This is a genomic window from Bradyrhizobium diazoefficiens (genome assembly GCF_016616885.1).
Taxonomy (GTDB): Bacteria; Pseudomonadota; Alphaproteobacteria; order Rhizobiales; family Xanthobacteraceae; genus Bradyrhizobium; species Bradyrhizobium diazoefficiens_F.
The window spans coordinates 6,808,173-7,037,762 of sequence record NZ_CP067102.1 but is presented as its reverse complement, the minus strand read 5'-3'; the positions used below and the strand labels follow the sequence as shown (position 1 = coordinate 7,037,762).

Below are 229,590 nucleotides of genomic sequence, written 5' to 3'. Positions count from 1 at the left end.
CGGCGTCCAATCCGGCCACTCCTTCTTGGCGGTGATCTTGTGGACCCCGCCCCAGCGGAAGCCGTCGCGGCCGACGCCGATGCCGTAGCGCAGCGCCTGGCCGTTCTGGAGCACCAGATAGAGCCGGCGCTCGGCGGTATTCACCACGATCGTGCCGGGGGCATAATTGCCGTTGTATATGACGGTGGTGCGGTGGATCGGGCTCGCGCCGCCGCCGAGATAGCCGGTGGAGCTGGTGCCTGTGAAGTCCATCATCCCCGCCGCGGATGCGTCGGCCGCGCCAGCCAGCAAGAGCGCGATTGCGGTCATCTGCGCGGCAAAAAACCGGATCATTGCTTCCCCCAATAAAAAAATCGATTCAACGAAAGCCAGAATCCATATTCGCGCACGTTCCGCAAGCCACGGGGCCGTGAGGGGGCGTCATCTCCAGCGGTTGGCGTTACCAAATCGGCAACCGCGCCAATTTACCGAAAAAGCATTAGCCAAGCCGGCAGGTCGCCATGCGGGGCAGGGCCGCAATGCCGGCTCTTGCTTTGACGGGGCCCGCGAACAATGATTGATCGGACGGATCACTGAAATAGCCGGTTGCGGGAGCAGACAGAATGAACGGTGCGGAAAGCCTGGTGCGGACGATGGTCAAGGGCGGGGTGGACGTCTGCTTCACCAACCCGGGCACCTCCGAGATGCATTTTGTCGCGGCGCTCGACCGTGTGCCGGGCATGCGCTGCGTGCTCGGCCTGTTCGAAGGCGTGGTGACGGGCGCAGCCGACGGCTATTTCCGCATGAAGGGCCTGCCTGCCTCGACCTTGCTGCATCTCGGCCCCGGCCTTGCCAATGGCCTTGCCAATCTGCACAACGCCAAGAAGGCCAATTCCGGCATCGTCAACATCGTCGGCCAGCACGCCGTCTACCACATCGGCTACAACGCGCCGCTGACCTCCGACATCGAGGGGCTGGCCCGGCCGATGTCGTCCTGGGTCCGCACCTCGCCGGATTCCAAATCGGTCGCCGCCGACGGCGCCGCCGCGATCGCCGCCGCCAAGAGCGCCCCGCCGCAGATCGCGACCCTGATCCTGCCCGCCGACACCGCCTGGAACGAGGCCGACGGCATCGCCGAGGTGCCGGCCGAGCAGCAGCGCGCCAGCTACTCGCCGCAGGCGGTCGAGCAGGCCGCAAAGATCCTGCACGGCGACGGCGAAGGCACGCTGCTCTTGATGACCGGCAGCGCGCTGAACGAGAAGGGCCTGGCGCTGGCCGAGCGCATCGCCGCCAAGACCGGCTGCACCGTGATGGGCCCGACCTTCCGTCCCAAGATGGCGCGTGGCCGCGGCCGCTATTCGATCGACCGCATTCACTACGTCATCGAGAACGCGCTGCCGATGCTGGCGAAATTCCGTCACATCGTGCTGGTCGAGTCCGACGATCCCGTGGCGTTCTTCGCCTATCCGAACAAGCCGAGCATGCTCAAGCCCGAGGGCTGCGACGTCCATCGCATGACCTCCTGGGGCGAGAATTCGGTCGCAGCGCTCGAAGCGCTCGCCGGTGCCGTGAAGGCCAGCGCCAAGGACGTCAAGCCGCAGGCGTTGCAGGAACTGGTCAAGCCGACCGGTGCGCTCACCTTCGCCTCGATCGCGCAGGCGATCGCATGTGCGATCCCCGAGAACGCGATCATGGTCGACGAATCCCTCACCACCGGCCGCGGCTTCTTCCCGCCGACGGCGGCCGCCGCGCCGCACGACTGGCTCCAGAACATGGGCGGCTCGATCGGCTTCTCGACGCCGCTGTCGATCGGCGCCGCGATCGCCTGCCCCGACCGCAAGGTCATCACCATGGTCGGCGACGGCAGCGCGATGTACACGATCCAGTCGCTGTGGACGCAGGCCCGCGAAAACCTTGACGTTGTCACCATTGTGTTCGCCAACCGCATCTACCAGATCCTGCGCGGCGAGTTCGACAATGTCGGCGCGGGCGAACCCGGCCAGCGCGCCAACGACATGCTCCGGCTCGACCGCCCGACGCTGGATTTCGTCGCGCTGGCCAAGGGCATGGGCGTGCCCGGCCGCGCCGTCACCAACGCCGACGAGTTCAACAAGGCGCTGACCGAGGCCGTCGCCGAGCCGGGGCCGCGGCTGATCGAAGTGCAGATGTAAGGGGCGCGGGCAAAACGGAGCGCCGAAGATCGGGAGGCACGATGCACACCGAGCTGAACAAGGTGATCGCGGCGCTCCGGGACTTCTACGCCCACGAGGCATTCCTGTTCGAGAAGGATATCGGCGAGCGTGCGATCACGCACCGCTTCGCCGTCTATCTCGAGCGGCAGTTTTCGGGCTGGGCGGTCGACTGCAACTACGACCGGCTCGGCGAGCGCACGCTGCATCTGCCGCATGGGACGATCATCTCGACCGACGATCATCTGGGCAAGTCGATCTACCCCGACGTCGTCGTGCACCAGCGCGAGATCCCGAACAATCTGCTCACCGTCGAGATCCGCAAGGCGAGCAATCACACCCCGCTCGATCACGACCAGCACAAGCTGATGGCGTTGACCGATCCGCACGTCTGGTTCGCCTATTGGATCGGCGTGCTGCTGGTGCTGGACAGGCACAACGTGACGATATCGGAAGTCTATGTCAGCGGCGCGGTCGATCCGGAGCTCTCGCGCTGGTTCGCGGAGCGGCTAAAGGAAAGCGGTTTCGGGCCTGCGCATTAGGGCGTGTACTCATAAACATCAGATTTCGAGGACAACGCGGGAAGTCGCTCCAGTTGGCCAGCAGCGACTGCTTATGACCCAAGGCGACCTTGGACAAAGCCTTCATTCCAAATCATTGAAGTCCTCCGGCGCAAGCTTAAGGGCGGCAGCAAGCACATTATCCTCCAGGTGGTCGATGGATCGAGTCCCGGGGATTGGCAGCATAACAGGTGATCTAGCGAGCAGCCACGCAAGGGACAAGGCTGCGTGCGTGAGCCCTAGGCGCGCGGCGACTTGCTTTACTTTGTTTGCCTTTAGACCCCGTTTGCCACCCAGCGGATACCAAGGCAGAAAAGCCAGTCCGAGACGCTCGCACGCGGCAAGTACGTCTTCGCTCGTTCGGTTACGCAGATTGTAGGGATTTTGAACCGACACAATTGGTGTGATTGCGCGCGCCGCCTCAAGCTGCGCCACAGTGACATTGGAAAGACCTATATGACGGATTTTCCCCAAGCGCCTTAGGTCGGCCAGCGTTTCCACCGACGCAATAAACGGCACATTGGGATCGGGCGCATGGAGTTGATACAAATCGATGCGTTCTAGCCGCAACCGTTGCAAGCTGCCTTCAATCGCACGCCGCAAATGCTCGGGGCGACCGTCTTCCACCCAAGAGCGACGATTTGGCCGTACCAACCCGCCCTTCGTCCCAATGACTAAGCCCGATCGATAGGGATACAGCGCCTGCGAGATCAATAATTCATTTGCTTCGGGGCCGTAACTATCCGCGGTGTCGATAAAATTCACGCCAAGCTCGACGGCGCGTTGCAGAACCCTATACGCGTGATCTCGATCCCTTGGTTTTCCCCAAGCTGAATCTCCGCATAGGCGCATTGCGCCGAAGCCCAATCGGTTAACCGTTAGGTCCCCAAGGCTAATTGTTCCAGCAACAGCTGCACCGTTTTTCTGAGACTGTTTCATCCACAACTCCAGCTCATCGAAACCACAACGTACATGCTCAGCATTCTTGGAAACAGGCGCCTTCGGCAACGCCGGTCACGGTGCGTAAACTCTAGCGGGCGACGTTGACCGTTAAGCGAACGACCAGCATAGCCGGCGGGCCTTAGGCGGCCTTTACGGCCGAAGGAGCTGCATCTACACTGGCTGAAATTGCAAATTTGTCGCGTGCGCAGCCCGAAGCCTACTAGGATTTGAGTGCGAGCTCGCGGAAGTGAATGTCTCTTCGTGGCCTGAGGCCGACATGATGCATGTCGTTTTCAATGTTGCCTTCTGAGAGCAAACCGGACGCGGCGGGTTTGCGAGTACACCCTGGAGCGGAAAGATTTTGGTTGAGTCGATGCGCGCCCAGGACGCGGTTCACCTCTCCCGTAGGGAGAGGTCGGAGCGCATCGGAGATGCGATCCGGGTGAGGGGTCCAGGTCTCACCGGGCGCCGCAGTCCCTCACTCGGATTGCTCTGGACGATGCTTCGCATCGCCAGGCGCAATCCGACCTCTCCGGGGAGAGGTGAACCACCCGACGGCAAATTTGATTTCATCACGCATGGCGAAAAGGCCGCGTGATGCGAGCGGCCTCTGCGTCATTGTCCGCCGCCGGCTCAATGCAGCGGAGCGCCTTGGCCCAGCGCATAGGACACGAAATCCTTCAGCGCGAAATCGGAGCCTGTCACAGGTGCCCAGTGCGGATCCAGCGACAGCAGGGAGGAATTGTCGCCGAACATCATGCCGAGGAAGACTTCGGCGACGATGCGCCCGCCCACCGGGCCGAGCTGAGGGGTCTTGATCGTGCTCGGTCCGCCCGTGGCGGGAATCGTGACCGAGGCCTGATTGTAGCGCGCTTCGGCGAGGATGTAGGTCCAGAGCGGACAGTTCCCCGCGAACACGCCGTTCGCGATGGTTGCGATCTTGGTCTGCGGATCGTCCGGTCCGGGCTCATCGACGGCCTTGCCGATGATGATCTGGTCGTCCGTCAGTGGCGTCAGGTGCATCGCTCTTGCGACCGCCTGGCCGGACGGCAGCTTGAGCGCCCAGCTCCGCTCCAGGTTGCGCAACGCGAGCGAGGCCGGGTTGGAGGCGACTTCCGGCGGCAAATGGCCGAGCGGGTCGACCAGAGCCGTGTCGATGCGATAGGCGAACTGAAGCCGCTTCTTGTTGTCGGGATTGTTGTCGGCGTCCGGGACGCCAAAGGCACGCTTGTCGATGTCGATGAAGCGACCCCAGTCGATCGCGCGTCCGGGGCCCATCGCGCGGAAGCCGGTCAGCGCGTTCTGGTCGGGATTGCTCGGGTCCGGGAATATCCCGAGCAGCATGTTGTCGGCGTCGTTCAGACGATAGCCGGGACGGATCATCGAATGTCCGAGCCGGTAGGCCGCCACCGAAAACTCGACCGGCATGAACGGAAAAGTCTTCCAATGGTAGTAGGCGAGCTTGCTGCGATCGTAGCGGCCGTTGGTCTTGAGATCGTTCAGCACGCTGGCGTGGACGATGCGTGGCAGGAAGTCGTTCAGCACGACGTATTGATAATGGAATCTGACGCGCTGCTGCACCGCCTCGAACGAGAGACTGTCATTGTCGTCGACCATGCGGTTGTGGAATCGCAGCATCAGTCCCTGAAACTGGGACACGATGCTGTTCTCGTCGTTGCGGGGATCGCCGATCAGCGCGCGACCCTTGAAGCGCGGCAGGTCGCTTGCGTCGGGTACGCCCTGGCCACTCAGAGTCTCGCCGAGGCGGAGCTTGATGCCGTCATACAGATAGGGCTGATCGCTCGGCCCGCGGCCGTAGAGATTGTCGAGATCGAACGACGGCGTACGGAAGTCGACCAGGCCGTCCGGATCCTGCTGCTTGGTGAGCGAGCTCACGGGATCGAAGGTGATGTCGTGGTCGACGAATTGGCCGAAGTAAGTGTAGAGCGCGGGAATGCCGCTCTCTTCCGCATCCGGCCCGTCTTTTGGGGCATCGAATTTGGCGACCATTTTGTCGGCGAGTGCCGCGAGATTGCCGACGGTGTCGGCCTCGTTCGGGCCGAATTTCGCGGGCGTCAGGTTGCGGAATATGCGGCCGAAGCGGCCTTGTGACAGCGGCGAACGGGTGGCGTTCAGACCGCGCGGCATAATGGCGTGACGACTGCTCATAAAGTACCTCCATGAAAAGTTACGACGGCAGGCAATTAAAGCTAAAGTTGTTCGTCATAAAATATGCATGTGAGGCTAGATCGCGGAATTCGGCGTCGCAATGCGCTGGTTCACAGATCACGCGACGTCGATGCGATTCCAAGAGGCAGCGTTGCCATCAAGCTGCGGATGCGTTTCGCAAATTTTTCCCGCAACGATGCCGAATAACATTCTCGTCATCGAAAATCGCGACGCGAAGCAATGTCAGCTTCGCCGACCTAATCGGCGAAGCGATTTGTCGTGGCGAACATGTATTCGCGTAAAAATTGCAGCGGCGTGCGTATGCGGCCTCGTCAATAGTCGCGTTGTATCAGTCGGGCCTCGCGCGTGCCGGGACTCGTCCGACACATTGTCGTCCGCGTCTTGGTATCGCAGCGCGCGCTGCGTTCGGCATCCGCCTATGATGACGCAAGCCGTCCTGGGCATGTGATCTCGGCCACAGATTGCGGCCCGGGTCCCCCCTATCTTCTGCGGACTTGCACGCGTCGATCCCGCGGGACTACGTTTCCGTCACTGGGGATCAGGCATTTTGGAGGTTCTGATGCAAAAATCATATTTGCTGGCTGCGACTGCGGCACTGGCGCTCATCATGCAGACACCGCTCGCGCTGGCGCAGACCGCGCCCGCCGCAGGCGGTACGCCGCCGGCCGCCGCTGCCACCACGACTGCGCCTGCTGCGACCACTGCGCCGGCCGCCACCTCCACGCCGGCTGCAACCACCGACAATTCGACGGCGCCGGCCGGCTCGAAGAAGAGTGCCGAGAAGAAGCCGGCGAAGAAGAAGATGACGCGGCAGCAGGAGATCGACCATTCGGTCGACAGCGGCACCGTTCCGGCGCGCTATCGCAGCTCCGTGCCGAAGCAGTACCAGCAATATATTCCGTTCGAGAAGCAGTGACCGATCGCACCGCGGCGCGAAGGGCTCCCCGTCTTGCGCCGCGGTGGAACCAGACGGAAACCTTGCAACGGAAGCCATGCAGCAGCGATGGCGTGATCTGATCGGCTGACCCTGTGGCGGTCTCCGGTTCCGGTGTTAGACTGGGCCAAGTCGGGGGAAGCCGTGATGAGTGACGACGCGAAGGATGCTGGCCTTGTGGCCATGATCAGCAGCATCCTGGGAGGCAACAAGCGCGCAGAGGCCGCCAGCCGGCCGCCGCTTGCTGACTTCATGCCGGCCGCACCGACAGCGGAGGTGGCGCAAATCCCGGAAGCGAAGTCTCCGAAGCTCCAGGGTGCATCCGATCAAGCGGGCGCGGCTCCGAAGCTGGTTGCGCCCGGTCCACCCCTGACTCCGGACGGCAAGCGGCTTCTGCCGGCGGACGCAATTGCCGATCTCGTGCTCGGCGAGCTGCGCAAGATCGAGGATTTTCCGGTGTCCGGCGTCTCGGTGACGGTCTACGGCTATCGGCACTGGAACGCGATGATCACCTTCGCGCCGTTCTCGACCACGTTCCAGAACGCGACCCGGTTCCGTCAGGCCCTGCCCGACCTCATCTTCAAGCTGCGCCGTTTCGTCGAACTTGAGATATAGTGAGGGATGATCGCCGGCGGCCCGGTGCGGTTCATTTCGGTGGATCGCGGTGTGATGGCGCGGTGGTCACTCCAAAAACTGTTCGACAGGATATTCGAATTGAGCGTCGCCTTTACCAAAGAAGAGAGCGCCGAGACCGCCTCCGAGACACTGTTGCCGGATCGCCCGATCTCGCCGCATCCGAACCTCGTGACGGAGGCAGGCTTGCAGGCGCTGCAGAAGCAGCTCCAAGAAGCGCGCGAGGCCTATGAAGCTGCGCAAGCCATCGATGACGTCAACGAGAAGCGCCGGCAGTCGGCGGTGCCCTTGCGCGACGTGCGCTATCTGACCGAACGGCTGCGCACCGCGCAATTGGTGCCCAAGCCGGCGTCGACCGATGTTGTCGCCTTCGGAAGCACGGTGACCTTCAGCCGCACGGACGGCCGCGTGCAGACCTACCGCATCGTCGGGGAGGACGAAGCCGATCCGAAGGCCGGGTCGATCTCGTTCGTTTCGCCCGTCGCGAAGTCGCTGATGGGGAAGGCCGTCGGCGACGTCGTCGGCTCGGGAACACAGGAGATCGAACTCGTCGAGATCGCGTAGCGATCCGGGCTGCCCGTTTCATCCCGCTGTCAAGCAAAAACCTTAAGTTGCCCTAAATTCGGAACGATCCTAGCATTTGGAGCTGTCGGGCAACTCTGCATGAAGCGAGGTTCGATAATGTCGTTGAGCAAGGCCTTCAATGAGCGACTAACGGAACTGAAATTCCATCCTGCCGTTCTCGCGGTCAGGCAGATCAAGAAACGGCTGGCCGATAGCGGGCCGGCACTGCGCCTCAAGTTCAATACCCAAAAGCGCGACGAGATCATCGGGGAGTACCAGCGCGGATCGAGCGTGCAGGACGTCATTGATTTCACCAAGCACCATATGGGCACGGGCTCCTGCCAGATCGAGACGGAGATCTCGTCGGCCCTCGACTACATCGCGGCGTCCGCTCCGAAGCTCGTGGTTGAAATCGGCACGCTGAACGGCGGAACCTCGCTCCTGTTCGGACGGTTTCTTCCCACGATGGAGACGATGATCTGCATCGATCTGCACGTGAAGAACAAGGAAATGCTGAAGCTGCTTGCGACGCCGAAGCAGCAATGGACCTTCTTCGACATGCCGTCCTACGCGGATGATACCGTCAAACGGATCGAGAAGTTTCTCAATGGCCGTTTGATCGACGCGTTGTTCATCGACGGCGATCATCGCTACGAAGGCGTCAAGCAGGACTTTCTCTGCTACCGGCATTTCGTTCGCGAAGGCGGCATCATCCTGTTCCACGACATCTGCGAGTCCAGCGGCGACACCAGCGCCTGGGCCGGCGGCGTCCCGCAGCTATGGCGCGAATTGTCGCCGCACTACGAGCACAGGGAGTTCATCCAAAACCGCAGCCAGGAAGGTTTTGGCATCGGCGCGTTGAAATATACCAAGGCCGCAAACCCATTCCCGTCGGCGTGATGCCGGCGTAGTGGATCCGCGTTGTCACTAGAGAGGACGAAGCGGCCCCGAAAGACGGGGCCGCTCTCGTTTGTCGCTGAGCTCGCGAAGTCGTCGATCGGCAAAGCCGTCGGCAACGTTGCCGGTGCGGGCACGCAGGAGATCGAGAGTCTGTCGATCGCGCATTGCGCTGTTAGCGGAGATGGCGGTCGCCGGTCGCCGCTGTGCTATTGAGCGCCATGACACGAGAGAACATTTTGCTACAACGCCTTGCTCGAAATCCGCCACTATCAGGTGCGTGTCGCCGCATTGACCCAGTGGCCGTGCGTGAACAGCCACATGAACAACACGCCGGCCAAACCGAACGCCAGACCGAAGATCAGCGGCAGTGCCGCGCCGTCCCGGTTTGCGGGATCGAGTACGGCGACATCGGGCGACGCTGGATTATAGTAGACCTTCACACCCCGTCCGGCGGGATAGCGAGCGACAACGCCCTGGGCGTATTTAGGCGAGCCGGAGCCAACGATCCCGCCGACCTTCCACGTATCGGCAGTGTAGTAAGCGTCGCCGACATGGTAGGCGAAGCGGATGTCGGGGCGGTAGGTCGTGCTTTCGGTTTCATGGCCATCGTCGTCACGGGATCGTTCGATATCTTCGATGATGTCCGAGCTGACGATCTTGCCCGGAATGGCCGGCCATGATGCGCTCGCCTTGAAATCGCGACGCTGGTTGAAATAGGCCACGAAGGCGCCGGCGGCGACCAGCAGCGCGGCCGAAGGCAGACCAAGCACGAACATCGGAAGTCCGTTCGGCATCATGATCATCTTGCCGGCAATGGCGTGCGCGGTGAGGATGCCCGCGATCGCGGTGAACAAAATGACGAAGACGACAATCGTCGGCCGCGTGACACTGTCCTTCTTGTCCAGCGCAGAGCGCGCCGGATCGGCCGGATCGTAGTAGACGTCGACGTCGCGGCCTTCCGGATATTTCTTGATGAGTGCCTTGGCAATCAGGCCGCCGGCGCGGATCTTGCCGCCGATCTGAAACCCGTCGCCTTCGTAGTCCTTGCCACCGACACGATAGCGATAGCGCATGACGGCGCCCGCTTCCGCGGGATCAAGACCCGACGGGTGGGTCGGCGCTACGCCAAGCCTGGAAGCCGTGATCTTGCCCTGCGCGACCGACCAACGGCGTTGCGCGGAGCTGTCTCCGACCGACCTGTAAAGGGCGCGTAGCTGACCGATGGCGATCAACCAGCAGACGGCGGCAATAACGATGGTCCAGATCAAGGCGGTCGAGGAAAGCATCTTGGGCTCCGATAGGTGGCCGCCCTTGGTCGCGCCGGCTACGCCATCGGTTCACGGAGCAGGATCGGCCCTCGACGCGAGGCCTCGTCTCGGATGATGCCATCGTGCCGCTGTTTTGCCCGGTGTCAATCGGATTTCGGAAAAAACGTAAGCCATTGATCCGATTGATGTCGGCTACTGTGCATGGGGTTGTTTTCGACGTTTCGATCGGACGGGTAGCGAAAGCCGCCACGCCTCTGGGATCGTCCGCAACCAATGGGGTTCAGGATGATGAATGGTGGGCGCACAAGGGATCGAACCTTGGACCTCTCCCGTGTGAACCACAATATGTAGACCCGAGCTAGCCAAATCTGGCCATAGTTGAGATGTAAAAAATCCCGTAGTTGTTGGGGGTTGTGGCCCTGTAGGGCCATAAGAGCCCATAGGTGACCTTGCTACATTTTGTATGCCCCCATTGTGCCCGCCATGGATTTTCCCTTGGGGCACAAAAACGGGGGAGGTCTGAGGCCCGGTTCTGTTCGAGGGCTGACCGCTCCTTGCGGGGCATACCCGGGCACAGAGAGAGGGAAGGGATCATGACGGAGCCGGCCAACCAGCTGACACTCACCGATGCGGTGATCCGCAACGCAACGCTGCCGCCGGGTAAAGCGCAGCATTATCTCCATGACGACAAGCTGCCGGGCCTCGCCTTGCGCATGCGCGCCAGCGGCGGCCGGACCTGGGTCTACCTCTTCACCAAGCCCGGGGTGAGGGGGACCCAGCGCAAGACCCTCGGCGCGTGGCCCAAATATAATGAGAAGGCCGCGCGCAAGGCTGCCACCATCGCCGCAGGCGAGGTCGTCAAGGGCTTGGACCCGAACGACGCGAAGCGCGAGGCGAGGCGGCAACAGGCAGCCGAGAAGCAGCGCACCACGCTCGCGACCCTCATTGTTGAAGACGGTCCCTACCAGACGTCCTTGACCGAACGTCAAGTCGTCAACTGGAAGCCCGCAATGTCGGCGCTGCGGCGCGGGCTCAAGGATCACGCTGAAAGCGGTGTGGGGGACCTGACGCGACGGCAGATCATGGCTGCGGTCGACAAGATTGCCAAGACCGGCAAGCGCGGTGCAGCCAAGGACTTGCGCAAGCACGTGCATACCTTCCTCGAATGGTGCGTCGGCGAGGGCTATGTCGAGCACAACGTGCTCGCCGGCTATCGCGCGCCCAAGGAAACCCGCGCGCAAAGGGTCGGACGCCGAACGAAGGGTCGCGCGCTGACCGATGAGGAAATCGTCAAGGTCTGGGATGCATGCGGCAAGCTCGGGGCTTTCGGCCTCCTGGCACGCATGTGCCTGCTTGGTGGCCCGCGCCGCAGCGAGCCTACCATGATCGAGTGGCGAAAGCACATCATGGACGACCGTATCACCTTCGATGCGGCGTGGACCAAGATGGGGCTGCACCACGATGTACCGCGCACTCACCTAGTTAACGAGGTGCTCGCGGCCGCGAAACATTTCCAGCGGGCAACCTCCGACTATGTCTTCCCGTCACCGAAGACCGGCGGCCAGATGTCCGGCTTCACCAAGATGGTCAACCGCCTGGTCAAGGAAGCGATCGTCGCCAAGTTCACCATGCATGATCTAAGGCGCAGCTTGCGCACCATCATGTCACGCTGTGGTTACGACAACGAAATCCAGAGGTTGTGTGTTGGGCAAAAGCCAAGCGGAATCGATCAGGTCTACAATCACGACGAACAGTGGATCATCCGCAAGATGGCGTTCGAAGCGGCTCACGACTACATTGCGGAGTTGGTCGGCGCGAAACGGGTCGGCAAAGTCGTGCGCCTTCAGCGGACGAACCCGCTTGACCCGATCAAGGCCGAGCTCCTCGGCCGTCTCCGTGAGCACTATGCGGCTGAGGCGTCTTAGAGGTTTTGTCGCACTTGGCCAGATAGTCACGCACCGAATCAACACGATAGAGTGGCCGGCCGTCGACGTAACGCCATTTCAGGGGGTGGTTCGGATCGCGCCGCCACTGCTCCAGTGCGCCGGGCGTGCGACGGATGACCGCGGCTGCCTCTAGTGCAGTCAGATTGGAGCTGCCCGGCAGGGTATCGATGTCGAACGTTGCCGGCGGCGGCATACCGCGGTTACTGCGTCGGCGCTTCGTCCCACACGGCATCTTGGGGCAACCTGGCGTCCCAAATATCTCGATCCGAGTCTCTTCGTTCGTGCAGCCCATGTCTTCGCCCCGATCGGTCCGAGGCAGTAGGATGGTACGCTTCCTCAGAAAGAAAGAAATCGAGTGGACAGGTAGAGCTGCTGGGTAACTGTGGCGTACAAATAGGACGAGCCGGTTCGGCTGCCTTGGGGCGACGGGAGCACTTCTCGCTTTCACTCCGACCTCGCCTCATAACCTGAAGGTCGCAAGTTCAAATCTTGCCCCGCAACCAAGATTTTTTTAGTCAACTCGGTCAGTAACCCGCCATCGAGGGGCCTTCCATGCGTTGCAGGACCGTAACGCGCGTTGCCGTCGATGAGGTCAAAAACCATTTTATCTCAACGCGTTACTCGCTGCCCTTTCGTGCGTTACTTCTCGTTCCCCAATTCTGATGGTCTCAAAATGGTCCCAAAAAACACGCGGTCTCCGCGGTCACCGATGATAGTTTTGGAGCGCCTTCACTTGTGGCCGAGCGCATCGTGACAACTGCTGGTCCTCTCTTTCGAAACGCCGTCGAGTCGCTTCAGCTCGGCATCGAGGACTATGGCGCGAATGATCCCAAGCGCGCTCTTTCTGCAGTCCGAAATTTCTACGCGGGCGTGTTGCTACTCGCAAAAGAAGTGCTGGTGCGCGCGGCGCCGAACGCCGATCCCAAGGATGTTCTGGGCGCGCGTTATGAGCCGGTGCCCGACGGCTTGGGCGGCATCACCTATGACGCAAGCGACCGCACCATCGACTTCAGTGAGATCGGCAAGCGCTTCAAGAGCTTCGGTTTGAAAATAGACCAGGCTGCGCTCAACGATCTCAACCGTATCCGCAATGATATCGAACATCTTTACACGAATACGAACCCGCAAACGGTCCGTGAAGCGATTGCCACTGCATTTCCGGTAGTGGTCGACCTTTTCCGACTGGTCGGCGAAAGCCCTCGTGCAGCCCTAGGGGACAGTTGGCTTGCGATGCTGGAGGTGAAGGCATTCCACGACCGAGAACTTGCCGAGTGTCACAAGAGCTTCGATGGCGTCGATTGGAAGTCGGTCGCGTTGGGCGAGGCAGCAATGCTCTGCCCTGAATGCGGCTCGCACCTTGTCTTCCGCAAGGATACGTCGAAGACCCACGTTCAATACGCCGATGCGGTATGCCGCGCCTGTGGTGCGGAAATCGCGGCTGAAAAGCTTGTCGAGGCTGCGCTCGAAGCACATTTCGAAGTTGAGGCACACGTTGCTGTGAAGGACGGAGGCGATCCGCCGCTCAATATCTGTCCGGAATGCGGTGTGACCGCTTATATCACGTGGAACGAAGAGAACGGCTGCGCGTGGTGCGAAACCACACTGGAGGAATGCGGTCGGTGCGGCGTTGGATTGACGCCGGACAACGTGTCGGATGCGAATTCGACCCTCTGCTCATACTGCGATCATTTGATGTCGAAGGACGACTAGTCGGTATTCTGGATGCTACCTCAGCCCAAGTCAGATCTGGATGAAGACAATCGGGCTATCGACCGGGAAGGCGTCGAGTGGCGATCCCTTTTTCACCTTGCCGAGGGACTGTACCTGGAAAGCCTATATCGGCCGCCAGGGCGACGATACTTGTGCTCACCGGCGGAAATGTTCGAACATGGGCGGATCCGAAATGCGAATTCAAAACTGAAAGTCATCGATCGCGTCCAGCATAACGGTTTGCCCGTCTGCGAGTTGTCCGGCCGCAAAGAAGTTCATGGGCTGGGGAGCGTCCACCACGAGCAGGCCACGCACCTCTGGAGGGGAGTTCAGCTTGAGCCGTGAGCACAGGGCCTTGGCGTTGCTCCTCATGAATTCGACTCGTCGCATATGACGGAGCATCTTGTCTGGCGCTTCGCGGCCCTTGCTGCCGCGGGTCATGCGGCCGCGGTACTCGGAGAGACGTGATGCGATTTCAGTTTCCGTGCGGCAAAGCCTGAGGTTCTTTGCCTCGATAACCCACACGCGACGTCGATCCGGGCTAATAGCGAGCACATCGATGTTTCCGAGCGCGGGATCAACCTTCATGTTGAGCGCCCACGAAAGCGCCCGGCGCGTCCACACGTCCAAGCCGAGCTTACGCAGACGGTCTCCAACGTCGTCTTCAAACCGCTCGCCCATGGCATGGCCTTGCGAACCCGCATAGGCGCGCGTGGCGTCCGACGTCCAATACGTATTGTTGAGCGTTCCTTCCCTCAGCCCCGCGAAGGAGTACATGCAGCCGTCGCTGACGAATATAGGCGCAATGAGGATCAGAGGGTCGGTGCTGTCGTCAAGCGCCACGAAGGGGCGATTGATGATTGAGTAAGGGCGGTCGAAACGGCTCAGATTGAAGTCCGCTTCCGACAGGCCCGCCGAAACATCCAGCCAATGCGCGCGGCTTGGCAGCGTGAGGCGCTTCAAGAAGGCGCTAACGTCATCGGATGGGAAGTCCTTGTCCCCGTTCAGGACGTTCGCCAGCTCGCTCCGTCGCATCGTGAAGACGCCGTCATGTCGAGCCTCCGCCATGCGGGCGAGCGCGTATTGCAGATTGATGAAACTGTCTACCGGGGTGTGATATTCCGTTTCGATGGCCGCGCACAGCGCGGGCGTCCAGGCGCTTTGTTCGCTGGGCTCGCCTGGCTGCTCCCGCGACCTGCGGCGAAGGTAGGATTCCGCCGCGTCGTCCAAAACGCGCCGGTTCATCAATTCTACGGTTGGCCGCAAGACCGTCGTCTGCACGGAATGGTCACTCAAGAGATCGCCGGCTGGACTGATCCGAAGCTCAGGTTCGTGCAGGCCCGCGCCGATCAACGCAAAGAGCCGTCCGCTTCCGACGATCAACAAAGCCAACGCGAAGAGTTCGTCCAAATCGTCCCGATACGGCATAAGGCCGCCGGTGGTCGCCGCTTCGCATGCCGCAATTTCACAGATGGTCTTGGCGGCGCGGGCGACGGAATTGACGCCGTTCTGCCGCTTGAATGCCGCGACATCGGCGGCCGTGCCGCGAATGGCACGTATGGCGCGAATGGTCGAGCGCCACTGCTCCTGCTCGGCGCGGGCAGCCTGATACTGGCCGGCGCATGCCATGACGAGCTCTTGCCGGTTCATGACGCGAATGCGAGCGGTCAATTCCGCAAGCAGCGTCGACCTGTAATTGGCAAGAAAATCCTTGCAGTTGTCTTCCCCCGTGACCTCGAGGCCGCGTGACCGATCCCAGAACGTCCAGACCGACTGGCATTTGGCAAGGGAATGCGCCGAAAGCGATGGCTCGCGCATGGCGCCGATAAGTCCCGCGCCGGCAAGATAATCGAGCGGCGTGAGGGACTCTCGAATATGCAGCCAGCGCCAATCGGCCGATCCGATGGCCGCGCGCACCGCCTCTGCCAGAACGGCGCGTGTTACGGCACCCGGGGCAGCCAGCCCCTCCAGAACAGCTGCGATCAACTCCACTTCGGCATCGTTCGCTGCCGCGCCCAGTTGCTGAAGCCATGCCTCGGCAACATCAACCCGTGCCGCGATGCCGTCCGCTGCCCGGCGGACGGTCAAGGCATCGCGCGCATGCTGCCGTCCGAGCCCGGCGGGATCGATTGGTTCGCCCCGCAATCGCGGCGGTATGATAACCTCGACCATGCGCGGGCCGTCCGGGAAGGTATGATCCAGTTTAGTAATGAGGATTGACCCGACTGCCGCGATCCATTGAAAGAGCGCGTGCCAGACGCGATAGCGCCAATTCCGGTCGGGGGATCCGCTTTCAGAGCACTCAAGCCACCAGACGTGATGCCCGAAAACGCTGACACCGAGTAGCCGATTTTGCCGGGCGTCCTCCAGGCTTGCGTAAATCGGCTTGAGGTCTGAGGGATTGTCCCAATCGAGGCGCTGGACAACCTTGAAGCCCGCCGGCAGCGTTGGCAGTGCCCGCACATCGAGGTGCCGGGCGGCCTCTTGCCGTGGAACGAGCAGTTCATCAGTAGGAAGCGATAACGAGCACGGCGGCTCGATTTGCGCCAAGTGCTCCGGAATCAGATTGCCATCCGTCGTCCGCCAAAAGCCGAAGAGATTGGCGATGCCGTTGAGGTATTGAAAGGTGAAGCCATCCTGCTCCAGCAGGGTGAGCTGTTGAAGCATCCGAAGAATGCTCCTGAGTTTGCCATGCTCACAGGCGCCGAGCACGGCGGCATCATGAAGCTGAGCGGCAGATAGAGCCAGTTCGCCGGCGCGTCCGCATCGTTGATCGGCGGATCGATGCTGTGGGGTGTTCCCCAGCCGCCAAGGAGAAGGACTGTTACTGCGAGCCGGCAATCCGGCTGTTGACGAAGAAAGCTCCAAAACCGCTCGATATCTTGCGCGACAAATTGGCTCGCTTCGCGGCTAACCCGCCGCACCGAACCGAAACTGCGCCGGGGAAAATCGTCGAACGTCGCCGGAAGTTGAAGGACGTGCAGGAACCGGCCGGTGCGTAGGCGCACACGCTGGCTCGCATCATATATTGATTCGGTGCCGACAACCTCACGGATGGGACGGGCCAAAACCCCGAGCGTTCGGAATACACCTCTTGTTCCAATAGCAAAGCCTGCTGGAGCGCTTCGCCCATGCCTCCGGTATTGGCAGCATTGACCAGGACGGCCCGGACTGCGACCGAGAGGTTCGACGGGATCAGAACGGTGATACCGGACGGGTGCGCTTCCAGCGGATGGTATTCAAGCGGCGTTTCGCCTGCGGGCCGGTCGCAAACATATCCTTCTTGTCCGGATTGGAGGAGGAACGGCGCCAAGGCCTCCTTGTCGATTTCCAGTCGGCTGAGATCGGCATCCGAAAACCGGACGCGTCGCGCGAGGCGTTTGAGGTCCTCCGACGCGGGGACCGTAAACCGCCCGGCGGGTTGACCCGAAGACTGCGTTATCCGATCCACGTCTGCGCGCGCAGCGAGTGCTTCACTGAGTTGAAGCAGAGCATAAGTCGAGCGCAGCGCCTTGTCTTTCATGGCTCCTGCCGGGAGCGCTTCAAAGGCGTCGAGCATGGTTTGTGTGTACGCGGCCGCTCCCTCCCATACGCCCAGGAAAATCCTGAGGTCGCCGCGGTGCGTTGCGATGCGATCGCAGAATAGATCCTCGATCGGATCTTCGAGGCGCAGGACGCCGGATCGATCGAGACCGTCGTTCAGGGCCAAGCTTAAGTCTCGTGATTGCGGCTTACGCTTGCCACTCGACTTTGACAGCACCAGGCGTTGTAGCCATTCAAGACGGATCGTGTTGGCATGGAATTGCGGGTCGGTCAGCAACCCCGCGAGCGCCGAGCTCGCGGTGCTTCTCTTCCAGTCCAGGATTTGGCCAAGGGCAGGGTCGCGCGCGTTGAACACCTCATCAGGGAACGCCGGCGCGCGCAGGCGTTCGAGCATTTGCCGGATATCGTTTTCGTCAGGGGCTGATTCCATCGGGCTGCCGTCCATTGCGGCATGCGGGCGAATTAAAGGTCATCACTGTGCGAGCTCGCAGCTTTTAAAACCTATACTTCCGCTCTCTCAAGGCCCCAACATACGGCGGGAGGTAGTATTCACGGAGTGACCATTGCGGAAATGCCTTCAGGCAGAAGAAGGCGCGAGACGCGGAATCTCCTTTGAGTGCGAAATCCCAGCCGTATTGGGCGCAGAGCATGATGAAGAAGCCCGTTAGCGCCTCGAACGCATTGTCGAGGGAGGCTTGGGAAAAATGGCTGTCACGATTATGCTTGACGGAGTTGTAGGCGCCGTACCATGGCAGATCTTTCGTCCCGTGTTGCCAGCCCTGAAACGGGCGACGTGCCGGCATCCATGGGTAATATGGGAATTCGACGGCATAGTCGGCCAATTTCATCGCCGCGCAAAGCTTGACGTAATCCTCTGTATTCTTTGCGCGCGCTTCGTGGAATCCAAGAATGGCCTTCCATTGCGATTCTAATTCCATGCATGCCAGGACGAGCACGTTCCGGATTTCGTGTCCGTAGGCTTGGAAGTTTGTTTCCTTGGGATGGACAACGCGGCAAATCTGCTCGAGCTGTTGGATGAGTGCGTGGAGCTGTCCGTTCGCGCTTGCGCGCCGGCTCATCGCCTCAGTGCTTTGATCCGGATTACGTCCCGGGCTTTCTCCGAGGATTGGTCGCGCCATCCCAGCGTAGTATTCGCCGGGCTCAAGCCCCAGCTCCTCAAACGAAGCACCTGGATAGTAGTCACGCAGGGTTTCGAGAGCGGTCTTGCCCGGCTGGGCCTTGACCTGTCCAAGTTCGGAATCCATGACATCGACGCGCTTGGCTATGGCTTCATCAACGTTCCATACGCCGAGGACTTGGTTAGGCTCGGCGCCGTCGGATGTGCTCTGGATGTAGTAGGACAATGTTTTCTGAGCTCCCTAAACGGAACGCACTCTATGCGATTTGACGCGCGGGTTCACCCACCGCCGCAAGTACCCCTGCCGAGCCCGTATGTGGCTGACACGCCGATGTAAGGACGGTGGGGCACACCCCGGAGGGCTCGCAAGAATGTGCTAGCCTGACACTTCGAATCAAAACCTATTTGAAGCCCTACGTTCGAGCGGCTCGAATCATCGGGCGGGTGCGGCCATGGATAGAGTTGAGATAACGTCGCTTTCGGAACTTGATGCGGCCTTTGGGGACCTCGGCACAAATGTCGGCCCGCGCACGGGGCCCAATAAGCGCACCCAAGAAGCCAAAGAGCGGTTTGTGCTGCGTCACTTCATATCTGCGGCTGTTCGCGCGCAGATGTTCGAACCCCCGATTGCGATCTCGAAGACTGAACCGCCAGCTCCCGATTTCACGGTCGGGCTCGGGATCGCGGGCAAGGACGCGCTGATTGAAATCACGGAAGCGACGCATCCCGACGATCAGCGGGAAATGACCGAGTTTGAAAAAAGCGGAAAAAGCCTTATGCTGCTCGGCGACTTTGGCGGAAGGTTCGCCGATGGCGCGAGCCAACCGAAGCTTGCCTGGGCTTCGGACATTCTGGATGCCATTCTTCGCAAGCGCGATAAGTTGATCTGCACATCGCACGCGTCCGATCGGCACCTCGTGATCTATCCGAACTCCAGCGCATCGCAATTGCTCTTCGATGCGGCGGATGAACGCGAGGCCTTTGCGCATTTGAGGCAGCGGCTCGAAACGGAGAGGGCTGGCTACTCTGAGGCGCTAAATGGTTGTCGGGTGCACGTGGTCGGAAAGATGCTCGTCGGGTTCGATCTGACAGGCACGTTCTTGTTGAAGGCTCGGGACCCTCGTGGATTTCCCGCTACGGCGCAAAACGCTACCAACGACAACGCGAGAGCGGAAAGGCCACATCACATGAAATCACTACAGGAGACCATCGACGCTATTCTGGAGCATGAGTGGCCGCTCAAGATCTGTGCTGATCTGCTTGACGAAAAACTCCGACGCCAAAACATAGAGCTTTCGAAGGTGAAATTGAACGCGCTTGCGCAGCGCATATTGGACGGGACGAGCGCATCGGTCGATGAACCTGCGCTGTCTGGTATTCAGATCGAGTTCACGGAGGAGGACGGCCGGAAGGCGGAAGAGAGGATGGAGCAGCTATCGAATTCGCTGCCTAGGCTCCTTCGGGAGATGACCGTTCGTGGCACGGAAGTTGTTCTGGAAAGCATGAAGCGCCGCTGGCCCGAGGAGGCACGGGCTCAAAAGCGCGACCTGGATCGCTTCCGGAGAAACCTTAACCTGCGGTGGGGACCGGGGCTAGAACGGCTGAGGATGCTTTGTACTATCTCCCGAGAGCTCGGCAGCGGCATCAACAATGCGTTGCGCCCTGCCGGCGGAGGCGATCGCCCCCTCACGTTCGACCTTCTCATCCGGTTGCACGCTCGCACCTGCCAGATCACGGAGGAGGTGATTTGCCTCCTCGGCAGCGGATTCGCCGATGGCGCCATGGCGCGGTGGCGTACCATGCATGAGATCGCCGCTGTCGCTTGCTTGCTCGAGGAGCATGGCGAGAGCCTGTCCGAGCGCTATCGCATGCACGAAATCGTCGAAGCCCGCAAAGCGGCCCGGCAGTACAAGCGCTTTGAAACGCAGCTTCATATCCAGCCGATGGATGACCAAACGATCGAAATTATCGAGAAGGACTATAAGCAAGCAATCGGTAAATTCGGCGCGGCGTTTGGAAACAGCTATGGTTGGGCCGCCGAAGCCCTGGGCAAGGAGAACCCGACGATCGCCGACATTCAAGCGTCAGCGAAAATTCAGCATCTCTCCCCGTATTACCGCCTCGCAAGTCATAACGTCCATGCCAATCCCAAGGGGATATTCCATAGGATGGGGCTATTGGGCGGCGCCACGACGGTGCTCGCGGGACCGAGCAACGCGGGCTTGGCAGATCCCGCGCATTCGACCGCCATATCGCTTCTGCTGATCTCGGCGGTTTTGCTGAAATTGCATCCCACGCTGGACAATACGGTTGCGGTGCGAGCGATGGAAGAGATTATGAATGAGATTGCAGCACTGGTGCAGGATGCACACGAAAAGCTCGAACGTGACGACGAATCGTTCCGTCGCGCCGGGCAGGAAGTTCCTGTGGAAGGCTAGGAAAGCTAGGTCGATCAACCTAACCCTCCTGAGGCGGATAGCTGGCCTGGTGGTAGCCGCCGAGGTGCGAGATGTAGCGACCCTTGAAGCCGATGGCACTAAAGATCATCCGGGTGACGATCTCGCGAATAATGCAGTAGTGTCCCCAAAGCTCCGGTCGCGTCTCTCCCTCCACGTAGTAGCGACCCTCATGAATGATTTCGTTTCGGGCATTGAACGCGCCGCGGATCATCGCTTTGGTGATGCCTTCCATGGGGACCGACCAACGCGCTAGCAGGATATCGAGCTTGCGGCGCAGGGAGCGGCGCTGTAGCTCGGCGAGCTTTGTGGTCATTTCATCCGCAAGCGTGGGATGAAGGGCCTGAAAGTCGTTCTTTTCCGCGAAATCCTTGACCGCCGCTGCAAGCGTGGATTTCAGTCTTGCGAAGAGTGCGTCATCCAGGAGCTGCCTTGAATCCCGCGTGTTCGAGCTGACGAGATTTTCCAGTGCCGTCATCGCATTGACGAGATGCACTTCGTTGTACGTCGCCTCCATCGCAATCCATTCCAGCGCCATCCAAAGGTTCTTCACTTCGAACGGCGGCGCGAAGAACGAGGTGACCGCCGCTGAGAAGATGTCGTCGCGGCCGACCACCGGAAAGGACGGGATCAGGGACGCACGGTGGTAGGTGCGGGGCTGAACCGCGATTTCCACGTCGTCGTCGAAAAAGAAGGTCAAGGACGGATCGCCAAGATTGGCGCCGGAGGCAAACGACATCACGCGGCGGACATGGTCAAGCAGCCGCTTGGCGTCGGCGCGCCACTGCGCAAGGTCTGCCGGGCGCTCGCGGGCCCGGATCTGGATATAGCCCGTGACATTCTGCAGGTCTGTCTCGCGGACATCTCCGCCCGCAACGAGTTCACCCAATGGGCACGTCGCCGTGGCCTGCGGGAAACACTGAAATGCCTGAAGCGCGAGGAGATAGACGGGTGCCGGCGAGGGGCTTGTAGCTTTGCGTCTGAGCGTCGCGAGCTCACAGTCCGCATCGAACACGAAATAGGCGCCTCGCTCGGAGTCCGAATGGGGACCGATCGAATTGAAGTACAGGCGGTCCGTATCGAGAGTCACATGATCCGTCGCCTCTCCTGAAAGGTTGAAATAGGTGATCTGGCTTCCTTCCCGATGCCATTCCGTCAGGATAAAGCGGGTCTCCTCGGTGAGCGGCAGTTCCTCGAGCTTGATGATGAGTTCCCCGCGCCTATCCACATGAGCTTGAAAGCTCACGGCAACGCTATTCTCGCCCAGGCGAAGTGATCCCTTGAAATGATAGGGCTCAATTGGCGTAGTCCCGTTCATCGATGTCCCCGCGAGACTTTATTCGTCTGTCGGAGAAGGTTCGCGGAGCAAAGACAGATAGCTTGCTTCTCCCAAGACCGATAACACACTGATGGCCTCCGTCGCGTGCTGCACAGTGGAAGGCTGGCCGCTCGCGAGGCCTGCCCGCAAGATCCGTTCGATCGCATCCTTGCGCGTCATATAGGTCCAGCGGTCCAGCTTCGGGCTATTCAGAAGCGCGTGAAGGACCGCGACGGATAGATCGGGGTGTGTCTCGGCGGCCGTTCCGAGCCACTCGGTCACCATGTAGCCGACTTTGGGTACAAGGCCGCCACTGAGCATTCGCAAGAGCTGGTCCAAGAGCCAGGCTGTGTCGATATTGTTCTTCCCGCACCACTGCCCGATGCCACCCAGTTCCTCCTGAAACGCCTCCTTGTCTTCCGCGGCCAACGCCGCCGTCAGACGGCCCTCCCAATAGGCAATCCCGCGCTGTCTTATGTCGGTCGGCAAGTCTGCGGCAGGAAGCGCGAGTTCCCGGCCGAGGAGTGCAATGGCGTGCGCCCGCGCGCGTGGCGGCGCCTTTTCCCAAAACGCAGTGGTCAAGGCATCCGGGGCAGCCCCCCACAGCACCAGGATCATAACATAATCGCCAAGCCGGCGCTGGCGTTGATCGGTCTCTTGTGTCCGCTCTGCCGACGATAGCCGCTCGATCTCGTCGAGATAACAGGGAAGCATGGGCTCGATGAGCTCTCTGGTCGGGCGGTCGCAATTTATCAGATGACCAAGCCAAGCGGCCCGTCGAAAATCCGCGTTGGTGTCTGGAAAGATATCGAGGATGTGTTCCTTCAGCCAACCCTCGCCGAAATACCCCAGCCAGTTCAGGTAGCGCCCCATGATGGCTCGTGGAATGCGTCCGACATCCGACTGCTCCGAAAGAGCTGTCTCAAGCAAGCCGCGAATTTCGGGAAGGCGTTCCAGGGCGGAGCGCGGCTCCTCCGCGAAGTCTGCTTCGGCAAACTTGCTTGACCAGAACACGAAGAGAACGAGCAGCTCAATCGTCGAACCCCATATCGACTGTTCGGACGAAAAATAGGGATGCTTCCAAAAATTGGCCTCGAAATCCTGCGTATGTGGGATACGCGGGACATAGTTGAAGACGCAATTGATGATCTTGAGAACAACGGGCGCGTGTTCATAAGGGATGCCCGCTGCGCCCCGACGCAACCCCGATTTCAGGAGGGACACGGTCGCGTAGACCGTCGAAAGCCAATCGCCATCGTCTCCGTCTACGATCGGCGTTTGATCTTCGGGCTGCGTGGGGCGGGATGCGATTGAATCCAGGAGATCGAGAACTGCGCCCCATGCCGCGGTTGCGACGCCATCACGCATTTTGAATTGGAGAGCTTCGAGCAACTGGCGCACATAGACCGGACGCAACGGCTTAAAACGATCGGCTGCTTCAGCAAATCGAACCGGGTCATTGTCAACCGAGGACCTAAGCCTTTGGGCCAAAGCTGCCATGGTTTGGCGTGTTCCTTCCTCAGGTGTCCACGTCTGCAAGAACGAAATCAGGGCAGGGATGGGGAGGGAGGACAAGTCTGTTATGGAGGCGGGGCTGACATCCTCGGGGAAGAGCCTCTTCCTCCAGTCTTCGGGGGCTCCCAATTCCCGGGCAATGTTCTCGACGGCTGTCCGCCGCTCAAGCGGCAGTACATCCTTCCATTTCCATACGGCGTCCCGCACGACGCTAAGGTCAAATATCCGGATATCGGCGGCGGCCGGCGCGCTGCCCTTATGCTCCTCGAAACGCTGCGCCCAACCGTCACGGTAGGTCGCGGGCAACCCATCGATCACGCTCAATACGGCGGATTGATCCTCCGTGCTGAGCGATGAAAACCGCGCACGTGCAAGTTCGGCGTATTCGTCCTCACACCAGGATTCACCGATATAGTCGGGATCAAGAAGGATCGCCTTGCCGAGATCCGGCATCGCGGCGGAATGTTTCGATGCGACATGCAACGCAATACGTTTGAACAGCTTTGGCGGGAGCGTAAGGAGCCGCTCCACGACGGCGTTTGCCTGCAAGGGCGTTTGCGCGCACAACGCCAGAGCAATGTCGCGGACGGTAATGGTGAGGCCCTCTGTGATGCCGTAAGTTGCCATTTGGCTGTCAGCGAGAGGATGCGGCGTGACGTAGCTATAGTCATCATGTGCATCATCGCCAAAACGATGCGCGATCGTCTCGCAACGGATCAGGAGGTCGCAGAAGACGTCCAGCGCCGCAAGTCCGGCCGCGTCGACCAATACCTTGGCCGCTTGCGGCAGATGATGTTCGTACATGCCCTCAGGATGCAGGCTGGCCACGCTGCCGCCGCGGTCGAACACCTGGAATACGGCTATCGTTAAAGAAAGCACTTCTGTCGGATACCCACCATCGGCAAGCCGCTTGATGAGCTCATGCGGCGCCGTGTGATAAAAATTGGCGTTGTCGGGATCGAGCCATCCGGTGGCGACATCAACTAGAGTAGCAGCAATCGCGGGCGGCAGGGCTGCAATCACCTCAAGTCCCTGTTGCCGGACGTCGGGGTGCCTGCTGGCCGCAACCCGGCGAATGGCCTCGACGATATGTTGATCCGCCTCGCGGTCGGATCCCTTGGCAATATTCAGGAGATAACGTCCAACCGGCCATTCGCGAAAATGCTTCGTTCCCGCGCCATCGACCGCTTCAAGGGGCTCGTTCGTAAGATTGCGCTGGAGCAGATACGGCAACCACCGGGGCGATTGGATCGTTTGGAAGAAATGCCACTGAAGGGGCAGTGCGCCGGGTATTTCGCGCTCGTAGTGCCGAACCGCGGCGCTATGGTTCGTCATGGCGGCAATTTGCTCGACGCGCTGCATCAGGGCGGCATAGCGCTTTTGTAACGCGAGCACGATGCTTCGCAGCACGTACTCAAGCGGACGCTGAAAGTCTCGCCGAAAAGCGTCATCGACGGCCAGGGAGCGATGAAACGAGCGCTCGTGCGCCCGGCCGAACATCTCGCAAAGATCGATCCATGCCTTGGTGACCTCGCTATTGCCGGCCCAACCGAGGCGTTCCGCAATGGCGCGGATTTCGCTCGCATGCGTGGTGCGGGGGCCAAGCCTCTTTAGGGCCTCTCGCATGGCGGCCTCGTCATAGCCGAGAGCCTTCAGAGCTTCCTCCGCCTTGATGCGCTGCGGGTCGGCCGGAGGTTCTGATTCGGCCTCCATCGGAACCTTGAGCGAGCTTCGAATCATCGACTCGAGCTCTCGAAGCGCGTGCGCCGCCAAGGGGCGGCTCACGTGGAGTTCGGTGGCCGACGCCGCGAGGCGACAAAAATCCATATAGCGGTTCGCGACCGCATGGCCAAATAGGCGATCCAAATGCGCAACCGTATCCTGCTGCTCGAATGTCAGCGTAAACTGGCTGGTAGGCTCTTGCATGGTGCCTCGCGTTGAGCGTTGATCTCTTAGTTGCGGACCGTCAAGAGGATCCCTTTCGAACTGTCGGGGGCGACGATCGCCGTTTGGCGGGAATTCACCCGAAACCGCGAACGTGGCAGTATAGCCGGAGCTTCGCCGATTCTCTTAGAGTCCGAATGTGGGAATTCTGCTCGATTGGGCGCGATAGCGCCACGACGCCCGGATTTTTATGTAATGCAACTGCTCCTCAAACCCAGATTTGTCGCGCTCGATTCATCGCACCTCGGAGATGTTGCCCGTGATCGCGCATCAATGAACGGCGAACGAAAGTGCACTGCAGAGAAATTTCAGCGCGCGTTCGATGCGAGCAACAACGTCCTACTCCTGAGCTGGCATCACATCCAGGAACTGCTCTCGCATCGGGACGATCAGGTCGTTGTCGAGCGTGTCTCGTACCTAAAATCCCTGCCCTTCGTTGCTTCAGTTCGATCGGCGCACGGCGAGGATGTCGTTGGCGGGATCATTGACATACTGGCATTCGAGGTCGAGGCTGCCTTCAATACGCCGACGATGGATGCAGCGAAGGTGCGCGAAAGCGTCGCTCCAGGTCTTCTGCGAGTCGGAAGTGGCGCCGAGATCATCCGTTCATTCTTGGAAGCATGGCCGCTCCTGAAACCCGAATTGGCTCAAAGACAGGAGCGGGACAGAGAAATTGTGGCAATCTCCCGGTCTGGCTTTGCGGAGGTTTCTCATCTCAAAGTGGTCGACCTTCTGCGGGGAAATGTCCGTCGTCCAGAGGAGATTCGACAGCGCTTCAGCGCCATGCACGATGTGTTGAGCGAGGACATCAAGAAGCGGGGCGATCGGCGTCTTTCCGACGCGGAAGCCGTGTCGGCGACTTTCTTGGAATCCGTGCGGCTATTGGGCATCGGTACTTTAACGCACGATAATCCAGGACTAAAGATTCTCGAAGCAAGCGGCATCGATCTATCCGATATCGATGAAAACACAACGGTCGGCGAAGTGGGCGCGCTCGGGGCGTTTCGCGGCAAATTGCGGGTGATTAACCGCATGACGCAATTGCCGTGGGACAAACTCAAAGCCACCGTCTCCGCAAGGCGATTGCCGTCGCAGGTCGTCCAATCCGGTGTCGATAGATTTAGGCCGGACGCCAGAGAATGGAAGGGGAGCGATTTGAACGACGCGCATCTCAGTTGTTTGGCGGCCTATGCGGATGTGACGTATGTTGACAAGCGAACGCACGAAGCGATGCGCATTGCGAAAGATAAAACGCCGGAATTTGCAATGCTGGTGCGGCGGGCAGAGAAGGCTGGCCATTATTCCGACATCCCCGCGCAACTAAACGCGATGGTTCCTGACGCGGGATGAGGCCGGTGAGCTGCCCCAATCAAATGACATTGACGAGATAGCCTGCACAAGATGGGCGTTTCTGCGGCCAGCAGTTCCCTGGCAAAGCCGTCTCGTCGACGTAGTTGGTTCTCGTAAGGGGCTACTTGGGCTGAACGAAGTTCGTCTTGGGAGTGGAGCTTTGCTTGCGCGCAGCCACGGCGTTGCAGGTCTAGCCGGGCGTCGGTCCCTCTTCGTCGTAAGTCGCCATCATCACCGCATCGATCCCGGTTTCAGATTTGCTGCGTTCGGCGAACTTGTCGTAATCTTCTAAGTAGCTGCGAACCGAGATGACCTCGTGGCCCTTGACAGCCCGTGATGACCATTGAAGCATAGCCATGTCATCGCCATCCCCCGCCTCGTGAACCATCGTTGCAATGCATGAAAACGCGAGCTTGATGCCAGCAACCTGGATGGCATCGATATAGAGAGCATCCATTTCTTCCGGAAGCGCGCCTTTCGGCCAACTCGCTCTGAATCGGAGCGGCTGCATGCAGTTCAAGCCGGAGAATAACCCAGCAACGGCAACGTATCGTTCCGCTGCGGGAAGGACGTCGCCAAGCAACACTAGCGGGGCTTCGGCCCCGGCGAGCCTGATCAAAACCTCCACGCTCTCGAATGCGCTCAAGATTCGCGCACTTTGCTCGTGGTCGGGAAATGCACCGATTTTTGTGGTTATTCTCGCCCGCGGCAGGCTTGCTGGCACGATCTCGACTGTGGCCGCGCCGGCCGAAAAAATGGTCATCATCCTGAAAAAGTTGATCCAGTCGCCTAGAGAAAGCTTGGCTGACTTGATGCTTTCCGGCTTCGTGTTCAATTGCATCCCAGCCTGCGTCACCTCGATGTCGAACAATTCCGCGCGAACGAGGTACTTCGTCTTGAACTTATCAAGCCGCATGGACGGCACGATGATCTCGGCCGGAACGCTGGCCGGGACGGCAAATCCCGCGCCCCGAACCACGATCTGGCAGCGATCAATTGGATTGGGCTGGATATGCATGAGACCGGAGCCATTCATGTCGGGGACCGGAAGCTTGATGCCAAAGCGAGTCTCAAATCCCCGAAACTGCTCGATCTGCACCGGCTTCAGGCCCAAAAGAACGTCGGCAATCTCGTTCTCATTCTCTAGCACAAAGGTCGTCTCGGCCTGAAAGGCGTTGGCTTCGAAACCGAGGGACTTGAGTTGTTCGGCCTTCCTGCGGATGGCTACGTCGCAATCCGGGCCGCAAACTCGGATGAGCGTGCTTCGAAGTGCCTCTCCAGAAGGAGCGATCATATGCTCCGCCGGCAACGGAAAGCGGATACGGCTTTGATTGATGCGGGTTCGTCCCTCAGCGGTCGCCGCGCGAAGCTGGCGGAGCACTGTGGCCAATGCCTCGTCGAGCATGGGGATCAAATATGCCGCGACCGGCTCGAGATCGTCGCCGATTTTCAGCACATAGACAAAGCTTGGCTTAGGCTCTTTTGCCAAGCGCTCGATTGCGGACAGCCGTACCTGGAAGCTGTCATTGCCGGACCACATGGTCTTAACCTGCACGTGGCAGGATAGAGGAGTGGCCCGCTTGTCCAACGATGAGCCCGGCCCGGGCCCCTCGAGCGGAAACTCGACGATGAAATCCCAGCCCGTACGGTCGTAATCTGCCTTGTTGCAGATGAGCTTCGCATTGTTGCAAAGCTCCCGAAACCGCGCTTCACCTTTCTGGCCAAGCTCGTCGGAGCTCAGTTTCCTTGCATTCGACATCGGGAATATATCCGTCAAAGGCTGCTGATCTGCGAAACTACTTGGGTCAGGACGGCAGCTGGAACTTCGCTTTTTCGGTCGGTTGCGGGATAATTCTATATTTCGGCGGCTGATCGCACCCACAGCGCCGAGAACCTCGATCTTGAATTATATCATGGAATGATATATGTTGGGAGATAGCCAACTGGCCGTGCTGATTGACCAAGCCGGTGTATGGCGCATGCCAAACGGCTGGCAGGTCGTCGTTCGAGCTGAGTGGTGCGATGTTACCTCAGGCCGACCTCACGGATTGTCCTATGCGTTGATCCTGAACGAGCACGGGCAACGGTTGTTAGGGTTCGACAATTCGCATGGTTTCGACGGAGCGGGCGATGACGATCCTTTTGACCACGAACACCGTTTCGGCAAGGTCGGTCAGCGCTTCCAATACGACTTCAAGTCACCCGCTATGCTGTTGACCGATTTCTTCGATCGCGTCGAGCAGGCTTGCAAGATCAAAAATGTGCCTTTTGAGTTCGAAGAGAGGGATCCATGAGCAAGCTCATTTCCGGGCAAACGCTGCGAGACCGGCTCCTCGATCGCGTAAGCCGTCCCCCCGCTGTTCCATCTGACGCTTGGGTGCAAGTTCTTGCGGCCCCCGGCAATCGTGAGCTTCTGGGCCTCATTGCGCAGCACCAGCCCAAAAGCATCAGCGAACTATCGGAGCTGGCAGGGCGCGCACAGCCCAACGTGAGTCGGTCGCTGACCGCGCTTATCCAGGCCAGTCTGGTGGAGGTCACATCGCAAGGCCGTGCGTCCGTCCCAACTCTGACTGCGCTTGGGCGCGAGAAAGCGCGCGATTTTGGCTTGCTTGAGCACGTCGCCGAGCCGGCGATGGTGGCGTCCGATCATGTAATCGGGCCGGACGCGCCACATCTGTCGATCTCGTTTGCAGGCAGAGCGACCGACAATAGCGATGTCAGCCCCGGAGATCTGGTGTTGACCCTCCCGCCGCGAGCGGATCACGAACCGATTGTCGCGAAGCAAAGCGGAGATATCAACGGAATCGTACTGCGCATACTCGATCACTGGTGGAGAATCCTCTACCGGCGGGATGCACCTTATAGAATTGGCGAGTTTAGTGCGGTGCATGCCCCGTCTACGCGTCAGGTCTCGCTGGCGATAAGGTCCGTCGGTGATCGTGTCGAGCATGTCGTGCGCTGGGCCGACGATGTGTCCTCGCGGCAAGAGCAGTTTCTGCAAATCGTCTCTCTCGACGCCTTCAAGCAGAACCTGCTGGATGATGTTCTGCGCCCCGCTGTCAGCGAGATGCGTAGTCGCGGGCGCTACGATCGCCCAATTCAGTCCAAACTAGCGCGCTTGGAAGACACGTTGTCTTACGAGCAGGACTCGGTCTTCGCTCGGACCGCCGGTTCGCTTGGAGAGTCGCCATACAACCTGACGAGCGAATGGGCCCAGAAGGTCCGCGATCTCATCTCAGAGGTCCCGGACGAGGAATCGCGATTGGATTTCTGCTCAGCGGTCCTGAAGGACGGAATAGATGAGGCTGAGGCCTGGACACGTTCGGAAATCACCAAACAAGGCGATCGAAACGCCATGCCTGAACTGCGTGTGCTCTCCGAGGAACTTCGTGAAACGCCGGCGGAATCTCGCGCTCGCGCGTACCAGCGTGGTATCAGCATGGCGAAAAAGCTACGTAAACACCTCAAGCTGACGCCGGAGACCGGCATAGCAAATACGGTCAAGCTTGCAGCGATGTTTGGAGCCGGCGGGTTCGAGACTAGTCCTGCCGCTCCCTGTGCCCTGCGGGCGTTCCAGTCACAGACACGCAATGCGCCAACAATCGTCGTCGAAAAAGAAACGGCCGCCGACACCAAGTTTATCCTCGCAAGGGCGATCGGCGATTTTCTTGTGTTTCGAAGCAAGACATCATGCGTTGCAAATCTCTATACCGATCGGCAGGCAGTCGGACGCGCCTTCGCCGCTGAATTTATCGCACCCGCGGAGAGCGTAGTTCGCATGATCGAAGAAGATGACCAATCCGTGGAACGTGTCGCCGAACACTACGGGGCGCCCGCGCACGTCATCCAACATCAGTACGGCAACAATTTTAGACGTTTCATTGAGGCGTGATCATTCGGCAGAAGCCGCACTGGCAAGAGCATGGACCAGCCGGTAACGGAGGACTGGCCACGGCCAACCGCAGTACGCCTTCAGCACGCGACCTTCGGGTAAAGTTGCAATGTCCCAGTCGTCTCTCTTCGTTCCTATGCGGCCCGATGACGAATTGCATCCGCAATTTCGTAGTCTTGCGACGAGCCCGATGCACGCCCCCGTCCGGGCGATGATGCAAGCGGTCTTCGCCGACTTTCATGACGCGGACGAAAATTTCGTAGAGCAGTTCCAGACCGGCGGGTTCGACGCTCGCACTTTTGAGCTCTACCTGCAGGCCCTCTTCACAGAACAGGGATGGACCATCGATCGTAGCCACTCGCGTCCTGACTTCTTCTTGAGAAAGGATGGCGTTGACATCTTTGTCGAGGCAACCACGGCAAATCAAGCCGGAGATGGCATCAAGCCATACAAGATTGCGCCACCCGAAAGAACCACGATGGATATTCGGGCAAATCTGGCCAACGAAGTGCCGATACGGCTGGGAAGTCCTCTCTATAGCAAGCTAAAGAAGAAATATTGGGAGCTTCCTCATGTTGCGGGTCATCCGTTGATCCTCGGGATCGAAAGTTTTCACGAGCCAGGATCACTCTTAAATTCATCTTCGACGCTGGCGTCGTATTTGTTCGGCCTCAGGCAGCGGTGGTATCACGACCACGATGACAATCTGATCATCGAGCCTGACCAGATTGCCGTGCACCGTATTCCAGGAAAGGAGATTCCCTCGGGCTTTTTTTTCAGCCAGATGCGCAACACATCTCCGCGGTGTTGTTCAGCAATAGCGGTACGGCCCCGAAGTTTAATCGCATGGGGCAGGAGGGGGCATTTCGCAGCAATGCCGTCCGGATGATCCGCTATGGAACGTGCTACCGCCACGACCCGAACGCGGCGCTTCCCGCGCCATTTGTTTATGAAGTCGGCGATGGCGAATGGCAGGAAACCTGGCGGGAAGGAACAACGCTCATCCATAATCCGGCCGCGCTTCATCCCGTGCCTGCGGGTTTACTGGGCGCCGGCGAAGAGTTGCGCTTGGAAAGTGGCCAAATCGTTGCAGATCTTGCAGAGCCCTTTCATCCCTATGGCTCGATCACGCACAACTACCCAGGCGATATTTCCACCTCTCACTTGCAGAAGATCGTGAACGATCTCTCCGCGAAATTGATGCAGCTTCTTCCCATGTGACCGCACCTGTTCAAGGGTGGGACGAGTGCTAAGCGTCGCCCGCATCGGAGCGGACGTCTCCTCACCGTTGCGGAGATGGCTCTAGCGTGGTTTCGGCGGCTCTCAGCTACGCTGTCATTCTCCGATTCGTAACCCAAAACTCCCCGAGCCCGAATCGCTGCTCAAGAGGAAGCCATGACAGCAAGACGAAGCATTCCGAGGCGGCTGTTCAAATACCGCGCGTTCAACAATCTCACACTCGATATGATCATTGCGGACAATCTCTATTATGCCGATCCGAGCACATTCAATGATCCGCTCGACACGCGGCCCTCGCTCAACACTGATCTTCCTGCCTCGGATCTCGAGCGCGCACTACGCCAGCTCGTCGAGCGGCGTTTGAGCGCGGAGATGACAGCCGCGGCCCAGACAATCAGGTACAAAGGTCCGAAAACCCTGGATCATATTGATCGACTTAGCCGCCTACAGGCCGATCAGGTCATCTCGGAAATAAGCTACAACGCGACCGACCCAAGCTATGAAATAGACGACCCTCTTCAGTTTCTGCTCGGCAACTATCTGGAGAAGGAGCTGCTGCTGCAATATGATAAGGGCATTGTATCTTTGGGTCAGCGCGCTACCTGCCCGTTGATGTGGAGCCACTATGGCGATCAGCATCACGGCGTCTGCATTGGCTACTCGGTGCCGTCTGATGCGCTCGATGATCTCCATAAGGTTCAGTACGGCGGCACGCGACTCGTCGATGCCAGCAAGGTCCTGGCTATGCTCGACGGCGACAAGGACGCCCGTCGTCAGGTCGACGAGGCCGTTCTGTTGCGAAAGGCGGCGAGCTGGCGATACGAGCAGGAATGGCGTTTGATTGGACCGCGCGGGGTGCAGCGTTCCCTACTGGAGCTCGAAGAGGTGATTTTCGGAATGCGCTGCAAGGAGGCTGTGAAGTACGCTATCGTCACGGCGCTGGATGGCAGGCGACGCCCTGTTCGTTTCTATGAAATGCGCGAACTCCACGGGACTTTCAATTTGAAAAAGTATCCGCTGGAAGACGGAGAAATGAGGGCCTTTTTTCCGAGGCGATCTCGTGACATCCACGAAGCATTCCAATCCATCGCCGCTGCCCAGAGGGAGGGGCAACCGTCCTGATGGCTCTGCCTTCACTAAGGTACGTATGCCGAAGCTCCTCAACATGTAGGGAGACGAGACTCAACCTACGTGCAAAGCATACATCGATAGATATTCTCCGGTCTCCGACCAGGTTATAGAGCGCTGCGGCTACGTTCGATTTTGATCCCGTAACGGTAGGAATCGCTCCGCCGGGGATATGATCCGAATGCTCGTTGTCGCCCGGGTCAGTGCGACGTACCAATCCTTCCTCGTCATCGCGTCTTCTGCGATGATGATCGCGCGTTCGAACTCCAGGCCCTTCACCAGCAGCGTGCTGCCGATGCTTCGGTTACCGAGGCGGCGCCCCGCATGCCGCATCCGATTTTGAACTTCCCAAATCGCGATGCTCAGCGTGGCAAGTTGGCGCGTCGCCTTCAATTGCAGGGCTGATCGCATCGCATAGAACATCTCACGACGATACAGATAAGCGCCTCGTCTGTCGTGGAGCGTTTGCAGAAGGGCGAGAATGCTCGCTTCCGAACCGCTGGAGATCACGGCGTCGCTGAGTTGAAATAGCGAAGCGAACTTGGCCTGTCCCAGGCGCCGACCTTGCTGGCGGGCTCCGAGCGCTTTGAGGAGCTCCGCCCTTTCGAGGCCCGTCAGGCATTTGGACGCGAAGTCGACGATTGCTTTTGCTCGGGCCAACCCGGTCGTCCGATCGATCGTCTTGGCGGCGGCATAGAGGGTCTTGCAACTGATTGCTTCGAGGTTGCCAAAACCCTGTTTGGCGAGTTTCTGTGCCAGTGCGGAACGCCGGTTCTCGCTTGTGCTGCCGCCAATGACGATCAGGCTGCCTTGCACGGGGTCGCGCATGGAAGCGAGGCATTCCCCGACGATGGCTCTCTGACGGCGTTGAGCGGTCGCGGGCAGAGACGTCCAAGTTACGCATCCTGGTCTTGATCGCAGGTCGAGGTCGTTGCCGTTCTCAAGGGCGGTACGGGCGCCCTGCAGCCACTCGGCCAATTCTAGATTTTCCGCGTTCTTCCAGCGCCATGGCGTCAGAAGCTCGGCCGAACGCTCAAACAGGGGAAATACGTCGCTATCCCAGTCGACCGGTTGCTGATCTCCGAAATCGAAGATCGCTTGCAATGGATCGCCGAACACGCAAGTCGGCAGAAGGTTGGCGAGCCGTGAAACAACTTGGTGCTGCTGTTTGGTGCAGTCTTGATATTCGTCCACGAAGCACCCTCTATAGGATGCGAGCAGGACGCCATCGACAGCGCCGCTATCGAGCAAGCGCGCGCCGGCATGGTAGACATCGTCCCAGTGGGCGCTCGTCGTCGGCACAACCCCAGCGAACCCCGAACGTTGTGGAAAGGACGCTGCAAAAACACCATCCGGCAATGGTGTCGATGCGGTACTTTGCGGTTGGAACGTGGTGCTTACGCAGGCGTCTGGTCAGGGCATCGACGCCAGCATGTGTGTGCGTGAGGATCAGCCGGCGTCCATCGGAGCTTCCGACAGCGAGTGCGATCTGCTCCGTTTTTCCGCATCCAGCTGCAGCGACAATGCTGCCACGACGGATGCTAACAGCGAGCCGCGCAATATCGTCATCATTTGCCATCGACCCACTTCCTCATGGCGGCAATACCTGCGCTGAGAGGCTTGTCGGAAATCGCGCCAAGATGAGGCCCGATCAACGCGGCCAGCCGTTCGCCGCGCTCGATGGTTTTGAACCATTTTTTGTCGTTCGCGACCTTGCCGAGGATGCGTCGGACCTGCGCGGTATCGCGGTCACGGCCAAGTCTGACTGCTGTGGCAGTAGGAAGCCCAGCTGCGGATAGGGCGTTGTCGATGACAGCTCTCACGCTCTCCATGCTGCTGAATTCAATGGCGAGTGCGATCATCGAGCGTACACAAGCCCAGGGGAGGTCGAGAAATAGGCGTTCTTCCGTCGAGCACCTGTCAGGCCATTGGTGAACAACCACGCCTTTCCCCTTGGCGCGTTCCAGATCTGTCGCATTCGGTTCTTCGTCGGAATCCAAGAGAAGCCAGACCTCATAGCCAAGATCGCGCAAATGTTCGGCGACAAGGGGCGCATTGTCCTTGCCTCCCCCATCGATTGCGACAGACGCTTGCAAGGCAAATGAGTCCTCGCCGGATGCCTGCCACCATTCATCCAGGCCGCGGGCGAGTCCTTGTTCGGTGCGACCTTCACCGACCAAGATCTTGCGGGCGAGGAATGCCTCCGGATTTCCTCTGAGATGGCGCTGTGCTGTGTCGGAATCCCTTGCGAAGGCAGAAACGGATTTCACGGTCGTGATGCCGGCATCGGACCGAACTGAAAAGATATCGGCCGCAGTCAGCTCGCGGATCACGACCGGGGAATGTGTAGTTGCAAATATCTGAGGCTGAGCCGCGTCGGGGGCGGCTTTGGGCGCCTTGAGGTATCTCAGCAGCCGAGCGATACGGTGCGGCTCGAGGCCGTGCTCGATCTCATCGATGATCGCAACATGCGGAGGACCGGCGTCGTGCTGGAGAGCGGATACAAGGAGACGTGCGGAGCCCGTGCCGAGCCTGCGCAATGGCAGATCGCCATCATGAAGTGAGATGCCACCTGAAGTGATGCTGACACCCTGTACGTCGAGCTCCGCGGTAAACTTGCCCCGCACCGGGACTGCGAAGAGCTTGCTCAGTTCCTCCGCTCGATCGACTGCGCTCTTGAAGACATTCCGGTCGCCAGCTTTGAACGACGAACGGGCGGCACGCGCCGCTTCCGCGAGTTGCAGGCTGAAGCCATCGCCTGCCTCGCCGATGCGAGTGAGCACAGAGGTCCGGCCCCAACCGAGATGTCTCTCTGCGTAGGGACCGAGGCGATTCGTCGCAAGCTGCTTGGCGTCCTTGAATCGGACCGTCGGTGGATCGCTATCCAGCGCGTCGATTCTGTCATTATTTATCGACCACCGCGCCTCCAGGGTCTGATCGATAACGACATTGATCGAGAGCACTTCCTCTAAGCCTGCTCCCGGTTCATCGATGATTTTTTTGGCCGAGACATCCCAGCCACGGAGGTGGAGGCCATATCGATCTTCGGCCTTGAAGTGCGGCGGCAGGTCAGAAAGCGTTACGGTGATCCGGATTGGCACCCTGATGTCGAGATCGAAGAAATCACAGTCGTCAGCAAAAATGTAGGACCTAGGATTGAGGCACAGCTCGATCGCGTCCAGCACGGTGGTCTTGGTCGAGTCCCCGGGGCCAATGAGCCAATTCATGCCGGGGGAAGGTGCCCATTTCAGCCTTTTGATGCCGCGGAAATTTTCTATTTCCAAGTAGACGATGCGCATTCATTCCCCCGGGCCGTGCCGCACAACCTGTCCTTCAGTTTGAGACTGCCGCGATCTCGGGTCCCTCCAGGAGAGGTAATACAGTAGCGCAACCTGAGGTCCTCCCGTATCCTGGGGTGCATCCTTTCGCGAAAGTCTCGGTCGTGGTATATTTCGAGTCGGCTCCCGGCAGGAGCCTGCCGCCCGTCGTAGCGAAGCCGTTGAGGCGCTGTCCAGATCAATCGTTCCCGCCATGTCATGTCGGGCTCGAGAGGTGGTTGACGGGCGACGCTTCGCTAAGGGCCGGGAGACCTGACGTGTCGAACGATCACATTCGTCCGTCCTCTATTGAGGGCATCAAGCAGCTCGCCAAGCGATTGAAGAAGTCCGACGGCATTAAGCATGCTGTCGCCTTGGACAAGGCATCAAAGGCGGCCGGCTTCGAAAATTACAAGCACGCACTGCGTAAGCTTGGAGACGGCCTCGCGGCCCCCAGGCCGTCGGCCGAACTGTACATCTCCGTTCTTTGGCGGGATCGTACGACCAAGGTTACGGGCTGCGAGATCCTGAAAATGCCGCTGGGCAGACCTCTGGACGCGCTTGTTAAGCCGGCGCAATACAAAGCATCGCGGGGGCTGGGTACGATGCGCCGAGAAGGTCCTGATCATCTCGCAGACACATATACCGCGTCGTCGCAGGAGGCGGCGCGGGAGGCTGCGTGCGAGGCCGCCAGGACTGTTCAGTTTATTGAAGCGGCCCAATTGGTCCCGTCAAAGGCGAAACGATCTTTCCCCCGAGGACAAGTCCAGCATCGGATGCCGGGCTCCGATCACGATGCAGCGTGGTTCGACCCCGCAGCGAAGACCTTCATCCGCACCAATGAGCCTTATGCCCAGAGCATCACTCGCGAGCAGAAGGAATGGGCTGACCGACACGGTTGGGTGGTCGCGACTTCGCCGTGGAAGGGAATGTATCGCCCTGACGGCGGGACATCGCTCTCTCTCTTGGCCGATATGTCCAAGGGGTATCTGCTGGAGCCGATTATCTCGCGATTGGCGGAAGCACCGGCTCCCATCGTGGCGTCGGCCTGGGATGGCGAGTCGAGGCCGATCGTGCCAGCCTTCGTCAGCCCGGGGCAGGCGGCGGAGATTGAGGCCAAGGCGCGCGAGGTCAAAACAGCTGGTGAGCGGCGCGGCTCCAACAGCTCGGTCCCATATAGCATGTTTCTTTCGGGAGCGCAGCGCCGGCCGAAGACGCGCATGCCGATTGAGGGGCACAAACTGGCCGGGCGACTGCTGAAGTCGATCCTGATTGGGACGAAAGCACGCGCAGGAGTTCACCGACGCGTCGACGCGATCCGCTGCGAGCTCGATAACTGGGTCCAGTGTGAATATAAGCGCGACGAGCTTTCGGATGACGTGTTTTTCGATCTCTACTATCACGAACTTCCCGAGGGAGACGCACTCGCCGTGGTACCCACAAGCTGGGATCGGCACATTGTGAATCTTGACGAGGTTAAGGCTACACTCGTCCGGTACTATCCTGATTGCCCGCCGCTGCGCCAATTGCTGAAGAAGGCCGATCTAGCGATCGCATCTCTTCGCACTTGGAATGTCGCCCCAATGCCTACATGAAGTGTAGAAGGGACATCAATCGAAATCGGGATCCCGACGATCGGTGGGCGTCTCTGACCGAACAATCGCCTTCGGATGAATAGGCACAACGCAGGCGTTTGATCCGGCGTTGTGCCTACAATCCCCTCAACACCTGTCAATCTCGCAGAGATTTCGGCATCGAGCAGCACCGCGCCCCACTAGACCCTGACGGAAAAGCGATTGAATGCAGTCAGGCTCTGAATGCGCGGTTCAAGCTCCCGCTGATAGATCGTCTTTTGCAAGAACTCGATTTCCGCGTTTTGATCGCCGTCATCGACATCGATGTCAATCGGCTTGCAAATTTGACCCCTCATCGGCGTCCAATTTTGACCCCTTTGCGCGGCGAGCTTTGCTGGTAGCGCTCGTCTCGTCGGAGCTGGCCGGGATAGCGGAGGCGAGACGAGCGCGGGTGGCGTGATCGTCGTCTCGGCTCTTGAACCGCCAGCTGTCGTTGCCGGTCTCGACAATGTCGCAGTGATGGGTCAATCGGTCGAGCAGCGCGGTAGTCATTTTGGCGTCGCCGAACACGCTTGGCCATTCGCCGAAGGCGAGATTGGTGGTCACGATGACGGAGGCGCGCTCATAGAGCCGGCTGACGAGGTGGAAGAGAAGCTGGCCACCGGACTGGGCGAAGGGCAAATAGCCGAGTTCATCCAGCACGATGAAGTCCATCCGGGTCAGATGCTCGGCGAGCCGTCCTTGCCGTCCGTTGCGGGTCTCGGTCTCGAGGCGATTGACGAGGTCGACTACGTTGAAGAAGCGGCCGCGGGCACCGGATCGGATGCAGCTTCTGGCGATGGCAATGGCCAGGTGGGTTTTGCCGGTGCCGGTGCCGCCGACCAGCACGACGTTGCGTTGTTGGGCGACGAAGCCGCCGCCAGCAAGATCATTGACGAGAGTCTGATTGATTGGCGTGCCGTCGAACTGGAAGTCGGCGATGTCCTTGGCAAGCGGCAGCTTGGCAATGGTGAGCTGGTATTTGATAGACCTGGCTTGCTTCTCGTTGATCTCGGCGGAGAGCAGATCGCCGACGATGCGCTGAGGTTCGTGCTGGCGCTTGACGGCAGTCGCCATGATCTCGTCGAAGGCGGCCTTCATGCCATAGAGCTTGAGTTCGCCCATCAGATCAAAGATTTGGGTTCGTTCCATCAGTTGGTCCTCCGGAGGTTGTCGTAACGGGCACAATCGGCGATCGGCGCATGACGAAGCGTCAGTGCGGCCGGCGTCATGATGTTGGCCGGTGGAGCAGGTTCGCGTTGCCGGGCCAGGATGTTGAGCACAACATCGGCGGAATGAACGCCGTGACCGAGCGCTTCGGCGCAGGCGGCTTCCACCGCGGGAAGGCCGTCGGTCAGCACCGCGTTGAGGATGTCGACCATCTGCCGGTTGCCGTCATCGGTGCTGGCGAGCTTGCGCCGGATCCGCTCGATCGCGGCCGGCAGCACCCAGTCCTTGAAGGGAGCACCGTTGCGCAAGGCGCCGGGTTTGCGGGCGAGCACCGGCACATAATGCCAGGGGTCGTAGACGGTATCGCCGCGGCCAAAGGATCGCGGGTGCTCGGCAACGATGCGTCCATCCTGACGGATCACGATGCGATCGGCATAGGCTTGAACCTCGACCGGTCGTCCGACTGCGCTGGCTGCGACCGAGTACTTGTTGTTGTCGAAGCGCACCAGGCAGGTCTTCGAGACCGACGCCGTCACCGCATGGAAGCCGTCGAAGCGGCCGGCATAGGGAACGAGCTTGGGGCGTTCGGCTTCGAACACTTCCCAGATCGTCTGATCGACCAGCTCCGGATGGCGATGAGCCTTGGCGTAGGCGATGCATTTGTCGAGCAGCCAAGCGTTTAACTCGTCGAGGTTTTTGAACCGCAGCCGTGGCGTGAAGAAGCGTTCCCTGACCAGCCCGACCTGGTTCTCGACCTGCCCCTTCTCCCAACCCGACGCTGGCGTGCAGGCGACCGGATCGACCAGATAGTGGCTGCACATCTGCAGGAAGCGGCGATTGTAGAGACGCCCTTTACCGACGAAGATCGTCTCTACGGCGGTCTTCATGTTGTCGTAGATGCCGCGGGTGCAGGTGCCTTTGAACAGGGCGAACGCCCGGTCGTGGGCGTCGAACACCATCTCCTGCGTCTCCCGCGGATAGGCCCGCGCGAACAGCATGCGGCTGTGGCAGAGCCGAACATGGGCGACCTTCACCATCACTGTGGTCCCGTTCAACAGGACCACCTCGTGGCTCCAGTCGAACTGGTAGGCCTCGCCCGGCGCAAAGCTCAGCGGGACATAAGCCGCCGCGGTTGATTGCCCGCGCTCCTTGCTCCACCGCCTGGCGTAACGCCGCACCGCATCGTAACCGCCGTCATAGCCGCGGCTGCGCAGTTCTTCGAACATCCGGATCAACGTCAGCTGTTCACGAGCCGCTTTACCCGCGTTCGCCGCCAGCAGCCCCTCGAGCTCCGATGCCCAGCGCCCTAGCTTTGGCCGCGGCTGCACCTGCCGCTCGTACTCGAACGAGGTCTCTCCCGACCTCAGAACCTTCCGGACCGTGTTCCGTGACACCTTCAGGTCACGTGCGATCTCCTTGATCGTCTTGCCCTTGATGAAGTGCTCGCGCCGTATCCGCGCAATCGTCTCCACGACCAGCATCCCCAACCACCTGCTTCATTCCAAAGCAGGCAGCGCAACAGACCTACCGATAGGGGGTCAATTTTGGACGCCGATCCCCCAGCTTAGGGGGTCAATATTGCAGGCCGAATGACACATCGATGTACCATGACTTTGGCCGTCCATCGGCGCCGTCACTCCAGCGATATCCGCGTCGCTTAAGTTCATCCTTCAGCTCGAACGGCGAATGCTCAGCCCAGATCCTAATGGTCTTGCGCCGCGCGCGTTCCAGTAGCACGGAAAGAACAGTCCGATTTTGATGGGGGAGCTGCAAGGCTAGAATCTCGAGGAGCGCGAGGCAGTCATCGACGGCGCGATGAGCCTCATGAAACAGGCCCGCCTTCATCAGCAGATAGGGCAGTCGTGAGCCTTCGAAACCCTGATTGCGCCATTCAATCTCGCTAACCGAGCACGCCCACGCTCGATATTCAAACGACGGACAGTAACGCTCGATGAACTTGCGATCGAAAGCGGCATTGTGGGCAATGACGACAACAGCATCCGCCGCGAAGGCGGCAACGCGATCCGGGTCAAGGCTGTGGCCATCGACCACCTCGTCGGTAATCCCCGTGAGAGCCGTAACCTCCGCGGGGATGGGCACCGACGGCTGGTTGAAGCAGCTGAAGGTATCGAGAACTCGGGTAGTCCGTCCGGCAGGTAGGCGAACTTGACCATTCCGAGCTCGATGATCTGATCGCGGGCCGGATTCAGGCCGGTTGTTTCGACATCCAGCAGGAGAGCGGCATTGACTGCTTCACCGTTGCTCGTAGCGAATTCTGATCGCGGAATGAGCCGGCGCAAGACGCGATAGTCCGGCGATTTCTCGAGCACAGCCGCCATTTCGGACAGGGTCAGGGGATCGGTCATGTTCATGGCCACTAGATGAAACCGCGCTCCGTGCGCGCCTGAGTGCACTCTATCGGATGCGATCGTGCGAGGCATCGGAGCCTGTGGATAGCTCTTCGCCCGGTGCACGTCTCGCAGCTAACGATTCGACGGAAATAAGCCGATGCAAATGCCCATCCTTGATGGGCTCCGCGGCGAGCATCGATCCACAACGTGCGATGACCGATCGTCACTGCTGCGTAGGTGGCTCTAGCGTGGTCTGGGCGACTCACGCTACCCATCATTCCCAATTACCTCACCAATGGGAATGAAATGGTTGCAGCCACGCGTGAACTGCCGGCTTCTGGTTATGGGCTTGAAGTGGACGGCCGACTCAAAGCCGAATTTGCGACCAGAGACGGCGCCAGAGCAGGTGGAGAAGAACTCAAGAGGCGTTTTCCCATGCTTCAGATCAGAATCTATGATGCGCAGACGCATGCGCGCGAGGAAATCTAGATCCGCTGGGTTTAATCTAGGCGGAGTTGCTCCGTTTGCGCGCGTGCGGCTGCTGCCGCAGCGGGCTCTCGTGAACCGAGCCGCTTCGCGTCTCGGCCATCCGGCTTCGATCCCTCGCGTAAGGACTGAGGAGCTCGTCGCCCGGGCACTCGGGAAAGGTGCCCGCCTGCGGCGACCGCTATCGCTGCCCGTTCTTGGGTGCCGCTATTGAACCGGTCTCGTCGCTGCAATCGGACCGCTGCTCCTTCGGGTCAATGCTTCATGCTCTCCGAGTGCCTCTTTCATTCTCCCACTCTGCCGCTTTGTCTACATCTTGGCCGAATTCCCCAGCATTCCCACGAGAGTTCTGAGGGCACTGCCGCGCGCGCCGGGGCAAAGCGCCGGCCGACGCCTGTGCGACGGGGGCGGCTCCTTTCCCTCAAGTGCGGGTGGGGCGGCGCTTCCGGATGGACCCGAGGCAGCAAATCTCTAGTCTACCATGGAAGGTGACACGCGATGCACGCAACATGTTCAGTGGGAGCGAAGTCTTACTGGTTGCCCATGACGGTGAACTGGACGTCGTTCAGATAATCGCCATTTCCGCGTTGCGACCCACCCAGAACATAGAGAAAATTGTTGTATTGCACCGTGGCCTGACCCCAGCGGGGCACAGCGAATTGATGTGTATCGAACACAAACCGCCCGGTTTCACTGTCTGGCGCGAGGGGGGAAAATTGCACGTTGTTAAAGTAGTTGCCCTGTCCGGCATTACCGCCGAGCACAACGAGCGACGGCCTCCCAGCCGCTAACGTGACAGTCATTGTATGACCGTACAGCGGCATGTTCAGTCTGGCTGCATTGGTGTGCCAAGCGTCAGGACAGCCGTCATCCCTGATTGGAGCATATTGGACATCGCTAAAAACGTCTTCAATTAGCAGGTCACCCCATCCTCCAACGACATAAAGTACGCCTTTGTTCACGGCTACGCCTGGAGCTGAACGGCCACCTTTGAGATGAAATGGACATAGTTTCCACTGGCCGAGCGAGCCATCGGAATTGATCTCTGCGGTCTCGATCGTATCGAAATGAACGGTATCCTTGCCAACCTCGCCGACGCCGGCGATCGCCGCGAGATAGCTCGTGCCCGACGTCGTGGCGAATATCTGCAACGCGAGATTGGAACGAGATATAGCGAGCTGGTTGGGACTGGTAGTCCACGACCCAAGCATACCGTCGGGCATCACGCGGGCGTACTGAGCGTCGGCACGCGTCCCCTTATTCGAAAAGCCGCCTACGACGTAGATGAAGCCCTTGTGGACAGTTACGCCCATTCCCGAGCGCGCCTCGACGAAGGGCGTTGTCTTCGCCCATGCGCCTTCGGCGATCGCACCATCGTTCCCGAGAAGCGCAGTCTGAACATCGTTGTACAGGGTGAAGCTGTTTCCCGAAGCATACAGGCCTCCTAGGATGTAGATCCTGTTATTGACGAGAGCCGCGGCATGTGAGGTCCTAGGACCGTCGAACGGCGTTGTCGTCTTCCAGGCGGAAAACGTGAGTTGGTCGCCGCGCGCGGCGGCCAGTGTCGCAAGCAGCGAGATCACAGCGATGGCGCAATATATACGCACGGCATTTTGCATGAGACTACCTCCGACAGATCAGTTGAGCGCTTTGCTTGTAAGCACCGTTGAAAGAACCAACCGATGCTGCAATGACTTCGAGTGAAGACCCATGACGTGATCAGTCGCACTCAATGTCAGGCAGGCTCGAGCTTGCTTTCGCAAGAGCCGCATTTAGTGCCTTCTTGATGTCTGCGATGCCCCAACCACGCAGGCCTGCTTCGCTTTGGCCGAGATAGATAGCCTTCGTTGCGCCGCAGACGGTCATTTGATCAACCGCCGTTCCAGTCGGTAGCAGCTGGGTCAACAGTGCAGGATCGCCGAAGATGGGCTGGCCGCCAACCACGACCAATGCAATGTCGGCGGGAGTGGCCTTAACAACAGGGTCGAGAGCGGTTGGCTTTGTCGGATCGACTGTGACGTTGACGACGACGAAATCCGCGAACTTGTTCGGAGCTAGGCTACCGACATAGTCTGAGATACGCGCCATCTTCGCCGGTGTTGACGTGGCCATCTTGATAAGGTCGTCGGACTTCACGCCGTAGTGCCGCGCGGCGTAGCCCATCTCTTGGAGCATCCCAGCGCTGCCAGACGGGCTCCAATCCGGAGCAATTGCCATGTCGATGTCCGCTAGATGGGCGGCTGCAAGGTTAACGGTCGAGCCGTATAGTTCATCGTTGCTGCGCGGAGACCACACTAACCCAACCTTACTTTCCTTCATGCCCTTGAAATCTTGGTCGCGCAGCGCCGTGCCATGGATGAGGATCAGGCCTTCTCGCTCGATGGCGGACTCGATGCCGGTCTTCAAGTCCTTCTGCCGCAGGATTTCCTTGCTCAGCATGGTGTATTCGCGATGAGCCGCGGAATCAGTCGGTGCGCCCTCCGAAAGGTGGACGACCATGCCACGCAGTGTCCCTGCCTTGAGCTCGCATAGAAGGAAGTCCATCCGACCATGCATCAATTCCAGCGGGAAGACGTCATTCTCCACTACATCAAGCACCGTACGGTCGATCGTCGCATCGGTCGGGCAAACGGAGTCTTTCGGGTCAGGGTTCGGCATGTTGAACGGTATGCCTGAAGCCGTATCCAGGTTACGGGCTAGGCCGGCCACGCATTTCGCGTTGTCTGGATGTTTGACGTCCGCAAGCAATCCACCAAGGACCGACGTCGCGCCGCCCGCGAGCGCCTTGATTTCGGCATAGATCTCGGTTTCGCAGGCTGCGTCAGCAAGCACTATGTTGTGTGGGGCCACCAAGGCCCTGTCGTATTCTGCGGTATCCTGCCATTCATATCTGTTGTTGAACTTCCTCGCTGGGATCCACCGTGGCAAAACGTTCCACGTCAGATGGTCGTGCAGATCGATGAAGCCCGGGAGGATTATGCCGGGGACTTTGATCGCCGAGGACGACGACGGGATCGACGCACTCGGACCCACAGCGGTGATCATTTGCTTTGAGATGGCAATTGCGCCATCGGAGATGATGCCGTTGGGGCTAAGCACCATTCCGCTGATCGTCCAATCGTCGGCGGCGTTGGCTGTCGTGAGTGCTGAAAAGGCCAATGCGGCCAGGGTAGTGCTCCACCCAGCGATTCTAAAAAGAGTTCTCATGCGCGGACGTGCCCTGAATTGATGTGATCGAAAATACGGCTCTGAAAAGGTTTCCCAACTTAACTCGGGGTTGCGAGAAGATACAAGAGCAACGGTGGCTTGCGCCGGGAGGTAACGCCCCTACACACTGCACCGACCGGTTGGCACCATCCGCAATCGCGACTTTGCGGGGCGGGGGGCGCTCGTGAACCGAGCCGCGCGGCCACCCTGCACCCATGTCGGCCGCCGTCACGTCGCGGATCCCGCCGGATCTTCCTTGACACCTCGAGCGACGATCCGAAGCGACCCATCCGGAAGCGGTCGTTGCAGCTTTAGTGCCTCATCACTACCCGCGGTCATCCAGGTCTCGACCTCGTCCGGCGTCGTCAGGATGACGGGCATCGCCTTCGGATGGATGGCGCCGACCTCGGCGTTCGCCTCCGTCGTGAGGAACGCGAAGAGGTCGTTGGTCGTCTCACCTTCTTTGACTTTCCGGACGGACGTCCAGTTGGTCCAGATACCGGCGAAGCAGGCGAGGGGACGGGTCTCATCGAGCGCGAACCAGATGTCGCCTCCCTCGGCCTTGTTGAATTCGCTAAAGGAGTTGAACGGCACCACGCAGCGGCTTTCGACTCCCAGCCATCGCGTCCAATGCTTGCTCTTCACATTGCGGATATTAGTTGTGCCGCTGTCCGGCTCAATTCTGAGTAATTCCTTGAAATCCACTGCCTTGCCCTTGGCCTGCAGCTTCTCCGCACGCTTCTTCGTGGCGTCCATCAGCGCTTTTGACGACGACGGCATTCCCCACCGCGCCGTGGCGAGCTCGCGGCCGTCGGCTCCATTCCGGACGATCGGTGCATTGTAATCGGGAAAAACCCCCGGCATCGGCGCCAGATTTCCAACGTATCGGTTCACGACACGGAACAGCGCGCTGATCGCGGCTTGGTTGGTCGTGATCGAATAAAGATTGCACATTGGTCAGGATTCGGTTCGAGGGTGGCGCGGCTGCCACGTCAACTGTAGCAGAGTCGCGGATGGACGCCGGCCCGCCTTGGCGCATTTGCGGCAGCGCAGTCGGCTGGCGAGATCATGCACGAAGGTGGTCGGCGGGTGCTTCATCGCCGCGAGGTCAACGTCGCTCGGCGTCTTGCAGCGCGCACACCTGATCTCCAGCCAGGGGAAGCCTCCGTTCACGGCCTGATCGATGGTCGGCGAAGGATCGATCGGTTCGCCGTCACTCCACATCCGCTCGTTCCAGCTTTCGCAAAGCAGCCTGTCGGCTTGCTGGATCATCGCCTCGCCTTTGGCCCGCATCTCCGCCGATTGGGTCGCCAGCATGTTCGCCATCGCGCGTGCCTTGCCGAGCTCTTTCGCCAGAGCCTTGCGATCGCCGCCCGACAGGGGCGTGGGGTGATACTTTGGGGCCATCCGGACATCCAGGCGCAAAGAGATCGGATCGGCAAATTCTGTGCGACTACGGCGTCTCGAACGCTGGCCAGCACCCGTCTTCTTCATGCCTGCCGGTGCGCTGCTGGCAGGTGCTGTCGAGCAAGCGCTGCGCCACGTCCTTCCAGAGCGCGTTGCCGCCATACAAGCAGACGGCATCGGCGGTCTGGATTTCTACGGTCCGATCGCATCGGCGGCAGGAGACGCGCAGCACGTGGGCCTTAATTTCCGAAAGGCGTCGCTGCCGGGCCTGGGCCACGGTCGCGCCGGCGCGGGGGTCTTTGAGGACCGATTCCCAATATTCGGCCGGGAGCGGAGCATCTGCACCCCCAGCGGACGGCGCTCGTCTACGGCCGGCTTCAGCGGCCAATTTTTCCATCTGCTTTGGGGTCGGCATGCGCCAGCTCGCGGGTCGGTCGGTCATGCCCGAATTAGAACATACCAAGAACAAATGTCGAGTCCGACTAGGCCGCCGCTGAGAAAAATCCTCCTGTGGGCCGGGTAGCGAATGTCGGAACCAAGCCGGGTCGTTCGTCTTGAATCCGGTATCAGTATCGGAGTTCCCATGGCCCCCCGCGCTAACTGGAAAGGCTTCCTGCGCCTTTCCCTCGTCACCTGTCCGGTCGCGCTCTATCCGGCCACGTCGGAATCCGAAAAGGTCTCGTTCAACCAGCTCAACCGCAAGACGGGCCACCGGATCAAGTACGCCAAGGTCGACGCCGATACCGGCGAGGAGGTCGACAACGAGGACATCGTCAAGGGCTACAAGGTTGATACAGATACGTTCATCGAGGTGACCAAGGAGGAGCTCGAGAACGTCGCGCTCGAATCGACGCGAACCATCGAGATCGACGAATTCGTCGACCGCAGCGAGATCGATCCGCGATATCTCATTCGACCCTACTACCTGCGTCCTGACGGTAAAGTCGGGCACGATGCCTTCGCCGTCATTCGCGAAACCATCCGCGAGATGAACAAGGTCGCGATCGGCCGTGTGGTGTTGACCAATCGCGAGCACATCATCGCGCTCGAGCCGCTAGACAAGGGCTTGATGGGAACGCTGTTGCGCTACCCCTACGAAGTCCGTTCCGCGGATGAATATTTCGACGACATCCAGGATGTCAAAGTGACCAAGGACATGCTGGATCTCGCCAAACACATCGTCAATCAGAAGGCGGGCCATTTCGAGCCGAACAACTTCGAAGACCAATACGAGACCGCCCTCATCGATCTCATCAACCAGAAGCGCGCCGGCAAACCAATCACCGCGAAAGCGCGCCCTCGAGGCGAGAACGTCGTCGACCTGATGGACGCTCTGCGCAAGAGCATCGGACGAGAGGGGGCGGCCGCGACAGAGGCACCGAAGAAGTCAGCCAAGAAGCCGCGCAAGGCGGCGGCCGGGCAGAAGGAAATGCTGATGCCGATCGCAGGCAAGAAGACGGCGAAAGAGGCCGCGGCGAAGAAGCCGGCGGCCAAGCCGCAGCGGAAGTCGGCTTAGGTGTCGTGAAGCATCCGGTGACGCCGGACGCTACTTCGTCGTCCGCGGCAGGCTCTGGCGAATGGCAAATCCCATCTCGACGAGGTGACGCGAGACCATCTCGTCGGCCGTCTAATGGCGGCCCGGCGGGTCGGTGCGCGCGCCAGGAAGGCGGCCGACCGCGAGGCCGAAGTAACGGTGCATAGGACTGTGGACGGGGCTAAGCAGGCGCTCGGCGAGCGCGGTCCGGTATGGCGGGACGACAGCTCGCCGGCTCTCGATTGCTCTGCAAAGCAGGAGCGATATGGCTGCGGTGAAAAAGACTTCCAGGAGATCGACCTTGAGCGCGGGCATTCTCGCATACCGCAAGGCCGCTCGTGGGCTCGAGGTTCTGCTCGTTCATCCCGGCGGTCCGTTCTGGCGTAAGAAGGATGATGGCGCCTGGTCCATTCCAAAGGGCGAAATCGATGCCAACGATCCTCCGGAAAACGTCGCGCGACGCGAGTTTGCCGAAGAACTTGGCCCGGGCGCTTCGATTGGCCCACTCCAGGCCCTGGGGGAAGTCCGACAGCGAGGAGGGAAGCGCGTCATCGCATTCGCCGGCGAGGGCCGCTTTGACCCGGCGGCGTTGATCAGCAATACCTTCGATATCGAATGGCCGCCCCGAAGCGGTCGACGGCAGAACTTTCCCGAAGTCGACCGCGCCGAATGGTTCGATATCGATCTTGCGCGGACCAAGATGTTGTCCGCTCAGGTAGAGTTTCTCGATCGTCTTTTGGCGATCGCGGTTGAGAGCACCGGGAAATGATGTTCAGGATTGGAATCATTTCGGACACGCACGGTCTGTTGAGGCCCGAGGCGGAACGGGGCCTGACGGGCGTCGATCACATCATCCATGCCGGCGACATCGGCCGCCCCGAGATCGTCGATGCGCTTCGTCGCATCGCGCCTGTCACGGCCATTCGCGGAAACGTGGACAGTGGCGCGTGGGCTCGCGACTACCCCGATGCGAACCTTGTGCGCCTGGCGGGAAAGTCGATCTACGTTCTGCACGACTTGAAGACGCTGAAGGCCGACCCCGGCGCAGGCATCGACGTCATCGTCTCCGGGCATTCCCACATGCCGAAGATCGACATGGTCGGTAGCGTTCTCTATCTGAATCCGGGCAGCGCTGGACCCCGGCGTTTCAAGCTGCCGATCACGCTTGCGACGCTCGAACTCACGCCTGACGGCATGCGACCGGAAATCCACGACCTTGGAGGCGACTGAGTGCCACCGCGGAGGGAATTCACGCCGGAGGAGGCGAGTGCGTCAGTCTTTTTGCCGGCTTTCACCGAAGGAAAGCTCTACTTGCGCGGACGTTCTCGCTCGCGCACGGCGTCCTTCGCCCTCTTGTCGGACCTGAGCCCAAGGTAGACGGGCTGGCGCAGTTCGCCCTTACTCGTCCACTCCGCAAATTTGACGTCGGCAACCAACGAGGGCCTGACCCAGGTCGTGGCGGCCTCGTCCTTCACTTTGGCAGGGAAGGGTGATTTAGGGGTCGTCAGCTTTAAGAGCTTGGCATAGAGGTCTTCGAGGACCTTGTGGCTGAAGCCAGTGCCGACATGTCCGATATAGCGCCAAGTGTCGTCTTCCCGCACGGCGAGGACCAGGGCGCCGAAGAACGGCCTGGTGCGCCTGGGCGCTGTGAAGCCCGCGATCACCACTTCCTGCCGCTTTGCTGTCTTGATCTTCAGCCAATCCGCCGTCCGGCTTCCGGACGCATACGCGCTGTCGGCGCGCTTCGCCATGATGCCTTCCAGACCCTTCCGCTCGGCCTCCGCGAAGAATTTCGTGCCGTTCGCTTTGCGGTGACGGCTGAACGCGATCAGCCGGTGACGTGGCAGGATCGCTTTCAGCCGCTCCTTGCGCGCGAGAAGAGGCTGTTTGCGCAAGTCAACTGTGTCCTGAAACAGGAGATCGAAGGCGCAATACAGGAGCTTCGCTTCATGGCGCAGCGCGTTCTGAAGTAGCTGGAAATGCGAGACGCCGTCCTTTCCGATCGCGACGAGCTCGCCGTCGATCACGGCATCGCCCTTCACGCCTTCCAGCGCTTTGGCGACCTCGACATAGCTGCGGCTGATGATCTTGCCGTTGCGGCTGTAGAGCGAAACCTTGCCCCGGCGGATTTCCGCGATCATCCGGAAGCCATCGTATTTATCCTCGAAAACCCAGCCGCGGTCATCGAACGGCGCGTCGGTGAGCGTAGCGAGCATTGGCTGTAGGCGTTTGGGCAGGGTCGACGTCCGGCTCATTCAAGGGTCAATCCTTCAGATCGTGTTGCATAATGCAGGGATGGCACCTTATTGCTCGATGTGGCCAGGGCGGTTCGATGAAGCCGGGGAGAAGCGCCTTGACGCCGATAGCCGCCGGCCTTTCACGCTGAAAGGCCACCGAAGAACTCCACCTACAGCCGATTCAAATTGGCACAGTTCGAATCGTTCCGGAACCTGCGAATCCCTGTCGCGTTGCTTCGATGTCACAACAGGAGGCACCGATGGCGGTAGCGAGGAAGAGCAAGACGGCGCGCGGCCGAAAACAGGACCGGGCGCGGGTGGCTGGCGGGCAGGACTACGAAGTGCAGTACGAGGCAAAGAAGACTGGAAAGTCGGCACGCGCGGTGAAAAAAGCAGTCAAGAAGGTCGGCAGCTCGCGCAAGCGTGTAGAGAAACGGCTAGGCCGCTGAGTCGGAGACGTGTCTGCGTCGGGGGTTAGGGCCGGTCCTCCTCGACAGAGGGGCATTCTGGGCAGGTATCACCAATCGAGTCCAGCACGGCGCGAACCGCGGCCTCCGCTGCTTGAGGGGAGATGCCTGCTGGCGGATCCCGACGGGCGATATCGAAGGCCCGCTCTCGGGCATGCGGATCGGCGCGGTCCTGCATCCAACCGTGCTCCTCGCACTCGCGGATGGCGCTGGCTTCGTTCAGCACATTGATCGCCCAACCGCGCAGGGTGCGGATCGCTGACCGTCTCTGCTTGGTCATCAGCATTGAAAGGTTCTCCCACGCTGACACGAATCGTTTAGTCCCGCAGACGTTCCCCATCGCTAACACACGACTGGGATTCCGGATCGTGGGATCTCGTGGTCCTTCGAAGGCCGAATTTTCCAGCCGGCCAGGTGGGGCGAGAACGAACTGAAGAAACCGCTTTCCGACACTTCAGACGTCTTATCCGTTTTGCGCGTGCGGCTGTCGCCGCACCGGGCTCTCGTGTTGGGGTGGACGGCCCCCTTCCGCCACTCTGCGTGGCTAGACTGAGGTTGTCTGACCTCAAACGAAGGAGCCGCGCGTGGAGACGATTGTTCGCATTGGTTTGGATACGTCAAAGAGTGTGTTTCAGTTGCATGGTGTTGACGGGTCGGAGCTGCCGGTTTTGCGGCGCAAGTTGAGGCGCGGCCAAGTTCTGGAGTTTTTCAGGCGTTTGCCACCTGCGTTTGTCGCGATGGAGGCTTGCGGAGCATCGCACTATTGGGCGAGGGAGCTACGATCGCTCGGCCACGAGGTGGCGATGATCCCGCCGCAATATGTCAAGCCGTATGTGCAGCGCGGGAAATCCGACGCCGCGGACGCTGAGGCGATTTGTGAAGCAGCGAGTCGGCCGAAACTGCGCAAGAACTTTGTGCCGATCAAAGGTCCCGAGCAGCAGGGAGCGCAGATGCTCACGCGCGTGCGCAGCCAGTTCATCGGCAGGCGTACCCAGCTCGCCAATTCGATCCGCGGCTACGCCGCGGAATTTGGCTTTACTGCGCCTAAGGGGCTTTCGCGCCTTGATCAGTTGCTGATCGATATTCGGGCTGATGAGACAGTTCCCGACTTGGCGCTGGAGCTCGTGGAGGCGTTGGCGGCAGAGCTGGCGCGCGTCGATGACCAGATCACTAAGCTCGACAAGAAGCTCATGCACCTCCACCGGAGTAGCGAGATGAGCCGGCGACTGGCGGCCATTCCGGGAATTGGTCCGATTGGCGCGACGCTGCTGTCAATCAAGGTCGTGGATGCAGGTGGGTTCAAGTCCGCAAGAAACTTTGCTGCTTGGCTTGGCCTGACACCAAAGAACCATTCAACGGCCGGAAAGAACAGGCTCGGCGTGATTACGCGCGCCGGTGACGGCATGTTACGAACCGTTTTGGTCGCTGGCGCGACGGCTGTGATCGCAGATGTGCGGCGACGCGATAGCCGCTCCTGGCCCTGGCTGAAAGACATGATCGCGCGCAAGCCGCCGAAGCTGGTCGCCATAGCGTTGGCAGCGCTGCGCGTGCTGCGCAAGCGCACAGAGACCGTCTGCTTCGTCACCGGGCACGGCGAGACTTTCCGCCCGATGCCGTCGCACTTCCATTATAGCCATGTCGAGACGCTGAAGGGCCATGAGACGCCCGGCGCCGGCGACGTGCTGGAGGCCGCGCCCGAGCAGCTCGACCGGCTGCAGCTCGCGCTGAACCAGATCGGCTTCGAGATGCGCGAGCTCGTCATCGCGACGGCGTCGGCAATTCCGCCCGACTGCTCGGTGATCGCCGAGATCGGACCGCGCACCGTGTTTGCCGCAGACGAGGTGCAGCTGTTCGGTAATTACCTCAAAGGCGGCGGCCGGCTCCTCCTGCTGCTCGATCCGCTGTCGGAGATATCCGGCGATTTCGAGCGGCTCTTGCTCAGGCCCGTCGGGCTGGCGAGCGACGCCGCGATCGTCGTCGATCCCCTCAATCATTTCCGTACAGATTCCGACAAGGTAGCGGTACCCTATTATCCCACCCATCCGATCACAAAACGCCTCGCGCTGACAGTATTCCCGCAGGCGCGGCCAATCTCGGTGGCGCAGCCCCCGTCAGGGGTCGGTGTCGTCGTGCTGGCGGCGAGCAGCCAGGACAGCTATCTGAAATCGCCCACGGCCGTGGTTGCCGCAACAGGCGAAGAGGCGCCGAGCGCAAAGTCCGGCCCGCAGCCGCTCGCGGTTGCGCTCGAGGGGACCTGGCCCGGCGCGGGCGAGGACAAACGCTTTCGCCTCATAGTCGCCGGTACCAGCAAGTTAGCCAGCAACGAATACTTCCCTTACGTCTCCAACGGCGAGCTGTCGGTGTCGATGCTGCGCTGGCTCGCCGAGGATGATGCAAGCCCGAGCGTGCCGCCGCAGCCGTTCAAGCTGCCGGAGATTGTGCTGACGAGCCGCCAGATGCGCGACAGCTTCCTTGTGCTGGAGGTCCTATTGCCTCTGAGCACCGCGCTGTTCGGCATGCTGATGTGGTGGAGGCGGCGGTGAGGGCAGCGGCTGCAAGCACGACCGGACGATGGCGAATGCCGCTATTGGCCGCGTTGCTGCTGGCGCTGCTCGCCGTTCTTGTGATCAGCGGGCAGTGGCCGGAATTGCGGAGCAAGGTCGCGTTTGCGCCAAAGGGCCTGGTGGCGATCGCGCCGGCTGACGTGCGTCGCGTTGCGATACGCTCCGGCGGCGACAGCATCGTGCTCGTCCACCGGGCGTCCGGCTGGGGCATCGAAGCTGTCGATGGCGCCGTGCCGCCCGAGCTCGGCAAGCATCTTGATACGGCGCTTCGGCTAATCAATGTCAGCGAGGTCGTGCGCGAGATGCCGGCGAGCGAGCTCACATTCGCGAGCTTCGCCGAGTTCGGCCTCGATCCGCCAGTCATCGTCGCTACCATCGAGGCGAACGGCGGCACTGCTGCGACCATCAATTTCGGCGCGCTCAATCCGGCGAGCACCTCGCATTACGTCCGGCTCGCGGGCAAGGCCACGGTCGCGCTGATGCCACGCCATGTGGCGGAGGAGTGGCGCGTGGCTTTCGACATCGCGCGCCGCTCCCGCGACCAGGCAGGCCACGGCGCGGCAAGCCGCGGCAAGGACCTGCTGCTGCCGGTCTCGATCGCGCAGATTTGGGCGATCGAGATCGTGTTTGCCGGCAGGCTGACGCGGTTCGAGCGTGACCGCGACGGCAACTGGTTCCGTCATCTCGGCCAGCACAGCCATGCCTCCGGCAACGCCGCCCATGTCGCCGATCCCGCTCAGGCCCGCATAATCGACGCGGCGCTGCGCGCGTTCGATGCGTCGGCTGTCGAGACGCGCATCGGGCACGCCGAGCCGTCGCAGCTCGCGCGGTATGGCCTCAATCTGCCCGGCCTGATCCTACTGGCCTTCGCGCGCGACTCGTCGACGCCGCTGGCGCGGCTCGAATTCGGTGCCTCAGCCGATCCGCTCGATCGCTATGCGCGGCTTGCGCCCGATGGCGCCGTGGTCACCGTGGCCGAGTTCGAGATGCGCCGTCTCACGGAGCTGTTGCGCGCCGTCGGAGCGGCATCGTGAGACGATCGTGGCGGGGGTCCTTGGCTGCAATTCTGACACTGCTGGACCTGGCCCTGCCGGCCTGGGCGCATCAGATCAACCTCTCCACAGCGCGGCTCGCCTCCACCGACGACCGCATGGTAACCGTCGAGATAGGGCTCAAGGGCAGCGACGTCGACCGTCTGGTCGGCACCAAGCTCTATGACGCCAAGGAGGATACGGTCGATCCCGCCGCAGTCGCCGCCGCCACGCCGGTGATCCTCGCCTATGTGACCGCGCATCTGGCCGTGAGGAACGCCGCCGGCATCGCGTGCCCGGCCGGCGAGGCCGCGATCCTCGCCGATGGCGACGGCATCATCTTCCGCAACACCTTCTCCTGCGCCACCGTGGCCGGCGACATCATCTATCGCTCCACGGTGATGACGGAGAAGGATCCGTCCGCGCGGCAGGTCGTGCTGGTCGCGCAACGCGGACACGAGGCGCAGGCGCTGCTCGATGCCGACAACACGACCGTGACACTGTCGGCGCCGGCACCATCGCTCGCCTCGACGATGCAACGCTATCTTGTCACCGGCATCGAGCACATCTTTCTCGGCTACGACCACATCGCCTTCCTGGTCGCCGTCGTGCTCTGGGCGCGACGGCTCGTTCCCGTCATCAAGATCGTGACGGCGTTCACGATCGCGCACTCGATCACGCTGTCGCTGGCGGCGCTCGGCATCGTCGTCATCCCGAGCCGGATCGTTGAGCCCGCGATCGCGGCATCGATCGTGTTCGTTGCCGTCGAGAATTTCTTTTCGCGGGACATCGACCGGCGCTGGCGCGTTACCTTCATGTTCGGGCTGATCCACGGCTTCGGCTTTGCCAGCGCGCTGCAGGAGATCGGCCTTCCGTCACATGCGGTCGTGCCGGCACTCGCGGCCTTCAACATCGGCGTCGAGATCGGCCAGGTCGCTATCGTTGCGATGGTGATTCCGCCGCTGATTGGCCTAGACGGGCTCGTGGCGATCGATGGAGCCAAGCCGGCGAGGCCCGCAGCTTTGGTCTATGCGCTGTCGGCGCTGATTACCCTGCTCGGCAGCTATTGGTTCTTCACGGGCGTGGTCGATGCATAGCAACTCAACCGATCGGAGAGGCAGATACTAGACTTCTCAGCGGTCCATTCGATCCCACGCGCGAAGCCGCGCCGGTCACGGTGCGGGAAATGGCATCGGCCCCGCGTCGCGCTGGCTTTGGTCAGCGAGGGACTACGAAGCTTATTCGCGGCCCCGCCGCAATCTCAGGAATGCATTGCTGAGGCACGCGCCGGGGCGCAGTGGAGCAGCTGACGCACTTCGTTCACAGCGCGTCGCGGCCGCGACGCGACGCCGATCAACCGCAAAGAGAACTGAATCAGAACCGACGGCACCGCCCAGCCGCAAGCGGCGAAGCAAGTTACCAAAGGCGAGAGCACGAAGGACAGAGAATCGCGAGCGTAATCGGCTCGAGCACCTCACGGGACAGAGAGAGTGCGGCCACCACACCAGCCAATTTGCGGCGACAGCGTCCACGCAGCGTGCTCGTCCTTCTGGGCGACCTGTCCCGGTACCGATGCGCCTTGCGGACCGGAACGTTTCGGGCCGCTCAGGACCAGATTTGCTTGCTCGCTTCTGGACCGCCTGTGGCCGATTCAGATCACTCCGCGTTGCCGGAAGATGAAAGCGTTCCTGCCGCGTCGAGCCCCGCGCTCACGTTCAAGTACCGACGAGCATCAGAATACTTGCCGGGCCGGGGGATACATTCTCGTGGCGCGGCAGACCTTCGCCGTGCGCTGCGCGCGCCCGCCTCTCAGCGATGCGCACTAATGTCTCTTGTGGGTCACAACAGCGGTAGAGGACTGCGCTCAGCCGTGTCCGGTCCACCTCAGACTGCCGACATTGCCGCGTCAGGTGTAATCTTCAGATCCGGGCCGAGGTTGGTAGACGATCCAGGTAAGGAGGAAGTCGACGGCGACGCGAGCGGGGGCCTCGATGTTTGGTCTTTGCTCACCTCGTGTTAGACTTTGCCTGCCCGAACAGGGAGAACAGCCATGACAGCCGAGTTCGACGAAGATCGCCTCAATATGGCCATCCGTAAAGTTCTGAAGCATGTCGGAGTTACATCGCAACGTGAAATCGAGAACCTAGTGCGAAGCGGGGTGGTGAAAGGTGGCAAGCTCAAACTGCGAATGACCCTGTCCGCTGAGGGGACGCCGCTGAAATATGTTGTCGAGGAAACAGTCGCACTCTGACGAGGCCCCGGCTGCCCGGCATTGCCGCCCCTCTTCGTGGAGGACGATTTCCAATCTGGTCTGTGGTGTCGATTCGAAAGCTTCGGTGATAGGGGCTCTGACTGGGAGAGAAGTCTTAAGGACACACGACGCAAGAAATAGAGCAGGAGAGTTCTTTCCATGATCGGGGGTCGGCGAGGTCACGCTCGGCATCCACGAAACGCTTCCAGCCCTCTTGTGAGATGAGTGATCGCTTCGAGATTGGCGGAACGCCCCGCTCCGCTAGCGCCTCCGTCGGCTCCTGCCGGTCGGCCGTGTCAAGTTGGCTCAGATAGCGCGCGACGCTCTCCTCTAGCTGGGCGCGCCGCCGCTCCACCTTCGCCCGTGTGAAGTTCTTGTTTCGGTTGTTCACCGCTTTGAACTTGCTGCCCTGGCTTCTAATGCCGACGCGTCGAATCTTCGCCTTCGGGCCCAGGCTGTGTGAAAAGGCTCTGTTTGCTGTGATTCGCGCGATAAGATTCCCGAAGCTTTTTGCGGGGATCAGATGAAGCGCTTTGTTGAAGGGCTGGATCGCGGGCAAAGCACACTGTTTCCGGCATCGCTCGACGACTATGTGGCCGAGGACAATCCGGTGCGAGCGGTCGACGTGTTTGTCGACGGTCTCGATCTCGACAAGCTCGGGTTTGTCGGTGTCCAGCCACTCGACACCGGCCGACCCAGTTATCACCCTGGTGTTATGCTCAAGCTCTACATCTACGGCTACCTCAATCGCGTGCCGTCGAGCCGACGCCTGGAGCGGGAATGCCAGCGCAATATCGAGATGATCTGGCTGACCGGGCAGTTGGCGCCCGACTTCAAGACCATCGCGGATTTCCGCAAGGACAATGGCAGGGCCATTCGTGAGGTCTGCCGCGAGTTCGTCGCGCTGTGCCGCAAGCTTGATCTGCTTGTTGCAGCGAGCGTCGCCATCGACGGATCGAAGTTCAAGGCTGTCAATGCGCGGGACAAGAACTTCACCGAGGCCAAGATGAAGCGGCGTCTTGAGCGGATCGATGAGAGCATCGCCCGCTATCTCTCGCAGCTCGAGACCGCCGATCGGCATGGCGACGCGGTGCCAGAGGCGAAGGTTGAGCGGTTAAAGGGCAAGATCGAGAAGCTCAAGGAGGAGATCGTCCGGCTCAACGCGATCAATGCGGAGATGATGGAGAGTGAGGACAAGCAGATCTCGCTGACCGATCCTGACGCGCGCTCGATGGCGACAAGCGGCAAGGACACCGGGATCGTGGGCTATAACGTGCAGATTGCAGTTGATACGCAGCATCATCTCATTGTGGCTCATGAGGTGACCAACGTGGGTACCGACCGCCACCAACTCGCCAACATGGCCAGGCAGGCTCGCGATGAGATGGCTGTCGAGACGCTCGAAGTCGTGGCAGATCGCGGCTATTACGATGGAGAGGAGATCAAGGCCTGCGAGGAAGCCGACATTACGGTGACGTTGCCGAAGCCGATGACTTCGGGCGCCAAAGCTGCTGGCCGCTTCGGCAAACAGGACTTCGTCTATGTCGCCGCCGACGATGTTTATCGCTGTCCCGCCGGCGAGCGGCTAACTTATCACTATGCGAACGTAGAGGACGGAAAGACATTGCGCCGCTATTGGACAAGCTCCTGCAAGACCTGCGCACTAAAAGCTCAGTGCACGACCGGCCCCGAGCGCCGCATCTCACGCTGGGAGCATGAGGCTGTTCTGGAAAAGGTTCAGGATCGGCTCGACCACAACCCCAGTTCAATGGGTGTCCGCCGTCAGACAGTGGAGCATCCGTTCGGCACGATGAAGTGTTGGATGGGAGCAACGCACTTTCTCACGAAAAATCTGTCAAAGGTGGCCACCGAGATGGCGCTCAACGTGCTCGCCTACAATATGAAGCGCGTGATGATGATCGTGGGCGTCGGCGGATTGCTGGAGGCGATGCAGGCGTAAGGCCGGCCTCTGCGACCAAATCAGCGCCTACATGAAGCTCCTGGTTGCCACTGAGATGACAGGAGATCGGTTCCACCGAATTAGAAGCGCGGCAGCCGTTGAAATGCGCCGGAGTGCCCCAAGTTACGGGATTTTCACACGGCCTGGGCCAATAGGCGACAACCGGTGCAGCCTCGCTTCGGTATCAGCTCTTCGGCAGAACGTGTGGCGAAGAATGGTGATGCGCTATGCACCATTGATTTCCCCGCTTCGTAACAAGCATTGTGAAGCGTGATGGATTGGGTATCGCCTTACCATCGACCATGCGAGTAAATGTATAAAAGCCGGTGACGACGACGGCGTTATCACTGATTGTTATCGTATGCCGTTCGTCAATCGAATTTTTGTTACCCGTCCCCTTCGTGGGTGTGAAATATTTTATGATTGCTTGCGTCCCTGTGGAGATAACAGGACTGACCGTTCCGAGAAGGATTGCATCAGGACAATAGTTCTGGGCGATGGTCTCTGGATCATTGGTGTTATATGCAACGGACCAACGGTCCACCGCGGCATTCCCGTCTTCTTCTGGGCCGGCCACTGCTACGGCTACAGCCAACATCAACATCACTGCGACGCAAGTTACCTGGGCAATTCGTGTCATTGTGTTCTCCTCTCATAGCTCTCCAAAAAAAAGCACGCCTCTCAGACTAGGCATTGGCCCCTCAAAGTACAGCGCCCGCGCTTGCGTCCTGATGTCAGGTCAGGGTCAAAAGCACCCTTCGAGGCAAACATTCCCCGATGTCCGGACCACTCTCGACAGCAGACCTAGCCACACCCACGAGACCGAGTAGCCCGGCGCCGACGAAATCCGCAACCCCTTGATAATTTGCAAGCGGCAAGCCCCGGCGCTTTGATGCGCTATGCTCCATCTCACCCGCCGGAGAGACCGCGACGCTCACCAAGAGCGCTGACTGATCTATTACGGCGATGTCCATCTCGGCGGCATCGGCTTGCGAAGCGGCAATCCGGCCGAAACCGATCCATGGCAATGGCGGTTTGGCTTCTATCCAGGAGCACGCCCTGGCGAATGCACCTCTGGCACAGCGGCGACATTCGAGAGCGCACGCACCGCGTTCATGGGGGAGTGGCCGGTGTTCCTGTCCAAGCGGACGGAGGACAATTTCGATGAGTGGCGGCAAGAGCGGAATTGGACAGCGTGGAAATATGGTGCGTGGGAGCGCGGCGAGAAGCTGCTAGTGCGATGATCTATAGGCCAAACCCGCGGCCGATCTCGCGCACAAGCCTGAGTGCACCGTCAGTATTGCGGCCATAGAAGTACGCCTGATCGACCCTGGGATAAAATGCCCAGTCCAAATAGCGCGATAGCAATGTCTCTAAGCATAGTTGTGGACCGGGTCGAACAATGCTGCGAAAGTTCAAAACGGCCCCAGCCGCAGGTTGGGAGAAACAGCCGGGGCCGACATTCCCATTCCGTGTGCCGTAATCAGCGGTAATCGGCACGCTCCCAGCAAGCCACAAGAAAGCTAACGAACTGTTTCGCAAGGACCGGTGTCGAACTAGCGCGCGAGAGCCCGCTCGGCTCATGCGGAAACCCGTAAATTTCCCAAGTGCTGGCAACTAGGGGCACTGGTTAACTGGTGCCGGTTGAGCGCCGGACCATGAAAACACCGAAGCCAAAGCAATGGGCCGAACACGAGGTCCCGGCGAATGGTCAGGCTGGCCCGGCAAGGAGTTGGCGCATCGAAGATCGCTGCCGAACTTGGCCGCTACGCCGGATCAGTGCAGCGAATGGCGCGAACGCTGGGAATCCTGTTGCTGTCGACCGAATGCTCGCGCTCAAAGGTTTAGCTGATGCCACGTCCCGCTTCAGCCTGGGCGCTATAAGGTGGTACCTCGCACGCCGTGCTGCACTGCAAACTTAGTCGGGGTCCCGTTGCGTCCGTAATTCTACGGACGTTGCGCATCCGCAATCTTTGGCATCTACTTAAGATTGATTTTATGACGATCCAATTTTCAGATGAGGACGCATGAGCGTCAAAGCCATGATGGCGGCCATTCTCAAAGACCAGATGACAATGCGCGGCGTGCATTCACTTGCGCCGTCTGACTATGCGGAGATCGTAGAGTTGCTAATTGAGCTGCTTCAAGAGCTGGAGCTTGGGTTGGCTGCGCGAGAGATAACTGAGAAGCACGAGCCGAAATAGATAATCAGCAATCGAAGCTGGCGCGATGCCTTTATGCCTTACTCAGATTTCGTCCGTGCCGCGATCTCTTTGACCTTTATCAACGTTTGTTCGAACTCCGATCGGAGATACTGCTCTTGCGCAAGGTCTGTTGGCTCTACTAGAAATGCGACTTTCACGAAAAATCGGTTCAACAGCGAAGCAATCAAAAGATTGTCCGAGTGCTTTGAACGGAGTGCCGTAAGTTGGCGACGCATCTCGATGAGATCAAGCGTTTCGCGTTCCGGCTGCTCTCTCATGCTCGCGTGCCAAGCTGTGACGAAGTCGCCGCACCGAGTATGAAGATGCGGCGACTTCGCTAGGGTGGAACGGACAAGGGCAATGTCCGGTGTGCGCAAACCTAGTCCTCTGGAGCGCGGCCGCAATCACGGCCTAGAATTAAGCTTGATGCTCATGCTGCAAGTTAATTCTGGAACTGTGCGCTAAGGCGACCGATAGGAACAATGTGAACCTCGCGATTGAGGGATGAATTCGTATGCGCCGCCCGGCGCGCGGCGTTTAATGTTTAGCGAAGCGTGGGCACCCCCCATCTGCTGCTTTGCCAAGCTTCCGTGCGACTTCTTGCCGGAGGGCTTGCGTTTCCCAATTCGTGCGATCGCTCCTAACGATCCTCTTGGCGCGCTCAAAGGCGTGGCTTTCGGCTGCATCGTCACGTACGCGGATGCTGACTTCGGAGTGGAACGGGCAGACCGCGATGGCACGGGTTGTCTCTAGGGCATGGCGCACGGTGGCATTGAGATCGTCAGCATAATTTTTGGTGCACATGTCGAGCCTCCGGTGATGTCGACCCAAGTGGTCAATAAGAGAACCTAAAGCGAGGCCCGGTGTGCCTAGGAGTCCGGGCCTCATAACCTCAGCAGCCTGACAACAGGGTTGTTCGGCTACGGAGCTAGCGTAGTCAGTGTGAACCAATCCGTTTTGATGTTGCGCAAAGTCGCCTCAGGCCGGCCGGTCCCTTCGGGCGGTTGAAAGGGACGGTGTGTGGCAGCCCTCCGATGGGCTGGCGTGCGGGGAGGCGCGCGATGCACCCCGGTACGCCAGCGATGGAGCGGAGCGGGACGCATTCGGATGAATACCATCCCCCCACGTTAAGGTTAGCTCTGGTTCGCTCTAGCTCGGGGTCGGTGAACGAGTGCTATGCTGTATTCCAACGGGGGGCAGCAGCGTGGCAATTTACCGAATACTACAGAACTCACCTCTGGGACCTGAAGAGATCGCCCGGCTTTCGACGGCTTACGAACAGGCCCTGCGCACCATCGGCGTAAAGGATCGGAACGACCCGCTCACCGAGCTGATCGCCAAGAAGATTATCGAGATCGGCCAGACCGGCCTCAAAGACCCCAGCCAAATTTGCAGTCGGGCCGTCGAAGCGTTGGAGCTGCCGAAAGAGTGACGGCCTTATCGCGTGCGGCGAACCGTGATCTCGATGCGACGGACTACCATTGCGCGTCGTTAGCGGTCACAGCTGCTTGGGCGGCAATCGTCTCCCATTGAGTGCCATTCGCGTCTGTGAGTGCTTGAGGCTGTGTTATTTCATTTGAGCTAACGGCATTGCATTGTTGGAAGTAGGAAGACAGCTCAAGATCGGCCAGGTGCTCCCAATATTCCGCTTCCGCGAGGAGCTTCCACTTGTTCATGCTGTTGTACGCGGCCTGTTGACGGCACAGCGAACCCATCGCGCGCAAGCGTCGCACCTTCTCCATTGCGAACCTCCCTTCGGCCTGTTTTTCACAAGCACTATTCTCTGTCATACGTCGGAGTTGAAACTTCGCAGATTGAAATGACGAGCGATAGTCCGATGTTTCATTGGATTTAGTGACAGCGCAATCGTCTGACTTTTGGTTTCTCCGGGTGCATTTGGCTCGAAGCATTGACGAGAGCGAAAAGCCCAGCGCAGAATGAAGGCGCTCTTTCGAACCACAAGCCCCCCATGTCGGAAGCGCTCGTTAGGAAGGCTCCAGTCCCACAACTGGAGCCTTTTTTTGGTGCGCCCAGCATGGGCGCACTCTTGTGGGTGCAAGTCCCATCGCGAGTTGATCACAACGAGCGAAGTGAAGCGCAACTGCATGAGGGCGACCAAATGTGGGGAGGAAGCGCGGAGCGAAGCTGCGGGCCGATGAACAAGAACCGGATAGAAGGCGTTGCCGACCAGGGCGAGCGGGCCAGAAACCGCGAAGCTCTCGTGATCGAGGGGAAGCGGCGTAGATCCGGCGGCCGTGCAGTGAAGGAGTGCGTTCTTACCTGGGGAGATCTCGCCTTGTGCCCGAAAGGGCGACGGTGTCGAGCCGGAGCGAGAAGTCAGCCGAGGCCGTAGTAGTCGGTGGGAAGGCAGCAAAGCCGACCCGGAGGCGAAGGGCCGAACGAGAGGGAGTGGTCCAACACCATGCCGAGGTGGCAAGCATCGCGTCAGACGCCTGCGCAAGCAGGGCGGCTCGAGGAAGGACGCGGTGAAGCCGCGTCTGGCTCGGGCAGCGACGAAGCGCGCCGCCCGCGGCGTGGATCGGGGAGCACGGGATCAGGGCTGCTTCTGGCAGCCCTGACGAGAGAGAACCTGCAGCGGGCGCTCAAACGGGTTCGGGCCAACAAAGGCGTGGCCGGCGTGGATGGTCTGGACATCGATCAGACGGTCGCGCATCTGCGTACGGCGTGGCCCGCGCTCCGCGAGCAACTGTTGTCGGGGACGTACCGACCCAGTCCGGTGCGACAAGCCTGACGGCGGCGAGCGTGAGCTCGGCATCCCGACGGTGACGGATCGGTTGATCCAGCAGGCGCTGCTGCAAGTGTTGCAGCCCATTCTTGATCCGACCTTCAGCAAGCACAGCTACGGCTTCCGGCCGGGCCGAAACGCGCATGATGCCGTCCTCGCGGCGCAGTCATACGTGCAATCGGGTCGCCGGATCGTAGTGGATGTGGACCTGGAAAAGTTCTTTGACCGGGTCGATCACGACATCCTCATCGACCGCCTTCAGAAACGGATCGGAGACACCGGGGTCATCCGGCTGATCCGGGCGTATCTGAACAGCGGGATCATGGACGATGGCGTGGTCCAGAGGCGCGCGATGGGGACGCCGCAGGGCGGCCCGCTATCGCCGTTGCTGGCCAATGTGCTGCTCGATGAAGTGGACAAGGCTCTGGAATGCCGGGGCCATTGCTTCGTGCGCTACGCCGACGATGCGAACGTCTACGTTCGCAGCCGCCGGGCAGGTGAACGGGTGATGGCGCTGCTTCGGCGGCTCTACGGCAAACTGCACTTGACGGTCAACGAGACCAAAAGCGCAGTGGCCAGCGTGTTTGGTCGCAAGTTCCTGGGCTACAGCTTTTGGGTGGCCCCGGGCGGCGTGATCAAACGCAAGGTCGCCGAAAAGCCGATGAGGACGTTCAAGCAGCGCGTCCGGCAACTGACCTGCCGAAGTGGCGGGCGCAGTATGCAGGATGTGGTGGACCATCTGCGGCCTTACATCCGGGGTTGGAAGGCGTACTTCCGGCTGGCGCAAACACCACGGGTCTGGCGAGAGCTCGACCAATGGCTGCGTCATCGGCTGCGCGCCATCCAGCTCAAGCAGTGGAAGCGCGGCACGACCATGTATAGGGAACTGCTGGTAATGGGGGCTAAGCCTGACGCTGCACGACAGGTGGCGGCCAATAGCCGTCGCTGGCGGCGCAACAGCGGCATGCTCCTCAACGCCGTGTTGACCCTGAACTGGTCGGACCGGCTGGGGCTGCCCCGGCTCTCATGACCTCAACTTCTCGAACCGCCCGGTGCGGACCCGCATGCCGGGTGGTGTGGCAGGGGAGCGACCCACAAGGTCGCCCCCTATGCCGATCCAAGCGAAGGGCACCCGCGAACGGGCGCATCATCAAATGGAAAAGCGCACTCTTTCCATTTCAGAACTGCAACTATAATTGTGAGGCAGCGCTCGTCAGATGATGCTTAGCTCGCAATCACTCCGGGCGGAGCACGTTTGATCCCGATCTATTTTGGCCCGGGCCTGCACTGAAAAGACCGCCTTCGGGCGGTCTTTTTCCGGCCCGCCTCGTACTTCCCCGAACCCTGTCTGCTCGACTTAGACCGAAACCTTGTATCGCCGAGACACTGCGCGGGCGGCTAAACGAGGGGTCCCGGGATTGGAACTTTAATGATTAGCTTAGGATAGGGTTCCTCCACCCGCGTTTCTTGCCGGAGGCTAGCGCGCTACAACAAAGGCCCCGACGCGTTGCACATCGGGGCCCTTCAAGATCATCAGGCCGGTTACATCCGCCGTGCCTTACGATCCTTGATGTCCCCGATTACCGCATCCGATCTGGTTCAGAATTTGGCACGGGACTGCGGTACTTGCGTGATCACATGCGGCACGAAAGCGCTCGGCCACCAGCTCGCCCTTGCGCCATTCGGCGCGGCGCCGGCGCTCGGCCGCCAACTTAGACCCGCGACCGTCGTTGCGATTACGTCGTCGATCTCCGCGCCCGTCAGGATGCGACGAATTTTTAGCGCGATACTCAAGGCCATGATGATGTGGCCGTGCGAGCGCAACAGATCGCGGGCCTGCTGCTCGGCAAACGCGAGAAAGCGCTCGACTGCCTCCGCCGACTTGCAGACCAATGACGTGAGCGCGACCGCTTGCTCAACGTCACTAACAGACGACACAGCTTCGCCTGGCAGAAGCATGCGCTCGGCGACAGATGCTGCAACGAGCTCGACGCAACGGTCGTGTGCGTGCAAGTAGACATCGGCCGCATTGCCGCGGGCCTCGCCATCCTGCGGCATCAATTCCCGCAAGTTGTCGCACAGTTCTGGTACGATATCGGTGTCGTCGTCGTTGCCGAAGGCAACGCTGTTAGCGGACCCCACACGAGGCCGCCGTACTTCCCGTTTGGGCCGGGATTGATTGTTGCTCCGCCGAGCGGCTTGCCGAGTAAGCGCGCGGCCACGGCCTGACCGGCCTCATGAACTGCAATCCGCTCGTCCTCGGTGCGGCCGATCTCGGCGAGCAAATCATCGTATTCGTCGTGCTCGTCTTCAACTGGTGCGTTCTCAACTCAAGCGGCACCCCTGCGGCCAGCTCACCGGACGGGATGAACTGGCCGCCTTCCGACGCCACAGGCGCAAGATTGCGACGCCTCCTCCGGACCTCGGGAGCTGCTATTCATTTGCGGAGCTTGGACAGTTGATCGTACATGCGCTGCCGAGCGAGCATACGTGCACGAATGTCAGCCACCGAGTGGCCGCGGAAGCCCGGCATGGCGCGGGCGATCAGCTTCGCGACCGCCGCTGGAATGCTGCCGTGGTTGGCCGGATCGACGACCCAGCCATCAACTCGGCGGGTAATCTCGTGGGGCTGCCAGCCCCGCGGTGCTGCCTTCATGACCGCGGAACGTCAATCAGGATCGTGCGCGGTTCCGCGACGGGGAGCGGAGTGAAGTTGGCCTCGCGCAGAACCGGATCGATATGCGACACGTTCTTGGGCTCCTCGACAGCGTCGAAATCGACGACATCGGGCGCCTTCGGATCAAAATCACCGCCGCGCGAACCGCGGAGCCGAGCGCCCTTTGGATCGGTCACCGGGACCGCCACACCCAGGCGCAGTGCACGCTGCGCAGTCGTCACGGGCATGTCGGCATCTTCAGATTGTTCGGCGAAGCGGGAGCGGCCGTCATGGTCACGGTACTTCGCGGACTTCATCATGAAGACCGTTTGCGTCGGCATGGCCGGTTCAGGGACCGGGACGGAAGCGGAAACCGCCTTCGCTGCCGGGATCGGCGCCGCGCCGTTGTGGATCGCGTCCACCATGCCGCGCAACTCAACGAGCGCGACCCCCGCCGCGACATCGACCTGTGCCGCCGCGTTGCCGACGAACCGCGCGATGGCGCCGCTCTCGAAATAAAAGCGAAGTTTCTCGAAGGCGTCCGCAAGGCGCTGACCTGCCGCCAGATGGTCCGGCAGCGCGCGCTCAACGCATCGAGATCATGCGCCAGCTTTTCGCTTGCGGCCTTGCGCTCCATGACGGATCGCTCCGCCGTGAGCTTCTGTTCGGCGTCCGCGATTGTGGTCTGCACCTCCGCAAGCGCGTCGGCATAGCCGTTTCGCGTCAACGCGCTGGCGGCGACGGCTGCCTCCAGCTTTGCGCGCGCCTTATCATCCGCATCGAGTTCGGCTTCGAGGTTGTGACGCTGCAACTTGAACTTGGCGTCAGAGAACGCCGCCTCGGCGGCGGCGCGGCGGTTGTTCAAAGTACCGGCGCGCACGGAGCGAGCCCAGTTCGGCTTGAAGTTTTTCATGGGCGACTTCTGTCGAAAGAATGGTTTCATGCTTTCGAGGCTACGAAGCGCAAGGGGATTTGCGAAGGTTCGACCTGTGGCGGTCGCCATATGGTGCTGCGCTAGAGCGCAATTGTTGTGGGGGCGCCCAGTACCTGCCAGATCGGGCCTAATGTCTGCTGTTAAGGGCGGAGCTTGTTCTCCGAGGAACCACCGCGCAACTCCTTCGTTGGACAGGTCATCCGGACTAGCAAAGGAACACGATCATGGACCGCGAACACGTGAAGGGTGCTGCCGACAAGGCAAAAGGCGCCATCAAAGAAGGCGTCGGTAAACTTAGTGGCGACAAAGACATGGAAGCTGAAGGCAAGATTGATAAATCCAAGGGATCCGCCCACAACGCCGTTGGAGATGTGAAGGATGCGGCGCGGGACGCCGCTGATGCCCTCAAAAAGTAGTGAAGATGTAAAACCAAGAACTAGCCGCCTCCGGGCGGCCATTTCTTTAATTGGGGAGGCCGGCTGAGTGCAGGCCGACTTTCTGAGCGGCAAATTTTCGGTCTGCTCCCATCAACCGACATGTAGCTGCAAGCTTCAATGAAAGCGATGGGCCAAAAGCGGCCAACCTAATCGGCCGTGCAGCCTAGGCGTCCTTCTCAATTCGGAGTCGCTGGCTCGAATACGCTAAGGATGGCCCCTTCTTGATCTCTCACCGTCACCCGCCGCCCCGTTTCCAGTGCAAGCTTGCGGCCGAGCTCAAGGGCTGTTTCGGTCTTCGGGAGATCGAGAAAGATCATGGATAGGGTCCGGATACCTGTGCCGATGATCGCGACGCTTGGCTTGGTGGCAGGCATGGACAACGTCCATCTCGACCGCGAAGGCGCTTACCAAACGAGTAAGTTGACCAAGAAGCCGGCGACCAAAGCCAGCCAAATCAGCGCTAGCCGAAAGCCGAGTAGATCGTCGTCCGTTAAGAAGCTGATCTGAGCGCTGGGCAGCCGCTGATGGCAGCGATAAGTGCGGTCAGGATGAGGCGCCAAAGAACTCTGAGCCAGGCGAGGATGCGGCGGAAGTTGTGGCCGACGGCTGAGAGGATGACGTTGGCGGCGTCGCCGGCGCGGCCTTTGAGGCGGCAACGGCCGAGGTGGCCTTCTGACTTCAGGTGTCCGATGATGGGCTCGATGGCGGAACGTCGGCGCAGCTCGCGCTTGATGACACCGAAGACGCCACGCTTCTGGCCTGAGATGAAGACGCGACGGGGATTTTGCGCGTCGTGGCCGCGGTATCCCTTGTCGACATAGGCCCGCTCGATCGCGCATCCGGTGAGCGTCTCGGTACGGTCGATGACGTCCCGCAAGGTGTGGCCGTCGTACGGGTTATCGGGCAGCGCCCTGGCGTGCAGCACGAACAGGCCACCGGGGGCCCGGCGGTTGTTGGTGACGATGGAAGCCTTCACCCCGAACTCGTAAGGGGCTGAGGCCTTGCCCTTGCCGATGCACTCCACCTCCGGGGCATGGAAGGAATAGAGCTTCCAGCCGCGCTGGCGCTGCTGCTGCGAGCGGATCTGGCTGGCCCGGCCAAGTGGCAGGGTGAACGCCTCCTCGAGCGCGGCCTGACCTTCGATCTTGCGGCGGATGTCGCGGATGATCCGGCCCAGCCGGGAGCGCAGGATGCGCAACTGCCGCTGGTGCCGCTTGAACTGTTTGGCATGGGCGTAGCGGCCCGCCATCATCGCGGCGGCCTTGGCTACGCGAGAATAGGATTGCCGCAGCCTGACGCCGTGACGTCTCGCCAGGCGGTTGAGCCCCTTGATGGCCGCATGCAGCAGCTTGGCATCGGTCGGAAAGGCGATGGCCTTCGGCTGCACCGTGGTGTCGACCGTGACCCGCTTGAGGTCTTGGCCGCGTAACGCGCCGGCCTCGTGTGCAACCCGCAGGCTCTCGGCCAGCAGCAACTCCAGCTTGTCGCCAAGCCGCTTGCGCCAATGGCTCAGGTCCGAGCGCTCGTGCGGGAAGGCGTGCTGGAAGAACTCTTCGCCGGTGAAGAACTGGAAATACGGGTCGTGGACCCAGCGCTCGCACACCCCTTCATCCGACAGCCCGTAAATGTGCTTGAGCAACAGCAGCCCGATCATGAAGCGGGTCTCGATCCCCGGCCGGCCGTTCTCGCTATAGAGCGGTGCGATCTCGCCGTCGATCCAGTCCCAATCGATCTTGCCGGCAAGCAGAACCAGCTCGTGCTTCAGGTTGATGATCTGGTCCAGCCGTGCCCGGAACAGATCGTTCGATCCCGTCGTCTTGCGCTTCTTCGGCCGCATCGTCCCCTCCGATGCACCACAGAATCACGGTTCGCAGCGAAGGGGAATCCACAAAACGAAATTGCAAGGTTTGGCACGCTCAAGCTCCAAATCCCTGCAATCTCAAATCTCTCTGCATCCGGAAAACAGACTCCCGCTCAATCGCTTAGAGGCTTGTTCACGGACGACTCAACAACTAGCTAGCTCTTGGCGCTTGGGAAATTTGACCTTGAAGGTCGAACCAACGGATCTCCACATTCGCCTCATTCAAGAGTTCGAGAGCAGCAGTAAATGCTTCTCCCCACTGCGGATCTCCTTCATCCGGACGAACGGCGATCAGATGCTTGATCCCGACCTGGACGATTGCTCTCGCGCAATCCATGCACGGAAACCAAGGAACATAGATCCGGCATCCCTCGAGAGGCGTTCCAGATCGAGCGGCGTTGTAGATCGCATTGCGCTCCGCGTGTTCGGTCCAGAGATATTTCTGAGGGCGCGCATGCCGCTCGATTTTGTCATCGTCTGCTCCGCGCGGAAAGCCGTTATAGCCAGTGGCTCGGATTTCATTGTGAGGTCCTACGATCACGCAGCCGACCTTGCGGCTTGAATCCTTGCTCCAGCCTCCAACATGAACGGCGAGTTCCATGAACCGGTTGTCCCAATTTTCCGTCATTCTTACCCGCCAAGGTTCATTCTATCTTGATCGTAGAGCACTTCTGCTCTGCTTGAAACGGAGCGCCAGACATCTCGGTTTGCAGGATCTTCTGTCGATTGAAACATCGCACGCGATATCATCTTCACTATCCGTAGCCAGTCTTTGGGTGCCTTTTTGAAATCAATTAGTAGAGCGCGCGACAACTCGATGGCGACTCTGATGTCGGCTGAAATTTTGGATGCTCCTCTTTCAATCTCTGCCGCAATTGCATCCCTCAGCTCAGGGTCACTGTAGCTCGCCATTTCAATAAGAGACCGAATCGCTCCGTAGCGAACATCCCCTTCCAGGTCGTGATCAAGGACGCGGATCAGAGCTTCAAAGTTTAAACGACCAGGGAAGCTGCCGAGAGCGTGAGCAACTCTCCAGCGAACGACCGTCTCATCCTGAGCGAGCAAGCTGCGAAGCCTTGACTGTTGGTCAGAAGAGAGATGCGTGCGTTTTGCAACATTTGCGATGGTCCAGCCCTTGACGGAGTCGGTGTCCAATATCAGGTCCAGCGACTCGTCATCCAAGGGGGATCCCAGCGGCTTTAGAAAAAGTCTACGCCACTCGTTGAACCAATCCTCTGTTGAATCGACCATTCCGATTGCGTCAAATACCCGCTGCAAATCGGTTGCCGCTCTGTACGGAATCGCATCGGGCGATTGATAGATCAGCAAAGCATCGTTGGCCCGCTGTCTCGTCGCCATGACTACGTCGAACCGTTTCTCCGCGAGCATGGCGAAAATCAAGGCGCGCATTTCTTCGGCCGGGCCGTCTCCTTGCGTGTCTGCTTCCGCCATTGCGTAGCCCGCCGCGTAGAGATCCCAGTCGTAGAGAGTTCGCAAGAAAAGACTCGCCTGCTGTCCCTTCAGTAGCCCCAGAACCAGAGCGGTAACGTCGAACGAGCTTCGATCAAAGCTGACGGCATTCAGCGTGTCCCGCGTCCAAGCGGTAGCTGGCTGTCCCGCTAGATGCCTGGCGACTAGGTAGTCGTGAACCAGGTGATGAGAGAAATAGGCGAGTCCGTCATCCAGTTTCTCGACTATTCTGGCCGCTAGGATTTTGTGTGCAACCTCCGGCCCCGTCGATTGCAGCAGCTGATCAAACGTAAATGTGCGCGCCTTGTTTTCCAGGTAGGCGTCAAGCGCGAATTTCGCAAGTTGATCGAGTTGATGCTCTGTTAGTCCGGAATGCTTTCGTAAGAAGGAGCTGCTAATTGCTGCCCGGCCGCCAGATACCAAGTCTCCTTTGATCGCAGCGTTGAGGAAGAACGGAATCTCCAGCATGCGAGAGTCGTTCGGGATTCGGACCTTCCCTGCGGAGTAGGACCTGATCTGCTCTTCGGAGAAAGGTAGAATGGTCGATAGCGCCCAGCTTCTTTCCGACGGCAGTTGTCGCCGAACCAAGCGATCGGCCACGATCACATATGTCTGAACCTGATCAGTGGAAATCTCGTTCAGGGCATGGAGAATCTGTTGACCGACGTTCGCGGACAGCTCGTTCAAGCCGTCCACGACAAGCAACTTCTTTGCTGTGGGCGGAATCCAGTCCAGCTCGAGAGCCGATATCTTTGGGCTGCTAAAGCGTTCTATCAAGAAGCTGGCGCCCTCCGACAGATCTGCAGCGGTCCAATCCTTCCACCGTTCATAATCGGCCCCAGACCATTTCTTCAAATCAATGAAAATAGGAATGAGCTCGACGGCGGCTGCGCGCTTCATCGTTCGATACAACAGGTGCGTTTTCCCTCCACCGCCGCGGCCGGCAATTAGGACCTTTCCCTTCTGCAATAACTTGTTCAGCAGTCCGTTCTCATCGGTCTCCGAATGGATGCCGGCGAACAAGTCGTCATAGTTGTGAGACCAGCCCAGACGGAGCGCGAACGTCGGCTTTTCGTCGGGAAGATTGGCCAGCTCGAGGCGTGCGGCTTTCGACAGAAATTGCAGCTGCTGCTCTGGAGACGCCTTCATAGATCAGCTCCAGGAGCGGGATCGCGCGGCAGCCGGCGAACGAATTCCTGGGCGACAATTGCTGCGGCGTGAGCTGCGAAGGGCTTCCAAGCCGCGCGAACTTCGGCGTTCTCCGGTGGCCCTACCAAGTCTGATATCCCACGAATTACGGCATAACGCGGATTATACCAAAACGAACTTCTCCTCTCGCACACTTGGCGCGCAATCCCGATCGATTCCATATCAACCGCAAGCGAATTGTCGAACGGCTTCAAGAGATTGATTTGCATCGGGTCGTGAATGTCCCCCATGACCTTCTCGCCTGAAACAATAGGTCCGATATGTATGCGAGGGACAATCTGTCTGGGTGGCGTGACCTTGTCGGGCTGCTGAAGCTTCAGCGCCCGCTTCAGATCAAACTCCTTCGAAAGCGGTAGCGCGACGCTGCGCCTCAAGGGTAGTGAAGGATGGTCGATTGCGTAGTGACGATGGAAGGTTCCTTTGTCCGTAATTTTAAGGAACTCGACGTATCCGACATACTCCGCGATCAGCACGTGGCCCAAGTCGATACCATCGCGTCCCTTGCCATTGCCGTCGCAGAGGCCGCCTGCGACGCCAAGCAAGATCAAGACTTGAGGACGGAGGTCTTGAATCATGGCAGCGATATCACCGCTGAGCGGAACGTTTGTTCGATCGGTGGCCTGTGTGAGAACCGTGTCCCAATCTCCCGATGTCGAATTGGTTTGGACGAAATACGGAGTCTCCGGAATGTTCCGCCGCAAATCAAAGACTTCCTGAGCCGCTGCAAACTCCTCCGGGATCACGGTTATCACGCCGACGCGCGCTCGACCCTTCAAGCCTATCGGCGCTGTGTAATATGTCTTATTTGTACTAAGTGCGGAACTGACAGCTGCTGCCACAGCCCGGTAGGCCGAGCCAAAAATGGAAAAATTGTTCTGCACGTTCTACTAAACCCATGGTCGCGATCGCATTATCTAGACAATGACCACATGCCGGGCATAGGCCATTCTTTGAGCTGTGCACAGGAGTAGAGTCTATAGCGCGAGACTAAGAACAAATCAAGAACAATCGATGCTAGATCTGGACGAGTCATGCGGCCTCCGAGCGCTGCGGCGGGCTCGCCGCCTCTGCCAGCATAGCTCCGGTAATCGCGTCGCCCAAAACTCTTCGGGCCACCTCGAGAAGGTGCTCGTGGTGCGTGAAGAATAGGACCTGCGTCTTTTTGGCGAGCTCGCCCAAGACGCGGAAGCCTGCCGCCGCGCGCTTGTCGTCGAAGTTGATGAACAGATCGTCCGCCGAACGGCAGGGGCTCGGCATGGTCGAGATAGTCCTCGATCGCAGCGATTCGGAGCGCGAGGTAGAGCTGGTCCGCAGTGCCGGTGCTCATCCCCGCTGACCGTCACGCGCCGGCCGTCCTGGCGGATGCCGGCGAGCCGCGCATTGTCGTGCTCGTCGAATTCGAGCTGGAGCGTTTGGAAAGACCCGCAAGTGAGGATGGCGAACAGCTCGCCTGCGCGCTTGAGCATGGGCGCCTGCTTCTCCCGCCGATAGCGATCGATAGCCCATTCCAGCAATACGACCGCAGAGCGAACGCGCACATACTGCTCGGCAATCTCGGTCATCTCGGCAAGCGCCGCTTGCCGATCGGCGGCGTCCCTCGCCGCCCGATCGTCACCGCCGATGGCCTCGAAGGCTTTGCGCGCGGTGTTGCGGGCCTCGCGCGCTTCCATCTGGCGATTGCGCAATTCTTGCACTTCTTCGGTGATCGTCTGGTCCTTGGCCGTGATGGCATCCAAGTCGATGCCCGAGCACTCGACGCACAATTCTGCGACCGATAGACCATCGCCGTCCTGCGTGAGCGCGGCTGTAAGGCGATCGAGTTCGGCGTTGAGCTTCCGCATGTCGTCGGAGCGCTGAATCGAGATCCGCAATTCGTCGGTCGATGCGACCCCGGCCTTCTGCTGAAGCTGTGTGATGGTTTCGCGCGCTTCACGGCTCGACTTACGGCACTCATCGATCTTCTCCTGCAAGCCGGCGATGTCGGAATCGTTCGTGGCGTTGAGGTCCCGCACGCGTGCCGCGGGTCCAAAGTTATTTGCCGGCACCAGCACATCGAGCAGACCTGAAGCACCTCCAGGAAGCCGGTCAGCGTGGCAATGAGTGCGTCGTGCTTTGGTTCGGTCGCGAGACGGCTTCAGGCATCGAAATCGAAGCCGTGTGCCGGCCCGCACAGATCGCGGGAGCGGACATTTTCCGCATCCCGCCCGCCGCCATGCGGGAGATCATCGGCATCATCGCCCAGCACGGCTGGATGATCGCCGCGCAGGTCCATTCTCATCCGCAGCACGCGTTTCATTCTCTGGCCGACGACAAGTGGGCCATCGTGCGGCACGAGAATGCGCTTTCGCTTGTCGTTCCCTACTTTGCGGCCAGGACCACCGCCGCGTCGTTCATGCAGGACCAAAAGACGTTCAAGCTCACCGCCGACAACCGTTGGCAAGAACTTGTAGTTTGGGAGCTCAGCAAATGGCTTCAAATATCCTAACGCCCGAGGCGCGCCCGGAGAACATCAAGGCGCTCGCTCTCGCCGCGGGCATCACGCCGGAGCAGGCCGCCGCACGACTGGATGGCCGGGTGTTGTGCACTTCGACCGCGGTGATGTTGCCGCCAGCGAGTTCTATCAAGAACTGCGCCCCTTGCTGGCAAGGACGATTGACGTTCACGGCGCGCCTGATGGCGGACCCTATTTGGTGGAAATGGTCATCGGTGATGTGCAGCCTCTAGGCCTTGCGCCTGCCGTGTTCGCACGGCTTACTCCAGATGGCTGTTGCTTTAGCCCGCAGCCGACAGCGGTACACAGCGCCAGCCCCGCCCATCGCACGCTTACAGTGGTTGCCGCCTGCTATGGTGCCGGCGTTGCCATCCACCGGGCCGTGGGAGAAGGCATTCCCAACCCTCCGCCGGACCGTCTGGAAATCAGGTATGACGACATCCTGCCCGACCGCGGGGTTCTGGAGGAAGCTGTCAATCTCGGCGAGACCCATCTGGCCGGGGCGGGGGCCATCGGAAATGGTTTCCTCTGGGCAGCGCGCCACGTCGATCTGCGGGGTAAGCTCATTGTTTGCGACGATGATGTCGTTTCCTCCGGGAACCTCCAGCGGCAGGTCTGGTTTGATGAGGATGACATCGACGATCCGAAGAGCCCGACGCTCTGCCAGAAGGCGCAGCCGCACATCCCTGGCTGCGAGCTAAAGCCTGAACCTGAGCGCTTGCAGGACCTCCCCAACCGATCAGGCGCTTGGTTAAAGCGTCTCATTGTCGCGGTTGATAGCCGGCGCGCTCGCCGTGAGTTGCAGAACGAGCTTCCGGCCGAGGTTTTTGATGCGTCCACTACCGACATCCGCGAGGTGGTGGTCCACTACAACGATGCGCTTTCTGGCCTCGCTTGCTTGGGGTGCTTGTACAGGGCCGACGAAAAAGAGGCCTCGCAAGACCAGGTTATCGCCGAGCATCTCGGTGTGACTGTCGATGACGTTAGAGCTAGCCGTATATCGCCGGCTGCAGCGGTGGCGATTGCCCGAAAGCACCCGCACATCGATTCGGTCTCGATTGAAGGTCAGGCGTACGATTCTCTTTACAAAGCCCTTTGCGCCACGGGCAAGCTTCACACGGTGGTGGGAAAACAGGTGGTTGCCCCGTTTGCTTTCGTATCGGTGCTTGCAGGTACGCTGCTGCTCTTTGACGTCATGACCAGATTGGCTCGGCCCGGCTTGACGCGGACCAATGAATGGCATGTTTCGCCTTGGCGCGAGCCGTTCAGCCAGGGGCGGCTCACTAGAATGCGATATGTGGTGTGCGAGTGCTGCGGAAAACCCATTTTACGCAGCCTGCGATCGAGGCTTTGGACTTCGGAAGAGCTTATCGCTAGCAAGGCATGAAAACGAAAAAAGCAGGGACCCTATGTTCATCGAGGCCCTGCGGCGATGGAGAACCGCCCATCCAGCGTCAAAGGGGGCGCCTTCTGATAAACGGTTCTGTCCACGCTGAAGCGTAAGGCAAGCCTGCTTCATGTGCGTATAACGCTTCTCCGCCTGCCGTCCGGCCACCGACGCGCCTCCGAAATACGTAAACACAATCGGGACGAGCCCCGCTGAGGCGGCGACCTTATGGCCGACCGCCCTGAATGTCCGGGCTTGATTTCGAGGTTCTTCGCTAAAACCCACGAAGGCGTGACCAGGGAAACCAAAGGCATCCGGACTCGGTCTGGAGCAAAAGCTGATTTCAGTCCCGCCCCAGCCGTCGCTCTGGGTTCTTGAGTCTTCTTTGTCGCGCTGACGCGGCCATGAGCGTTCCCGGGACTGCAATAACAAGGCTGAACCCACGCGTGCGCAAGGAACTGCTCCCTGAGACTAGCACCACGGTAGGCAAATTCGTTTCCCGCCTATTGTGCCAACCTGCACCGGCGGCGGCGCCTGCGGGAGGAGCTGGGACGGGTTGTTGAACACAGAGTTATTGCCTCCCCAGAACTGGGCGGGATTGCGAACAAACGAATTGTCTCCGCCCCAGATCTGGCCGGGATTTCTCACGAATGAGTTATCGCCACCCCAGATTTGTCCGGGATTTCTGATTACCGAATTTGGTCCGCCTGCGATTTGGCCGAGCGTGCGAGCGGTCCACCCTCTGCCGCCAAACAAATCGTTGTTCTCGCCAAAGCAACCCTTGCCGCCGAATCCGTCGGTCATGCACTTTGTAAGCTCGCGGATAGTGAGCCGCGATGCCATGCATCCAGCTGCCGCGTATGGTTGCCCGCCGGTCGAGACAACGCACTGCACGGCAATTTGCTGCTCGGGGTTCAATTGGGTATTGAACATATTGGTCCCTGCGCAGGTCGCCATCGACGTCATGTCGCCACGGGATTGCGCTGCGCATTCGACGGCTATTCGCTGCTCGCGGCTCAGCTGCCCGCCAAGCAACTGACCTACCGAGCAACCTGCGAAATTGGAAGCATCGCCCCGCGCGTTCGCCGCACAGTTCAAGACAGCTTGCTCATTTGGACCGAGGTTCCTGTTGAGGAAGGTGGCTCCAGCGCACGTCAGAAAGCTGTTGCGATCACCATTTGATTTCATCGCGCAGTTGGCGACAACCCGTTGGTCCTCCGAGAGCCGCACTCCCAGATGTGGAGCTGAACAGGCAGCAAATTGAACAACGCTGTCGTTTGCGCTTACCGCACAGTTCAGTACCGCCTGTTCCTTCGGGCTCAGGTTACGATTGAGGAAATCTCCGCCTGCACACGCGAGGAAACCGTTCCGATCACCCTTGGAGGAAAGGGCACACCGTGCCAGCGTTTTCTGGTCTCCGGAGAGTTTGTCGGCAAGGCTCGAAGCCGAGCAGCTTGCGAAGCGTGACGCGTCCCCACCCGCGGTCGCGGCACAGTTCAACACAGCCTGTTCGTCAGGGCCAAGATTGTGATTTGCGAATCGCCCACCAGCGCAGCCGAGAAATGCGTTACGGTCGCCGTTCGTCTTCATCGCGCATTGCGCCAGTATCCGTTGGTCGTCGGAAAGCTGAATGCCCAAAAGCGGAGCTGCGCACGTACCAAAGGACTGGCTGTCCGTGCTGGACACCGCGCAATCCAGTATTTTTTGTTGCCTTGGCGGCAAGATAACCTGTTGCCCGACGCAACCCGCAAACTGGTTCATATCAAGGCCGACGCGCCTTGCACATTCAATCGCGGTCCTTTGAGGATCGCCCCCCGGAGCAACGCCGAATGATCCGGATGGCGGAACTTGTCCTCCCAGCCTGTCCAGGCTCATTTGGCCGACCAGATTACACGGCGTTGGGCCAAGCGGTCCGTGACACTCCGGCTGAAGCGCGTTGCCATTGTTGACCAGTTGCGGCCGGGCCGGGTCAAAGTTTTGTACCGGCGGCAGCCCCTGATTCTGCTGCATCAGGTAGTTGCGGATTGCATCGCAAGGCCCCGGCCCCAACGGCCCCATGCATAGCGGTGCGCCGCCTGGCAATGTGCCAATTTGCTGAAGCTGAAACTGCTGAGCCGCAAGCCGCTGCATAGCGATGAATCGTCGTACCTGCAGGCACGGCCCCGGTCCCAGCGGCCCCATGCAAATCGGCCCGACGGCCTGGTCAAAACCTATTTGCTGCAACTGAATCTGTGCCGCGATTTGCTCAATCTGCAGAAACCGCTGCACGTCTTCACAACGGCCTGGGCCCAGAGGCCCCTGACACATCGGCCCCAGCGCGGGATCCATACCAATGGGTTGCGCTGGAGGCAGCGGAGGTGGTGGTGGAATCTGCGCGACGCTCGACGTTGCCTGAATCAGAAACAAAACAAATAGCGAAATCCGCACAATGAACGGCCGCATGCCCGCACTCCAACAATTCGAATGCGTCAAATATCGGCAATTCTAGTCCCACAACCGTACGGTAATCAACACCCAAGTCACGACCCCCAGTTAGACATCCCGGCGGGCCCGCGTGCGGTGCACGCGTATTGAAGTATTCGTACAACAGAAGGTTGACTATCCGAGACAATGGAATAGTCTTCCTCACATTGCACACATAATTTCTATCGGAGGGCACGGGCATGACTTACGTTCGTGTATTGTCGTTATTGTTTCTTTTGATGACAAGCGTGGGCGCTTACGCGCAGACCGATTTCGTCGCGACAAGCGTAAAAGTCGATCCGGTCATGCAACCGAAGCAACCAGGCGACGTATTCAAAGAATGCGCCAACAACCAGGCTTGCAGCGCGGTTCTCAAGGGCGCGGCTTCGTATCTTGGTGTGTCGCCGACCTTGGTTTCCGCAGTGCTTGCGATTATTCCGCAGGCCACAAGGGAGGGCGAAGAAGGTCATTTCACGATCCAGTTGCCGCAAGGCTATGTCTACTGCCGGGCATCGATCCATACGGTATCGGTGGTTCCGGCGACGGGTGACAGAGCGTCGCTCATGTCAGCAACGACTAACGAACGCGGTGTCGGCATCTACACCTGGACCCCGAAACAAGGCGTTGGGCAAGGCAGAAGCTGGGTGGAGGCCGACTACACAGTCTATGGCGTGAAAAGCGACCTTGCCGAAAAATACCGCACCGAGGGCAAATGCAAGCCGCCGGGAAAAAATATCATCAATTGTCGTGGGGCCACGGGTGTGAACCACGGCCTGCCTGCGTGCGGCTCGGTGGATGACTGACTGACAACGCGGGCACCTTACTTGCGTCGATACATCGATCGCAGAAGGCGGCCTATCTGAAATAGCGTCCACGCGCATTGCGCTGCCACCAACAGGCTAATTCCGATTGGCTCGATCGCGGGGAAGAAGCTCACGCCATCGCGGTCGCCGATGCGAAAGCGCTCGCCAAAAGCGCCCTCAGCCCGGATGGCCGACGTCATCGAATGAAAGGCAAGATCGTTGAAGACGCCTTGGCGATCGACGACCGGCTTGAACCACAGCTCATCGATAAAATGAACCGCGATACATGCCGGTACGATAATGAAAAGAAGATAGGCAAAGAGCTTTATGGCTTTCGCCAGCCAATCGCGTGGGTCCGGCGGATCGACGAACGCGCCAGGAAGCTTGTTGTACCAGGGCCGTGTCGCGTGGAGGCGCCAGTGCCGATCGACGATCATGAGCAGGAAGTACGAGACAAACGCGATTGCGACCGTGCCGATTAGGATCGCGGAGGGGGTTTGCGAGTGCGGCACAATCTGTTTGACAATCGATGCCCCAGTCCGCTCAAGCCAGAACAGATTGAAGGAAAAGGAAAACAAAGCCGAGCCCGCTACGCCATATATCTTGACCAGGGTCGGACTATCCACGGGTTGTTCCTCGTCAGTCGCGCAATCCTTGCATCGACGGATGGGTTTGGCAATCCGCAGTCTGCCCGTTCCGCTGCGAGGCGCGTCTCCTGACGCAGGGAGCGGGACCAGCTCACGAAAGCCGAGTCCATCACGGTTGCGGCGATCGAAGTCGGCGTCCCAAACCTGGTCAAGGCACGGAAGATCATCGCCGAATTCCACTTGATGATCCGGCGCAAAGTGGAGGCGGTACTCCCATGGATCGCGCGCGCCCACGCGAGCAGCGTCGCCTCGTTCGCCTGCGGCGTCAAGGATGAAGCGGCGGTTCGGCAAAGCATCGAGCACTGGCGTCACTGAGGCAGACCTTGGCTGTCTGCATCGGTAACGATGGCGCGCCCGACACGCGATTTGTCGGAGGCGAAATCCCTTTTTCCGGCGTAGCTCAAATGGTAGGTTTTGGTCCAGCAAGGTCGGAAATGCTTTATCTTTCAAAGGGGATTGACTGACACTCTCTCCGCCGCTGCAGTGTTCGCCTTTGTATCTGATCGTTCGGACCGACAGCAAAGCCAATGGGTGTCGCGACAAAGGCTGTTCCAGCAAGTTCCCCGACGTTACGCTTCGTCACTACAAAACTTGTAGCTTCTCAGCGTGGGCTCGGAGGACAGGTTTCGTGATGGAGAAGTTGGCGGGCGAAACTCAAGCCGCTCGACGTCGAACGGGAGATTGGCGACGACGTCGCCTATGTCTACTCCATAACCCTCTAAGGCCCTTCTTTTGAAAGATCGCGAAGGCTTCCTGTCCTGCTCAGGGTGCAAAGCTGACACGATGGGGATAGGATCTGCGCCGTGAAAGAAACCGTCTCTCGCGAACGACCTGGTCAGCGATTCCACAACTTCGTCGCCATCTTGGAGCGTATGTTTGCGCACCAGGACGGAGTGGCCATCGCTTCCTCCTTACGGGTGCCCGACAAGGACACCGGTCGGCTTCGCGAACATGACGTCGTGATTATCCGTCGTACCCATCACGGGCCGAACCTGACCGCCATTGAGTGCAGGGACCAACGGCGAAAGGTAGGAGTTCCTCAGATCGAGGCCTTCGCCAAAAAGTGCGAAAAGACTGGAATCCATCACGGAATCGTAGTTGCTGCGAACGGCTTTACAAGCACGGCCCGCACCAAGGCTAGGGCGCTGAACTTGACGTGCATGGAGTTGGCCGACGCGGATTCGTTCGAATGGATCGGCACTGTCACCATCATCGGCCAGTTCTACAACTTCACGGCGGTCGAGGGCCGCGTTCGCGTGGTGGAAGACGGGCGGAAGGTCACGAATCCATCCACGGTCTACACGCCCGACGGCTTGCCCTACACCGGCGAGGGTATTCAATCCCTCATCATCGACAAACTGCCTTCCGAGGTCCGTAAGCCGACCACCCGCCAGACCATCAACAGTCAAATCGTTATTCCCATGGAGGGATTCTTCGTTATCGACAATCTGAGCCAGCGCTTCCAAGTGAAGGATATCACATTCACCTACGCACTGGAGATTGAAGTCACAGAACGCCGAATCACGCTCCATCACTACCTCGGAGAAAACGCAGCGCTGGAAATCGCGTCCGGACAAATCACGTTCTCCGGTGGGCAATCCACGGTGGCATTCGTCAAATCGAAGGACGGCGTGGCGGGCTACGTCGTTTCCACGGGAGGGTTGAACCACGGAGTGAAGATCGGCGATCTACCGGAACGGCGCCTCGGGTAGATTCTGGCCAGATCGTCAGCGGACGGCTGCTAGTCTAGCTCTAGCGACTGGCCACGTAAGAAATGAGGACCGTCAGGATTTCTGGCGCTACGCTTCCTTTTTTCCCCGCCGGCAAGCCGGCTCCTCGCGGCCGCTTCGCTGCAAAAAAGGAGCACGCTCGAGTGCGCCGCTGCGCTTCGCCCCGGGGGTTCGGATGCGTGCCGGCCGCCATGACGGTCTCGCCATCGCAGGGCATCGGCCCCTGCGGCAACGAAGGAGACAGACCATGACCGCGATCGGATTCGTTACCCGCACAATGGACGGCGGCTTCAGCGGCGAGCTCAATTTGCTGCCCATTTGTGCCCACATCGACATCGTGCCCAACCGCGATAAGTCCGGCGATACGCCACCAGACTTCCGCATCTTCGCCCAAGGGATCGAGGTCGGATCGGGTCGGATTTTGAGCGGCGAGAGCCGCGGAACGGACTATGTCAGCCTGTCACTCGCAGCACCCGGCCTTGGAGGCCGTGAGCTCTGCGCCAACCTTGGTCGGACGGTTGGCCTCGGCGGTGACGGCGGCTTCTTCTTGGCCTGGAATCCTGTCGACTAGGTCAAAAGTTTGGGCTCCCGCGCACCGCGCGGGAGCCTTTTTTTTGGTGCGCCAGGCATGGCGCGGAGCGCCATGACTGGCGCGATTTGACTGGAGTGGTGTCCGGTCGATGACTTGGAGGTGTGAGTCCTCTACGGACCCTCGTGAAGGGAACCGTTAGCCGAACAGCAAGGGCGCCGTCGCGAGGCGGGGTCTGAAGGAAGCTGTAAGCAAAGTGCCGGCCTGACGAACAGCCAGCGCATAAGAGGCGTCCGCATCCGGGCGAGGGAGCCAAAAAGCCCGAAGCCCTATATCACCCGGAGGGTGCGGCCGTAGATGCGCCAGGTATATGGCACGAAGGTCACGCGAATGACCCTGGGAGATCTGCCGTCCTGCCCCCGGCAACGGGTGTGCTACCGGCGCCGCAAGGCGTCGGGATGGGGCGGCAGAAGTCAGCAGAAGCCGTAGTAGCTGGCAGCACCAAGCCGGCGAAGGGCCGAACGTCGAGTACCGGAGGAGGCCGGTCTGTCGATGGTGGCAACAGATGCAGACGATGGCGCTGAGATGCGTCATGCCCGCTCCGAGGGCAGTGGCCGGAAGCCGCCAGAGCAGGGGCTGTGTGCATCAAACATCACGGCAAGATCGCAACCTTCCCCTCCGGAGGTGGAAGTGCGGCTGATGGAGAAGATCGTCGGCCGAGCGAACATGATGGCGGCCTACCAACGGGTGATGGCGAACAAGGGCGCTGCGGGTATGGATCGGATGACCGTGGAGCAGTTGCAGCCATACCTGAAGGAGCATTGGCCGCGCATCAGAGAAGAACTGCTGGAAGGTCGTTATCGACCACAGCCGGTACGCGGGGTGGAAATCCCCAAGCCCGGCGGAGGAATGCGCCAACTGGGCATCCCGACGGTGGTGGACCGGCTGATCCAGCAGGCAGTGCATCAAGTGCTGATGCCGCTGTTCGATCCAGGCTTCTCCAAGGCCTGTACGGCTTCCGTCCGGGGCGCAGTGCGCACGATGCGGTGCTGGCCGCGCGAGCGCATGTGGCTAAGGGGCGACGCTTCGTCGTCGACCTCGATCTGGAGAAGTTCTTCGACCGGGTGAACCACGACGTGCTGATGGCACGGGTGGCACGCCGGGTTGCGGACAGACGGGTGCTGCGACTGATCCGCCGCTACCTGCAGGCTGGATTGATGACGGGTGGGATCACGACGGCACGGAGCGAAGGCACGCCGCAGGGCGGTCCTCTGTCACCGCTGCTGTCGAACATCCTGCTCGACGATCTGGACAAGGAGCTCGAGCGACGAGGCCACGCCTTCTGCCGCTACGCCGACGACTGCAACATCTATGTGCGGACGCGGCGCGCCGGCGAGCGGGTGATGGCATCGATCACGCGATTCCTGACCGAGCGGCTGAGGCTCAAGGTCAACGCAGCGAAGAGCGCCGTTGACCGTCCCTGGGTGCGGACCTTCCTCGGCTACACCATGACCGCCCACAAGCAACCGCGCCTTCGGGTGGGGGTCAAAAGCGCGCAGCGGTTGCGGAGCAAGCTGAGGACGACACTGCGCCAAGGGCGTGGACGAACCCTGGCATCGACCGTCAGAACCTTAACCCCGATCCTGCGCGGCTGGCTGCAATACTTCCGGCTGGCGGAGGCCAAAGGGGTGTTCGAGGAGCTTGACGGCTGGATGCGGCGGAAACTGCGCTGCGTCCTCTGGCGTCAGTGGAAACGGCCACGGACACGCCTCAAGCGCTTGATGCAACGCGGGCTCGATCCGGAGCGGGCATGGCGGTCGGCCTACAACGGCCGCGGTCCTTGGTGGAATGCCGGGGCCAGCCACATGAACGATGCCTATCGCGCCGCCTTCTTCGTACAACTCGGCCTGCCGTCCCTCACCGGACTGCACCGCCACCTCAATCGTGCCTGACGAACCGCCGTATACGGGACCGTACGTACGGTGGTGTGGTAGGAGGAAGCCGCAAGGCTTCCTCCTACCCGATCCTCCAGGACACTAGCTTTTTTGATCAACATCAACGGCTGCGGCATCAATAATTCTGTCCGGCGACGAGAGAATTCTCGCCTGCTTGCAGGCGTTAAAAGACTCCAATGGGCGATCTTCCGGGCTTGGATTTCTTGTGTTTCGACCGAGCATCGTTTCTTCAAAAAGCTCGCGGTGCCGCCAAATTTTGCGGTTGGTGACGCTGCCTAGCGTCGATGACAGGACCTTTTCATAGCAGAGGATGGAAGCGACAATGGCTGAATTCAGGTACACCAGACGAGCAAGTAAGCGTCCGGCGGCTGCACATGTCATATGGGCGATGCCTTCGGCCTGCGCTCTACTCGTCGCTTCGCTCCTCACCCAGCCACCCTATGGGTGTCTCGGCCCTTCGGGTAACGATCGCTATCGCAACGCTCGCAAACAGTGGGGCTTCGCACAAGTCAACTGCCAGGTCGCGGCGGCTTTTTCGCAATAAATCGGCCACCAGCTGGTAGCGCCTCGGCTGAACTCTCAGTAGAGGGGCGCGCGGTTAAACAGCTGGCGAAACGTCCCGTTTCGATCGGAGAAATGCACATGCGCGGAGCGGAATTTTGCCTGGAATTGAAGGTCGCTCGATGGCTTTTCTCGCCAGGCCCGCGAAGCCTCGTCCGCTCGCCAAGGCCCGGTCAGGAAAAACGGCCTGCGCCAGAGCGAAGCGGCGGCGGCGGGAAAGTTGGCACCCGCTTTCGGGGCAATGAGAGCGACGCCGGCATGGAATGACGGCGGGACCCGACAGCCAGTGCAGTCGCGAGACCGGTTAACAAGGCACCGCCGCGACGGGCAGTGATAGCGGTGCCGCGAAGCGGCAGCCCTTCGTGCGAGTGCCTCCGGCGAGCGACACTACTTATGTTGTCTCGATAGGTATCCATAGAAGTGCTAGGGTCGTCATACGGATACGGGTAGGACAGATGGACATCGCCGCGGCGGCTGCGACCGCTTTGCAAAAATTTGCCGGCGCAAGTCTCACGGCAGAATTGTCACGCATTGAAAGCAGCCTCAAAGGCGCTTCGAAGGCCGCGTCGCTCGCGTCACTCTCGGGTGAGGAGAAACAAGCCCTAACTGCCGCAGCTTCCCTCAAACGCATCGCCGCACAGGTAAATACCGCCATTCACGCGTTGGGCATCATGCTGTGTCTCCCGCATCTCTTGGAAGACGGCGAAATTGTTGAGTATGTCTCACTCGGTGCCGGCAACACGGGCCGTGCGTTCGACCTAGAAACGAACTCGAGGGTGGCAGAGTTCAAATTTATCCACTGGCAAGGCACTGCGGAAACGATCCGCCAGAATTCGATCTTCAAGGATTTCTTTTTGCTAGAGGATTATCAGACGAGCAAGCGCAAGTATCTTTATGTGCTCGGGATCGCGCACCCACTGAAATATTTCAATGCCAGGCGTGCGATCGCGAGCGTACTCAGCAAGGATGAGGCGGTTCGAGATCAGTTTCGTAACCGCTTTGGCGATCGTTATACGACAGTGCGCGAGTATTTTACGGATCATGGACAGGCGGTCTTTATCGAAGGCGTCTCTAGATGAGTGCCAGAACTTATCGTCGCCGAGGCAGCCGAAGCCGCACCTGACGACGTGTCTGGATAGCCTTTGCCAAAGCAGGCCCACTTGGTCACCAAGAATAGTAAAATAGCTGTGCGTCAACTTTCAAGATATATATAGTTGTTACAAGCGAATTGACCCGGAAGGATCGATGTTTCAGCTCGAAAAGCCAACCGATAGCTTACGGCTCATCCATTGGACGAAAGAGCTTCCTAGAGCGAGCGATGCTGATCCGCTTGGCCTCGAGCTTAGGGCATCCGCTCGTATTTCGAGCGAACTTCTCCATTGCATTACGTCCATCACGCCGCGTGCGCGCTATTACGCGTTCTTCCCGTGGGCCTTGCACGACTACAATACGCGCGAGCGCCTAACGCGGGGCGACCGAGGTCGAATAAAGGGCGTTCTCTCGCGCGAACGCGCGATGGTACTCGGGGCCGTTTTGCATCACGACGGGAAGGCTTGTGAGAACGGCGCCCTCGGGGGAAGCAAAGAAGCCATTAAACTCACAAAGAATCCGGCACGATCTTATGACTTAAACGCGTGGAAACACCTCAACAACAGTCAAGGTCAATTTGGTGCGGCCTACAAGGGCTCACTTATCAATCTCGGGCTGTTCGAGACCGGGGAAATCGAAGTGAACGACGACGTGGCCGCCGATTCCGATGAGCTCGACGAAACGACACAAGCAATCGAGGTTCGAGAATTGAGTGCCCTTGGCCGGCGCCTCGCCGATGCGTTTGGCACTTGCGTTCACCGGACGGCTTACGTGACGCAGGGGCTAACCACAAAAGACAAGGTCACAGCGGGTGTCCTGAAAGAGTTCGGCAGCAAGGCGGGGCTATGTGAGATCACCGAAAAGACCCCGAAGGATCGCGGCGTCCTACGCGAGGTATTCTTCGCAAAATGCCCGGAGCTACAGCGAGGCTCACATCTTCGTCGCCGCATGTCGCTGATTCTGTTTTTGGAATGCACCGCCAGGGCGCGCAAGGCCGGGTTGGCCCTTGACGATCGTACGCTGAGCGACATCTGTTATTTCGGTGCGATGGTGGTCGACGGCGACGAAAGAGCGCAGGTCGACATAGTGCTCCCGGGCAGCCTTGCTGATATTCAGCAGCGGTGGCGCATTTTCTTTACGCAAGGATACCTGGCGCTCGCACTCCAGTCGCTTCTCGTTGCGGTCGTAAGGCAGATTCGGGACAAGCCGGCTGGCGTGACGCGGAGTCAGATTATCCCGGCGCTGAATGCTCCGGGCCTGCCGTTGCGCTACAAGGAGATATTCGGGCGAGAGCTGCCTGAAGACTTCTTCGAAATGACGGGCCGCGACACGCTGCATCTGTGTGGAGATAGGGTTGATAAGGCTGACCGTCTCCCTGCAAACGCGGCGTTTTCGGAAAGGCAACTCGAAGAGCTGCTTGTCGACGACGAGGCGAACGAAGCGGCAGCCGTCGTCTTGGCAGCGATGCTGCTCTATCAAACCATCATTCGGTACAAGCAGCGTTGTTCAGCCGAGCATCACGGCTGGTACGCTCAACAGATTCATAGTGAGTATGCGGACGTTGCGTTGCCGGGCATCATTCGGTTTTTGGAAGCCGAGTTCGGGAGCTCGTGGATCGACCGGACGAACCGCGAGATTCTGGATTGCGTGATCTGGCGTTTTGTCGTCCGGCAGCATCAAACCATGAGTTACGAGCGGGGCTTCGGAGGCGTTGCGCCCTTATTTCACGTCGATGGAAATCGCATCGTCGCAACAGAGACGGACTATACCGACCCTCATGCCAAAAATCCCCGGTTTTGGCCCGCGATGCAAATTCTCGCGGACCTCAAACTGATTGTTTATGCGGACAAGGCCTACGCGCTTACATCCGATGGCGAGGCGTGGCTGGCTTCGGAACTTTCTTCGATGGGCAATCCATGAAGCCCATCGATCTGCTTGAACAGTTCGACAAAGGCAGCGGTTCGGTCGGATTCATTGCCACCTATGAGTTCGAGCCGCAGTTCTTTGAGCGCCGGGTTCTCGCGAAGCGAACCTTTGGGTCGGCCGAACGTATCGTCGTCTTCATGGACAGACTGCGGTATCAGGAGCTCGTCGGCAACGGTCTTACGGTTTCGGGCTTCAATCGACGCTATCTTGTCGTTCCAATCAGCCGGATGCCTTACGTCTTTCACCCGAAGCTCTATCTCGCTTTTGGCGAGAAACGAGCGGATGCGGTCGTAGGAAGCAGCAACTGCACCAATGCCGGGATCGGCTATAACGTGGAGCTGTGCTCGGCGTTTTCGGCTCCAGTCAGCGGCTACAAACCTGAAGAACGGGATCAGGCGTCCATCATCCGTGAAACTTACGATGCGATGCGCGCCTTCGCCTCGGCAGCAGGGCCCTTAAACGCGGTCCTCGAAGAGCATTTTTTCAAATTGGCGGAGAATTTGTGTCCCTGGCTCGATAAGAAATTGTTGATCCCTAAGGGGCAGATCGAATTGCTGTTGTCTCACGGAACGCCCCTGTGGGGGCAGCTCGTCCAGCGCCTGGCAAAGGAAGAGATTCGAAAGATTACTGTAATCTCGCCATTCTACGATGGTGATCTTGGCTTCATAAGGCGATTGCGAAGGCAATGGCCCAAGGCTCTGGTTACGGTCGTTGCTCAGCCGCTTTATGCGACCTTGGCCGGCGACAAGCTGTTCAAGCTTTTCGCCGACGGCAAGCACAAGCTGATGGCCGCCAGTCCGCAGCCTGGCCGGCGCCTTCATGCAAAGGCATTTGCCTTCGAAACACGGGCCGGTTCGTATTGGCTGACGGGGAGCGCGAATGCGACGCTCGCGGCATTCGATGGACACAATACCGAAGCCTCGCTGCTGCTGAAGACCAAAGAATCTGCCGACGACCTGTTGAAAGGCAGTCCGCTCGCGCTCAAGCGCATCGATCCGCGCAAGTTCGAAGCCGGACAGGATGATGAGCCGACCGGTCGAGAGGCACCCGGCGCTATCACGCTCCACTCAGCTGTTGTCGATCGCGACGGCCGATTTGAATGCGAGGTTGAGTTTTCTGAGGACGTGGATGCTCTGACATTGCGGGTGCGCAACTTCAACGAAGCGTTGCCAGTTTTGTCGGTGCCCATACGCCGCAAGGCTTCGAAGTCGATCGCATTAGAGTTGTCCGAGATCCAGCTTGAGCAGATCCGTGTAGCGGCCGTCTGCGAAATCAAGGGCACAGGCAAGGCAGGTCAGGAAGTCGTTAGCAACTGCGTAGCACTGGTTCAGCTCTACCATCTTCTGCGCGAGCGGCCAGGCTCCCATGCTGGTGGTAACCCGCTGCGTAGGATCACGGAGACTGGCGAAGATCTTGTTTCGCACGTCGATACGCTTGGCAGCGTTCGGGAAGCGGTCGAGTTTTTCAACAACTGCAACATTCGGTTCTATGATGGTGAGTCCCGGGGGAGGGGAGCGAGAGGCGACCTATGGAAGCCGCGTGACCCCTTCAAGCCGGACACACCGCCGGACTGCTAAAGATTGCCCTTAAGGGCGCGGGTGAGGATTTGCGGGCGGCGGTCCTGGAGTTTGTCGAGCGGCATCAATCTGACAAGCTGTTTCGTCACGTGCGGCGCGGAAATCTAAATGGCTTGCCGAACTTCCTCGATATCTTCCGGACGCTAAATGGGCTTCTCTTTACGTATCATTCGCGCGTGATGGGCAAAGCCGGCCCGGTCCTGCCGTTCGGCTTTGTCACCCGACACGTCATGACAAATATCGAATCGCTTATTGGGCCGTTTGAACCGCGAGAAGATGCGTTCGATGGAACGGGATTTGTCTCGGCCGTTTACAGCAATTTTGCGGGCGATAAGGCCTTGGTGCGTGATCGGCTCAAAGAAGAACGTGTCCCTCAGATGCTTTGCGCTGCTGTGGAAGCGATGGTGGCCGTTCGAGCCAAGGCACGCAAGATGACAACCTTGGACGACTGGGCGCAGCGGCGCTTGGCTGGGGTTGCCGGGTGGATCGCGGCGCAGGGTCAGCGTGAGCCGTCCAGAGAAGAAGTCGAGACAGCCGGGCTTGAGTACTTTCCCGCGAAAAAGGCTGCGTGAGCGGTCGCCTTCGCGCGCCTCTGGCGAGCGACAACTAAACGTAAACGTACCATGTCGTGTCTCGCCTATTGATGGGTCATCACAGCCCTTCAGCGGTCACGCGAGCAGGCGTTCCGGTGTATAATGCGAACTCAAGAGCGTTACGCTCAGCTTGGAACATCCGCTGTGGAATTGACCGAAGAACTGTGGGACGAACTCGACAGACAGCAGAGACTGCAAATTGTCGCAGCCCGAAAGAAACTTTGCGATGACCTCGCGGCCAGCGAAGTTCCGGTCCCGGAGGACCTCGCTCGCGCGACCGAACGGATGTTCATCACGGAATTTCGTGATGTCATGCGATCTCATCCAGGCTATCGATTGGCGGCGCGACGTGACTCGTACCGGACGAGCCTTTCGATCTTCCAGCATTGCTTCGACGACCTTGAGGCGGCGATCAACCGGTTCGAGTCCTTCGCGCTATCTGATGGATGGGCCGCACCGAACCACCGTAACCGCGCCGCGGATTTTGAGAAGATCATTCAGAAGGAATTATTTGCGACCGCCAACGCGGCGTTATCGCTTGTCGACCATGCACGGCGCGTGGTGAAGATGCATCCGATGCCTGGCTACGCCGACAAGCGTGCCGAGATGTTTGGTATCGACGGCCTGCATGAGTTTGTCACAGGACTTAGGAGTCTCCTTCACCATCTGCATATTGTTGAAGCGGGATGGACCATAATGGGAGGCTCGCGCGAGAAACCGCCATCGGCGACATTCATGCTCGACTGTGTGGAACTGGAGCGGCTTGTCGAAGAGCATCGGGAAGGCTTTAAGGCCCAGTACGAGCCGATGAAGGCCTATATCGAGACGCAGCAGAAAAAGATTGATATCCGCAAAGTGTTCTCGGTGTACCGCGAACGTGCTGAGCAGTTTCACCACTGGATGACGGCCGAACTCGATTCCGAGAGTCTTGTCGCGCTCCGCGACTATGATGCCCTTCACCTTCGAAAAAAGAAGGCTGACAAGCGGAGTTTCTGGAATGGTTTGCTAGGAAACTGGCTGCTAAATTGGAAAGAGCCGCCGAATCCCCACAACCATCTGCATCGCTTCCTCACGCCGGAGGAGCTAGCTGAAGTGAATGCCTTGCCCCGTAATTCGAAAGCGCAGGCGGATCGGGTGGTCGCTTTCATGGACCCCGAGGGTGCTGCGGACGATCATATCCGCCGGCAGGTCCATGAGTTGTTCCAGCGCGCCCCTGCGGCGTGATTGTCGATAAAGTTCTGTTCATTCGGGTAACTTACGGCGCCAGCGCGAAGCGGCTGCGGCCGGAACGATGGCACCCGCGACGTGCAGAGGTAACGACGCCGCGAACGCGGTGTGTCCGCTGCCCCTCGTCTACCAATTTCCGGGTCAGACACGCGCTAATATTGCTTTGCAACGTGACCACCAGCCTGCCGGCTTTGGCTTGGGTTTGAAGTTGTCAATCTCGGTAAAGAGCTTCCGCGTGATTTCATCAATCGTCATGAAGTCTTGCAAGATCTGTGGGTGAAAGACGCAAACGGGAGAACCTTCCGTCGGCGTGTGGTTCATCCAGGGCCGGTATTTGCCGAGCAAATCCTGCTGCTTTCGCAATGCAGCGTAGGCTGTCATATCTCCACGGCGAACCGCAGCACTCACTTCTTGGCCTAGGCGGTTGTATTCGGGAATATCTTTGTCGTCGATGATATAGGGTGGAATGTAAAGCGGAATGCGGTGGGCGACGGTGTCGCGAAATTCGGAGATGTGTTTCATCCATTTCTTGAGGCCGCGAATATAGGTTCGGAAGCTGTCCGAGAATGTTTTCATGAGATAGCGATAGTCGCGCCCGAGGCCCACGTAGCCGCGCCTCATCTCTCCACCCTCAGGGTCTTCCAGGCCGGTCTCGTAAACCCAAATCCACGCGAGGTTGTCGAGGCATCCTTGCACATTGATGAAGAACGATTGGAGAAGCATCGTCGCGGCGATGCGGTCATCTTTTTCCGGAATGTCCTCTTTCTCGGGTGGCAAAAGCTCGAAAATGAACGCGATCGATCGGCTCATCTCGTCGAGCCGTCGGCCGAGCCCCTGGCGGGCATATTCCTGCGCGCGTCCAGATTTGAAGGTGCGGGCTAGGATGGCATCTTGAAGCTTGCTGAACAGAGCCTCGACGTCGGCCCGGCGCTGGTTCAGCCGATCGACTTCTTCCTTTGGAAAGTATCCCGTCATGCGAGGCTGCTCTTTTGGTAGTTCGAAGCGTGCTGGCGCGGTTGGGCCTTTTTGGTCACGCACGTGCAGCGCAAACTTACGGCGCTTCATCATTATGACTGGTTTGACGTTGCCGGAAGCCTCGCCTAGTTTCAACCTATGTTTGAAATCACCCGCGACGATATCGCAGCGCTGAACGATGAGGATCTGCGGACGCTGATCGGCCTCCTGTGCGAAGCGGAGCTGCGTCGTGCGAACTTGCCGGTCTCCGCCGTGACATGGGGCGGCAATCAGACCGCCAAGGATGGTGGCCTGGACGTGCGGGTATTCTTGCCGGCGGGAACGGCGGTCGCAGGTTTCATCCCGAGAGCTGAAACGGGCTTTCAGGTGAAGAAGCCCGATATGCCGGCTTCCGAGATCGCCAAGGAAATGAAGCCAGCTGGTGTTCTGCGGCCAGTCATCCAGGAATTGGCGGAAGCGTCGGGCGCATACATAATCGTCAGTTCAAATGGTTCGACGGCGGATTCGGCGCTCAACAATCGGCGTGAAGCCATGGCTGAGGCCGCGAAAAACAGCCCTGACGCCGGCAAGCTTCACCTCGACTTCTCTGACCGAAACCGCGTAGCGAGGTGGGTTCGCGATCACGCCGGTTTGATTCCGTAGGTGCGTGCACGGATCGGAAAATCGGTTCCGGGTTGGCGCTCGCATGGCGAATGGTCGTACGTTCCGGCGGGGGCCGACAAAGCCTATCTTCTGGATGACAAGGCGCGCATCAAGACCGGCAGCAACGACGATGGCGAGGGCTTGCCCGCCGTCGACGGAATTAATCGCATGCGCGACGCCCTGCGCAAGCCAGGACGGGTCGTGCGGCTGGTCGGCCTGTCCGGCGTTGGCAAGACGCGGCTTGTTGAGGCGTTGTTTGATGCTACGAGCGGTGCGAATGCACTGGACCCGTCCCTAGCGATTTACACGGACATCGCGGACAGCCCGGACCCGCAGCCGCGAGGGCTGGCTTCCGACCTCGTGGCATCGGGAACGCGCGCGATCCTCGTGATCGACAATTGCCCGCCGGAAACACACAAGCAGTTATCGGAGGTCGCAAAGGCGCCAGGCACGACGATTAGCGTCATCACGGTTGAATACGATATTCGTGAAGATCAGCCGGAGGGCACGGATGTCTTCTCGCTGGAGACGTCCTCGCTCGAATTGATTGAGAAGCTGGTGCGAGCACGATTTGCCGACGTGTCGCAGATCGATGCGCGAACCATCGCCGAGTTCTCAGGCGGAAACGCCCGTATTGCGCTGGCGCTCGCCAGCACCGTGAAGAAGTCGGACACGATTTCCAGCCTTAACAGCAGCGAGCTGTTCACGCGCCTCTTTCAGCAACGGCACGAACACGACGCAGACTTGCTGCAAATTGCCGAGGCTTGTTCGCTTGTCTATTCATTTCAGGGTGAATTGCTGGCCGGCGAAGAAGCGGAGCTGCCGGTTCTCGGGGGCTTGATTGGCAAAAGCGCGCAACAGGTCTTCACGGCGGCGGCCGAGCTGAAGCGGCGCGATCTGCTTCAGCAGCGCGGGCCGTGGCGCGCGCGGCCATGCGGGGCAGGGGTCTCGGCCTCGTCCTCAGTGTCCAGGTAGAAGTTGCCCTCGATTTGAGGTTCGTCGTCGGGATTCTCGAACCGGCCGCGATCGCGGTCGAAGGCCCGGTCGATCAGGACGCTGCCCGGCGGCAGGCAGTGCTGGTCGACGAGGCGCTTCGGCGCCATTCGGACCGCGATCTGTGCCGACGGGCGGCGTTTCGTCTTCTTCATGTGCGGGTCCTTACCGTAGTGGACGGCCCGAGCGGCTCGGACGTCAGTGTCATTCGGCCTGCAATATTGACCCCCTAAGCTGGGGGATCGGCGTCCAAAATTGACCCCCTATCGGTAGGTCTGTTGCGCTGCCTGCTTTGGAATGAAGCAGGTGGTTGGGGATGCTGGTCGTGGAGACGATTGCGCGGATACGGCGCGAGCACTTCATCAAGGGCAAGACGATCAAGGAGATCGCACGTGACCTGAAGGTGTCACGGAACACGGTCCGGAAGGTTCTGAGGTCGGGAGAGACCTCGTTCGAGTACGAGCGGCAGGTGCAGCCGCGGCCAAAGCTAGGGCGCTGGGCATCGGAGCTCGAGGGGCTGCTGGCGGCGAACGCGGGTAAAGCGGCTCGTGAACAGCTGACGTTGATCCGGATGTTCGAAGAACTGCGCAGCCGCGGCTATGACGGCGGTTACGATGCGGTGCGGCGTTACGCCAGGCGGTGGAGCAAGGAGCGCGGGCAATCAACCGCGGCGGCTTATGTCCCGCTGAGCTTTGCGCCGGGCGAGGCCTACCAGTTCGACTGGAGCCACGAGGTGGTCCTGTTGAACGGGACCACAGTGATGGTGAAGGTCGCCCATGTTCGGCTCTGCCACAGCCGCATGCTGTTCGCGCGGGCCTATCCGCGGGAGACGCAGGAGATGGTGTTCGACGCCCACGACCGGGCGTTCGCCCTGTTCAAAGGCACCTGCACCCGCGGCATCTACGACAACATGAAGACCGCCGTAGAGACGATCTTCGTCGGTAAAGGGCGTCTCTACAATCGCCGCTTCCTGCAGATGTGCAGCCACTATCTGGTCGATCCGGTCGCCTGCACGCCAGCGTCGGGTTGGGAGAAGGGGCAGGTCGAGAACCAGGTCGGGCTGGTCAGGGAACGCTTCTTCACGCCACGGCTGCGGTTCAAAAACCTCGACGAGTTAAACGCTTGGCTGCTCGACAAATGCATCGCCTACGCCAAGGCTCATCGCCATCCGGAGCTGGTCGATCAGACGATCTGGGAAGTGTTCGAAGCCGAACGCCCCAAGCTCGTTCCCTATGCCGGCCGCTTCGACGGCTTCCATGCGGTGACGGCGTCGGTCTCGAAGACCTGCCTGGTGCGCTTCGACAACAACAAGTACTCGGTCGCAGCCAGCGCAGTCGGACGACCGGTCGAGGTTCAAGCCTATGCCGATCGCATCGTGATCCGTCAGGATGGACGCATCGTTGCCGAGCACCCGCGATCCTTTGGCCGCGGCGATACCGTCTACGACCCCTGGCATTATGTGCCGGTGCTCGCCCGCAAACCCGGCGCCTTGCGCAACGGTGCTCCCTTCAAGGACTGGGTGCTGCCGGCCGCGATCGAGCGGATCCGGCGCAAGCTCGCCAGCACCGATGACGGCAACCGGCAGATGGTCGACATCCTCAACGCGGTGCTGACCGACGGCCTTCCCGCGGTGGAAGCCGCCTGCGCCGAAGCGCTCGGTCACGGCGTTCATTCCGCCGATGTTGTGCTCAACATCCTGGCCCGGCAACGCGAACCTGCTCCACCGGCCAACATCATGACGCCGGCCGCACTGACGCTTCGTCATGCGCCGATCGCCGATTGTGCCCGTTACGACAACCTCCGGAGGACCAACTGATGGAACGAACCCAAATCTTTGATCTGATGGGCGAACTCAAGCTCTATGGCATGAAGGCCGCCTTCGACGAGATCATGGCGACTGCCGTCAAGCGCCAGCACGAACCTCAGCGCATCGTCGGCGATCTGCTCTCCGCCGAGATCAACGAGAAGCAAGCCAGGTCTATCAAATACCAGCTCACCATTGCCAAGCTGCCGCTTGCCAAGGACATCGCCGACTTCCAGTTCGACGGCACGCCAATCAATCAGACTCTCGTCAATGATCTTGCTGGCGGCGGCTTCGTCGCCCAACAACGCAACGTCGTGCTGGTCGGCGGCACCGGCACCGGCAAAACCCACCTGGCCATTGCCATCGCCAGAAGCTGCATCCGATCCGGTGCCCGCGGCCGCTTCTTCAACGTAGTCGACCTCGTCAATCGCCTCGAGACCGAGACCCGCAACGGACGGCAAGGACGGCTCGCCGAGCATCTGACCCGGATGGACTTCATCGTGCTGGATGAACTCGGCTATTTGCCCTTCGCCCAGTCCGGTGGCCAGCTTCTCTTCCACCTCGTCAGCCGGCTCTATGAGCGCGCCTCCGTCATCGTGACCACCAATCTCGCCTTCGGCGAATGGCCAAGCGTGTTCGGCGAGCCGATGACTTCATGATGCCTCCTTCCTCGAACGCTTGGTGCGTCGTACCCGATTGCGAAGCTGACGGATTTGGTCGTCTGAGAGCTCGATCTGCCATGGCTGGCCTTTGGCTAACTGACGACCTTCCAGCAATCCCCGCGCGAGATAGTCGAACACCGTCTGCGGGGTTACGCCGAGCTGAGCCGCTGCGCCCTGAATTGAGAAGCTCCCATCGGGCCAGCGCATCGGATTCTTGTCCACGCCGTTGATTTTGACGGTAGGAATGCCCCAGCGGGTCCGCAACAGCCAGACATTCTCGCCTTTGAAGGCGCAGCCTCGGGCCGCGACGAAGCCTTCCTGATTGAGTATTGCCGCGATCTCGCCATCCATTTTGTGTTCAGCGTTCAACTCCACGATCCGTTGCCGCAATCGATCAATGTCGATGTAATCGCGGTAGGTCTGAACGCGCCGTTGCACGTGATGCGCGCTGGTTGCACCGGTCTGCCAGACGATCTTGAGCCACACCTGACCTCGGGTCCGCTTCTGATCTAGAACGACTTCGCGGATCACAAATCGCAGAATGCGCTTGCGATCGGCTGCCGACGTAGTGGCCGCGTTCCAGATCCGCGACAGGTTCTCGCCGAGCGCTTGTAGCCCTGCGCGTTCCGCCGGGCCAATCAGAAGCGGCTCTTGCGCGCGCCAACGCGCATGCTCCTGCTCGACCGCCTCGACGACACGCAGCCTCTCTTCCCAAGCCCGCTCAAGTGAGCGCGCCACAAGACGGTTCTCGGGCTCTACGGCGTCATACTGGCGCCGAGCGCGCTCGGCCTCGTAGCGGGCGCGCTCCACGCGAAGCGCCCACTGGCGCTCGAGCTGACGGCTCTCCTGCTCCAGTTGGCCCGCCGCCGCGAGTGCGATCTCAATCTGATCCGGCACCAAGGCATCGAGGACCATCCGCTCAACCAGCGCGTCAACCGCCAAGGCCCGGACTTCCTGGCACATTGCACTGCCTTGCTGGTCCCGATCCGAGCGGCAGCAATAGACCGGGTAGTCGGCGTTCGGGCCCGTGTAGCGCATGCTCATGCGCCGTCCACAACGACCGCAGACCGCAATTCCTTGTAACAGGGCTGCCCCCTTGCGCGGTACGCCAGAGTGTCCCGCCTCATAGCGGCAGACGTTATTTGCCAATCGCCCCTGGTTGGCCATGAACTCCTCCCAGCTGATATAGCCTGGGTGAGCGGCGTGGAGGCAAACCGCCCAATCCGCGATCGCTACCTTGACCGTTCCCGTCAGCGATCCCGGCCGGCATCGGCTCGGATCCTTTTGCCGGCGGCCATAAACATACGCCCCAGCATAGGCCGGATTCTGAAGGATATTAAGGACGCGTGCACTATCTGGCGCACGCCAGACGATCTCGTGTGGAGATGGTCCAAGCAGCGGCCGAACCGGCAAGGACAATCCGTTCCTGTCCAGGTAACGCATCACACGACGCGCGCTTTGCAGTTCCCGGAATTTGGCAAATACGAGATGAAGACGGGCCTGCACCTCCTCGTCCGGATTGAGAACAATTGTGCCTGCTCGATCGTAGACGAGCCCGGCTGGCAGCGGCAGCCGCAGTTCGCCCCGCGCCGCCTTCTGGCGTTCGCCTTGGTGCAGGCGCATCCGAAGCTGATGCAACTCCGCCTCGCTCATGATGCCGGACAAGCCCAACAGCAGGCGGTCGTGGTAGGCGCGCGGATCGTAAAGCCGCTCGCCATCCGCAATGAGCACGCCGAACACCGAACACAGTTCGAGAAGCTGATGCCAGTCCCGGTTATTGCGGGCCAGGCGAGAAGCGTCGAGGCTCACCACCAGACCGGCGTTGCCAAGGCCGATCTCGGCAATGAGCTTGTGGAAACCATGACGGTCCACGCCGCCAGCACCGGATTTGCCCAGATCCTCGTCAATCACCTGGACGCGCTCCGGCGGCCAGCCCAGACCGATGGCGCGATCGACAAGGCGGTACTGCAGCTCGGTGCTCTCCTGATGCTGGCGCACCTGGTTCACGGATGACTGCCGCACGTAGACATAGGCCAACCTAGCTCGGTGTGCGGTCGTGAGCCGCTCGTCAGCGACGGTCGAGCTGATCAGCACGACCCAGTCCCCTTCCGGGCGTGCCGGGGATCGCTTGCATTCGCCGCATCAGCGCGGCGATCGTTTGAGCAATCTGGGTTTGCGTCGCGGTCGACAGATTCGGCCAGAGGCGCGGAATGTCGGCCGTCGGACGGCCGGGTGGATTTGCCAACGTTGGCAGGGGTCGATACGCAACGCGACCTGGGAGCGGTCGGTGGGTCATCGCGAATCACCTTCTCGTCGAGAAGGCTCAGACTCGCGCTCAAATGTTGCATCAATGGGATCAGCGTACGTACACTGATGCGCGGCAGATCGGCCGCGTTCGGGTGGGAAGCGATCGACGTCTCGGCAAGGTCCGTCGACGCGATCCGAACCCCCCGCCGCCGTCCGTCCGGCAGCGCGACAACGACGTAGGCGGGACCGCGTCCCGACCGCTCCTTCAGCACCTCAAGCCGGAGCCCGAACAGAAAATGATGCGGGTCGGTGATCGTGACGTGAGACACGACCCGTTCCAAAATAGGGGTACTCTGTCGTGTTCGGCGACGCCAAAATGACTACCGCGCTGCTCGACCGATTGACCCATCACTGCGACATTGTCGAGACCGGCAACGACAGCTGGCGGTTCAAGAGCCGAGACGACGATCACGCCACCCGCGCTCGTCTCGCCTCCGCTATCCCGGCCAGCTCCGACGAGACGAGCGCTACCAGCAAAGCTCGCCGCGCAAAGGGGTCAAAATTGGACGCCGATGAGGGGTCAAATTTGCAAGCCGATTGACACGTCAGGTCGAGTTCGAGGAGGTTTGCGCAGCCGAGCGACATCACGGCCGGCGAGGGATCGAGGTCGCTGCTGACCATCTCGAGCAGCCGGCCGAGCTCCATCGGCCCCTCGTCCGCAGGAACCTTGAGGATGCGTAGGCGCAGCGGCACGGGTACCGGCCGGTCCTTGTAGGACCAGACCAGGCGGACATTGGACCGGCGCGGCTCGGCGCGCAGATTCGGCCGTGACGACGAGCTGCTGCAGGCCGAGATCGCGCAGCGCGATCAAGGCGAGACCTTCTTCGTCGAGCTCCCGGACGCGTCGGGCGGGGACGACGTCGAAGTAGAAGCGGCCGTCGTTCCGGGTCAGGACGGTGGCGTCGACGTCGACTACTTGCGCGGGCCCAGCAAGCGCCGACGGAACGTGAAGGATCGCCCGGATCGCCGGATCGAGTGACGCCTGGACGAGAGCCTCGCGCAGCGCAGCGTGTCGCGCAGGGATCGGGGCCGGGGTCTTGGCAAGAAGTCGGGGCGGCCGCGTCGGGCCTTGGGTGTGAACATGACGAAGCATCCGAAACCATGGAAAGGGCGGGGCGGGTCTCGGTGTGTTTCTGGTCGGCGTCGGTCATGGTCGGCCCCTTTCAGATCTCGATGATGAGCTTCTCGTTAAAATTGGGATTGTCCCAGGCGCGCTCGCGCGGCAGCCACGGGCCATAGCCCTTCGCGTTCGACACGACTCGGGTCTCGCCGATCACGTCGTCGAAGGACTCATGGGTATGCGCGTAGATCCAGAGGTCTGCGGGCCGCAACGCGCCTCGACCATCGTCGGGCGCCGACACCATCAGCGCAGTGAGATCGCTATAATATGCCGCGCTCAGAAGCTCGTCCGACGTGGGCGGGTTCGACAGGCGAAGCGCCGGCCGCCGGCAGGCGTGGTGGGTGGCGATAACAAGGGGGCCGGGCCGATCCTTGCGGAGCTCGGCCTCGAGAAAGGCTCGGGACCGCCGGTGCCTGGCCAGTGCGTGCGCGGGCCGGAAGCGCTGGGCGTACTGGCTGGTTCGGATCTTCTTGAAGTCGTTCATGCGCTCCGCGGCAACCGCCATCTCCCGGCGTTCGTCTCCGAACAGCGCGAAGTCCGTCCAGAGCGCGCAGCAGGCAAAGGTCACGTCGCAAATGCGGACAGCCTCGTTTTCCAGCACGAGCACGTTCGTGCCGGCCGCCGCCTGTTTGGCCTTCTCGAGCGTGCGGTCGATGTCCTCGCCGTAGGATTCGTGGTTGCCTTGGAGGTAAAGCACCGGCCGGTCAGGCACGCGATCGATCAGCCAGGCGACACCCCTTTCCATGCGCGGGATCAGGTCGCCGGCGACCACCATGACGTCGAAGTCCGGCCGCGCCTCACCGGACGGCAGGTCCCAGCCGCGGGTGAGTTCGAGGTGCAAATCGGAAAGAATCCAGAGCCTCACGTCAGTGATCCTCGTCGTTCGGGTGGTCGTCCAGGCGCTCGGCCTGGCTGAGGCTCTCGACGATCCGGTCGATAAGTTCGTCCGGCATCTCCTCCATTCCCAGCGCGAACTGCGCGTCGCGCGATCCGCAGCGAGGGCATTCGTGCCGCGCCGGATCGTAGGTGAACTCGCCTTCCTGGCCGCAGGCGTGGCAGAGAAACTTGGCCATCGGCTACTCCTTCTGGCTCCGCGGCGGGGCTGGGACCTCGGTCAACGTGTCGGTCGCGCGGTGGTAGCGCGCGTAATACATGCCGGCTTGTCCCCCCATCGGCGTAGCCGGTGAACGTTCTCGAAGCCTGGTCTGTTCGGCACCGGATCGCCTGCCGCGTGATCGGCGCACCGCGTCAAGAGCCAGCCGCGCTTGCTGTACCTTTGCCCCTCTGCCCCGCAGATTTCGCAAGTGCAGGCGGAGCGGGCGACGGCGAGATCGACGGCATGGCCAATGCTGGCCTCCGTGTCCTCCGAGGCCTCGGCGTCCCAGTCGACCCGCAGGATGCCCATCTTCTGCCGGATGCGGACGAACTCGAAGGTCTCGCGATCGAGCAGCGCGATTTCGATCCTACGGCAGAGCCGCAGCAGGATGTCCTGCCACCCGTGGTCGCAATGGGGGTAGCCGACCGAGCGGCTGGGCTCCTCCGCCATGGGGAGGAACAGTCGGGCGTGCCGCAGCATGAGGTCGCGCTTCCAGTCGGTCGCCATCTCAGCGCTCCTCGATGCCGAGAGAAGTGGGGTCGACGTCGACAAAAACGTCGTTCTGGCGGTCATAGCGACGGCAGATGACGAAGCGCCTGCCCTCAAGAAAATGCTTCACGAGGTGCACGTTCTCGATGCCGGCCCGGTGCTCGACCACCGGGCGGCCTTCGGAATGCGTCGCGCAGCGGGTCGTCAGCCAGCCGTCGCCATGCAGCCGGCCTGGCTCGCCGCAAATCGCAGGTCACGGCGCTGCGGGCTTCGGCCAGCGCGATGGCCTCCTCGACCCGGGCGGCCGCGTGCGGAGAGAGCTTGCCGTCCCAATAGGCCCGCAACGTCCCGTACTTTTCCTTGATCTGGCTGAACTTGAAGGTCCCCCCGTCGGCTTGGACCGCTGCCCGGATCCGGACGCAGAGCCGGTCGAGCAGGTCGAGCCAGCCGGCGTCGCACTCGGGCGAGCCCTGGACCGCGCCCGGGAAGTCGGCCGGCGGCTGGAAGAGGTCGCGGTGACGCTCGATGAGCTCGGCCCTCCAATTTCCCGCGACGCCCGACATGCCGACCTCAACGCTTACCGTGAACAAAACAAGAACATTCAAAGCAGAATGGGCAGCTGGAGTCAAGGGCTTAGCGCCTCCTTCTTATATAGGAAGCCATGGCCTTGTTATATAAGACGAACTCGCCAGAGACTGGCGCGAGAGGCGCTGCGGCCTTATGGTTAACAAAAGATTCTCGCGCAGCGGACGGGCGGATGGTCGGGAAAAGGAAGGTGCCTAAGCGGGGGAAGCGAACCCCGATCGGGGACAGGGTTCAATTCCTGATGATGATGCATCCGGACGTGATCGCGGACATCAAGCAGGTCGGCATCGACGAGCATCGGGCCGCTTGGGACGTGATGGAGCATGCCGCGCGAGAGTTTTTGAAGCGACGGGAGAGAAAGCAAGCGCGCTGAAAGTCATTGCGTATCAGTCCTCGAAGAAGTCGGCGATCTGCTCGGCGGCGGTCTCCGGTTTGCGCGATGAGCATTCCCAGATAACCAGCACCCGATAGCCAAGCTCTTTGAGCCTCTCCAAGTGCGCAAGGTCTCGGGCCTTCGTTTTTTCTAGCTTTGGCTGCCAGTAGCTTCGGTTTGATTTCGGATCCGAAGCGAGAGCGCAGTTGTCGTGTGAGTGCCAGAAGCAGCCGTGCACGAAAATTGCGAACTTTCGCCGCTTGTTGGCAAAATCGGGTTTTCCGGGAAGGTCGCGGACGTTCAGTCGGTAATGGACGCCTGCATCGGCCAGCAGTGCTCTGACGACTCGCTCTGGCGTCGTGTCTGTCGATCGGATCCGCGACATCGCTTCGCCTCTGCTCAAAGGCGCTCTTTTGCGGCGAGGAAGAAGCTTTCGAAGCTTAGGCAAGTCGTACCTTGTTCGGCGGGCGCATCGTGTCCGGACGAATGACGATCTCGGGAAGCTGGTCCGTCGGCATTAGCAAAGTGTGCAGGTCTGCCACCAAGCGCCAGTCGCGGCGAAGCTCGGCGCCCACGATCCTGCATTCGGCACCGACCGGATTTTGCGATAGGTCTCCATGTATCGAACGGCGGGTCACCAGGCTGGCCGTCGTAATTTGAGGAACGCTCGCGGTTGGATCCGCTAGTACGACGGTTTGCACATCGCGGTCGTTGCCTAGCTGAACATACTTCAGGCGGCCGCTGACGGCGACGTTGTTCTGAGGCATATCGGCAGTTTGTCTCTGCGCGAGCCATGGCCAGAAGGCTGGGCACAAAAGTTTGAAGCGGCAATTTTGACAAGCTTGCGCGGATGGGCTGGCGATATCCGCAGGTTGGCAAGCGGACGCGAGTTTGCGATTCCAAGCCTCGAGGTCATAGACGGCGCGATCGGCCTCGGCATCGCACTCTGCCGGATTGAGTTCGAATTCGATCAGATCTCCGGAAGCGGCGGCGAGAATGCCCTTCTGCGGCCAGTAACCGGCAGCTTCGGCGATCATCGCGGCGTATATTTGGACTTGCCGGCGGTTCCGCCGAAAGATTTCGGACCCGATAGCCGTTGTCTGGTCGGGCAAATTTGACTTGTAGTCTGTGACGGCGCGTTTGTTGAAACGGTCGGGTCGTCCGATTAACCGGCCTGATCGCGCGACAAGCTTTCTCTCCGTACCATAATTCAGTTGATATTCGCTCGTCGGGAATACGCCGAGCACCGCGTGCGATCTCGTCGCAAGTTCGGTCGCCGCGCTGACGGCTCTCTCCTCGACCAGGTAGTAATTCGGCCAGCGGGCGGTACTTGCGAACCTGCGATCGAATTGGTGTGAGCCAGCTTCCTGAACGAGCCGTTCGACAATTTCATTCCAGGCTGACTGGAGGGCAGCGCCGGCCAGTCCTCTTCGCGCCTTCTCCATCAGAGAGTGAAAGGCGATCCCGAGCCAGAGGCGAGGATCGTGCAGCACCCACGCGTCGGCGTCTTTGCACGACGAAAGGCCGGCCCGCAAGCCGCAGATCGCCATCTCCGCGGCGGCCGTCGGACTGGTGCTTTCAAGTGGCGCGATCGAGAGGGGCGTCATAGGGGCTGCCGCAGAGCCCGGAATACCGAAACGAAGGAAGCGTCGGGATCGATTCGGAATCCGTGTACGCGTTCGGCTTCGTTCCAGGCGCGGGCAACTTCCCGGCACGGATTCACGCCGCGCCCCGTGAGCCACAGCGGATGCGTTACGATTTTGACGTCGGTGCCGTTGGCGATCGCAGGCAGTCCGGCAATTGTCAGCCGTCGGTGGTTCGGACGCGCGTTGAGAAGTGTTGTGGCGGCTTTGTCAACAACTCTGGTCCACCGTGGCGACGACAGCGAGATGTCCGCATTCGCGTCGAGCGCCAGCGCGGCAAGGTCGACGGCGAGACGCCAGTCGAGGAGATTGTGGTACTGGAGGTTGCTGTAGCTTCTCAGGCAGTCGGGGCATGACGTATCGCAGGAGTCGGCGTGCAACGGGTCTTCGAGTCTCTCGAAGAAGTCCCGGTGCCCGGTTTCGCAGATCATCTGAAGCAGTTCTTCCGCGACGGCGGGCTGGCCCAGATGGGTCGCGTAGCCCGCACCGTTCTCGAGCGTGTCGCAGAGGAACACCTGTCCCGTGACTTCGGTGCCGACGTCCTCCACGCTCCGGATGCCGGATTTCAGTTCGTGATCCTGAACGTCGAGGAGAACCGCCGCGGCTCGCCGAAGCATGAACGAGAGAGAGTACAGGGCCGCGCGTCCCTGCGGTGTCCTCGGATCGGCGCCCCGTCCGGTCCCGAAAGTCCTGATGCCGAGCAGCATCATGTCGGTCTTGCTGATGGCCGCCAGCGCACATCGTACGGGCTGGCCGATCTGATTTGTTCCGACCGTCCGCGGCCGCCGGTCTTCGGCGGCTGCGGCCTTCAGTTCGGCGGACTGCATGGCGCCGACGTCCACCATGGCATGCGAATTCATCGAAATACGCACCAGTTCGTACAGCCGGCCTCCATTGTCGTTGATGACGTAGAGCCGTCCTTCGCTGCCCGCTCCCACCTCGAAATTGAGATGCGGATTGATGGCGAACTGGGGCCGTCCGACCTTGGGACGGGCCGCCCGCGGGACGAATTCGAAGGCCCCGTCGTAATCGCGAGCGCCGGTGTAATAGCTGGTGAAGCCCTTGGGCTGGCGCAGATCGAGGAGACGGTACTGGCGGTCGCCGGCGCCCTCGGGCGCGCCGCACGTCGGACACGGTCCCGGGACCACGTTGACCGTTTCCACGTGCTGACAGTTTCCGCAAACTCCGACGATCACGGGCGGTCCGAGAGGATCGTCGTCTTCCTCAACCATCTGCCCTTGCGGGAAGTACCGTACGACGCCGATCGACGTGTGGATCGCCCGCTCCTTCACGGTCTCGGCGCCGGGCGCGAACATGCTGACCGCGAGTTCGAGGTCGCGGTCGATCACGTCCCGCGGCGGCCATCTCGTCGGCCTTCCATGATAGAGGTTGCGGGCACGGGTGGGAAATCCGAACATCGGCAGTAGGCCGTGGTTCGCGAGCCGCTCGCTCAGCGCGTCCTGAACGAGCGTGACATCCTGGCTGGCGTCCGTGATCTGCTGCACAAGCTGCGTCCTGACGAAGGCGAGGGCTTCCGCGCGCGAAGTCGGATCGGTGGCGGCCATCGTCGTCCCGGTCAGCAGCATGTCGCAGGCATGCTCCACCTCGGAGCCGTGGCCGTCGATCCATTCCTGGACTATTTCAGCCACGGTGTTTCCCGCGTAGCCGGCCGGCGTCTGGTCCGGCGCGTTCGTCCAGGCGTCGGCTCGTCCGAATTCTCCGTGGACGCTGTCGCCATCGGCCGTCGCGAAGAGGTCGAGCTCCGCGAAGGCGGACCTGAGCACTTCCTTGTTCAGGACGCGCTGAAGGATCTGTCGTCTGTCCGTGTCGACGTAGGGCGGCGGAGGGGGATCCGACGTGATGCGGTCCGGGCGCTGGAAGTAGTAGTCGTCGTGGCTTCGTCCTCTGCACAGGGTCAGCGCAATCGAGACGGCGGCGCCACGTCGTCCGGCCCGGCCGACTCTCTGCTGGTAGTTGAAGCGCATTGGCGGCATGTTCGCCATCATGGCCGCGAGCAACGAGCCTATGTCGACGCCGGCTTCCATCGTCGTAGTGACGCTCAGAAGATCGAGATTGTCCGTCAGTCCGAATTCGTCGCCGATTGGGACGTTCTGGAATAGACGCTGGCGGTCTCGCGCGACCACCTTGTCCGTCTGTCCGGTCATCTCGGCACAGTTCAAGCGGAATACCGGTCCGGCCTGAGTGGCGAGCCACGTGTAGTAGTCCAATCCCTCGCGGGCGTCGTCGACGCCGATCCGCAGGGCGGTCCCCAAGGGCGCCTCGCAATTGCTGCAGATTCCGCCGCTCCGATGGAGGTGGACTCGCGAACAGACGCCGCACTGAAAGTAGCTTTCGCGGGGCCGTCTGACGAACAGATGGTCGAACTCCAAAATGCCTTGATTGAACACTCTGCAGCGGGTCATCAGTCCGAGCACGTCCTGGCGGAAGGCTGCGGGATCTCTGGCGTTCAGAGTGGCGACCGCAGTGAGGTAGTCGCCGATGTATCTCGGAAGGTCGTTGCGGTCGCCGGTCGCGCGGTGGGTATCGATGCGCCGACGCTTGCCGAGCATCCGGATGCAGCTTTCGGCGGCCTGCTGCAGGACGTGGTCGTTCCCCGGCGCGGACTGCGGATCGAAGGTAACGACGCCGAGCTTGAGCGACTCGAAATCTCGCCTACCGCCGGAAAAGACCGACTCGGCGATCGCCTCTCGCTCCGCGTTGCCGATCCGCCGCCGGTGCTCAAGTTCGTCGGGAGTAAGGCCCTGCCGGAACGCGGGAGGATCGAGCTGCCAGTCGAAGAGCCGGGGCCAGTCACCCGTCTGACGTTCCAGATCGGTCCAAGTCACGCTGCGATCGACACCGCCAGGATTCATTCCGTTGGCGAGCAGCCTGCGCTCGGCCTGATCGCTCATGGTTCGGATGGGCAGCACTCCGTCCCGCGCTTCCGCCAGCGTCTTGTCCCTGAGCGCCTGGTTGGTGAAGCCGCCGATCCGGGACGGCCGGGCACCCTGTCCCAGCTGGACTGCCATCATCGCATTGGCCGCCTCCTGACGGGCGGCACCGAAGGCATCGGCGAGCCTGTCTTCTTCGTCGCTAACCGGTTCGCCGCGCAGTCGCCTGTCGAATGCTAATATTCCGCGAGCCTCGTCCGAGACGCCTTCGACCAGAACCTGCCGCAGCGCGTCGCGCCAGTGCGATTTCGCGACGCCTACGGCGAGTTTCGCCGCGTCCTGCCTGCTGTCCGAGAAGAGGACGAGCTTGCGTCTGGAATCCTCGACGGCATGGGCCGCTCCCTGAGCGACCGGCGCGATCTCTCTGAGCAGCGCATCCGTCAGAACCTGCGCAGTCTTCTGGAAACCGGTGCGCTGGGTGCGTATAGGAGCCGCGCTCGCCAGCTTGGCCCAGTTCGCTTCGCACCGGGGACAGACGGCGGGCCGTTCGTTGTTGGCGGACGGCACTGTCAGCGAAACGACGTCTGCGTTCGGTTCGTGAAGGCGCTTGACGTAGTAGATGAAGCCGGTCGCTGCCGCCTGGGTTCTCGCGAGCTCTATCTCGCCGGTGAGGTGGTCGTAGCGCGCTCTATGCCATCGCCTTCTGACGCCGTCCTGGTCCCATTGATCCTTTTGCGGCGTACGCAGACCGGCCGCGGTTCGGGAAGGCCAGTAGACGGCGTAGTTGGAGTACGTACGGTCGCTCGCTGAATGGTCCGGCGCCTTCTCGATGTTCGGATCGTCGGGAACGAGCGACCAAGCGTTGTTTCCTAGTTCTCGCCGGTAGCCTCCGAGAAACACGTCGCCGCAGGGCTCGCAGTAGAGCATTTCCAGCACCCGCGAGCCGCACACGCACGTGGTGACGGCCCTGTCGAAAAGCCTGCCTACCGGTATGTCCGTTTCGGTGCGTCTCACCCCGGTGCACTGCGGATTCGTGCATGCCCATATCCCCTGCACGTTCCGGAAGAACACGTGCTCCCGCAGCGGCAGCAGGGGTGCGCCAGCGCCGTTGCGGGCGCGCGCCAGCGACGCGATGACGCCTTGCCCCGCCGACGCCGCTTCGCTCTCCTCCGATCCCGGAAAGAGGCTCGTTCCGATCCGGCCTGGCGTAAGGGGGCGCACGACCGGTTGTTCGTCGCTCCCGCTGTTGCATGCGGCTCTGACTGCATCGGGAATTCCGGCGGAGCCTAGCGCCTCGCCGAGCCGGCCTTCGAGCGGCAGTGTCTGAGGCGGACGCGGCAAACCGGAAGCGTCGCTGAGTGCGTCGATGCTGTCGTGGATGTCCGCCTCGAGGTTCGCCTCGATCGCGCCGCCGAGCCGCGCGAATAACGCTCCAAGTCCTTGGACGCGTCCGATGGCGCCCGCCGGGATCGGCATGGCGCCTCCCCGGACGAAACCGAAGTCGCGGGAAGTACCGAAGAATTGGCTCAGATATTCCTGCGCCTTCGCGTCGTCCGAGCCGAGCGAAGCGCTCGATGCGAGAATTCTGAGTTGTGGGTGGTCGGGATGGAGGCCGATCCGGTCCAGCAGTACGCGGATGATGTAAGCGACCTCGGTCCCGGGCGTGCCTCGGTAGGAATGAAGCTCGTCGACAACGAGGTGAAAGACGTTCTCCGGGTCGCTCGCGAGCCAGTCGCGAGTCTTCGCGAAGACCGGCGTTTCGACGTCTCTCATTAGCATGATGTTGAGCATGCTGTAGTTGGTGACCAGGATGTCCGGGGGAGCATCCTGCATGTCCCAGCGGCTCCACATCTCCCCGCCGTCGAGACGCGGGAAGAAGCGCTCCGCGTCTCCGTGTCCCGCCAGTCTCGCCGTTCTGGCCGTCTCGGCGAGCTTCCTCATCGCGTCGCGCAGCCGGTTGACCGCATCATCGTTTCCGGGCTGTCCGGGAACGGGCGTCGACCCGATGTAGCGGCCGAACCAGAACCGGTTGCCTCGCCGGTTCGCGTTCAGCCAGCCGCGTACCATATCGCTGTCGAGTGACTGCCGCAGGCGCGTCATCTGGTCTTCGGCCAGTGCGTTGAGCGGATACATTACAAGCGCCCGGATACCCGGCAGTCTCGCGCCCTGTTCGTGAGCCCGCTGGCTGATTCTGGGGTGCCGGGTTCGCGCCGCGGACCCGGCTGGCGGCGTCATGTCCCACCAGTCGTTTCGGGGAGCCCCTGGCGCCTGCGGCCAGTTCATCGATTCCCGGATGAGCGAAGCGAACACCGGCAGATAGATGGATTCGGTTTTTCCCGAACCGGTGCCGGTCAGGATCACCGCGTCGCGGCGCTCGGCCGCCGATATCCTGAGCATTTCCACTTGGTGGCGGTAGAGTTCAATCGGCGGACCGCCACGCGTTTGAAACAGTCCGCTCGCCGCGAACTCGCCCAGATCCGCGACGGCTTGCGGCGACCATCCGGCTGCGCCGCCGAGTGCGGCGGACGCCGCTCCGACGATGTCGTGGCCGCTGCCGACATACGGGGGCTGCGGTTCGATGAGCGGGTCTCGATAGAGCACGCCGTCGCGGTCGAGAAGTGCCCGCCGCTCTTCCACGAGCTCGTCGAACCTGAGATCGAACGGGCTGTCGAAATACCGGAGATAGGCTTCCTTCAGTCCGCGGAAGACGGCCATTGCGTCGGTCATGCTATCCTCAATCCCAGTACCGCGGCCGCGAGCCGCGCCATTCGGCCTGTCACTCCGCGGAAGACCAGCTCTTTGCGTTCACGCCACACTTCTGGCAGCAGCCCCGAACAAAGCGTCAGCGCGCGCGAGACAAGCACGGGTGGAGTCAGTGTCCACGGCAACCGCAGGGACTGCGATTTGAGATCGATGTGGAGTTCCCTCGCGCCTTTCGCGACGACGAGACGGCCAGCCGCCAGATCGATCTCCGACTGGGAGTCCGCCGCGTCCTTGAGCAGGACGATGCTGTCGTAGTCCCGCTTAATCAGGAATAGCCCGCGGTCCGTCATGCGGGTTTCCTCCAGAGCCGAAGCAACCCACTGCAGCTTGGACTTGGAAAACCTGCGGACTCCTTTGACCCTTCCGGACACCATCTGGCAGCTGCTGCGCGGCCAGGACGAGATCGTCGGAAGGCTGGCCAGCAGAGTGAACCCGGCGTCTCGCTGCCAGTTGAGCGCGGCCGCCGCTGCGATGGCGCATAGATCGGATGTCGTCGCCGCACTCACGCGGATGCAGTCCGGCCGCTTGTGCTGCGGGATGCGCGTGAGCGCGCCACCGTGGGCGGCGCAGGCCAAGGCCAGCTTCTCCGTCAGGCCGCTGGTTCTCGCTCCGCATAGCACAGCGGTCGCGAACTCTTCCGAACCGTCGCCTAGCGCGGCGAGCACGGGCGGGGCGACCCGCCAGCGGTCGTCCTGCTGCTGCTCGATATGGCCGAGGATGGCCAGGTCGGCGATCGCGCGGTACGGGCGGCTTTCCGGCCGAAGATCGGCCGGGAGATCGTTTGCTCTTCCGCTGCCGCGATAGGAGAGCCATTCGAGCAGGCGGTCCGTCATCGAACGCGCCTCCACCGTCTAGCCTCCTTGGTGATCGAACGCCAGGCCGCCTTGGCGGCCGGCGTTGCCGGCCGTACCGGAACGCGGCGCGCGGCCATCTCTCGGATCGTCGAAACCCAGCGGTTGTCGAATTTTCGCGGTTTGTGTTTGGCGGCGGTGGCCGGGAAGTCGAGCGCCAGGATCCTGTTACTGTCTCTTCGTCCGCCGGAGGAGAGGATCGCGAAAAGCGGCTCGAATGGGAGCGCGGCGATCGCCGCAGGTGCGTCTCTTCGGACCGCTAGGGAATTAATCTCATGTTGCACGCCGAGCGCTATGACGCTCGACGCGGGCTCGGTAGCGAGCACCGTTCGGCCGTCCGGGCAGAATACCATCGCCCCGCAAACGGCTGCCGATCCGGACAGCAGCGGCACCACGTTGTCATGAGCACTCCATGGTTCCCAGCCATTGCAGCGAGCTGGATCGGGCATGACGTTATAGCTGCGCGAAGGCCCTGGAACGACCATGACGCGATGCTGTCCGGGCGCATCCCAGCCCGGGGCGGTCCAGCTTCCGTCTTCTTGTCTCTCTGCCGGCGCATCGTCGATGAACACTTGGCAGTTGCCGGGCATTCCCTCGATCCGTACGAAAGGCGCGCCCCCCTCGGCGTAGGTTGCGTGCCGGACTTCGAAGCTGTCGGAAAGTGCGATGACTATGTTGGCGCCGGGATCCAGTGGCTTGAGCCATTCCGGCAGGTCGGTCAAAGCCCGGACGGGCGCATAGCCTTCCAGTACCACCCACTCGGAAGGGATTCCTTCGAAGTCCCCCAGCCGTCTGAGCTCCGGCGATCCCGCTTCGGCCGCTGCAGCCGCAATCGCTTCGATGTCTCTGGCGCGGCATACGATCGTGCAATCGCCGGCCAGCGGCGCGGCGGATATCGACATTAGGCCCGTCTCGCCCGGCAGCCCGGCGAAGAGATGGAAGGGTCTCGCGCCTCGGATCCATTCGAGGCCTTGCGCGCCATCTCTCAAGCGGAATTCATCGTCGAGGAGAACGTTGCTCCATTCTTGGTCGATATCGTCGTAACGCGACTCGAAGGCCAGCACGGAGGTGCCGTCGATGTCCGCTTCTTCCGGAAACCCCTCGGGTTTGAGCAGTACGACGGCCAGCCCGACACGCTTTCTTATTCGATCCACCAGGAGCCGCAGTCGCGCATCGGCTTGCCGCAAGCGAGCCGCCCGGCGTTCTCGCTGGGGCGCGTCCGAGTCCTTTTGAGCAGATGGCTTTCGGGCGCCTCTCCTGTCCCGGAAGATTGCCTGCTGGCGCGGGATAGCCGGCGCAAGCGCGCCGCTTTCCTTGGTAAGCTGTCCGGAAGCCTTCTCAGCCGAGTCTTCGCCCCTAGCTTCGTCAACCGCCGTGGCCGTCTCGACGGCAGCAGCTTCGCTCTCCGAATGTTCCCGGCCGTCACTTGGAGACAGGTCGGGAGGGGCCGCGTCAGCACGGACTGCATTCTCGGTGCCCTGCGAAGGGGGCGACTCGCGCTCCAGCGGTTGGCCGGCTCCATCGAAAGAGCCTTCTTGTTGCTCTTCGGACGCGGCGGCATCGGCAGTCTCGGAAGCCGAAGAATAATCGGGACATTCGGCCGAGATGCTTGAGGCGGCCTCTGCGGTCAGGTTTTCGGGGTCGCTCTGGCCGGCATCATTCTCGGGGAGAGTTGCAGCAACGTCGGCAGTGGCGTCGACTGGAAGAGGCGAGCTCGTTGTGGCCTCGCCAGGTCCGGTAGCGTCGGATTGTTGATCGCCGCTATCCGGAGAAGAGCCGCCGCCGGATGGAGAGGGATCATGCAGATCAAATTCGTCGACGATCTTCCGGATCGGGTTGGGGGCGGTCGCGACTGAGTGAGTTGCGAGCAGATTTCCGAGATCGTGGGAGCTGCGTTCCGCGCCATTCCAGACTACGACCGGGCGCCAGCCCAAAATCTCCAGCCGACGACAGACGTCGGCTATGGTCTCATCGCGTGGAGATGCCGCAACCGCTTCGTTGAGAAGCGCCGTGAGCCGGCCGTCCTTCTCGACGACCGTTCCTTCGATAGTTGAACGAGAGATGCTCCATCCCAGAGCTTGGGCGGATTTCACGTCGGCGGTCGGGCTTTGCTCGATGGAGGCAGTGGGCGAGCGTCCGTCCGCCCGGCAAAGCGCGACAACTCCCTGGGCAGCGTTTTCTGCAGCCGCAGTGAGATCGGCGTCTCTAAGTTCATCTGCAACCGCGACGATGATGTCGGCAGCCTGTCCGCTTGACGAAAGCGTGGCGCTGCAGCCGCGCCTGAACAGTTCGGAAACAAGACGGCCGGCCGCTCCTGACAGTTGGGCTAGGCTGAGTGCCGGATCCGTGCGAACGACAACGCCGAGACCGCCGGGAGCCCCCAGCCACCGGCCAGGCTGCCCGGAAGCCGCCGCAGCGACTGCAGCCTCGGTCTGTCGGTGTGGGATTTCGAGCGACATCGCATCGTACTCGGAAGCCAGGCCGAGGCGATGCACGGTTGCGCCGGATCGCTGAATTTCTCCCGTCTGCTCCGCAGAAAGAAGCGCTGCGTCATCGACAACCACGACGTCGAAACGCCCGCGATGGATCGCTTCAACGGCCTCGCGAGCGGTTTTCGCCCGCGTTACAGAAGCCGGCCATGCGAGTGCCGGCTGCGTCTCCACCATGGTGGTGAATTCCAGCAACAGATCCAGCACTTCGGGGCTGGGTGAAGGGTCGGATGGCTGGTCATCCACCTTTTCCGCCGCGGCCTGCTCGATCAGCCGCGCGAAGTCCTCCGGAGCTTTGAGTAAATCGCCGAAACCAGTGCTCGCAAACAGATCCCGAAGCTGCCTGAGGTCGCCCGCAGCCTTCGATCGTGGGTCCGGCGCGCCCGCGGTGCCGACAACCGTGGGTGCTTCCTCAATGGGAGCGTTACGGATGCGTTCGAACAGAGACTTGGGAAGGGCCGCGCGCAGGGTTCCGAGGTGGGCAGGGAGGTGCCGAGCGGCGTACCGAGCCTCGCGGAGTTTCTGGACCAAGGAGCCGATGTCGTGCTGCGGCAAGTCATCTTGCGCGGTGGCGCCCGGCCCGAAGCTTCCGAGTGTGCGGTTTCCGTATCCAGCCAGAAGCGGCTCGAGCAAAGCGACGTCGTGACGGTAGTCCTGCAGGGCAGCTTCAAAAGTCTTTACGGCGGCGCCCACCCCTTGATTGGGCCGCATGCGCATGAAGTATTCGATGGCCTTGGCAGCATCGTTTCCATTGGCTGCGGTGAGAGCTGCCTCGAAATTTGCGTGCCTCTTGATGAGCGTGATTGCGCTCGCCACTGTTCGCGCCATGAATGACGCGTACTTGTGGTATTCGGAAAGAGTTTTGTCGGAGGACCGGGGGCGGAGCAGGCTCGCTACCGCTCCGGAGACTTGGCGTTCTTCCTTGGCCTCCTGCCGCCTCGAAACGAGCTTGGTGAGAGCTACTTCGTACTCCCGATCATTCGCCACAATCAGGCCCAAGGCTTCTTCGTTCGGCGGCACCTCGACGGGACGGCCTGCAACGACTTCATCGACATCCTTCAAGGTGCGGCCGGTTCTGGCATTCCCCGACCAGAGCATGTCGGCGATCCGAGAGGCGTCTTGCGTCGCTAAGGAAAGAGAATTCGTCGCCTGGCTGGTGAGCGTTCGTTCGGAAACGATGCTTTCTTCTACCTCGGCCGGGGTCAGGCCATGCACCTTGGCGATTTCCTGCGCCTGTTGAAGTGTACGGGCGGCAACGCGCGCCGCGGCAGGATTTGACCGCATGCGCGCTTCGATGGGATCGGCCTCCTGCGGTGGCCGCGGCCCGGACGAGCTGGGCAGATGAGTGAGTTGTGCCCTATCCGTGAGAACCCGATGGACCTCGCGGATCACCGCATAGCCAATCGGGCGGTCAAGGATTGAGCTTGCCCCGACCAGAAGGCAAGCCTTGCCCGCGCGTGCTGCGTCCGACGCGATTGCGTTCGCGAGCACAGACTTGCCCGTCCCGCCTCGGCCCGTGACGTCGACGGGTCCGGATGCGGACTTGCGCAGCGCGAGAGTCTGTGTGGGGTCGAGGATGATCATCGTCAGCCGCCGACCCACTTCCGTTCTGTCTGGCTCAATTTTTGCCCCCTGCCCGGGCAATTTTCTTGGTTGAGGTTTAGTTTAGGCACACGCCGAAAAGCGCTACAACCGATTTCTGCGATTTGAATCAGAACTTTGGGGGAAAGAGGAAATTGAAGGATTGGCGCTCGTTCCAATCCTTGAGGTACGAATCCTAGATGGCTCTCAAGAGCTTCCTTGCCGCCGACGCCACGGCGTAGCCGAGCAGCGGGGGGACCGCATTACCGACTTGTTTGAGCTGTTGGCGCTCGCTGCCCACGAAAACGAAGCCGTCGTGGAACGATTGCAGCCTTGCGGCCTCGCGCACGGTGATCCAGCGGTCGTGTTTGGGGTGGATCCACTCCGAGAGGTCTCGCTGCATGTGGGCGAGGATCGTATAGGACGGCTCATCAGGATGCAGCCGGCGCCACTTGTAGGGGCGAGACCCGTCCCAGAGTGACTTGGGCAGCGAATCCCCGGCCGCGCCAGGTTTGAGCGCCTTCACGATGCGCTTTCTCCGGCTTTCGATTCCTTTGGTGTGATGATTGAAGAGGGATCGTTCGCCCTTCAGATTCGTGATCTTCCACTGTTTCGGCACCAGTGGGCTGTCCAGATCCAGCCGCATGGCGCGCTGGAACTCGGAGGGATTCTTCAGGCGCAGTTTCGGATATGGCAGGGGGCCGTCATCTAGGGAAACGGAACGGGGTAGGTCCGAGATCGCCTCGTCGACGGTGATCTTACGTTCGCTACGGCTGGCATCCAGGTAGCGGCCGAACTGCGCAGCCAAATCATCCGACGCCGGCAGATCATCCCTTGTCCCTACGAAGAATACGCGTCGGCGGTGCTGCGGCACGCCGAACTCTGACGCCGTCAAAGGGATCAGAATCGTGTTGCGATACCCGGCGCTCCCCAGTGCCGAAATGATGAGGTCCCGGAAATGGCCGTTTTTCATCGCGACCATGTTCGGCACGTTTTCCATTACGAAGACCTTCGGCTTGAGCGCCTTCAGCACTCTCGCGAATTCCAGGTAAAGAAGGTTGCGGGGATCCTTCAGGTCCCTTGGTCCGATCTGGCTGAAGCCCTGACACGGCGGCCCGCCGAAGACCAAGTCAACGTCGCTGTCGATGAGATCGCGCTTGGAAGGAACGCCTGGCTGGGCTTCCAGTAGAAAGCGGGACACGTCCCCGCTGAACATGGGTACCTTGGGGAAGTTGGCGCCATGCGTCTGCACAGCGTATTTGTCCATCTCGACCGCGCATGCCAGCTTAAACCCCGCGAGGCGAACGCCTTCGCAGAATCCTCCGGCACCACTGAATAACGAGACGGCTGTCGGCATATCCCCCTCGGACTCGGCCATCGCCGAAAAGTCGTCGCACTCACGAATCAAGCTCAAGCGAAAGCTGGTAAGTGTCAACGCAGCCGGCTTGGTTGTGAACCGCTTCCTTCGCTCTTCACGAATGAATCGACATCCATCTGCGATTATGGTGTCCCAAGATGGTTAACCAAGTCTGGTGCGATCGGCATGAGGGAAGAACGGCCGCTAAACTGCTATCTCGGAGCAGCAAGGAAGGTCGTGGGAGTAATCAGGAGACCTTCCTCCAGTGGCGGGTCGATTTCGAACATTTGCGCGCGGTTGCGGAAGTGGAAGACTCTCAGGATCCGATAAATCTCACTGTTCTCCGCGGCGATGTCGATCTCTCGTCTGGTGAGCCAGAAGGCGGTGCGCTCATGACCGCAGGTCGTTTTGATCTCCAATAGTCGCTCCTGGCCGTCTGGCTCGAAGGATTTGACATCATACCCAAACCCATCGCCATCCAGGTCGGAGACCCACCGGACGTCATTTGCCAAGTCGTCGCGCCCGGCCCGACGGAGGCGGTCACGCTCGAACCCCACGACGAACCTCTCGCCGGCCTTTCCCAGCTCACGATTTCTGGCGTCCCGCTCGGCTGGATCGAATTTTCCGACTAGCCGCCGGACGGCCGGCGTTAACGTCTCGCCCGGATCGCGCAGGGGCGGCGCTGGTACCAAGATCGCGGTCTCGTCCGACGGCGGTGTGCCCACATTCCCAGGATCGAGAAAGCTAGGCGCCCTTGCAACCGCGTGCGCCACGGCTCCGACGAGGGCGTCTTGGTAATGCGCCAGCGGCTTGTAACCGTTGATCCACTGAGCGCCCAACACGTCCAGGACTGCGGACACATTCTGTAGCTTGCGCTCGATCGAGCCCTCCGATCGACCGACGACCTCCATCAGTCGGCGTCGGTTCTCCGACTTGTTGTATGGAGTGCCTGCCCTCTCAAGGGCCAGCATTCGGAAATAACTCTCCACGACGGCGGAGACCTCGTCCTCCGACCACGGCGTCCCGGCTATCTCGTTTCGGCTTGCGTTCAATTCTGTGCCCACAGGGTAGCGTACCAGGTGAGCAATTGTGCGCAACATGGTCACAGCGGCGCGAATCTGGCCGGCGCTAAACGTGCGTTGAGATGAAAAGGACCCCCCTCGGTTTTTTCGCGCTCAAAAATCGGCGAAAAAACCGAGACGAAATTCGACAGTCGGGTCAGTGGGATCTGAGATCGAGTCGTTTTCAAAACGAAATCGAGTCGTTCTTAAAGCGGAAATCGAGTCGTTTTCAAAGTGGCCGCATAGTCACTGATATTCTTGGTGGGCCCGGCAGGACTCGAACCTGCAACCAGACCGTTATGAGCGGCCGGCTCTAACCATTGAGCTACAGGCCCCCGCCGCGGGCAATCGCTGAAAGGGGGCCGAACGGCGTGCCGGGATCGTTTACAGGGTGGCCGGCATTCCGGCAATCCCATATCGCTTCGAACGAACTAGGGTCTTGCAAGCAGTCCGCGGTTAGCCACGCAATTTGGGAAGCGTTCAGCAATGGCAATGCGGCTGCGAAGTCGAGTTCGTCTGTCGGACATGGATCCCTGGCTTTGTAGAAAAGCTGAAGTTCGGGAATGGAGAACGGGATCTCGGTTGTCGACTTACTGGTCCACTCAATAATGGGCTCTCTAACGAGAACACATCGGCGAGAAAGCCAGTCCAGACCATCGCTTCGTCGAGCATGACCTGAAAAGCCACGGGGAGCTTTTGGTCTTTCCGGCACCAGACATCGTGGACGCAGTCACCCGGAGCCCCCTCCAATTTGCCAGAAACGCAATTGGCCCGGTGGCTCGGCTACCGACGGCGACGAGATGCGCGCGTGCAACACTGCTCTGGAAGCCGTCTGAGCCGGCGACAAAGGTGGCGAACCCGCGCAGAATATAGCGATGGCCGTGGGTCGCCGCAACTATGCCGATCATCGTCGGATCGGTCGCCGCAGCGAGCACGGTGACAATCCTGTTTTCGAGGTGACAATTTTGTTTCTGCGGAGCAGTTTGGTGACGAGATTGTTTTAGGCTGCTCCGCTAGCGCTTCTTCTGCTGCGTGGCCTGGGCGACGCTACCGACCTTCTTCGCGACGCGACGGTAAAGCCATTGCCGGTCGTCGGCACCGAGAACGTCACGACGTAGGCGTCGCTGTCGGCTTCCATCCTGTCGAAATGGATCATGTCGGTAGTGAGCTTCGTTTCCTTGGCGACGAAACCGGCGGCGGTCGTGACCGCGCCTTCGGGCGTGGTCGGCGGCGCGAACAGCCGGTTGATCGCGAACGTGACCGTACCGGCCAGCGCCACCGAAAGCGCGATGATTACGACGCGCGCGTGATCGCGTACGCCCTTCGGATATTTTTCGACGTCCTTCGTGTTCTGAGATATCTTCGCGCTGACGGTCAGCAGATTGGCGTAGGCCGAGAGTCCCATGACGGCGAAGGCCACGACGAAGACCAGCCCGGCGCCGGCCAGTACCAGCACCCACTTCAAGAACGTGTCGCTCGGAACGCGCGACGGGTCGGTGAAGAGCGCCGCCACGCCGCCGATACCGGCGAGCCCGAGCGTGAGCGTCTGCTTGAGAACTCGAACCGGCCGGAGTTCGCGTCGATCGTGTCCTTGATCGGCGGGGAAGCCGGAGGCGCTGCATCGTTCATGGACGGCTCAGACCGGCCAGCAGGTGCAGCCCGAGAGGCTTTCCCACAGCCTCATGTTCTGGAGGACGAACACGCCGTCGATCGTCCGCTTGGACGTCTCGACCTTGTCGCGCTTGTCGGCCTTCCTGGCGAGGTCGAACAGAAACTCGGCAGGGCGTCGATGACCCGATGGACGATGGGGCCCGGTCGACGGCCACGGCGAAATGCCCGAGGCCGAGCATATCAACATGGACTGCCTCGAGACCTTCCTTGAGGATGGTCTTTGCTTGCGGACTCAAGGTCCAGCCGGACTTCTTCTCGAAATCTTGGAAGATGCTGTCGAGCGGATTCGGAGCGGCTGACTCGATCATGACCATGGACCACCTCGGGGGTCGCGCATGCGCGGAAATGCAACTGCAAGGCTATCACACGCGGGCCGGGTGACAACCGTTCGGCGCGCCGAAGGCGGGCACGCCCAGCCGGCCTCCGACCAGGTCGACCCCCGGTTGAGGTGCGGATGCGCGCTCCAGTCGATCCGGTCGTTCAGGAAAACCTCGATGATGTGCGCGGATATGTCGGCGAGCGAGAACCCGTCGCCCGCTGAGTAGGCAGTCCGCGCCGCGAATCGTTCGTTCGCGACGGCGGCGGCGGCGGTCGCGTCCAGGCGCGACGCTGCGTCCGCGTATGCGCGCCGGATGAAGGCGCCGGGCCCGGTACAGGGTATGACGCCGATGTAGAGGTAAGGGCGCCGCCGCCGAGGATCATTCGATACGCCGTCCGGACGGGCCGTGCGGTACCGGTCCATAGGGGGTCTAAGCCTCGTCGAATTCCGCGAGCGCTTCCTGGATGGCTTCCTCAAGCATTGTGATCTCGTCGTCGGTCAATGCGGGAAACTGCTCGCGTTTCTTTTTCGAAAGCTTTCCGGCGTTCTGCATGCAGAGGCGGACAAACAACGACGCGCGTCTGTTCGGCATGTCGATCTGGTTCGTAACCGCGGTGTACGCCCGGTCGAATTTCTCGACGAACTCAACTTCCTCCTTGAGGTCCGTGGCAATGGTCTCCGCAAGCTTTCTCGTAGAGGTATTCGACGAAACGGGTCGCGTCGAAGTACCGGTAGAGGTGCGCGGTCTCGTTCAGGACCTCGACTTCGTTCTTCGGCGTCATCTTGTATTTGACGTGCGCGAGAAGCGGGTTCGAGTAGCTTTCGAGAGCCGTGTCGTACTCCCTGATGTTGCGCAGGATCGCCGCCGAGACCGGAAAGATAATGCCTTGGGGCGTGTACTGCTGGGACGACAGCACGTGATGGATGAGGAAACGGTGGATGCGGCCGTTTCCGTCCTCGAACGGATGGATGAAGACAAACGTGAAGGCGATCAGCGCCGCTGCGGTGACGGGCTCGGCGTCCTGCTTGAGGCGCGCGGTCATCTTCATCCAGTCTGACATCAGAGGCTTCACTTCCTCTGGTTTCGGGCAGACGAAATGCACCTTCTCCCGATGCGAGCCGAGAGTTTCGCCCACGAAGTTCTGGAAATCGCGGACGTCCGAGGCGGCGTATCTCGGGTCGACGATCTCGTTTTGGAGCGCGATGAGACCCTTCTCGTTCGTCGCGTCGAACTTCTCGCCCTGTTCGAGGGCGGCGATGAAGCGCCGTGCCTTCTCCGGCGTCGGCCGTTCGTGTTCGATCTCGAAGGAAGATTTCGTTTCCTTCGTATACAGGTACTGCACGGCCCGCATCAGTGTCTTGGCGGGCACCTTCTCCGTGTACGCCTTCGCAACTTCGTCGAGCTTCTCCGCTATGTGCTGCTGGATCTTCGCCGTCCGCCGGACGGTGAGGTAGAAGCCAGGTACTCCGAGGAGATTGTCCGTCACCTTGTGCCTGCGGGACCGCACGCGTTCGCGACGACGTGCCGTTCGGGATCCAGTGCGTCGACGTACGTCACTGCGCCGGCGTCTTCGATGTCGAGCGTGTCGCCGGTCAGCGTCTCATAGAGAAACCATGTCCGCCGCGAGACGGCGCCGGTCGGCTCGGACTTGATCCATGTCTCGATGTCCTGTTTCGGCATCACCTTGAAGGCGGCTGCCAGGACGCCCATGTCCAGCGGTTCGTGACGTAGCGCGAACTTGAGATGTTCGATCGCGGTGTCTTGCGGGACGTACCGGGGAGGAAACTGTTCGATCAGTGCGTCCTGTCCCTCAATGGTTCGACGGTTGCCGCGGACGGCCGTCGAGCGCACGTGCGGCTTCGGTACGTCGAGTTCCAGCATCTCATGGAGGCGGAGTTGGCCTAGGCTCTGGTCCTGCAAATGGAACTCCTCGTTCAAAATCGGCGCTCGGGCGGAAAATCGTTCAGCAGGATGGCGAAACGTTCAGGATACGGCAAGTTCGCGGTAGATCGTTCAGGTCCCGGAAAATCGTTCAAAAATAGGGCTGGCTGCGGAAAATCGTTCAACCAGCCTTTTGGCCGGCCGAAAAACCCCTTCAGATGCGGAAAAACGTTCAGTCGTACGGCGAAACGTTCAAAAGCGGGGCCATGCGCGGAAAATCGTTCAACGAAGCCCCGGCCGGCCGAAAAATCCCCTCGAACGCCGAAAAACGTTCAGCCGCACGGTGAAACGCTCAAAAACAGGTGATTCGCGGAAAAACCTTCAAAAGTCCACATTTGGACCCTTCGGAGCGCATCTGCTCGGCCCGCAGTAACCCACCGGCATCTTAGCTTCGGTGCCGCGACGATCAGCCCGACCGTGGTGATCTAGACGACCCTCCCTGCGCTGGTTGCAGGTCTCGCCGCACGCGACGACCGTGCCGCCGCCTGGATGGGCACGCGACGGGACAATCTCGACGTGCAGCACATCGCCAGGCCGGGTGGGACGCGGCATTCGAGCTCGACACTGCGTCCAATCAGACCTCCGGCTATGGGCAGGCCGCCATCGACGAGAAACCGCAGTGCGAGAGCGGTGTGCCAGCCGCTGGCGGCAAGCCGGCATCATGCCTTCGCCGCCGACGGGAGGGCCGTCGAAGGGGCTCCGGAGAGCGCGCTGCAGCCGATGAACAGGCTCAGGAGGCCAGCCACGAAGCGCAGCATGCCGGACGTCAGGAAAGTCGGCGCGTAGGTGTCTTCGACGGTCCGCGTGAGACCGGTGCCGTACGCGGCGACGGCGGCGCCGACCTGATGCGCGACGATCCGCAGCGCGCCGAACGCGGTGGCGACCGAACCGGTCGGGGCTGGTCGTGGCCGGCTGGACCGGATCCGCGGTCGCGGTCTTCCCGTAGGCCGCCAGACCGACGTCGGCGGGGCGGTCGCGCATCAGCCACAAGATCAGCGACACCAGCAGCAGCAGGTCACCGATATCGCGCTGAGCGCCATGGTCGGAGCAGAAATTTTGGGCAATTGAAAGACGGTGAAGTCCGGTGAAGGCAGCCTTGCTGAATGAGGCGTGTTGTTGAGAACTGTCCTTGTGGACAGTGATAGGCGCAGTGCCTAAGTCGAACGGCTTGAGGTGGTGGACACGGGCCGGCGGCGGCGCTGGTCCGAAGACGAGAAGCTCAAGATCGTCCTGGAGAGCTTACAGGCGCCGCGCCAAGTCGCGGCAACAGCGCGGCGGTATGGCATTTCGCGCTCATTACTGCTGCTATGGCGACGGTCGTTTCGGCCTGAGCCGAAGGATGCCGTCCAAACGTATCTGCGGGAACGCTGCATTACGGTTTTACACGGAACCGGAAATCTCCGCTTCCATCCCCGCTGCTTCTACCGCCCAGACGAGCATTCGCCGGCCGAGACTTGGCCGGCGATGATGGCCGCGGTCACGGGTCTTTCCGGCGCCATCACCGGCGTGCATCGCACCTGGCTTGTGCGGGACGGCTTCGATAATCCCCGAGCCCGTGTCATTCTTTGCGCAGCAAGGTCAAAATATTCGCCCGGACAGCCGACACTGGTCGATGCGTGCCGTTCAGGCGGCCCTTCTCGTAATGCGCGAGCCAGACCTTAGCGACGCCATCGATACCGCGCGCAGTGCATGCCGGCATTCATGTAGCGGCTTGAGCTTCCGGCTGCAGGAGCCAAGCTCGAGATTTTTGCCGCTTGCTCGGAAAAGCGCCTCTGTGCAAGACAGTGGTTCCGGAAGCCCAGGAGAGGAACAGCACCTTGACAGCCACTCTTGACGGCGAAATTCGCGGCGGACGCCATCACATGCAGGTCCGGGTCTATTTTGAAGATACAGATTCCGGCCAGATTGTTTATCACGCAAATTTTTTGCGGTTCATGGAGCGCGGCAGAACGAATTACTTGCGCCTGCTCGGAACCAATCAGCAAGCGCTGCTCGAAGAAGCTCGGAACGACGCGCCCGGCTTTGCCTTCGTCGTCCGTTCGATGACAATCGATTTTCTAAAGCCGGCGGTCTTGGACGACGTCCTTGACGTCGTCACGCTCCCACAAGAGGTGAGGGGCGCGTCAATTGACTTGCTACAGGAGTGCAGGCGCGGAAGCGATCTCCTAGTTATGGCGCGTGTGCGTGTGGCGTTTGTCGCACGCGGAAGAGCGCAGCGCATTCCCAAGACGCTGCGGCTTGCTATGGAAGCGCATAGATAAAATCTGCTCCTCGTTCACGCCTTGATCGTCCATCGACCCAATGAAAGCAATCCACTAGGATTCTGTTGCGACATCGTCAAACCATTGTTCAAGCAAGGCGGTGTAGATTGATCGCGGTGCCGCCTTTGAGGGCAAAATCTCATTCCGCCGCAACGAATGGCAAGGTCTCGATCAGCAGCGCGACCTGATGCCGATAGCGTTCAGGCAGGGGCACTGAGATCCTCCGGCACGGTGATCAAATGTTTCGGATCGAGCCTTCCGTCTTTCACCAGCATGCGCTTTCCCTTCCCCAGATCGACCTGGTCGCGGTCTACCTGCTTCAGCCATGAATGGTTGTGGCGGTCAGCGAACCAGAAGAACAACCTTTGGACTTTCACGCTTCGGCAATCGTCTAGCAGTTTTTGCAGCTTGCGGGGACTGAGGTTGCGCAAGCCCTCAACAAAGCATGTCAGCCTGGTGGAAGCTCTCGCTATTCGGCAGCTCGTCGAGCAATTCAAGCAGCGCGCGCTCGGGCGATGAGACGATCAGCGGCCATTCGCCCTCGCCCGATATCTGCTTGAATGGGCCTGCCTGGAATTCGTCTGCGGCTGCGCCGGTATTGTTCTGGACATTCCAGGCGAAGTTCTTGAGCCCCTTCGTCACCCGATCGGCCTTGAAGAGCGTTGTGCTCTTGCGGAATGTGAAGCGCTCTTTGAGCGGAAGCTTGAAGAGCCATCGGGGCGGGGCATCGGAGCCGTACAGATAAACGATGGTCGGCCCTTCAGCCCGGAGGTAGTGCGAAAAGCCCTGAAGTTCGAGCGCGGTTCGCCCTCCGACGATCAGGGGGCGCTCAAGCAGCGTCTGAAGCGATATGACGGCCTTCTGCCATGTCAGCTTATAGATTTGCAAATTTGCTAAGCGTGACTATGCAGAAAACTCATAATCAAAATCTAGCTCGTCGGGCCACCGCCAATCACATTTCGATCTCCAATGCGCAGCCATGGGTGAAGCGAAGCGGAAAAGGGAAGCCGTCTTAAACGGGCCGCGTCCATGCGGCTCGCTTGCTATGCAAGGACATAGATAAATCTGCTCCTCATTCACACCTAGTCGTCCAGCGACCCAATGCAAGCAACCCGTTCGACTTCTGTTGCGACATCGACATCCAGGCTCTACCTCTGGGGCTGCGACTTCACATCAACTTCGATGGCGCGGCTTGAACTTGTATGACGCCAACTTTGCGTCTCGGGCACCGCATCCACCGGAACGGATCGTTAGCCAGGCAAAACCGCTTTCACATGGCCGGATCTGCTCAAGGCTTCCGCGTCAGTCTCTGCACCGGTGGAGGCCGACGGTTAGGAAGCGATCGAGCATAGCATTGACCTGATCTGCAACCTCGATCGTGTTGTAATGTCCGGCGAGCATCGTCTTCGCTATGACGAGCTGTGGACAGATCTCCTGGAGCCGATCGAGATCGCGCGCCATGTTCACCAGCGGAACATCGGCCGAAATATAAGCCATGGGAATCCAGCAGGCCTCTGCAGCCGGGACCGGATCATGGTTCAGGATAGCGTTCCGCATCATTGAATGAGCCACATGCTGTGGCGTTCTCTCGCAAGACGGAAGTACATAGGTTTCGTAGATCATCTTTCGTCGGGCCGGATCTTCGAAATCGCAGCCAAGTTCCCATGCGTTCGCCCTTAAGACCACCAGATAGTCGGGCCCGCCGATACCTTCCAGAAGCGCTCGAACTCCGGGAGATTCGCGCAAGATCGGGGGCGGCATGATGATCGTATCGATCATCACCATGCCCGAGGCCAGATCCGGATAGCGGCCGCACAGTTCGAGCGCGATCCGGCCTCCCATGCTGTGGCCAATCACAACCGGCTTGTGCAGTTCCAGTTGAGCGCATTGCCAGGCGATGTCGTCCGCAAATCCTGCCATGGTATAGTCTTGCTGGGGTGCATCGCTGGAGCCGTGACCGCGAAGATTGACGGCCACGACGCGACGGCTTTGAGAGAAGTGGGCGATCTGGGGCGTGAAGATGCCGTGGTCACCTGTCCAGCCATTGACAAGGAGCAGCGGAGGGACTTGCGCCGCTACAGGTCCGGCCTCAACATGTGCCAAACGTACACCGTCGCGGCTCAACAGAACGGGCCTCAACTTGTGATAAGAGATCACGGTCACTTTCCTCCTGAGCTGGGCTTGCCTTCAATGGACTTCGGCTCAGTCTTCGGCCGGAAGAACGATGCCCACGCAAGCGGCACCCGACAACAAGCAGAAAGCAAACATCACTACCGCCCTCGAAAATACGGAATGCCTGTCGATTGCGCTGGACGAGGCGGCGCCGATCATTTGCACGAAAGTTCTTGCGGCACTGATGGACCCCATGATTTCCGGTATCGGCCGCAGTGCCTCCTTCGTGGATCGGGTTGCGGCCGACGCGATCCGATATCGGCCAATAGGGCTAAGGGGGCGCTCCCAAGCTCATGAGATAAACGCTCGCCGCCAAACCAAGTTCGGCCGAGGTCGTCTCCCGTCGCCGAAAGGCTTGGGAGGGGCGCGTCAATGCCAAACGTCGGAAACGAAGCCATAAGACCAAGTAACAAGGTGAAGGCAAATGAATCGGGATAAATGCGCAAGGCATCCTTCTCTTTGATCGGCGATTGCGCCAGCCGGCGCGTGGAGATGTTTCCACCAGCAAGAGGGAATTCATCGAGCAGTAGCCGTTTCGTTGATCGTTTGACCGGTCCGCAATGGACCCAAATTCATGAGCGGCTACGTCGCTGACGTCCGACAGCGGCGAGAAGCTCCATCTCGTTGACAAAGCCAGATGTATCGATATCGGCTTTAATAGCCTCGCCAAGCTTCCGGGCCGCAACTTTGAATTGCGGTTCCGTGATCAGCCAGTTTATGGCTGCCGCAATATCCGGTTCAGAAGCCGTCGGCCCCAATCGAAGTCCCACCCCCTTCGCCTCGACCCGCGCAGCGTTGGCCAACTGGTCTCGCGCCATTGGCAGAATGAGTTGCGGCAAAGCGTTGATCAGTGAACGGGTGACGGTGCCGTGGCCGCCTTGTGATATGACCATGGAAACGTCCCTCATGATGGAGTCATGGGGAGCACCGCGCACCAAATGCACGTTCTGCGGAGCTCGAAAGTCGGCCAGGTCCAGACTCGGACCTGTTGTAAACACAGCGTCGATGTCAACCGTTCCGACGGCGCCGATGACGCGCTGGAACAGATCGCGCTGGTTCTGCGCACCCGTGCTACAGGCGATCAGCGCGCGAGAACGATTACGCTGAGCGGGCCATGGAGCCTGCCACGACTTGGACCAATTCGGCACATCGAGCAACGGTCCAATATAGCGGAAGTTGTCCGGAAGAGAGGTGGCTTCGAAGTCAAAGGCCCGACTGGTCGCGAGCAGAACTCGGTCGGCCCGGTCGAACAGATCCATAACGTCAGGAAGAACGGGAAGTCCGCAATCAACGCGGGCCCGATTGAGGATAGGAAGAGACGCATTCATCGCGCCATGGAGAGCGGCACAGGCTGCTGCCACCTCGGCGAGCTCCTCTGGCGTTTTCGGCTGGCCCAATCCGGACGTAGCCGGCGGCATTCCCGGCAGGATCCGAAGGCTGACGTGAGGCGAAAGGAACGCGAAAGGTACGCCGGACGCTTCCGCCCCAAGTGCCGCTCCGAACAGAAAATCGAGGCTAAGGACGGCATCCGCTGGGAAGCGGCCAATTTCCTCCCAAATATCTGTCGCGTAAGCAGAGCAAGGCTCAAAGACGACCCTGCGCATCCGATCTCGCAGGTTCGAGACATCTGTTGGATCCGCAGCCTCGCCGATTGGGGCGCTTCGCCATGACACGAACTCGAAATCGGCGGCGTCGACTTCTGCACGCATGGCGGGGTCCGCAATGACTCGAACATGGTGACCATGTCCGCGCAACCGCCGGGCCGCGGTGAGCAGGGGACTGAGGTTTCCCAACGTGCCCCACGAGGCGAGGAGAAAACGGTAAGACATTACAGAAGTTCAACTCCTTCGCTTCAAAGAAGGCGACGCTATCGTCACTTGCTAAGATCGGCTGCGCGCGTGCGCGGACCTAAGAGGGCCGCAACGTGCCACGCGGCCACCGAGTGCTGCGCACACCTCACCCACATACGTGGTGACCCCGGGTTACGGGCGGCAGGCCGCCCCAAGCGCTTCCACGGACTGATTTAGCGCCACGGCGCACCACTACGAGCCCTCTTGGCCTTGTGAGATCTTCGATCTGCCTTGACTCCGATCTGTTTCGGCCTGCCATCAAGCGAAGTGACGCGGGCTCTCGAAAAGCACGCTGACCGAAAGCGTCACGAGAATCCCCTCGCTTCATGCGTTCGAAGACATGTATCTCTCAATGGCTCACTTGGCGTGGCAGTCAAATGTGAGTTGCCAATGAGCAATCGACGCGCCTGCGGCGGGGTGACTTTTGTCAACATTTTTCAAGCCTACAACGTAACGCAACGTGAGATTCAAGCTGTTTTTGTTGACTCGCAGGACCTCATTCGATTTCTGCCGCGAGCAAGGTGCATGCTCCCGAAGTGCGATAGGAGGAATCTTCCTGTGACAGGCTCTCTTGAAGGCGAAATTCGCGACGGTCGTCATCAAATGCGCGTCCGCGTTTATTTCGAAGACACTGACTCCGGCCAAATTGTTTATCACGCCAGTTTTTTGCGCTTCATGGAACGCGGCAGAACAAATTACTTGCGTCTGCTCGGAATGAATCAGCAGGAGCTCCTGAAAGAAGCGCGGAGAGATGTGCCAGGCTTTGCCTTCGTTGTCCGTTCAATGAGTATCGACTTTCAAAAGCCGGCAATCTTGGATGACCTGATTGAGGTTATCACCGTTCCAGAAGACGTGAGGGGCGCCTCGATTATCCTGCTGCAGGAATGCAGGCGTGGAGACGATCTTTTAGTCACGGCCCGCGTGCGCGTCGCCTTTATCTCAGGCGGAAAGGCGCAACGTATCCCGAAGGCGCTGCGGCTCGCCATGGAAGGGGCGTAGAAAAATCTACGCTTGTTCACGCTGTCGTCCTCCAGCGCCCCAACGGAATCAAGCAGTTAGTATCCTGTTGCGATATAGTCAAACCGGAGTTCTCAGGCATCGTCTATCACGCCAATTACCTGCGCTACATGGAACGCGGGCGCACCAATCATCTGCGGCTGATGGGCGCCGAGCAGCAGGCGCTGTTCGAGCAGCCCGAGACCGAAGGCGCAGGCTTTGCCTTCGTCGTCCGCTCGATGCATCTGGATTTCCTCAAGCCCGCGCGGATGGACGACGTGCTCGACATCGTGACCTGGCCGGTCGCGGTGAAGGGCGCCTCCATCATGCTGGCGCAGGAGGTGCGGCGCGGTGAGGACGTGCTGGTCAAGGCCGAGGTGCGCGTCGCCTTCATCAGCGGCGGCCGGGCGCAACCGATCCCGAAATCGATCCGCAGACTGATGAAGGCCGATCTGATTTCGTGATCGCCCGATAGGCAAAGGCCTATCGACTCCGGCACGTGCGGCGATAGATTGCCGCTCCTGCTAACCGATGAGGCCATCATGTCGCGCCCGCCGTTTCCGCCCTTCACCCGCGAGACCGCCGCGCAGAAGGCGCGCATGGCCGAGGACGCCTGGAATTCGCGCGATCCGGTGCGTGTCTCGCTCGCCTACACCGAGGACAGCCGCTGGCGCAATCGTGCGGAAGTGTTTCAGGGCCGAGAAGCCATCGTCGCGTTCCTCACCCGCAAATGGGAGAAGGAGCATGACTACCGCCTGATCAAGGACCTCTGGGCCTTCGACGAGAACCGCATCGCGGTGCGCTTCCAGTACGAATGGCGCGACGCGGCCGGCCAGTGGTATCGCTCCTACGGCAACGAGCAGTGGGAGTTCGACGAGCACGGCCTGATGCGGCGGCGCGAGGCCTCGATCAACGACATCGCGATTGCGGAAAAAGATCGCCGGTTTCACTGGCCCGCGCCGGGGCTGCGGCCGGCCGACGTGCCGGGGCTGGGAACCGATCCGTTCTGAGGTGCTTCCTCTCCCCGTTCTTACGGAGAGAGATGAAGTCACCGCCGCCCCAAAAACCTCGTAATCGCCCCACCGAGCTTGGCGTGGTCCATCGGCTGCGCCAGCGACGCCCTTGCCGTCGCGACGACATCCTCCGGCGCCTTGCCGTCGCGCAGCTCGCAGCACACTTGCGCAAACTCCACGTCGAACTCGGGGTGCGGCTGCACCGTCAGCGTCGCGCCGTTGGCGTAGAGCAGGCCGGCATGCGGCGTGAATTCGGAGGACAGGATTGTCAGTGCATCGTTCGGCGGCTCGATCACCTGGTCCTGATGCGAGCAGGCGATCGCGACCGCTTCGCCGTCGACGACGCCGTTCTCCGGCAGCACCTGATAGACGTGCCGGCCAATGCCCCAGCCCTTGTCCGATTTGCGGACGCTGCCGCCCAGCGCCTGCGCGATCAGCTGATGGCCGAAGCAGACGCCGACCATCGGCGTCTTGTTGGCATAGGCGGTGCGCACGAAATCTTCCAGCGGCGCGATCCAGTCGAGCCCGTCATAGACGCCGGCAGCCGCGCCAGTGATCAGCACAGCCTCGAGCTTGCCCGGATCGGGCAGCGCATCGCCATTGGGGATGCTGACCACGTCGACCGTGGCCGACGGGTCCTCGGCACGAACCATGCGCTCGAACATGTCCGGAAACGAGCCGTGCTGCTCGCGATACTTTTGCGGAACCAGTCCGGTCTCGATGATGGTGATGCGTGCCATGTGCCCCTCAGGTCAAAGCTTGCGAAGCTCAGTCGCTTCCTGCCCCATGTTGCTGGTGTGGCGCTGTGCGCTCCAACAGCGCGCTCTCCTTGCGGATCTCGCCGAGAAAGGCCTTGGCCAGACGCGACAGTGGCTCCGCTTCCGACCATAGCATGTAGGCGACCGCGCGCGTCGTCGGCGTGAACGGCCGAACAACGAGACCCTGGCCGCCGTTCTGGCGTGGCGAGAAGGGATCGACCACGGCGGCGCCGACGCCGGCGGCTGCGAGCACGCAGGCCGTGTTGCAATAGCGCACCTCGACCGTCGGCTGGAACGGCGCGCCGGCGCGGGCAAAGCTGTCGCGCACGGCCTCTCCAAGCCGGGTGCCGCGCTCAAGCCCGATGAAGGGGAGGCCGGACAGATCCGCGGCCGAGATCACCGGCCTGTCGGCGAGCGGGTGCTGCGGCGGCAGCACGCAGACCATTTCGCCGGTGTGCACCACCTCGTGCGCGATGCCGGGATGATGCGTCAGCCCGAGCGCGAAGCCGAGCTCGGCGACGCGGCTGAGCACGCCCTCGATGATGCCCTCATAGCGCCGGACGTCGAAGAACACGCGCGTCTCCGGACGGCGGCGCAGGAAGCTTGATAGCGCGGAGGGAATGATGCTGTAGGCGAGCGGAGGCGTTGCCACGATGGCAAGATGCCCGGCGCGGTTCTCGCGCAGATCGCGCACGCGGTTTTCGAGCTTGGCGTGAAGCGCGAAGATCGCTTCGCTCTCCTTGTAGAGCGCCATCGCCTCCGCGGTTGGAAACAGCCGGTTGTTGACGCGCTCGAACAGCGCAAAGCCCGCCTGCGCCTCCATCGTCTTCAGCGCGTTGCTGACCGCGGGCTGCGACAGTGCCAGCTCATCCGCCGCCGCCACCGTGGTGCGATGGCGGATGACGGCACGCAGGATCTCAAGCTGGCGCAGGTTCATATCACTGCCAATTATACTCAGGGCCAAAACATCATAGCACGATGAATTGCTTTTGCAGCCCTCCTTGCGCCTAATGGTCGCGGATTTGCATGCTGGATCAAAGGGTTCATTCGCCCATCGAGGCAGCATTGCGCACAGATTGGAGGCAGTCTTGGTTCGTGTCCTTCGCGCCGCCGCCGCCCAGATGGGGCCGACGCAAAGAGCCGATACGCGTGAGCATACGCTATCGCGGATGCTCGCCATGCTGGAGGAAGCAGCGAACCGCGGCGCCAGCCTCGTGGTGTTTCCCGAACTCGCCTTCACCACCTTCTTTCCGCGTTGGTTGCTCGAAGGTGAAGCGCTCGACGGATATTTCGAGCACGGCATGCCGAACCCCGCCGTGGCAAAGCTGTTCGATCGCGCACGTGCGCTGCGCGTCGGCTTCTATGTCGGCTATGCCGAGCAGACAGCAGACGGGCGCCGTTACAATTGCGCCATCCTGGTCGATCGCGACGGCGAGATTCTCGGCCGCTATCGCAAGGTGCATCTGCCTGGTACGGTCGAGCCGCGCGAGGGCGCGCGCTACCAGCAGCTCGAGAAGCGCTATTTCGAATATGGCGATCTCGGCTTTCCCGCGTTCCGTGCCGGCTCGGCCTGGGCGCATGCAATCATGGGCATGATGATCTGCAACGATCGCCGCTGGCCGGAATCCTGGCGCGTGCTCGGCCTGCAAGGCGTCGAGCTCGTCTGCATCGGCTACAATTCGGCGGCTTATGATCCCAATGGTGGCACCACCGAAGACGCTTCCTTGCGCACCTTCCACTCGACGCTGGTGACGCAGGCCAACGCTTACATGAACGCGACCTGGGCGATCTCGGTCGCCAAGGCCGGCGACGAGGACGGCTCCGGCCTGATCGGCGGCTCCTGCATCGTGGATCCCAATGGCCGCATCGTCGCGCAGGCCGCGACCCTGATCGACGAGGTGATCGTCGCCGACATCGATCTCGACCTCTGCCGACAGGGCAAGGACAAGATGTTCAATTTCGCCGCCCATCGGCGGCCCGAGCAATACAGGGTGATCACCGAGCGCGCCGGCGTCGTCGAGCCGGCCGTGCTCGACGCGGACTGACGGTTTGGCTCGGCGCTGGCGATGGATCGGTAAAGCAAAAGGTTGGCAAAGGAGCTGACATGACACGCCTCTCGCATTTCCTTGGGCTTGCAGCCCTGGCTGCCGTGACCTCAGTGCAGGCCGCCGAGCTTCCGGCCGAGATCAAGCAGGCGGGCACGTTGAAGCTCACGGTCAATTCCACCTACGCGCCGATGGAATATCGCGATCCCGCCAGCAATGAGCTGGTGGGACTCGACATCGATCTCGCCAACGAGCTCGCCAAGCGACTCGGCGGCCTCAAGATCGTCTGGAGCGAGACGCCGTTTGCCGAACTGATCCCCTCCTTGCAGACCAAGCGCGCGGATTTCATTATCTCCGGCATCTCCGATCGTGCCTCGCGGCGCGAGAGTGCCGATTTCGTCGATTACCTCACGACTGGCCCTCAGTTCTTCGTGATGGCCGAGAGCGAAGCGAAGGCCGCCACCGATCTCTGCGGCAAGAAGGTCGGCACCACCCGTAGCACCAGCTTCCCCGTCGAGATCGAGAAGTGGAGCAAGCAGAATTGTGAGGCGGGCGGCAAGCCGGAGATCCAATATGTGCCTGGCGAGAACTCGATCGATGTCCGCAACCAGCTCAAGCAGGGCCGCATCGACGCCGCCGTGCAGGGCAGCGAGACGCTGCCTTATGCGCAGACGCAGGAGCCGGGCAAATACCGCATCGTCGGCGAGTCCTTTGTGAAAGGCTATCAGGGCATCATGTTCCGCAAGGACGATGCCGCGCTCCGTGAAGTCGTGACGGAGAAGCTCACGGCGATGATCGGCGATGGGTCCTACAAGGCGGTTCTCGACAAATGGGGCCTGGGTGCGAATGCGGTGACCCGGCCGATGCTGAACGCGGCGCCGCAATGAAGCCCGCGCCGGCGCTCGCCGAAGGATTTCCCGATCTGTCGGGGATGCGGATCGCGCGCGAGCCGCACTGGTTTCGCTGGCTCAGCGCGGCCCTGATCGTCCTGGTGCTGGCGGCAATCGCGCGCGCCTTCGCCAATGGCCAGATCGAATGGTCCTATGTCAGCCGCTTCATCACCGCAAAGGCGATCCTCGAAGGCATCGTCAACACCATGGTGATGGCGGTGCTGGCGATGGCGCTCGGCATCTTTCTCGGCATCGTCGTCGCGATCATGCGGCTGTCGCCCAATCCGGTGCTGAAGACGGTCGCGGCCGGCTACACCTGGCTGTTCCGCGGCACGCCGCTGATCCTGCAATTGCTATTGTGGTTCAACCTTGCACTGGTGTTTCCGACCATCGGCATTCCGGGCCTGTGGAGTGCGCGCGCCGTCGATGTCATGACGCCCTTCCTTGCGGCGCTGCTCGGGCTCGGCATCAACCAGGGCGCCTACACGTCCGAAGTGATGCGCGCCGGCATGCTGTCGGTCGATATCGGGCAATATGAGGCGGCGCAGGCGATCGGCATGGGACGGCTGCGCGCGCTGCGCCGGATCATCTTGCCGCAGGCGATGCGCGTGGTGATCCCGCCGCTCGGCAACGAGTTCATCGGCATGGTGAAGGCGACCTCGCTTGCGAGCGTGATCCAATATCCGGAAGTGCTGCACAACGCCGAGAACATCTACTACGCCAATTCCCGCGTGATCGAGCTGCTGATCGTTGCCGGACTCTGGTACCTGCTCGTCGTCTCGATTCTGACGCCGCTCCAGATGCTGCTCGAACGCCGTTTTGCACGCGGCACCCTGCGGTTGGCGCGATGACAAAGCCCCTCGTCGCGATCCGCTCCATAGCCAAGAGTTTTGGAGAGTTCCAGGCTCTCAAAAACGTCTCGCTCGACGTCTGGCCCGGCGAGGTGATGTGTCTGATCGGCGCCTCCGGTTCAGGCAAGACCACGCTGCTCCGTTGCATCAACCAGCTCGCCGTCATCGACAGCGGCGGCATCTGGCTCGATGGCGAGCTGCTCGGCGTGCGCGAGCAAGGTGGGCGACTGCATCGCCTCACCGAGCGCGAGATCGGGCGGCAGCGGCTGAAGACCGGCATGGTGTTCCAGCGCTTCAACCTGTTTCCGCACAAGACCGCGCTGGAGAACATCATTGAAGGCCCGCTTCAGGTGCAGGGCCGCAAGGCCGACGAGGTGCACGCCGAGGCGCTCGAGCTGCTCCGGCGCGTCGGCTTGTCGACCAAGGCCAATTCGTATCCCGCGCAGCTCTCCGGCGGTCAACAGCAGCGCGTCGCGATTGCCCGCGCGCTCGCAATGAAGCCGATGCTTATGCTGTTCGACGAGCCGACCAGCGCGCTCGATCCTGAGCTCGTTGGCGAGGTGCTTGCGGTGATGAAGGAGCTGGCGAAGAGCGGCATGACCATGATGGTGGTGACGCACGAGCTCGGCTTCGCCCGCGAGGTCGCCGACCGCGTCGTCTACATGGATCAGGGCGCGATCGTCGAGCAGGGGCGCGCCTCCGACGTGCTGGGCGCGCCGCGCGAGGAGCGGACCAAGGCATTTCTTTCGGCAGTGATCTGAGCACTAATGGAAACTGGGGGCGTGTTGATGAAGAGAGTTTTGGTGACGGCGGCGCTGTTCGGTGCCATGACGATCTCGGCCTTGGCCATCGAGCTGCCGCCTGACATCGTCAAGCGCGGCAGCATCAAGGTGGGGCTGGTGCCGAACTATCCGCCGATGGAGTTCCGTGATCCCGCCACCAACGTGCTGTCCGGCTTCGACATCGATCTCGGCGAGGCCATCGGCCGCAAGCTCGGCGTCAAGATCGAATGGACCGAGACCAGCTTCGCTGGGTTCATGCCATCGATTTCGACGGGCCGGGTGGATGCCATCCTGTCCGGCTTCACGGACTATGCGAGCCGGCACGACATCGCTTCCTTCGTCGATTATCTGCGTAGCGGCCCAAAATTCTTCGTGCAGCAGTCCCGCGCGTCCGAGTTCAAGGACATGGCTGCGCTGTGCGGCAAGAAGGTTGGCGCCAGCCGCCGAACCATGTTTCCGGCAGAGATCGACAAGTGGAGCCAGAAGAATTGCGGCAGCAATCCGATCCAGTTCGTTGGTACGGACGGCTCGGCAGATGCGCGCACGCAGCTCAGGCAGGGCCGTATCGACGCCGCCGTGCAGGGCAATGAGACGCTGCCCTATCTGATGAATCTCGAGCCGAGCACCTATGCGCCGGTCGGCGATCCCTTCGCAACGCAATTCACCGGCATTGCGCTGCCAGTCAAGGAAAAGGCGTTGCAGCAGGCCATGCTGGAGGCACTCGACGCGCTGATCGCGGACGGCACCTACAAGACCCTGCTTGCCAAGTGGAAGTTGACAGACAACGCACTCGAAAAGGCGACCATCAATGCTGGACAGTAAGGCACTCCAGAGCATCCCGCTCACCCCAGCCAACACCGCGGACCCAGCGCCGGAATATCCCTGGCCCAAGCCGTACAATTCGGCGATGTTCCTGTCCTTCGATGTCGACGCGGAGAGCGCGTGGACCAGCAAGGACGCGGTGCACGCACAGCGGCTCATCACCATGAGCTATGGCGGCTATGAGGCGCGTGTCGGCACGCCGAAGGTTCTGGAGCTGCTCGACCAGCTCGATCTCAAGGCGACCTTCTTCGTCACCGGATGGTCGGTCGATGCGCATCCGGCGATGGCCGAATCCATCCTCAGGGCGGGTCACGAGATCGGCCATCACGGCTATCACCATCTGCTCCCCGATCCCGGCGATCCCTGGATCGAGGACGAGCTGGAGCGCGGTTTCGAGGCGCTGAAGCGCCGGCTCGGCGTCAAGCCGACCGGCTATCGCGCGCCCTACGGCGAGTTCACCGAGGAGCTGCGCGTCGCACTGGTGCGCCACGGCATTGTCTACACGTCCTCGTTCCGCGACGACGTGCGGCCCTATCGCCATCGTCTCGCCGACGGCAAGCCCGGCACGATCGAGCTGCCGGTGACTGCGAGCTATGACGACTGGATGCACGGCCTCTCGGCGCGCTTCAGCCCGCGCTCGATTTTTCCCAAGGAGCACGTGCTCTCGATCTGGAAGGACGAGCTCGACGAAACCAGGGACTGGGGCGCGATGGTGACGACGGTGCTGCATCCGCAATGCAGCGGCCGTCCGATGCGGCTGCGCCTGCTGCGTGAGTTCCTGACCTACGCAAAGTCGTGCCCGGATGTCTGGATCACCACCGGCGAGAAGATCACTGAAAACTTCCTGCGCCACGAGGCGGCCAACCGTTGAGCCATGCCATGACCCGTCGCCGCATCCTCGTCATCAATCCCAACTCGTCGGCGTCGGTGACGGCGGCGATCGACGATGCGGTGGCGCCCCTGCGCATCGCTGGCGGGCCCGAGATCGAGGTGGTCGGCCTTGCCGAGGGGCCGCCCGGCATCAGCTCGCAGCGCGATGCCGACAGCGTCGTCATGCCGCTGGTCAATCGCGTGTCGCGCGACAATGCGGATGCCTTCGTGCTCGCCTGCTTCAGCGATCCCGGCCTGCATGCGGTGCGCGAGGCGGCGGGCGGTCGCCCGGTGCTGGGCATCGCCGAATGCGGCATCTTTCGCGCGCTGATGCTGGGCGAACGCTTTGGCGTGATCGCGCTATCGCCGTCGAGCATCCGCCGCCAGCAGCGCATGGTGCGGGTGATGGGTGTCGATAGCCGCTATGCCGGAAGCTGGTCGGTTGGCGCGAGCGCGGCCGAGACGGCGGGCGCAGATATTCGGTGCCGGTTGATCGAGGCCGGCCGCGCACTGGTGACGCAATGCCGCGCCGATGTCGTGGTGATGGGCTGTGCCGGCATGGCCTCGCACCGCGCAGCGATTGCGGATGCGATCGGCGTGCCCGTGATCGAGCCGGCGCAGCAGGCAGTCGCCGCCGCAATCGGCGCGGTCTTGTTGAATACGTAAAGGTCGATCTCGTCAGGAGCCCGCCCCGCATGAGCACCACGGCAATTTTCGGCAGCTATGTACTGTCACGCAAGGACGGCGCGCAGGACGTGCTGCGCGATCATTGGGTCTTGGTCGAAGGCAAGACAATCGCGGCGGTCACGCGTGATAAGCCGCAGGCGGACCAAGTCTACGACCGCCCCGGCCGTTTCGTTCTGCCGGGTCTGTTGAACCTGCACAATCACTGCTTCTCCGAAGCGGTGGCGCGCAGCCACAGCGAGGACGGCAATGGCCGCCGCAACAACCAGAGCATCGTCTACACGGTGCTGTTGCCGCTGACCAAGCGCGGTGCCGACATCTTGTCGGCGGAGGAGCGTCTCGCAGTCGCGCGGCTCGGCATTCTCCAGCTCCTCAAGGGCGGCGCCACCACGGTGATGGAGCCGTTCCGGAATTCGATCCCGGAAATGTTCGACGCGGCGGAAGAGATGGGCATCCGCTTCTACGGCGCGCCCTATCTGTTCTCGACGTCGGACGCCAAGGCGGGGCCCGACGGCGTGGTCCGCTACTCCGGCGATGACGGCACCGCCGACATGGCGACATGGGATGCGCTCTATCAGCGCTGGAACAATCGCGGCGATGGACGCATCAGCCTGGCCATGAGCCCGCATGCCACCGACACCTGCGGCCCCGATCTGCTGAAGGCCTGCGCTACGCGGGCGCGTGAGCTCGGCGTGCCCATCACGACGCACATGGCGCAGAGCCGCGCCGAGGTCGAGACCATCGGCAAGCGCTATGGCGGCCGCACGCCGGCGGAGTATTTGGACTGGCTGGGCCTGCTGGCGCCCGACCTGATGGCGGCGCACTGCATGTTCAGCAGCGACGACGATCTCAAGCTGATGGCCGTGCGCGGCATGACCGTGCTGAATTGTCCGCGGGTGTTCGCGCGCGCCGGCGTCACAGCGGCGTTCAGCCGCTTCGCCGAGCACGGCGTGCGCACCGTCGTCGGCACCGACGGCTACAACATGGACCTGCTTGGCGAGCTCAATGCGGCGTCGCTGATCTCCAAGGTCACCTCGCAGCGCGCCGATGTCGCGAACTCACCGGAGCTGATCGAGGCGAACACGGCGGTCGCGGCCGACGTCATCAAGCGGCCGGACCTCGGCCGTATCGAGCCGGGCGCCACCGCCGATCTTACCGTCGTCGATCTCACCCATCCGCATCTTCAGCCGCTGTTCGATCCGCGCCGCGCGCTGATCGCGCTCGCCAACCGTGCCAATATCGACCAGGTCATGGTCGACGGCCGCATGCTGGTCGATGCCGGCCGCTATCTCGGCGCTGACGAAGCCGCGATCACGGCGGCAGGCGCCGCCGCGATCCAAAAGATCTGGGACTTGCCGGAGGCGCAGGCCGCGTTCAACGGCTAGCTATCAAACTCGGCAAGCGACTTGCGCATGGTCTCGACCAGATCGAGCGCCACCGGCGAGGGGCTGCGCTGCGCGGGAAACACCGCGGAGAATTCGAAGTCGATGCGCGGCAGGAAGCGGCGCACGACGACGCCGCGGGTGGAAAATTCCTGAGCGGTGAAGGGATCGCAGATCGCGACGCCAAGCCCCGACGACACCATGCCGCACATGATCTCGGACAGCGCGGTCTCCACCCGCAGCACACGGCGAACGTCGTGACGATGGAAGACCTGGTCGACGAGGTGACGGCTCGACGATCCCGCCGAGAGCGAGATGAACGTCTCGCCCTCGAAATCGCGTGGCTCCAGAATCTCCTTTTCCGCAAAGCGATGACCTGTCGGCAGCACCGCCACGCGCGCCGGCGCCGGCAGCTTCTGGCTCGGCAGGCCGGAATGCGCGATCGGCACCTCGGCAAAGCCGACGTCGCACTGATTATTCAGCACCCAGTCGACCACGATCGGCGAGATCACGCCGAAGAAGGCGAGGTTGAGATTGGGTCGCTCCTTCAGGAAATGTCCGGTGAGCCGCGGCAGATAACCGTTCGACAGCGCCGGGAGCGCCGCGATCCGCAGCGAGCCGGTGCGGCGGCCGCGGATCTCCTCCGCGGCGGCGGTGATGCGTTCGAGGCCGACGAAGGAACGCTCCACTTCGGTATAGAGCGCCATCGCCGCTGCGGTTGGCACGAGGCCAGTGCCGCGGCGCTCGAACAGCTCCATTTTCAGCAGCGCCTGGAGATCGCGCAGCAACCGGCTGACCGCCGGCTGCGTGACGGTCATCAGCGCCGCAGCCTCGGTGACGCTGCCGGTCAGCATCGTCGCGCGGAAGGCCTCCACCTGCCGCGAATTGATCCGCGCCATCCAAAATTCCATTCATAACATTTCAGCATGCAGAGGGTGCCATTATTCATTGGACGATGGAAGCCGGGGTTTGCGATCTTTTTCATCAGAGCTGGAGACAGCCCGCTTTTTCGGCAGATTGGAGGGATTCAAACCTCCAGATCGCGCCAAAGCCCGCCGAACAGGAGCCAGAGCCCTGCTTGGGGGCGGGATCGGTGCGGAAGGAAATGCGGAAGGGGCTTTGGCTAGTGAGACTCGTCGGCACGTCACCTCATTCCGGTATTGGAGATCGGTCCACATGAAGACTTTTCGCCTTCTGTCCGCGGTCAGCATTGCTGCGCTCATCGCCGCCCCGGCTTCGGCCCAGCAAAAGACGCTCTATGTCGCCGGCTATGGCGGCTCGTTCGAGAAAACGATCCGCGACGAGGTGATTCCGACCTTCGAGAAGGAGAATAACGTCAAGGTCGAGTACGTTGCCGGCAACTCCACCGACACGCTGGCAAAACTTCAGGCGCAGAAGGGCAATCAGCAGATCGACGTTGCCATCGTCGACGACGGCCCGATGTACCAGGCGATCCAGCTCGGCTTCTGCGGCAAGCTCGATGGCCTGCCGGCCGCCGATCTCTACGACACCGCGCGCTTCAAGGACGATCGTGCGGTCGCGATCGGCATCGTCGCCACCGGCTTGATGTACAACACCAAGGTGTTTGCGGAGAAAGGCTGGGCGCCGCCGACCTCGTGGAATGATCTGAAGGATACGAAATACGCCAAGCAGCTGGTCATTCCGCCGATCAACAACACCTATGGCCTCGAAGCGCTGGTGATGCTGTCGAAGATGAACGGCGGCGGCGAGTCCAATGTCGACTCCGGCTTCAAGATCTTCAAGGAGCAGATCAATCCGAACGTGCTCGCCTATGAGCCGTCGCCGGGCAAGATGACCGAGCTGTTCCAGTCCGGCCAGGCCGTGATCGCGGTGTGGGGCACCGGCCGCGTGCAGAGCTTTGCCAACACCGGCTTCCCCGTCGACTTCGTCTATCCGAAGGAAGGCGCGGCAACGCTGCTGACGACGGCGTGTCCGATCTCGAAGCCCAACGCTTCGCCGCTCGCCTCAAACTTCGTCAAGATGCTGCTTGATCCTAAAATCCAGCTCGTGATGCTGAAGGACTACGGCTACGGTCCGGTGCTGAAGTCGCTGAAGGTGCCGCCGGAACTCGGCAAGATGGCCCCGATCGGCGAGCGCGCGGCAAAGCTCTATAATCCGGACTGGACCGTCATCAACGAGAAGCGCGAGGAGTGGACCAAGCGCTGGAACCGCGAGGTCGAGCGCTGATCTGATCGTCGCGGCGGAGACAGCGTATGGCCTATCTCGAGCTTGATCGGGTCGCCAAGCAATTTGGCGCGCAGACTGTGGTCGACGACTTCAGTCTCGCAGTGGGCAAGGGGGAGTTCGTCTCCTTCCTTGGCCCGTCCGGCTGCGGCAAGACCACGACCTTGCAGATGATCGCGGGTTTCCTCGATCCCACGCGCGGCGCAATCCGCCTCGAGGACAAGGATCTGACCGCAATCCATCCTGCCAAGCGCGGGCTCGGCATCGTGTTCCAGAGCTACGCGTTGTTTCCGCACATGACGGCGGCGGAGAACGTCGCCTTCGGCCTCGAGATGCGCAAGGTGACGCGCGCTGACAGAGCCGAGCGTGTTCGCGCCGCGCTCGCGATGGTGGGCCTCGCCGGCTACGAAGACCGCCATCCCCGCCGCATGTCCGGCGGTCAGCAGCAGCGTGTGGCGCTGGCGCGTGCGTTGGTGATCAAGCCGAGCGTGTTGCTGCTCGACGAGCCGCTGTCGAACCTCGACGCCAAGCTGCGCGAGGAGATGCAGATCGAGCTGCGCCAGATCCAGCGCACCATCGGCACCACCACGATCCTGGTCACCCACGACCAGAACGAGGCGATGTCGCTGTCCGACCGCATCGTGGTGATGAGCCAGGGCCGCATCGAGCAGATCGGCACGCCGCAGGAGACTTATGAGAAGCCGGCCTCGGCCTTCGTCTCGCAGTTTTTGGGCAAGACGAACGATTTTGCCGCGACGATCGATCGGACGGTTACGCCAGCGCAGCTGGTGGCAGGCTCGTGGCGTGCAACGGCGCCAGCTGGGCTTAGCGGCCCCGTCTCCGTCAGCATTCGTCCTGAAAGAATCGGCTTTGGCGACGAGGGTCTCGGCGCAAAGATCGTCACGCGCATCTTCCAGGGCAATCACTGGCTCTTCCAATGCGAGAGCGAATGCGGGCCGGCAATCGTGATCCGTCAGAATGACGGTAAGCCGCAGCCGGCTGAAGGCGAGGCCGTTCGCCTTACCTGGCGGCTAGAGGACATGAGCGTCCGTGCGAGGACCGGCGCATGAGCACAGTTGCCGAGGAGCGCAACGCGCGTGCGCCGTGGGCGCTGACGGCGCCTGCCTTGATGCTGTTCGTTGGCGTGCTGCTGATTCCGCTGGCGATGACCGTGATGCTGTCGTTCCACGATTGGGGCCAGTACAAGGGCATCGAACCGGTCTTCATCCTCAAGAACTGGCAGGAGATCGCGACCGATCCCTATTACGCCGAGATGTTCTGGCGGACGTTTCGGATCGCGATCCTGACCACGCTGCTCACGGCTTTGCTCGGCGCACCCGAGGCCTACATCCTCAATCGCATGAGCGGCCGCTGGAAGAGCTTTTTCCTGCTGGTCATTCTCGGGCCGCTCTTGATCTCCGTGGTGGCGCGCACGCTCGGCTGGGCGCTGCTGTTCGGCGGCAACAATGGCCTCGTCAACAAGCTGCTGATGTCGCTCGGCGTAATCCGCTTCCCCATTCCCTTCATGTTCACCGAAACGGGCATGGTCGTTGCGCTTGCCCATGTGATGATGCCGTTCATGGTGCTTTCGGTGTGGGCCGCGCTCCAACGCCTCGATCCGCAGATCGAGAACGCCGCGATGTCGCTCGGCGCGGGCCCGGTCACCATCATCCGCCGCACCATCATGCCGCAGATCATGCCGGGCGTACTGTCGGGGGCGATCATCGTGTTCTCGCTCTCGGCCAGCGCCTTCGCGACACCGGCGATCATCGGCGGCAGGCGGCTCAAGGTGGCGGCGACACTCGCCTATGACGAATTCCTCAACACGCTGAACTGGCCGCTCGGTGCGGCGGTCGCGACGCTGCTGCTGGTGGCGCTGGTGCTGATCGTCGTCGGCAGCAACGCGCTGATCGAACGCCGCTACGCGGAGGTGTTCCGATGAGACGGAACAGCCCGCTCGCGCTGATCTTCCACACCATCTTCGTCGTCGTCATGCTGGCGCCGATCCTGGTGGTCTGCCTCGTCGCCTTCACGCCCGAGGGCTTTCTGTCGCTGCCGACCAATGGCTTCTCGCTGCGCTGGTTCAGGGCGATCGGCAACTACCCTGAATTCATCCACGCCTTCTGGGTCAGCCTCGGGCTCGGTGCGCTGTCGTCGTTTGTAGCGCTTCTATTCGCGGTGCCCGCGGCACTGGCGATCGCGCGCTATCGCTTCCGCGGTCGTGATGCGCTGGCGGCGTTGTTCCTATCGCCGCTGATGATCCCGCATGTCGTGCTCGGCATCGCATTCCTGCGCTTTTTCACCTCGGCAGGCCTCGGCGGCAGTTTTGCAGCACTCATCATCGCGCATGTCATCATCGTGTTTCCGTTCGCGCTGCGGCTAACGCTGGCCGCTGCAACCGGCATGGATCTTTCGGTCGAGATGGCCGCGGTCTCGCTCGGCGCGGGCGGCTGGACGCTATTTCGGCGCGTGACGCTGCCGCTGATCCTGCCCGGCGTCATCAGCGGCTGGGCGCTTGCCTTCATCCAGTCCTTCGACGATCTCACCATGACCGTCTTCCTTGCGGCGCCCGGCACCGAGACGTTGCCGGTGCGCATGTTCCTTTATATTCAGGACAACATCGATCCGCTGGTGACGTCGGTCTCGGCCTGCGTGATCGCGATCACCATGACCGCCCTCATTCTGCTCGACCGCTTCTACGGGCTCGACCGTGTGCTCGCCGGCAAGGGCGATCCGGGACGATAGGAGAACCCATGTCCAGGGACTATGACGTCGCCGTCGTCGGCGGCGGATTGCTCGGCTCCGCCATTGCCTGGGGCCTCGGCCGGCTCGGCAAGAGCGTCGCCGTGCTCGACGAAGGCGACATCACCAAGCGGGCCTCGCGCGCGAACTTTGCGCTGGTCTGGGTACAGAGCAAAGGCTTGGGCATGCCGGCCTATACGGTCTGGACCGTGCAGGCGTCGCAGGCATGGGGCCGGCTTGCGTCTGAGTTGAAGCAACACACCGGCCTCGATGTTTCGCTCCAACAAAACGGCGGCTTCCATCTCACGCTCGGCGAGGACGAATTCGGCCAGCGCACGGAGCTGGTCAGGCGCATGAACAACCAGACCGGTGCGGCCGATTACAAGATGGAGATGCTGTCCGCGTCCGAAGTGAAGAAGGCGCTGCCGCTGATCGGCCCCGAAGTCTCCGGCGGCAGCTATTGTCCGCTCGATGGCCACGTCAATTCGCTGCGCACCTTTCGCGCCTTCCACACCGGCTTCAAGGCATTCGGTATCGACTATTTCCCGGAGCAGCCGGTTTCGGCGATCAGCAAGAGCGGCGGCGAATTCCGCCTAGCCACGCCGAAAGGCGAGCTGCGCGCCGCCAAAATTGTGCTCGCCGCCGGCAATGCCAACCAGACGCTGGCGCCGATGGTCGGCCTCTACGCGCCGATGGGCCCGACCCGCGGCCAGATCGTGGTGACCGAGCGCACCATGCAGTTCCTGCCGCATCCGCTGACCACGATCCGTCAGACCGACGAGGGCACTGTGATGATCGGCGACAGCAAGGAGGATGAGCTCGACGACCGCGCGCTGAAACATTCGATCAGTGCGGTGATGACCGATCGCGCGCAGCGGATGTTTCCGCATCTCGCCCGGCTCAACGTGGTCAGGAGCTGGGCCGGCATCCGCGTCATGCCGCAGGATGGCTTTCCGATCTACGACCAGTCGGAGACGTATCCCGGCGCCTTCGTCGCCTGCTGCCATTCCGGCGTGACGCTCGCCTCCAACCACGCCTTCGAGATCGCGCGCATGGTGGCGCAGGGCGCGCTCGAGCCGGAGCTGGTCGGCGCGTTCTCGGCGAGCCGCTTTGGCGGCGCGGGCGCGGCGAACAACAGCGGTTACTAGAGATACAGAAGGAGCCAAGAGGCATCCCATGTTTAGACGATCCGAGCAGGACAAGCGACCGCAGGTCCAAATCTTCGTCGACGGCGTTGCCGTCGCGGCTCGCGTGGGCGACACCGTTTCCGCGGCACTGCTGGCATCCGGGCAGGACGCGCGCCGCTCCACCGCGGTGAGCGGCGCGCCGCGTCTGCCCTATTGCATGATGGGCGTGTGCTTCGACTGCCTCGTCACCATCGATGGCGTCGGCAACAGACAAGGCTGCCTCGTGCCTGTCGCCGAGGGCATGCAGATCGAAATTCAGAAGGGCAAGCGGGAGATCGGGCGATGACTGTGGCTCCCAAGCGCGAAGAATACGATGTGGTTGTGATTGGCGCCGGGCCAGCAGGCCTCGCTGCCGCCGCGACCTCCGCCGAAGCTGGCCTCACGACGCTGTTGCTCGACGAGAACGTCGGTCCGGGCGGCCAGGTGTTTCGCGCCATCTCGTCTACGCCGGTGACCGAGCGCAGCCAGCTTGGTGCCGACTATTGGGCGGGTGCCGATCTCGTGCAGTCGCTCCGCGCGAGCAGTGCCGAGGTCATCCATCGTGCCACGGTCTGGAGCCTCGACCGCAACCTCGATATCGCCGTGTCGATCGGCGGCGCGTCCGCCTTCGTCAAGGCGAAGCGCGTGATCCTTGCGACCGGCGCACTGGAGCGGCCGTTTCCGATTCCCGGCTGGACATTGCCGGGCGTGATGACCGCAGGCGCCGCGCAGACGATGCTGAAATCGTCGGCGCTGGTGCCTGATGGACGCACCGTGATCGCGGGGCAGGGGCCGCTGCTCTGGCTGCTCGCCGCGCAGATCTTGCGCCTCGGCGGCCGCATCGACCGCATCCTCGACACCACGGAGCGCGGCAACTACTTCGCCGCGCTGCCGCACGCCTTCGCTTTCCTGACCTCGCCCTATTTCACCAAGGGCCTGTCGATGATGCGCGAGGTGAAGGCGAAGGTGCGGGTCGTCTCTGGGGTCACCGAGCTTGTCGCGACCGGCGATGGTCAGCTCACGAGCGTCAGCTATGTCGCGGGCGACAAGCGCGAGACCATCCCTGCGGATCTCCTGCTGCTGCATCACGGCGTCGTGCCCAATGTCAACCTTGCGATGTCCGCAGACGTTGAGCATCGCTGGGACGATTTGCAGCTCTGCTGGTCGCCAGTGCTCGATCCCAGCGGCAATTCGTCCGTTCCCGGCATCGCGATCGCCGGCGACGGCGCCGGCATCGGCGGCGCGAATGCCGCCGTGGTCCGCGGTCGCATCGCGGCGCGCGCGGCGGTGGACGCACTGGCGGCCGCTGCCGCTGCGAAGCTTCCCGCGATGGCGACGCTCCGCGCCGATCTCGCCAAGGCCGAGCGCGGCCGCGTTTTCCTCGACACGCTGTTCCGCCCGTCGCCGCAGTTTCGCATTCCCTCCGGCGACACCATCGTCTGCCGCTGTGAGGAGGTCACGGCGAAGGACGTTCTCGATTCCGTTGCGATCGGCGCGACCGGGCCGAACCAGCTCAAGGCCTATCGCCGCAGCGGCATGGGCCCGTGCCAGGGCCGCCTTTGCGGCCTCACCGTCACCGAGCTGATGGCGCAGGCGCGCGGCAAGACTCCACAAGAGATCGGCTATTACCGGCTGCGCGCGCCGGTCAAGCCGATCACGCTCGCCGAGCTTGCCGCCGTTCCGAAGAGCGAGGCGGATATCAAGGCCGTGGTGCGCGGATGACTCAAAACGTGGATGCGATCGTCGTCGGCGGCGGCATCCACGGATGTTCGACCGCGCTGCACCTGTGCCTCGCCGGCCTCAAGCCGGTGCTGATCGAGAAGGATTATGCCGGCCGCCACGCTTCCGGCGTCAATGCCGGCGGCGTCCGCCAGCTCGCGCGGCACATCCCCGAAATCCCGCTGTCGATCCGCTCGATGGGGATCTGGGAGAAGATCAAGGATCTCCTGGACGACGATTGCAGCTTTGAGAGTCACGGCCAGGTGCTGGTCGCCGAGAATGAGGAGGAGCTCGAAATCTGCCGCGCGCGCGTCGCCGAGCTCAACGCGCTCGGCTTCACTCATGAAGAGCTGATCGACGCGACAGAGTTGCGCCGGCTCGTGCCTGCGGTCGCCGAAACCTGCCCCGGCGGTGTCGTCTCGCGCCGTGACGGCGCGGCCAATCCGGCGCAGACGACGACGGCATTCCGACGCAAGGCCGAGGAACTCGGCGCGACCGTGCGCGAGGGCGTAGCCGCGAGCAACATCCGCTACAGCGACGGTCTCTGGTACGTCGATGTCGGCACTGAAACCTTTGCCGCGCCGGTGCTCGTCAACGCCGCCGGTGCCTGGGCCGGCGAGATCGCGGCCGCACTCGGCGAGCCCGTGCCGGTCGAAACCGTGGCGCCGATGTTGATGATCACCTCGCGCGTGCCGCATTTCATCGATCCCGTTGTGATCCTGCGCGGGCGAAAGCTCTCTTTCAAGCAATTCTCCAACGGCACCGTGCTGATCGGCGGCGGCCATCTGGCTAGGCCCTATCAGGACCGCAACGAGACGGTGCTGGACTGGAAGAGTCTCGCGACCAGCGCGCGCACCGTGTTCGAGCTGTTTCCGGTGATGCGCAACGCCACCATCGTCCGCGCCTGGGCCGGCATCGAGGCGAAGATGACCGACGATATCCCCGTGTTCGGCCCGAGCAGCCGCCACAAGGGCCTCTATCACCAGTTCGGCTTCTCGCTGCACGGCTTCCAGCTCGGCCCCGGCGCCGGCGCCGTGATGGCGGAGCTGATCGTCAATGGCGGCACCCAGACCCGCGTCAGCGATCTCGGCATCGACCGCTTTCATCCCGCCACGCTCTAAAGAAGAGGACATCGTTGGCGTCGCCAATCTCGGCGGCGCCGAGGACACGGCTTGATCTTGCCGCGCTGCAGGCTTATGAGCAGTCTCTCAACAAGGATATTCGCAGCCATGGATTTTACCCCGACCGCAACGCCGATCCGCTTTGCTCACGGGGAATTCCATGCCTGCTTCAATCATCCTGTCGCGCCTGTCGCTGTCCACGCCTGACGGCCGTTCTCTCCTCTCCAACATCGATCTGACCTTCGGCACTGAGCGAGCCGGCCTCGTCGGCCGCAATGGCGTCGGCAAGACAACCCTGCTCGCCGCGATCACGGGCGAGCACGCGCCGCAGTCGGGGCGTGTGATCGTCAACGGAACGGTCGGGCTGCTGCGTCAGGACGCCCAGCTCCGCGCGGGCGCGACGGTCGTCGACCTCTTCGGCGCGCGCGATGCCCTGGACCTGCTGCGCCGTGCCGAGCGCGGCGATGCCTCGGCCGAAGACGTTGCCGATGTCGACTGGACTCTCGAGACGCGGCTCGCATCGGCTCTGGCCCGCGTTGGGTTCGATATCGTGCCCGACACGGAATTGGAGCGCTTGTCGGGCGGGCAGGTCACGCGTGTTCGTCTCGCCGCGCTGCTCTTCACCGAGCCGGACTTCCTGTTGTTGGACGAGCCCACCGACAATCTCGATCGGGACGGGCGCTATGCCGTGATCGATCTCCTGACCGCCTGGCGCGGCGGCGCGATTGTCGTTAGCCATGACCGGGCGCTGCTCGAGACGATGGACGCCATCGTCGAGCTGACCTCGCTCGGGGCGGCGACGCGCTATGGCGGCAATTGGAGCAGCTACCGCGCGCAGAAGGCTGTCGAGCTCGCGGCGGTCAGGCACGACCTCGCGCATGCCGAGAAGCATCTGTCCGAGATCGACGGCAAGGCGCGGGAGGCGGTCGAGCGGAAAGCGCGCAAGGACAGCGGTGGCAGGAAGAAGCGCGCCAAGGGCGACATGCCGCGTATTCTCGCTGGCGCGCGCAGGGATCGCAGCGAGGACAGTGGCGGCAAGACTGCGCAGATCACTGAGCGGCGGCGCGCGGAGGCGCTCGATGCGGTCGACGCCGCGCGCCGACGCATCGAGGTTCTCCAGCCGCTGTCCGTCAAGCTGCCCTCGACCCAGCTGCCGGCGGGGCGGGAGGTGGTTTGGCTCGATCGCGCCAGTGCGGGTTATCAGCCGGAGCGGCCGGTCTTGCGCGACCTATCGCTGACAATCGTTGGGCCGGAGCGTGTCGCGATTGTCGGGCCCAATGGCTCCGGCAAGACAACGTTGCTGAAACTCATCGCCGGTGAGCTGCCCGCTATCTCGGGCACTGTGCGGGTCAGACCGGACTTTGCGCTGTTCGATCAGAAGGTCAGCCTGCTCGATCCCGCGAGCTCAATCCTGGGCAATTTCGCGCGCCTCAATCCAGGGGCTGGCGCGAACGAGTGCCACGCCGCGCTGGCGCGCTTCATGTTTCGCGCCGATGCGGCCCTGCAGATCGTCGGCAGCCTGAGCGGCGGGCAGCTGTTTCGTGCGGGGCTCGCCTGCGTACTCGGCGGATCGACGCCGCCGTCGCTGCTGATCCTTGACGAGCCGACCAATCATCTCGACCTCGAGTCCATCGAGGCCGTCGAAGCGGGCCTGAGGGCCTATGATGGCGCGCTGCTCGTCGTCAGCCATGACGAGGCGTTCCTGCAGGCCATCGGGGTTACGCGTCGGGTCGATTTGGCTGCCAGGATGCTGCGCGCCAATGGCGGGATGATCTGATCCGCCTCGCGGATCGTGCTGGCAATCCTTCAAAAACCCGACGCTCTGCCCCCAGCGCGTCGGGTGGAATGAATGAGTATCAATCGGTGACCCCAATGCCGTTGTTGTGCCGCGTGTCTCACCAATTGACCATTCCGGGAAACTACCGCATCGGGACCCAGGCTGTGCCCGCCTGCGCGTCGCGGCTCTACGCGCTGCCGCCAGGTTCCAGCGCCTCGCCCATCTCCAGCGGATGCGCCATGGTCTCGTGCAGCGCGTCGCGGTCGAGCTCGCCTTCCGAGATGCTGATGACGACGCAGGCGACGCCGTTGCCGATCAGGTTGGTCAGCGCGCGGCACTCGCTCATGAATTTGTCGATGCCGACCAGGATCGCGATCGACTGGATCGGGATATCAGGCACGATCGAGAGTGTCGCGGCGAGCGTGATGAAGCCGGCGCCGGTCACGCCTGATGCGCCCTTCGACGTGATCATGGCGATGCCCAGAATGCCGAGCTCCTGCCAGATCGTCAGATGCGTATTGGTCGCCTGTGCCAGGAACAGCGTCGCCAACGTCATGTAGATGTTGGTGCCGTCGAGGTTGAAGCTGTAGCCGGTCGGGATGACGAGGCCGACAACGGAGCGCGAGGCGCCGAGATGCTCCATCTTCTGGATCATCTGTGGCAGCACCGTCTCCGAGGACGAGGTGCCGAGCACGATCAGCAACTCGTCCTTGATGTAGGCGATGAAGCGCAGGATCGAGAAGCCGGCGAGCCTTGCGATCGAGCCCAGCACGATCAGCACGAACAGGATGCTGGTGAGATAGAACGTGCCGATCAGGGCGGCGAGGTTGAGCAGCGAGCCGAGGCCATAGGCGCCGACGGTGAACGCCATCGCGCCGAAGGCGCCAATCGGCGCTACGCGCACGATGATGCGGATGATGCCGAAGAACATTTTTGCGGCCTTGTCGATCGCCTCCGCGATCGGCTCGCCGGTCTTGCCGAGGAAAGCGATGGCGAAACCGGAGAGGATCGAGACCAGCAGCACCTGCAAGAGATCGCCACGCGCGATCGCGCCCACATAGCTGTCGGGGATGATCGCCATCAGATGGGCGACGATGCCGTCTTCGTGCGCTTTGGTGACATAGGTCGCCACTGATTTCGGATCGATCGTAGCGGGATCGATGTTGAAGCCGCGCCCGGGCTGGAGAATCTCGCCGACCAGGAGGCCGATGGCGAGCGCGACGGTCGAGACCGTCTCGAAATAGATCAGCGACTTCAGCCCGACCCGGCCGACGCGCTTGAGGTCGCCCATCGAGGAGATGCCGTGCACCACGGTGCAGAAGATCACCGGCGCGATCATCATCTTGATCAGCGCGATGAAGGCGTCGCCGAGCGGCTTCAGCGCCTTGCCGAGGTCGGGATAGAAATAGCCGATCAGCACGCCGAGTACGATCGCGATCAGCACCTGGGCGTAGAGGATCTTGTACCAGGGCTGGTGCCGGCGGTGAACGGCTGGCTGGATCGCAATCTGTGTCATAGGATGAGCCCCGGAACGCATTGATCTTGCATGATTTACATCATGTGATGTTCGCCGCATAAGCAACAATCACATTTTTGTCGGATCGCACGAAGATCAATCGCTGCACCGCAATTGGGGGGAACATGTCGAACGCAACGAGCTCGAACGAGCAGGCGCATAGCTATTTTCCGCGTTGGAAGCTGAAGACCTCGGGCGTGATCATGCCGGAGGAGCGGCTGTCATGGGGCCAGACTGTCGTCTCGGGTCTCCAGCATTGCGTCGCGATGTCGGGGTCGACGATCATCGCGCCGCTGCTGATGGGATTCGATCCCAATGTTGCGGTCCTGTTCTCCGGCGTCGGCACGCTGATCTTCTTCGTCATCGTCGCCGGGCGCGTACCGAGCTATCTCGGCTCGAGCTTCGCCTTCATCGCCGTCGTGATCGCCGCCACCGGCTATGCCGGGCATGGGCCGAACCCGAACCTGTCGGTTGCGCTCGGCGGCATCGTCGCGGCTGGTGTGCTGTACGGCGTGATCGCGCTGGTCGTGATGTGGTCGGGAATCGGTTGGGTCGAGCGCCTGATGCCGCCGGCCGTCACCGGCGCCGTGGTCGCCGCGATCGGCCTCAACCTCGCGCCCGTGGCGGTCAAGGCGGTAAGCGCCAACGCGTTCGAGACGTGGATAGGGCTCGCAACCGTTCTGATCATCGGCGTGGTCGCCGTTGCGGCTCCCGGCCTGTGGCGCCGGCTGCCGATCATCCTCGGCGCCATCGGCGGATATCTTTTGTATCTGTTGTTTGCGAACGGCCTTGGCTTCGGCAAGCCGATTGACTTCATGCAGCTGTCGGCCGCGCCGTGGTTCGGCCTGCCGAACTTCACCACGCCGACCTTCCATGCCGACGCGATCTTTCTGATCGCGCCGGTCGCAGTCATTCTCGTCGCCGAGAACCTCGGTCACATCAAGGCCGTCGGCGCCATGACGGGCCGGAGCCTCGATGCCTATCTCGGCCGCGCGCTGTTCGCCGACAGCCTCGCGACGATCGTGGCCGCCTGCGGCGGCGGCACCGGCGTCACCACCTATGCCGAGAACATCGGCGTCATGGCGGCAACGAAGGTCTATTCGACCTTGCTGTTCGCCTTCGCCGCGACCGTGTCGCTCCTGCTCGGCTTCTCGCCGAAATTCGGCGCACTCATCCTGTCGATCCCCGGTCCGGTCATCGGCGGCCTTTCGATCGTGCTGTTCGGATTGATCGCGGCGATGGCGGGCCGGATCTGGGTCGAGAACAAGGTCGATTTCGCCAACCCCGCGAACCTGATCACCGTCGCGGTGGCTTTGACCGCAGGCGCCGGCGATCTCACGCTGAAATTCGGGGCGTTCACGATCGGCGGAATCGGCACGGCCACCTTCGGCGCCATCATTCTTTACCAGATCCTGACTTCTCCGATCGCGCGTCGCGCGGAATGATTCCCAGCGATGCGCTAAGGGATGGAACAAAACAGCGGTTCCGTCCATGATGAGGCATCCCGGAGACAACACATGCCACAGACCGATCTCTCAACCGCCTTTGCTTCACGTCTCGCCGGCCGATATGCACTGGTGACCGGTGCCTCCCAGGGCATCGGCCGCGCCGTTGCCGTCAGGCTTGCCCAGGAAGGGGCGACCGTCGCCATCAACTATGTCGATCACCCCGGGAAAGCCGAGGAGACGCTTGCGCTCGCAAGGACGGGATCGGGTGACCGCGGCCACGGCAATCTCGACCATGTCATCGTCCGGGCCGACGTCAGCAACGAGCAGGATGTCAGTGCGATGTTCGAGACCATCCTGACACGTTGGAAGCGCCTCGATTGTCTCGTCAACAATGCCGGCTTCCAGCGGGAATCGCCGAGCGAGGCGCTCGACATCGAAACCTACCGCCGCATCATCGACGTCAATCTCAACGGCGCCGTGCTCTGCGCGCAGAAGGCCCTGGCGCATTTCGTCGCGCGCGGCGGAGGCGGCAGCATCATCAACTGCTCCAGCGTGCATCAGATCATTCCGAAGCCGGGCTATCTCGCTTATTCGATCAGCAAGGGCGGCATGGCCAACCTGACCCGCACGCTGGCGCTGGAATTTGCCGGCCGCGGCATCCGCGTCAATGCGGTCGGGCCCGGCGCGATCGACACGCCGATCAATGCGGCCTGGACCGCCGATGCCGACAAGCGCGGCGTTGTCACCAACCACATCCCCATGGGCCGCGTCGGCACACCGGAAGAGATCGCCGCCGTGTTCGCGTTCCTCGCCTCGGATGATGCCAGCTATATCACCGGGCAGACCATTTATGCCTGCGGCGGCCTGACATTGTTTCCCGAATTTCGCGAGAACTGGGCGAGCTAGGCGTGTACCAATGAACCCGCGCCGCAGTCAGGGCGCGATCGGCTGAATGGCGCTTTCACCCGACGCGGGAAGCATTGACCACGTCGCGCACGCAATTGACGAAAGACTCAACGGCAGGGCTGAGCGTCCTGTTCTTCACAAACACGATCTCAGCCGAGACCCGCGGGCCTACCGGCTTGATAGGCAGTACCCGCAAGGCGGCTCGGGCGGCCTTCAGCCTTGCAACTGAGATCGGGAGAATGCCGACAAACTCGCCACTCGCTACCAATGACGTCGTGAGCTCAATCGAGATCGTTTTGACGACAGCGTTCGGCGGCTGGAAACCGGCGGCCCGGAATACGTCGTTGATCAACGCGCCAGGCGCGCTATCGGGTGCCGGCAAGACCCATTTGCGACTGATGATCTCGCTCAGGACCACCCGTCGCTTGCGTGCAAACTCGCTTGCTGCGCCGACGATAAAAACAAAAGGCTCGTCGAACAGCATCTCCGAATGCAGATCTTCGGCCGCGGACTTGCCGGTCGCGCGCGTGATCAGGAGATCGATCCTGCGTTCCCTCAATTCGCGAAGTTGGTGTTCGCCTGGATTGGCGAGCTTCACATCAACCTGGACGCCCGGATATTTCGCGGAAAATTTCCGTACGATGGCAGAAGCCAGGCCGTGCAGAATGATCTCAGTGCAGCCTAGCCTTACCTCTCCCGAGTTCGGATCGGACAGATACTCAAGCGAACGATAGCCTTGGCGTAGTTCGTCGAAGATATTGACGCCACATCGGAGCAGCACTTCGCCTGACGGCGTCAACTGGACGCCTTGTGGCGAGCGGTCAAGCAGCCGCGCCCCAAGGGCCCCCTCCAATTCGGAGATCGTCTTGGAGACGGCGGGATGGGAAATCCTTAGCCTCGCCGCCGCCTTCGCCATGCTGCCGGTGTCGGCAACGGCTATCAGGATATTCAGGTCGCGCAGGCTGATGCGACGACCGAGGTCTGACCACTCCATAAGGCCTTAACCCAGAGGTTATAGCGGTGCCATGACTTTCGGTCTACCAGATAATAGCCAGCGCCACCAGAGTGAGGACGTTTCGAATGGACAGCGGTGTCCGCCAGAACATCGGAGGATCACATGATCACCAAACGGCAATTGCTGTCGCTGGCCGGCGCAGGCGGCCTTGCATCGATTATGACAACCGGCGCACGCGCGCAATTGAGATCGGCTACGTCGCGCCTGATGGTCGGATTTGGCGCCGGCGGCGCCATCGATGTCGTTGCCAGAATGCTGGTCGAAGAGATGAAGGCCTCCTCGTTTATCGTCGAAAACCGGCCCGGTGCGGGCGGTCGATTGGTGCTCGGCGCACTCAAGAACGGTGCGGCGGACGGATCGGCGATGGTGCTGACGCCCGCGTCCATGCCGGTCGTTTTCCCACATGTCTACAAGGCGCTCGGCTACGATTCTTTCAACGATTTTGCCCCAATCACGCGGGTATGCTCATTTCCGTTCTTAATCACTGTCGGTCCGAAGGTGCCGCCCAGCGTCACGTCGCTCGCCGATTTCGTGAAATGGTGCGCGGCCGATCCGAAACAGGCGACCTACGGCACCGCAGCCGCCGGATCGATGCTGCATTTCACCGGCACGATCCTGGCCAAGGACGGCGGATTTGAGTTCGCCCACGTGCCCTACGGAGGGCCGAACGGCATACAGGATCTGATTGGCGGCCGGATCGCGGCAACGATTTATCCAGTCGGCACCGTGCTCCCCTACGTGCAGTCGGGAAATATCCGCGCCTTGGCCATCACAAGCGCCGAACGGAGCCCGCAGCTTCCGGGCGTGGTTACCGTCCGCGAGGCTGGATTTCCCGCCCTGGAAGTCGAGGAGTGGTTCGGCATTGTTGTCCCAGCGAAGACGCCGATCGAAACCATCAAGCATCTCAACGCGGCAATCTGTGCGTCCGTCAAGAGCGATCGTTTCACCGAAGGCCTGATTAAGCTCGCCATTGCGCCTGCAGCCGATACACCCGAGCAGTTCGCGCAATTGATCAGATCAGACTTCGACCGATGGGGACCCGTCGTGCGGGCCTCTCGTTTTTCACCGGAGGACTAGCCCCCGATGTGTACAAGCGAGAACCGGCATCGAACACCAGATCAGATTCTGGGTCCCTATTTTCCGGTGGGGCGGGGCGCCTTCACCGGTGCAGACCTGATTGGTATGGAAGCCGGCGACGGACAGGCGCAAGGTGAAATGATCGAGGTCACGGGGCGCATAATCAACCTCGATGGCGAACCTGTCCGCGGGGCAAGGCTCACGATCTGGCAGGCCAACAGCTTTGGCCGATACCGCCATCCCAACGACCGCAACGTAGCGCCGCTCGATCCAAATTTTGTCGGCTGCACTCGTATCCGATCAAATGAGGACGGCAGCTATGTGATCAAGACGGTCAAGCCGGGCGCCTATCCGGCAGGCCCGGACTGGATGCGTCCGCCGCATATCCATTTCGAGGTACGTGGACGGTTCGAGCGACTGGTAACCCAGATGTATTTCCCAGACGAACCTCTCAACGAACGCGACCGGTTGCTGGCGGCGGCGCTGCGACCGGAACTGCTCGTCGCGGCAGAAGCCAAGTTGCAGAAAACGCCGCGACGCATTTTGAATTTTGATATCGTCCTGCTTCGGGGATAAGGATTTGGCTTTGCCTCCTATCGCGAAGTGAGAATGTCCGCTTGGGGGCACGAGCGTAATGCTCCGACTGATCGCAATATTCTCTTGGCTTTCAGAAACTGACGTGTGCGTTTAAGGGGTACATTCCCTCGCTCGGGTCGTTGCGTCGATGGGCGGCCGCAGCACATCTGGCAAAATGCCGCGGCGCAGACTACATCTGTGCGATGATACACCCTCCGCTCCAGGAATTCGTCGGCCGGCACGAAAAACTGTTCGTGCTGACCGGCGCGGGCTGCAGCACCAATTCGGGCATTCCTGACTATCGCGACAGCCGTGGCAACTGGAAGCGGACCCAGCCGGTCAACTTCCAGGCCTTCATGTCCGAAGAGCATACGCGCCAGCGCTACTGGGCGCGTAGCCTGATCGGCTGGCGGCGGTTCGGTCAGGCTCGCCCGAATGATGCGCATCATGCGCTGGCCCGGCTCGAGGCGAGCGGGCGCTGCGAGATGCTGCTGACCCAGAATGTCGACCGGCTGCATCAATCCGCCGGCCACCGGCAGGTGATCGATCTGCACGGACGGCTCGACCTGGTTCGCTGCATGGGCTGCGGCCACAAGACGCCGCGCAACGAATTCCAGCATGCGCTGAGCCGCGCCAACGCAGAATGGCTGACGCTCGATGCCGCCGATGCGCCCGATGGCGACGCCGATCTGGAGCACGCCGATTTCTCGTCGTTTGACGTGCCCGCTTGCGAAGCCTGCGGCGGCATCCTCAAGCCCGACGTCGTGTTCTTCGGCGAGAACGTCCCCCGCGAAATCGTCGCCGCCGCGCAGGACCATCTGTCGCAGGCTGACGCGATGCTGATCGTCGGCTCATCGCTGATGGTCTATTCCGGCTTCCGCTTCGTGAAGGCTGCGGCGCATCGGGAGATCCCGATCGCAGCGATCAATCTCGGCCGCACCCGCGCCGACGATCTCCTCACGCTCAAGGTCGAGGAGCGCTGCGAGGCGGCGCTTGCATTCCTGCTCTGATCTCGCGCGCGACAAACACGCCTTGCCTATTGCATAGGTGCCGCGCAGAATAGCCGTGCGTAGCGTTGCCCAAGCGCTTCATGGCATGGAGATTGCCGCGTTTTCGCTCAGAGTCTTGATGATCAGCACGGAGAATTTGGAATGCTTGAGGGAGCCGAGGTGCGGCTTGCCGTTGATATCGGTGGCACGTTCACCGACATCGTGCTGGACGTGGGCGAGGTGCGCAAAACCCGCAAGGTGCTGACGACGCCGCAGCGGCCGGAGCAAGCGGTGCTGGATGGAATGCGTCTCATTCTCACTGATGCGCGCGCGCATATCAGCGAGATCGATGTCTTCATTCACGGCACGACGCTGGCGACCAACGCCATCATCGAGCGGCGCGGCGCCAAGACCGCGTTGATTGCGACCGACGGCTTTCGCGATGTGCTCGATATCGGCACCGAAAGCCGCTACGACCAGTACGATCTCGGCATCGACAAGCCGAAGCCGCTGGCGCCGCGCAGCTTGCGCTTCACCGTGCCCGAGCGCATCGACGCCCATGGCGCCGTCCGCCTCCCGCTCGACGAAGCAGCCGTGCGCGCACTCGCGCCGAAATTGCGTGAGCTGAAGGTCGAGAGCGTCGCGATCGCCTTCCTGCACTCTTACGCCAATCCCGAGCACGAACGGCGAGCGGCCGCGATCATCAGTGAAGAGATGCCCGGCATTTCGGTAACGGCGTCATCGGCCGTGTGTCCGGAGATTCGCGAATACGAGCGCACCTCGACGGCGGTCGCCAACGCCTATGTGCAGCCGCTGATCGACGGCTATCTCGCCCGCATGGCGGACGCCTTGCAGGTCGAGCAGTTCCGTGGTGCCATCTATCTCGTCACATCAGGCGGTGGCGTCACCTCAATCGAGACGGCGCGGCGCTTCCCCGTGCGTCTCGTCGAATCCGGCCCCGCCGGCGGCGCTATCTTCGCGGCGCAGATCGCGGCGCGTCTCGGCGAGAGCAAGGTGCTCTCCTTCGACATGGGCGGCACCACCGCAAAAATCTGCCTGATCGAGAAATTCCAGCCCGAGACCTCGCGCGTGTTCGAGGTCGATCGCGCCGCGCGCTTCCTGAAGGGCTCCGGCCTGCCGGTGCGCATCCCCGTGATCGAGATGGTCGAGATCGGCGCCGGCGGCGGCTCGATCGCCCATGTCGATGCGATGAAGCGTGTCACCGTCGGCCCGGAGAGCGCCTCGTCGGAGCCCGGGCCCGCCTGCTACGGCCGTGGCGGCCAGCGCCCGGCCGTGACCGACGCGGACGTTGCGCTCGGCATGATCGATCCCGATGCTTTTGCGGGCGGCACGATCAAGCTCGATCCGGAGCTGTCGAAGCAGGCGCTGCTGCGCAGCGTCGGCGAGCCACTGGGTCTGTCGGCCGAAACCGCGGCCTATGCGGTGCACGAGGTCGTCTGCGAGAACATGGCGAGCGCGGCGCGCGTGCATGCGGTCGAGCGCGGCGAGATCGTCGGCCAGCATACGCTGATCGCCTTCGGCGGCGCAGCCCCGCTGCACGCCGCGCGCGTTGCGGAGAAGATCGGCGTTTCCAGGGTGATCGTGCCCTCGAATGCCGGCGTCGGCTCGGCGGTCGGATTCCTCGCGGCGCCCATCGCCTATGAACTCGTGCGCAGCCGTCATGTGCGGCTCGACGATTTCGACACGGGTGCAGTCTCCGACCTGCTTCAGGAGATGGTGACCGAAGCGCGTGCGCTGGTCGAGCCCGGCGCTGCCGGCGCACCGGTGCGCGAGCGCCGCGCGGCGTTCATGCGCTATGTCGGCCAGGGCCACGAGATCACCGTCGAGCTGCCGAACCGGCCGCTGACATCGGCCGATCTCGCCGGCCTGCGCCAGAAATTCGAGGCGGACTATTCGGCGATGTTCGAGCGTTCGATCCCGGGCGCCGCGATCGAGGTGCTGAGCTGGTCGGTGCTTGCGACCACCGAGGCGCGCAATGCATCCTCGGTTGCGGCCGTCACACGCAAGCCCGCGGGCAAGGCCTCCGGCAGCCGCAAATTCTTCGACGGTCGGGCGGGCGAGGTGATCGAGATCCCGCTCTATCGCCGCGAGGACATGGTGCCGGGCGCGACGATTGCGGGCCCCGCCGTGATCGCGGAGGACGAGACCTCCACCTTCGTCTCCACCAGTTTTGATGCCCATATCGACGGTGCCGGCAGCATCGTCATGGAACGGAAGGCGGCCTGATCATGAGCGAGGCAAAAGGCGCGAGCCTGATCGACCTTCAGATCATGTGGCACCGGCTGATCGCCGTGGTCGAGGAGCAGGCGCAAGTGCTGCTCCGCACCGCGTTCAGTCCGATCGTGCGCGAATGCGGCGACCTGTCGGCCGGTGTGTTCGACCTCAGGGGGCGGATGCTGGCGCAGGCGGTGACGGGCACGCCCGGTCACGTCAACTCGATGGCGGAGTCGGTCAAGCACTTCATCAACCACTTCCCGCTGGAAACGATGAAGGAGGGCGACGCCTACATTACCAACGATCCCTGGATGGGCACCGGCCATCTCAACGATTTCGTCGTGACCACGCCTTGCTTCAAGGACGGCAAGGTCGTCGCGCTGTTCTCCTGCACCAGCCATCTCATGGACATCGGCGGCATCGGCTTCGGCCCCGATGCCACCGACGTGTTCATGGAGGGGCTCTACATTCCCATGCTGAAGCTGATCGACCAGGGCGCCGTCAACGAGACGCTGATGGCGATGATCCGGACCAACACGCGGCTGCCTGTAGACACCGAGGGCGACACCTATTCGCTCGCCGGCTGCAACGACGTCGGCTGCGAGCGCCTGGTCGAGATGATGACCGAGTTCGGCATCGAGACGCTCGATGAGCTCGGCGACTACATCTGCGACCGCTCGCGGGAGGCCGTGCTCGCCGAGATCGCGAAGCTGCCGAAAGGGACATGGCGCAACAGCATGGTGGTTGACGGCTATGACGCCCCGGTCACGCTCGCTGCGGCGCTGACGATCTCGGATGACGGCATCCACGTCGACTTCGATGGCACTTCAGCCGCCTCCAAGTTCGGCATCAACGTGCCCTTGTCCTACACCACGGCCTACACCGTGTTCGGCCTCGGCTGTGTCGTCGCCTCGCAGATCCCGAACAATGCCGGCTCGCTTTCGCCGCTGACGGTGTCGGCGCCAGCGGGGGCGATCCTGAATGCGCCGAAGCCGGCGCCCGTGGCTTCGCGCCACATCATCGGTCAGATGCTGCCCGACGTCGTGTTCGGCTGCCTGCGCCAGATCATTCCCGAGCGCGTGCCTGCGGAAGGCACCTCGTGCCTGTGGAATCTGAACGTGCGCGGCCAGACCCGCTCGGGCGTCGGCGGCAATTACGGGTTCTCGATGGCGGTGACCTCCAACGGTGGCACCGGCGCGCGCTTCGGCAAGGATGGCCTGTCCGCGACCGCTTATCCCAGCGGCGTGCGTGGCACGCCGGTCGAGATCGCGGAGACGCAGACGCCCTTGATCTTCTGGCGCAAGGAGCTGCGTCCGGATTCCGGCGGGGCGGGGCGCACCCGTGGCGGCCTTGGCCAGATCATCGAGGTCGGCAGCGGCGTCGACGCGCCGTTCGATATTCTTGCCGCGTTCGATCGCATCGATCACCCACCGCGCGGCCGCGATGGCGGCCGGAACGGCGAGGCCGGCTATGTCGGCCTCAAGTCCGGCAAGAAGCTGCGCGGAAAAGGCTTTCAGCAGGTGCCGCCGGACGACCGGCTGGTGGTGTTAACGCCCGGCGGTGCCGGGATCGGCGCGCCGGCTGAGCGCGACCGCGCCGCCGTCAAGGAGGACGTCGAGAGCGGGCTTGTATCGTCAGATAATGCGGCCGCGGTGTATGGCTACGCGCGGTGAGCCACTGAAAAAGTTTCGTCCCGGCCGCCAAGGCCGGGACGATGTCTTGATGAACTGACGTTACGCCGTCGCCTTCTTCCGCGCCTGTTCGGCCTTGTACAGCTCGAACTCCTCCGCGATAGCTTTTGCGATCGACGGCCGCTGCCGTAGGCGCTCGTAATAGGCCTTCACGTTCGGCCATTTCGCGAGCTCGATCGGCGGCGTCGCCATGGTCCAGTTGATGACCGTGACGAGATAGGCATCGGCCACGCTGAAATGGTCGAGCAGGAACTCGCGCCCCTCGAGGTAATTGTCGAGATAGTCGAGCCGCGACAGGTTCTTCTCCAGCACGTAGGCCTTTACGTCCTGCGACGCCTTGCGGTCGAGCACGGGCACGAACAGGCCCTTGTGCGACTCGGTGCCAATGAAGCAGAGCCATTGATGCAACCGGGTGCGATCGATGCCGGCGCTCGCGCCGAGGCCCGATTGCGGGAAACGGTCGGCGACATATTGCAGGATCGCGGCGTTCTCGGTCAGCACCACGCCCTCGTCGGTGCGCAGCGTCGGCACCAGGCCGATCGGGTTGACGGTGCGGAAGTCGGAGCCATCGTTCAGCACTTTCTTGGTCGGCGGATCGACTTCGAGATAATTCGCCTCGGCGCCGGCCTCATAGAGCGCGACGCGCGTCGCCATGGAACAGGCGAGCGGGGAGAAATAAAGATCCATCGTGGGCCTCCTTGGGCAATTCTCTTTGTGAGTGTCGCTCAACCTGGCCAGATTGATTTTTGTACTGTCTCGTATAATATGGGGTCGGTCAAGGATTAATTTGCGAAATGGTACAAAAACCAAAGCCGCGAGCTGCTGCCAATGAGTCCGAGGGCCGCGGCGAACCCAAGCACCGCGGCGAACCCAAGCACCGCGGTGAACCTAAGCACAGTGGTGAACCTAAGCGCCGGGGACGGCCGCGCGCCTATGAGCCGGACGTCGCGCTCGGCAAGGCGCTCGACCTGTTCCGTAGGCAGGGCTTTGCCGCGACGTCGCTCGACGATCTCAGCGAGGCCACCGGCATGAACCGGCCAAGCCTCTATGGGGCTTTCGGCGACAAGCGTGAACTCTACATCAAGAGCTATCAGCGCTATCGCGAGGACGCGCGCGCATCGATGGTCGAGATCTTCCGCCAGGAGATGCCGGTCCGCCAGCGGCTGGAGCGCATCTTCGCCTCCGCGCTGAACATCTATCTGTCCGGCGAGACCGGCCCGCGCGGCTGTTTCACAGTGGTGACGGCGGCGTCGGAAGCCGTCGGCGATCCCGAGATCCGCGCCATGGTGATCGACGGCCTTGCCGAGCTCGACAAGGCTTTTACGAACTGCTTCCGCCGTGCGAGGGAAAAGGGCGAGTTGCCGGAAAGCGCGGATCCGGCCGCGCTGGCGCTGCTTGCATCCGCAACCGTCCACTCCATCGCGATCCGCTCCCGCGCGCGCGTCTCGCGCAAGGATCTCGAGGCGATCGTGAAGGGCGCTATCGATCTGATGGTAGGTGTTAAGGGGTAGCGCTACGCCGCGCGAATCTGCGCGAGGAAGCGATCCACCTCGTCGCGCAGGCGCTGCGACTGCTTTGACAGCTCGATCGCCGAGACCAGCACCTCTTCCGCGGCCGTACCCGTCGCCGCGATGCCGTCGGTCACGCCTGCGATGTTCTGCGAAACCTCGCCGGTGCGCGCGGCGGCCTGCTGGACGTTCTGCGCGATCTCCTGCGTCGCCGTGCCCTGCTGGCCGACGGCCGCGGCGATCGCGGCGGAGATTTCGTCGACCTGCTGAATCGTCGCGCAGATCGACTGGATACCTTCGACGGCGCCGGTGGTTTCGCCCTGGACGGCCGTCACCTGCGCGCCGATTTCTTCCGTCGCCTTCGCGGTCTGGGTCGCGAGCGCCTTGACCTCGGAGGCGACTACCGCAAAGCCGCGGCCGGCTTCGCCCGCGCGCGCGGCTTCGATCGTCGCATTCAGCGCCAGCAGATTGGTCTGGCCCGCAATGCCGTTGATGAAGGAGACGACGTCGCCGATTCTTTGCGCGGCATCGGCTAAACTCTGCACCCGCTCGTTCGACTGCCGTCCGTCGCTTGCGGCCTTGCCCACGACTTCGGTCGCATGCGCCAACCGCCGGCTGATCTCGGTCATCGACGAGGACAATTCTTCCGCCGCGGCCGCCACTGTCTGTACGTTCTCCGAGGCCAGCGCCGAGGCCGACGAGACTGCGCGGGTCCGATTGCGCGACTGCTCGACGATATCGGACATCGAGCGCGCGGTGTGCTCCATCTCGACCGCGGCCGAGGACACCGTGGTGACGACGTCGCGGATGCTGGCCTCGAAATTGTCGGCAAGCGCCGCAAAGGCGCGTCGCTTCTCGGCCTCGGACTGTGCCTTGGCCTCGAGCTGATCGGCCTGAAGCTTGCTGAAATTGACGGCGTTGTCACGGAACACCGCGACCGCCTTCACCATGGCGCCGACTTCGTCGTTCGCCTTGCTCTTGGGGACCGCGACGTCGAGCCGGCCGTCGGCGAGCTCGCGCATCACGCTGGTGATGGAGAGGATCGGCCGCGAGATGCCGCGGGCGATGAGATAGCCGACGATCGCAGCCAGCACGAGCCCGAGCGCGGCAATGGCGACTGCGAGCATCCAGGCGCGGTCGGCGGAGGCCTCGTAATCGGCGTTGTCCATCACCAGCTCGACGGCGCCGAGCGGTTTTCCGGAAAAGTCGTTGATCGGCCCGAGCAGCGCGGCGACCGGCGTCGCGTCGAGCTTGGCCTGCTTCACGGTGAAGCCGCCGCCGGCGGCGCGGCCATAGTCGGCCGCATCGAAGAAGCTCTTGCCCTTCAGCGTGCCGCCGAACAGCTTGAAGCCCGCGCCGTCGGCGAGATGGAAGGCGATGTCGACATGGCGGTTGAGCTTGAAATCGTCGAGAAAGGACTGCCCGAAGGTCAGGCCGAATTCCACCGAGCCGAGATGTTTGCCGGCTTGGGCGATCGGCACCACGCCGCGGATGCCGAGCCCGGCGACACCGCCTTCGAGGCCGACGACGACCTTGTGGTCCTGATTGGCGTCGACGACGGTCTTGCGGAAGCTCGAGAGGTCGTCGCCGAACTTCGCCGGCTGGTGCACGCGCAGGAAGGACGTCGCGGGCGCCGTATGGAACTGGAACTGCTCGACGCCGTACTCCGATTTGGTGGCGGCGAACACGGGCCCGAACAGGCGCACCAGCGCCTCGCGATCCTGCTTGGCCATCGCTTCCTGCGTCGCCGGCATCGCGGCCACGACCGCGCTCATGGCGGAGGCGCGGTGCGACTCTTCCGCGATCCGCGACAGCAGCGCATCATAGTGGCTGCGCAGCTCGCGCTGGTCGGCACGGTCGATGATGCCCGCGATGATCCACATCGCCCCGAGCACCGCAATCAGCGCGGTGGCCGCCGCCGTCAGCGCCAGCGCAATCGTGATCCGCATCCTGAGGCCGAGGGGAGAGCGCATGTCCGACCCGTTCGTTGAGCGTTGATTAACAACGCCTATCAACTTCTCGCTAAGAGAGGGTGAACGAGGAGGGTGGTGGTGGGGGTTTTGGGGGACGAGAGCGGGGGTAGGGAGGCTGAGGAGCCTCAATACCCCCTTCCGCGATCCACCACATTCTCCAGCGCGCCACCCGCCTCGAACCTCGCGATCTGCTCGGCGACATAGGCCGAGATCGCATCCGCGTCGGTGTCGGCGGCGTTGTGCGGGGTCAGCACCACCTTGGGGTGGGTCCAGAACCGGCTGTCCTTTGGCTGCGGCTCCTGCACGAAGACATCGAGCGAGGCGGCGCCGAGCGTGCCGTCGTCGAGGCAGGCCAGGATGTCGGCTTCGTTCTGCAAGGCCCCACGGCCGGCATTGATCAGCACCGGCGCGCCGAGCGGGCTCGTGCGGTTGAGTTTTGCGAAGACGTCGCGGTTGAGAATGCCGTTTGTGTCAGGCGTCAGCGGCAGCAGCGACACCAGGATGTCGGTCTTGCGCAGGAATGCATCCATTCCCGCCGTGCCGTGGAAGCACTCGACGCCTTCGATCGTCCGCGGGCTGCGGCTCCAGCCGGCGACGCGGAAGCCGAGCCGCCGCAGCACGTCGGCCGCGTCGGCACCGAGTGTGCCCAATCCCATGACGCCGACGGTGAGCGCACTCGCCGGCCACTGATATAGGGGCTCCCAGCGTTTGGCACGTTGCGAGTCCCGCAGGTAAAGCTCCTGGCGGTGGTGCATCAGCACGTGCAGCACGACATATTCGGTCATGCGGTTGGTGAGGTCAGGCACGGCGACGCGGACCAGCGGCACGTTGGGCAGGCTCTTGTCCGCCATCAGCGCATCGACGCCGGCGCCGAGATTGAAGATGGCCCGCAGATTCGGAAAGGAGCCGAGGTCGCCCGGTACCGGCTTCCACACCGCGGCATAGTGCACTTCCGTCGGATCGAGCCCGGCATTGGGCAGCAGCACCACGGGGCGACCGCCGCAGACCGCATCGAACCGGGCCTTCCAGCGCTCCGGCAGCCAGTTCTGCTGCGTGCTGTTGATCAGGACGGCCAGTATGCCCACGGTCATTCCAAGTGCCTCGTCAGGTTCCGCTTTTGACGCCCCTCCTTGGCATGATCTGCCGGATTTTTCTCGCAAATTATTTCCGCAGCCCTGTCGGGGCGGGGCATAGTGGATCGTCTTTAAAACAAGCGTTCAGGGAAGGTGCTGCCCATGCTTTATGCGATCCTTTGCTATCATGACGAGGACTTCGTCGGCTCCTGGAGCAAGGACCAGGACGAGGCCGTGATGAAGAAGCTCGCCGTGGTGCAGGATAAGCTCACACAGCAGGGCCGGCTCGGCCCGGTGGCCCGGCTGCTGCCGACCACCGCGGCGGCGACCTTGCGCAAGGAAGACCCGCCGCTGGTGCTCGACGGCCCCTATGCCGAGACCAAGGAGCAGCTGCTCGGATTCTACATCGTCGACTGCAAGAACCTCGATGAGGCGCTCGACGTTGCGCGCGATCTCGGCGCGGCCAACCCCGGCGGCGCCTATGAGGTGCGTCCCGTCGGCGTGTTCAGGCCAGGAGGAATTTCGGCGTGAGCGAGGCTGACACTGCCTGGATCGAGACCGCGCTGACCTCGGCGCGTCCGCAAGCGGTCGGCGCGCTGCTGCGCTATTTCCGCGATCTCGATACGGCCGAGGAGGCCTTTCAGAACGCCTGCCTGCGCGCGCTCAAGACCTGGCCGCAGAAAGGGCCTCCGCGCGATCCCGCGGCCTGGCTGATCATGGTCGGCCGCAACGTCGCGATCGACGAAGTGCGCCGTACCCGCAAGCAGCAGCCACTGCCCGAGGACGATCAGGCGATCTCCGATCTCGATGATGCCGAAGGCGCGCTCGCCGAGCGGCTCGACGGCTCGCACTATCGCGACGACATTTTGCGGCTGATGTTCATCTGCTGCCATCCGCAGCTGCCGGCGACGCAGCAGATCGCGCTCGCGCTACGCATCGTCTCCGGCCTGACCGTGAAGCAGATCGCGCGCGCCTTCCTGGTCTCGGACGCCGCGATGGAGCAGCGCATCACCCGCGCCAAGGCCAAGGTCGCGGAGGCCGGGACACCGTTCGAAACGCCAGGCCCGATCGAGCGTTCCGAACGCCTCGCCGGTGTCGCCGCGATGATCTATCTGATCTTCAACGAGGGCTATTCGGCGAGCGGCGACACTGCCGAGATCCGCAAGCCGCTGTGCGAGGAAGCGATCCGGCTGGCGCGGCTGCTGCTGCGGCTATTCCAGAGCGAGCCAGAGATCATGGGGCTGACGGCCCTGATCCTGTTGCAGCACGCGCGCAGCGCCGCGCGCTTCGCCAAAGACGGCTCGCTCATTCTCCTGGACGACCAGGATCGCTCGCTGTGGAACCGCACCATGATTGCGGAGGGGCTGGCGCTGATCGACAAGGCGATGCGCCACCGCCGCAGCGGGCCCTACCAGATCCAGGCCGCGATCGCCGCGCTGCATGCGCGGGCGTCGACGCCGGACGAGACCGACTGGACCCAGATTGACCTGCTCTACGGCGCGCTTGAATTGGTGCAGCCCTCGCCGGTGGTGACGCTCAACCGCGCGGTCGCGGTCTCAAAGGTGCGCGGCCCGCAAGCGGCGCTCGACCTGATCGAGCCGCTGGCGCCGAAACTTTCCAACTACTTCCATTTCTACGGCGTGCGCGGTGCCTTCCTGATGCAGCTCGGCCGCAACGACGAAGCCCGAGTAGCCTTCGACCGCGCCATTGCGCTGGCCAACACCTCGGCCGAAGCCGCCCACATCCGCATGCACATTGATCGGCTGATCAGGGACAGCCAGCCGAAGGGAGCCAATGGTGGCGCCAGGCAGGGCGCGAAGGCCAAGTGACGGCGCAGCCGTCGTTCCGGGGCGCCCGGAGGGCAAAAAATCTCATCTCCGCTTTGTCGGCGCCCGCCGTCTCCCTTCGTCTTAATCCCGTATCCAGGGAGCCATTCATGCTGAAAGCCATTGCCATTGTCGCCATGGTGCTCGCGGTCGGGATCGCGGGCATCCTCGTCTTCGCCCTCACAAAACCCAACACGTTCCGCGTCGAGCGCTCGCTCGCGCTGAAGGCGCCGGCCGAAGCGATCTATCCGCTCGTCTCCGATTTCCGCTTCTGGACCAGCTGGTCGCCCTATGAGGGGCGCGATCCCGCCATGAAGCGCACCTTCGGAGGGACTGCGGCTGGAAAGGGTGCGACCTATGCCTGGGACGGCAACAACAATGTCGGTGCCGGCCATATGGAGATCCTCGAGGCGAGCACGCCGTCGAAACTCCGCATCAAGCTCGATTTCGAGCGGCCCTTCGAGGGCCATAACACGGCCGAGTTCACGTTTGTGCCGCAAGGTGATGCCACACTGGTCACCTGGGCGATGTACGGTCCGGCCCCCTTCATGTCGAAAGTGATGCAGGTCTTCATCAACATGGACACCATGATCGGCAAGGATTTCGAGGCCGGTCTCGCCAGCCTGAAGAAGCTCACCGAGAAGTAACGCCAGACACCGCCCAAGGTACTGCCAAAGGAACTGCCAAAGGAACTGCCAAGGAAGCGAAGAGGAGAGAAACGATGCTCAATCCCTATCTGTTCTATCAGGACACATGCGAAGCGGCGTTCAACTTCTATGCCAAGGTCTTGGGCGGCAAGATCGACGCCATGATGCGCCTTTCCGAAGCGCCGCCATCTGATATGCCGCCGGGGCCGGCTGGCCGCGAGAAGACGATCATGCATGCGCGGCTGTCGTTGCCCGACGGCAGCGTGTTGATGGGCTCCGACTCCCCGCCCGAGCATGTTCAAAAGCCGCAGGGCTTTTCGATCTCGATCACGGTCGCGGACCCCGCCGACGGCGAGCGCAAGTTCAACGCGCTCGCCGATGGCGGCACCGTCACGATGCCCTTCGCCAAGACATTCTGGGCCAAGGGCTTTGGCATGTGCGTCGACAAGTTCGGCATTCCCTGGATGGTGAACTGCCCCGCCGAAGGAATGTGAGCTCGACGCTCCGTTGATTCCCTGAGTTGCGGCTTCCTCTCTCGATTGTCTCGGGAGAGGGAGCACGCCTCGTCAGCGGATCGATCCGGTCACGTCCTCGCCCGGCGGCTGCGTCACGCAGCTGCCGCAGATCACGAGCTTCGAGCCGAGCTGCCTGTCGTTCTCGGCCTCGATCTCGTCTTGGACGGCCCACCATGCTTCGGAATAGGGACGCAGCGTGCCGAGCACCCTTTGACGTTCCACATTGGGATCGCTCGCTGGTGGTGCGTGATTGGCAAGGCGGCGTTTTGTGACAGCAGGACGATTGGGATTCTGACCGAGTCCGTCCCACGCGAGCGGGCGACGCTCCGCCGCCGGCGCGCTTGCGCATCCCGCGAGCGCTGCGCAAAAACTGAGCAAGACGAGAATGTGTCGATCCATGCCGAACCTGCCGTGCGGTACGCCACGCAAATCCGCGTGGAAAACTTGCATCGCGACGCTTATCCGGGACTTAAGGGAAAACGACGTCGCCGCCATGGCCGAAAGGAGATTCGTGCACTCGATTCACTTTGCGAGAACAGCGCGAGCGGGTTTGTGACATGAAGCGAATTGCATCGCACAATAACTGGCGCAAGATTAGGCTGTGACTTCGCGCCAGAATCGCTAATTATATTCACAATAGCTACAAATTAGGGCGGGCGTGACTTGGAAGGGAGCGACCGATGGCAGCGGCGCTACAAATCAATTTTGCTCTGTGGGGGATGCTGATCTGCGCCAGCGTGAAGCTCGCGCCGGTCGTACAGGTCGTCTTCCACTAGAGGAACAGCCAGTTCGCGACGGCCACGGCTCCCTGTGCGAGGACGTAGAGCCAGCCGACCGTTGCGACCGCGCTCGTGATCAGGAACGACAGGGTGAAGACCCGATCGCTTCCTTTCCGCAAAAGTGGTGACTGAGCTTGCGCGCCGGTATGTCTGTCGGTGCTGATGCTGATGCTGGTCATGAATCCCCTGCGGACATCGGCGTCGCTTCGTCCGCTGTATGCCAGATCAACTTGGCCGTGGTGTGACGCGGTGCACACTGCGTATGGTTGTTGGCGCATGACGCCATGCATCAGCTGATGAACAGCGCAAGCAGCATGAAGCTCATGCCCACCACGACGATCATGGACTCCACATGGGTACCATTTGAAAATGACTGATCTCGAAAAAGTGGAACCATCATATTCCGCCGCCGCTGCCGAGATATGACGGTCCCGCAGCCATCGCGAGCCGGCTGGCCTGCATCATCATAGGCGCCAGGGAACAGCTGCAAACCGCGTAAATTGTGCACGCATTGCGACGCGCTTGAGCGGATTTCGCTCCGGCAGGGCCGAATTTGCCGGGAATTGCCTAATCGTCGGACAGCGGAGGATTGATCGCGATCACACCGCCGCCTGCAATCGAATTGTCATCGACAGCGCGGATAGATCGCGGCGAGGTCGCGCCCCTTCAGCAACAGCAACCGAGAGGTGAGGCCGCCGTGACGGCTGATCCAGTCGCGAACGGGGCCCGGATAGGCCGCAAGCACGGCTTCGGATGCCTCCGGCTCGGCATAGAAGCGTCCACGCCGGTCGACTGAACGCGCGCCATGGAAACCGAGTATGGCACGTTTGGTGACGCAGATGCGCTCGCCTGGTACGATGCTGAGCACCAGCGTGCAGGCGGACAGGCAGGGACCGTCGATCACCACGCGGTCGCCGCTCTCGCGCACCTTCTCGAACAGATCGAGGAACGGCCCGACCTCTCCGCCGGGGCTCTGGATGATGCGGATCTCGGCCTTGGCCGGAACGGAAGCGAGCAGTGCGGCCGCGAAGATCCAGGCTTTGACGAAAGCAATGCGTCGCATGAAGTCTCCACCAACTCGGTTCCGTAGGGTAGGCAAAGCGTAGCGTGCCCCACCAACGGCACCGCAAATCCGGCGAAGATGGTGGGCATGGCGCAGAAGCGCATTGGCCCACCCCGAGAGGTTTACCCGTTCCGCCGTTCGCCCCGCAGCGTCGGCAGGCCGATGCCGGCCGCATCGAAGCCGCCATCGACGGCCAAAATTTGGCCGGTGATGTAGCTCGCGCGCTCCGAGCACAGGAAGAAGATCGCTTCTGCGAGTTCCACCTCCAGGCCGTAGCGGTTGAGCGGGATGGCGTCGTGATAGTCGGCGCGGATCTCCTTGGTGTGCACCTGCTTCGCCATCGCGGTGTCGACCGGCCCCGGTGCGACCGCATTGACGCGGATGTTGAGCGAAGCGAGCTCGACCGCGAGCTGCTTGGTGAGGTGCGCAAGCCCGGCTTTGCTGGTGCCGTAGGCCGAGCGCAACGTCGAGGCGCGAACGGCCGAGATCGAGGTGATGTTGACGATGGCGCCGCCATTGCCGTCGCGCATCAACGGCACCGCGGCCTTGGTGCAGAGGAACGGACCCGTGAGGTTGACTTCGAGCACGCGGCGCCAGTCGGCCTCCGATGTCTCCATCAGCGGCGCGAACACCGCAATGCCGGCATTGTTGACCAGTGCATCGAGCCGACCAAAGCGCTGCTCGACCGCTTTCATCGCGGCGCCGACCGCGGCGCTATCCGAGATGTCGCAGGTCAGCGCCTGCGTCGCCTCGCTTTGGCCGATCTCGGCGACCGCGCGGCCGAGCAACTCGCCCTCGATATCGAGCAGCGCCACCCGCCAGCCCTCGGCCAGGAATTTCTTCGCGGTTGCAAGCCCGATGCCGCGCGCGGCTCCGGTGATGAGGGCGACTTTTTGCGGGGAGGCGGGCATGGGCTGATCCGGTCCTGTATCGAAAAACGGGCGTGCGTGAGCGTGCGCTCCTTTTACTGCGCTTTGGTCCGGACGAGAAAGGGCCCAGCGGATGGAGCCGAGCACTCACGTTTGATCCGTCACTGAGGTGGCCGCCTCGAAGGGCGACGGCCCGTGCATCGGAGCTGGCTCCTCCAAAATAATTTCTACGGCCGTGTCGGCTTCGTAGAATGTCGTTCGTCTTACATGGGAGCGCGGGCCATCTGACCCGCTCATCTTCCCGTCATTTCCGTGGCGCATGTCGCTGCGCCATGTGGAATGACGATGCCCAGTGAGGAACCGCATGCGATTCATGATGCTGATGATCCCGCTCGGCTATGAGACCGCGCCGGCGGACGTGCAACTCGATCCCGAACGCGTCGCCGCGATGATGCGCTACAACGAGGCGCTGAAGGATGCCGGCGTGCTGATCACGCTGGACGGCCTGCATCCGCCGTCGATGGGCGCCCGCGTCTCGTTTGCGACCGGCGTGCCTGTCGTGACCGACGGCCCCTTCGCCGAATCCAAGGAAGTGCTGGGCGGCTACTGGATGATCGAGGTCTCTTCGCGCGACGAGGCGATCGCCTGGGCCAAAAAGTGCCCGGCCTCGCCGAACGAAATCATCGAGATCCGCCAGGTGCAGGAAATGTCCGATTTTCCGCCTGACGCGGCTGCCGCCGGCTTCGAAAACCTGAAGAACTAGCCGAAAGGGCAGCGAAACTTCGCGGCTTCGTCAATCCATCAACAAGGGAGAAAACCGATGAGCACCGATACCTATCTCGCCGTCTTCCTCGGCAGCAAGAACAGTCCGAAATGGGCTGCGTGGAATGCGATGCCCGAGGCCGAGCGCAAGGCGAAGGAGATGGAGGGCATGGCGGCCTGGAAGGGCTGGGTCGAGAAGCACCAGGGTGCGATCCAGGCCATGGGCGGTCCGCTCGGCAAGACCAAGCGGGTCGACGGCACGGGCACCGCCGACATCGCCAATGAGATGGGCGCCTTCACCGTTGTCCGCGCCGCCTCGCACGAGGCGGCCGCCAAGATGTTCGAGAACCACCCGCATTTTGCGATCTTCCCCGGCGAGCGCGTCGAGATCATGCCGGTGCTGCCGATCCCGGGCGGCTAGGGCTCATCGAACCGTTGGATACGTGGAAGTACGGGTTCACCAAAGCCCGTTCCCGCTAGTGACCTTCACCGCCGGCTCATGTAAAAGTCGTTCACATGAGCTGGCGCAAGGAGCAGAGCCGCGCCGAGCGCGGCTATCACCACGGCAATCTGAAGGAAGCCCTGTTGCAGGCCGCCCTCGGGCTGATCGCCGAGAAGGGCGCGGCCGGCTTCACCTTTGCCGATGCGGCGCGCATGGCCGGCGTCAGCGCGGCGGCGCCTTACCGCCATTTTCGCGACCGTGACGAACTGTTGTCCTCGATCGCCCAGCGCGGTTTTGAGCAGTTCGAGCAGCGGCTCACCGCGGCCTGGGACGACGGGCGCCCCGACACCGTCACCGCGTTCGAGCGGGTCGGCCGGGCCTATCTCGCCTTCGCCCGCGAGGAGCCCGCCTTCTACAACGCGATGTTCGAATCCGGCCTGCCGGTCGATGCCAATGCGGCGCTGCAGGCCGCAAGCGAACGTGCTTTCAACGTCATTCGCGCAGCTGCAGAACGGCTTGCGGCGCTGGCGCCGCCCGGCGCGCCACGACCACCGGCGATGATGATGGCGCTTCACATCTGGTCGATGGCGCATGGCGTCGCCTCGCTGTTCTCGCGCGGGGATGCGGCGCGACGCAAGCTGCCGATGTCGCCGGATGAGCTGCTAGAGGCCGAGGTGCTGATCTATCTGCGCGGCCTCGGCTTCCCGACCGACCGCAGGCCGCAGGGAAAAAGCGCCGAGCCGCCGCCGGTGCCGCCGGAGGCATCCTCCGGTTCTGGGGTGCCTCCTGGCGGCCCCTGGGGCAAGCCGAAATAAAGTTGCGCAAATAATCCCGAGACCGTGTTTGGCGGCCGGCTTGACAAAATTGCGGGATGGTCTAGCTATGTAAATGTTATTTACATTCACAACGGCGCTGATGCCGTGATGGAGAAGGGAAATGGCCTACACCGCTGATGTCAATCGCTGGCGCGGCCCCTCGGACCAACAGCAGTACGAGCGGCCCCACATGCTCGATACGCCCTGGCATCCTGGTTGGATTGCCGTGACCATTCTCGGCTTCATCATCTGGTGGCCGATCGGACTTGCCCTTCTCTTTTTCACACTCGGGAGCAGAAGAATGTCGTGCTGGAGCAACCAGGATCGCTGGCAGAGCAAGATGGAGCGGATGCAGTACAAGATGGACCGCATGCGCGGCCGCATGGAGCGCCGCGGCTTCGGCTTCGGCTTTGGCCCGCCGTCCTCCGGCAACCGCGCCTTCGACGAATACCGCACCGAGACGCTGCAGCGTCTCGAGGAGGAGCAGGTCGAATTCAAGAACTTCCTCGACCGTCTGCGTCACGCCAAGGACAAGGAAGAGTTCGACCAGTTCATGGCCCAGCACAAGACGCGTCCGACCCCGCCGCCGACCGACCAGCAGCAGGGCTGATACCTCTCAAAGCCTTCAGGCGCATGCCCCCAAAGTCCTGATGGCCCCGAGCCGCCCGCCTGCGCACCCCGCAGGCGGGCGGTTTGGTTTTTCACCTCGCCCCGTTTGCCGCCCGGCGCCATAGAACCCGTTTCCCACGAGGCGCGACCAAGACCTGACGGCGCTGCCCAGCGCGCCAACGGGTTCGACCATGACCAACGCCGAACGCAATCAGATCAACCAGCGCATCGCGCTGCTGGAGCGCGCCAGCGCGCTGTTCAGCCGGTTCGGGGGCTCCATTCCTGTATCAATCGCATTTCTCAATCGATGGCCGACGCAGGTCGAGCTCTATCCGCACTGGCAGGTCGGCGAGTCCTGGAAGTTCTTTCTCAGCTACTCGCTCTATTTTCTGGCCTGGCTCGCGCTCGACCGCGCGATCTCGTTTGCGAAAGCGGGCCTCGACCCATGATCCTGCTCCGCGATTTCGCGCTCTTCATCCTGCCCGGCCTCGTCGCGGCCGGCGGCTGGCTCTATGCGCTCGACTTGCGCAAGCGAACCCGATCAGTCCGCGCGCGCGATGGTCGCGAGCTTCAGCGCACTGTCACGAGCTGCGCGCGAACCGAGGCCAGGAACTGTTCGTGGGCGTGGTCCACGATCTCATTGAGCGATCGCGTCCGCGCGAAGATCGCCTTGGCTTCAGTGAGAAACTCGTCGCGGGTCGGTATCGTCGGCAGATGCAGATGCGTGAGCGCATCAACACCTTCATGGGCGCGATTCAAGATGTCATGCAGCGTCGGCAGCTGCAACTGGGTCGGATCGGCCCGGTGCAGCGCCGACGAGATCGCGTGCGCGAGAGCGTGCGCATCGAACCGTCCGGCAAGCTCGCGAGCGGCGCGTTTGATAACGCGCGCGCCGAGCTGTTGCTCATTGCGCAGCACCAGCTCGGGCGGCGCCTTCATGTTCCAGACGATGCCGAACCAGGACAGGACCTTCAGGATGTAATAGGTCGGGTCGATCTCCCACCAGTAAAAGCCTTGTCGCACGCTGCTCTGGTAGGCGTGATGATTGTTGTGCCAGCCCTCCCCAAGGGTGAACAACGCCAGCAGCCAGTTGTTGCGGGAATCGTCGCCCGTCACGTAGCGCTTGCGTCCATGCACGTGCGCGAGGGAATTGATGCAGAAGGTCGCGTGATAGACCAGCACCGTGCTCCACAGGAAGCCGACGACCAGACCAGACCACCCCGCAACCACGAAGCAGAGCACCGCAAGCGTCACGGCCGGCAGAAGCTCCAGCCGATGCAGCCACATCAGCTCCGGATAGACCGCGAGGTCGCCGATTTTCACCAGGTCGGTCGTGTCGTGCTGCCGGTAAAAGATCCAGCCGACATGGCTGTACAGGAAGCCGCGTTGACGCGGTGAATGCACGTCCAATTCGGTATCGGAATGCAGGTGATGGTGCCGATGCTTGGCCGCCCACCACAACACGCTCTTCTGCGCGGTGCTTTGCGCAAGCCAAGCCAGGATGAACTGAAACACCCGGCCGGTGGCAAAAGCCTTGTGCGAGAAATAGCGGTGGTAGCCCGCGCCGATTGCGAACATGCGCACGATATACAGTGACCCGCAGATCGCGACGGCCTGCCAGGTGACGCCCGACCAGATCGCCGCAAAGCAGCCGAGATGGACCAGCACGAACGGAATTGCGGAGGGGTACATGACGTCGTCGTGCTGGTCGTCGGCGGGCGCGTTGGGTGACATATCTTGGGATGACCTCTCTTGGGATGACCTCGGGTGAGCGGGATTCGTTTCGGCAGCGCCGATGGCCGCCGGGTACGAAAAACCCGCGGATGGCGGACCACCGCGGGGCTTGATAAATTCGATGGACTATATGGTCGCGGATGCCGGGCTTGCAAGCACGTAGCCTCACGGGGATCTGCGGCATGGTGCTCGGGGTGCCGCTGACGCGGTGTGGCGCGCGGCCTGCTCGCGGCCTATATTCGATATGTGAGTGTTAGAATACCGGAGGCGGCGACAATGGCTGCTGCGGCCGTGATCAACGACAGTCTCTGGCAGACGATACGCGACGAGGCGCAGCGCGCGACCGCGGCCGATCCTGTCTTCTGCAAATCCCTTGCCGATGCCGTCCTCGTCCATGATGATTTTGGCGCCGCCCTGGCCGATCTGATCGGGCGCAGGCTCGGTGGTGATGCCACGGAGCGTGCGCGTTTCGCCGCTTTTGCCCTCGACGCCTTTCGCGGCTCACCTGAATTGATCGAAGCGGCCGGCCACGATTTGCGGGCCATCACGGGCAACGATCCAGCCATCGCCAGCCTGTTGGCGCCGTTGCTGCATTTCAAGGGCTATGTCGCGTTGCAGGCCTGGCGTGTCTCGCACTGGCTCTGGCGTCATGACCATCGCGATGCGGCGCTGCTGTTTCAGAACGAGGCGTCGAATGTCCTGCAAGTCAGCATCCATCCCGCCGCCCAGATCGGATCGGCTGTCTATCTCGATCACGCCACCGGCATTGTGATCGGCGCCAATGTCGTGATCGGCGGCGAGGTCACCATCCTGCAGAACGTCAGCATCGGCCGCAGTGGCGAACTGCCGACGCGCCCGCCCCGCATTGGCCGCGGCGTCTATATCGGCGCCGGCGCGACCATTCTCGGCGACATCAGCATCGGCGATTTTGCGAAAATCGGCGCCGGCACGGTCGTGACATCAGATGTGCCCGGCGGCTGCACCGCCGTCGGCAATCCCGCGCGATTGACCAACTGCCCCGAGCCCGCCTCGGCGGCGTGAGGGCGTCATCATGCGGCTGTTCCTCTCACTCAGGCGGCGCGGCGATGGCTCTCGCCGCCGTGATGCGGCGTGACCGGCTCCGAGCTGGTCTGGCCCGGCGCGTCCATCACCGCGACATGATGCCGGTGGACCATCTCCCAGCCCTTCCATCCCGTGAACAGCAGGATGCCGACCACGATCAGGGAGAGCACTACACCCCACGGCTTGATCGCGGCCTCGGCGCCTTCCACGTAGCGGAGATAGACATTGATCAGGGCCAGCACGACCGCCGCGAGATTGCCGACCATGTGATACCAGGCATCGTTGAGGCTGCGAATGCGGGGCTCGCTGAAGAAGTCGGTAAAGCCGGCCGCGGCAGCCACGAGGGCCATGACGACGCCGGCGCCGAGCAGCCACATCGCGGCCCTGGCCCAGAAATTGTCACCGGTTCCAACGAAGGCCAGATCGGCGATGGGCGCGGCGACCAGGAACGCCACGGGGAACGGGATGATCATCGGATGCAACGGATGGTCGCCGATCGCGGCGGTTGTCTTGGGGTTGATACTCATGGCCAAATCCTCGCCGAAAGTGATTTTTGGGACAATTTTTTCGATGAGAGCCGGTTCCTTCAGACACGAAGGCAGCCTCCTCGTGCTGCACCTGCGATGAACCTGCGTGATGCCGTGCCGCCAGTTCCGCTTCCGTCTCCTCGACCGCAACCCCTGCGCCGCCTCCCTTTCCCGCAGCCAAATTTGCTCGCGGTAACCCGGCATTAACCATCGCCGGGCTCTGGTAATGATGGACAATCGCGCCCGGAGCTGTCGTCGAGGCCCTTAGTTTTGACATCTTGGCAGGGAATGCAGGCGGCGGCTTTGGACAAGCCCTTGCACCCCAGAAAGACAAGGCTTTGAGCGGGCTTGCCGGCGCGCCGGTGCTGACGCAGCTGTTGGGGAACCGGCCGCCATTTGCGGGCCGCGACATAGGTAACGATCGCCTTGAGAGGATACTTCAGATGAATCCGGCCGACGTGGCTCAGTCCGCCCTTCCGGTTGCCGCCTCCGCCGACGTGTCGCTGATTGCGCTGTTCTGGCAGGCTCACTGGATCGTGAAATGCGTCATGCTGGGCCTGCTGTCCTGCTCGGTCTGGGTCTGGGCCATCGCGATCGACAAGATCTTTCTCTATGCCCGCACCCGCCGCTCGATGGACCGCTTCGAGCAAGCGTTCTGGTCCGGCGAGTCGATCGAGGAGCTCTATCGCACGCTCTCGGCCAAGCCGACCCATTCCATGGCGGCCTGTTTCGTCGCGGCGATGCGCGAATGGAAGCGCTCTTTCGAAAGCCACGCCCGCTCGGTCGCCGGCCTCCAGATGCGCATCGACAAGGTCATGAACGTCTCGATCGCCCGTGAGGTCGAGCGGCTGGAACGCCGGCTCCTCGTGCTCGCGACCGTCGGCTCCGCCGGCCCCTTCGTCGGCCTGTTCGGCACGGTCTGGGGCATCATGTCGAGCTTCCAGTCGATCGCGGCGTCGAAAAATACCTCCTTGGCGGTGGTGGCGCCCGGCATCGCGGAAGCGCTGTTCGCGACCGCGGTCGGCCTTATCGCCGCCATTCCTGCCACTATTTTCTACAATAAGTTCACTTCCGAGGTGAACCGGCAGGCCCAGCGGCTCGAGGGCTTCGCTGATGAATTTTCGGCCATCCTGTCCCGTCAGATCGACGAGCGGGGCTGACGGACGGCATGTATAGTGTGAAGGCGAGATTGGGCACCAAGCCATGGGCATGAACGTAGCCAGTTCGTCCGGAGGCGGCGGGCGCCGCAGCCGGCGCAAGCCGGTCATGGCCGAGATCAACGTCACGCCGATGGTCGACGTGATGCTGGTGCTGCTCATCATCTTCATGGTGTCGGCGCCCCTTTTGACCGTGGGCGTGCCGCTCGACCTGCCGCAGACCCAGGCCAAGAGCCTGGAGACGAATGACCAGAAGCCGATCCAGATGTCGGTCGACATCAAGGGCAAGGTGTTCATCAACGACGCCGAGATCGCGATCAACGAGCTGATCCCGAAGCTGAAGGCGATCACGGACGCGCGCGGCGGGCTCGAGGAGCGCATCTATCTGCGCGCCGACAAGAAGGCGGATTACGGTACCGTCGCCAAGGTGATGGGTCAGTTGTCGGGGGCAGGCTTCAAGAAGCTGGCGCTCGTCACCGAAGCGGATCAGGGGTCCTAAGCCGGTGAAGGTGAACGTCGACAAGACACTCGTTGCGTCGATTGCCCTCCATGTCCTCGTGATTGGATGGGGGCTGCTGACCTTTAGCAGCAAGGCCTTCATCGCGCCGGAAGAGTCGCTGCCGATCGATATCATCTCCACTGACCAGCTCGCGCAGATCACCAACGGGCAGAAGACCGGCAAGAAGGAAGAGCCGAAGCCCAAGGTCGAGAAGATCGCCGAGGCCAAGCCCGAGGAAGACGCCGTCGGCAAGGTCACCGAGAAGAAAGAACTGATCAAGACCAACTCGACCCCCGATACGCCGCCGAAGCCCGTCGAAAAGCCGGTCGAGAAGAAGCCCGACCCGCCGAAGCCGGTCGCCGAGGCCAAGCCCAAAGAAGAGCCGAAGCCGCAGGAGAAGAAGCCTGATCCGGCCAAGGAAGATCCGATCGCGGAGCTTCAGAAGAAGCTGGACACCAAGAAGCCGCCGCCCAAGCCGGTGGAGCAAAAGGTCGCGGCCGTGCAGCCGCAGCAGCAGCCGAAGCCTAGGGAGCGCAGCTTCGACCCCGCACAGATTCAGCGCGACCTCGACAAGCGTGCTGCGACCCGGCACGAGCTCGCCGGCGCGGCGCTGAATGCGTCCGCCTCATTGGGCTCGACGTCCGGGACGGCCGCCACCAATGTCGCGACCTGGCAAGGTGCATTCCAGGGCGCAGTCAAGCGCTGCTTCACGCCCACCTATAATGGGCAGGACGCCAACCAGTACGAAGCCGACATCGACATTCCCATGAGGATCGACGGATCGCTCGCCTCCGAGCCGGTCATCATCGCGGTGCGAGGACCGTCGCGTTCGATCGCCCAGGCGGTCGCGGAGAGCGCCAAGCGCGCCATCGTGCAGTGCCAGGTCTATTCGTTCCTGCCGAAGCAGCAATACGACAGCTGGAAGCTCATTCCGATGACTTTCGGCCTGAAAGACATGTTGTGACATCCGGACAAAAGAAATTTGCGATGAATGACGTTCGATCGATGAACCGCCGCCGCTTCATGACCCTGACCGGGTCGACGCTCGCGTTGCTCGGGGGCGGCCAGGCCTTCGCCCAGCAGCCGCAGCAGGGGCGCCTCCGCATCGATCCCACGGAGTTTCGTCCGATCCCGATCGCGATCACCAACTTCGTGCCGGGCTCGCCTGCTGACGGCGATGTCAGCAACGGCGTCACGCAGGTCATCACCAACAATCTGAAGCGTTCGGGCCTGTTCGCCCCGATCGACCAGGCCGCCTTCATCGAGCGCATCAGCAACATCGACGTCGCGCCGCAATTCCAGAACTGGAAAACCCTCAACGCGCAGGCCCTTGTCACCGGCCGCATGACGCGGCAGCCGGACGGCCGCCTCAAAGCTGAATTCCGCCTGTGGGACGTGGTCACCGGCCAGCAGCTCGCCGGTCAGCAATATTTCACCTCGCCGGAATATTGGCGCCGGATCGCGCACATTATCTCCGACCAGATCTACGAGCAGATGACCGGCGAAAAGGGCTATTTCGACAGCCGCGTCGTGTTCGTCGACGAGTCCGGGCCGAAAGAGCGCCGCGTCAAGCGGCTCGCGATGATGGACCAGGACGGCGCCAATGTGCGCTATCTGACCCGCGGCGCCGACCTCGTGCTGACGCCGCGCTTCTCGCCGAACTCGCAGGAGATCACCTATATGGAGTTCGGGCAGGGCGATCCGAAGGTCTATCTGTTCAACATCGAGACCGGCCAGCGCGAGATCGTCGGCAATTTCCCCGGCATGACCTTTGCTCCAAGGTTCTCTCCGGACGGCCAGCGCGTCATCATGAGCCTGCAGCAGGGCGGCAATTCCAACCTGTTCGTGATGGATTTGCGTTCACGCTCCACCACGCGCCTCACCGACACGCCGGCGATCGACACGTCTCCGTCTTACTCGCCGGACGGCACCCGCATCTGTTTCGAGTCCGATCGCGGCGGCAGGTCGCAGATCTATGTGATGGCGGCGGGCGGCGGACAGGCGCAGCGCATCTCCTTCTCCAAGGATGACAACAACGCCACCTATTCGACACCGGTATGGTCGCCGCGCGGCGATTACATCGCCTTTACCAGGCAGGGCGGTGGGCAGTTCTCGATCGGCGTCATGAAGCCGGACGGCTCCGGCGAGCGGCTCCTCACCTCCGGCTATCACAATGAGGGCCCGACCTTCTCGCCGAACGGTCGCGTGCTGATGTTCTTCCGCGATCCCGGCGGCAATGGCGGACCGTCGCTGTTCTCCGTCGACATCTCCGGCCGCAACGAGCTGAAGGTGCCGACGCCGGGCTTCGCCTCCGATCCGGCGTGGTCGCCGCTGCTGTCCGCGACAGCAGGCCAATAGACCGCGCGCGTGCTGCGACGCGCGATGTTTTTCGAAGAAAGGCGCCGACTTTTCGGATTTCTGCGTGCGCGGCAAGCTTTCCTTCACCTTGTGCCCGGCAAGGCTTGCCTAGTTGCTTGATATTTCAGCGGAAACAGTTTCGCTATTGCCGAAAAAGAACTCGACTTTAACGATGTTCCCTCAGAAAGGCTTCATCTGATCTGGGTAAAAGTACGCGTCGAACAGGACGCGTAAATAAACTCAAATGCAACTCTCGAACCAGAACGGAGAAATCGATCAAAAGCCCTCGCCGAATCTTTCGGCGGCGCTGATCGATTCCCTGTTCGAGGCTCCCGGCCCGTTGCTTGCCGGCATCATCTTCGTCGCCATCGCCGCCGCAATGACCGCGCTGAAGACGGGGCAAGGCGCAACCTGGGCTTGTGTCGGGCTTCTCATCATGTCCGGCGCAATCCGCGCATTCGATTTGCATCATTTCCTGCCCCGCAAATCCAGCTTGACGGCTCAGGAGGCCGCGCGGTGGAAGAAGCGCTATCTGATCGGCGCGCTGATCCAGGCCACCGCCATCGGCATCTGGTGCTCCGTCACTCTGCTCAGCAGTGACGACGCCGTCGTCCACATGATCTGCCTGTCCGTCACCACCGGAATCGTCGCGGGCGGCGCGGGCAGGGCGTACGGGCGTCCATCGATTTTTCATCTGCAGGCCCTGCTGCAATTCGGTCCCGCGGTGATCGCATTGGCGTTGCGGGGCGCACCCTATTACATCGCGATGTCGTTCGTGAGTGGCGCCTTCCTGCTGGCGATCATGCAGATCTCGGCCAATCTGCACAAGATCTTCATGCGGGCGGTTGTGGCTCGTGAACGCGAAGCCGCGCTTGCCGGCCAGTTCGACACTGCCTTGAACAACATGCCGCACGGTCTATGCATGTTCCGCGTCGACCGGCAGCTCGCGGTGATGAATCACCGGTTCAGCGAGATGCTGGACCTCCCCAACGATCTCGCCCGGAGCGGCATCAGGGCGCGTGACATCCTGGCCGCGTGCGTCAGCTCCGGCTCCATCTCGGCCGCGAGCGGCGAGATGATCGTCGCCGAGATCGAGAATTCGCATGCGAACGAGATCGTGACCGTCGATCCCGACGCGGAGAGAAACCGGTCATTGTCGTGGACGGTCCAGCCGATGGCCGATGGCGGCGCAGTGCTGCTGCTCGAGGACGTGACCGAGCGGCGCAATGCCGAGGCCAAGATCACCCATCTTGCCCGTTACGATGAATTGACGGCGCTCCCCAACCGTGTCCATTTCCGCAACGAGATTGAATCCCTGCTGGCGGCCTCGCGTCATTCCGACCGGCTCTCCGCGCTGTTGTTCGTCGACCTCGACCAGTTCAAGCAGGTCAACGACACGCTCGGCCATCCCTGCGGTGACCAGCTGCTCTGTGCGGTGGCCAACCGCCTGCGCGAGATGCTGCGGCCCGAGGATTTCGTCGCTCGCTTCGGCGGCGACGAGTTCGTCGTATTCCAGCAGAATATCAGCGCGGCCGAGGATGCTGCGAGCCTTGCCCGCCGCGTCGTCGAGCGCCTGAGCGAGCGCTACCGGATCGACAATCACCTGGTCGAGATCGGCGCCAGCGTCGGCATCGCGCTGACCTCGCAGGAGGGCGTCAGCGCCGACACGCTGCTCAAGAACGCCGACATGGCGCTCTACCGCGCCAAAGCCGACGGCCGCGGCACCTTCTGCTTCTTCCGCGACGAGATGGCGGCCACCGTCGAGGCTCGCCGTATCCTCGAGCTCGACCTGCGCAAGGCGCTTGCCAACGAGGAGTTCGAGCTGTTCTACCAGCCGCTGGTCAATCTGAAGTCCGGCAAGATCACAACGTGCGAAGCGCTGCTGCGCTGGAATCATCCGGTGCGTGGCACGGTCTCGCCGGTCGACATCATCCCGGTCGCCGAGGACATGGGCCTGATCGTCGATCTCGGCCGCTGGATCCTGCGCCGCGCCTGCATGGAATGCATGAAGTGGCCGGAGAGCGTCAGCGTCGCCGTCAACTTCTCGCCGCAGCAATTCCACCAGCGCGACGTGCTGAGCGAGATCCGCTACGCGCTCGAGGTGTCGGGCCTGCCGGCGCACCGCCTCGAGATCGAGATCACCGAATCCTCGCTGCTGCGCAACACCCAGCTCACTCACGATATCCTGTCGCAGCTGCATGCGCTTGGCGTGCGCATCTCGCTGGACGATTTCGGCACCGGCTATTCGAGCCTCAGCTATCTGCACAACTTCCCGATGCAGAAGGTCAAGATCGACCGCTCCTTCCTCGAGGGCATCGACACCGACCGCCCGCTGACGCTGTTGCGCGGCGTGGCACGGCTGTCGGCCGACCTCGGCATGGCGGTCGTGGTCGAAGGCATCGAGACCAGCGAGCAGCTTGAGCTCGTCAGCGCCGATGGCACAGTCACGGAAGGACAAGGCTATCTGTTTAGCCGTCCGGTCCCGGCCGTGCGGGTCCGTCAATTGCTCAATGCTTCGCACGGCAATCGCTTGCAGGAGCAGTTGATCGTCGTCTCCTCGCGATCACTCGCATAGCTTCACGCGACGCTCGATCTTGTCTCGATGTGTCGGGCGGTATCCGTGGTTTTCCGGGTCCCAAATGGTTAACCCTAACCCCTCTAAGGCTTTGCAATTATATTAAGGAACCATTAATCTTTCCGTACTCGCAGAAGTTGTTTGGAAGTTTGGGAGTATCGGATGTCGTCTCAAGTCGAGCTACGCGGGCCTTCGCCAGTGCGAGGGGCAGCGCTGTTCGATCGTATCGACTACCGACTGATCGAAACTCCCGAAGACAGAGATTCGATCTACCACCTGCGCTACAAGGCGTATCTGAACAGCGGATTGATCTTACCCTCAGAGACATGTCAGGTCCGCGACGTCTATGATGACGCGCCCAATGTCTGGATATTCGGCGTTTACGTCGATGGAGAGCTATGCAGCTCCGTCCGTATCCATCTCCTGACGCGGGAATGCCGTTTATCCTATTCGACCGAATTGTATGGCGATGTTCTCCACGGGCGGCTCGATCGGGGAGAGGTTTTCGTCGATCCAGCGCGGCTTGCTGCCGATCCGGACAAAGCCAAGCGACTTCCAGAGCTCCCCTACCTGACCCTGCGGCTGGCCTATCTGGCCTGCGAGTATTTCAATGCTGATACGGGCCTCGCGATGGTGCGTCCCGATCACCAGCCATTTTACCGTCGCGTGTTTTTGCATGAGCCCGTCGCCGAACCGCGCGCGTTTCCAGGCTGGCATACGATGAAGACGTCGTTGATGGCGTCCGATTTCCGAAACCTCCGGGAAAAGGTGCTGACACGCTTTCCCATCATGCGTTCAAACGCGTTCGAACGGCGAATGCTGTTCGAGCGCAATGATCAGCGCCAGGCTGGGTCCCGGCCGGTTCTCGTTTCAGCCCCCCTCAGCCCTGCTCCGGTGGCCACCCTGGGCTGACCGGCGGTTGCGGTTCCGATATATTGGCGGCCTTTCGGGATCCCCGCCCGGACCAAGGCCCAGAATTCAAGCAAAGCAGGCGTTTTTGCCCGCTCAGGTGACTTGCCTTCACCCTCGCGCCACATTTACAACCCATTAACCATAGCGGGTGCTTTTCGCTGGTTGGGGGCATTTGATCGGCTGAGGCAAGGTTCCGTCAAGGTTGACGGAACGTTCGCTTAACCAACCCCCTGTAGACCGGACAGCAGTGGACGAACGTGAGCGTGGAGGCTCCGGAATGAAATATCCTATGCGTATCCTCCAGGGATTGAAGCTGGCCGCCGTGCTTGCCATTGCCCTGTCGATGGGCGCCTGCGCCAACAAGAACGTGGGTATGGACGCGAATGCGAGCGCGGCGACGCCGGGCAGCCAGCAGGACTTCGTCGTGAACGTGGGCGACCGCGTGTTCTTCGAGAGCGACCAGACCGATCTGACCCCGCAGGCGATCGTGACCCTCGAGAAGCAGGCGCAGTGGCTGCAGACCTATCCGCGCTACTCCTTCACCATCGAAGGTCACGCCGACGAGCGCGGCACCCGTGAATACAACATCGCGCTCGGCGCCCGCCGCGCCCAGTCGGTGCGCTCGTTCCTCGCCTCGCGCGGCATCGATGCGAACCGCATGCGCACGATCTCCTACGGCAAGGAGCGCCCCGTCGCCGTCTGTAACGACATCTCCTGCTGGTCGCAGAACCGTCGCGCTGTGACCGTGCTGAACGCGAGCTCCTGACGTTCAGTCAGCCGCTGTTCATCTTCGGAAACCGATTATGCCGGCGCCCTCTCGGGCGCCGGTTTCGTTTCAGCGATCTGTGACAGAAACCCCGTGGTGCCAGTCACATTTTTGGCGTACTGCCTTTCAAAGTGTGGCGCGTCGCATGTTCCGTCGCCAATTTTGTTTTCGTCGTCAGGGCAAGATGTCATCCAAATTCAAGGCAATTCACGGCACCGTGGCGTTCGCCGCGCTGCTCTCTTTGTGCGCGCCCTCCTTCGCCCAGTCGGACGACGGCGACCCCGAGATGCGGATCGAGCGGCTGGAGAACCAGCTGCGCCAGCTCACCGGCCAGAACGAAGAGCTGCAATATCGCAACCGCCAGCTCGAGGATCGCATCCGCCAGCTCGAGGGCGGCGCGCAAGGTGCGCCCGGACAGGCGCCGGCACAGCCCAACGTCGCGGCCGTGCCGCCCGCGCAGGTCGCCCCTGGCTATCGCCAGCAGCCTCCGCAGCAGCAACAGGCTGCGCAGCCGAATTACGAGCAGCCGCAGATCGGCTCTCCCGCGCCGATCGTTCAGGAGCAGCCGGGCCCCGGCGCGCCCGGCACGCGCCGCCGTGGTGATGCGTTCGACCCGAGCCAGAGTCCGAATGCGCCCGGTGCGCCGCGCGCGCTTGGCGGCGGCCAGCAGCCGATGTCGGCAGGGGCTCAGGGTGGTGCGCCCGGCGGCCGCGGCGCCAGCGAGCCGCTCGATCTCAGCAACAATGGCGGCCGCTATCCGCAGGCCGCAGTGCCGGCCCAGCCCGGCTATCCGCCGCAGGCGGGCGGTCCGGCTCTCGCGACGCTGCCGCCCTCGGCCACGCCGCGCGACGAGTTCGATCTCGGCATCGGCTATATGCAGCGCAAGGACTATGCGCTCGCCGAGCAGACCATGAAGAATTTTGCGGCGAAGTATCCGAGCGACCCGCTGCTTGGCGACGCGCAATACTGGCTTGGCGAAAGCTATTTCCAGCGCCAGCAATATCGCGACTCGGCAGAGGCCTTCCTCGCCGTCACCACCAAATACGATAAATCGGCCAAGGCGCCGGATGCGCTGCTGCGGCTCGGCCAGTCGCTCGCCGCGCTGAAGGAGAAGGAGGCCGCCTGCGCCGCCTTCGGCGAGGTCGGCCGCAAATATCCGCGCGCCTCGGCCGGCGTCAAAGCCGCGGTCGACCGCGAGCAGAAGCGGGTGAAGTGCTGATCTGCGGCGTTTGAGCCTGACAACGCGGATGGCGCTGCGCTAAATTATAGCGTCATGTCAGACGACGACAATTCTCCGATCTCGGCACGCGCGGCGAAGCAGCTCTTCGCCGAGCTCAAGAGCGCGCCGGCGCTGGTGCTCGCGGTCTCCGGCGGGCCCGATTCGGTCGCGCTGATGTGGCTCGCGGCGCGCTGGCGGCGCAGCCTCGCGCGCGGCCCGGAGCTCACCGTCGTCACCGTCGATCATGGCCTGCGGGCGGAGGCGGCGCGCGAGGCGCGTGAGGTCAAACGGCTCGCCGTCGAGCTCGGACTGGCGCACCGGACCCTGCGCTGGCGCGGTCCAAAGCCTGCAACAGGATTGCCGGCCGCCGCGCGCGAAGCCCGCTACCGCCTGCTCGCGCAGGCCGCGCGCTCGGCCGGCGCGAGCCATGTGCTGACCGCCCATACCCGCGACGACCAGGCCGAGACCCTGTTGATGCGGCTGCTCCGCGGCAGCGGCATTGCCGGGCTGTCGGCGATGTCGCGCCTCACGACGCGCGACGGAATCGTGCTGGCGCGACCGCTGCTCGACGTGCCGAAATCGCAGCTCGTCGCGACCCTGAAGCGGGCCAGGATCGGGTTTGCCGACGATCCGACCAATCGCGATGCGGCCTTCACGCGGCCGCGGTTGCGGGCGCTGCTGCCGCAGCTCGCAGCCGAGGGCGGCGATGCACGCACGCTGGTGAGACTATCGGCGCGGCTCGCCCGGGCCAACGCGGCGGTCGAGGTGCTGACCGACGGCGCCGAGCGCTTCCTCCGTTTGCGGGATCGCGGCGATGCGCTGCAGCCGGGCGTTCGCAGTTTCGAGGCCGCGGCCTTCGCGACCCTGCCGGAAGAAGTCCGGCTCCGGCTCTTGCTGCGGGCCATCGACGCGCTCGGGCACGAGGGGCCGGCGGAACTCGCCAAAGTCGAGACCCTGCTGGCCGCGCTCGATCAGGCCATGCGCGATCAGGGCATGCACGATCAGGACATTCGCGATCAGGACATGGCGGCTCGCTCCCGTGCACCTGCAAATGGCCGTGCCATCCTGAAGCAGACCCTGGCGGGAGCCTTGATCAGTCTTGCCGGGGGGCGTATCCACATCGCGCCTGCGCCGGCCCGACGGTCCCCAGGAAGACGTGAAGGGGCTTGAAGGGCGGATGAGGGCGCATCATGACACCGGCCGTTTCGACGGCCCGCCGTCAGGACACCTTAACCAGGCAGGAAAAACCCCGGCCAGGGCGCCATTATTTCAGCGGGAATCGATCTAAGATGGGCTAAATAGTCCCATCTCGTTCCCTTGGCAGCGACCGGGGCGGCACCTAAATTGTATGCGTCTAACCGAGAGGATTCCTTGGGGATTTTCTCTAGTTGCCCAAGGATGAGGCCGCGATCCGCGCGACCACGAAGGAAGATCGATGAACGCCAATCTGCGCAATTTCGCCCTCTGGGTCATCATTGTTTTGCTGCTGTTGGCGTTGTTCACGCTCTTCCAGAATCCGGGCCAGCGGGCTTCCTCGCAGGATATCGCTTTCTCGCAGCTCTTGAGCGAAGTTGACCAGGGCCGAGTCCGCGACGTCGTGATCCAGGGGCCTGATATCCACGGCACCTTCACCAACGGCTCCAGCTTCCAGACCTATGCGCCGAACGACCCGACGCTGGTGAAGCGCCTGTACGACAGCAAGGTGCAGATCACCGCGAAGCCGCCCGGCGACAACGTGCCGTGGTTCGTGTCGCTGCTGGTCTCCTGGCTGCCCTTCATCGCGCTGATCGGCGTCTGGATCTTCCTGTCGCGGCAGATGCAAGGCGGCGCCGGCAAGGCGATGGGCTTTGGCAAGTCGCGCGCGAAGATGCTGACCGAGGCCCATGGCCGCGTCACCTTCGAGGACGTCGCCGGCGTGGACGAGGCCAAGCAGGACCTGCAGGAGATCGTCGAATTCCTGCGCGACCCCGGCAAATTCCAGCGCCTCGGCGGCCGCATTCCGCGCGGCGTGCTGCTGGTCGGCCCTCCCGGCACCGGTAAGACCCTGATCGCGCGTGCGGTCGCGGGCGAAGCCAACGTGCCGTTCTTCACCATCTCCGGTTCGGACTTCGTCGAGATGTTCGTCGGCGTCGGCGCCAGCCGCGTCCGCGACATGTTCGAGCAGGCCAAGAAGAACGCGCCCTGCATCATCTTCATCGACGAAATCGATGCCGTCGGTCGTCACCGTGGCGCCGGCCTCGGCGGCGGCAATGACGAGCGCGAGCAGACGCTGAACCAGCTGCTGGTCGAGATGGACGGCTTCGAGGCGAACGAGGGCGTGATCCTGATCGCCGCGACCAACCGTCCCGACGTGCTCGATCCCGCGCTGCTGCGTCCGGGCCGCTTCGACCGCCAGGTCGTGGTGCCGAACCCCGACGTCGTCGGCCGCGAGCAGATCCTCAAGGTTCACGTCCGCAAGGTGCCCTTGGCGCCGGATATCAACCTCAAGACCATCGCGCGCGGCACCCCGGGCTTCTCCGGCGCCGACCTGATGAACCTCGTCAACGAAGCCGCATTGACCGCTGCGCGCCGCAACAAGCGCATGGTGACCCAGGCCGAGTTCGAGGAAGCCAAGGACAAGGTGATGATGGGCGCCGAGCGCAAGTCGCTCGTCATGACCGAGGAAGAGAAGCTCTTGACGGCCTATCACGAGGGCGGCCACGCCATCGTCGGCCTCAACGTGCCCGCGACCGATCCGATCCACAAGGCGACCATCATCCCGCGCGGCCGTGCGCTTGGCATGGTCATGCAGCTCCCCGAGCGCGACAAGCTGTCGATGTCTCTGGAGCAGATGACCTCGCGCCTCGCCATCATGATGGGCGGCCGCGTCGCCGAAGAGCTGATCTTCGGCCGCGAGAAGGTGACCTCTGGTGCGGCCTCCGACATCGAGCAGGCGACCCGCCTTGCCCGCATGATGGTGACGCGCTGGGGCCTGTCGGAAGAACTCGGCACCGTCTCCTACGGCGAGAACCAGGACGAGGTCTTCCTCGGCATGTCGGTCTCGCGGACGCAGAACGCCTCCGAGGCGACCGTCCAGAAGATCGACTCCGAGATCCGCCGTCTGGTCGAGGAAGGCTACAAGGAAGCGACCCGCATTCTCACCGAGAAGCACGGTGACCTCGAAGCGCTGGCCAAGGGCCTGCTCGAGTTCGAAACGCTCTCCGGTGACGAGATCGTCGATCTGCTCAAGGGCAAGAAGCCGAACCGCGAGTCCGTGCTCGAGCCGGCCACGCCGCGCGCCTCGGCCGTGCCCCCGGCCGGCAAGTCGCGCCCGCGGCCCGATCCGGATCCCGGCCTGGAGCCGCAGCCGCAGGCGTAACGTCCGCGTCTCATGGCCGGCACTTCCGGCAAACCGATTGTGCAAAAGCTCGGCATCAAGCCGGGCTTTTGTATTTTCGTGGATGGTCTTGCGGCGCCCTATCGCGATGTCGTCGGCGAACTTCCTGACGGTGTGATCATTGCCAAGACCGCCAAGCCGCCGCTCGACATGGTGCATCTCTTCGCAGCCGAGACCAAAGGCCTCGCTGCAAAACTGCGCAGCTACCGCAAGGCGATCGCGCCCAATGGAATGATCTGGGCATCCTGGCCCAAGAAAGCGTCCGGGGTCGCGACTGATGTCACCGAAGCATTGGTACGCGAGACCGCGCGCGCGGGCGGCCTCGTCGATATCAAGATCTGCGCCGTCGACGACGTCTGGTCCGGCCTGAAGCTCGTGATCCCCGTCAAGGACCGCGCGAAGCCAACGAAATAGCACTGCTCTCGTAGGGTGGGCGAAGGCGCGAAAGCGCCGTGCCCACCATCTCTCGGCATTCGTGACGAAAGTGGTGGGCACGCTGTCGCTTTGCCCACCCTACGATATCTCACTTCGCCGCAGCCCCCGCTGCTTCACCACGCCCCATCATCCCGCACATGGACCACCGCGACCTTGTCGGCATAGACCCGCTTCCAGCCCTTGATGTGATCCAGGATCTGGGCCGCAGGCGAATCCGGCGTCAGCAGCGTTGCGTCGATCCTGTTGTCGTCGAGCATGCGCAGCAGGCCGGAGACGTCGCGGCCGTCTTCGGCGGCAAAATAGTCCATCAGGAATTTTTCGCCGTAGAGCTCCGACCGTCCGTCGACGAAAGGCCTGATGTCGCGGACGATCAGGTAGCCGCCAAAACCGTAGGAATTGAAGACGCGCGCGGCCTTGCGCTCAGCCAGCACGTCGACTGCCGCAACCGGCGTCTGTACCGTGGAGAATTCGAAGACATGACGGCCTGCAAAGGTCGCGGTCGCGCTTGCGGTCGCAAGCACGATCGCCACCGCGGCCAGCGCCGCCGGGGCGCCTGGGGTCATCCGCAAGCTGCGCGGCGCATCAGAGATGGGCCTGAACCAGCCGCTCAGCGGCTGCGCGAGCACCAGAGGAACGAGCACGCCGAAGGTCTCGATGCTGCGGACATGCGCCAGCGCCATCCAGGTCGCGCCGAGGATCAGCAGCACGCGCGGCGGCGACAGCATCAGCCCACGCGTGAGCGCGAGACCGAGCAATCCGAGCAGCGCACCCGCGAACGGGCTGAACGAGCTGAAATCGGCCGGGCGCCATTCGGCGATGACGGAGAACGATTTGCCGAGGCTGAGGATGCGGGCGGCACCGAGCAGCGTGTCCAGGCCATAGGGCGTGCAGCAACTCGCCGCCAGCGCTCCGAGCCCGAACGCGGCCCAGCGCAGCGCAAGCGGCAGCCGGCGCGACGGCGCGGCGCGCCAGAGCGCCTCGAGGCCGATTGCGCCGATCCAGGCGAGTCCAAGCACGAAGCCGCCGTGAAGGTTGGCCCACAGCACCATCAGTGGCAGCAGCAGGAACGACGGCGCGCGGCCGCGGTCGGCCGCGGCCATCAAGGCGCCGGTCCAGGCAACCATGACCGGCAGGGCCAGCACATGCGGTCGGGCCAGTAGATGCGGCGCCGCCAGCGTCATCGCCAGCAGGCAGAACACCAGCGCATAGGGCAGGTCGAGTTGCCGTTGCAGGAAGGTCAGCAGCAATCCCATCGCCAGCGCGATCGCGGCCGCGGTCAGCACGACGGGGCCGGCCCATCCCCAATGCGAATAGGCGGTCGCGAGCAGCACTTGCGATAGCCATGAGGTCGAAAGCCACACATCACCCTGGCGCGTCAGCGAATAGAAGTCGGTCCAGGGCACGGCGCGATGATCGAGGATCCACCCGCCGACCTTGATCTGCCAGAGTGTATCAGGATCGTGCAGCAGGCTGTCGCCACTCACCAGCAGCAGCAGAAAGATCGCAGCCGCGACGCACAGCGGCGCCAGATTGCGCCGGGCCCGCGCGATTGGAAGGCTGGCCGCGATGGTCATGGCTTGGCCGGCGCCGCCGCCGGCTCGCCATCCCGCACATGGATCACGGCGATGTCGTCGGCATAGAGCCGCTTCCAGCCCTTGATGTGGTCCAGGATTTGCGGTCCCGGCGTGTCGGCTCCCAGCAGCGTCGCGTCGATCTTGTATTCGTCCAGCAGGCGCGGCAGCAGCTCGGGCTTCTTGCCCTCGGTGGCCTTGAAGAAGTCCATCACGAACTTCTCGCCGTAGAGCTCGGCGCGGCCGTCGACGAAGACGGGGATGTCGCGCGAGATCAGATAGCCGCCGAACTGGTAGGCGTTGAAGATGCGCTGCGCCTTGCGCTCTCGGAGCAGGTCGACGGCGGCCACTGGCGTCTGGCCCATCGTGAAGGTGAAGCGGTGATGCGACATGTAGATCGAGGTCGAGGTCCAGGTCGCGGCTGCGATCATCAGTGCACCCATAACCGTGACATAGCGCGCCGGCGTGCTCTGGACGGCTTGCGCGTCAGCCTGCGGCAGCGGTGATTTTTCACCCAGCGGCTTGGCGAGCGCCAGCGGCACCAGGAAGGCAAAGGCCTCGATGCTCCTGACATGGGTAAGCCCCATCCAGGTGAAAAGCAGGATCAGGAGGATGCGCGGCGGCGACAGCGTCAGGCCACGAAACAGGCCGATCGCGATGAGGCCGAGGATCGCGCCTTCGAACGCGGAGAACGAGGCGAAATTCGCCGGCATCCATTCCGAGATGACCGACAGCAGCTCGCCGAGATTGAGGATGTTGGTGGCGCCCAGCAGCGTGCGCCAGCCATAGGGCGTGACGCAGGCGGCTGCCATCGCGGCGACGCCGAACAGGAACCAGCGCGCGAGCAGCCGGATCTGCTTGCCGGAATCGAGAGTCCAGATTGCGTCCAGCGCCATCGGGCCGATCAGCGCGAGGCCGAGCACGAAGCCGCCGTGAAGGTTCGCCCACAGCGACATCAGCGGCAGCCAGACCCAGGATGGCGTGACCTTGCGGTCGGCCGCATTCATGAGAATGCCGACCCATGCGATCATCACCGGCAGCGCCAGGATGTGCGGCCGCGCCAGGATGTGGTGCAGCGACAACAGCACGGCCAGCATCGCGAACAGCACCGAGCGCGGAATTTCGAGATGCGCATCGAGCAGGTAAACCAAAACGGCAGCCGACGCCGCAATCGCCAGCGCGGTGAGGACTACCGGCCCGGCCCAGTCCCATTGCGCGTAAGAGACCGCGAACAGGATTTGCGACAGCCAGGACGTCGAGATCCAGGGCTCGCCGGGGCGCGTGAAGGAATAGAAGTCGGTGGTGGGCAGGGCGTGGTGATCGAGGATCCACTGACCGATCTTGATCTGCCAGAACGAATCGGAGTCCTGAAGCAACGTGTCGCCGATATAGAGGAAGAAGAGATAGGCGCCCGCGCCGACACACAGCGGCACCAACGCTCGCGCGCGGCTCTGCACCGTAATGCTGTTGGTGAGGGATAGGGACATGCCGCCTCGTCTTGTTCTTGGTCCTGTTGGTCGAGCGGCCGGCATTTGACCATGGCGGTCATAACTTCCCGTAAATCGGCGGCGCTACCTTGCCTCGTGTCCCGGCAATTTAACCGGTTGTTTTAGATTTCGGTTTACCATCGGCGAATACATACAAACGGTTCCGGATTTACGCAGTCGAATTAACTGCGGCGCAAGTCTTTGCCCTTACGTTGGGTTCCATGGTCGGGCGGCGCTGGGAAGCCGAAAAGACCGGACCAGTTGAAGCCACGTGTATCCTTTGGAGCAGTCTATGAAGAACCTCGTTTCGCGTTTCGTGAAGGACGAATCCGGCGCCACCGCCATCGAATACGGCCTGATTGCCGCCGGCATCGCGCTGGCGATCATCGCCGTCGTCAACCAGCTCGGCACCCAGCTGAATGGCAAGTTCGCCTCGATCTCGACCAGCCTCAAGTAAGCTCGACGATCGCCGGAATAGCGAAGAGCCCCGTCATTGACGGGGCTCTTTTGCGTTGCCCGGAGCATCGGCGCGGGGCATTCGACGATCAGGCTTAAGCCTCCTTCAAGTCCCTCGGGTGTATGGCTTGAAGGCATCTGCGTCACCGTGTTGCATCAAAGGAAGCCGTATGGCCGAAGCCTCGTCCGCCCCGCCTGCTGTTGGTCGACACGGCGCACTCCCAGCGACGCTCCTCAACATCTCCTTCGTGCTGGCGATCGTCACGCTGGCGTATTTTCCGGCGGCCTATCTGGCGCATGCATGGATCTTCGATGCGGACGGACGCGGGATCCCGACGGATTTCGTCAATGTCTGGGCGGCCGGAAAGCTGGCGCTCGAGGGCCATCCCGCACAGGCCTGGGATTGGGACATTCAGAAGCAGGTCGAGCTTGCGCTGCTCAAACAGGATTTCGTCGGCCATTTCGCCTGGCACTATCCGCCGCCCTTCCTGTTCGTCGCGTCTTTCCTTGCGCAGTTTCCCTATGCGGTGGCTTTCATCGGCTGGGCCGCGTTCAGCATGGTCCCCTATCTCGCCGTGATGCGCGCGATCATTGGGCGCAATGCGGGCCTGGTGATTGCGATTGGATTTCCCGCCGCCTTCCTCAATATCCTGGTCGGGCAGAACGGTTTCCTGACGGCGTCTCTGATCGGCGGCATGCTTTATCTGCTGCCGACGCGGCCGGTGCTGGCCGGACTCTGTCTCGGCCTTCTGAGCTACAAACCCCAATATGGACTGCTGTTTCCGCTGGTGCTGCTCGCCGCCGCCGAATGGACGGTGCTTTTCACCGCCGCAATCGTCACCGTGACGATTGCAGGGGCATCCTGGCTCGCATTCGGGACCGAAAGCTGGCAGGCCTTCTTCCACTGGATTCCGATGTTCTCGCAGGCCTTCCTGACCGAAGGCCGCGCACCCTGGTTCAAGATGCAGAGCATCTTCGCGCTGGTGCGCTATGTCGGCGGCACCGAGCAGCTCGGATGGATCTTCCAGTGGGTGTTGACGGCGGCGGTTGCCGCCGTGCTGGTCGTGATGTGGCGGAGCAGGCTGCCCTACGCCCTGAAGGCGGCGATGCTCGCGGCGGCAACGCTGCTCACGACGCCTTATCTCTTCATGTATGATCTGGTTGTGCTGGGTATCGCGGTGGCCTTTCTCATCCGCGCCGGACTCGATGAAGGTTTCGCGCGCCATCAGGTGATGTCCCTGGCGCTCGTCTTCGCGCTGCTTGCGGCCTTCCTGTTTCTCGGGCAGCCGGTGGGCTTCCCGGCGATCCTCATCGTCTTCGGACTGATCCTCGGCCGCTGCGCAGCCTGGCGGGCCGCCGAGGCTGCATCGATGCAGCTTGCGGCCACGCAACCGAATTGAGAAGCTCGACCAAGCTCTGATCGGGGTCTGGCGCGAGACGCTAGGGCGTGTACCCGTAAACGCTCGCCCTCCGCGCATCGATGTCTGCTTCACCCTCGACAGCGGCGGAATAGCGGACATCACTCAACCGCCGCAACGGGCACAAAAGCAGACTCACGCGGCGTAACAAAACGAACTCATTCCGATCGCCGATTTCGGCGTCGGAAAGTACCAAGATGACCACAGCGCCGAGACCCGCAAATCAATTTTTTGGCCGCGGCATTGGGCGTGTGTGGATGGATTACTCTTTTGACATATTTCGAACAGCACGAGCAAAATAGTCGCGGGCTATCGCATCCAAAGCTTCAGAGATTTGTTCGCTGGGCTCTCGCGGGGTGACACGTTCCATCTCGAGTCTTTCGGCCTCGCGAATGTAATCCATCGATAATTCGCGCAAGCGCTGGACCTCAGAGTCATCCGGTGAGGGTGCGATTTGTGCCAAAAGGTGTCGTGCACGCGCGCGTGCGCGTTCGCTTCGAGAGCCATCCATGATAGCCTCCGAGGGTACTTACATTGTGGGTTTCTGATCAGTCCCCTCTGCCCGAATAATAACATTCGATACGTGAGGGAGGCCCTTGAGATCGGCTCGCGAAGATCAAGTGAACACAACGCGCGTTGCTATGTCGTGTTCCTGACATTGCCGGATTTTTGCGTCGTTCCCTCCTGATTCCTCGTTTCGGATTGAAACATTAACATGCCCGAATGTAGTTTTGCCCAGGAACTGACGAAAAGGCTGTCAGGCTGGGCAGGCGTGACGTGGCGATGACCCGAAAGCGGCTCTCGAATGAAGAGCGGGCAAGCCGCCCCGCTTTTAATGAGCGAGTATCCGAGGCAGCTAAAGACCTAGAGGACCGCGCGGGACGGCCGCCGTCAGGTCCGGAGCGCGACGCGCTCCTACGCAGGGCTAGCCGCTTGGATATAGCCAGATACATAAACGCGTGGCTGTCATCGCCAGGACTTCAACCACCGAAATGAGAAAGTCGTGCTTTCCAGATGCACTGCGCGGTTAGATGGCCGACGGCGGAATGCGAGTTCCGCCCACGCTATCATCTCCTCCGAGCAAGCCCTGGTATTGCGACTTCACGGTTTCGTAGCATTCGCAGGCCGCATCCTGCAGGGCCTGAAGGTTGGTTATCCGGATCTTGCCTCTGGTGTATTTGATGATCCCGGCCTGCTGAAGCGTGTGCGCCACGACCGTCACGCTTGTTCGACTGACACCTAGCATCTCCGCTAAGAACTCTTGCGTGAATAAGAGCGTATCGCTTTGCGATAGGTCTCTCGATCTGAGCAGCCAGCGGCACAGGCGGGCGTTCACATGATGCGCCGCCATGCAGGCGGCGGATTGCTGCGCCTGAGCGTAAAGGGTTTGCTCGTGTCTGATCAGCAGTGAAAGAAGCGGTTGGCTCTGCATGGCCGCCCCCCTGAGCTCCGCCAAGCTGCAAACCATTGCCCTACCGCTCAGCTGGATCACAGCCCGGCTTAGCGACTTCCGGCCATCGAGCGCCGCCGATGCGCCAATTACGCCGTCTCGGCCAACCATCGCGGCCTCCACGACTTGGCCGCTCGATAGCGTGACCACGATAGAAATGACCGCGCTAGTCGGAAAATAGGTCGCGTCGATGCTATCGCCCGCCTCGAACAACACCTGCTCCTGTTCGAGATCCACGAGCTTTAGGGAGGGTTGAAGGGCAGCCAGATCGCCCGGCGAGAGCGATGCGAGAAGTAGGTTATCTTTGTGCGGCATATTGCGCTCCCTCGGTTACGGCGGGAGCGTAAAGAACTCTCTGTCAACGGTGCCTGTGGTCTGCCGTCGATGGGCGGACAGTATGCTCAAACGAGAATAAAGCGAGGCCCATATTGCCCGCGGCTGCCGGTCCATGTCCGGCCTAGCGTCGGCCTTGGGTCAAAGCCGGTAAAGCTCACCCGAGCAGATGTTTTCCGCTTGGCCATCGGCAGCCGACATTGCCTTTGTGACTACACGTTCTAACGCGAGGTCCGCTCAATGAGCGGGCAGCTTTCGAGGATCGTGCCCGGGCGAGCGCCCTCGATGGCGACACAGGGCCTGCTGGGATCGATGGCAAGCGCGTAGCGATCCAGCAGCGCGCTGTGGTCCGGCTCGCCGCGCATGTGCAATTCGCGGAGACCGCCGGGCAGCGGGGTCTTCAGCCCAGCGCGGATGCGCTGGTCAAAGATGCCGCCGGGAACGATGGGCACACCGATATCGGCGAGCAGGTAGAAGCGCGACTGGGAGGGAAGCTGCGGCGCGATATAGGCGAGCGGCTTGCCGAGGATGAAGTAGGTCGCGGGCTGATCGAGCTCGTCGGCGATCTTTGGTCGGTAGGTGTTGGACCAGGAGCGATGCCACCAGTCCGCCGGCTGCGACCACAATGCGATCACGGCTGCGACCGTCAACATCAGTGCGTTCAGCGGAACGGGGGACGTCGGCAATGTCGGCCCCGCGCGCGCAGCGAGGCGCGCGAGCAGCAGAACGATGATCGGGCCGCACAACAGTTCCAGAACGACCGCATAGCGCTGGATCGAGAACAGGCCGAGCCACGCCAGGTAGGAGACTGCAAACAGCACCACGAGCTGCACGTCACGTCGTGTGAGGATCGCGCGGCCGCGCGTCATGCGCACAAGCAGGCCGAGCACGAGCAGGACCGCCACGACCGCGAAGCGCGCGTCGCGGAACGGATGCTCCGCGCCTCTGTGGTCGCCGATCAGCCAATAGAACGGATAGGCCAGTGCGTCGGACACGCTGTGGGGCATGAACTGCGCATCCATCAGATTGACGGTCGCCACCTCACTTGACTGGAAGACTGCATTGAACAGCGGGAAGATCGGGTTGCCGGTGTCGCGCCAGGCGATCAGGCACCATTCGCCGCCGGTGAGCGCCGCGCCGACAATCCCGCCGAATCCAAGCAGGGCAGTCGCCCGAAGCGGACGCGCGGCGGCGAGCACTGCCGCGGCTGCACCTATCGCGTAAACGACATTGGTGAGCTTCAGCCCGACCGCGGCGCCGATCAGGAGCCCGGCCAGCAGATAGCGGACTGCAGGCTGGCGATCCGCAACCAGGATCAGAAGGAAGCCGCCGATCACGGGCAATGCGAGCAACACGTCGGAAAAGCTCGTGCCCACTTCCGAGAGCGTCATCGGACCCGAGGCCGCGATTGCGACCGCCGCCGCGATTGCCGCGAAGGTCGCGGCCTGGCGCAGGACCAGGCGTGCAAACAGGCAAATCAGCGCGAGGTTGAGGCCGTGAATTGCGCCGATGATCATCAGCCCATACGGCGACGGCAGATAGTGGCGGAGGTAATAGACGGGAAAATAGACGATCGGATTGAAGTAGGTTTGAAAGCCCGACGGGACCGCATCGACGCCATAACGGCCATTGAGCACGGCCCAGACATTGTATTCGTGGTAGTTCTGCCAATCCCAGTTGACGTCCTCGCCCATCGCGAAGGTGTAGAGCGCGCCTGCCAGCATCGAGCAGATGACAACGACGATGGGCGCAAGCGCTTTCCCGCGCAGGTTCATCGTCCATGATCGCCGCAGGCCTTGGGCCGCGGGCATGGGCATGGCGTCGGGCAAATCGACAGTGGTTGTCGTGCGCTGCAGCATCAAGGCGCCACGTCTGATGGTCGCAGCCCTGTTTCGAAAACGGGATGCGACGGAGAAAGTACGCTGGTGGGGCGCATTGCCGGATTCCGGTTGATCCCCGTAGGACTATGACCAGCCAGTTAAGGTTGCATGAATCAATGCAGGAACCGTTTGCTTGGCGCGTAGCGGTGGTGCGTTCCTTGCGGGAAGCATTCCAGGCGCGACCCACGCATTTGCTTCTTGTCATCCCCCCTGAATAGTTGTTCAGTCCTTGCGGGGCGATTTGCATCTCTTGCAGTGACGAAGCGTTCGGCCGCGGGCGTGCGGCAGGCGTGGTGGGACAGGAAGCGCGCCATGGTTTATCGGCGAACGCATCAAGTGGTTAAGCGCCTTGCGGCTCGGCGCAGCGCCATCCTGGCGGCGGCAAGGGAAGCCGCAGCCGAAGGCGGCATGGCGGCGGTGCAGATCGCGCCGGTCGCGGTCCGGGCCAATGTGGCGGCCGGCACCGTCTACCGCTACTTCCCCTCCAAGGCCGAGCTGATCTCCGAATTGATCTCCGAGGTCTCCCGCGACGAGCTCGCGGCGATCCGGCGCGCGGCCGATGCCGCGCCTGGCCCGTCCTCCGCGCTGGCGGCGGCCGTGACCACCGTGGCCGTCCATACGCTGTCGCAGCGCCGGCTGGCCTGGGGCATTTTGGCCGAGCCTGTTGATGTCGATGTCAGTGCCTCACGCCTGGCCAGCCGCCGCGAGATTGCCGGCGAGATCGCCGCCCGGATCGACGCCGCCGTGCGCGCCGGCCATCTGCCGGCGCAGGACACCGCGTTGGCCGCGACCGCGCTGCTGGGGGCGCTGCACGAAGCGCTGGTTGGCCCGCTTGCGCCCGACAATCTCGAAGATCCCGTCAAGATGCGCGATGCGGTACAGACCGTGACGCTGCTTGCGCTGCGCGCCGTCGGCGTCATGGACGCCCGCGCCCGCGGTCTGGTGGTGCAGCAGACGCTGCTGCCGACGACCAAGGCGCTGGTCGGGGCCTGAAAATACCGATGCGATGTGGGCCGCGAGCTGATCGCGCCCAAGCCGTTGCCTGAGCACGTCTTTTCGCAAAACCCCAGCAAAGCAGCCGGACCGGCCGGCTACTGTGCATGGGGTTGTTTTCGCGTTTTTGGTCGGCCGGGCGCCGGCGGCCTCAGATATTCGCGTCGCCCTCGGGGCCGACGGAAGCGATACGCACCATGTTGGTGGTGCCGGGAATGCCGAGCGGGACGCCGGCGACGATGATCACGCGCTGGCCGGCACGGACGAAACCGTCGCGGAAGGCGATCTGGCCGGCGCGGCTCACCATGTCGTCCTGGTCGCGCGCATCTTCCGCCACCACGCAATGCACGCCCCACACGACGGCCAGCCGGCGGCCGGCCTGGATGTTCGGCGTGATCGCCACAACCGGCGGCTTCGGCCGCTCGCGCGCCACGCGCACGGCGGTCGAGCCTGAGCTGGTCCAGCAGATCAGGGCGGGCAGGTCCAGCGTCTCGGCGATCTGCCGCGCGGCGTCGGCGATGGCGTCGCCCGCGGTTGATTCCGGCGCGGGGCGCTGAGCGGTGAGCACGGAACGATAAATCGGGTCGCGCTCGACCTCCTCGCCGATGCGGTTCATGGTCGAGACCGCCTCGACCGGGAATTTGCCGGCCGCCGATTCCGCCGACAGCATGATGGCGTCGGCGCCCTCGTAGACCGCAGTGGCGACGTCGGAGACTTCGGCGCGGGTCGGCACCGGCGACTGGATCATCGATTCCAGCATCTGGGTTGCGATCACCACCGGCTTGCCGGCGCGGCGCGCCATGCGCGTCATTTGCTTTTGAAGGCTCGGCACGCGTTCCAGCGGCAGCTCGACGCCGAGATCGCCGCGCGCCACCATCAGCGCGTCGGAGGCCTCGATGATGTCGGCGAGGCGGTCGATCGCCTGCGGCTTCTCGATCTTGGCCATGACCGCGGCGCGGCCGCGGATCATCTTTTTGGCTTCGAGCACGTCGTCAGCGCGCTGCACAAAGGACAGCGCGATCCAGTCGACGCCGGTGACCAGCGCGGCCTCGAGGTCGGCGCGATCCTTCGGCGTCATCGCCGAGACCGGCAGGTCCGTATCCGGAAGGCTGACGCCCTTGCGATCGGACATCTTGCCGCCGACCACGACGCGCGTCACCGCGTGCTCTTTCGTGGTCTCCTCCGCGATCAGCCGCACCTTGCCGTCGTCGAGCAGCAGCGCATGGCCGGGCCTGAGCGCTGCAAGAATCTCGGGGTGAGGAAGATTGACGCGGTTGGCATCGCCCGGCGTCTTGTCGGAATCCAGCGTGAAGGTCTGGCCGTTCTGGAGCTGGACCGCGCCTTCCGCGAATGCGCCGAGCCGGAGCTTCGGGCCCTGGAGATCGACCAGGATGCCGATCGGGCGGCCGTAGCTGCTCTCGACATTGCGGATCGTCGCCACCAGCTCCCGCATCTTGTCATGCGGGGTGTGGCTCATGTTGATGCGGAACACGTCGGCGCCGGCCTCGAACAGGCGGCGGATCATCGCGAGATCCGAGGAGGCAGGTCCGAGGGTCGCGAGAATCTTGATACGGCGAAGACGCCTCATGGTTTATTTCCAGACGGTGGCGAGGGGGCTGGCGGAAGGCCAGGCGCGGCGGGGGGCGTACCACCGGGCGGGTTATTGGGCAAACCAGGAACGCCGCCACCCGGGCCGACAGGGCCGGGCATCCCGGGGACGCGTTGCTGGGCAGGCTGCTCGTTGGCATCGGTGAGCTGTACCGTCCAGGCCCGCTGCTCGCCGGTATCGACCTCGAAATAGCCGGTCCGGTCATAGCCGCGCGCCAAACAGTCCTCGGTGCCGCGGATGGTGAATTCCTTGTCGCGCGAGCACATGAAGGCCTGCCCCGACCATTCGCCGCCGCGGTCATAGTCGATCGCGTAGATGTAATAGTAGCGGGCGACCAGCGTTCCCCGCAGCAGCGTCTCGCAGGAGCGGGACGAGATGTTCCACCAGCCTTCGGTGGTCCATCCGTCGGCATCCTTGTAGCCAAGCGCAATGCCGACCCGGCTCGAGGTGTTGTTGCAAAGCCGGAAATCGGCCGAGGCCGGGCTGGCCCAGATGCACAACAGGCCAACCACCAGCACCGGGACCAACCGGGCGAGCAGGTGAAGGGGGGAGCGGAGAGATTCGGCGATCATTGTCGCGGAACGTATACCAGATGATTGACGATTTGGCGTAGGGCCGGGGAACTGCCCCTTGGGGGGCTTCGAGGCCGTTTGCGCCGCGATATGGCAAAATCTGTGACAGGACCCCACCTGATCCCGTAAGGGTGACCTCCATCAAGGTCAGAGCCGAGTGACAGCCGAGGGATCCAGCCATGGCAATCGACGACAAAACCAGAACGGAGCTCGAGGCGGCCGCCTTCCGGCGCCTGGTCGATCATTTGCGTGAGCGGACGGACGTGCAGAACATCGATCTGATGAATCTGGCCGGCTTCTGCCGCAACTGCCTGTCCAACTGGCTCAAGGACGCCGCTGACGCGCAAGGCGTGCCCTTGAGCAAGGACGAGAGCCGGGAGGCCGTCTACGGCATGCCCTACGAGACCTGGAAGTCGAAGTACCAGGGCACGGCGACGCCCGAGCAGGTCGAGGCGATGAAGAAGGTCCATCCCCACAGCCACTGAGGGACTGTCCCGCGCGGGCGCTTGAGTCGCACCACACAACTGCTTTCTTCGCCCCATTGCAGGAAGGTGTGGGCGCGCTGTGGACGAGCGCGATGCTTGCTTGAACGCAGTCGGCGCCAACCCTAAGGGTTCTCGCAGCACGCGCGGTGAGGATGCCGGCGTCACCTCGTTTTGCCAGTTCCATTTGGAGTACCAAGATGGCCACCACCGCCGCCGTCCGCGACGACGAGCCCGCGACGAAATTTGCCAAGGATCAGCTCAAATCCATCATCGAGCGCATCGAGCGGCTGGAGGAAGAGAAGAAGGCGATTTCCGACGACATCCGCGACGTCTATGCCGAGAGCAAGGGCAACGGCTACGACGTCAAGGCGCTGCGCACCATCGTGCGCATGCGCAAGCAGGATCCCAACGAGCGCGCCGAGGCCGAGACGATTCTCGAGACCTACATGCAGGCGCTGGGGATGATCTGAGGCGGTGAGGCTGCAACGTCACCGGTAGGAGGTACCTCGTCCCGCCGCAATTTGCAGCGCACCCAGCTTGGGCAGAAACCGCTGGTCTGCTAGAGTGCTCGGTGAAGGGACCGAGCAATGGATGTGCCAGGCCCAGAGCGCAGGCTCGCCGCAGTCCTCGCGGCTGACATGGTCGGCTTTAGCCGGCTCATGGAGGCCGATGAGGCTGGCACGCTCGCGCGCCTCAAGACCCACCGGATCGAGCTCATCGATCCGGCCATTGCCAAAAATCACGGCCGCATCATCAAGACGACGGGCGACGGCATGCTCGTCGAATTCCATAGCATCGTCGACGCCGTGCTGTGCGCTGCTGAAATTCAGAGCCGGATGGGGCGACGCAACGCCGACGTCCCGCCGCCGCGATGGATGCAATTCCGCATCGGCATCAATCTGGGCGACGTGATCGTCGACCAGAACGATATATTCGGCGACGGCGTCAACGTCGCGTCGCGGTTGGAGGCACTGGCCGAGCCTGGAGGTATCTGCATCTCGAGCGCGGTGCGCGATCAGCTCGGCCAGCGCCTCGATGGCGTTGCATTCGAGGATATCGGCGAGCAGAACGTCAAGAACATCGTACGTCCGATCCGCGTCTACCGGATTCGACTGGAGGAGGGGCCAACAAGCGCATCAGACGACACGAAGGGCGCTGCAAAGGCGACCGGCATGTCGAAGAAGCCGTCCATCGCCGTGCTGCCCTTCGCCAATATGAGCGGCGACCCTGAGCAGGAGTTCTTTGCGGATGGCTTGACCGAAGACATCATCACCGAGCTCTCACGCTTCCACGACCTGTTGGTGATCTCCCGCAACTCGACCTTCGTGTACAAGGGCAAGGCGGTCAAGGTGCAGGACGTCGGCCGCGAATTCGGCGTCGACTACGTCATCGAGGGCAGTGTGCGAAAGGCCGGAGATCGCGTCCGCGTCACCGTGCAGCTGATCGATGCGGAAACCGACCGGCACATCTGGGCGGAACGCTACGACGGCGAGCTCAAGGACATCTTCGCGATCCAGGATGAGATGACCCGGGCGATCGCCGCCACGTTGCCCGGCCGCGTCGAGGCGGCCACGCACGATCGGGCGAACCGCAAGCCGACGGACAACATGGTGGCTTATGAATGCGTGCTGGCCGCAAAGATCTTACACCATCGCTCCAATCGCGAAGACAATGCGCGGGCCCAACTTCTGCTCGACCGGGCGCTCGAACTGGACGGGAATTATGCTCACGCTCACGCCTGGAAGGCGTGCGTCCTGGGCCAGACCTGGGTCTATAACTGGTGCGCGGATCGCGACGCCACCTTCCAGCAGGTTGCTTCAGAGCTGGAGACCACGCTGATCCTCGACGACAATGACAGCGACGTCCACCGCATCCTCGCTGCGCTCAATCTGAACCGCGACGACCATGACAAGGCCGCCTACCATCAGGAGCGGGCGCTCGCACTCAACCCGAACTATGATCTCGTGGTGGTGCAGCAGGGCGAACTGCTGACCTGGCTGGGACGGCCGGAAGAGGGCATCGACTGGATCAGGAAGGCGATGCGGCTCAACCCGTATCACCCGGAACGCTTCTGGAGCCATCTCGGACGCGCCTATTATTGTGCGGAGAAATACGCCGAAGCCGCCGAGGCTTTCTCACGGATCACGCGGCCCGATCAAACCCACCACGCGTTCCTTGCCGCGATCTTCGCCCAGATGGGCAACGCGGTTGCGGCCGGCGCTCACGCGGCCGAGGTTCTCAAGCGCGAGCCGTCGTTTTCAGTAGCCAATCATCTCTCCACCCAGCATTACAAGCGCGACGTTGACCGTCAGCACTACGAGACGGGCCTTCGCCGAGCTGGCCTGCCGGCCTGATCGGAGACCGATAAGCGATCGAGAGTGAAATCTTCGCGACCGGCGGAAGACGCGCTAATCGCGCTTGACGTCAGCGCAGCGCGGCGGTGCGCACGACGAACGACGTCGTCTCGAGCTTGGCGGTGGCGCTGCCCGAGAAACTGTCGCAGGACAGGCCCTGCATGGGATCGTCGACAAAGCCCATCGCGACCACGGTCTGCGGCTTGACGAAATAAGCGCGCATCGCGGCCATGTCGAGCTCGCCCATCAGCGTCACCGACATGGCGCGGCTGGCGCTCGGCGACAGCATCACGATCTTGAGCCAGATGCTCTCGCCTTTGGGTGCGGAGAGCCGGGTCGCGGTGGCGATCATGCCGTCGGTGCTCTTGCCGACGACGGTGTTGATCTCGGTGGCCGGCGCGGCGTTGCGGGCCGCGGACACCGGACGCACGCCGCGCGGGATCGGCGCGGAGGCGGCGACGACGTTGGCGCGGTCGACCGGGGAGGCGGCCGGCGCGTAAGCCAGCGCCTGAAGGGTTGCGTTGGAGACGCTCGCGGTCGGTTGCGGGTCGGTGGCGGCGGCAAGCGCCTGGCGCGCCCTCAGCGCTGCGACCTGGGCCGGCGTCGCCTGCTGCGGCGTGGCGGGCGCATCCCAGAAGCCGCGGGCATTGATGATGTCGGCGGGGGTCTCGGGCTTTCCGTCGGAAGATTTGCCGGCAGCCGGCTTGTCAGCCACGGGCGCGGGCTTCGGCTTGGGCGGCGCAACGAGTTGGGCATCGGCCGAAGCGAGCTGGATCGCGGCGGCGATCTGCGGCTTGGCCCGCGGCGTCGGCACCGGATCGGCCGGTTTCGCGGCGGCTGCGACCACGGTCGGCGCTGCCGGCTTCTCGGATGCGGCGGGCGCGCTCTCGTCGTCCTCGTCGTTGCTGGCGGGGGCCGACTTGCCCTTGAACAGGGCGGCGAAGAAGCTCGGCTTGCCGATCGTGGCAGCGTTGTCGCCATTGCCACGCTTCTCGATGTCGGCCTTGGCGAGCTCGTAACCCTTCAGCGGCGTGCCGTCGGTCGGGACGTGGACCGTACGGCCGTCCGGGAACACGCTGGCGAGCTGGTCATGCGTCATGCGCGGCCAGTGCCGGATGCTGCCGGTGTCGAGATGCACGAAGGGCGAGCCGGATGTCGGGTAGAAGCCGACGCCGCCGCGCTGCAGGCGCAGGCCGGCGAAGCGGATCTGCTCCAGCGGCACGCCTGGAATGTAGAAGTCCATCGCATGGCCCAGCATGTGCTGGCTGAAGCGCGCCACGCCCGAGGAGCGGCGGCGGAGCATGGCGTTGGTGGCGGGGGAGCGATAGGAGGAGATGATCTGGATCGGCTGCTTGCCGTCGACGTCGCGATAAACTTCCCAGAGGATGTCGAAGAGGTGGCGGTCCATCACCGTCTCGTCCTGGGTGCGCCAGTCACGCAGGAAGTGGTTCAGAGTCTTCAGTGCGGCTTCGTCGTAGCGGCCATCGCGCTTGAAGGTGACGGTGAGATCTTCGCCGGAGTGGGTGTGGTGGAAGGAGAGCGTCTTGGTTTCGTTCAGCGCGGCGGCGTTATGAACCGAACCGGCAGCCGCAAGCAGCACCAGCGAGGCGAGGCCGATCCGAGATCCGACCTTCACTCCCGCATGGGACAACGACACCGCAGCAAATTGGCGTGCAAAACCAGCCAGCACGTATGAGCCCACCCAGTCGACGAGCGTTCAAAATCGACTCTCCCGCCAACCCCGTTAGCGCGCGAAAGAGGGTGAACGCTTTGTTAAAGCGAGAAGGTTAATTCGAGGTTGACCTTCCCGCCCCCAAACCAAGTCAGATTACGATCCTAAGCGGCTTAGTGTGGCGAAAAAACGCCCGCCACCCGAAGCCGGGTGGAGAATGGTTAACGTTAAACGACCCCATCCATGGGACGGGGTCGCTGATTTTATTGAAGTATTCCAGAAAATGAGGCGCTGGGCCAGGGCTCAGCGGGTGAACACCCGCTGTTGCTGGGGCCGGCGGCCGATCGGGGCCGGCGGCGGGGTCGGGGCCCCGAACAGCCGCTCGAAGAAGTTCGGGCCCGAGGAGCCGAAGCCGCCGCCATTGTTGGCGATCGCCACGCCGGACGGCAGCGTCGTCGCCGGGCGCGAATAGCTCGGCTGCGAGTGGGCCACGATGGTCTCGAGGTCCTTGCCGCGGCCGTTCTTCAGGATGTTGATCATCGTCGCGTCGCGGCCATAGACGTCCTTGCGGAATTGCAGCTTGCCGCCGTCGTCCACGAAGGCGGTCTGGTAGGTGATGTTGACCGGGATCGGGGTCGCGAATTTCAGGTCGACCTCACCCGAGCCGTACATGCTGCGTACGCGCTCCGGCGTGTACTTCTCGCCCGGCATGGCGATGTTGAGCAGCACCGAGGCGTACTGGTCCGGATATTGGACGCGCATGCAGCCGTGGCTGAAGGCGCGATCTTCCCGTGCGAACAGGTTCTTGTCCGGCGTGTCGTGCTGATAGACCAGGAACTTGTTCGGGAAGTTGAAGCGAATGCGGCCGAGCGCGTTGGCTTCGCCGGGCGGCTGCGAGATGTGCACCGAGCCGTCGCGGTTCTGCTCGAGCTTCAGGCCCATGCGCTGAAGCACCGTCGGGTCCTGCTGCAGCGCCGGCAGATATTCGCCATAGACGATCGACGGCGGCACGTTCCAGGTCGGGTTGACCGTGATGTACTTCATCGTCTCGGTCAGCAGCGGCGTCGCGTGCTGGCCCGGCTTGCCGGTGACGACGCGGGTGGTCCAGACCTGCTGGCCGCGCTGCATCACCTTCAGCGTGTAGTCGGGAATGTTGAGGATGACATAGGCGTCGCCGAGCGAGGGCACGCCGAGGTCGCGCGGCAGCCAGCGCCAGCGCTCCATGTTCACCAGCACGGTGTCGATTTGCTTGTCGCGCTTCGGGCTGTTCAGCGCCTTGACCGTCTTGTCGTCGAGGATGCCGGTGGCCTTGATCTCGGCGCCGTCCTGGAATTTGCGCACGGCTTCGGCAACCGCTGCGTCGTAATGATCGTCGCTGGCGTTCTCGGTGATGCCGAGCTTGGCGCGAAGTTGCGGCACGCGCGGATCCTGCACCACGACTTCCGCCTGCTTCTTGCCCTTGGCGGGCGTGTACTTCAGCGCCGGGCCGTCGGTGATCTCGATCACCGGGCCGTCGCCCTGGCCACGCAGCTGCGCGAGCTTCGCCTTCAGCTCCTTGTAAAGCTTTTGCGGCGGGTTGTAGCTGTCGAGCGCGGCGGAGGCGTCGGCGGCGGTCGTGACCTTGGTGAGCACTTCGCTCGGATCAGTCGGATGCTCGGGATAGAGGATGTCGGCACTGACCTGGGACCAATGCATGCGGCCGCTCTGCGCCTGGCGCGCATAGTCGAACATGCTGGCGGTGAGCTTCAGCTCGGCATCGGCGAGCGCATCGGGCGTCGTGGCGGCGGTGAAATCCGGCACCGGATAGTCGGCGGGATTGAGACCGTCGGACGCCGCATCCTTCAGCCGCGCGATCACGCCCTTCGCCGCGGCAGTCAGGCCGCCGGCTTGCGTCCAGACCGGCGCGAAGTCACGGGCGCCGTAGAATTTCTCGATCGCCGCACGCTCGTTCTTGCGGTCGAAATGGCGCGAGGTCTTGGCGCCGATGATGTCCTTGAGCTTGTCGGCGACCGGCTGGTCGGCGGCGGGAACGTTGCTCGCGGCCTTCACCGGCTCGGCGGCCGGGGTCGCTGCCGCCGCCGCAGGTGCAGCGGGGGTGGCCGCCGGTGCTGCTGCGGTGTCAGCCTTGGCGCGTTCAGCCTTGGCCGGTTCAGACTTGGCAGGTTCAGCCTTGGCGGGTTCAGATTTTGCCGCTTCGGATTTGGCGGGCTCGGCCGTCGCGGGTTCGGTCTTTGCCGTCTCGCTCTTCGGCGCGTCGGGTGTCGGCGTGGTGGCGACATCGGACGGCTTGGTCTCGACCTTGTCGGGCGCCGGGACGGCTTCGGCCTTCACGGGCTCCTTCGCAGTTTCCTTCGCAGTTTCCTTCGAAGTTTCCTTCGAAGTTTCCTTGGCGGCTTCCTTCGGCGCGTCCTGGAGGGTGGCGGTGGTGTCGAGCTTGATGTCGGATGCGGTCGGGGGTGGGACGTTTGCAGGCTCGGGGCGCGGGATCGCGGCTTCGATCGCGAGCTCCGCGGCGCTGCTGCGCGCCTGATCCTGTGCCAGCGCCGAGCCGGCCGATACCGTGAAGAAGGTCGCCGCGACCGTCATCAAGACACGGTCGAAGCCCGCACGGTGGTTCAAACAGTCACGCATTGTGTCGCACCCCTCGGGTGAACTGTCCCTCGTGGAACAGCTTTCGTTATCGCCTAATTGATTGAGTTTCGGCTAAACCGCGCCGGCCTCTCGAAAGTTGCACGCCTGCACGCAACGATTCATACGCAGACGATATACAGGCCCCGATTTTGCGGCCAGCGCTACCCGGGACAACTCACGACAAACTGACTTCAAGAGAGACTGTTTGCAACGGATTGTGCGCCTTCATCGCGCGCTTTTCCCGGTGTCTGTCACTTCCAAGTCACGGTTTGGCTTGCTGCCGAATTTTGCCGTAATTCAACGGGTTGCGGGTGCAATGTCCGATCGCGCGAACCTCCGTTCGCATGAGGTTCAGTGCGTCTCCTCGCCGCTTTTCCCGCCATGTCCGGGAACCCCGGCTTCGTCGAGTTTGCGGTAGAGCGTGGACCTGCCGATTTTGAGACGACGCGCCACCTCGGACATCTGCCCGCGGTAGTGCGAGATCGCAAAGCGGATGATCTCGTTCTCCATGTCCTCTAATGGTCGGACATCGCCGGTGGGGGTCAACATTGAGAGAGACCCTGCCATCGGCAGCGGCGCGATCGGTATTTCACTACCCGACACGACGGAGGGCGCCGCGATCGGCTCGATCATCAGCGGCGCGGTCGGAATCTCCGTTGCGGAGTGCGGATGCGAAGAAAGCAGCGGGAAATCGTCGAGACCGAGCTGGTCGCTCTCGCTCATCACCACCGCGCGGTAAACAGCGTTTTCGAGCTGGCGGATGTTGCCCGGCCAGTCGAGCTGGGCGAGATGCGCCATGGCCTCGCCGCTGACGCTGGAGATGGCGCGGTTCTCCTCGGCGGCAAAGCGCGCCAGGAAATGCCGCAGCAGATGCGGGATGTCCTCGCGCCGGGCCCTGAGTGAAGGGATCGTCAGCGGCAGCACGTGCAGGCGGTAGAACAAATCTTCCCGGAAGTGTCCCTGCTTCACCCGGTCCAGCAGCTTGCGATTGGTCGCGGAGATGATGCGGACGTCGACCTTCACGGGCTTGCGGCCGCCGACTGCCTCGACGGCGCCTTCCTGCAGTGCGCGCAGCAATTTGACCTGCGCGGTCAGCGGCAGCTCGCTGACCTCGTCCAGAAACAGCGTGCCGCCATGGGCCTCGATGAACTTGCCGGTATGCCGTTCGGTCGCGCCGGTGAAGGCACCCTTCTCGTGGCCGAACAGAATGGACTCGACGAGATTTTCGGGGATCGCGCCGCAATTGACGGCGACGAAGGGCTTTGCCTTGCGCTCGCCGCTGCCGTGGATGGCGCGTGCGAACATCTCCTTGCCGACGCCGGACTCGCCTTCGATCAGCACCGGGATCGATGAGTTCGCCGCCTTCTGCGCGGCGCGCATCACGCCTGCCATCGCCTCGGCGCGCGTGATGATGTCGGAGAAGGTCAGCCGTCCCTCGCGGCTGTGACGGATGCGCTGCAATTCGCCCTTGAGCGCGGAAGCGTTGAGCGCGTTGCGAAGCGAGACCTGGAGCCGCTCCACGCCGACCGGCTTGACCACGAAATCGGCCGCACCCGCGCGCATCGCCGAGATCACGTTGTCGATGCCGCCATGCGCGGTCTGCACGATGACGGGGACGCTGAGGCCCGCTTCGCGGATTTTCGCCAGCACGCCCATGCCGTCGAGGCCGGGCATGACGAGATCGAGGATCACGGCGTCGATAATAGGTGCATCGGGGGTGGTGAGGGCTGCGATCGCGGCGTCGCCGGACTCGACGACGACCGTCTCATAGCCGCATTTCTGCACCATGTTCTCGACCAGACGGCGGGCTACGGCGTCGTCGTCGGCGATCAAAATACTGGCAGCCATGGTGCTCCCCGCACGCTACTACTATCTGTCTCGAATCGGGTCACTCTGGCCGAAGCCGATTAACGCACTCTTAAACCTTGATGCCCCCGCCCGCCGCAGCGATTGTTGAACACAGGTTTCCCACACAATGACTTCGCGCTCCAAGAACGCTCTTCGCAAGCCAGCCACCAAGAAATCCGCCTTCAAGAAATCCGCTGCCAAGAAATCTGCCGCCAAGGCAAAACCCTCCGCCAAGTCTGCGAAGACAGGCAAGCTTCCGGAATGGAACCTTGCCGATCTCTATTCCGGGATCGATGCGCCGGAAGTGGCGCGCGATCTCGAAACGATGGATGCCGATTGCGTCGCGTTCGAGACCGACTACAAGGGCAAGCTCGCAACAGGCACAGCAAACGAAGATGGCGGAAAATGGCTCGCGGACGCCGTGCGCCGCTATGAGGCGATCGACGATCTCGCGGGCCGTCTTGGCTCCTATGCCGGCCTCGTCCACGCCGGCGACAGCGTGGACCCTGCGATTTCAAAGTTTTACGGCGATGTGTCCGAGCGGCTGACAGCCGCCTCGACGCATCTTCTGTTCTTCGCGCTCGAGCTCAACCGCATCGATGACGATATTTTGACCGGCGCAATGCAAGCCGCCGAGCTCGCGCACTACCGTCCGTGGATCGAGGACCTGCGCAAGGAGAAGCCGTATCAACTCGACGACAAGCTCGAGCAGCTCTTCCTGGAGAAGGCGCAAACCGGTTATTCCGCGTTCAACCGATTGTTCGACCAGACGATCTCCGGCCTGCGCTTCAAGGTCGGCGCCAAAGAGCTGGCGATCGAGCCGACGCTGAACTTCCTGCAGGACCGCGACGGCGCCAAGCGCAAGACTGCGGCGGAAGCTCTGGCGAAAACCTTCAAGGCCAATGAGCGCACCTTCGCGCTGATCACCAACACTCTCGCCAAGGACAAGGACATCTCGGACCGCTGGCGCGGCTTCAAGGATGTCGCGGACTCCCGCCATCTGAACAATCGCGTCGAGCGCGAGGTGGTGGATGCGCTGGTCGCCTCGGTCCGCGCGGCCTATCCAAAACTGTCGCATCGCTACTACGCGCTGAAGGCGAAGTGGTTCGGCAAGAAGCGGCTGGCTTATTGGGACCGCAACGCACCGCTGCCGTTCGCCGCGACCGATACCATCGGCTGGCCCGATGCGCGGAACATGGTGCTGTCGGCCTATCGCGGCTTCTCGCCAAAAATGGCCGATATCGCCGAGCGCTTCTTCGCCGACCGCTGGATCGACGCGCCGGTGCGCCCGGGCAAGGCGCCGGGCGCCTTCTCGCATCCGACTACGCCGTCGGCGCACCCTTACGTTCTGATGAACTACCAGGGCAAGCCGCGCGACGTGATGACGCTCGCGCATGAGCTTGGCCACGGCGTGCATCAGGTGCTGGCGGCAAAGAACGGCGCGCTGATGGCGCCGACACCGCTGACGCTGGCCGAAACCGCCAGCGTATTCGGCGAGATGCTCACGTTCAGGCGGTTGTTGGCGCAGACCAAGAGCGCAAAGCAGCGCCAGGCACTACTCGCCGGCAAGGTCGAGGACATGATCAATACCGTGGTGCGGCAAATCGCGTTCTATTCGTTCGAGCGCGCGGTCCACACCGAGCGCAAGAATGGCGAGCTCACCGCGACGCGGCTCGGCGAGCTCTGGCTGTCGGTGCAGGGCGAGAGCCTGGGGCCGGCGATCGAGATCAAGGCGGGCTACGAGAACTACTGGATGTACATCCCGCACTTCATCCACTCGCCGTTCTATGTCTACGCCTATGCCTTCGGCGATTGCCTCGTGAATTCGCTTTATGCCGTCTACGAGAATGCGGCCGAGGGCTTTGCCGAGCGCTATCTCGACATGCTCGCAGCCGGCGGCACCAAGCACTATTCCGAGCTGCTGCGGCCGTTCGGTCTCGATGCCAAGGACCCGAAGTTCTGGGACGGCGGACTCTCGGTCATCGCCGGGATGATCGACGAGCTGGAGGCGATGGGCTGAGCGGGGGCCGTCTCAATGATGAGACCGTAAAACATTTGTTGAACCTCGATCTACCTTCTGTTATACGTTTGTATAACGAAGTGCAGTCATGAAGAGGTGCAGTCATGAATGAGAACGCAACCCCCAAAGACCTAAAAGGCGAATCCACTATTCTTCAGGTGCGCAAGATCGGCAATTCTATCGGCCTCATTTTGCCGAAGGAGTTGGCCGCCCGTCTAAATCTCAAAGAAGGCGATAAGCTATTTCCGGTTGAGCAATCGGACGGGGCGTTGATGCTGACCCCTTACGATCCTGATTTTGAAAGAGCCATGGAAGTCGCGAGGCGAGGCATGAAGCGTTATCACAACGCTCTCGCCGAGCTTGCCAAATGAACGAGCCGTTTTGGCTGACGCGTCAAATGATCGTCGCCATTCACGACGAGCAACTTGCGATCCACGGTGGCGCAAGCGGCTTGCGCGACGAGGGCATGCTCGAATCCGCGCTGGATCGTCCAAAAAACAAATGGTCGTACGAGAATGCCGATCTCGCTGAATTGGCGGCAGCCTATGCTTTCGGCATTGCGCGCAATCATCCGTTCGTCGATGGCAACAAACGCACTTCGCTCCTTGCCCTCTACACCTTTCTTGGCGTGAACGGCATCGACTTCATCGTACCAGAGGCTGAAGCTGCTGCGATTGTCCTCTCCCTCGCTGCCGGTGAAGTCAGCGAGCAGGGCCTCATCCGCTGGATCCGCGATAATCTGGATTCCAAATGAGCCTATTTGCTGGAAAACCGCGCTTCCGTGCCGTTGCCCTGCCCGAAGGTTTAAGGTATCCCAGCCGAAGAATTCGACTTCCGACTGGGGACATTCCATGGCTGACCATAGCGAAGTGGCGTACACCACGGCCGACGGCAACGACTACGTTGCCCACGAGCAGACCTATGAGGGCTTCATCAAGCTGGTGAAGTACGGCACAGCATCGGTCGCGCTCATCGTCATTCTGATGGCGATCTTCCTCACCTAAATCATCTTTGGCGGCTGCCTACATCTGTGGCGGTAGCTGCCCACAAAATTTGCAAACAAGCCGGTTCCAAAGCCGGTATGCAACGTTGCGGGAGTAACGCTAAGTTTGTGCGCGCGCTTTTTCCCGCGTCGCCGGAGGGCCTATGAAGATCGCCGTTGCCAAGGAAATCGATCCGTCGGAGCCGCGTGTTGCCGCTTCGCCTGATACGGTGAAGAAGTTCAAGGCGCTGGGCGCCGAGATCGCCGTCGAGCCGGGCGCCGGCCTCAAATCGGGCCTGCCGGATTCCGAGTTCACCGCCGTGGGCGCCACGGTCAGCGCCGATGCGCTTGTTGACGCCGACATCATCATCAAGGTGAAGCGCCCCGAGGCATCCGAGCTTTCGCAATACAAGCGCGGTGCGCTCGTCATCGCTATCATGGATCCCTATGGCAACGAGGCCGCGCTGAAGACGATCGCCGATGCTGGCGTCTCCGCCTTCGCGATGGAATTGATGCCGCGCATCACCCGCGCGCAGGTGATGGACGTGCTGTCGTCGCAGGCCAACCTCGCCGGCTACCGCGCCGTGATCGAAGGCGCCGAGGCCTTCGGCCGCGCCTTCCCGATGATGATGACCGCCGCCGGCACCGTGCCCGCCGCAAAAGTGTTCGTGATGGGCGTCGGCGTCGCCGGCCTCCAGGCGATCGCGACCGCGCGCCGTCTCGGCGCCATCGTCACCGCGACCGACGTGCGGCCCGCGACCAAGGAGCAGGTCGAATCGCTCGGTGCGAAATTCCTCGCCGTCGAGGACGAGGAATTCAAGAACGCGCAGACCGCCGGTGGCTACGCCAAGGAGATGTCCAGGGAGTACCAGGCCAAGCAGGCCGCGCTTACCGCCGAGCACATCAAGAAGCAGGACATCGTCATTACCACGGCTCTGATCCCGGGCCGTCCCGCGCCGAAGCTCGTCTCGGGCGAGATGGTCAAGTCGATGAAGCCGGGTTCGGTGCTGGTCGATCTCGCCGTCGAGCGCGGCGGCAATGTCGAGGGCGCCAGGCCGGGCGAGGTCGTCGATCTCGATGGCATCAAGATCGTCGGCTACACCAACGTCGCCGGCCGTGTCGCGGCCTCGGCCTCGAGCCTCTATGCACGCAATCTGTTCTCCTTCATCGAGACCATGGTCGACAAGAAAGAGAAAAAGCTCGCCGTCAACTGGGACGACGAGCTCGTCAAGGCCACCGCGCTGACCAAGGACGGCGCCGTGATCCACCCGAACTTCCAGCCCAAGTCGGCTTGATTGGGCCTAAGGAGAGCCGCCATGGAGCATGCTGCACAACTCGTCGACCCCTTTATCTTCCGGCTGTCGATCTTCGTCCTCGCCGTCTTCGTCGGCTATTTCGTGGTGTGGTCGGTGACGCCTGCGCTGCACACGCCGCTCATGAGCGTGACCAACGCGATCTCCTCGGTGATCGTGGTCGGCGCGCTGCTTGCGGTCGGCGTCGCAAATGTCTCGAGCGGTTCGGGCTGGGCGCGCGGCTTCGGCTTCGTCGCGCTCATCTTTGCCTGCGTGAACATCTTTGGCGGCTTCCTTGTCACCCAGCGCATGCTGGCGATGTACAAGAAGAAGTCGAAGTAAGCGGCCACCTCGGGCTGATGGGATCAATGGGGACCTGAGATGAGCGCTAATCTCTCTGCATTCTTGTATCTCGTGGCGGGGGTGCTGTTCATCCTGTCGCTGCGCGGACTTTCGAGCCCGGCGTCGTCGCGCCAGGGCAATCTGTTCGGCATGATCGGCATGGCGATCGCGGTCGGCACCACGCTGGCGAGCCATCCGCCGGCTGACGGCGTGGCCTGGTTGCTCGTGATCGTTGCGATCGCGATCGGCGGCGGCATCGGCGCGGTGATCGCACGCCGCGTGCCGATGACGTCGATGCCGGAACTGGTCGCCGCCTTCCACTCGCTGGTCGGCATGGCCGCGGTGCTGGTCGCCGCCGGCGCGTTCTATGCGCCCGAGGCCTTCGACATCGGCACTCCCGGCAACATCCACGCGCAGAGCCTGGTCGAAATGTCGCTCGGCGTCGCCATCGGCGCGCTGACCTTCACCGGCTCGGTGATCGCGTTCCTGAAGCTGTCGGCCCGCATGAGCGGCGCCCCGATCATCCTGCCGTTCCGCCACATCATCAATATCGCGCTCGCCGTGGCGCTCGTCGTCTTCATCGTCGGGCTGGTGATGACGGGCAGCGCGCTCGACTTCTGGCTGATCGTCATCATCGCGCTGGCGCTCGGCGTGCTCATGATCATCCCGATCGGCGGCGCCGACATGCCGGTCGTGATCTCGATGCTGAATTCCTACTCCGGCTGGGCCGCGGCCGGCATCGGCTTCACGCTGGGCAACTCCGCGCTGATCATCACCGGCGCGCTGGTCGGCTCCTCCGGTGCGATCCTGTCCTACATCATGTGCCACGCGATGAACCGGTCCTTCATCTCGGTCATCCTCGGCGGCTTCGGCGGTGAGACCGCGGCGGCCGGCGGCGGAGCAGGCGGCGAACAGAAGCCGGCCAAGCTCGGCTCGGCGGACGACGCGGCCTTCATCATGAAGAACGCCTCCAAGGTCATCATCGTGCCCGGCTACGGCATGGCGGTGGCGCAGGCCCAGCATGCGCTGCGTGAAATGGGCGACATCCTGAAGAAGGAAGGCGTCGAGGTGAAGTACGCCATTCATCCGGTCGCGGGCCGCATGCCCGGCCATATGAACGTGCTGCTGGCCGAGGCCAACGTGCCCTATGATGAGGTGTTCGAGCTCGAGGACATCAACTCCGAATTCGCGCAGGCCGACATCGCGTTCGTGATCGGCGCCAACGACGTCACCAACCCGGCAGCCGAAGAGGACAAGACCTCGCCGATCTACGGCATGCCCGTGCTCCAGGTCTGGAAGGCCGGCACGGTGATGTTCATCAAGCGGTCACTGGCGTCGGGTTATGCCGGTATCGACAATCCGCTGTTCTACCGCGACAACACCATGATGCTGCTCGGCGACGCCAAGAAGGTCACCGAGAACATCGTCAAGGCGATGTAGCATTGCGCGGGAACGGCGCGTCAATCGGCGCGCCGTCGTTGCGGCGGTTGACGGCTGACGCGAGATTCCGGCCGGCATGACCGTCATCAGGTGGATCGCCGTCATACTTGCGGCCGGATATCTCGCCGGCCTCGTGCTGCTCTTTCTCAGGCAGCGCGACATGCTGTTTCCGATCCCGACCGTCGAGCGCACGGCGCCCGCTGCCGCCGGCTTTCCGGAAGCCGACGAGCACGTCCTGACGGCGTCCGACGACGAGAAGGTCATCGTCTGGCACGTGCCGGCGCGGCCCGGCCGCCCGGTGATCCTTTATTTCCATGGCAATGGCGATTCTCTCGCCGGCCTGGTCGGGCGCTTCAAGGCCATGACGGCTGACGGCACCGGTCTCGTCGCGCTGTCTTATCGTGGCTATGCCGGTTCGAGCGGTGCGCCGAGCGAGGATGGCCTGCTGCGCGACGCCGCCGCGGCCTATGCATTCGCCGCGGCCCGCTACGAGCCGCAACGCATCGTCGCATGGGGCTTCTCGCTCGGGACAGGTGTTGCGGTCGTAGTCGCATCGGAGCAGGAGGTCGGGAAGCTCGTTCTCGAAGCTCCCTACACATCGATCGCCGATGTCGTGGCTCCGCTTTACTGGTTTGCCCCGGTCCGCCTCCTGATGCGCGATCCATTTCATTCCGACCGGCGCATCGCGCGGGTCACGGTGCCGTTGCTGATCATGCATGGCACGGAGGACCGGACCGTGCCGTTCGTGCTCGGCGAGCGGCTGTTCGCGCTGGCTCACGAGCCGAAGCGGTTCGTTCGTATTCCCGGCGGTGGCCACGACGACCTCGCCAGCTTCGGTGCGATCGAGATCGCGCGACAATTCATCAACGGGGCCTGAGGGCTGACGGGCGCGATGTTCTCGCGCATAATCGACGCTCGCTTCCTTGGAGGAATTGTCGGCATGAGTGCACACGGACCGATACCGCGGTCGTCCTGGATCTTCCCCGCTCTGGCGGTGCTGCTGTTCCTGATCGTCACCGTGACCGGCTACGGCTTCACCCTGTCGGCCGGTGGCGGCCTGTTCGCGGTCGTCCTGCTGGTGATCCTGTTCGGCACGGTGTTCGCGGCCGTGCATCATTCCGAGGTGATCGCGGAGCGGATCGGCGAGCCCTACGGCACGCTGCTGCTGACGCTCGCGGTCACGATCATCGAGGTCGCGCTGATCACCACGATCATGCTCGGCGACAAGCCCGCGCCGGAGCTCGCGCGCGACACCGTCTTCGCGGTGGTGATGATCGTCTGCAACGGCCTCGTCGGCCTCTGTGTCTTCATCGGAGGCCTGCGCTACCGCGAGCAGGGTTTTCAGGTCTCCGGAGCCAACGTCTATCTCAGCGTGCTGATTGCGCTCGCGACGCTGACGCTGATCATGCCCAACTATACGATGACGACGCCGGGCCCGATCTACTCGACGCTCCAGCTCGGCTTCGTCGATCTCGTGACGATCGTGCTCTATGGTGTGTTCCTTTACACCCAGACCGTCCTGCACAAGGATTACTTCGTCCATGAGAGGGCGGATGGCGAGGGCGGAGAGACTCATTTGTCGGGCAAGATGCTGGGGCTCAGCATCGCGCTGCTGCTGGTCTCGCTGCTGGCCGTCGTTCTCCTCGCCAAGAAGTTCTCGCTGGTGGTCGATGCCGTCGCGGCCCAGATCGGCGCCCCGCCGGCGTTCGCCGGCCTTGTGGTCGCACTCCTGATCCTGATGCCGGAGGGCGTTTCGGCGATTGCGGCCGCGCGCAAAAATGACCTCCAGAAGAGCATCAATCTGGCGCTCGGCTCGTCGCTGGCGACTATCGGCCTGACGATTCCCGCGGTCGGGCTGGCCGCCTATGGGCTCGACCAGCCGCTGGTGCTGGGCCTCAATCCCCAGAATACGGCGTTGATGTTCCTGACATTCCTGCTGAGCATGCTGACCTTCGGCACCGGCAGGACCAATATCCTGTTCGGACTGGTCCATATGGTGGTATTCGCGGTCTTCGTGTTCATGGTTTTCGTGCCCTAAAGCGCGATCGCGCTTTAGGTTATTGTTCGGGCGTGATCTTTCCGGAAAACCGCTGCACACCTTTCCGGATCGCCGTAGAGGGAACTGCCAATGCTTGCCGCCAAGTCCGAGGTCCAGGTCGACAACGAGGAGGTCCGGGTGACCGAATGGCGGCTTGCCCCGGGCAGCGCAACTGGGCATCACACCCACGGAATGGACTATGTGATCGTTCCCGTCGTCGCCGGCGAAATGACCATCGTTGCGCCCAGCGGGGAGCGTTCCAAGGCGCAGCTTGCGGCCGGCAAATCCTACTTCCGAAAAGCCGGCGTCCAACATGACGTACTTAACGAAACCTCAACCGAGATCGTGTTCCTTGAGATTGAGCTGAAGCCGTAAGGCACGCGTAACCTTTGCCATCGATCCGTCGCAGTTGATCCCTTACAATGCCCCAAAGTTCCCGCATCAGATCGCGCGGGGAGTGGCCGAGAAATGCTGAAATACCTCGCTAAAATTTCGATGGATATTTTCCCCTCGGTGCTCGCGACGATCATCGGGGCCTACATCGTTAATCACTACATCAACGCCAGGCCGGCGGCGGATACGCCAGCCGCGGTGGTGGCGCCCGCCAATGCCGGCAAGAACGCCAAACCCGCCGATGTCGCCAACCTCCCGGCCCCCGGCGTCAAGGCCAAGGGCGTCTCCGAGAAGAGCATTTCCGAGAAGAGCGCATCGGACAAACCGGCAGCCGAGAAGCCTGCCGAGACCAAGGCTGCCGACGAGGTTGCTTCGCGCGGCCGTACTCCGGCGCATGAGAAGGCGGTCGCCAAGTCCTCGTCGGTCGCGTCGACCCCGGCAGCGCCCAGCGCCGCCCCGGTGGTTGAGGCCAATTCAGCGCCGGCTGCGGCTTCCCCGGCAGCGACCCCCGACGCCAACGATCTGGCGCGAGCCGCCATCGAGCGCCTGCGCAAATCGCCTGAGGGCAAGGCCGCTGAGAAGGCCGCCGAGGCCAAATCTGCTGAAACCAAGCCTTCTGAAACCAAGCCTTCCGAAATCAAGCCTGCCGAGGCCAAGTCTTCTGAAATCAAGGCGGCCGAGAGGACCCCGGAGCCTGCGGTGCAGGAAGCATCCCGTGTCCCCGAGGCCCCCCGAAACGTGACTGCGGTGCCGTCGATGGTGCGCCCGTTGCCGCCGCCGATCAATGTGTCGACGCCGTCACCCGACGCTTATGGAAGTGGCGGCTCGTCACAGGCCAATCCCCCCTATACGGCCTCGGTCGGCAACGACAACCCGAATCGGCTGACGCCGCCGGCCGATATTCCGGTGCCGGTGATCGCGCCGCCGCTCGACCTGCGCGCCGATGCCGGCGCGGCAGCGCCGCGGCCCAAGACCAACGTCGCCGACGAAATGCTGTCGGGCATGAAGTCGATGTTCCACGCGGTTCTGCCGAAGAGCGCCACCCCCGACTAAGACGGCGCCAGCGCTGTTCCGGGACCGTCAGCCGCCGACGCGGGCCAAGCCGCTGCGGGCGGCGTCATCGCGTGGGCGCAGGCTGACTGCCTTGTTGTAGGACGCCGCGGCCTTGGCCTTGTCGCCCAGCCGCTCATAAGCCTGTCCCCGTGTCGTCCAGACCTGGGCGTTGTGCGGATCGGCCTCTGCGGCCTCATCGAGATCGGCCGCCGCCTCCTTGACCTTGCCGATGGCGAGATAGCTGACGGCGCGGCCGAGCAGCGGCTCCGCCTTCTGCGGATTGAGCCCGCTTGCGGCACCGAAATCGGCGATCGCGAAGTCGTGCTCGTTATTGCCTTGGTAGAGCAGGGCGCGGCCGTAGAGCGCCTGCGCATTGTAGGGATCGAGCGCGACGGCGCGATTGAACTCGTCGAGCGCGACCTGCGTCTCGCCAGACTTCGCCAGGGCCTGGGCTTTTGCCGTGTGAGCCTGGGCCTCGGTGACATTGCCGGCACTGACTGCGCTATCCGGGGCGGGAGCCGCCTTGGGCGCTTCCTGCGGCTTCTCCTTCTCCGGCATCAGCGAGCCGAGATCGAAGGAGCAGCCGCACAATGCGATCCCCACCAGGGTCAGCGCAAGCGGCTGGTGCCAGATCCGGCGCAATCGCGCCAAGCCGGGCTCGGGGAAAGGGAAGGCCATCTACGGTTCGCTCGCGCTGGTGCCGCATCTGTAGTGCCCCGTCCCAGAAAGGCACTGCTCACAAAATAATAACGCGGGCCTCGAGCCCGCGTCATTGAAAACTCAGTCCTGTAACTTCGGCAAGGTCAGCGCGGTCCGCGTGGACCTGCACCAGCGCCTGGGCCGCCGCGGCCGCCACGATCACCACCGGGACCTGCGCCGAACACCGGCTTCGGCTTCATCGGCAGCAGGCCTTCGCGCTGCAGCTTCTTGCGGGCCAGCTTGCGCGCGCGGCGCACGGCTTCGGCCTTTTCGCGGGCCTTCTTCTCGGAGGGCTTCTCGTAGTGACCGCGGAGCTTCATCTCGCGGAAAATACCCTCGCGCTGCATCTTCTTCTTCAGCGCCTTGAGGGCTTGGTCGACATTGTTATCGCGAACGAGAACCTGCACGCGGCATCCTCTTCAGTGGATCGGATTTGAATTCTGGTAAGTCTAAGGGGATGGCGAAACGCCCGGCCCTTAACCTTGAGGGCGCGGATGTATCAGACAAAACCCGCCCTGTCCACCTGCCAACTGGGGTCTCGGGCCAAGTTCAGCCATTAAATGCGGCGAAAATGCTATCTCGCGGCCCCGATTTGGGAGATTTGGCGCCAAGACGGGGGTCGCGACGGACATAGTTCCGGAATCTTTGAAATCAGGGGAGACGCCACATGGACATGAAGAAATATGCTGCCGAGGCCATCGGCACGTTCTGGCTCACATTTGCAGGCTGCGGTAGCGCGGTGATCGCGGCCGGCTTTCCGCAGGTCGGCATCGGTCTGGTCGGCGTGTCCCTGGCCTTCGGCTTGAGCGTCGTCACCATGGCCTATGCGATCGGCCATATCTCGGGCTGCCATCTCAACCCAGCCGTCACGGTCGGCCTTGCCGCCGGTGGACGCTTTCCGGCAGGCCAGATCCTGCCTTACGTGATCGCGCAGGTTTGTGGAGCCATCGTCGCCGCCGAGCTGCTCTATGTGATCGCCAGCGGCGCGCCCGGATTCGACGTCACCAAGGGCTTTGCCTCCAACGGCTATGCCGCGCATTCACCCGGCCAGTACAGCATGGTCGTCTGCTTCGTCACCGAGGTGGTGATGACCATGATGTTCCTGTTCGTCATCATGGGCTCGACCCATGGCCGCGCGCCCGCCGGCTTTGCGCCGCTCGCGATCGGACTCGCGCTGGTGATGATCCATCTCGTCAGCATCCCCGTCACCAACACCTCGGTGAACCCGGCGCGCAGCACGGGCCCCGCGCTGTTCGTCGGCGGCTGGGCGCTGTCGCAGCTCTGGCTGTTCTGGGTCGCTCCACTGATCGGCGGCGCGCTGGGCGGGGTGATCTATCGCTGGCTGAGCGAGGAGCCCTCGGGCGTCGTCGCGGGCGTGAAGACGGCTTAGAGCGCTTTCGAGCGAAGTGGATAGCGGTTCGCGTCAAGAAAACGCGTCAAAACAAAAACTCCAAAAAGCGGGATCGCAGCTTTTGCTGCGGTCCCCTCACTTGGCTTTTCACTTGGCTTTCGAAGGCCTGACTTCGGTGACGTGGCCCATCTTGCGGCCAGGACGCGGCGTGCCCTTGCCGTAGATGTGGACGGTCGCGCCGGGCACGCTCAACCAGCTCTCGTAATCGTTGATCTCGTCGCCGATCAGATTGGTCATGGTGACGACGTCACCGTGACGCACGGGCTTGCCGAGCGGCCAGCCGGCAATGGCGCGGATGTGCTGCTCGAACTGGGAGACCGACGCGCCGTCGAGCGTCCAGTGTCCGGAATTATGCACGCGCGGAGCGATCTCGTTGACCAGCACCTTCGATCCGCCGCCGTTGGCGAGCACGAACATCTCCACCGCGAGCACGCCGACATAGTCGAGCGCAGTCGCGATCTTGCCGGCGATGCTGCGCGCCTCTTCGGCCAGCGCATCCGGGATCGACGCAGGCGCGCGGGAAATCTTCAGAATGTGGTCGCGATGCTCGTTCTCGGTGACGTCGAAGCATTCGACCTGGCCTGTGGCCGAGCGTGCGGCGATCACGGAGATCTCGCGTTCGTACGGGATGAAGGCTTCCAGGATCGCCGATTTGGTGGCGAGGCTGGTCCAGACCTTCGCGATGTCGTCGCCCTCGCGGATGATGGCCTGGCCCTTGCCGTCATAGCCGAAGCGGCGGGTCTTCAGCACGGCGGGGAGGCCGATCCTGGCGATCGCTTCGCGCAACGATGCGACCGAGGTGACGTCGGCGTAAGCGGCGGTGCCGATGTCGAGCCGGCTGACAAAATCCTTCTCGGCGAGCCGGTCCTGGGTGGTCTCGAGGATCTTGCGGTTGGGCAGCACCGGGCGGCGTGCGTCCAGCACCATGGCGGCGGCGGCCGGAACGTTCTCGAATTCGTAGGTGATGACGTCGACGTCGTGGGCGAACAGCTCGAGCGCCTCGACATCGGCATATTCGGCGCAGGTTGCGTTCAGCACCACGTCGAAGGCCGGCGAATCCGGATCGGGCGAGAACACCTGGCAACGCAGGCCGAGCCGCGCCGCGGCCATCGCCAGCATCCGTCCGAGTTGTCCGCCGCCGAGGATTCCGATGGTGTCGCCGGGCTTCAGCTTCACCTGCTTTGCGTCAGTCACGCCTTGTCCTCCGGGCGCTCGGCAACCGCCTCGGTCTGGGCCTTGCGCCAGGCGGCCAGGCGGTCGGACAGGGCCGGATCGGACAGCGCCAGCACGGACGCCGCGAGCAGAGCCGCGTTGATCGCGCCGGCCTTGCCGATCGCGAGTGTGCCGACCGGAATGCCGGCGGGCATCTGAACGATCGAATAGAGCGAATCGATGCCCTTCAGCGTCCTGGACTCGACGGGCACGCCGAACACCGGCAGCTCCGTCAGCGCCGCGGCCATGCCGGGCAGATGCGCAGCGCCGCCGGCGCCGGCGATGATGACCTTGAAACCGGCCGCCTTGGCGCCCTTGGCGAAGCTAACGAGCCTGTCGGGAGTGCGGTGTGCCGAAACGATGCGGGTGTCGGAGGTGACGCCAAGCGCTGTGAGCGTGTCGGCGGCGTGCCGCATCGTCTCCCAGTCCGACTGGCTTCCCATGATGATGGCGATCGGCGCGGTCATGACGTCAATTGTGCTCGGAAAACAGAAAGATAGGCCAGATTAGCGGTTCCGGCCGGCGGCTCGCAAGGCGGTGGCAAGGAGAAGGGAATGCACTATCCTGTCTTGGTGAATCCCCGCAAGCCTTCATTGAGCAGGATGCCCATGAAGAAACCAAAAAGGGCGACCGCTGCGAAGGCCAAAAAGGGCCGAAAAACCAGCGGGAGCCGAACGAAAACTGCACCCAAGCGGTCCGCGGCGGCGCGCCGCGCGCCCGCAGCCCGCGCTGCCAAGGAAACTGGCAAGGAAACTGGCAAGGAAACTGCCAAGGAAACCAGCAAGGCGACGATCCGCGGCCTGCGGACCAAGCTCTCGCAGGCGCTGCGACGCGTCGCCGAGCTTGAGGCGGCGGCCGACACCGATTTCCTGCTGGACATCCCCAACCGGCGCGGCTTCGAGCGCGAGCTCCAGCGCGCCATCGCCTACATGAAGCGCTACCGCGCCAGCGGCGCGCTGATCGTGCTCGACGTCGACCGGTTGAAGCCAATCAACGATTCCTTCGGTCATGGCGCCGGTGACGAGGTGCTGAAGGCGATCGCCGCGACGCTGACACGGCAGATCCGCGCCTCCGACGTGGTCGGCCGTCTCGGCGGTGACGAGTTTGCCCTGCTGTTGTGGAATCTCAGCGAGACCGATGCCAAGGCGAAGGCGGCCATCTTCGAGCAGGCGATCGACGATTTGTCGTTCAGCTTTCGCGGCCAGCACGTGACCGCGGGCGCCTCCGCTGGTGTCGCGCTGCTCGGCGCGCAGTCTGATGCGGTGCGTGCGCTGGAGGAGGCCGACGCCGCCATGTATGTGCGCAAGGCGCAGCGCCGGCACGAGCCGCGGATCAGGCTTGCCAGCAGCTGACCCTACAGTGTTGCGAGATCTTCCGGCACGTTGCCGAATTTGCGCAGCAGCGTGGCGTCACCGAATTCGCCGGTCATGGGATCGCCGCTGCGGCTGAATGCGATCGCGCCGATGTGGCCCGCACCGTGCGCCAGAGCCTCGGCGCGCCGCAACGCGGCCGTCGAGCTCTGGCATTCCTCGGCGGCGCCGGCGACAGGCGATCCGTCGGCATCGATCAGGAAGGGCATTGCAACGTAGTAGGTCACGTCCGACATGGCGTTGCTCCATTCGTGAGGTTCAGGCAGCGCTGCTTCTGCTGCGTGACGTTTCCGGGATGCAGCCGGCCGAAATCGCCGCCTGCAATTCTTCCAGCTCTGCTTCCAGATATTCGTTGGCCATGATCAACGCCTTGATGGTGCTGCGCAGATTGCCGTCGCACATCGCAATGGCCTGGTCGCAGGCTTGTTCGTAATGGCTGTTGTCGAGGAGGGCGGGGACTGACATCTGCGGTGTCCTTGCGGGTTGTCCTTGAGCGTTTCCTGGGGCGTTTCCTGGGGCGTCGGGGGCGGAATTTATGTTCCTCTTTTGTTCTTTTTGAGTCAAGCGGATTCATGCGTGGCAATCCGCGACCGCTCGCGGATCAAGCGATGATGTCGGGCGTGATCTGGTCTTCGATGAAGGCGATACGGTCGCGCAACAACAGCTTGCGCTTCTTCAACCGCTGTAACCGCAATAGGTCGGGGGCGGGCGATTGATGCAGTGCATCGATCGCCGCATCGAGATCTCGGTGTTCCTGCTGCAACCGGGTAAGCTCGGCTTCGAGCTCACGCTCGTCTTCATTGGTCATGTTTGCGGTGGCCGAAAACCGATAGGCTGAGATTAAGGCTGTGGATGCCCTGTGGAAATTATCGTCCTTGCGCGGCGTGACCGCAAGCGATCTGCGACCTTCGCGCACCGCTCCCTCGCAAGATATTTCAACGATTCGCAAGCGTGTCGCGCAACCACATTGATATCATGGATTTTTCACCGCGTGGTTCCTTACTCACGGTTCGTTACATATGAATTTTCAAAAATGACGGTGCGACGACGGATAGCCATCGACAGAACGAATCGGTGATGTACAATTCCTTGTCCGGATCGAATCCAAGGTCACCCCTACCGAGGAGGTTTCGAATGACAATTCAGGCACATCTGGTTGAATTGGAACGGAAGCACAAAACTCTCGAACACGAATTGCACGAAGCTCTCGTGCACCTTTCAACAGACGACCTGCAAATTGTTGAGTTGAAGCGCCGGAAGTTGATGGTCAAGGACCAGATCGAGCGTCTGAAGCACACCGGCGACACGCTTCACTAGTAACCCCCGTAACAGCGTAGAGTTTGATCGTATCCTTTCAGGCAGGGATGAGAGCCTTTGCGCTCGTCCCTGCCGTATGGTGCGCGCCGCGCAATGATCGTTGCGCGGGCGTTTAGCTTTCTGCGAGCTCCGCGACGTGATCTGCGATCGCGAGCGACGATGTCAGTCCCGGCGATTCGATGCCGAACAGATTGATCAAACCCGCGACGCCATGGTCGCGCGGACCCTGCATCAGGAAATCCTGCGTTGCTACGGCCGGCGGCACGATCTTCGGGCGGATGCCCGAATAGCTCGGCATCAACGCGCCGTCGGGAAGCGTCGGCCAGTATTTGCGGATCGCAGGATAGAACCGCTCGGCGCGCGACGGATCAACCTCATAGCCGATCGTCTCGATCCATTCGACGTCGGGGCCAAAGCGCGCCTGTCCTGCCATGTCCAGCGTCAGATGCACGCCGAGCCCGCCGGGCTCGGGCACGGGATAGATCAGGTGCGAGAACGGTGCGCGCGCGTTGCAGCTGAAATAGTTTCCCTTGGCGAGATAGGCCGGCGGAATCCGGTCAATCGGCATGCCGTCGATGTGGCGTGCCACGGTCGTCGCCGAAAGCCCGGCGGCGTTGACGAGCAGGCCGCATTGCAGCGTCATCGGTGCTTCGCCGCCGGCTTCGATCTCGATCATGCCGGCATCCGCCTTGGCGCGGATCAGCGGTGTGTGAAACGCAAAGGCCGCGCCCGCCTCCTCGGCCTCGCCGCGCAGCGAGAGCATGTAGGCATGGCTGTCGATGATGCCGGTCGACGGCGAGAGCAATGCGGCGTCACAGGCCAGCGCCGGTTCCAGCGCGCGCGCGGCTTCGCCCGAGAGCAACTGCATGTCGAGCACGCCGTTGGCCTCGGCATGCGCCTTGATCGATTGCAGCTTCTCGGTTTCCTTTGCATTGGTCGCGACGATCAGCTTGCCGCAATTCTTGTGCGGGATGCCGCGCTCGCCGCAATAGCGATAGAGCGCATGCTTGCCGCTGACGCACATGCGCGCCATCCAGCTTCCGGCGCGGTAGTAGATCCCGGCATGGATCACCTCGCTGTTGCGTGAGGAGGTGATGGTGCCGATGGCCTCGGTCTCTTCGAGCACGATCACTTCGCGCCCGGCCTGGGCCAGCTTCCTTGCCACCGCGAGCCCGACCACACCGGCTCCGATGACGACGCAGTCGACCCTATCCATGGTTGTGCAGAGGTCCCGCTGAAGTTGCCGAGAGGGCCGGTTTGCATGGGAAACGCGCCGCGCGGCCGCAGTCCGTTAAGGAAGCATTTATCATGTCAGGGCAATTGCCGTATTACGCGTCACATTTTTCTGTTGGACGTACAGGCGTTTACCCGATCCAAACCCGTGAAGCCAGACAATCCGCAGTTGAAATCGCGGGTGGCTGATGGCTGAGAAGAACTGGCAGGAAGGCAGCATGCTTCCGATTGCTGTGCAGGCCGTCGTGTGCCTGGCCAGCGCGGTCGCGCCCACGCGTGCCTATGCGGATAGCTTCGTCCTGCCGAACCATCTTGGCAATCTCGACCCTAATCTGGTGTGGGAAGCCCTGATCGGGGGCGTTGTCGTCTGCGGGTTCCTGGCGGCGATCGCGCTGTGGATCCATTCCGCGCTGCGCCGGAGCAAGCGTTCGCAATTGCGGCGCAACGCCTTCGTCTCCTCCGCCATGAACAATCTCAACCAGGGCGTGGTGATGACGGATGCGCGGCGGTGCATCATCTTTTGCAACGACCGCTATCTCGAGATCTACGGCCTGACGCGCTCGGACCTGTGGACCGGCATGACCGGCTACGACATCCTCGAGTTGCGGCGCAAGCGTGGGGTCCTCGTCGTCTCCGACGACGATTTCTACGAGAAGGCGGCAAGCGCCAACGGCCTGATCAGCGAGCTGCCGGACGGCCGGGCCATCCTGGTCAAATATTTCATTCTGCCGAACGGCGGCTCGGTGGCGACCCATCTCGACGTCAGCGAGCAGCGCAACCTGTCGCGGCAGCTCGCCTCGACCAAGCAATTCCTGGAAACGGTGCTGGACAACGTTCCGGCCTGCGTGGCCGCGAAGAACATCGAGGACGGCCGCTACATCTTTGCCAACCGCGCCTATGAGCGCTTCTGGGGCTTTTCGCGCGACCAGGTCGTCGGCAAGAATGCGCGCGAGCTGTTCGGCCCGAAATCGGCGGCGAGCATCGAGGCGACCGACCGGGCCGCGCTGCTGGCGCCGGAAGGACAGTATCGCAACGAATTCGAGGTCGAGGTCCAACGCGACCAGACCCGGCGCATGGTGGCCTCGATCCGCATCGTGGTCCGCAACGAGAGCAACAAGCCGGAATTCCTGCTGGTGGTGTTCGAGGACATCACCGATCGGCAATCGCTGTCGATGGAGTTGGAGAGCACCAAGAAGTTCCTCGAATTGGTGGTCGACAATATCCCGGTGGCGCTGATCGTGGAGCAGGTCAAGGATGGCCGCTATCTGCTCGCCAACCGCAGCGCCGAGACGATCCTCAACCGCAGGCGCGAGGAAGCCACCGGCCTGACCGCCGCCGACATCTTCAATGCCAAGGAAGCCAAGCTGATCATCGCGCGCGACGAGGCGGCGATCAAGAAGCGCGGGATGATCACCGAGGAGCATCCGATCTCCACCAAGGACGGCCTGCGCCTGTTCCTGACCCGGCGTGCCACGGTGCTCAACGATGCCGGCGAGCCGCAATATCTGATCAAGACCCACGAGGACGTCACCAACCGCCGGCAGACCGAGTCGCGGATGGCGCACATGGCCTATCACGACGGCCTCACCGACCTGCCGAACCGCGCCGCCTTCCTTCAGGCGTTGAACCAGATGATCGAGGCCTGCGAGGGGACCGACGAGGAATTCGCTGTCCTTTGCGTCGATCTCGACGGCCTCAAGGAAGTCAACGACGTGTTCGGCCATGCGCTCGGCGACAAGCTGCTGATCGAGGTGGCCCAGCGGTTCCAGGACACCGCACGCGGCGGCTTGGTGGCGCGCCTGTCCGGCGACGAATTCGGCCTGATCATCGACGGCAAGCAGCCCGATGCGGGCCTTGCTCTGGCGCAGCAGCTCGGCGAGGCGCTTGCGCCGGAATTCCACATCGATGGCCGCGCGGTCCGCGCCGG

208 protein-coding genes, 1 tRNA gene and 9 pseudogenes (2 of these 218 running past the window's edge) are annotated in these 229,590 nt (G+C 62.1%); 124 read left to right on the top strand and 94 right to left on the bottom strand.

Annotated features, from left to right (window positions below; genetic code table 11):
* A protein-coding gene (locus tag JJC00_RS32740; RefSeq protein ID WP_200469895.1) for a L,D-transpeptidase crosses the window boundary here: on the bottom strand, positions 1-333 show its 5' portion. 243 nt of this gene lie to the left of the window's left edge; the window shows 333 of its 576 coding nt (coding positions 1-333); its start codon is at positions 331-333; its stop codon lies beyond the left edge, outside the window.
* Between the two features lie 269 nt (positions 334-602).
* Here JJC00_RS32740 and JJC00_RS32735 point away from each other — a divergent pair, with 269 nt between their 5' ends.
* Positions 603-2,150, top strand: coding sequence for an acetolactate synthase large subunit (locus JJC00_RS32735; protein WP_200469894.1), 1,548 nt, complete (start codon positions 603-605; stop codon positions 2,148-2,150).
* A 41-nt stretch (positions 2,151-2,191) separates the two neighbouring features.
* Positions 2,192-2,710, top strand: a complete 519-nt coding sequence (locus JJC00_RS32730; RefSeq protein WP_200469893.1) for a hypothetical protein — start codon at positions 2,192-2,194, stop codon at positions 2,708-2,710.
* 102 nt (positions 2,711-2,812) lie between these two features.
* Here JJC00_RS32730 and JJC00_RS32725 read toward each other — a convergent pair whose 3' ends face one another.
* On the bottom strand, positions 2,813-3,667 hold the full coding sequence (locus JJC00_RS32725; protein ID WP_200469892.1) for an aldo/keto reductase: 855 nt from the start codon (positions 3,665-3,667) through the stop codon (positions 2,813-2,815).
* Positions 3,668-4,303: 636 nt separating this feature from the next.
* Entirely contained in the window at positions 4,304-5,839 is a 1,536-nt protein-coding gene (locus tag JJC00_RS32720) for a peroxidase family protein (protein WP_200469891.1), read from the bottom strand.
* A gap of 580 nt (positions 5,840-6,419) precedes the next feature.
* On the opposite strand from JJC00_RS32720, the gene JJC00_RS32715 reads away from it, so the two are divergent.
* From JJC00_RS32715 to JJC00_RS32700, 4 genes are all read left to right on the top strand, one after another.
* Positions 6,420-6,776 carry a hypothetical protein gene (locus JJC00_RS32715; protein ID WP_200469890.1) on the top strand — a complete coding sequence of 119 codons (357 nt, stop codon included), beginning with the start codon at positions 6,420-6,422 and terminating at the stop codon, positions 6,774-6,776.
* A 165-nt stretch (positions 6,777-6,941) separates the two neighbouring features.
* The gene (locus JJC00_RS32710; RefSeq protein WP_200469889.1) at positions 6,942-7,409 is read left to right on the top strand and encodes a hypothetical protein; all 468 of its coding nucleotides are present in this window, start codon (positions 6,942-6,944) and stop codon (positions 7,407-7,409) included.
* A 99-nt stretch (positions 7,410-7,508) separates the two neighbouring features.
* Positions 7,509-7,991, top strand: coding sequence for a transcription elongation factor GreA (gene greA, locus JJC00_RS32705; protein WP_200469888.1), 483 nt, complete (start codon positions 7,509-7,511; stop codon positions 7,989-7,991).
* 117 nt (positions 7,992-8,108) lie between these two features.
* The gene (locus JJC00_RS32700; protein ID WP_200469887.1) at positions 8,109-8,891 is read left to right on the top strand and encodes a class I SAM-dependent methyltransferase; all 783 of its coding nucleotides are present in this window, start codon (positions 8,109-8,111) and stop codon (positions 8,889-8,891) included.
* Positions 8,892-9,160: 269 nt separating this feature from the next.
* Here JJC00_RS32700 and JJC00_RS32695 read toward each other — a convergent pair whose 3' ends face one another.
* Positions 9,161-10,177 (bottom strand): DUF3592 domain-containing protein, encoded by a 1,017-nt coding sequence (locus tag JJC00_RS32695; protein WP_200469886.1) that lies wholly within the window; start codon positions 10,175-10,177, stop codon positions 9,161-9,163.
* 575 nt (positions 10,178-10,752) lie between these two features.
* Between JJC00_RS32695 and JJC00_RS32690 the strand changes: the two genes are divergently transcribed.
* Both JJC00_RS32690 and JJC00_RS32685 read left to right on the top strand, forming a co-directional pair.
* On the top strand, positions 10,753-12,084 hold the full coding sequence (locus JJC00_RS32690; protein WP_200474309.1) for a tyrosine-type recombinase/integrase: 1,332 nt from the start codon (positions 10,753-10,755) through the stop codon (positions 12,082-12,084).
* 756 nt (positions 12,085-12,840) lie between these two features.
* The gene (locus JJC00_RS32685; RefSeq protein ID WP_246774004.1) at positions 12,841-13,815 is read left to right on the top strand and encodes a hypothetical protein; all 975 of its coding nucleotides are present in this window, start codon (positions 12,841-12,843) and stop codon (positions 13,813-13,815) included.
* Positions 13,816-14,016: 201 nt separating this feature from the next.
* On the opposite strand, the gene JJC00_RS32680 is transcribed toward JJC00_RS32685, so the two are convergent.
* The 3 genes from JJC00_RS32680 to JJC00_RS32670 all read right to left on the bottom strand — a co-directional run bounded on the left by JJC00_RS32680 (position 14,017) and on the right by JJC00_RS32670 (position 18,722).
* Positions 14,017-16,482, bottom strand: coding sequence for a nuclease-related domain-containing protein (locus JJC00_RS32680; protein WP_200469885.1), 2,466 nt, complete (start codon positions 16,480-16,482; stop codon positions 14,017-14,019).
* 157 nt (positions 16,483-16,639) lie between these two features.
* Entirely contained in the window at positions 16,640-17,803 is a 1,164-nt protein-coding gene (locus JJC00_RS32675) for a hypothetical protein (protein ID WP_200469884.1), read from the bottom strand.
* 49 nt (positions 17,804-17,852) lie between these two features.
* Positions 17,853-18,722, bottom strand: a complete 870-nt coding sequence (locus JJC00_RS32670; RefSeq protein WP_200469883.1) for a hypothetical protein — start codon at positions 18,720-18,722, stop codon at positions 17,853-17,855.
* Between the two features lie 226 nt (positions 18,723-18,948).
* On the opposite strand from JJC00_RS32670, the gene JJC00_RS32665 reads away from it, so the two are divergent.
* Positions 18,949-20,934: a DUF5677 domain-containing protein gene (locus tag JJC00_RS32665; RefSeq protein WP_200469882.1), complete on the top strand. Its 1,986-nt coding sequence runs from the start codon at positions 18,949-18,951 to the stop codon at positions 20,932-20,934.
* Between the two features lie 19 nt (positions 20,935-20,953).
* Here the strand turns inward: JJC00_RS32665 and JJC00_RS32660 are convergent, their stop codons facing one another.
* Together JJC00_RS32660 and JJC00_RS32655 are read right to left on the bottom strand one after the other, a co-directional pair.
* Positions 20,954-22,270 (bottom strand): hypothetical protein, encoded by a 1,317-nt coding sequence (locus tag JJC00_RS32660; protein WP_200469881.1) that lies wholly within the window; start codon positions 22,268-22,270, stop codon positions 20,954-20,956.
* An 18-nt stretch (positions 22,271-22,288) separates the two neighbouring features.
* Positions 22,289-25,711, bottom strand: coding sequence for a hypothetical protein (locus tag JJC00_RS32655; protein ID WP_200469880.1), 3,423 nt, complete (start codon positions 25,709-25,711; stop codon positions 22,289-22,291).
* Positions 25,712-25,924: 213 nt separating this feature from the next.
* Between JJC00_RS32655 and JJC00_RS32650 the strand changes: the two genes are divergently transcribed.
* A complete protein-coding gene (locus tag JJC00_RS32650) occupies positions 25,925-27,079 on the top strand; it encodes a hypothetical protein (protein ID WP_200469879.1) in 1,155 nt (384 codons plus the stop codon).
* 190 nt (positions 27,080-27,269) lie between these two features.
* On the opposite strand, the gene JJC00_RS32645 is transcribed toward JJC00_RS32650, so the two are convergent.
* On the bottom strand, positions 27,270-28,838 hold the full coding sequence (locus JJC00_RS32645; RefSeq protein ID WP_200469878.1) for a hypothetical protein: 1,569 nt from the start codon (positions 28,836-28,838) through the stop codon (positions 27,270-27,272).
* A 166-nt stretch (positions 28,839-29,004) separates the two neighbouring features.
* Between JJC00_RS32645 and JJC00_RS32640 the strand changes: the two genes are divergently transcribed.
* The 5 genes from JJC00_RS32640 (at position 29,005) to JJC00_RS32620 (ending at position 33,332) form a co-directional block, all read left to right on the top strand.
* The gene (locus tag JJC00_RS32640) at positions 29,005-29,373 is read left to right on the top strand and encodes a hypothetical protein (RefSeq protein WP_200469877.1); all 369 of its coding nucleotides are present in this window, start codon (positions 29,005-29,007) and stop codon (positions 29,371-29,373) included.
* Complete coding sequence (locus JJC00_RS32635) at positions 29,370-30,971, top strand: ArsR family transcriptional regulator (RefSeq protein ID WP_200469876.1); 1,602 nt, start codon at positions 29,370-29,372, stop codon at positions 30,969-30,971. Before JJC00_RS32640 ends, JJC00_RS32635 begins: the two co-directional genes overlap by 4 nt.
* Positions 30,972-31,080: 109 nt before the next feature.
* Positions 31,081-31,860 (top strand): hypothetical protein, encoded by a 780-nt coding sequence (locus JJC00_RS32630; protein ID WP_200469875.1) that lies wholly within the window; start codon positions 31,081-31,083, stop codon positions 31,858-31,860.
* A complete protein-coding gene (locus tag JJC00_RS32625; protein ID WP_200469874.1) occupies positions 31,857-32,192 on the top strand; it encodes a hypothetical protein in 336 nt (111 codons plus the stop codon). Before JJC00_RS32630 ends, JJC00_RS32625 begins: the two co-directional genes overlap by 4 nt.
* Before the next feature lie 174 nt (positions 32,193-32,366).
* Positions 32,367-33,332 (top strand): DUF2971 domain-containing protein, encoded by a 966-nt coding sequence (locus JJC00_RS32620; RefSeq protein ID WP_200469873.1) that lies wholly within the window; start codon positions 32,367-32,369, stop codon positions 33,330-33,332.
* Positions 33,333-33,461: 129 nt separating this feature from the next.
* On the opposite strand, the gene JJC00_RS32615 is transcribed toward JJC00_RS32620, so the two are convergent.
* Positions 33,462-34,640 carry a UvrD-helicase domain-containing protein gene (locus JJC00_RS32615; protein WP_246774003.1) on the bottom strand — a complete coding sequence of 393 codons (1,179 nt, stop codon included), beginning with the start codon at positions 34,638-34,640 and terminating at the stop codon, positions 33,462-33,464.
* Positions 34,641-34,906: 266 nt separating this feature from the next.
* Entirely contained in the window at positions 34,907-36,637 is a 1,731-nt protein-coding gene (locus JJC00_RS32610) for an ATP-dependent nuclease (protein ID WP_200469872.1), read from the bottom strand.
* Positions 36,638-36,933: 296 nt separating this feature from the next.
* Here JJC00_RS32610 and JJC00_RS32605 point away from each other — a divergent pair, with 296 nt between their 5' ends.
* The gene (locus JJC00_RS32605; RefSeq protein ID WP_246774002.1) at positions 36,934-38,250 is read left to right on the top strand and encodes a DUF5623 domain-containing protein; all 1,317 of its coding nucleotides are present in this window, start codon (positions 36,934-36,936) and stop codon (positions 38,248-38,250) included.
* A 306-nt stretch (positions 38,251-38,556) separates the two neighbouring features.
* Here the strand turns inward: JJC00_RS32605 and istB (JJC00_RS32600) are convergent, their stop codons facing one another.
* The 3 genes and pseudogenes from istB (JJC00_RS32600) to JJC00_RS32590 all read right to left on the bottom strand — a co-directional run.
* Positions 38,557-39,420 (bottom strand): IS21-like element helper ATPase IstB, encoded by an 864-nt coding sequence (gene istB / locus JJC00_RS32600; RefSeq protein ID WP_200469870.1) that lies wholly within the window; start codon positions 39,418-39,420, stop codon positions 38,557-38,559.
* Positions 39,398-40,919 (bottom strand): annotated as a pseudogene (gene istA, locus JJC00_RS32595) (IS21 family transposase). The gene istB (JJC00_RS32600) and the pseudogene istA (JJC00_RS32595) overlap by 23 nt, the downstream one beginning before the upstream one ends.
* 91 nt (positions 40,920-41,010) lie before the next feature.
* Positions 41,011-41,541: pseudogene (locus JJC00_RS32590) on the bottom strand (3'-5' exonuclease); the annotation flags it as partial.
* 554 nt (positions 41,542-42,095) lie between these two features.
* Here JJC00_RS32590 and JJC00_RS32585 point away from each other — a divergent pair.
* Positions 42,096-42,278, top strand: coding sequence for a hypothetical protein (locus tag JJC00_RS32585; protein WP_130212426.1), 183 nt, complete (start codon positions 42,096-42,098; stop codon positions 42,276-42,278).
* Positions 42,279-42,805: 527 nt separating this feature from the next.
* On the opposite strand, the gene JJC00_RS32580 is transcribed toward JJC00_RS32585, so the two are convergent.
* From JJC00_RS32580 to JJC00_RS32560, 5 genes are all read right to left on the bottom strand, one after another.
* Positions 42,806-43,894, bottom strand: coding sequence for a hypothetical protein (locus JJC00_RS32580; RefSeq protein ID WP_200469869.1), 1,089 nt, complete (start codon positions 43,892-43,894; stop codon positions 42,806-42,808).
* Positions 43,895-43,994: 100 nt separating this feature from the next.
* Positions 43,995-45,482: an amidohydrolase family protein gene (locus JJC00_RS32575; protein ID WP_200469868.1), complete on the bottom strand. Its 1,488-nt coding sequence runs from the start codon at positions 45,480-45,482 to the stop codon at positions 43,995-43,997.
* Between the two features lie 228 nt (positions 45,483-45,710).
* Positions 45,711-46,436, bottom strand: coding sequence for an SOS response-associated peptidase (locus JJC00_RS32570; protein ID WP_200469867.1), 726 nt, complete (start codon positions 46,434-46,436; stop codon positions 45,711-45,713).
* A gap of 3 nt (positions 46,437-46,439) precedes the next feature.
* Positions 46,440-46,889, bottom strand: a complete 450-nt coding sequence (locus JJC00_RS32565) for a hypothetical protein (protein ID WP_200469866.1) — start codon at positions 46,887-46,889, stop codon at positions 46,440-46,442.
* Positions 46,890-46,935: 46 nt separating this feature from the next.
* Positions 46,936-47,331 (bottom strand): hypothetical protein, encoded by a 396-nt coding sequence (locus JJC00_RS32560; RefSeq protein WP_200469865.1) that lies wholly within the window; start codon positions 47,329-47,331, stop codon positions 46,936-46,938.
* Positions 47,332-47,472: 141 nt separating this feature from the next.
* Between JJC00_RS32560 and JJC00_RS32555 the strand changes: the two genes are divergently transcribed.
* From JJC00_RS32555 to JJC00_RS32545, 3 genes are all read left to right on the top strand, one after another.
* On the top strand, positions 47,473-48,405 hold the full coding sequence (locus JJC00_RS32555) for a Ku protein (protein WP_200469864.1): 933 nt from the start codon (positions 47,473-47,475) through the stop codon (positions 48,403-48,405).
* Positions 48,406-48,688: 283 nt separating this feature from the next.
* Positions 48,689-49,192 (top strand): NUDIX domain-containing protein, encoded by a 504-nt coding sequence (locus JJC00_RS32550; RefSeq protein WP_200469863.1) that lies wholly within the window; start codon positions 48,689-48,691, stop codon positions 49,190-49,192.
* A complete protein-coding gene (locus JJC00_RS32545) occupies positions 49,189-49,653 on the top strand; it encodes a metallophosphoesterase family protein (protein WP_200469862.1) in 465 nt (154 codons plus the stop codon). Before JJC00_RS32550 ends, JJC00_RS32545 begins: the two co-directional genes overlap by 4 nt.
* A gap of 77 nt (positions 49,654-49,730) precedes the next feature.
* Here JJC00_RS32545 and ligD read toward each other — a convergent pair whose 3' ends face one another.
* Entirely contained in the window at positions 49,731-50,678 is a 948-nt protein-coding gene (gene ligD / locus JJC00_RS32540) for a non-homologous end-joining DNA ligase (RefSeq protein ID WP_200469861.1), read from the bottom strand.
* A gap of 242 nt (positions 50,679-50,920) precedes the next feature.
* Between ligD and JJC00_RS32535 the strand changes: the two genes are divergently transcribed.
* Positions 50,921-51,109, top strand: coding sequence for a DUF3606 domain-containing protein (locus tag JJC00_RS32535; protein ID WP_200469860.1), 189 nt, complete (start codon positions 50,921-50,923; stop codon positions 51,107-51,109).
* 25 nt (positions 51,110-51,134) lie between these two features.
* Here the strand turns inward: JJC00_RS32535 and JJC00_RS32530 are convergent, their stop codons facing one another.
* Entirely contained in the window at positions 51,135-51,413 is a 279-nt protein-coding gene (locus tag JJC00_RS32530) for a hypothetical protein (protein ID WP_200469859.1), read from the bottom strand.
* A gap of 298 nt (positions 51,414-51,711) precedes the next feature.
* On the opposite strand from JJC00_RS32530, the pseudogene JJC00_RS38440 reads away from it, so the two are divergent.
* The 5 genes and pseudogenes from JJC00_RS38440 to JJC00_RS32510 all read left to right on the top strand — a co-directional run.
* Positions 51,712-52,665: pseudogene (locus tag JJC00_RS38440) on the top strand (IS110 family transposase); the annotation flags it as partial.
* Positions 52,666-52,737: 72 nt separating this feature from the next.
* Positions 52,738-53,670: a Gldg family protein gene (locus JJC00_RS38435; protein ID WP_433996536.1), complete on the top strand. Its 933-nt coding sequence runs from the start codon at positions 52,738-52,740 to the stop codon at positions 53,668-53,670.
* A gap of 35 nt (positions 53,671-53,705) precedes the next feature.
* Entirely contained in the window at positions 53,706-54,725 is a 1,020-nt protein-coding gene (locus tag JJC00_RS32520) for a hypothetical protein (RefSeq protein WP_200469857.1), read from the top strand.
* Positions 54,726-54,745: 20 nt separating this feature from the next.
* Complete coding sequence (locus tag JJC00_RS32515) at positions 54,746-55,819, top strand: HupE/UreJ family protein (protein WP_246774001.1); 1,074 nt, start codon at positions 54,746-54,748, stop codon at positions 55,817-55,819.
* A 953-nt stretch (positions 55,820-56,772) separates the two neighbouring features.
* Positions 56,773-56,973 (top strand): DUF6494 family protein, encoded by a 201-nt coding sequence (locus JJC00_RS32510; RefSeq protein ID WP_200469856.1) that lies wholly within the window; start codon positions 56,773-56,775, stop codon positions 56,971-56,973.
* 265 nt (positions 56,974-57,238) lie between these two features.
* Here JJC00_RS32510 and JJC00_RS39045 read toward each other — a convergent pair.
* Positions 57,239-57,382, bottom strand: a pseudogene (locus JJC00_RS39045) (IS5/IS1182 family transposase); the annotation flags it as partial.
* A gap of 114 nt (positions 57,383-57,496) precedes the next feature.
* Between JJC00_RS39045 and JJC00_RS32505 the strand changes: the two are divergent.
* Complete coding sequence (locus tag JJC00_RS32505) at positions 57,497-58,933, top strand: IS1182 family transposase (RefSeq protein ID WP_200467820.1); 1,437 nt, start codon at positions 57,497-57,499, stop codon at positions 58,931-58,933.
* Between the two features lie 184 nt (positions 58,934-59,117).
* Here the strand turns inward: JJC00_RS32505 and JJC00_RS32500 are convergent, their stop codons facing one another.
* The gene (locus JJC00_RS32500) at positions 59,118-59,573 is read right to left on the bottom strand and encodes an SgcJ/EcaC family oxidoreductase (protein WP_200469855.1); all 456 of its coding nucleotides are present in this window, start codon (positions 59,571-59,573) and stop codon (positions 59,118-59,120) included.
* Between the two features lie 1,387 nt (positions 59,574-60,960).
* On the opposite strand from JJC00_RS32500, the gene JJC00_RS32495 reads away from it, so the two are divergent.
* The gene (locus JJC00_RS32495) at positions 60,961-61,137 is read left to right on the top strand and encodes a hypothetical protein (protein ID WP_200469854.1); all 177 of its coding nucleotides are present in this window, start codon (positions 60,961-60,963) and stop codon (positions 61,135-61,137) included.
* Between the two features lie 38 nt (positions 61,138-61,175).
* Here JJC00_RS32495 and JJC00_RS32490 read toward each other — a convergent pair whose 3' ends face one another.
* Positions 61,176-61,415 carry a hypothetical protein gene (locus JJC00_RS32490; protein ID WP_200469853.1) on the bottom strand — a complete coding sequence of 80 codons (240 nt, stop codon included), beginning with the start codon at positions 61,413-61,415 and terminating at the stop codon, positions 61,176-61,178.
* A 926-nt stretch (positions 61,416-62,341) separates the two neighbouring features.
* On the opposite strand from JJC00_RS32490, the gene JJC00_RS32485 reads away from it, so the two are divergent.
* Positions 62,342-62,569, top strand: a complete 228-nt coding sequence (locus tag JJC00_RS32485; protein WP_200469852.1) for a hypothetical protein — start codon at positions 62,342-62,344, stop codon at positions 62,567-62,569.
* 43 nt (positions 62,570-62,612) lie between these two features.
* On the opposite strand, the gene JJC00_RS32480 is transcribed toward JJC00_RS32485, so the two are convergent.
* A complete protein-coding gene (locus JJC00_RS32480) occupies positions 62,613-62,879 on the bottom strand; it encodes a hypothetical protein (protein WP_246774000.1) in 267 nt (88 codons plus the stop codon).
* A 1,053-nt stretch (positions 62,880-63,932) separates the two neighbouring features.
* Between JJC00_RS32480 and JJC00_RS32475 the strand changes: the two genes are divergently transcribed.
* On the top strand, positions 63,933-64,913 hold the full coding sequence (locus JJC00_RS32475) for a group II intron reverse transcriptase/maturase (protein WP_246773999.1): 981 nt from the start codon (positions 63,933-63,935) through the stop codon (positions 64,911-64,913).
* Between the two features lie 569 nt (positions 64,914-65,482).
* Here the strand turns inward: JJC00_RS32475 and JJC00_RS32470 are convergent.
* The 3 genes from JJC00_RS32470 to JJC00_RS32460 form a co-directional block, all read right to left on the bottom strand.
* Complete coding sequence (locus tag JJC00_RS32470; RefSeq protein WP_200469851.1) at positions 65,483-65,941, bottom strand: hypothetical protein; 459 nt, start codon at positions 65,939-65,941, stop codon at positions 65,483-65,485.
* 379 nt (positions 65,942-66,320) lie between these two features.
* The gene (locus JJC00_RS32465; protein ID WP_200469850.1) at positions 66,321-66,539 is read right to left on the bottom strand and encodes a hypothetical protein; all 219 of its coding nucleotides are present in this window, start codon (positions 66,537-66,539) and stop codon (positions 66,321-66,323) included.
* Positions 66,536-66,964 carry a hypothetical protein gene (locus tag JJC00_RS32460; protein WP_200469849.1) on the bottom strand — a complete coding sequence of 143 codons (429 nt, stop codon included), beginning with the start codon at positions 66,962-66,964 and terminating at the stop codon, positions 66,536-66,538. The genes JJC00_RS32465 and JJC00_RS32460 overlap by 4 nt, the downstream gene beginning before the upstream one ends.
* Before the next feature lie 176 nt (positions 66,965-67,140).
* On the opposite strand from JJC00_RS32460, the gene JJC00_RS32455 reads away from it, so the two are divergent.
* Positions 67,141-67,557 carry a hypothetical protein gene (locus tag JJC00_RS32455; RefSeq protein ID WP_200469848.1) on the top strand — a complete coding sequence of 139 codons (417 nt, stop codon included), beginning with the start codon at positions 67,141-67,143 and terminating at the stop codon, positions 67,555-67,557.
* 140 nt (positions 67,558-67,697) lie between these two features.
* Positions 67,698-67,889 carry a CsbD family protein gene (locus JJC00_RS32450; protein WP_200469847.1) on the top strand — a complete coding sequence of 64 codons (192 nt, stop codon included), beginning with the start codon at positions 67,698-67,700 and terminating at the stop codon, positions 67,887-67,889.
* 197 nt (positions 67,890-68,086) lie between these two features.
* Here the strand turns inward: JJC00_RS32450 and JJC00_RS32445 are convergent, their stop codons facing one another.
* The 6 genes from JJC00_RS32445 to JJC00_RS32420 form a co-directional block, all read right to left on the bottom strand.
* Positions 68,087-68,284: a hypothetical protein gene (locus JJC00_RS32445; protein WP_200469846.1), complete on the bottom strand. Its 198-nt coding sequence runs from the start codon at positions 68,282-68,284 to the stop codon at positions 68,087-68,089.
* A gap of 116 nt (positions 68,285-68,400) precedes the next feature.
* Positions 68,401-69,747 (bottom strand): IS5 family transposase, encoded by a 1,347-nt coding sequence (locus tag JJC00_RS32440; RefSeq protein WP_200469845.1) that lies wholly within the window; start codon positions 69,745-69,747, stop codon positions 68,401-68,403.
* Between the two features lie 175 nt (positions 69,748-69,922).
* The gene (locus tag JJC00_RS32435) at positions 69,923-70,399 is read right to left on the bottom strand and encodes a deoxycytidylate deaminase (protein ID WP_200469844.1); all 477 of its coding nucleotides are present in this window, start codon (positions 70,397-70,399) and stop codon (positions 69,923-69,925) included.
* A 2-nt stretch (positions 70,400-70,401) separates the two neighbouring features.
* The gene (locus JJC00_RS32430; protein WP_200469843.1) at positions 70,402-72,390 is read right to left on the bottom strand and encodes a HEAT repeat domain-containing protein; all 1,989 of its coding nucleotides are present in this window, start codon (positions 72,388-72,390) and stop codon (positions 70,402-70,404) included.
* Positions 72,387-73,331 (bottom strand): hypothetical protein, encoded by a 945-nt coding sequence (locus JJC00_RS32425; RefSeq protein ID WP_200469842.1) that lies wholly within the window; start codon positions 73,329-73,331, stop codon positions 72,387-72,389. Before JJC00_RS32425 ends, JJC00_RS32430 begins: the two co-directional genes overlap by 4 nt.
* Before the next feature lie 117 nt (positions 73,332-73,448).
* Positions 73,449-74,501, bottom strand: coding sequence for an ATP-binding protein (locus JJC00_RS32420; protein WP_200474377.1), 1,053 nt, complete (start codon positions 74,499-74,501; stop codon positions 73,449-73,451).
* 56 nt (positions 74,502-74,557) lie between these two features.
* Between JJC00_RS32420 and JJC00_RS32415 the strand changes: the two genes are divergently transcribed.
* Together JJC00_RS32415 and JJC00_RS32410 are read left to right on the top strand one after the other, a co-directional pair.
* On the top strand, positions 74,558-74,935 hold the full coding sequence (locus JJC00_RS32415) for a hypothetical protein (RefSeq protein WP_246773998.1): 378 nt from the start codon (positions 74,558-74,560) through the stop codon (positions 74,933-74,935).
* A gap of 94 nt (positions 74,936-75,029) precedes the next feature.
* On the top strand, positions 75,030-76,328 hold the full coding sequence (locus tag JJC00_RS32410; RefSeq protein WP_200469840.1) for a ThiF family adenylyltransferase: 1,299 nt from the start codon (positions 75,030-75,032) through the stop codon (positions 76,326-76,328).
* A gap of 471 nt (positions 76,329-76,799) precedes the next feature.
* On the opposite strand, the gene JJC00_RS32405 is transcribed toward JJC00_RS32410, so the two are convergent.
* The gene (locus JJC00_RS32405) at positions 76,800-78,770 is read right to left on the bottom strand and encodes a hypothetical protein (RefSeq protein ID WP_200469839.1); all 1,971 of its coding nucleotides are present in this window, start codon (positions 78,768-78,770) and stop codon (positions 76,800-76,802) included.
* Between the two features lie 221 nt (positions 78,771-78,991).
* Between JJC00_RS32405 and JJC00_RS32400 the strand changes: the two genes are divergently transcribed.
* A complete protein-coding gene (locus tag JJC00_RS32400) occupies positions 78,992-79,594 on the top strand; it encodes a hypothetical protein (RefSeq protein WP_200469838.1) in 603 nt (200 codons plus the stop codon).
* 17 nt (positions 79,595-79,611) lie between these two features.
* Here the strand turns inward: JJC00_RS32400 and JJC00_RS32395 are convergent, their stop codons facing one another.
* Positions 79,612-80,553, bottom strand: a complete 942-nt coding sequence (locus JJC00_RS32395) for a hypothetical protein (protein WP_200469837.1) — start codon at positions 80,551-80,553, stop codon at positions 79,612-79,614.
* A gap of 491 nt (positions 80,554-81,044) precedes the next feature.
* On the opposite strand from JJC00_RS32395, the gene JJC00_RS32390 reads away from it, so the two are divergent.
* The 4 genes from JJC00_RS32390 (at position 81,045) to JJC00_RS38425 (ending at position 84,452) form a co-directional block, all read left to right on the top strand.
* Positions 81,045-81,953, top strand: a complete 909-nt coding sequence (locus JJC00_RS32390) for a restriction endonuclease (protein WP_200469836.1) — start codon at positions 81,045-81,047, stop codon at positions 81,951-81,953.
* Between the two features lie 265 nt (positions 81,954-82,218).
* Entirely contained in the window at positions 82,219-82,542 is a 324-nt protein-coding gene (locus JJC00_RS32385; RefSeq protein WP_200469835.1) for a DUF736 domain-containing protein, read from the top strand.
* A 657-nt stretch (positions 82,543-83,199) separates the two neighbouring features.
* The gene (locus tag JJC00_RS38430; protein ID WP_246773997.1) at positions 83,200-83,628 is read left to right on the top strand and encodes a hypothetical protein; all 429 of its coding nucleotides are present in this window, start codon (positions 83,200-83,202) and stop codon (positions 83,626-83,628) included.
* A complete protein-coding gene (locus JJC00_RS38425) occupies positions 83,547-84,452 on the top strand; it encodes a reverse transcriptase domain-containing protein (protein ID WP_246773996.1) in 906 nt (301 codons plus the stop codon). The genes JJC00_RS38430 and JJC00_RS38425 overlap by 82 nt, the downstream gene beginning before the upstream one ends.
* Positions 84,453-84,536: 84 nt before the next feature.
* Here JJC00_RS38425 and JJC00_RS32375 read toward each other — a convergent pair whose 3' ends face one another.
* Positions 84,537-84,884 carry a hypothetical protein gene (locus JJC00_RS32375; protein ID WP_200469834.1) on the bottom strand — a complete coding sequence of 116 codons (348 nt, stop codon included), beginning with the start codon at positions 84,882-84,884 and terminating at the stop codon, positions 84,537-84,539.
* 587 nt (positions 84,885-85,471) lie between these two features.
* Here JJC00_RS32375 and JJC00_RS32370 point away from each other — a divergent pair.
* From JJC00_RS32370 to JJC00_RS32350, 5 genes are all read left to right on the top strand, one after another.
* A complete protein-coding gene (locus JJC00_RS32370; RefSeq protein WP_200469833.1) occupies positions 85,472-86,095 on the top strand; it encodes a hypothetical protein in 624 nt (207 codons plus the stop codon).
* Positions 86,096-86,261: 166 nt separating this feature from the next.
* Positions 86,262-88,025 carry a hypothetical protein gene (locus JJC00_RS32365; protein ID WP_200469832.1) on the top strand — a complete coding sequence of 588 codons (1,764 nt, stop codon included), beginning with the start codon at positions 86,262-86,264 and terminating at the stop codon, positions 88,023-88,025.
* On the top strand, positions 88,022-89,608 hold the full coding sequence (locus JJC00_RS32360) for a hypothetical protein (protein ID WP_200469831.1): 1,587 nt from the start codon (positions 88,022-88,024) through the stop codon (positions 89,606-89,608). Before JJC00_RS32365 ends, JJC00_RS32360 begins: the two co-directional genes overlap by 4 nt.
* Positions 89,609-89,637: 29 nt before the next feature.
* Positions 89,638-90,180 carry a hypothetical protein gene (locus JJC00_RS32355; protein ID WP_200469830.1) on the top strand — a complete coding sequence of 181 codons (543 nt, stop codon included), beginning with the start codon at positions 89,638-89,640 and terminating at the stop codon, positions 90,178-90,180.
* A gap of 165 nt (positions 90,181-90,345) precedes the next feature.
* Positions 90,346-91,425, top strand: a complete 1,080-nt coding sequence (locus tag JJC00_RS32350) for a hypothetical protein (protein ID WP_200469829.1) — start codon at positions 90,346-90,348, stop codon at positions 91,423-91,425.
* Positions 91,426-91,569: 144 nt separating this feature from the next.
* Here JJC00_RS32350 and JJC00_RS32345 read toward each other — a convergent pair whose 3' ends face one another.
* Positions 91,570-92,493 carry a hypothetical protein gene (locus JJC00_RS32345; RefSeq protein WP_200469828.1) on the bottom strand — a complete coding sequence of 308 codons (924 nt, stop codon included), beginning with the start codon at positions 92,491-92,493 and terminating at the stop codon, positions 91,570-91,572.
* A gap of 48 nt (positions 92,494-92,541) precedes the next feature.
* On the opposite strand from JJC00_RS32345, the gene JJC00_RS32340 reads away from it, so the two are divergent.
* Together JJC00_RS32340 and JJC00_RS32335 are read left to right on the top strand one after the other, a co-directional pair.
* Complete coding sequence (locus tag JJC00_RS32340) at positions 92,542-93,045, top strand: hypothetical protein (protein ID WP_200469827.1); 504 nt, start codon at positions 92,542-92,544, stop codon at positions 93,043-93,045.
* Entirely contained in the window at positions 93,046-94,020 is a 975-nt protein-coding gene (locus tag JJC00_RS32335; RefSeq protein WP_200469826.1) for a hypothetical protein, read from the top strand. It abuts the gene before it with no gap.
* Here JJC00_RS32335 and JJC00_RS32330 read toward each other — a convergent pair.
* A complete protein-coding gene (locus JJC00_RS32330; protein ID WP_200469825.1) occupies positions 93,948-94,193 on the bottom strand; it encodes a hypothetical protein in 246 nt (81 codons plus the stop codon). The genes JJC00_RS32335 and JJC00_RS32330 overlap by 73 nt on opposite strands.
* Positions 94,194-94,354: 161 nt before the next feature.
* Here JJC00_RS32330 and istA (JJC00_RS32325) point away from each other — a divergent pair.
* A pseudogene (gene istA, locus JJC00_RS32325) lies at positions 94,355-95,876 on the top strand (IS21 family transposase).
* Positions 95,854-96,480 (top strand): annotated as a pseudogene (gene istB / locus JJC00_RS32320) (IS21-like element helper ATPase IstB); the annotation flags it as partial. The pseudogenes istA (JJC00_RS32325) and istB (JJC00_RS32320), both read left to right, overlap by 23 nt.
* Positions 96,481-96,495: 15 nt before the next feature.
* On the opposite strand, the gene JJC00_RS32315 reads toward istB (JJC00_RS32320), so the two are convergent.
* Positions 96,496-98,598 carry a recombinase family protein gene (locus tag JJC00_RS32315; RefSeq protein WP_200469823.1) on the bottom strand — a complete coding sequence of 701 codons (2,103 nt, stop codon included), beginning with the start codon at positions 98,596-98,598 and terminating at the stop codon, positions 96,496-96,498.
* Positions 98,592-99,080 (bottom strand): hypothetical protein, encoded by a 489-nt coding sequence (locus tag JJC00_RS32310; protein WP_200469822.1) that lies wholly within the window; start codon positions 99,078-99,080, stop codon positions 98,592-98,594. The genes JJC00_RS32315 and JJC00_RS32310 overlap by 7 nt, the downstream gene beginning before the upstream one ends.
* A 29-nt stretch (positions 99,081-99,109) precedes the next feature.
* On the opposite strand from JJC00_RS32310, the pseudogene JJC00_RS38420 reads away from it, so the two are divergent.
* Positions 99,110-99,211, top strand: a pseudogene (locus JJC00_RS38420) (ATP-binding protein); the annotation flags it as partial.
* Positions 99,212-99,219: 8 nt separating this feature from the next.
* Here JJC00_RS38420 and JJC00_RS38415 read toward each other — a convergent pair.
* On the bottom strand, positions 99,220-99,504 hold the full coding sequence (locus JJC00_RS38415) for a hypothetical protein (RefSeq protein WP_246773995.1): 285 nt from the start codon (positions 99,502-99,504) through the stop codon (positions 99,220-99,222).
* A gap of 40 nt (positions 99,505-99,544) precedes the next feature.
* On the opposite strand from JJC00_RS38415, the gene JJC00_RS32300 reads away from it, so the two are divergent.
* The gene (locus tag JJC00_RS32300; RefSeq protein ID WP_200469821.1) at positions 99,545-99,790 is read left to right on the top strand and encodes a hypothetical protein; all 246 of its coding nucleotides are present in this window, start codon (positions 99,545-99,547) and stop codon (positions 99,788-99,790) included.
* Between the two features lie 184 nt (positions 99,791-99,974).
* On the opposite strand, the gene JJC00_RS32295 is transcribed toward JJC00_RS32300, so the two are convergent.
* The 4 genes from JJC00_RS32295 to JJC00_RS32280 all read right to left on the bottom strand — a co-directional run bounded on the left by JJC00_RS32295 (position 99,975) and on the right by JJC00_RS32280 (position 102,079).
* Positions 99,975-100,796 (bottom strand): metallophosphoesterase, encoded by an 822-nt coding sequence (locus JJC00_RS32295; RefSeq protein ID WP_200469820.1) that lies wholly within the window; start codon positions 100,794-100,796, stop codon positions 99,975-99,977.
* Between the two features lies 1 nt (position 100,797).
* On the bottom strand, positions 100,798-101,004 hold the full coding sequence (locus tag JJC00_RS32290) for a hypothetical protein (RefSeq protein WP_200469819.1): 207 nt from the start codon (positions 101,002-101,004) through the stop codon (positions 100,798-100,800).
* A 41-nt stretch (positions 101,005-101,045) separates the two neighbouring features.
* Complete coding sequence (locus JJC00_RS32285) at positions 101,046-101,534, bottom strand: hypothetical protein (RefSeq protein ID WP_200469818.1); 489 nt, start codon at positions 101,532-101,534, stop codon at positions 101,046-101,048.
* 95 nt (positions 101,535-101,629) lie between these two features.
* A complete protein-coding gene (locus tag JJC00_RS32280) occupies positions 101,630-102,079 on the bottom strand; it encodes a hypothetical protein (RefSeq protein WP_246773994.1) in 450 nt (149 codons plus the stop codon).
* Positions 102,080-102,342: 263 nt separating this feature from the next.
* Between JJC00_RS32280 and JJC00_RS38655 the strand changes: the two genes are divergently transcribed.
* Entirely contained in the window at positions 102,343-102,474 is a 132-nt protein-coding gene (locus JJC00_RS38655) for a hypothetical protein (protein ID WP_283816746.1), read from the top strand.
* Between the two features lie 13 nt (positions 102,475-102,487).
* Here the strand turns inward: JJC00_RS38655 and JJC00_RS32270 are convergent, their stop codons facing one another.
* The 13 genes from JJC00_RS32270 to JJC00_RS32210 all read right to left on the bottom strand — a co-directional run bounded on the left by JJC00_RS32270 (position 102,488) and on the right by JJC00_RS32210 (position 121,039).
* Entirely contained in the window at positions 102,488-102,859 is a 372-nt protein-coding gene (locus JJC00_RS32270) for a very short patch repair endonuclease (RefSeq protein WP_200469816.1), read from the bottom strand.
* A 55-nt stretch (positions 102,860-102,914) separates the two neighbouring features.
* A complete protein-coding gene (locus JJC00_RS32265; RefSeq protein ID WP_200469815.1) occupies positions 102,915-104,081 on the bottom strand; it encodes a PD-(D/E)XK nuclease family protein in 1,167 nt (388 codons plus the stop codon).
* Positions 104,078-109,735 carry a DEAD/DEAH box helicase gene (locus JJC00_RS32260; protein ID WP_200469814.1) on the bottom strand — a complete coding sequence of 1,886 codons (5,658 nt, stop codon included), beginning with the start codon at positions 109,733-109,735 and terminating at the stop codon, positions 104,078-104,080. The genes JJC00_RS32265 and JJC00_RS32260 overlap by 4 nt, the downstream gene beginning before the upstream one ends.
* The gene (locus JJC00_RS32255) at positions 109,732-110,604 is read right to left on the bottom strand and encodes a hypothetical protein (protein ID WP_200469813.1); all 873 of its coding nucleotides are present in this window, start codon (positions 110,602-110,604) and stop codon (positions 109,732-109,734) included. Before JJC00_RS32255 ends, JJC00_RS32260 begins: the two co-directional genes overlap by 4 nt.
* Positions 110,601-114,695 carry a hypothetical protein gene (locus tag JJC00_RS32250; RefSeq protein WP_200469812.1) on the bottom strand — a complete coding sequence of 1,365 codons (4,095 nt, stop codon included), beginning with the start codon at positions 114,693-114,695 and terminating at the stop codon, positions 110,601-110,603. The genes JJC00_RS32255 and JJC00_RS32250 overlap by 4 nt, the downstream gene beginning before the upstream one ends.
* Positions 114,696-114,888: 193 nt before the next feature.
* A complete protein-coding gene (locus JJC00_RS32245; protein ID WP_246773993.1) occupies positions 114,889-116,106 on the bottom strand; it encodes a DNA cytosine methyltransferase in 1,218 nt (405 codons plus the stop codon).
* Positions 116,107-116,261: 155 nt separating this feature from the next.
* On the bottom strand, positions 116,262-117,101 hold the full coding sequence (locus JJC00_RS32240) for a DUF3883 domain-containing protein (protein WP_246773992.1): 840 nt from the start codon (positions 117,099-117,101) through the stop codon (positions 116,262-116,264).
* Positions 117,102-117,369: 268 nt separating this feature from the next.
* A tRNA-Ile gene (locus tag JJC00_RS32235) sits at positions 117,370-117,445 on the bottom strand.
* Between the two features lie 665 nt (positions 117,446-118,110).
* Positions 118,111-118,623 carry a hypothetical protein gene (locus tag JJC00_RS32230; RefSeq protein WP_200469810.1) on the bottom strand — a complete coding sequence of 171 codons (513 nt, stop codon included), beginning with the start codon at positions 118,621-118,623 and terminating at the stop codon, positions 118,111-118,113.
* Between the two features lie 123 nt (positions 118,624-118,746).
* Positions 118,747-118,968 carry a hypothetical protein gene (locus JJC00_RS32225; RefSeq protein WP_200469809.1) on the bottom strand — a complete coding sequence of 74 codons (222 nt, stop codon included), beginning with the start codon at positions 118,966-118,968 and terminating at the stop codon, positions 118,747-118,749.
* 562 nt (positions 118,969-119,530) lie between these two features.
* A complete protein-coding gene (locus JJC00_RS32220; protein ID WP_200469808.1) occupies positions 119,531-119,692 on the bottom strand; it encodes a hypothetical protein in 162 nt (53 codons plus the stop codon).
* Between the two features lie 52 nt (positions 119,693-119,744).
* Positions 119,745-120,587: a Fic family protein gene (locus JJC00_RS32215; RefSeq protein ID WP_200469807.1), complete on the bottom strand. Its 843-nt coding sequence runs from the start codon at positions 120,585-120,587 to the stop codon at positions 119,745-119,747.
* On the bottom strand, positions 120,584-121,039 hold the full coding sequence (locus tag JJC00_RS32210; protein WP_200469806.1) for a hypothetical protein: 456 nt from the start codon (positions 121,037-121,039) through the stop codon (positions 120,584-120,586). Before JJC00_RS32210 ends, JJC00_RS32215 begins: the two co-directional genes overlap by 4 nt.
* A 1,227-nt stretch (positions 121,040-122,266) precedes the next feature.
* On the opposite strand from JJC00_RS32210, the pseudogene JJC00_RS39040 reads away from it, so the two are divergent.
* Positions 122,267-122,584 (top strand): annotated as a pseudogene (locus tag JJC00_RS39040) (DUF7146 domain-containing protein); the annotation flags it as partial.
* A gap of 275 nt (positions 122,585-122,859) precedes the next feature.
* The gene (ybgC, locus tag JJC00_RS32195) at positions 122,860-123,303 is read left to right on the top strand and encodes a tol-pal system-associated acyl-CoA thioesterase (RefSeq protein ID WP_200469804.1); all 444 of its coding nucleotides are present in this window, start codon (positions 122,860-122,862) and stop codon (positions 123,301-123,303) included.
* A gap of 200 nt (positions 123,304-123,503) precedes the next feature.
* Here ybgC and JJC00_RS32190 read toward each other — a convergent pair.
* Both JJC00_RS32190 and JJC00_RS32185 read right to left on the bottom strand, forming a co-directional pair.
* A pseudogene (locus JJC00_RS32190) lies at positions 123,504-124,176 on the bottom strand (type IV toxin-antitoxin system AbiEi family antitoxin domain-containing protein); the annotation flags it as partial.
* A 429-nt stretch (positions 124,177-124,605) separates the two neighbouring features.
* Positions 124,606-125,460 carry an alpha/beta fold hydrolase gene (locus tag JJC00_RS32185; RefSeq protein WP_246773989.1) on the bottom strand — a complete coding sequence of 285 codons (855 nt, stop codon included), beginning with the start codon at positions 125,458-125,460 and terminating at the stop codon, positions 124,606-124,608.
* A 67-nt stretch (positions 125,461-125,527) separates the two neighbouring features.
* Between JJC00_RS32185 and JJC00_RS32180 the strand changes: the two genes are divergently transcribed.
* Positions 125,528-125,875: a hypothetical protein gene (locus tag JJC00_RS32180; RefSeq protein ID WP_200469803.1), complete on the top strand. Its 348-nt coding sequence runs from the start codon at positions 125,528-125,530 to the stop codon at positions 125,873-125,875.
* Positions 125,876-126,047: 172 nt separating this feature from the next.
* Here JJC00_RS32180 and JJC00_RS32175 read toward each other — a convergent pair whose 3' ends face one another.
* A complete protein-coding gene (locus JJC00_RS32175; RefSeq protein ID WP_246773988.1) occupies positions 126,048-127,184 on the bottom strand; it encodes a glycosyltransferase in 1,137 nt (378 codons plus the stop codon).
* A 699-nt stretch (positions 127,185-127,883) separates the two neighbouring features.
* On the opposite strand from JJC00_RS32175, the gene JJC00_RS32170 reads away from it, so the two are divergent.
* The 3 genes from JJC00_RS32170 (at position 127,884) to JJC00_RS32160 (ending at position 129,331) form a co-directional block, all read left to right on the top strand.
* The gene (locus JJC00_RS32170) at positions 127,884-128,324 is read left to right on the top strand and encodes a YbgC/FadM family acyl-CoA thioesterase (RefSeq protein ID WP_200469801.1); all 441 of its coding nucleotides are present in this window, start codon (positions 127,884-127,886) and stop codon (positions 128,322-128,324) included.
* Positions 128,325-128,371: 47 nt separating this feature from the next.
* Positions 128,372-128,785, top strand: coding sequence for a YbgC/FadM family acyl-CoA thioesterase (locus JJC00_RS32165; RefSeq protein WP_200474303.1), 414 nt, complete (start codon positions 128,372-128,374; stop codon positions 128,783-128,785).
* 78 nt (positions 128,786-128,863) lie between these two features.
* The gene (locus tag JJC00_RS32160; protein WP_200469800.1) at positions 128,864-129,331 is read left to right on the top strand and encodes a DUF1348 family protein; all 468 of its coding nucleotides are present in this window, start codon (positions 128,864-128,866) and stop codon (positions 129,329-129,331) included.
* Between the two features lie 38 nt (positions 129,332-129,369).
* Here JJC00_RS32160 and JJC00_RS32155 read toward each other — a convergent pair whose 3' ends face one another.
* Both JJC00_RS32155 and JJC00_RS32150 read right to left on the bottom strand, forming a co-directional pair.
* Positions 129,370-130,074: a type 1 glutamine amidotransferase gene (locus JJC00_RS32155; RefSeq protein WP_200469799.1), complete on the bottom strand. Its 705-nt coding sequence runs from the start codon at positions 130,072-130,074 to the stop codon at positions 129,370-129,372.
* Positions 130,075-130,102: 28 nt separating this feature from the next.
* Positions 130,103-131,029, bottom strand: a complete 927-nt coding sequence (locus JJC00_RS32150; RefSeq protein WP_200469798.1) for a LysR family transcriptional regulator — start codon at positions 131,027-131,029, stop codon at positions 130,103-130,105.
* A 184-nt stretch (positions 131,030-131,213) separates the two neighbouring features.
* On the opposite strand from JJC00_RS32150, the gene JJC00_RS32145 reads away from it, so the two are divergent.
* The 8 genes from JJC00_RS32145 to JJC00_RS32110 are packed head-to-tail and all read left to right on the top strand — an operon-like array spanning position 131,214 to position 138,421.
* The gene (locus JJC00_RS32145) at positions 131,214-132,137 is read left to right on the top strand and encodes an N-carbamoyl-D-amino-acid hydrolase (protein ID WP_246774305.1); all 924 of its coding nucleotides are present in this window, start codon (positions 131,214-131,216) and stop codon (positions 132,135-132,137) included.
* A 59-nt stretch (positions 132,138-132,196) separates the two neighbouring features.
* Positions 132,197-133,024 (top strand): ABC transporter substrate-binding protein, encoded by an 828-nt coding sequence (locus tag JJC00_RS32140; protein WP_200469796.1) that lies wholly within the window; start codon positions 132,197-132,199, stop codon positions 133,022-133,024.
* Positions 133,021-133,878: an amino acid ABC transporter permease gene (locus JJC00_RS32135; protein ID WP_200469795.1), complete on the top strand. Its 858-nt coding sequence runs from the start codon at positions 133,021-133,023 to the stop codon at positions 133,876-133,878. The genes JJC00_RS32140 and JJC00_RS32135 overlap by 4 nt, the downstream gene beginning before the upstream one ends.
* Entirely contained in the window at positions 133,875-134,639 is a 765-nt protein-coding gene (locus JJC00_RS32130) for an amino acid ABC transporter ATP-binding protein (RefSeq protein ID WP_200469794.1), read from the top strand. Before JJC00_RS32135 ends, JJC00_RS32130 begins: the two co-directional genes overlap by 4 nt.
* 27 nt (positions 134,640-134,666) lie before the next feature.
* Positions 134,667-135,482, top strand: coding sequence for an ABC transporter substrate-binding protein (locus JJC00_RS32125; RefSeq protein WP_200469793.1), 816 nt, complete (start codon positions 134,667-134,669; stop codon positions 135,480-135,482).
* On the top strand, positions 135,469-136,353 hold the full coding sequence (locus JJC00_RS32120) for a polysaccharide deacetylase family protein (RefSeq protein WP_200469792.1): 885 nt from the start codon (positions 135,469-135,471) through the stop codon (positions 136,351-136,353). The genes JJC00_RS32125 and JJC00_RS32120 overlap by 14 nt, the downstream gene beginning before the upstream one ends.
* 8 nt (positions 136,354-136,361) lie before the next feature.
* Complete coding sequence (locus JJC00_RS32115) at positions 136,362-137,018, top strand: aspartate/glutamate racemase family protein (protein WP_200469791.1); 657 nt, start codon at positions 136,362-136,364, stop codon at positions 137,016-137,018.
* Between the two features lie 29 nt (positions 137,019-137,047).
* Positions 137,048-138,421 carry an amidohydrolase family protein gene (locus tag JJC00_RS32110; RefSeq protein ID WP_200469790.1) on the top strand — a complete coding sequence of 458 codons (1,374 nt, stop codon included), beginning with the start codon at positions 137,048-137,050 and terminating at the stop codon, positions 138,419-138,421.
* On the opposite strand, the gene JJC00_RS32105 is transcribed toward JJC00_RS32110, so the two are convergent.
* The gene (locus JJC00_RS32105; protein WP_200469789.1) at positions 138,418-139,317 is read right to left on the bottom strand and encodes a LysR substrate-binding domain-containing protein; all 900 of its coding nucleotides are present in this window, start codon (positions 139,315-139,317) and stop codon (positions 138,418-138,420) included. The genes JJC00_RS32110 and JJC00_RS32105 overlap by 4 nt on opposite strands.
* A gap of 277 nt (positions 139,318-139,594) precedes the next feature.
* Between JJC00_RS32105 and JJC00_RS32100 the strand changes: the two genes are divergently transcribed.
* From JJC00_RS32100 to JJC00_RS32060, 9 genes are all read left to right on the top strand, one after another.
* Positions 139,595-140,626 (top strand): ABC transporter substrate-binding protein, encoded by a 1,032-nt coding sequence (locus tag JJC00_RS32100; protein ID WP_200469788.1) that lies wholly within the window; start codon positions 139,595-139,597, stop codon positions 140,624-140,626.
* Between the two features lie 26 nt (positions 140,627-140,652).
* The gene (locus JJC00_RS32095; RefSeq protein ID WP_200469787.1) at positions 140,653-141,693 is read left to right on the top strand and encodes an ABC transporter ATP-binding protein; all 1,041 of its coding nucleotides are present in this window, start codon (positions 140,653-140,655) and stop codon (positions 141,691-141,693) included.
* Complete coding sequence (locus JJC00_RS32090) at positions 141,690-142,565, top strand: ABC transporter permease (RefSeq protein ID WP_200469786.1); 876 nt, start codon at positions 141,690-141,692, stop codon at positions 142,563-142,565. Before JJC00_RS32095 ends, JJC00_RS32090 begins: the two co-directional genes overlap by 4 nt.
* On the top strand, positions 142,562-143,368 hold the full coding sequence (locus JJC00_RS32085) for an ABC transporter permease (protein ID WP_200469785.1): 807 nt from the start codon (positions 142,562-142,564) through the stop codon (positions 143,366-143,368). The genes JJC00_RS32090 and JJC00_RS32085 overlap by 4 nt, the downstream gene beginning before the upstream one ends.
* 8 nt (positions 143,369-143,376) lie before the next feature.
* Entirely contained in the window at positions 143,377-144,513 is a 1,137-nt protein-coding gene (locus JJC00_RS32080; RefSeq protein ID WP_200469784.1) for an NAD(P)/FAD-dependent oxidoreductase, read from the top strand.
* Between the two features lie 28 nt (positions 144,514-144,541).
* Positions 144,542-144,838: a (2Fe-2S)-binding protein gene (locus JJC00_RS32075; RefSeq protein WP_200469783.1), complete on the top strand. Its 297-nt coding sequence runs from the start codon at positions 144,542-144,544 to the stop codon at positions 144,836-144,838.
* Positions 144,835-146,253, top strand: coding sequence for an NAD(P)/FAD-dependent oxidoreductase (locus JJC00_RS32070; protein WP_200469782.1), 1,419 nt, complete (start codon positions 144,835-144,837; stop codon positions 146,251-146,253). Before JJC00_RS32075 ends, JJC00_RS32070 begins: the two co-directional genes overlap by 4 nt.
* A complete protein-coding gene (locus JJC00_RS32065; protein ID WP_200469781.1) occupies positions 146,250-147,371 on the top strand; it encodes an NAD(P)/FAD-dependent oxidoreductase in 1,122 nt (373 codons plus the stop codon). The genes JJC00_RS32070 and JJC00_RS32065 overlap by 4 nt, the downstream gene beginning before the upstream one ends.
* Positions 147,372-147,531: 160 nt before the next feature.
* Positions 147,532-149,148 (top strand): ABC-F family ATP-binding cassette domain-containing protein, encoded by a 1,617-nt coding sequence (locus tag JJC00_RS32060; protein ID WP_200469780.1) that lies wholly within the window; start codon positions 147,532-147,534, stop codon positions 149,146-149,148.
* 187 nt (positions 149,149-149,335) lie between these two features.
* Here JJC00_RS32060 and JJC00_RS32055 read toward each other — a convergent pair whose 3' ends face one another.
* On the bottom strand, positions 149,336-150,664 hold the full coding sequence (locus JJC00_RS32055; protein WP_200469779.1) for a dicarboxylate/amino acid:cation symporter: 1,329 nt from the start codon (positions 150,662-150,664) through the stop codon (positions 149,336-149,338).
* A gap of 125 nt (positions 150,665-150,789) precedes the next feature.
* On the opposite strand from JJC00_RS32055, the gene JJC00_RS32050 reads away from it, so the two are divergent.
* Positions 150,790-152,109, top strand: coding sequence for a solute carrier family 23 protein (locus tag JJC00_RS32050; RefSeq protein WP_200469778.1), 1,320 nt, complete (start codon positions 150,790-150,792; stop codon positions 152,107-152,109).
* 72 nt (positions 152,110-152,181) lie between these two features.
* The gene (locus JJC00_RS32045; RefSeq protein ID WP_200469777.1) at positions 152,182-153,018 is read left to right on the top strand and encodes an SDR family oxidoreductase; all 837 of its coding nucleotides are present in this window, start codon (positions 152,182-152,184) and stop codon (positions 153,016-153,018) included.
* A gap of 55 nt (positions 153,019-153,073) precedes the next feature.
* Here JJC00_RS32045 and JJC00_RS32040 read toward each other — a convergent pair whose 3' ends face one another.
* Complete coding sequence (locus JJC00_RS32040; protein WP_200469776.1) at positions 153,074-154,012, bottom strand: LysR family transcriptional regulator; 939 nt, start codon at positions 154,010-154,012, stop codon at positions 153,074-153,076.
* Between the two features lie 123 nt (positions 154,013-154,135).
* Here JJC00_RS32040 and JJC00_RS32035 point away from each other — a divergent pair, with 123 nt between their 5' ends.
* The 5 genes from JJC00_RS32035 (at position 154,136) to JJC00_RS32015 (ending at position 160,583) form a co-directional block, all read left to right on the top strand.
* Positions 154,136-155,110: a Bug family tripartite tricarboxylate transporter substrate binding protein gene (locus JJC00_RS32035; RefSeq protein WP_200469775.1), complete on the top strand. Its 975-nt coding sequence runs from the start codon at positions 154,136-154,138 to the stop codon at positions 155,108-155,110.
* 6 nt (positions 155,111-155,116) lie between these two features.
* The gene (locus JJC00_RS32030) at positions 155,117-155,686 is read left to right on the top strand and encodes a protocatechuate 3,4-dioxygenase (RefSeq protein WP_200469774.1); all 570 of its coding nucleotides are present in this window, start codon (positions 155,117-155,119) and stop codon (positions 155,684-155,686) included.
* A 203-nt stretch (positions 155,687-155,889) separates the two neighbouring features.
* Entirely contained in the window at positions 155,890-156,696 is an 807-nt protein-coding gene (locus JJC00_RS32025) for an NAD-dependent protein deacetylase (protein WP_200469773.1), read from the top strand.
* A gap of 141 nt (positions 156,697-156,837) precedes the next feature.
* Positions 156,838-158,922, top strand: coding sequence for a hydantoinase/oxoprolinase family protein (locus JJC00_RS32020; RefSeq protein WP_200469772.1), 2,085 nt, complete (start codon positions 156,838-156,840; stop codon positions 158,920-158,922).
* 2 nt (positions 158,923-158,924) lie between these two features.
* A complete protein-coding gene (locus tag JJC00_RS32015; protein ID WP_200469771.1) occupies positions 158,925-160,583 on the top strand; it encodes a hydantoinase B/oxoprolinase family protein in 1,659 nt (552 codons plus the stop codon).
* A gap of 60 nt (positions 160,584-160,643) precedes the next feature.
* On the opposite strand, the gene JJC00_RS32010 is transcribed toward JJC00_RS32015, so the two are convergent.
* Entirely contained in the window at positions 160,644-161,288 is a 645-nt protein-coding gene (locus JJC00_RS32010) for a glutathione binding-like protein (protein ID WP_200469770.1), read from the bottom strand.
* 107 nt (positions 161,289-161,395) lie between these two features.
* Here JJC00_RS32010 and JJC00_RS32005 point away from each other — a divergent pair, with 107 nt between their 5' ends.
* Positions 161,396-162,112, top strand: coding sequence for a TetR/AcrR family transcriptional regulator (locus tag JJC00_RS32005; RefSeq protein WP_200469769.1), 717 nt, complete (start codon positions 161,396-161,398; stop codon positions 162,110-162,112).
* 2 nt (positions 162,113-162,114) lie between these two features.
* Here JJC00_RS32005 and JJC00_RS32000 read toward each other — a convergent pair whose 3' ends face one another.
* Together JJC00_RS32000 and JJC00_RS31995 are read right to left on the bottom strand one after the other, a co-directional pair.
* Positions 162,115-164,082: a methyl-accepting chemotaxis protein gene (locus JJC00_RS32000; RefSeq protein ID WP_200469768.1), complete on the bottom strand. Its 1,968-nt coding sequence runs from the start codon at positions 164,080-164,082 to the stop codon at positions 162,115-162,117.
* Between the two features lie 125 nt (positions 164,083-164,207).
* Positions 164,208-165,173: a 2-hydroxyacid dehydrogenase gene (locus JJC00_RS31995; RefSeq protein WP_200469767.1), complete on the bottom strand. Its 966-nt coding sequence runs from the start codon at positions 165,171-165,173 to the stop codon at positions 164,208-164,210.
* Between the two features lie 144 nt (positions 165,174-165,317).
* Between JJC00_RS31995 and JJC00_RS31990 the strand changes: the two genes are divergently transcribed.
* The 4 genes from JJC00_RS31990 to JJC00_RS31975 all read left to right on the top strand — a co-directional run bounded on the left by JJC00_RS31990 (position 165,318) and on the right by JJC00_RS31975 (position 168,122).
* Positions 165,318-165,686 carry a YciI family protein gene (locus tag JJC00_RS31990; protein WP_014492384.1) on the top strand — a complete coding sequence of 123 codons (369 nt, stop codon included), beginning with the start codon at positions 165,318-165,320 and terminating at the stop codon, positions 165,684-165,686.
* Positions 165,683-166,984: an RNA polymerase sigma factor gene (locus tag JJC00_RS31985; RefSeq protein ID WP_200469766.1), complete on the top strand. Its 1,302-nt coding sequence runs from the start codon at positions 165,683-165,685 to the stop codon at positions 166,982-166,984. The genes JJC00_RS31990 and JJC00_RS31985 overlap by 4 nt, the downstream gene beginning before the upstream one ends.
* Positions 166,985-167,091: 107 nt before the next feature.
* Positions 167,092-167,628, top strand: coding sequence for an SRPBCC family protein (locus JJC00_RS31980; protein WP_200469765.1), 537 nt, complete (start codon positions 167,092-167,094; stop codon positions 167,626-167,628).
* 74 nt (positions 167,629-167,702) lie between these two features.
* Positions 167,703-168,122, top strand: a complete 420-nt coding sequence (locus JJC00_RS31975; protein ID WP_200469764.1) for a VOC family protein — start codon at positions 167,703-167,705, stop codon at positions 168,120-168,122.
* 72 nt (positions 168,123-168,194) lie between these two features.
* Here JJC00_RS31975 and JJC00_RS31970 read toward each other — a convergent pair whose 3' ends face one another.
* From JJC00_RS31970 to JJC00_RS31955, 4 genes are all read right to left on the bottom strand, one after another.
* Positions 168,195-168,542, bottom strand: a complete 348-nt coding sequence (locus tag JJC00_RS31970) for a hypothetical protein (protein WP_200474302.1) — start codon at positions 168,540-168,542, stop codon at positions 168,195-168,197.
* A 373-nt stretch (positions 168,543-168,915) separates the two neighbouring features.
* Positions 168,916-169,101: a hypothetical protein gene (locus tag JJC00_RS31965; RefSeq protein WP_200469763.1), complete on the bottom strand. Its 186-nt coding sequence runs from the start codon at positions 169,099-169,101 to the stop codon at positions 168,916-168,918.
* Between the two features lie 446 nt (positions 169,102-169,547).
* Positions 169,548-169,985, bottom strand: coding sequence for a hypothetical protein (locus JJC00_RS31960; protein WP_200469762.1), 438 nt, complete (start codon positions 169,983-169,985; stop codon positions 169,548-169,550).
* A gap of 122 nt (positions 169,986-170,107) precedes the next feature.
* Positions 170,108-170,896 carry an SDR family NAD(P)-dependent oxidoreductase gene (locus JJC00_RS31955; protein ID WP_200469761.1) on the bottom strand — a complete coding sequence of 263 codons (789 nt, stop codon included), beginning with the start codon at positions 170,894-170,896 and terminating at the stop codon, positions 170,108-170,110.
* A 322-nt stretch (positions 170,897-171,218) separates the two neighbouring features.
* Here JJC00_RS31955 and JJC00_RS31950 point away from each other — a divergent pair, with 322 nt between their 5' ends.
* From JJC00_RS31950 to JJC00_RS31930, 5 genes are all read left to right on the top strand, one after another.
* A complete protein-coding gene (locus JJC00_RS31950; RefSeq protein ID WP_200469760.1) occupies positions 171,219-171,617 on the top strand; it encodes a YciI family protein in 399 nt (132 codons plus the stop codon).
* A 57-nt stretch (positions 171,618-171,674) separates the two neighbouring features.
* Positions 171,675-172,037: a YciI family protein gene (locus JJC00_RS31945; protein WP_200469759.1), complete on the top strand. Its 363-nt coding sequence runs from the start codon at positions 171,675-171,677 to the stop codon at positions 172,035-172,037.
* 95 nt (positions 172,038-172,132) lie between these two features.
* Positions 172,133-172,873, top strand: coding sequence for a TetR/AcrR family transcriptional regulator (locus tag JJC00_RS31940; protein ID WP_200469758.1), 741 nt, complete (start codon positions 172,133-172,135; stop codon positions 172,871-172,873).
* 121 nt (positions 172,874-172,994) lie between these two features.
* On the top strand, positions 172,995-173,483 hold the full coding sequence (locus JJC00_RS31935) for a DUF2852 domain-containing protein (RefSeq protein ID WP_200469757.1): 489 nt from the start codon (positions 172,995-172,997) through the stop codon (positions 173,481-173,483).
* Positions 173,484-173,673: 190 nt separating this feature from the next.
* Positions 173,674-173,931: a hypothetical protein gene (locus JJC00_RS31930; RefSeq protein ID WP_200469756.1), complete on the top strand. Its 258-nt coding sequence runs from the start codon at positions 173,674-173,676 to the stop codon at positions 173,929-173,931.
* A 121-nt stretch (positions 173,932-174,052) separates the two neighbouring features.
* On the opposite strand, the gene JJC00_RS31925 is transcribed toward JJC00_RS31930, so the two are convergent.
* Positions 174,053-175,216: an acyl-CoA desaturase gene (locus tag JJC00_RS31925; RefSeq protein WP_200469755.1), complete on the bottom strand. Its 1,164-nt coding sequence runs from the start codon at positions 175,214-175,216 to the stop codon at positions 174,053-174,055.
* A gap of 276 nt (positions 175,217-175,492) precedes the next feature.
* Here JJC00_RS31925 and JJC00_RS31920 point away from each other — a divergent pair, with 276 nt between their 5' ends.
* Positions 175,493-176,257, top strand: a complete 765-nt coding sequence (locus JJC00_RS31920; RefSeq protein ID WP_200469754.1) for a serine O-acetyltransferase — start codon at positions 175,493-175,495, stop codon at positions 176,255-176,257.
* A gap of 29 nt (positions 176,258-176,286) precedes the next feature.
* On the opposite strand, the gene JJC00_RS31915 is transcribed toward JJC00_RS31920, so the two are convergent.
* Positions 176,287-176,805 (bottom strand): DUF2231 domain-containing protein, encoded by a 519-nt coding sequence (locus JJC00_RS31915; RefSeq protein ID WP_200469753.1) that lies wholly within the window; start codon positions 176,803-176,805, stop codon positions 176,287-176,289.
* 443 nt (positions 176,806-177,248) lie between these two features.
* Here JJC00_RS31915 and tolQ point away from each other — a divergent pair, with 443 nt between their 5' ends.
* The 11 genes from tolQ (at position 177,249) to JJC00_RS31860 (ending at position 190,081) form a co-directional block, all read left to right on the top strand.
* Positions 177,249-177,965: a protein TolQ gene (gene tolQ, locus JJC00_RS31910; protein ID WP_027532430.1), complete on the top strand. Its 717-nt coding sequence runs from the start codon at positions 177,249-177,251 to the stop codon at positions 177,963-177,965.
* 43 nt (positions 177,966-178,008) lie between these two features.
* Complete coding sequence (gene tolR / locus JJC00_RS31905; protein ID WP_200469752.1) at positions 178,009-178,461, top strand: protein TolR; 453 nt, start codon at positions 178,009-178,011, stop codon at positions 178,459-178,461.
* A 4-nt stretch (positions 178,462-178,465) separates the two neighbouring features.
* Positions 178,466-179,425 carry a protein TolA gene (locus tag JJC00_RS31900; protein WP_200469751.1) on the top strand — a complete coding sequence of 320 codons (960 nt, stop codon included), beginning with the start codon at positions 178,466-178,468 and terminating at the stop codon, positions 179,423-179,425.
* Between the two features lie 41 nt (positions 179,426-179,466).
* The gene (gene tolB, locus JJC00_RS31895) at positions 179,467-180,819 is read left to right on the top strand and encodes a Tol-Pal system beta propeller repeat protein TolB (protein ID WP_200474301.1); all 1,353 of its coding nucleotides are present in this window, start codon (positions 179,467-179,469) and stop codon (positions 180,817-180,819) included.
* A gap of 244 nt (positions 180,820-181,063) precedes the next feature.
* A complete protein-coding gene (locus JJC00_RS31890; RefSeq protein ID WP_200469750.1) occupies positions 181,064-183,394 on the top strand; it encodes a putative bifunctional diguanylate cyclase/phosphodiesterase in 2,331 nt (776 codons plus the stop codon).
* A gap of 162 nt (positions 183,395-183,556) precedes the next feature.
* Positions 183,557-184,306, top strand: a complete 750-nt coding sequence (locus JJC00_RS31885) for an N-acyl amino acid synthase FeeM domain-containing protein (protein WP_200469749.1) — start codon at positions 183,557-183,559, stop codon at positions 184,304-184,306.
* A gap of 277 nt (positions 184,307-184,583) precedes the next feature.
* A complete protein-coding gene (pal, locus tag JJC00_RS31880; protein ID WP_148754001.1) occupies positions 184,584-185,072 on the top strand; it encodes a peptidoglycan-associated lipoprotein Pal in 489 nt (162 codons plus the stop codon).
* Between the two features lie 184 nt (positions 185,073-185,256).
* Positions 185,257-186,291, top strand: a complete 1,035-nt coding sequence (ybgF, locus tag JJC00_RS31875) for a tol-pal system protein YbgF (protein ID WP_200469748.1) — start codon at positions 185,257-185,259, stop codon at positions 186,289-186,291.
* Positions 186,292-186,345: 54 nt separating this feature from the next.
* Positions 186,346-187,461: a tRNA lysidine(34) synthetase TilS gene (tilS, locus tag JJC00_RS31870; protein ID WP_200469747.1), complete on the top strand. Its 1,116-nt coding sequence runs from the start codon at positions 186,346-186,348 to the stop codon at positions 187,459-187,461.
* A gap of 265 nt (positions 187,462-187,726) precedes the next feature.
* Positions 187,727-189,649 carry an ATP-dependent zinc metalloprotease FtsH gene (ftsH, locus tag JJC00_RS31865; protein WP_200469746.1) on the top strand — a complete coding sequence of 641 codons (1,923 nt, stop codon included), beginning with the start codon at positions 187,727-187,729 and terminating at the stop codon, positions 189,647-189,649.
* Between the two features lie 12 nt (positions 189,650-189,661).
* Complete coding sequence (locus JJC00_RS31860) at positions 189,662-190,081, top strand: DUF3052 family protein (RefSeq protein ID WP_200469745.1); 420 nt, start codon at positions 189,662-189,664, stop codon at positions 190,079-190,081.
* A 134-nt stretch (positions 190,082-190,215) separates the two neighbouring features.
* On the opposite strand, the gene JJC00_RS31855 is transcribed toward JJC00_RS31860, so the two are convergent.
* Both JJC00_RS31855 and JJC00_RS31850 read right to left on the bottom strand, forming a co-directional pair.
* On the bottom strand, positions 190,216-191,676 hold the full coding sequence (locus JJC00_RS31855) for a hypothetical protein (protein ID WP_200469744.1): 1,461 nt from the start codon (positions 191,674-191,676) through the stop codon (positions 190,216-190,218).
* Positions 191,673-193,160 carry a hypothetical protein gene (locus JJC00_RS31850; protein WP_200469743.1) on the bottom strand — a complete coding sequence of 496 codons (1,488 nt, stop codon included), beginning with the start codon at positions 193,158-193,160 and terminating at the stop codon, positions 191,673-191,675. Before JJC00_RS31850 ends, JJC00_RS31855 begins: the two co-directional genes overlap by 4 nt.
* A gap of 292 nt (positions 193,161-193,452) precedes the next feature.
* Here JJC00_RS31850 and JJC00_RS31845 point away from each other — a divergent pair, with 292 nt between their 5' ends.
* Both JJC00_RS31845 and JJC00_RS31840 read left to right on the top strand, forming a co-directional pair.
* On the top strand, positions 193,453-193,617 hold the full coding sequence (locus tag JJC00_RS31845; RefSeq protein WP_200469742.1) for a Flp family type IVb pilin: 165 nt from the start codon (positions 193,453-193,455) through the stop codon (positions 193,615-193,617).
* A 169-nt stretch (positions 193,618-193,786) separates the two neighbouring features.
* Entirely contained in the window at positions 193,787-195,016 is a 1,230-nt protein-coding gene (locus tag JJC00_RS31840) for a glycosyltransferase family 87 protein (RefSeq protein ID WP_200469741.1), read from the top strand.
* 1,045 nt (positions 195,017-196,061) lie between these two features.
* Here the strand turns inward: JJC00_RS31840 and JJC00_RS31835 are convergent.
* Together JJC00_RS31835 and JJC00_RS31830 are read right to left on the bottom strand one after the other, a co-directional pair.
* Entirely contained in the window at positions 196,062-196,799 is a 738-nt protein-coding gene (locus JJC00_RS31835) for a Crp/Fnr family transcriptional regulator (RefSeq protein ID WP_200469740.1), read from the bottom strand.
* Between the two features lie 239 nt (positions 196,800-197,038).
* Entirely contained in the window at positions 197,039-198,592 is a 1,554-nt protein-coding gene (locus tag JJC00_RS31830) for a glycosyltransferase 87 family protein (RefSeq protein ID WP_200469739.1), read from the bottom strand.
* Positions 198,593-199,009: 417 nt separating this feature from the next.
* Between JJC00_RS31830 and JJC00_RS31825 the strand changes: the two genes are divergently transcribed.
* The gene (locus tag JJC00_RS31825) at positions 199,010-199,690 is read left to right on the top strand and encodes a TetR/AcrR family transcriptional regulator (RefSeq protein ID WP_200469738.1); all 681 of its coding nucleotides are present in this window, start codon (positions 199,010-199,012) and stop codon (positions 199,688-199,690) included.
* A gap of 151 nt (positions 199,691-199,841) precedes the next feature.
* On the opposite strand, the gene pyk is transcribed toward JJC00_RS31825, so the two are convergent.
* Both pyk and JJC00_RS31815 read right to left on the bottom strand, forming a co-directional pair.
* The gene (gene pyk / locus JJC00_RS31820) at positions 199,842-201,278 is read right to left on the bottom strand and encodes a pyruvate kinase (protein WP_200469737.1); all 1,437 of its coding nucleotides are present in this window, start codon (positions 201,276-201,278) and stop codon (positions 199,842-199,844) included.
* Positions 201,275-201,871: a DUF1036 domain-containing protein gene (locus JJC00_RS31815; RefSeq protein WP_200469736.1), complete on the bottom strand. Its 597-nt coding sequence runs from the start codon at positions 201,869-201,871 to the stop codon at positions 201,275-201,277. The genes pyk and JJC00_RS31815 overlap by 4 nt, the downstream gene beginning before the upstream one ends.
* 179 nt (positions 201,872-202,050) lie before the next feature.
* On the opposite strand from JJC00_RS31815, the gene JJC00_RS31810 reads away from it, so the two are divergent.
* The 3 genes from JJC00_RS31810 to JJC00_RS31800 all read left to right on the top strand — a co-directional run bounded on the left by JJC00_RS31810 (position 202,051) and on the right by JJC00_RS31800 (position 204,710).
* Positions 202,051-202,356, top strand: coding sequence for a DUF1244 domain-containing protein (locus JJC00_RS31810; RefSeq protein ID WP_200469735.1), 306 nt, complete (start codon positions 202,051-202,053; stop codon positions 202,354-202,356).
* Positions 202,357-202,553: 197 nt separating this feature from the next.
* On the top strand, positions 202,554-202,826 hold the full coding sequence (locus JJC00_RS31805) for a DUF2312 domain-containing protein (RefSeq protein WP_063201143.1): 273 nt from the start codon (positions 202,554-202,556) through the stop codon (positions 202,824-202,826).
* Between the two features lie 117 nt (positions 202,827-202,943).
* Positions 202,944-204,710, top strand: coding sequence for an adenylate/guanylate cyclase domain-containing protein (locus JJC00_RS31800; protein WP_200469734.1), 1,767 nt, complete (start codon positions 202,944-202,946; stop codon positions 204,708-204,710).
* A gap of 70 nt (positions 204,711-204,780) precedes the next feature.
* Here the strand turns inward: JJC00_RS31800 and JJC00_RS31795 are convergent, their stop codons facing one another.
* The 3 genes from JJC00_RS31795 to JJC00_RS31785 all read right to left on the bottom strand — a co-directional run bounded on the left by JJC00_RS31795 (position 204,781) and on the right by JJC00_RS31785 (position 210,861).
* Positions 204,781-206,412: a DUF882 domain-containing protein gene (locus JJC00_RS31795; RefSeq protein ID WP_200469733.1), complete on the bottom strand. Its 1,632-nt coding sequence runs from the start codon at positions 206,410-206,412 to the stop codon at positions 204,781-204,783.
* A 273-nt stretch (positions 206,413-206,685) separates the two neighbouring features.
* Entirely contained in the window at positions 206,686-209,013 is a 2,328-nt protein-coding gene (locus JJC00_RS31790; RefSeq protein WP_200469732.1) for a L,D-transpeptidase family protein, read from the bottom strand.
* Between the two features lie 351 nt (positions 209,014-209,364).
* Positions 209,365-210,861: a sigma-54-dependent transcriptional regulator gene (locus JJC00_RS31785; RefSeq protein ID WP_200469731.1), complete on the bottom strand. Its 1,497-nt coding sequence runs from the start codon at positions 210,859-210,861 to the stop codon at positions 209,365-209,367.
* A gap of 127 nt (positions 210,862-210,988) precedes the next feature.
* On the opposite strand from JJC00_RS31785, the gene JJC00_RS31780 reads away from it, so the two are divergent.
* The 11 genes from JJC00_RS31780 to JJC00_RS31730 all read left to right on the top strand — a co-directional run bounded on the left by JJC00_RS31780 (position 210,989) and on the right by JJC00_RS31730 (position 220,421).
* A complete protein-coding gene (locus JJC00_RS31780; protein ID WP_200469730.1) occupies positions 210,989-212,881 on the top strand; it encodes a M3 family oligoendopeptidase in 1,893 nt (630 codons plus the stop codon).
* Positions 212,882-212,985: 104 nt separating this feature from the next.
* Positions 212,986-213,252, top strand: a complete 267-nt coding sequence (locus JJC00_RS31775) for an AbrB/MazE/SpoVT family DNA-binding domain-containing protein (RefSeq protein WP_200469729.1) — start codon at positions 212,986-212,988, stop codon at positions 213,250-213,252.
* Positions 213,249-213,635 (top strand): type II toxin-antitoxin system death-on-curing family toxin, encoded by a 387-nt coding sequence (locus JJC00_RS31770; RefSeq protein WP_200469728.1) that lies wholly within the window; start codon positions 213,249-213,251, stop codon positions 213,633-213,635. The genes JJC00_RS31775 and JJC00_RS31770 overlap by 4 nt, the downstream gene beginning before the upstream one ends.
* A 97-nt stretch (positions 213,636-213,732) precedes the next feature.
* Complete coding sequence (locus JJC00_RS31765) at positions 213,733-213,885, top strand: aa3-type cytochrome c oxidase subunit IV (protein ID WP_008136857.1); 153 nt, start codon at positions 213,733-213,735, stop codon at positions 213,883-213,885.
* A gap of 142 nt (positions 213,886-214,027) precedes the next feature.
* The gene (locus JJC00_RS31760; protein ID WP_200469727.1) at positions 214,028-215,158 is read left to right on the top strand and encodes a Re/Si-specific NAD(P)(+) transhydrogenase subunit alpha; all 1,131 of its coding nucleotides are present in this window, start codon (positions 214,028-214,030) and stop codon (positions 215,156-215,158) included.
* A 21-nt stretch (positions 215,159-215,179) separates the two neighbouring features.
* The gene (locus JJC00_RS31755; RefSeq protein WP_027532463.1) at positions 215,180-215,497 is read left to right on the top strand and encodes a proton-translocating transhydrogenase family protein; all 318 of its coding nucleotides are present in this window, start codon (positions 215,180-215,182) and stop codon (positions 215,495-215,497) included.
* Between the two features lie 39 nt (positions 215,498-215,536).
* Positions 215,537-216,937 carry an NAD(P)(+) transhydrogenase (Re/Si-specific) subunit beta gene (locus JJC00_RS31750; RefSeq protein ID WP_200469726.1) on the top strand — a complete coding sequence of 467 codons (1,401 nt, stop codon included), beginning with the start codon at positions 215,537-215,539 and terminating at the stop codon, positions 216,935-216,937.
* Between the two features lie 76 nt (positions 216,938-217,013).
* Positions 217,014-217,814: an alpha/beta hydrolase gene (locus JJC00_RS31745; RefSeq protein WP_200469725.1), complete on the top strand. Its 801-nt coding sequence runs from the start codon at positions 217,014-217,016 to the stop codon at positions 217,812-217,814.
* Positions 217,815-217,877: 63 nt separating this feature from the next.
* Positions 217,878-218,975: a calcium:proton antiporter gene (locus JJC00_RS31740; RefSeq protein ID WP_200469724.1), complete on the top strand. Its 1,098-nt coding sequence runs from the start codon at positions 217,878-217,880 to the stop codon at positions 218,973-218,975.
* A 90-nt stretch (positions 218,976-219,065) separates the two neighbouring features.
* Positions 219,066-219,350: a cupin domain-containing protein gene (locus tag JJC00_RS31735; RefSeq protein WP_200469723.1), complete on the top strand. Its 285-nt coding sequence runs from the start codon at positions 219,066-219,068 to the stop codon at positions 219,348-219,350.
* 93 nt (positions 219,351-219,443) lie between these two features.
* Positions 219,444-220,421: a hypothetical protein gene (locus JJC00_RS31730; RefSeq protein WP_200469722.1), complete on the top strand. Its 978-nt coding sequence runs from the start codon at positions 219,444-219,446 to the stop codon at positions 220,419-220,421.
* 27 nt (positions 220,422-220,448) lie between these two features.
* On the opposite strand, the gene JJC00_RS31725 is transcribed toward JJC00_RS31730, so the two are convergent.
* The gene (locus JJC00_RS31725) at positions 220,449-221,099 is read right to left on the bottom strand and encodes a tetratricopeptide repeat protein (RefSeq protein ID WP_200469721.1); all 651 of its coding nucleotides are present in this window, start codon (positions 221,097-221,099) and stop codon (positions 220,449-220,451) included.
* 125 nt (positions 221,100-221,224) lie between these two features.
* Positions 221,225-221,527: a 30S ribosomal protein S21 gene (gene rpsU, locus JJC00_RS31720; protein WP_092227201.1), complete on the bottom strand. Its 303-nt coding sequence runs from the start codon at positions 221,525-221,527 to the stop codon at positions 221,225-221,227.
* 260 nt (positions 221,528-221,787) lie between these two features.
* Between rpsU and aqpZ the strand changes: the two genes are divergently transcribed.
* Positions 221,788-222,510: an aquaporin Z gene (gene aqpZ / locus JJC00_RS31715; RefSeq protein WP_200469720.1), complete on the top strand. Its 723-nt coding sequence runs from the start codon at positions 221,788-221,790 to the stop codon at positions 222,508-222,510.
* Between the two features lie 108 nt (positions 222,511-222,618).
* Here the strand turns inward: aqpZ and JJC00_RS31710 are convergent, their stop codons facing one another.
* Positions 222,619-223,725 carry a 5-(carboxyamino)imidazole ribonucleotide synthase gene (locus JJC00_RS31710; RefSeq protein ID WP_200469719.1) on the bottom strand — a complete coding sequence of 369 codons (1,107 nt, stop codon included), beginning with the start codon at positions 223,723-223,725 and terminating at the stop codon, positions 222,619-222,621.
* Entirely contained in the window at positions 223,722-224,210 is a 489-nt protein-coding gene (purE, locus tag JJC00_RS31705; RefSeq protein ID WP_200469718.1) for a 5-(carboxyamino)imidazole ribonucleotide mutase, read from the bottom strand. Before purE ends, JJC00_RS31710 begins: the two co-directional genes overlap by 4 nt.
* A 141-nt stretch (positions 224,211-224,351) precedes the next feature.
* Here purE and JJC00_RS31700 point away from each other — a divergent pair, with 141 nt between their 5' ends.
* Positions 224,352-225,095, top strand: a complete 744-nt coding sequence (locus JJC00_RS31700) for a GGDEF domain-containing protein (protein WP_200469717.1) — start codon at positions 224,352-224,354, stop codon at positions 225,093-225,095.
* 2 nt (positions 225,096-225,097) lie between these two features.
* Here JJC00_RS31700 and JJC00_RS31695 read toward each other — a convergent pair whose 3' ends face one another.
* From JJC00_RS31695 to JJC00_RS31685, 3 genes are all read right to left on the bottom strand, one after another.
* On the bottom strand, positions 225,098-225,349 hold the full coding sequence (locus JJC00_RS31695) for a hypothetical protein (protein ID WP_200469716.1): 252 nt from the start codon (positions 225,347-225,349) through the stop codon (positions 225,098-225,100).
* Between the two features lie 22 nt (positions 225,350-225,371).
* The gene (locus JJC00_RS31690) at positions 225,372-225,578 is read right to left on the bottom strand and encodes a hypothetical protein (RefSeq protein WP_194479659.1); all 207 of its coding nucleotides are present in this window, start codon (positions 225,576-225,578) and stop codon (positions 225,372-225,374) included.
* Between the two features lie 136 nt (positions 225,579-225,714).
* Complete coding sequence (locus JJC00_RS31685; protein WP_008546179.1) at positions 225,715-225,921, bottom strand: YdcH family protein; 207 nt, start codon at positions 225,919-225,921, stop codon at positions 225,715-225,717.
* 326 nt (positions 225,922-226,247) lie between these two features.
* Here JJC00_RS31685 and JJC00_RS31680 point away from each other — a divergent pair, with 326 nt between their 5' ends.
* Entirely contained in the window at positions 226,248-226,430 is a 183-nt protein-coding gene (locus JJC00_RS31680) for a YdcH family protein (protein ID WP_200469715.1), read from the top strand.
* A gap of 112 nt (positions 226,431-226,542) precedes the next feature.
* Here the strand turns inward: JJC00_RS31680 and JJC00_RS31675 are convergent, their stop codons facing one another.
* A complete protein-coding gene (locus JJC00_RS31675) occupies positions 226,543-227,646 on the bottom strand; it encodes an NAD(P)/FAD-dependent oxidoreductase (protein WP_200469714.1) in 1,104 nt (367 codons plus the stop codon).
* A gap of 205 nt (positions 227,647-227,851) precedes the next feature.
* On the opposite strand from JJC00_RS31675, the gene JJC00_RS31670 reads away from it, so the two are divergent.
* Positions 227,852-229,590: the 5' portion of a sensor domain-containing protein gene (locus tag JJC00_RS31670; RefSeq protein WP_200469713.1), read on the top strand. The gene runs 946 nt beyond the window's last position; the window shows 1,739 of its 2,685 coding nt (coding positions 1-1,739); it begins with the start codon at positions 227,852-227,854; its stop codon lies beyond the right edge, outside the window.

Coding starts and splice junctions, on each gene's coding strand:
- JJC00_RS32735 (WP_200469894.1), top strand. CDS start 603: ATGAACGGTGCGGAAAGCCTGGTGCGGACGATGGTCAAGGGCGGGGTG.
- JJC00_RS32730 (WP_200469893.1), top strand. CDS start 2,192: ATGCACACCGAGCTGAACAAGGTGATCGCGGCGCTCCGGGACTTCTAC.
- JJC00_RS32725 (WP_200469892.1), bottom strand. CDS start 3,667: ATGAAACAGTCTCAGAAAAACGGTGCAGCTGTTGCTGGAACAATTAGC.
- JJC00_RS32720 (WP_200469891.1), bottom strand. CDS start 5,839: ATGAGCAGTCGTCACGCCATTATGCCGCGCGGTCTGAACGCCACCCGT.
- JJC00_RS32715 (WP_200469890.1), top strand. CDS start 6,420: ATGCAAAAATCATATTTGCTGGCTGCGACTGCGGCACTGGCGCTCATC.
- JJC00_RS32710 (WP_200469889.1), top strand. CDS start 6,942: ATGAGTGACGACGCGAAGGATGCTGGCCTTGTGGCCATGATCAGCAGC.
- JJC00_RS32700 (WP_200469887.1), top strand. CDS start 8,109: ATGTCGTTGAGCAAGGCCTTCAATGAGCGACTAACGGAACTGAAATTC.
- JJC00_RS32695 (WP_200469886.1), bottom strand. CDS start 10,177: ATGCTTTCCTCGACCGCCTTGATCTGGACCATCGTTATTGCCGCCGTC.
- JJC00_RS32690 (WP_200474309.1), top strand. CDS start 10,753: ATGACGGAGCCGGCCAACCAGCTGACACTCACCGATGCGGTGATCCGC.
- JJC00_RS32680 (WP_200469885.1), bottom strand. CDS start 16,482: ATGCTTCAACAGCTCACCCTGCTGGAGCAGGATGGCTTCACCTTTCAA.
- JJC00_RS32675 (WP_200469884.1), bottom strand. CDS start 17,803: ATGGACGGCAGCCCGATGGAATCAGCCCCTGACGAAAACGATATCCGG.
- JJC00_RS32665 (WP_200469882.1), top strand. CDS start 18,949: ATGGATAGAGTTGAGATAACGTCGCTTTCGGAACTTGATGCGGCCTTT.
- JJC00_RS32660 (WP_200469881.1), bottom strand. CDS start 22,270: ATGAACGGGACTACGCCAATTGAGCCCTATCATTTCAAGGGATCACTT.
- JJC00_RS32655 (WP_200469880.1), bottom strand. CDS start 25,711: ATGCAAGAGCCTACCAGCCAGTTTACGCTGACATTCGAGCAGCAGGAT.
- JJC00_RS32650 (WP_200469879.1), top strand. CDS start 25,925: ATGCAACTGCTCCTCAAACCCAGATTTGTCGCGCTCGATTCATCGCAC.
- JJC00_RS32645 (WP_200469878.1), bottom strand. CDS start 28,838: ATGTCGAATGCAAGGAAACTGAGCTCCGACGAGCTTGGCCAGAAAGGT.
- JJC00_RS32640 (WP_200469877.1), top strand. CDS start 29,005: ATGTTGGGAGATAGCCAACTGGCCGTGCTGATTGACCAAGCCGGTGTA.
- JJC00_RS32635 (WP_200469876.1), top strand. CDS start 29,370: ATGAGCAAGCTCATTTCCGGGCAAACGCTGCGAGACCGGCTCCTCGAT.
- JJC00_RS32630 (WP_200469875.1), top strand. CDS start 31,081: ATGTCCCAGTCGTCTCTCTTCGTTCCTATGCGGCCCGATGACGAATTG.
- JJC00_RS32625 (WP_200469874.1), top strand. CDS start 31,857: ATGATCCGCTATGGAACGTGCTACCGCCACGACCCGAACGCGGCGCTT.
- JJC00_RS32620 (WP_200469873.1), top strand. CDS start 32,367: ATGACAGCAAGACGAAGCATTCCGAGGCGGCTGTTCAAATACCGCGCG.
- JJC00_RS32610 (WP_200469872.1), bottom strand. CDS start 36,637: ATGCGCATCGTCTACTTGGAAATAGAAAATTTCCGCGGCATCAAAAGG.
- istB (WP_200469870.1), bottom strand. CDS start 39,420: ATGGAACGAACCCAAATCTTTGATCTGATGGGCGAACTCAAGCTCTAT.
- JJC00_RS32585 (WP_130212426.1), top strand. CDS start 42,096: ATGGTTGCAGCCACGCGTGAACTGCCGGCTTCTGGTTATGGGCTTGAA.
- JJC00_RS32580 (WP_200469869.1), bottom strand. CDS start 43,894: ATGCAAAATGCCGTGCGTATATATTGCGCCATCGCTGTGATCTCGCTG.
- JJC00_RS32575 (WP_200469868.1), bottom strand. CDS start 45,482: ATGAGAACTCTTTTTAGAATCGCTGGGTGGAGCACTACCCTGGCCGCA.
- JJC00_RS32570 (WP_200469867.1), bottom strand. CDS start 46,436: ATGTGCAATCTTTATTCGATCACGACCAACCAAGCCGCGATCAGCGCG.
- JJC00_RS32565 (WP_200469866.1), bottom strand. CDS start 46,889: ATGGCCCCAAAGTATCACCCCACGCCCCTGTCGGGCGGCGATCGCAAG.
- JJC00_RS32560 (WP_200469865.1), bottom strand. CDS start 47,331: ATGACCGACCGACCCGCGAGCTGGCGCATGCCGACCCCAAAGCAGATG.
- JJC00_RS32555 (WP_200469864.1), top strand. CDS start 47,473: ATGGCCCCCCGCGCTAACTGGAAAGGCTTCCTGCGCCTTTCCCTCGTC.
- JJC00_RS32550 (WP_200469863.1), top strand. CDS start 48,689: ATGGCTGCGGTGAAAAAGACTTCCAGGAGATCGACCTTGAGCGCGGGC.
- JJC00_RS32545 (WP_200469862.1), top strand. CDS start 49,189: ATGATGTTCAGGATTGGAATCATTTCGGACACGCACGGTCTGTTGAGG.
- ligD (WP_200469861.1), bottom strand. CDS start 50,678: ATGAGCCGGACGTCGACCCTGCCCAAACGCCTACAGCCAATGCTCGCT.
- JJC00_RS32535 (WP_200469860.1), top strand. CDS start 50,921: ATGGCGGTAGCGAGGAAGAGCAAGACGGCGCGCGGCCGAAAACAGGAC.
- JJC00_RS32530 (WP_200469859.1), bottom strand. CDS start 51,413: ATGCTGATGACCAAGCAGAGACGGTCAGCGATCCGCACCCTGCGCGGT.
- JJC00_RS38435 (WP_433996536.1), top strand. CDS start 52,738: ATGCCGTCGCACTTCCATTATAGCCATGTCGAGACGCTGAAGGGCCAT.
- JJC00_RS32520 (WP_200469857.1), top strand. CDS start 53,706: ATGCCGCTATTGGCCGCGTTGCTGCTGGCGCTGCTCGCCGTTCTTGTG.
- JJC00_RS32510 (WP_200469856.1), top strand. CDS start 56,773: ATGACAGCCGAGTTCGACGAAGATCGCCTCAATATGGCCATCCGTAAA.
- JJC00_RS32505 (WP_200467820.1), top strand. CDS start 57,497: ATGAAGCGCTTTGTTGAAGGGCTGGATCGCGGGCAAAGCACACTGTTT.
- JJC00_RS32500 (WP_200469855.1), bottom strand. CDS start 59,573: ATGACACGAATTGCCCAGGTAACTTGCGTCGCAGTGATGTTGATGTTG.
- JJC00_RS32495 (WP_200469854.1), top strand. CDS start 60,961: ATGAGCGTCAAAGCCATGATGGCGGCCATTCTCAAAGACCAGATGACA.
- JJC00_RS32490 (WP_200469853.1), bottom strand. CDS start 61,415: ATGAGAGAGCAGCCGGAACGCGAAACGCTTGATCTCATCGAGATGCGT.
- JJC00_RS32480 (WP_246774000.1), bottom strand. CDS start 62,879: ATGGAGAAGGTGCGACGCTTGCGCGCGATGGGTTCGCTGTGCCGTCAA.
- JJC00_RS32470 (WP_200469851.1), bottom strand. CDS start 65,941: ATGCCGCAGGATGGCGAGGCCCGCGGCAATGCGGCCGATGTCTACTTG.
- JJC00_RS32465 (WP_200469850.1), bottom strand. CDS start 66,539: ATGAAGGCAGCACCGCGGGGCTGGCAGCCCCACGAGATTACCCGCCGA.
- JJC00_RS32460 (WP_200469849.1), bottom strand. CDS start 66,964: ATGGTGGACGCGATCCACAACGGCGCGGCGCCGATCCCGGCAGCGAAG.
- JJC00_RS32455 (WP_200469848.1), top strand. CDS start 67,141: ATGCGCCAGCTTTTCGCTTGCGGCCTTGCGCTCCATGACGGATCGCTC.
- JJC00_RS32450 (WP_200469847.1), top strand. CDS start 67,698: ATGGACCGCGAACACGTGAAGGGTGCTGCCGACAAGGCAAAAGGCGCC.
- JJC00_RS32445 (WP_200469846.1), bottom strand. CDS start 68,284: ATGCCTGCCACCAAGCCAAGCGTCGCGATCATCGGCACAGGTATCCGG.
- JJC00_RS32440 (WP_200469845.1), bottom strand. CDS start 69,747: ATGCGGCCGAAGAAGCGCAAGACGACGGGATCGAACGATCTGTTCCGG.
- JJC00_RS32435 (WP_200469844.1), bottom strand. CDS start 70,399: ATGACGGAAAATTGGGACAACCGGTTCATGGAACTCGCCGTTCATGTT.
- JJC00_RS32430 (WP_200469843.1), bottom strand. CDS start 72,390: ATGAAGGCGTCTCCAGAGCAGCAGCTGCAATTTCTGTCGAAAGCCGCA.
- JJC00_RS32405 (WP_200469839.1), bottom strand. CDS start 78,770: ATGCGGCCGTTCATTGTGCGGATTTCGCTATTTGTTTTGTTTCTGATT.
- JJC00_RS32400 (WP_200469838.1), top strand. CDS start 78,992: ATGACTTACGTTCGTGTATTGTCGTTATTGTTTCTTTTGATGACAAGC.
- JJC00_RS32385 (WP_200469835.1), top strand. CDS start 82,219: ATGACCGCGATCGGATTCGTTACCCGCACAATGGACGGCGGCTTCAGC.
- JJC00_RS38430 (WP_246773997.1), top strand. CDS start 83,200: ATGGAGAAGATCGTCGGCCGAGCGAACATGATGGCGGCCTACCAACGG.
- JJC00_RS32370 (WP_200469833.1), top strand. CDS start 85,472: ATGGACATCGCCGCGGCGGCTGCGACCGCTTTGCAAAAATTTGCCGGC.
- JJC00_RS32365 (WP_200469832.1), top strand. CDS start 86,262: ATGTTTCAGCTCGAAAAGCCAACCGATAGCTTACGGCTCATCCATTGG.
- JJC00_RS32360 (WP_200469831.1), top strand. CDS start 88,022: ATGAAGCCCATCGATCTGCTTGAACAGTTCGACAAAGGCAGCGGTTCG.
- JJC00_RS32345 (WP_200469828.1), bottom strand. CDS start 92,493: ATGAAGCGCCGTAAGTTTGCGCTGCACGTGCGTGACCAAAAAGGCCCA.
- JJC00_RS32340 (WP_200469827.1), top strand. CDS start 92,542: ATGTTTGAAATCACCCGCGACGATATCGCAGCGCTGAACGATGAGGAT.
- JJC00_RS32330 (WP_200469825.1), bottom strand. CDS start 94,193: ATGAAGAAGACGAAACGCCGCCCGTCGGCACAGATCGCGGTCCGAATG.
- JJC00_RS32290 (WP_200469819.1), bottom strand. CDS start 101,004: ATGGCCAAGTTTCTCTGCCACGCCTGCGGCCAGGAAGGCGAGTTCACC.
- JJC00_RS32285 (WP_200469818.1), bottom strand. CDS start 101,534: ATGGCGACCGACTGGAAGCGCGACCTCATGCTGCGGCACGCCCGACTG.
- JJC00_RS32280 (WP_246773994.1), bottom strand. CDS start 102,079: ATGTCGGGCGTCGCGGGAAATTGGAGGGCCGAGCTCATCGAGCGTCAC.
- JJC00_RS38655 (WP_283816746.1), top strand. CDS start 102,343: ATGATGATGCATCCGGACGTGATCGCGGACATCAAGCAGGTCGGCATC.
- JJC00_RS32270 (WP_200469816.1), bottom strand. CDS start 102,859: ATGTCGCGGATCCGATCGACAGACACGACGCCAGAGCGAGTCGTCAGA.
- JJC00_RS32265 (WP_200469815.1), bottom strand. CDS start 104,081: ATGACGCCCCTCTCGATCGCGCCACTTGAAAGCACCAGTCCGACGGCC.
- JJC00_RS32260 (WP_200469814.1), bottom strand. CDS start 109,735: ATGACCGACGCAATGGCCGTCTTCCGCGGACTGAAGGAAGCCTATCTC.
- JJC00_RS32255 (WP_200469813.1), bottom strand. CDS start 110,604: ATGACGGACCGCCTGCTCGAATGGCTCTCCTATCGCGGCAGCGGAAGA.
- JJC00_RS32250 (WP_200469812.1), bottom strand. CDS start 114,695: ATGATCATCCTCGACCCCACACAGACTCTCGCGCTGCGCAAGTCCGCA.
- JJC00_RS32225 (WP_200469809.1), bottom strand. CDS start 118,968: ATGTTGATATGCTCGGCCTCGGGCATTTCGCCGTGGCCGTCGACCGGG.
- JJC00_RS32220 (WP_200469808.1), bottom strand. CDS start 119,692: ATGCCGAACAGACGCGCGTCGTTGTTTGTCCGCCTCTGCATGCAGAAC.
- JJC00_RS32180 (WP_200469803.1), top strand. CDS start 125,528: ATGCCCACGCAAGCGGCACCCGACAACAAGCAGAAAGCAAACATCACT.
- JJC00_RS32175 (WP_246773988.1), bottom strand. CDS start 127,184: ATGCGTGCAGAAGTCGACGCCGCCGATTTCGAGTTCGTGTCATGGCGA.
- JJC00_RS32160 (WP_200469800.1), top strand. CDS start 128,864: ATGTCGCGCCCGCCGTTTCCGCCCTTCACCCGCGAGACCGCCGCGCAG.
- JJC00_RS32155 (WP_200469799.1), bottom strand. CDS start 130,074: ATGGCACGCATCACCATCATCGAGACCGGACTGGTTCCGCAAAAGTAT.
- JJC00_RS32150 (WP_200469798.1), bottom strand. CDS start 131,029: ATGAACCTGCGCCAGCTTGAGATCCTGCGTGCCGTCATCCGCCATCGC.
- JJC00_RS32145 (WP_246774305.1), top strand. CDS start 131,214: ATGGGGCCGACGCAAAGAGCCGATACGCGTGAGCATACGCTATCGCGG.
- JJC00_RS32140 (WP_200469796.1), top strand. CDS start 132,197: ATGACACGCCTCTCGCATTTCCTTGGGCTTGCAGCCCTGGCTGCCGTG.
- JJC00_RS32135 (WP_200469795.1), top strand. CDS start 133,021: ATGAAGCCCGCGCCGGCGCTCGCCGAAGGATTTCCCGATCTGTCGGGG.
- JJC00_RS32130 (WP_200469794.1), top strand. CDS start 133,875: ATGACAAAGCCCCTCGTCGCGATCCGCTCCATAGCCAAGAGTTTTGGA.
- JJC00_RS32125 (WP_200469793.1), top strand. CDS start 134,667: ATGAAGAGAGTTTTGGTGACGGCGGCGCTGTTCGGTGCCATGACGATC.
- JJC00_RS32120 (WP_200469792.1), top strand. CDS start 135,469: ATGCTGGACAGTAAGGCACTCCAGAGCATCCCGCTCACCCCAGCCAAC.
- JJC00_RS32115 (WP_200469791.1), top strand. CDS start 136,362: ATGACCCGTCGCCGCATCCTCGTCATCAATCCCAACTCGTCGGCGTCG.
- JJC00_RS32110 (WP_200469790.1), top strand. CDS start 137,048: ATGAGCACCACGGCAATTTTCGGCAGCTATGTACTGTCACGCAAGGAC.
- JJC00_RS32105 (WP_200469789.1), bottom strand. CDS start 139,317: ATGGCGCGGATCAATTCGCGGCAGGTGGAGGCCTTCCGCGCGACGATG.
- JJC00_RS32100 (WP_200469788.1), top strand. CDS start 139,595: ATGAAGACTTTTCGCCTTCTGTCCGCGGTCAGCATTGCTGCGCTCATC.
- JJC00_RS32095 (WP_200469787.1), top strand. CDS start 140,653: ATGGCCTATCTCGAGCTTGATCGGGTCGCCAAGCAATTTGGCGCGCAG.
- JJC00_RS32090 (WP_200469786.1), top strand. CDS start 141,690: ATGAGCACAGTTGCCGAGGAGCGCAACGCGCGTGCGCCGTGGGCGCTG.
- JJC00_RS32085 (WP_200469785.1), top strand. CDS start 142,562: ATGAGACGGAACAGCCCGCTCGCGCTGATCTTCCACACCATCTTCGTC.
- JJC00_RS32080 (WP_200469784.1), top strand. CDS start 143,377: ATGTCCAGGGACTATGACGTCGCCGTCGTCGGCGGCGGATTGCTCGGC.
- JJC00_RS32075 (WP_200469783.1), top strand. CDS start 144,542: ATGTTTAGACGATCCGAGCAGGACAAGCGACCGCAGGTCCAAATCTTC.
- JJC00_RS32070 (WP_200469782.1), top strand. CDS start 144,835: ATGACTGTGGCTCCCAAGCGCGAAGAATACGATGTGGTTGTGATTGGC.
- JJC00_RS32065 (WP_200469781.1), top strand. CDS start 146,250: ATGACTCAAAACGTGGATGCGATCGTCGTCGGCGGCGGCATCCACGGA.
- JJC00_RS32060 (WP_200469780.1), top strand. CDS start 147,532: ATGCCTGCTTCAATCATCCTGTCGCGCCTGTCGCTGTCCACGCCTGAC.
- JJC00_RS32055 (WP_200469779.1), bottom strand. CDS start 150,664: ATGACACAGATTGCGATCCAGCCAGCCGTTCACCGCCGGCACCAGCCC.
- JJC00_RS32050 (WP_200469778.1), top strand. CDS start 150,790: ATGTCGAACGCAACGAGCTCGAACGAGCAGGCGCATAGCTATTTTCCG.
- JJC00_RS32045 (WP_200469777.1), top strand. CDS start 152,182: ATGCCACAGACCGATCTCTCAACCGCCTTTGCTTCACGTCTCGCCGGC.
- JJC00_RS32040 (WP_200469776.1), bottom strand. CDS start 154,012: ATGGAGTGGTCAGACCTCGGTCGTCGCATCAGCCTGCGCGACCTGAAT.
- JJC00_RS32035 (WP_200469775.1), top strand. CDS start 154,136: ATGATCACCAAACGGCAATTGCTGTCGCTGGCCGGCGCAGGCGGCCTT.
- JJC00_RS32030 (WP_200469774.1), top strand. CDS start 155,117: ATGTGTACAAGCGAGAACCGGCATCGAACACCAGATCAGATTCTGGGT.
- JJC00_RS32025 (WP_200469773.1), top strand. CDS start 155,890: ATGATACACCCTCCGCTCCAGGAATTCGTCGGCCGGCACGAAAAACTG.
- JJC00_RS32020 (WP_200469772.1), top strand. CDS start 156,838: ATGCTTGAGGGAGCCGAGGTGCGGCTTGCCGTTGATATCGGTGGCACG.
- JJC00_RS32015 (WP_200469771.1), top strand. CDS start 158,925: ATGAGCGAGGCAAAAGGCGCGAGCCTGATCGACCTTCAGATCATGTGG.
- JJC00_RS32010 (WP_200469770.1), bottom strand. CDS start 161,288: ATGGATCTTTATTTCTCCCCGCTCGCCTGTTCCATGGCGACGCGCGTC.
- JJC00_RS32005 (WP_200469769.1), top strand. CDS start 161,396: ATGGTACAAAAACCAAAGCCGCGAGCTGCTGCCAATGAGTCCGAGGGC.
- JJC00_RS32000 (WP_200469768.1), bottom strand. CDS start 164,082: ATGCGCTCTCCCCTCGGCCTCAGGATGCGGATCACGATTGCGCTGGCG.
- JJC00_RS31995 (WP_200469767.1), bottom strand. CDS start 165,173: ATGACCGTGGGCATACTGGCCGTCCTGATCAACAGCACGCAGCAGAAC.
- JJC00_RS31990 (WP_014492384.1), top strand. CDS start 165,318: ATGCTTTATGCGATCCTTTGCTATCATGACGAGGACTTCGTCGGCTCC.
- JJC00_RS31980 (WP_200469765.1), top strand. CDS start 167,092: ATGCTGAAAGCCATTGCCATTGTCGCCATGGTGCTCGCGGTCGGGATC.
- JJC00_RS31975 (WP_200469764.1), top strand. CDS start 167,703: ATGCTCAATCCCTATCTGTTCTATCAGGACACATGCGAAGCGGCGTTC.
- JJC00_RS31970 (WP_200474302.1), bottom strand. CDS start 168,542: ATGGATCGACACATTCTCGTCTTGCTCAGTTTTTGCGCAGCGCTCGCG.
- JJC00_RS31965 (WP_200469763.1), bottom strand. CDS start 169,101: ATGACCAGCATCAGCATCAGCACCGACAGACATACCGGCGCGCAAGCT.
- JJC00_RS31960 (WP_200469762.1), bottom strand. CDS start 169,985: ATGCGACGCATTGCTTTCGTCAAAGCCTGGATCTTCGCGGCCGCACTG.
- JJC00_RS31955 (WP_200469761.1), bottom strand. CDS start 170,896: ATGCCCGCCTCCCCGCAAAAAGTCGCCCTCATCACCGGAGCCGCGCGC.
- JJC00_RS31950 (WP_200469760.1), top strand. CDS start 171,219: ATGCGATTCATGATGCTGATGATCCCGCTCGGCTATGAGACCGCGCCG.
- JJC00_RS31945 (WP_200469759.1), top strand. CDS start 171,675: ATGAGCACCGATACCTATCTCGCCGTCTTCCTCGGCAGCAAGAACAGT.
- JJC00_RS31940 (WP_200469758.1), top strand. CDS start 172,133: ATGAGCTGGCGCAAGGAGCAGAGCCGCGCCGAGCGCGGCTATCACCAC.
- JJC00_RS31935 (WP_200469757.1), top strand. CDS start 172,995: ATGGCCTACACCGCTGATGTCAATCGCTGGCGCGGCCCCTCGGACCAA.
- JJC00_RS31930 (WP_200469756.1), top strand. CDS start 173,674: ATGACCAACGCCGAACGCAATCAGATCAACCAGCGCATCGCGCTGCTG.
- JJC00_RS31925 (WP_200469755.1), bottom strand. CDS start 175,216: ATGTCACCCAACGCGCCCGCCGACGACCAGCACGACGACGTCATGTAC.
- JJC00_RS31920 (WP_200469754.1), top strand. CDS start 175,493: ATGGCTGCTGCGGCCGTGATCAACGACAGTCTCTGGCAGACGATACGC.
- JJC00_RS31915 (WP_200469753.1), bottom strand. CDS start 176,805: ATGAGTATCAACCCCAAGACAACCGCCGCGATCGGCGACCATCCGTTG.
- tolQ (WP_027532430.1), top strand. CDS start 177,249: ATGAATCCGGCCGACGTGGCTCAGTCCGCCCTTCCGGTTGCCGCCTCC.
- tolR (WP_200469752.1), top strand. CDS start 178,009: ATGGGCATGAACGTAGCCAGTTCGTCCGGAGGCGGCGGGCGCCGCAGC.
- tolB (WP_200474301.1), top strand. CDS start 179,467: ATGAACCGCCGCCGCTTCATGACCCTGACCGGGTCGACGCTCGCGTTG.
- JJC00_RS31890 (WP_200469750.1), top strand. CDS start 181,064: ATGCAACTCTCGAACCAGAACGGAGAAATCGATCAAAAGCCCTCGCCG.
- JJC00_RS31885 (WP_200469749.1), top strand. CDS start 183,557: ATGTCGTCTCAAGTCGAGCTACGCGGGCCTTCGCCAGTGCGAGGGGCA.
- pal (WP_148754001.1), top strand. CDS start 184,584: ATGAAATATCCTATGCGTATCCTCCAGGGATTGAAGCTGGCCGCCGTG.
- ybgF (WP_200469748.1), top strand. CDS start 185,257: ATGTCATCCAAATTCAAGGCAATTCACGGCACCGTGGCGTTCGCCGCG.
- tilS (WP_200469747.1), top strand. CDS start 186,346: ATGTCAGACGACGACAATTCTCCGATCTCGGCACGCGCGGCGAAGCAG.
- ftsH (WP_200469746.1), top strand. CDS start 187,727: ATGAACGCCAATCTGCGCAATTTCGCCCTCTGGGTCATCATTGTTTTG.
- JJC00_RS31860 (WP_200469745.1), top strand. CDS start 189,662: ATGGCCGGCACTTCCGGCAAACCGATTGTGCAAAAGCTCGGCATCAAG.
- JJC00_RS31855 (WP_200469744.1), bottom strand. CDS start 191,676: ATGACCATCGCGGCCAGCCTTCCAATCGCGCGGGCCCGGCGCAATCTG.
- JJC00_RS31850 (WP_200469743.1), bottom strand. CDS start 193,160: ATGTCCCTATCCCTCACCAACAGCATTACGGTGCAGAGCCGCGCGCGA.
- JJC00_RS31845 (WP_200469742.1), top strand. CDS start 193,453: ATGAAGAACCTCGTTTCGCGTTTCGTGAAGGACGAATCCGGCGCCACC.
- JJC00_RS31840 (WP_200469741.1), top strand. CDS start 193,787: ATGGCCGAAGCCTCGTCCGCCCCGCCTGCTGTTGGTCGACACGGCGCA.
- JJC00_RS31835 (WP_200469740.1), bottom strand. CDS start 196,799: ATGCCGCACAAAGATAACCTACTTCTCGCATCGCTCTCGCCGGGCGAT.
- JJC00_RS31830 (WP_200469739.1), bottom strand. CDS start 198,592: ATGAACCTGCGCGGGAAAGCGCTTGCGCCCATCGTCGTTGTCATCTGC.
- JJC00_RS31825 (WP_200469738.1), top strand. CDS start 199,010: ATGGTTTATCGGCGAACGCATCAAGTGGTTAAGCGCCTTGCGGCTCGG.
- pyk (WP_200469737.1), bottom strand. CDS start 201,278: ATGAGGCGTCTTCGCCGTATCAAGATTCTCGCGACCCTCGGACCTGCC.
- JJC00_RS31815 (WP_200469736.1), bottom strand. CDS start 201,871: ATGATCGCCGAATCTCTCCGCTCCCCCCTTCACCTGCTCGCCCGGTTG.
- JJC00_RS31810 (WP_200469735.1), top strand. CDS start 202,051: ATGGCAATCGACGACAAAACCAGAACGGAGCTCGAGGCGGCCGCCTTC.
- JJC00_RS31805 (WP_063201143.1), top strand. CDS start 202,554: ATGGCCACCACCGCCGCCGTCCGCGACGACGAGCCCGCGACGAAATTT.
- JJC00_RS31800 (WP_200469734.1), top strand. CDS start 202,944: ATGGATGTGCCAGGCCCAGAGCGCAGGCTCGCCGCAGTCCTCGCGGCT.
- JJC00_RS31790 (WP_200469732.1), bottom strand. CDS start 209,013: ATGCGTGACTGTTTGAACCACCGTGCGGGCTTCGACCGTGTCTTGATG.
- JJC00_RS31785 (WP_200469731.1), bottom strand. CDS start 210,861: ATGGCTGCCAGTATTTTGATCGCCGACGACGACGCCGTAGCCCGCCGT.
- JJC00_RS31780 (WP_200469730.1), top strand. CDS start 210,989: ATGACTTCGCGCTCCAAGAACGCTCTTCGCAAGCCAGCCACCAAGAAA.
- JJC00_RS31775 (WP_200469729.1), top strand. CDS start 212,986: ATGAATGAGAACGCAACCCCCAAAGACCTAAAAGGCGAATCCACTATT.
- JJC00_RS31770 (WP_200469728.1), top strand. CDS start 213,249: ATGAACGAGCCGTTTTGGCTGACGCGTCAAATGATCGTCGCCATTCAC.
- JJC00_RS31765 (WP_008136857.1), top strand. CDS start 213,733: ATGGCTGACCATAGCGAAGTGGCGTACACCACGGCCGACGGCAACGAC.
- JJC00_RS31760 (WP_200469727.1), top strand. CDS start 214,028: ATGAAGATCGCCGTTGCCAAGGAAATCGATCCGTCGGAGCCGCGTGTT.
- JJC00_RS31755 (WP_027532463.1), top strand. CDS start 215,180: ATGGAGCATGCTGCACAACTCGTCGACCCCTTTATCTTCCGGCTGTCG.
- JJC00_RS31750 (WP_200469726.1), top strand. CDS start 215,537: ATGAGCGCTAATCTCTCTGCATTCTTGTATCTCGTGGCGGGGGTGCTG.
- JJC00_RS31745 (WP_200469725.1), top strand. CDS start 217,014: ATGACCGTCATCAGGTGGATCGCCGTCATACTTGCGGCCGGATATCTC.
- JJC00_RS31740 (WP_200469724.1), top strand. CDS start 217,878: ATGAGTGCACACGGACCGATACCGCGGTCGTCCTGGATCTTCCCCGCT.
- JJC00_RS31735 (WP_200469723.1), top strand. CDS start 219,066: ATGCTTGCCGCCAAGTCCGAGGTCCAGGTCGACAACGAGGAGGTCCGG.
- JJC00_RS31730 (WP_200469722.1), top strand. CDS start 219,444: ATGCTGAAATACCTCGCTAAAATTTCGATGGATATTTTCCCCTCGGTG.
- JJC00_RS31725 (WP_200469721.1), bottom strand. CDS start 221,099: ATGGCCTTCCCTTTCCCCGAGCCCGGCTTGGCGCGATTGCGCCGGATC.
- aqpZ (WP_200469720.1), top strand. CDS start 221,788: ATGGACATGAAGAAATATGCTGCCGAGGCCATCGGCACGTTCTGGCTC.
- purE (WP_200469718.1), bottom strand. CDS start 224,210: ATGACCGCGCCGATCGCCATCATCATGGGAAGCCAGTCGGACTGGGAG.
- JJC00_RS31700 (WP_200469717.1), top strand. CDS start 224,352: ATGAAGAAACCAAAAAGGGCGACCGCTGCGAAGGCCAAAAAGGGCCGA.
- JJC00_RS31695 (WP_200469716.1), bottom strand. CDS start 225,349: ATGTCGGACGTGACCTACTACGTTGCAATGCCCTTCCTGATCGATGCC.
- JJC00_RS31690 (WP_194479659.1), bottom strand. CDS start 225,578: ATGTCAGTCCCCGCCCTCCTCGACAACAGCCATTACGAACAAGCCTGC.
- JJC00_RS31685 (WP_008546179.1), bottom strand. CDS start 225,921: ATGACCAATGAAGACGAGCGTGAGCTCGAAGCCGAGCTTACCCGGTTG.
- JJC00_RS31680 (WP_200469715.1), top strand. CDS start 226,248: ATGACAATTCAGGCACATCTGGTTGAATTGGAACGGAAGCACAAAACT.
- JJC00_RS31675 (WP_200469714.1), bottom strand. CDS start 227,646: ATGGATAGGGTCGACTGCGTCGTCATCGGAGCCGGTGTGGTCGGGCTC.